The following is a 226,511-nucleotide window of genomic DNA, read 5'->3' on the forward strand; positions in this document are numbered from 1 at the left end:
CGGCGGTGGCAGCAGCGGCGGTGGCAGCAGCGGCGGTGGCAGCAGCGGCGGTGGCAGCAGCGGCGGTGGCAGCAGCGGCGGTGGCAGCAGCGGCGGTGGCAGCAGCGGCGGTGGCGGAAGCAGTGGCGGCAGCAGCGGGAGCGGCGGCTGCGGTTGCGGTGGCGGCCCCGGCGGCGGGTTCGGCGGTGGTAAAGGCGGCCCCGGTGGTGGTTTTGGCGGAGGCTTCGGTGGCGGGTTCGGCGGCGGCTTTGGCGGAGGCTCCGGCGGCGGTCACGGAGGCAAGGGTGGCGGCGGCAATGGTGGCAATGGCGGAGGAAACGGGCACTGACAGTCGCCTGTTTCCCGGGTAGGGGGCCCCCGCGCCCTACCCGTCGCTAACGACATGCGTATGCCGTTCGCAGTCCCCCGGCAGCGGCGGTGATGTCTCGATCCCCCGGTCGAGCGTCACCGCCCGAAGCCGGTCGATGTTGGCAACACCCGCAGGCGGCCCGGCAAAACAGCACGCAAGGCCTCGAAACGCTGACAGGCAGTTCCTGCTCTTGCACACGTTTAAAACTAAAACAATCGATCGTGTCGCGCGTGACCGGAACCAAACCGAAGCGATTGCCTCATATCAGATTCAACGTTCGATATGAGGGCACCACAACATGCAACGAAACGTCCCCCACACCATGGCGCGCACGGCCACCGGCCTGCTGATGGTCGCCGCTCTGGGCCTCGCATCGCTCGCTAATGCGCAAACTTCGGCGCAAACACCGGCTACGTCGACTCAGCCACAGCCGCAAACCCTGTCGCAAGCCGCCCCGCCGGTCGATCCCACCTTCTCCGCCTATTCGCTCGCGCAAACCTGCAAGCTAAAAAACGATAACGTCGCGCAAGGTCAATGCGTCGGCGCGATCCGCGGCATCATCCACGGCTATCAGTACGGCGTGCTGTTCCTCGGTCAGCGCGCGTCGCTGCCGCCCAACGAAACGCAGCGTGTGTCGCTGTGTCTGCGCAATACGCAGGTGTCGTCGATCGTCGACGAATTCATTGCCGATGCCGCCCAGGTCAACGAAGACTCGCTCAAGCACACGCCCGCTGAAGTCGCCGTTCTGGGTTCCGTGCACATGCACCACAGTTGCAATTGATGACGCCCGTGCAGCGAGCCGCAGCGCCATAAGCGCCGGCTCCATGGCCGGCTGCAGTTCGCTGACGGCCGCTACTGCACTCACAGCATTTCGAGTGGCCGCTTGCTGCGCGGCGGTTTGAAGTAAGTGTCGATGGCAGCGAGTTCGTGCGCGTCGAGTTGCAATTGCGACGCCCGATAGTTGTCGCGCACATGCTCGACGCGGCCCGCTTTCGGAATCGCGAACACGCCGGGCTTTTGCAAGACCCACGCAAGCGCCACCTGAAACACCGAGACGCCGCGTGCGTCGGCAATATCGTCGAGCGGCGAGCGTTTCGGCAGGCGCGCATGATCGACCGGACTGTATGCCATCCCCGGCATGTTGCGCGCGGCAAGCCACGGCAACAGGTCGAATTCCGGCCCACGGCGCGCCACGTTGTAGAGAATCTGATTGGTCGCGCACGCCTCGCCGCCCGGCGTGGCGACGAGCTCTTCCATATCGTCGGTATCGAAGTTGCTGACGCCCCAGTGGCGAATCTTGCCCGCGCTGCGTAATGCCTCGAATGCCTGGACGGTTTCCGCAAGCGGCACCGAGCCGCGCCAGTGCAGCAGATACAGATCGAGCCGATCGGTTTTCAGGCGCTTGAGGCTCTGCTCGCAGGCCGCGATCACGCCGCGCCGGCTGGCGTTATGCGGATACACCTTGCTGACGAGAAAGACCTGATCGCGCAGCCCCGCCAGCGCTTCGCCGAGAAGCGATTCCGTGGCGCCGTCGCCGTACATTTCCGCCGTGTCGATCAGCGTCATGCCCAATTCGATGCCGCAGCGCAGCGCGGCGAGTTCCGAGGCACGCCGCGCCGGCTGTTCACCCATCTCCCAGGTGCCCTGCCCCAGTTTCGGAATACGCTCGCCGTCGGGCAGGCTCACGCTTGCGATATCGGTCGTCATGCTTTCTCCTCGAAGTGGCTAAACATAGGGCAACGCGTTCATGTCGATGCGGCGGCGCAGGCGAATCCGCGGCGCATGATACGCAAATCACAGGGACGAGTTTAGCGGTTGCATGAGCATCGGATCGGGCACCAGGCAAAAGCCCGCTATAACGGAGCGCGCCGATGTCTTAGAATTGCCGCTTGCCCTTCTTGCGTGAGCCCCATGACCTCTGCCTCGGAAGACCGCTGGCGCGACCTGCGCCCGGACCCGGAAAACGACACGCCGCTGTATCTGCAACTCGCTCGCAAGCTCGGCAGCGCGATTCACGAAAACCGTTGGAACGCGGGCGAGGCGCTGCCCTCTGAGCGCGTGCTGTCCGAAGCGCTCGGCGTATCGCGGATCACCTCGCGCAAAGCCATTGCCCTGCTGGTCGAACAGGGATTGATCCGCCGCACTCAAGGCGCGGGCAGCTTCATCACGCCACGCTATGAAGATCCGCTATCGCGTCTGTCGAGTTTCAGCGAAATGCTTCGGCGACGCGGTTTTACGCCGAGTTCGAAGTGGTTGTCGCGAGAAATTTCGCCCGCTAACCGCGATGAGGTGATTCAACTGGGCTTGTCGCCGGCGGCAGCCGTAACCCGGCTGCGCCGTTTGCGTCTCGCGGACGGCATCGTGATGGCGGTGGAGAATTCCACCTTCCCTGCCGCGGTGATTCCCGATCCTCAGGCAATTGGCGATTCGTTGTACACGTACCTGGAAAATCGCGGACTGACGATTGTGCGCGCGCTGCAGCATTTTCGCGCGGTGAACGCGAACGACGAGATCGCGCAGCAGATGAGCATTGCCCCTAACGAGGCGCTGTTGCTGATCACGCGCGTCGGGTACACGGCGGATCAGCGGGCGATCGAGCTGACCGATACCTACTGCCGCAACGATTACTATGATTTCGTGGCGGAGTTGAGGAAGTAAGTACGGCGTTTGTCCTTCGGGGCAATCACAACACCGTCAGGCCCATTTCGCCTCATGCGCCCCTATCCGTGCCGGCGGCAAATCAAAGCGCGCAGGCGTCTCCTCAAGACGCTCAGCCGGCAGAACGCCCAGCACCCGCCCGAACTCCGACTGCACGCTTCCCAGACAATCCCGCACATCGTCGATCGAAACGTCGGGCGCCTTCCAGCCGTCGGGAAGCAATCCGAAGGATTGCAACCACCGTCCGGTCTGCGCGAGCGACACCCTCACGTGCCAGCTTCCGCCTTCGGTGGCTCGCCGCGCCAATGCGGCCATTGCGCCGAACGCAGCCAGATATCCCGTCGCATGATCCAACGCCTGACAAGGCAGATGCTTCGGCTCATCCCATCCCGCCGCCTCGCGCTCGGTAAAAGCAATCCCACTCGCGGACTGCACCAGACTATCGAAGCCGCGCCGCCCGGCCCAAGGTCCCGTGTGCCCATAAGCGCAAACCGAGACATAGACGATCCCCGGCCGCACTCGCGCCAGTTCCTCGGGACCGAACCCGCGCGCCGTGAGCGCCCCTGGCCGATACGCCTGCAAAAACACGTCGGCGTCGCTAACGAGGCCATTTAACGTTTCCTGGCCAGTTGCATCGCGCAAATCGATCACAGCCGAGCGCTTGCCACGCCCGTTGTCGATTACCAGCGGCGCAATGTTCGGCAAGTGCGGACCGTTGACCATCAAGACCTCGGCGCCATGCTGCGCGAGCGCGCGTCCCGCCACCGGCCCGGCAATGATGCGCGACAAATCCAGCACCCGCACGCCCGCCAGCGGCCGCTCCGCGCCTGCCTCGCGCGGCGGCTCGACCGGCGCATCGCCAATGCGCTCGATCTCGAACAAGGGCAGCCCCGAAATCGCTTTCGCCTGATCGAGCGCAGCCCACTCGTCGGGCGTGCGAATCAATGCCGCGCACAAACCGGCGTCGGCGAGCGTCTGATCAAGCGTTGCGCCATCCCAGCCGCGAATCGCCTCGGCCACCGCCGCGCGATCGTTCGCGCAGCCGAGCACCTTCAGCACGCCTTCAAGATGATGTGGAAAGTTTGTGTGCAGTTGAATCCAGCGGCCGTCGCGCGTCGCGTAGAAACCCATCACTGGATCGCGCAAAGCGGGGGGCGGACCGTCGTCGATACGCAGATAGCGCTCGCTGCGAAACGAGGCCAGCGCGCGCCGCATCTCTACGGTGACGTGTTGCCGGCGCCCCGTGCGCAAGCGATGGTATTCGGCAGCTGCAAGGCCGCTCGCGGCGATGGTCGCCTGCGCCAACGCGCCGACCCGATAGACCGACGGCAAGCCTGGATCGGCGCCGGGAAGCGAGACAGAGTGCAGCGCAGTCGGGTCGCATTGCGCGGTCATCCAGATATGTTTGAGTGCGAGTTCAGGCGTCGTGGTGCTCATGTCGTTCATCTCGTTCGAGTTGGGACAGGAAGAAAGTGAATCGAGTCTAGAATTTCGCCTTGCTGCAATCAATCTTGATTATGATAATCAATATATATTGATTTCTTCGGTTTCTACGCGTTTCCATGCCGCCCACCAATTCCCTCACCGCCGCCGAAGCCGCCGCCACGCTCGGCATCAGCCTGCCTACGCTGTATGCGTATGTCAGCCGCGGCATGCTGAGCTCATCGCCGGATGCGCAAGGCAAGCACCGGCTCTACGACGCCGGCGAAGTGCGGCGGCTCGCCCGGCGCAAGGAAGACGGCAAGCGCGCCGGCAAGGTCGCGCAAAAGGTGTTGGATTGGGGCGTGCCGGTGCTCGAATCGTCGATCACGCTGGTGGCCGACGGCCGCCTGCTGTATCGCGGGCACGACGCCATGGAACTGGCGCGCACGGCATCCCTCGAGGATATCGCGGCGTTGTTGTGGGAATGCAGTGCGAGGCGTATCGCCGATGCACCGGCCGTCCCCTTCGCCGCCGCGCAGTGGGCCGCGTGGCTCAAGCTCTGGAGCGACAGCACGCCGCTCGACCGCGCGCTCGTGCTGCTGCCGGCCGCCGCCGCGCAAATGCCGCGGGTATGGGCGCTCGGCCGCGACGCGCAACTCGATACCGCCTGCGCGGTCATGCGCTTGCTGGCCGCCGCGATGGTCTCGGCGGCGCCGTCGAACGAACCGCTGCACAAGCAATTGGCGTCGGCGTGGAACATACGCAACCGTCAGCAGGCGGGGCTGCTGCGCGCGGCGTTGGTGGCCTGCGCGGATCATGAACTGAATGCTTCGACTTTCACGGTTCGCTGCATCACGTCGACGGGAACACATATGTTCGGCGCCGTGGCCGGCGGTCTGGCCGCATTGGCCGGCCCGCGACATGGTGGCGAAACGGTGCGGATCGCCGCGCTGCTCGATGAAGCGTCACGCGCACCCGATCTCGACCGCTATCTGGCGAACCGGCTCGCCCGCCATGAGCACGGCACGCATGGGCCGGTACTGTCGGGCTTCGGTCATCCACTTTATCCGGACGGCGATCCGCGCGCGCGTCTGCTGCTCGAGATGCTCGCTGACTGCGCACCGGGCCGTTCGCCGCTAGGCGAAGTGCAGGCGATCGCGCGCACGGTGCGTGACACGACCGGCGCGGAGCCGACCGTCGACTTCGCGCTCGTGGCCATCGAACGGGTGCTCGGCCTGCCGGCCGGCGCCGCGTTCACGCTGTTCGCGGTCGGCAGGGTGGTCGGCTGGATTGCTCACGCAATGGAGCAAACGCGCGACGGCCGGTTGATCCGGCCACGCGCGCGCTATATCGGGGAGATTGAGGCGCGGCCTTGACCGGCCGCGCAGCAGACGCGGTGCACATCCTCCGTGCCCGCATCAGCCGCAATGGTTGCAGCGGCTGTGCAATTGCCGCAGCCACCTCACTCCGTCACGCCACACCGAACCAGCGCGGCAACCAGTTCAACATCGGCGAACCGCTCAACGGCCGCGTTACAGCACGCTCCGACCCGCTAGCCAGCGCGAAACGCGCACCGGCCCGCCCTGCGCTGGCCCACGCCAGCGCACCGCGTGGCAACTCGATCGATTGCCCCGTTGCCAGCCAGTGATCGCCGTTTTCGCCTTCGACAGTCAACCAGATCTCACCCGAGATCACCTTGAAGACCGACGGACGCGCGACACGCCAGGCCGCCGCAGGCTCGTCATGTTCCATTTCGAAAATCCGGACTTCACGCATCGCTGTTCTCCTTCAAAGAACTTTCCTGTTGTATTGATTATTGACGTGCGATCATCAGATACCCATGCACAGTTCCGAACACTTTCATCGGAACTGTTCAGTCGAAAAAACGGACAGTTGACGGCAATCGCGCTTCATAGGCGCGTGCAGCGCACGCCGCACCGAAGGCTCGGCGAAGGAAAAGCACCGTATGAAACTCGAAATCCAACTCAATCGGGAAACCGGCGTACCACTCACCGAACAGATCGTCACGGGCGTCACCGCCTGGATTCGTTCGCGCACCGCTCACCCCGGCTCCAAGCTGCCGTCGATCCGCCAGTTCGCCGCCGACTACGGCGTGAGCCGGTTTCCCGTGATCGAGGCTTACGACCGGCTGGTGTCGCTCGGCTACGTCGACTCGCGGCACGGCTCGGGCTTCTATGTCGCCGACCGCCAGCCGCCAAGCGCGCAATGCCAGGGCACCTCGGACCCGCGCCGCGCCGAGGACGAATCGGGGCACATCCTCCAGCAGTTCAACTACCAGAGTGAGACGCTCAAGCTTGGCAGCGGCTTCATCCCTGATGCGTGGCGCGACACGGAGAGCCTCGCGCAAGCGATCCGCCACGTGTCGCGCACCGATAGCGCGAGCATGGTCGATTACGCGCTCCCGCTCGGCAATCTGACCTTGCGTGAACATCTGCAAGGCCGTATCGCTCAATTGGGGATTCAGGCGGACGCCTCGCAGATTCTGATCACCAATGGCGCGAGCCAGGCGCTCGATCTGCTGATGCGCTACATGCTCAAAGCCGGGGACACGATATTCGTGGAGGACCCCGGCTACTACAACCTGAACGGTCTGCTGAAGCTGCACGGCGTGAAGCTGATCGGCATTCCGCGTACTCGCAACGGCCCCGATCTCGATGTGCTGCAGGCGCAGTTGCAGATGAATCGGCCGAAGCTGATGTTTATCAACACGGTATTCCACAATCCGACCGGCACCACAGTCGCGCCGCCGGTGGCATTCCGGCTGCTACAACTGGCGCGCGAACACGGTTTCACGATCATTGAAGACGACATCTACGCCGACTTCCAGTCCGACGTCACCGATCGTCTCGCCACCCTCGACCAGCTCGAACACGTGATCTACGTGGGCGGTTTGTCGAAGACGCTATCGTCGTCGTTGCGGATCGGCTGCGTGGTGGCGAGCCACGCGATCATCAAGGATCTCGTCGACATCAAGATGCTGACGAGCATCGGCGGTTCACGCTTTGCCGAAGCGGTCGCCGCTACGTTGCTGGAGCGCGGCGCGTACCGCAAGTATCTGGAACGGCTACGCCGCCGCATGCGCGACGCGCTCGGCTCAACCATTCAAACACTCGAAGACGCCGGCTGGGAGCTGTTCGAAAAGCCTGTCGGCGGCAAGTTCGTGTGGGCGCGCGTGCCGCACGTCGGTAACGCCGAACGGCTGGTGGCATGCGGCGCACCGCTCGGCGTGACCGTGGCGCCTGGCAGCTATTTCCGGCCGAACATGGAAATGAGCCCGTGGACCAGGATTCACGCCGCGTTCGGCAATGACCCGCGCGCCCAGGCATTTTTCCGTGCTGCTGTGGCGTTGCCTCCCTCGGACTGACCTCATCATCTTGTCTTCGCGCTGAGCGCATATCCGCTGCGCCGGGCCACGCTTTTCCCTAGAATAGCGAGTCCCAGCCCGTCCCTGCGCGCCTAGCCGCCTTCCATGTCCACGCCGCCGACCCTGCCCGCCTCAGCCCCCGCCGCCACTTCAGGCCCGTCGGCCCGCTCGCTCACCGTGATGCTGTGGCTCGTCGCCACCGGCTTCTTCATGCAGACGCTCGACTCCACGATCGTCAACACCGCGCTCCCCGCGATGGCGACAAGCCTCGGCGAGTTGCCGTTGCGCATGCAATCGGTGGTGATCGCGTACTCGCTGACAATGGCGGTGATGATCCCGGTGTCCGGCTGGCTCGCCGACAAACTCGGCACGCGGCGCGTGTTCTTCAGCGCGATCCTCGTGTTCGCAGTCGGCTCGCTGCTGTGCGCCAATGCGCATACCCTGAATCAACTGGTGATCTACCGCATCGTGCAAGGCGTGGGCGGCGCAATGCTGCTGCCGGTCGGACGGCTCGCGGTGCTGCGTACCTTCCCGGCCGAGCGCTATTTGCCGGCTTTGTCGTTCGTGGCGATTCCAGGACTGATCGGACCGCTGATCGGACCGACGCTCGGCGGCTGGCTCGTGAAAATCGCTTCGTGGCACTGGATCTTTCTGATCAACGTGCCAGTGGGGATCGTGGGTTGCATCGCCACCTTCATCTTCATGCCGGATAGCCGCAACGAGCACACCGGCAAGTTCGACCTGAAGGGCTATCTGCTGCTGATTTTCGGCATGGTGGCGATCTCATTCGCGCTCGACGGCCGCACGGAGTTTGGCATCCAGCACGCCACCGTGCTGGTGCTGCTAATCCTGAGCCTCGCCTGCTTTGTCGCCTACGGTTTGCACGCCGTACGCGAGCCCGCACCGATCTTCCCGCTCGACCTGTTCAAGATCCACACCTTCAGCGTCGGGTTGCTCGGCAATCTGTTCGCGCGGATCGGCAGCGGCGCGATGCCTTATCTGATTCCTCTGCTCCTGCAGGTGAGTCTCGGCTATAGCGCCTTCGAAGCCGGCATGATGATGCTGCCGGTGGCGGCTGCGGGCATGGCGGCCAAGCGCCTCGTCACCACACTGATTGTCAAATACAGCTACCGGCGCGTGCTGATCGTCAATACGGTGCTGGTGGGCCTGACCATGGCAAGCTTCGCGCTCACTTCAGCCAGCCAGCCGCTGTGGCTGCGGCTCGTGCAACTGGCATTCTTCGGCGCGGTCAACTCGATGCAGTTCACCGCGATGAACACACTGACGCTCAAGGATCTCGGCACCGGCGGCGCGAGCAGCGGCAACAGCCTGTTCTCGCTCGTGCAGATGCTGTCGATGAGTCTCGGCGTGACCGTTGCCGGCGCGTTGCTCGCGACCTTCACCGGCCTCCTGCCGCGCGTGACGGCCGCCAACTCACTGCCCGCTTTCCATGCGACGTTCCTGTGTGTCGGCATCATCACCGCCGGCTCGTCGTGGATCTTCGCGCAACTGTCGCCGGACATCCGCACGCCCGCGAAAAAGACCGATCCTTCGGAACGGACCTGAGTTTTGCGCCAGGCTGCGGTGGCGTTGCCCCTAACCGCCGCTACCCGCCGCGCCCCGTCGCCGACCCGCAAAGGGGCGCGGGCCGCACCACCGAAGTGCGAATCATCGCGTTCGCGCCCGCGCTAGCGCACAATCGCCGTACTGACAGCGGCAAGCGGGCGCGCGCAGAGTGTTTCCGCACGCGCATAGTTCTTGCTCGCCTATCCTGTAAACTCACATTTTTGCGCGTGCCCACTCGTGCCGAGCATGAGAAGCGCGCCGCCACTTCCACACGACTGACATGATGAGCATGATCGAACTCGATCCTCCCGGCTTCCAGCCGCCGCGCCCGATGGCGGGCGACGAAGGCTCCCGGCGCACCGTTCTGTACGGCGGCTACACGGTTTTCAGCGTGTTCCAGCCGGTTTTTTCGGTGTCGCACCGGCGTGCGATCGGTTATCACGCTTCGCTGCGCGCACACGACGAACATGCGCTGCAGGTGCCGTCACACGAGGTTTTCACGCAGGCGGCACGGCGCGGCGACCTGCTGGAACTCGGGCGGCTCGCCGAATCGCTGCATCTGGGCAACTTCAACGCATTCGACAGCCACGACGAATGGCTTTTTCTGAGCCTGCACCCGGCCGCACTGATGGACACCAGTTACGGCGACGCACTGCTCGCCGGCCTCAAGGCGCTGGGCTTGCCGCCGCAGCGGGTGGTGCTGGAAGTATCCGAACAGGCCGGCGGTGAAACCACGCGCTTCGCCGAAATCATCGACGCGCTGCGCAAGTCCGGCTTCCTGATCGCGCTGGACGGCTTTGGCGCCAAACATTCGAACATCGACCGCGTGTGGAATCTGCGTCCGGACATCGTCACGCTCGACCGCTGCATTCTCGCGCAAGCGAGCGAACACTCGCATATCGAACGCGTGCTGCCGGGCCTCGTTTCGCTGCTACACGAATCCGGCCAACTGGTGCTGATGGGCGGCCTGAGCACCGAGCGCGATGCGCTGATCGCACTCGAATGCAACGTCGACTTCGTGCAGGGCGCGTACTTCGCGGGCCCGAGCGTCGAGCCGGTCAAACCGCAAGCGGCGGCCGGCCTGATGGACTCGCTCTCCGCGGCACTACGCGAACGGGTTGCCACACGCGAACGCGCACAGTCAGCACGGCTCGCACCCTATGTCACGGCGCTGGAAACGGCGGCTGCCCAACTCGTGGCCGGGGAATCGGTAACCCAGGCGACCGCGACGCTGCTCACGCTCGGCGAAACGGCACGCTGTTTTGTGCTCGACGGTTCGGGCCGGCAGATCGGCGACAACGTGCTGCCGGCGGGACGCGCTTCGCAACGCGCCAAGCGCTTCCGGCCATTGCTGCATTCGGAAGGCGCGAGCTGGGAACGCCGGCCGTACTTCATTCAGGCCATGCGCGTGCCAGGCCAGGTGCACCTCACGCCGCCCTACCTCTCGATCAACGAAGCACACCTGTGCGTAACGGCCTCGATCGCCGCGCATACGCCGCACGGCACCCAGGTGCTATGCGTTGACATCAACTGGGAAGTCGCTGCGCATCGTAATTGACGCAAGGGCGTTCCGCTGGATCCGCGCGAGGAGCTTCATGACAGCCGCGCGGCCCAGCAAGCGGTTGGCCGCCTGCAACCGCGCCGCGCTGGTGACGGCGCGCAACGCGACGATCTTCGTCGAGCCGTCCGCCTGATTTAGCGTGGACACGTCGATCACCCCCACAACCTCGCCTTCGAAGAGCAACGCAATACACATTGCGCCTTCGACCGACACCACCTCTGCATGGCTCGCCTGATGCGCGAGCGCTGTCACCGTCTCCATCCAGGCCACTGGCCCCAGTTCCTGCGTGCACACCGGCGCGTCGCTGACGACTTCCGGCGCATCGCTAAAGAGGCGTAACAAGGCCGCCCGATCCTGCGCCTCCAGCGCGGTGCGCAAGCGTTCCACGATCCGTGCATGCGCGGCGGGATCCGGTCGTTCCAGCGGCGCGCCCGCACGCTGCAACCGCGCCTTGGCCCGATGGACAATCTGCCGGCAACTGGCCGGCGTACGGTCGAGGATTTTCGCAATCTCCGCGTAGTCGCAATCGAACGCTTCGTGCAGCACGAATGCCGCCCGCTCATCCGGCTTCAGACGCTCGAGCAGAAGCATCACGCCGTACGACATCTCCGCTGCACGCAAGGCCAATTCCTCCGCCGACGGCGCCACCTCGTCGAGCCAGGGCTCCGGCAGCCAGCCGGCAGCCTGTGACGCGCGTTCGCGCTGCACGTGACGCAGCCGGTCGATCGCCGCGCGCGTGGTGATCGTGGTGAGCCAGGCGGCCGGTGTCTGCACCTCTTGCGTATCGGCGAGATGCCACTTGAGCCAGACGTCCTGCACCACGTCTTCCGCTTCGGCGCGGCTGCCGAGCATGCGGTACGCCAGCGCTAGCAGGCGGGCACGCACGGCCTCGAAGCTGGATGCCTTGTCGATTCCTTGTTCCGTCATGCCTGAACCTCCTGATCTACATCCTTTTTACCTTGACGCCCGGACTCCCGCCGATGTGACAGCCCACCGAAAAAATATTCCTGTCACGCCGCCGCCCTTCCTCACGTCATACAGGCAACAACCAACGCAACGGGGGCGTGGTTGTTCGAATCGGCCACCGCTCCCGGCCACCGGCAACGCGCCACCTGAAACGAGGCAAACATGCATTCCAGCTATCCGTCCATCACCGGCCTCGGCCTCGTGCCCACCGTGATCGAACAGTCCGGCCGCGGCGAGCGCGCCTATGACATCTATTCGCGTCTGCTGCGCGAGCGCATCGTCTTTCTGGTCGGTCCGGTGAACGAACAGTCAGCCAGTGTGATCGTCGCTCAATTGCTGTTTCTGGAATCCGAGAATCCCGACAAGGATATTTCTTTTTACATCAATTCGCCTGGCGGCTCGGTATATGACGGCCTCGCCATCTATGACACGATGCAATTCATCAAGCCCGAGGTGTCGACCTTGTGCACCGGCTTTGCCGCCAGCATGGGCACGTTTTTGCTGACCGCCGGCCAGCGCGGCAAGCGGTACGCGCTGCCGAACGCGCGCATCATGATTCACCAGCCGTCGGGCGGCAGCCAGGGCACCGCTGCCGACGTCGAGATCCAGGCGAAAGAGGTGCTCTACCTGCGCGAACGTCTCAACGCGATGATGGCCGAGCGCACCGGGCGCAGCATCGAGGAGATCGTGCGCGACACCGACCGTGACAACTTCATGTCGGCTCAAGGCGCGAAGGATTACGGCCTCGTCGACGAGGTGCTGGAAACACGCGCGGCGCTCGGCAATCCAGGCGACTCGGCTCGTCACCGTGACATGTAGCGCGGCACGGCCGCACCGCCAGAAACGTCCTCGCCCCGGACGGTTTTTGCCGTTCCTATCGGTGCGCCTGAAACACAAAAGCTGATCACCTCCGCTGGAATCGCTATCATGGTCGCGATTCGTCGAATTCGACGATCGCTTCAATGGAGATATTCATGGCGTCATCCAACGAAACCGTCAGCATGGCGCTATTCTGCGACTTCGAAAACGTTGCGCTCGGCGTGCGCGACGCGAAGTACGACAAGTTCGACATCAAGCTGGTGCTCGAACGTCTGCTGCTCAAGGGCAGCATTGTCGTGAAGAAAGCGTATTGCGACTGGGACCGCTACAAGAGTTTCAAAGGCGCGATGCACGAGGCCAATTTCGAGTTGATCGAGATTCCGCACGTGCGCCAATCGGGCAAGAATTCCGCCGACATCCGGCTCGTGGTCGACGCGCTCGACCTCTGCTACACGAAATCGCACGTCAACACCTTCGTCATCATCAGCGGCGACTCGGACTTTTCGCCGTTAGTGTCGAAGCTGCGCGAGAACAACAAGCAGGTGATCGGTGTCGGCGTGCAGCAATCCACCTCTGATCTGCTGATCGCGAACTGCGACGAATTCTTCTTTTACGACGACCTCGTGCGCGAAAGTCAGCGCACGGTCGCCAAGCGCGAGTCGTCGCGCCCGCAACAGGCCGCGCAGCAGACAGCCAAACGTACGCCCGACGAAGAAAAGTCACGCAGCAAGGAAGACCTCGAAAAACGTCGCACCAAAGCGGTGGAGATCGCCGTGCAGACGTTCGACGCGCTCGCGTCCGAACGTGGCGATAGCGGCAAAATCTGGGCATCGGTACTGAAGAACGCGATCAAGCGCCGCAAGCCGGATTTCAACGAGACGTACTACGGCTTTCGCGCATTCGGCAATCTGCTGGAAGAAGCGCATGCGCGCGGGCTGCTCGAATTCGGCCGCGATGAGAAGTCAGGCGCGTACGTTTATCGGGGCGCGGCTGGAAATGCGGGCGCCGAAAACGTGAACGAGCCAGCCGAAGCAAATGAGTCGGCAGAGCAGATGATCGTTGAAGCACAGGTTGCCGAAACCGTGGTCTCCGAGTCGGGCGGCAAGCACGAGTCGCGCCGCCGAGGCCGTGGCAATCGCAAGCCCGGCCGTGGCCAGCAGGAAAGCGCGCAGGAAGAGCGTGTGGCGGTTGACCACAGCCGTCATGCACAGGCTCAAACTGACACGGGACACACGCACGCGCCGTCGGCCAGTGAATCCGTTTTCGAACAGCCGGAAGCCACCTGGGCACAACCGGAGGCCTTTGCAACTGAACCGGTCGCAGTAGCCGCAGAAGAAACACCGGAAGCGGGCACCGCCCAACCTAAGCGCCGCAAGGAACGCGCACCGCGCAAGACAGCCGCGAAGAAAACGAAGAAGGCAACACCGCGAAAGATCGATGAGGTCCCGGAGATCGCGGCGCCTGCTGAAGCGCCGGCAGCGTCTGTTACCGAAGAAAAGGCGCCCGCGGCCGCCAAAAAGGCAGCGCGCAAAACCACCCCACGCAGTCGCCGTCCGCGTAAGGCAGCGGCAACGAGCGAGGCGGAATAAGCGTCTCACTTTGCGTGACGTGCACCGGATTTCCTCCGGTACACCGATAGCAATGTGAATGCCGCAACAACGCAAACTCCGTCGCAAACAAAAAGCCCCTGCTCGCAACGAGCAGGGGCTTTTCCATTTCCAGTTCGCAACACCTACAACAAACCAAACACCGCCACCCCATTCGTCGTGCCCACAAACACTTTGCCGCGCGCGATCATCGGCGTGATGAACTTGTTGCCCGCGCCCCATTGATCGCGCGTGCCGGCCTGATTGCTGTTGTACAGCTCGCTCGCGAGGTTACTTGCGTTGTACGCATGCAGGGCGCCCGTCGTGCCGTTTTCCGCCACCCAGACGATGCCGTTGCTCGAGCCATTGGCCGACACGGCCGGTGTCGCGCCGGGATAGGCAAACGTGGTTGGACTCTTTGACGATGCGGTGGTCGCGAGAAATGCACCGGAGATCGGCAGCGCCTTGAGGTTATCGTTCCAGCCGCCGTAATAGACCACACCGTTGTAATAAGCCGGCGAGCCCCAGATGCCGCCCGCGAGCGTGCCGGTCAGCACCTGCCAGTTATTGTTCGCCGTGGGACTGAATTTACCCATCGAATCGCGATCGACCACGTAGATCAGATTGTCCTTGCCCGCCGCCACCGCCAGGTGTTTGACAACGCCGCCCGCGGTCGTCTGATCCGGCAACAGCATCACGCCGCCCGAACCGAAATCGTTGTCGGCATTTGCCTCGGCCACGACGTTACTCATGGCGAAGTAATCGGTGACCTGCAGGTTTCCTAAGGACAGCTTCATCAGCGAGTTTCCGAAGTCGCCGTCAACCGGAAAGCCCTGCGCATTCAGCGTGGTGCCGAACGTGCCGTTGCCGTCGACGACGTAAATCGAGGTGCCGTCCGAGGCCATGCCTGAGCCGGCCATCCAGATCGATCCCTGGCTACCGTTCGGCGCGACGTCGAACACGCTGGTCTGCTTCAACGTGTCGGTGCTATAGGCCATCAACCAGCCGGTGTAAGCGCCTGACATGCAGTGCGCGGTCCAGCCCATATAGACGTTGCCGCCGACCAGCGTGAGCGCCGCGCGCACGGTATGCAGCGATGGATTGAAGGTGATGGTGCCATTGACGCTCCCCGCGCCGCTGCCGGGGAAGCTCGCCGCAATCTCCGTCGGGCCGCCGAGCACTTCTGCCCCCGTGGTCAGATCGAGCGCATGCAGCCGATGATGGTACCCACCGCTGCCGTCCTTGGTCATCGCCACGGCATACAGCACGCCATTCGCGCCGCGATTGCGATCGATCACCGGCGTCGACGTAATGCCGATTTCCGGCGTGATGTCCTGGCAACCGTGATCGTCACTGGGTGTCTCGCCGCTGCCGACCAACGAGACCTTCCACAATTGCGCGAAGGTGGTGGCGTCGTACGCGTATACGCTATCGTGTTCGGTGGCGACGTAGACCACGTCGTGAGCGGTGCCGCTAATCGGCAGACTCGTGACGAACAGCGGCTGTGCATCGACCTTGCCGTCCGCGGAGAGAAACGCGACTTTGCCGAAGCTCGTTGAATTGACGTTCGCGAGCGTCAGCGTGGTCTCGGCGAGCATCTGGCCCGTGCGGGCGAGATCGTTGTGATGCATCAGCACGTCGGTGGCGAAGGCTGTCGTGCCCATCGACGTGCCACCCGAACTGGTCGAGCCGGTGCCGCCACTGCCGGTCGTCGAACCGCTGCCGGTGGTGCCGCTGCCGGCTGACGAACCTGAACCCGTACCCGATGAGCCACCCGAGCCGCCGCCGCAAGAAAGGAAGCAGCCGGCGACGAGTGCAATCGCCAGCCGCTCGCACACGCGGGACCACATTCTCGGATTGAACGTGCCGGTTTGCGGTCGCTGCATGGTCGCCTCGTTTGCACGATGTCCGGCTCACTCCGTGCGTCGGGCTGCGTCGAACGGCGGAGTCAGAAACGGCGGGGGCCGGCAGGGATGGAGTGGAGTGTGCGGGCTGTGCGGAACCGTCAGACAACCGGCGTCCCTGGCCCTCTATCCAAACGTACGCCCTTTGCCGGGCGGCCTGCCGCCATCGTTTCGTGTCTTTCCGCCAGAGATGACAAAAGCTTTACAGCAACAAGCTTGCCTGCCCCTTGCGCAAACGATGTGTTTCGGCGAAGCGAGGTTTCCGATCGACCTCAGTTTCAGTAATACGGGTAAGGTGCGTACATCACCGGAGGCGGCGCGACATACCGCGGCGGCGGAGCATAGTAGTACGGCTGAGGTGCGTAATAGGCCGGCTGCGGCGCGTAGTAGGCGGGTTGCGGCGGCTGCGAGATCGTGTTGCCCTTCGAGGTCATGCACTGCGCGTAGGAGGCGTCGTAGCGCGCTTGTAGGCCCGCCGCGGAATACTGCGCGCCATTCGCGCCGTTCGCGCCGCCGATCAGCAAGCCGCTGCCCGCGCCGATCGCCGCGCCCGCGCCCGCATTGCCCGCCGCCGCACCGATCAGTGCGCCGACCGCCGCGCCGCCAAGCGTGCCCAGCGCGGCGCTGTTCACGCTGTTGGTGGTCGCCGCCTGGGCGGCCGCATTCGGGTCCGTCGAACGGTTCGCATAGTCGCGGCATGCATAGTCGTCTTGCTGGAACTGCCCGAGCGGCTCGCCGCTGCGCGGCAGCGCGACCACGCTTGGGCCGCTCGGCGGCATGACCGCGCAACCGCCGAGCGCGAGCGCAACGGCGGCGGCCGGTATGGCGAGGCTAATCGACTTGGTGCTGGAGATCATGTTCGTGCGCTTCAATGACATTGGAATTCAAACGTTATGCCAATCGGTATCGCGCTTGGTTACGAGATCGTTACAGAAAGTTTTTCGCTTACATTCTCGCGCGCGTTCGCGCCGCTTGGTCTCACAGCCTGAAAGGCCCGCGCAGCCACGTCATATCGGGTAATGCTTGTAAGCGAAGCCGCAATCTGTTTTCGCAGCGCGCAGCCTAAACTGGCTTGCGGTAATAGTGGGCAATGAACCAGAGGATGACTCGATGAACCGGCTTGTTTTTCTGGCGGCGGTGGCTTCTGCCGCCTGCATATCGCCCGTTTTCGCGCAGTCGAACACGACATTGCCGAGCAGCGCGATCGAACCGTCGACAACGACCTTTCCCAGCGCCTCGATCGCGCAGAATTTTCAGTACATCAATCACCCGCCGCCACCTCCCGCGCCTGCGAGTTCGGCGTCGCCCAGCGGCGGCGGACGCGGTCATCGGCATCGGCAGATGTCGGCGGATTCAGATACGGCCGGGGGTGCGTCGACGCAGCCTTGATCGGACGCCCGCAGGGTCTGAATCGGCGCGGAACAAGGGTCCACCTGACCTCGCCGCAGTTACTATCTGTGACAAAGCTTGCACTCCCGACCGGCCTCGCAGGTGCCAACCCGACGACTATCTCTCCCCGTTACCTCGTAACTGCCGGAGAAACACGCGTTGCGCGCCCTCCGAAGGCTTCACCTGGCATCGTCATACCTCCAGCTGTAGCGCTGTCGCGCCTCGCCGGCGTGCTCCGTTGCCCCTGCCTGCACCACGTTCCCCAGACGTGGCGGTAAGCGGCCTCGACATGGCGCGCAAAGCGCGCGCCGTCCATCAACGGCGATGCCGCGAGCCGTGCCCGCAGGCTGCCACGCATCTCGCTCAGGCGCGGCAGATCGCGTACCAGCTGGACGGCGGTCTCGACAAACTGTGCGTCGCTTTCCGCGGCGAGGTCGCGCAGACCCAGGTTCTCCAGTTGGCTCAGTCCGGCACGCCCCACTGACGTGCTGCCGACCCGAGTGACGACCGGCACTCCCATCCAGTATGAGTCGAGGCTCGTCGTATGGCCGTTATACGGAAACGTATCGAGCCCGACGTCGATCTGGTGATACGTCCGCAGATAGTCCGCGCGCGGGCGAAACGATGTAAAAGAGACCCGCTCCTCGGTGATCCCATGGTGTCCCATTCGTTCAAGCAGAAGCGCGCGGGCCGCGCCGTTCGGGGCCATCAGTAGCAGCCTCGCGTCCTTCACCTCGCGCATCACGTCGCCCCACAGCCTGAACGTCGCATCGCTCAGCTTGCACGGGTTGTTCAGGCAACCGAACGTCGGATAGCCGTTCGATAGCGCAGGCAACGCATTGACCTCAGGCGTATCCGTCAACGCGTCATAGCACCAGAAAGAGTCCCGCAGACGGATGGAAACTTCGCTATACCAGGCATCGCTGCCGACCGGGTCGAGCCACGGGTCGGTGAACCGGTAGTCGATCGCATCGATGCCGGTCGTGCCCGGATAGGCGAGCCAGGCGATCTGCACCGGTGCGGGTTTGCGTGCAAACAGCAGCGGACGGCCATCCGCCATGTGCATGGTCAGGTCGATGAGAATGTCGATCCGGTCGTCGCGGATCATCTGTGCGAGCTGCTCGTCGTTGAGTGCGCGTACGTCGCGCCAAGCATCGGCATAAGAGGCTACGCGCTGCGTCAGATCGTCCGGCCGGGTGACGCTCGCGTAACAGAAGACTTCGAACTGTTCGTGATCGTGATGCGAGAGAAGCGGAAGCGTGAACAGCGTCTGGCAATGATCGCGGAAGTCCGGCGACACGTAGCCGATGCGCAAGCGGCGGGACGGCGTCGCATCGTTCGGATGCGGCTCGTGGGTGCCGCGATACGGTGCCTCGTGCCGCGCCGACCATCGACGGCTTTCGTCCAGTAGCGGCTGAGGATGCTCGGCCTGGAAGCTCAATGCGTAGACCAGATTGCTGTGCGCGACGACATTGTAGGGATCGCACGTGAGCGCCCGACGATAGCAATCGATGCCGTCGTCGAGGCGACCCTGGTCCTTCAGCACGTTGCCGAGATTGTTGTGCGTGACCGAATGATGCGGGTCCACGCTGAGCGCTTCGCGCAAATGAGATTCCGCCTCGGCGATGCGGCCGAGCGTACGCATCAGGGTCGCCGCATTGTTGAGCGCGGCAACGAAACCCGGGCGCAGGCGGATCGCCGTGCTAAACGCTTGCGCGGCGTCCTCGTGCGAGCCCGACTCTTGCAGGACGATACCCAGGTTGTTGTAGGCATCGGCGTGTGCCGGCGCTTGCCCGATCGCCCGCTGATAGTGGCTGACCGCCTCGCTCCGCCTGCCGAGCGCATGCAGCGCATTGGCCAGGTTGTACGCTGCTTCGGGGAAGACGGGGTCTAACTCGAGCGCGTGCGTCAGCAACGCAGCGGATCGTACGAACTCGCCGCGCCGGTGAAGCGCGACGCCGAGATTCACCAGGCTGCAGGGCGAGTCGGGTGCCACGCGCACCGCTGCCTCGAGTTGCATCACGGCTTCGTCCAGACGGCCTTGCGCCTCGAGGAGTGTGCCGAGATTCGTGAGTGCGTTGGCGTCTTCGGGTTGCGCTGCGATCGCGCGGCGGTATGCGGCTTCCGCGGCATGCAGGTCGCCCTGTTGCCGGTGGCAGTTGCCGAGGTTATTGAGCGCGTCGACGTGCCCTGGTTCAAGCGCCAGCAGCGACGCATGGATCTCTATTGCAGCAGCGTATTCGCCGACTGCTTGCAGCGCCGCCGCCAGGGCGAATAGCACGTCGGTGGAGCCGGCTTCGAAAGACAGTGCTTGCAGATAGGCGTCGATCGCGCCGGTAAATCGTTGCGCGGCGGCAAACACTTGTCCTCGAACGAAGTGATATCGCGCGTTTTCCGGTGCGCGAGTCAGCGCCGCATCGAGCCACGCAAGTGCGGCCTCGTACGCGCCACCTTGCATGTCGAGCACACCGAGGCGGAACATCACGTTCGCGTCGTCGGGGTTGATCGCGAGCGTACGTTCGTACAACTCGCGGGCATGGCCGAACTCACCCGCGAGATGATGTGCCGTCGCGAGATCCAGAATCTGAGTGATTTCCATCGTGCCCCGCCGGAGGACTGCTGTTTCACCGATGTCACTTCGACCCGGACCGCTGTCCGCATCACATCCTTGTGATGCCGTCGCGCGAGGCGAACCACAGGCCGCGCGAAGGGGAACGAACATCAGCGAACGATAGCGAGCGAGTCCTTACCGAGGTTTACCATTGCTCACCACAAGAAACATGTGGCGATGCAGTCACACCGCTTCCAGCCGGGGAGCGAAACTTCACGGAAGCTTTCAATGTTCAAAACTGTAAGCGAGCGTGGCAAGCGCGCGGCGCGTAGCCATGGCGGCGCACGCTCAGTTCAGCTGATGGAGAAGACGATGACGAGTCTTTCGATGGCAAGACCAGGAGCTTTCGGCAAGACCGCATCCTGAATGCGGAACGCTGACGAAGCTTGCCGTCCGCAAGAAATATTCAGTAACCCGTAAGTAACAATGGATAGGAACGGCGAAAGATTTGACGCGCAAATGCGACGGACGGCAAACCTGAAGAACCAAAAAGCAGAAAGCCCTCACGAAGGAGGGCTTTCTGTTTTACTACCGTTTCCAGATATCATTGCAGCGATCTGTTCGGATCTCCAATTTGATTGGACATCCGAACTATCCTGTCACGCTGCAACCGGCAAACTTACGCGAAGTTCTTCGACGCGAATGCCCAGTTGACGATGTTCCAGTACGCTTCAACGAACTTCGGACGCGCATTGCGGTAGTCGATGTAGTACGCGTGTTCCCACACGTCGATCGTCAGCAGTGCCTTCGCATCCGTGGTCAGCGGCGTAGCTGCGTTGCTCGTCGACACCAGGTCGAGCGAACCGTCAGCCTTCTTCACCAGCCATGCCCAACCCGAGCCGAACGTGCCGACTGCGGTCTTGGCGAATTCTTCCTTGAACTTCTCGAACGAACCCCACTTGGCGTTGATCGCGTCAGCCAGTGCGCCGGTCGGTGCACCGCCACCTTGCGGCGACAGGCTGTTCCAGAAGAACGTGTGGTTCCACACCTGAGCGGCGTTGTTAAAGATGCCGCCCGATGCCTTCTTGACGATCTCTTCGAGCGACAGGTTCTCGAACTCCGTGCCCTTGATCAGATTGTTCAGGTTGGTCACATAGGTCTGGTGGTGCTTGCCGTAGTGATACTCGAGCGTCTCTTCCGACATGTTCGGAACGAGTGCGTTTTTTGCAAACGGCAGCGGCGGGAGCGTATGTTCCATGGTGCTTTCCTTGTGTCTGTATCTGTTGTGGGGGGAGTCTGCGGATAAGGCTTTAGAGCACTCGATTGTAGGCGAGTTGGAATAACCCCGCAAACCAACGGACTTTATGTCCGGCATCGGCGAACATGCCGCACACATAGCGTAATTAGTGCCTTCGCACGGCGTGTGCCCGGTCTCGGCGACGGTCAAAAATGCGCTTTGGCGCGCCATCGGCGAAGTGTCAGAAACCGTCGGTCAGGCGCGGTTGCACGTCGGCGAGGGCGATGTCCGCCGCCCCTTCCGCGAGGTGTACCGTAAGGCGCCGCCCCGGCTTCAGTGACGACGGCGCACGCACCGCGCGGCCGCTCTGCGCGTCGAGCACGGCAGCATAACCACGCTCCAGTGTGCGCTGCGGGCTCAGTACTTCGAGCCGGGCGGCCAGCGTGTCAATACGCGCGGACTGACGTTCATGCTGGCGTAACAATGCTGCGTCCAGGCGCTGCGAGAGCATGCCGAGCTTTGCCTGATGCGCGGCGAGATCCGGGCGCCAGCGCTGCCAGCGCATCTGCAGCAGAGAAAACCGCGCTCGGGCGTCGCGCACGGGACGCGCGCCCGCCGATGCCAGCCGCAAGCTCAATTGCTGCAAATGCGTGCGCTGCCGCGCAAGCCGCTCGGCCGGTGACACGAGCCGGCGTGCGAGCCAGTCGAGTTGTTGGGCGCGCCGCTCCATCATGCGGCCGAAGCCACGTGCGAGCGTCGCATGCCGATGATCGAGCTCGCGCAGCAACAGCACGCGCTGCGGGCTGACGAGTTCGGCGGCGCCGGTGGGCGTCGGTGCGCGCACGTCGGCGGCGAAGTCGGCGATCGTGAAATCGGTTTCGTGACCCACGCCGCTCACCACCGGGATCGCGCTTTCGGCGATCGCGCGCGCCAGCACTTCTTCGTTGAACGCCCACAGGTCTTCAATCGAGCCGCCGCCGCGGCACACGATCAGCACATCGACTTCGCGCCGCGCGCTGGCCGCATCGACCATCGCAGCTACTTTGGCGCTGGCGCCCACGCCCTGCACCGGCGCCGGATAGACGATCACCGGAATATGCGGGGCGCGGCGCGACAAGGTGGTCAGGACGTCACACAATGCGGCGGCCTGTAACGACGTCACGATACCGATCGCCCGCGGATGGGCCGGCAAGGCGCGTTTGCGTTCGGCGGCAAAGAGCCCCTCAGCTTCGAGTTGCGCCTTCAGCTTGAGAAAGGCTTCGTAAAGACGCCCCTGCCCCGTGCGGCGCACCGCTTCCACATTCAGTTGCAGCTCGCCGCGCGGCTCGTACATGGTCACCAGCGCTCGTACTTCGATGCGATCGCCTTCGCGCGGCGTGAACTCGGCGTATTGCGCACGACCGCGGAACATCACGCAGCGCATCTGCGCTTGCGCGTCCTTGATCGAGAAATACCAATGGCCGCTCGCGGCACGCGTGAAGTTCGACACTTCCCCGGACACCCAGACGAGCGGAAACGAGCGTTCGAGCATCGTGCCGATGGCACGATTGAGCGCGGAAACAGGGACGACAACTTCACCGCCGGGCGTAGCCGACGAGGCAAAAGGGCTTTCGGGATTCATGCGAGGAATATCGGTGACTGGCCGGACAGACGATAGACCGAGTGGCCATCGGCGTCCAGCACAGCAGACGAATTGTTAAAAGTGTCCACATGTCGGGAGCCGTTAGACGAATGCCGCCAGATCGCCCGCCAGGTCGCGTGAATTGGAAGCATGTCATTGATTTATATGGATTTTGCATCTCGTTAAAGAGAACGATTGCCGATACGGAGCGCTCGGCGCGGCCCTCTCAGCCTGTTGACTGGCAGGTTCTCCACAAAGTTATCCACAGGCTGTGGGCATCGTCCGGAACCGCCACTTGCCGCGCGGCGCGAGGTGCGTGACTTGCCGGGCGGGACGTGCGCGCGCTAGAGTGGCGGGTTCGACAGCATGTTGAAAGTCCGCCGCGCTCGCCATTACAGCCCATAGACTGCACACTGCGGGCACACCGCGCGAGCGCATCGGATATAGCCACTGTCTGACCTTTTCGCTTCACTTTTCGATTGTCCGGAGAACCGCGTTGATGCTTGCACCGCGTATTGCGCCTGGCGCTTCCATGCCGCCGTCCCGGCCCCTTTCGCCTGCTCTTGCGGCTTGCCGATGAGCGGACTGAGCGACCGTCTCGAAGCACGCCTCGCGCGCGAGTGGCAGCAGCGCGGACCGCTTGCGTGGGCGCTGACGCCCTTCGCGTGCGTGTTCGGCGCGATTGCCGCCGCGCGCCGCGCCGCTTTCTCGTTCGGCTGGCTGAAATCCGTGCGCATCGGCGTGCCGGTGGTGGTGGTCGGCAACGTTACCGTCGGCGGCACCGGCAAAACGCCAACCGTCATCGCCCTGGTCGAAGCCTTGCGCGCCGCCGGCTTTAAGCCCGGCGTGGTCTCGCGTGGCTATGGCGCGCGCGTCAAGGGACCGACGGCGGTTCTCGCGACGTCGGCGGCAAGCGTCGGCGGTGACGAGCCGCTGCTGATCGCGCGCCGCACCGGCGCGCCGGTGTGGGTCTGCCCGGATCGCGTCGCCGCCGCGCAGGCGCTGTGCGCCGCGCATCGCGAAGTCGATGTGATCGTCAGCGACGACGGCTTGCAGCACTACCGCCTCGAACGCGATGCCGAACTGGTGGTCTTCGATCACCGGCTCGGCGGCAATGGTTTTCTGCTGCCGGCCGGTCCGCTGCGCGAGCCGCTGTCGCGCCATCGCGATGCGACGCTGATCAACGACCCATATGCCCGCACGCTGCCCCCATGGCCGAACACGTTCGCGCTGCAACTTGCGCCCGCCGACGCCTGGCATCTCGACAATCCCGCTCTGCGCCGCCCGCTCGCGCAATTCAGCGGCGAGCGCGTGCTGGCCGCGGCCGGCATCGGCGCGCCGGAACGTTTTTTCGCGACGCTACGCGCGGCCGGCCTCACGCCCGCCACTCGCGCCTTGCCGGATCACTACGCGTTCGAACGCAATCCTTTTGCGGACGTCGACGCGGACGCCATCCTGATAACTGAAAAGGATGCGGTAAAATTAGGGTCCTGGCACGACGCGCGCATCTGGGTTGTCCCTGTCGAAGCCGCGCTCGATCATCGCCTCATTGCATTAGTTGTGGAGAAAGTCCGTGGACGCTCGCCTGCTTGAAATTCTCGTCTGCCCGATCTGCAAGGGCCCGCTCAGCTACGACCGTTCTGCGCAGGAACTGATCTGCAACGCGGACAAACTTGCCTACCCGATCCGCGACGGCATTCCCGTAATGCTGGTCGACGAAGCACGCCAGACCGTGGAAGGCACGCCGGTCGACCTGAATCCGGGCTCGGTGGCCTGAATCAGCTTTTGCCCGACGCGAGGCGGGTGCGGCGCGAGACCATTCAGCGCGCCGCGCGTGTCTGATCCGCAATCGCCGCATTTGCCGTCTTGTTGTCCGTCTTTCCCATCAGCGCCCGCCCTGCACTTGCGAGCGCTTTCTTCCGGTTTCATCGCCGCTCGTCCTTCCGATGACCAACGCTAACGCCACCACTCCCCCGTTCATCGCCGTCGTGCCGGCCCGGCTCGCTTCGACGCGTCTGCCCAACAAGCCGCTCGCCGACATCGGCGGCAAGCCGATGGTGGTGCGGGTCGCCGAACGCGCACGCGAATCGGGCGCGCAGCAGGTGCTGATCGCCTCCGACGCACAAGCGGTGCTGGATGTCGCCCGCGAGCACGGTTTCGAAGCCGTGCTGACGCGCGCCGATCATCCGTCGGGCACCGACCGCCTCGCGGAAGTGGCGGCGCAGTTCGGCTGGAGCGACGAAACGATCGTGGTGAACGTTCAGGGCGATGAGCCGCTGATCGACCCAGCCCTCGTGTGCGGCGTGGCGTCGCACCTGGCTTCGAGCCATGGTTGCGCGATCGCCACCGCCGGGCATCCAATCACCGACCCCGCGGAAATTTTCAATCCGAACGTCGTCAAGGTCGTGCTCGATGCGCGCGGCGTCGCGCTGTATTTCTCGCGCGCGCCGATTCCGTGGGCACGCGACGCGTATCAGCCGCATTGGCCCGACGTGGCGTCGATGCCCACGCCGCCGGCGCCCGCAGTCGTCCACCGGCATATCGGCCTGTACGCGTATCGCGCCGGATTCCTGCGCTCGTATCCGGGTCTCGCGATCTCGCCGATCGAGCAGGTCGAAGCGCTCGAACAACTGCGCGCGATGTGGCATGGTGAGCGCATCGCCGTGCTCGTCACGCAGAATGCGCCGCTGCCCGGCGTCGACACGCCCGCCGATCTCGCGCGCGTACAGGCTTTATTCGGGGCTTGAGCGGAAAAACCCATGGCATAATCGGACGGTTGTGCGCGCCTCCCTTTAAACGCGAGAGTCAGGGTTTGCCCGGTCGCACCGTTGTGGTCTTGCAGCGCCGTCGTGTTCGACGTGCTGCGCGAGACGCGAAACGGAAGCCGATGCGGGTCCCTCGACGAATCGCCGGATGGCTGCAGCGTCACCAAAGAATTCACACAGATCTGGAGATATCACATGCGTTTGATCCTTTTGGGTGCGCCCGGCGCGGGCAAGGGCACTCAGGCAAACTTCATCAAGGAAAAATTCGGCATTCCGCAAATTTCCACCGGTGACATGCTGCGCGCCGCCGTCAAGGCAGGCACGCCGCTCGGTCTTGAAGCCAAGCGTTTCATGGATGCCGGCGAACTGGTCACGGACGAGCTGATCATCAATCTGGTGAAGGAACGCCTGCAGCAGCCGGATTGCGCGAACGGTTATCTGTTCGACGGTTTTCCGCGCACCATTCCGCAAGCGGAAGCCATGAAGCAGGCAGGCGTCGCGATCGACTACGTGCTGGAAATCGACGTGCCGTTCGAAGAGATCATCGTGCGTATGAGCGGCCGCCGCTCGCACGCCGCGTCGGGCCGTACGTACCACGTCAAGTTCAACCCGCCGAAGGTTGAAGGGGTGGACGACGTGACAGGCGAACCGCTGATCCAGCGCGACGACGACAAGGAAGAAACGGTCAAGAAGCGCCTCGATGTGTACGTTGCGCAAACCAAGCCGCTGATCGAGTACTACAACAACTGGGCGCAAAACGGCGACCCGGCGACCTCGCTGACGGCACCGCAATATCGCCGCATTTCGGGCCTCGGCTCGGTCGACGAAATTCGCAACCGCGCGTTCGATGCGTTGAAGTAATCGCGCATCTGCGGTTGTCGCTCGAAAAACCCGCCCATTCCGGCGGGTTTTTTATTGCCCGCGGCGTGGCGTGGTGTTCGCGCCTCTCGGGTCTCCGCCGTCCGCCATGCCTCGCATTGATTAGCCATCCGTAGCAGTTCAGCGGCACTACGGGTTTTCGACCGCCAGAGGCCCCACCCGGCCGGCATCCCCCGCCGCTTCGCTTTCCGCATTGCAGCATAGCCGTTACAATCGATCATCGAAAAGATATTCGATCGAGACATTACTGAACTGAAGCAAAGGAGAAGACATGGAGATTCGTGACAACGTATTCCTGATCACCGGCGGTGCATCGGGTCTCGGCGCGGCCACGGCGCACCTTCTGGTCGAAAACGGCGGCAAGGTGGTGCTGGCCGATCTGAATCAGGATGCCGGTGAGGCGCTCGCGAAGGAACTCGGCGGTGTGTTCGTCAAGTGTGACGTGAGCCGCGAAGACGACGCCACGCAAGCGGTCGAAGCCGCCACGAAGCTCGGCACGCTGCGCGGCCTCGTCAATTGCGCGGGCGTTGCGCCCGCCATCAAGACGGTCGGCAAAGACGGCCCGCATCCGCTCGAGTCGTTCGCTCGCACCATCTCCATCAATCTGATCGGCACCTTTAATATGATCCGGCTCGCCGCCGCGGCCATGTCGAAGAACGAACCGAATGCGAATGGCGAGCGTGGCGTGATCATCAACACGGCATCGGTGGCCGCGTATGACGGCCAGATCGGCCAGGCCGCTTATGCTGCGTCCAAGGGCGGCGTGGTTGGCATGACGCTGCCGATCGCACGCGACCTGTCGCGCAACGCAATCCGCGTGATGACGATTGCCCCGGGCATCTTCGAAACCCCGATGCTGCTCGGCATGCCGCAGGAAGTGCAGGACGCGCTCGGCGCGATGGTGCCGTTCCCGCCGCGCCTCGGCAAGCCGGCCGAGTACGCAATGCTGGCCAAGCAGATCTTCGACAATCCGATGCTCAATGGCGAAGTGATTCGTCTGGACGGCGCGATCCGGATGCAACCGAAGTAATGATTTACCCGGCGCGGCGCTTTATGCTGCTGCGCTAACGAAAAACGCCTGCACCGCATGAATCATATGCGTCATGTGCAGGCGTTTTGTTTTTTTACCGGTAGGCCGGAAAGCGGCTCTTAGTCGCGATCGTCGTACTGGGTGCGTTGACGCAGTTCGTGCAGCTGCGACTCCACCACCGTCGCGTCCTCCGCATCCGGCCGATCGCCGAGATAGCGTTCGAGGTCTTCGAGCGCCGGGCGCAGATAATCGAGCCGCGCGTAGGCGAAACCGCGATCGCGCACTTCTTCGATACTGTCCGGCAGCAGAATCACGAGACGCTGCTGCACAGCCAGCAGACGCTGCCAGCGTTCCGTCTGAAGATACGTGGACTTCAGATTACGCAGCATGCGAGCGATGATCTCGCGGCGCGTGGCCGGCTGCAGCAAGATGCGCAGCGCCCTGCTCACCGACTCGCCCGCCGACGCCACATACGGCTCCAGCATGTCCACCATCTGCGATTCGGACAGCGAATGCCCGCTAGTCGGATCGAGCATCACGTCGCCATCCGGCGTGGTGACGCGCAACAGGAAGTGGCTCGGAAACGACACACCGCGCGCCGGGACGCCGATCTGCTCGGCCATCTCCAGATACAGCACCGCCAGCGAAATCGGAATGCCGCGGCGCCGCTTGAGCACCATATTCAGATGGCTGTTGTCGGGATCGTAATAATCGTTGAGGTTGCTGGCGAAACCCAGCTCGCGGAAGAAAAATCGGTTGAGAATGCCGACCTTCTGCCTGATGTCGGCATCGTCCGGCATGCGGCGCTGCAAACGCAAAACCAGCTCGTCGATCTCGGCCAGCGTGCCTTGCAAATCGAGATCGGGATAAGCGTCCTGCGCGAGCGAGAGCGCCGCCTCGGTCAGCGGCAGGCTGTCATCTTCGGCAACCAGCGTACTGAAATAGTCGAGAACTCGCGTCATCGTGATCACTTCACTCGCCTTTTGAAATACGCGTACTTGAAGCCCATCAGCCAAAGCATACCGAAATATAGCGCGGCGAACAGTACCAGGCACGCCCCCAGCAACACGATCCGGTCGACCGGCCGGTTATGCATGCCGATCCAGTCGAAGCTGATCGCAAGCCAATGCATCGTGCCGGCCAGCACCAGACAGGCGCCGAACAACTGCACGAAGAACTTCAACCAGCCGTTCGACGGCATGTAGATGCCGCGCTTGCGCAAGCCGAGGAACAGGAATAGCGCGTTGACGCAAGCGCCGAGCCCGACGCTCAGCGTGAGACCGGCATGCGCGAAGATCGGCACGAACAGATAGTTGCTCAATTGCGTGACGATCAGCACGCCGATGCCGATTTTCACCGGCGTCTTGATGTCCTGTTTCGCGTAGAAACCGGGCGCGAGGATCTTGATGAGAATCAGGCCGATCAGGCCGATGCCGTAGGCCGACAGCGCACGGCCAACCATGACCACCGAATTGCCGTCGAACTTGCCGTAGTGGAACAGCGTCGCGGTGAGCGGCTGGGCGAAGAAGAACAGCGCGACGGCGCTCGGGGCGGCCAGCAGAAAAGTGACGCGCAGCCCCCAGTCGAGCAGCGACGAATACTCATGTGGATCGGCGTCCACGTGCGCCTTCGAGAGGCTCGGCAGCAGGATCGTGCCGAGCGCGACGCCGAGCAGCGCGGTCGGAAACTCCATCAGCCGGTCGGCGTAATTGATCCAGGAGACGGCGCCCGGGCCGATGCGCGACGCAATATTGGTGTTGATGATCAGGCTGATCTGCGCGACCGACACGGCGAACATCGCCGGCACCATCTTCGACAGCACCCGCTTCACGCCACGGTGCGCGAGCGCCTTCAGCGGATTCAGGCCGATGCGCGGCAGCATGTCGATCTTCTTCAGACCGGGCAGTTGCACGACGAATTGCAGCACACCGCCGGCGATCACCGCCCAAGCGAGCGCGTAGACCGGCGTTTGCAGGCGCGGCGCGACAAACACTGCCGCGACGATGAAGGCGACGTTCAGCAGAACCGGCGCGAACGCGGGCAGTGAAAAGTTCTTGTACGTATTCAGCACGCCCGACGCCAGCGACGTCAGCGAGATGAAAATGATGTACGGGAACATGATGCGCGTCATCGTGACCGCTAGCGCATAGGCCTGGCCTTCATGCGCGAGCCCTGACGCGACGATGAACACCACGCCCGACGCCCCCACCACACCGATCAGCGAGAGAATCGCGAGCGCCCAGGCCAGCACGGTCGAGGTCGCGTCGACGAGCGCCTTGGTGGCGTCGTGTCCTTGCTGGTTCTTGAATTCGGCCAGAATCGGCACGAAGGCTTGCGAGAACGCACCTTCGGCGGAAATGCGGCGCAGCAGATTGGGAATGCGGAAGGCGACGTAAAACGCGTCAGTATATTGACTGGCGCCGAACGCGCGGGCGATCAGCGTTTCGCGGGCCAGTCCGGTCACGCGCGACAGCAGCGTGAAGCCGCTGACCGTCAGCAGGGCTCGGAATAGATTCATGGGGCGCTTATTATACGGGTGCCGCAGGTGCGGACGACGAGCCGGAACGCGAATCGGACCGATTTGCGCCGCAGACGTTCGGTCGAATGAGCGGACCGGGTTGTTTTTTGTTGCTTGCCGCAGGCTTCGCGAGCCACGCCCTCGCCGCCCGCTTACCCATTGCGACGGCGCCAAGACGTTCGTGAACCGCCGAAACTCGCCAAAACTAACAGAATCCCCGGCGATGGGCGCCGACCCGGCATATCAGAATTGGCGATTCCTCGTTGCCACGTGCCTGATTTTGTTGCTATAATCGCCGGTTTCGAAGCTCGCTCAATTTTCGGACGGGTTTTCGAGGAGGTTCGGGCACGCAGTAGGCAGGCGTCGCTCCAGCGGCGCGCAAGCCATATTTGAGGCGCCAATCAGCCTCGAAATACACCGGAACACGGGCCCGCCTTCGCGTAGGCCGATCGATTTTTCGAATTATTTCGACACTTTTGCGCTCTTGGGCAATCGCTTCCAAGAGTTCGATCTAAAAGCAGCACCTCACCACTTGAAGGTCAGGTACTGGAAACAGGAACAGGATAAGGAACCGTCATGGCTAACTCCGCACAAGCACGCAAGCGCGCCCGCCAGGCCGCCAAGGCAAACTCGCACAACTCGGCACTGCGCTCGAAGTTCCGCACGGCTATCAAGGCTGTCCGCAAGGCAATCGAAGCAGGCGACAAGGCTAAGGCCGTCGAGATCTTCCAGGCATCGTCGAAGACCATCGACATCATCGCCGACAAGAAAATCGTTCACAAGAACAAGGCAGCTCGTAACAAGAGCCGCCTGGCTGCAGCCCTCAAGGGTCTGCAAGCACCCGCAGCGCAGTAAATTCGGTCAGCCCGCTTCGGTGGGCTACCTCCTGTTTCCGCTGCTACAGAAAGGCTCGCTTCGGCGGGCTTTTTTGCTTGGTGCCGACGGAAACGGATATTGACTCACGCCTGCTCGCGAGTCAGTTGGCTGCACATCGAAGCCACCCGCCTTGAAGCCAATGCTTCAGGCGCAAAAAAAACCCGCCAATGGCGGGTTTTTCTTTTTGCCGATCCGGCCCGGCTAGCTCGCGTTAGATCACGTGCCTTTTCTCTTGCGGCGTAGCGTGCTCGAGTTGCAACTCGCAAGCCTCGGTCACGAGAAGGTCATTATCCTTCGCGAAGTTGAGAACGAAATCGAAGGCCATCGGCTCGATGTCGCGCAAGCGCGAATCGAGAATCACGCATTTGAGGTCACCGATCATGGTGGGCCGGACATACAACGAGTATTGCAGGTAAGCATTCGGGCCCCTGCCCCGTGGGCTGGGACCAAAGCACGCCATGACGCCTGCGAGCCGCTCCGACCAGTCACTCGGCCGAAACTTTTTTCCGGTCGACGTGATGCCCTGAATGAAATATTCGGTTGGAGCTGCTTCGGCCATGTAGGAATACCTGTGTGACTGCCCAGCGGGATGACGGCAAAACTGACTGCAAAGCGGCTTTGGGATGCCTGAACACGTTGGCCACGCCTGAATGGCGAGCTGCGCCGCCAGAAACCACGAAGGGCCAGATAAGCCGCCTCGGCGCTCATCTTGACGGCGCATCGCGACGAAACTTTCCGGAGTGCGCGAGCCGTGTCCCGCAAGCTTAATACCGGCCTGCTGGGCTTAGGGATAACCGGTAGATTATAGCGCAGCGGACCTTTTTCCGCAGCGCACACAAGCCTCGTTTGAACGTTGCGAAAGGCTTTCAGACAGCTTGCCTGGCCTTTTGGCCGACTCGTCAAACGGGGCGAAATCCTTTATGCTGCATTGAGTTACCACAAAAGACGGCGGCGCCGTCCGGCAATCCTGCCGGGTGAGACCGCCGTATTTGTTTCATGACCGCCAAGAAAATTCGCCACTACCTGCAGTTCAAGGATTTCTCGCTGGAAGACTACGAGTACGTGCTGGAACGCGCGCGCATTCTGAAACGCAAATTCAAGAACTACGAGACTTACCACCCGCTGCACGACCGCACGCTGGCGATGATCTTCGAGAAAAACTCGACGCGCACGCGCCTGTCGTTCGAAGCCGGCATCTTCCAGCTGGGCGGCCACGCCGTCTTCATGAGCACACGCGACACGCAGCTCGGGCGCGGCGAGCCGATCGAAGACGCCGCGCAAGTGATCTCGCGCATGGTCGACATCATCATGATCCGCACCTTCGGCCAGGACATTCTCACGCGCTTTGCCGAGAATTCGCGCGTGCCGGTGATCAATGGGCTGACCAACGAATATCACCCGTGCCAGGTGCTGGCGGACATCTTCACGTATTTCGAACATCGCGGTCCGATTCGCGACAAGACGGTCGCGTGGGTCGGCGATGCGAACAACATGCTGTACACGTGGATCGAAGCCGCCCAGATTCTCGGTTTCAAGCTGCGCCTGTCCACGCCGCCGGGCTACAAGCTCGACCACGCCATGGTCGCCGCCGAAAGTGCCCCGTTCTATCAGGAATTCGACGACCCGAACGAGGCCTGCACGGGCGCCGATCTGGTCACCACAGACGTGTGGACCAGCATGGGCTTCGAGGCAGAAAACGAAGCCCGCAAGAAAGCCTTTGCAGACTGGTGCGTCGACGCCGAAATGATGGCGCGCGCCAATTCTGACGCATTGTTCATGCACTGCCTGCCTGCCCACCGCGGCGAGGAAGTCAGCGCGGAAGTGATCGACGGCCCGCAAAGTGTCGTGTGGGACGAAGCGGAAAATCGTCTGCACGTGCAAAAGGCGTTGATGGAATACCTGCTGCTCGGCAAGCTGAATCACTAAGCGAGCCGGCTACGCAGCACCTGCGTGAAGCGTGACGGGGCCTTGAATACGAGGCAAGGCATCCACGTTTAACGCCACGCATCGAGCCGGCGTCCGCGAAAGCAAACGGAACCGGCTCACCCACCGCAGCACTCCAAAAACGCGGGCAAGCGGCGGTTTAGTGTCAAAATAGTGGTTTTCCGCGCTCCGGAACCGCCGGCGCGCCTTGTTTTCCAGCTTTCTCCAGCTACGAGTTCACCATGAGCGATATCAAGAAAGTCGTGCTCGCCTATTCGGGCGGCCTCGACACCTCCGTCATCCTGAAGTGGTTGCAGGACAATTACGACGCCGAAGTCGTCACGTTTACGGCCGACATCGGCCAGGGCGAAGAGCTGGAACCGGCGCGCAAGAAAGCCCTGCAACTCGGCATCAAGCAGGACAACATCTTCATCGAAGACCTGCGCGAAGAATTCGTGCGCGACTACGTGTTCCCGATGTTCCGCGCCAACACGATCTATGAAGGCGAATACCTGCTGGGCACGTCGATTGCACGTCCGCTGATTGCCAAGCGTCAGATCGAAATCGCCCGCGCCACCGGCGCGCAAGCGGTCTCGCACGGCGCAACCGGCAAGGGCAACGACCAGGTTCGTTTCGAACTCGGTTACTACGCCTTGGAACCGGGCATCAAGGTGATCGCACCGTGGCGCGAATGGGACCTGCTGTCGCGCGAAAAGCTGCTCGCGTACGCTGAAAAGGCCGGCATTCCGATCGAAATGAAGCACAAGCAAGGCGGCGCGCCGTATTCGATGGACGCGAACCTGCTGCACATCTCGTTCGAAGGCCGTCACCTGGAAGACCCGAAGGCCGAAGCCGAAGCCGATATGTGGCGTTGGACGGTGTCGCCGGAACAGGCGCCCGACCAGGCTGAATACCTCGACATCGAGTACGAGCACGGCGACCCGGTCGCGATCAACGGCAAGCGTCTGTCGCCGGCTGAAATGCTGACCGAGCTGAACCGTTTGGGTGGCAAGCACGGCATCGGCCGTCTGGACCTGGTCGAAAACCGTTACGTCGGCATGAAGTCGCGCGGCTGCTATGAAACGCCGGGCGGCACGATCATGCTGAAGGCGCACCGCGGCATCGAGTCGATCACGCTCGACCGCGAAGTGGCCCACCTGAAAGACGACCTGATGGCCCGTTACGCATCGCTGATTTACAACGGCTACTGGTGGAGCCCGGAGCGTCGCGCAATCCAGGTGCTGATCGACCATACGCAAGAGAAGGTCAACGGGTGGGTGCGTGTGAAGCTGTACAAGGGCAGCGTCTCGGTTGTCGCGCGCGATTCGAAGGAAACGCTGTTCGACAAGACGATCGCTACGTTCGACGACGACGGCGGTGCGTACAACCAGGCCGACGCTGGCGGGTTTATCAAGCTGAACGCGTTGCGTATGCGGATTGCGGAGAACGCGCGTCGTCAGCGCGACTGAGGACGTGCGTTTCGGTGAAGGTTAACTTCGCGTTAGCGAAGTTAAGCGCCGAAAAGCGCAGCCTAAGCCGAAGCTCAGATGCAAAAAGGCGCCGGGAGGAAGCTCCCGGCGCCTTTTTCATTGCTGCATGCCACTCACGCAATCACAAGCAAACCGGCTCCGCTTCCAGTTCAACTCCAAATCGCGCCAGCACATCGCGCTGAACCGCCTTTGCGAGCGCCAACACTTCGGCCCCGCTCGCCCCGCCACGATTGACCAGCACCAGCGCCTGCCGTTCATGCACGGCCGCTGCACCCATCGTGCGGCCTTTCCAGCCACATCGATCGATCAACCATCCCGCCGCGAGCTTCACCCGGCCGTCCGGCTGCGGGTAAGACACGAGCTCAGGTTCCTTGATCTTCAGCGCTTCGAACTGCGTGGCCTCGACGACCGGATTCTTGAAGAAACTCCCGGCGTTGCCCAGCTGAAGCGGATCGGGCAGCTTGGCGCGCCGCACCGCGACTACCGCGTCGAATATCGCCTGCGCACTCGGCTCGGCGGCATCGGCATGACCACCGGCAGCCAGTTCCCGCGCGATATCCGCATAGCCGGCGCGCGGCTGCCAAACCTTCGGCAAACGGAAAGTGACCGACGTGATGACAAACCGGTCGCGCCCTTCCCGCTTGAAAAAACTGTCGCGGTAACCGAATCGGCACGCCTTTGCATCGAGCTCGACGACGGCGCCCGTTTCGAGCTCAATCGCCCGCAGCGACGCAAATCGCTCGCACATCTCCAGCCCATATGCGCCGATGTTCTGAATCGGCGCTGCGCCCACCGTGCCCGGAATCAGCGCAAGGTTCTCCAGCCCAGGCAGCCCTTGCGTCAAAGTCCACGCGACAAAGTCATGCCATGGCTCGCCGGCTGCCGCCTCGACGTACCATGCATCATCGTCCTCGCGCACGACGCGGCGGCCTTGCAGCGCCACCAGCAGCACCAGTCCGGCGAAGTCGCCCGTCAGCACGACATTGCTGCCGCCGCCCAGCACCAGCCGCGGCAAGCCGGCAGCACGCGGATCGCGCACGGCAGTCATCAGTTGCGCTTCGTGTTCGATCCGGCACGCAAACTGCGCGCGAACATCGAAACCGAAGGTGTTATGCGCCTTCAGCGGATAGCCGGCAATGAACGCGGCGGAGTCGGATCGGGACATCGGAATGAGAAGAATGGAACGGCCAGCTAAACGACATCGGGCCCCGGCCGCACGACAATGCACGGCGGCCTTAGGCAAAAGGGAGTGGCGTCGGTAAAATGACGTCCGGTCCGTGATTATAGCGAGTGCCTCGTGAGCAGCCGACCGGCCGCGCCACGCACCGCAGCACTATTGGGAGAAAACAATGCCATCGTTTGACGTCGTCTGCGAAGCAGACATGATCGAAGTCAAGAACGCGATCGAGCAGTCCAACAAGGAAATTTCAACCCGCTTCGACTTCAAAGGGTCGGACGCGCGCGTCGAGCACAAGGAAAGCGAAATCACCGCCTACGCCGACGACGACTTCAAGCTCGGTCAGGTGAAAGACGTCCTGCTGTCGAAAATGGCCAAGCGCAATGTGGACGTGCGCTTCCTCGACTACGGCAAGATCGAGAAGATCGGCGGCGACAAGGTCAAGCAGATCATCAAGATCAAGAAAGGGGTATCCGGCGATCTGTCGAAGAAAATCGTGCGTCTCGTGAAGGACAGCAAGATCAAGGTCCAGGCGAGCATTCAGGGCGACGCGGTGCGTATCACCGGCGGCAAGCGCGACGATCTGCAAAGCGTGATCGCGATGCTGCGCAAGGACGTGACTGACACGCCGCTCGACTTCAATAACTTCCGCGACTGAACGCGCGTCGCGCTCAAGGCCGAGCGCGTGTTGCCCCTCGGCAATGGGCGTGCGTTGAGGCTCGGCAACGGGACGCGTCGACACTCGGCACCCGACTCAGCACCCGCACGGATTGCATGCGCTCAGCACATGACCCATGCGCGTTCAGCTCGTACTTCGTGAAGGCACTCAGGCACGCCGGCTAACACCCGGCCGTACCCCGCCCACGCTCAAGGTTCGTTACCACCCGCCGCGCTACGCCGCTGCGTCAGGTTTCTTCTTCGCGCCGATGCGGCTTTCCTGGCCGCGCATCAACTTGGCGATGTTGCCGCGGTGGCGCCAGACCAGCAGCGAACTCATCACGACAATCGCCAGCGCGATGATATGCGGCCCGAACAGAAAGCCGTCGAAGATCGGTGCGAACACCGCCGCGGCCAGTGCCGCCAGCGAAGAATAGCGCGTGAAGAACGCCACGATCAGCCAGGTAAGCAAGGTGGCCGCGCCAAGGATCGGGTTGATCGCGAGCAGCACGCCCGCCGCGGTCGCCACGCCCTTGCCGCCCTTGAAGCGGAAGAAGATCGGGTACAGATGGCCGAGAAACACAGCAATGGATGCAATCGCGACCGACGTATCGTCGAGGCCGTAACGCGCGCCGAAGTGCACCACGAACCACACCGGCAGCCATCCTTTAAACGCGTCGCCGATCAGGGTGAGAATCGCGGCCTTTTTGCTGCCGCTGCGCAGCACGTTGGTGGCGCCCGGGTTGCCCGAGCCGTACGAGCGCGGGTCGTCCAGCCCCATGGCGGCGCTCACGATCACGGCAAACGACACCGAGCCGATCAGGTAGGCAACGACAGCAACGATCAGGTTTTGCATCTGGGACTCTTATAAGGATCGGCGGTCTGAAACTCGACACCCCAACCGCAACAGGGAACAAGGCGGCGCACATTCTACCGAACCCACCCGCCCGGAAAACATTGAGACAAACGTCAATCGACGCTCGCGCACTGAACCGGCTTCGCCGCCAGCAAACCGGTCAAAATCGTGGGCTCGATGCTGACCAGAAAACCGCGCCGTCCGCCGTTCAACCAGATCTTGTCCATCTCGAGGATGCTCGACTCGACATACACCGGCATCTGCTTCTTCGTACCGAACGGCGATGTACCGCCGATCAGATAGCCGGAATGCCGGTTCGCCACCTCGGGTTTGCATGGCTCGACGCGTTTCACACCGATCTGTCGCGCCAGATTCTTGGTGCTGACGGTGCGGTCGCCGTGCATCAGTACGATCAGCGGCTTGGCGTGCTCGTCTTCCATCACCAGCGTCTTCACGACATGATGTTCGTCCACGCCGAGCTGGCGCGCCGATTCCTCGGTGCCGCCGTGCTCCACGTAATCATAAGGATGTTCGCCGAAAGTGACGCCGTGACGGCGCAGAAACTGCGTCGCGGGTGTTTCGGAAACGTGTCTGGATTTGCTCATCGGCGCATTGTAATGGCGAGTTTGCGCAACGGCTATTTGCCGAACGGCCAATTGTGCGGGATCGGCGATTGTGGCACGATCGTTCGCAAATCTTCCGGCACACTGTATGCCGGGCACTGAATACGTTTAGCGACTATGCAGAGCTCGAACTCTGGTCGACCGCTTTGCATGGGACCAGAGTAAGGCGCTAAAGCGCCAACTCTGGTCGACACAGGAGACAGCATTGAGCCTCGATTCATCCACCCGTTCCACGATCGACATTCCCGCGCTGCTGGCCGCCCTGCCCACGCGTATTGCCGACATTCCGGCGCTCGCGGCCGCGCGCGACCCGCAACACGTCGCCCTGATCGAGGATGCGCGCCGCCTCACCAGCGCGCAGCTTCTGGAAGCCGTCAATGCCACCGCCGCGCAGTTGCGCGAATGGGGCGTGCGTGGCGGCGATCGCGTGATGATCGTGGCCGAGAACAGCATCGTGCAGATCGTGCTCCTGTTCGCCACCGCGCAACTCGACGCGTGGGCGCTGGTGTCGAATGCCCGTCTGTCCGCCGCCGAACTCGACGCGATCCGGGCGCACGCGCAGCCTCGCTTGGTCGCGTACGCGGTCGAAAGCTCCGTGGATGCCCAACAGCATGCGCAGCGGCACCAAGCCACTACAGCGCCTGCCATCACGCCGGATATCGGCGCCTGGTCGTACACGATCGACGCCGACGCGAAAGCCGAGCCGGTCGAAGCCGCGAATGACCGTCAATGCGCCGCGCTGATCTACACCACGGGAACCACGGGCGCGCCGAAAGGCGTGATGCTGTCCCACCGCAATCTGCTCTTCATCGCAGCCGTCTCGAGCCGTTTGCGCAATGTCGGTCCGGACGACGTCGTGTACGCCGTTCTGCCGATCTCGCACGTGTACGGCTTTGCGTCGGTCTGCCTCGGCAGCCTGCACGCCGGCGCGACCTTGCGCCTCGCTCCGCGTTTCGCACCGGAAGCGGTGCGGCGGGCGCTCGCCGACGAGCGCGTGTCGATCTTTCAGGGCGTCCCGGCCATGCACGCGAAACTGCTCGAACATTTGCAGACGCACAGCCACGCGTGGTCCGCGCCGCGTCTGCGCTTTGCCTATTCGGGCGGCTCACCGCTCGACTCCGCGCTCAAGGCGCACGTCGAAAGCGTCTACGGCCTTCCGCTGCACAACGGCTATGGCATGACCGAGAGCAGTCCGACCGTCTCTCACACCATGCTCGATGCGCCGCGCAGCGATTGCTCAGTCGGCGAGGTCATCCCTGGCGTCGACGTGCGGTTCGTCGGACTCGACGGCGTGGATGCCGCGCCGGGAGAAATCGGTGAACTGTGGGTACGAGGCCCGAACGTGATGCTGGGTTACTACCGCAGCCCGGAGCAGACCCACGCCGTCGTTACCGAAGACGGCTGGCTCAAGACCGGCGACCTCGCGCGGCAGGACGCGGACGGCGCATTGCATATCGTCGGGCGCAGCAAGGAGCTGATCATCCGCTCGGGCTTCAATGTGTATCCAGCGGAAGTCGAGCACGTGTTGAACGCGCATCCGCAGGTGGTGCAGTCGGCGGTGATCGGGCGCGCGGTGGAGGGTAACGAGGAAGTGGTCGCGTTCGTCGAATTGATCGCGGGCGCGACGGTGACGCCGGCTGAACTGATCGCGTGGTGCGGCGAGCGTCTCGCGCCATACAAGCGCCCTGCCGAAGTGAAGGTGCTCGCCGCGCTGCCGGCCGCGTCGACCGGCAAGATTCTCAAGCACCGGCTTCGCGAATTCGTCTAACGCGCCTCACCCGCGCGGATGATGCTGCGCATGCAGCGACTTCAAGCGTTCGCGGGCCACGTGCGTATAGATTTGCGTGGTCGAGATATCCGTATGACCGAGTAGCAACTGAACGACGCGCAAATCGGCACCATGGTTCAGCAGATGCGTCGCAAACGCGTGCCGCAACGTATGCGGCGAGAGCGGCGCGCGCACGTCGGCCGCCGCCGCGTGACGCTTGATGATGTTCCAGAACTGCTGGCGGGTCATGCCCTCCGCGCGGCTCGTGACGAACAGCGCATCCGTCGCGCGCGCACCGAGCAAAGCCGGACGCGCTTCGCGCAGATAACGTTCGATCCAGCCGTGCGCCTCTTCGCCGAACGGAATCAGGCGCTCTTTCGAACCCTTGCCCATCACGCGCACTACGCCTTCGTTCAGGCCCACTTCCACCGTCTTCAGCGTGACGAGTTCGGTGACACGCAAGCCGCTTGCGTACATCAATTCCAGCATGGTGCGATCGCGCAGGCCCAAGGGCGTGTCGATATCCGGCGCACCTAGGAGCGCCTCGACTTGCGCTTCGCTGAGTGTCGACGGAAAACGCGGCGGTTGCTTGGCTGAACGGATACGCACCGTCGGATCGGCCTTTGCGCGATGCTCGCGCACGGCCCAGCCGTAATAGCGGCGAAACACCGAGAGCCGCCGGTTCGCCGAAGTGGATTTGTCTTTCTGACGAGCCGCGCTGTAGGCGTTGAGATCGGCCTCGCTGGCGGTGTCGAGCGACGTGTTGCGGGTTTGCGCGAGCCATTCGCAGAACAGCCGCAGATCGCGCCGGTATGCATCGAGCGTGTTGCGCGACAAGCCGTGCTCGAGCCACAACGCGTCGCAGAAGGCGTCGATCGAGGCCGAGCTCGATACAAACAAAGGTGACGCGATGGGCGCGTCGTCAGCCACGGTGTCGCTCATGCGTAGGGAATGCCTTCATGCGCCAGAAGCCAGCGCTTGACGTTGCGAAAGAAGCCATCTCCGGCGTGATGCGCGAATCCGCCGATGCCGCTCGCACTAACCACCCGATGACACGGAATCACGATCGGAAAGTAATTGGAACCACACGCCTGGCCGACCGCGCGCGGCACACTGCCTAGCTGCCGTGCAAGTTGCCCGTAGCTCAACACGACGCCCGGCGGGATGTCGCTGATCGCTTGCCACACGCGCCGCTGAAACGGGGTGCCGACCGCTGCCAGCGGCAATTCGAACTTCGCGGACGCCCGCTCGAAATATTGCTCGATCTGCTCGACGGCCTGCTTTGCCAGAGGCGTGTCCGGCGTCACGCTCTGCACCGACTCCGGCAGATAGACGATCTCACGTACGGCCTCGCCTTCGAGGCGGATGCCGACCTTGCCGAACGGTGCATCGATCACTGCATTGAACATGGTTGCTTGCCTCATGACTCGACCGGCGCCTTTTTAAACGTCACGGTAGCGTACCTGCATGGGGTGCAGGTGACTTCGCGCAGAAAAACCGCCGCCGAATTGCCGCTACTTTACGCCGCTTCCAACGCCCACTCCACATGCTCGCGCACGACGGCAGAAGGATCCTCAACACGCAACTTCAGCGCATCAACAATTGCCTCGCGCGCATCCCCACTCAAACTCTCCGACGAAGCCCGCAGCGCATTACCCATCCCCACAGCCAGATTGCGCAACCAACTCTCATAGCCGATGCGACGAATCGCACTGCCCTGCATGCGCGTATCGAACTCGTCGGCGGACCACGCGAACAGTTCGACCAGCGTCGCGCGATCAAGTCCATGCCGCACATCGAAATCGGCGACCGGCGCGGCCTGCGCAAACTTGTTCCACGGACAGACGAGCTGGCAATCGTCGCAGCCATACACACGATTACCGATCAGCGGCCGCATTTCCAGGGGAATATTGCCCTTCAATTCGATCGTCAGATACGAAATACAGAGGCGTGCATCGACCTTATAGGGCGCCACGATCGCCCCCGTCGGACAGGCATCGATGCAGCGCGTGCAACTGCCGCAATGCGAGCCCGGCGTTTCGGGCGCGTCGGCGGGGGACGTCTCGGCATCGGTCGGCAAGGGCACATCGACGTAGATTTCGCCCAGGAAAAACAGCGAACCCGCGTCGCGCTGCAGCAGCAGCGTGTGTTTGCCGCGCCAGCCGATTCCGGCTTTCTGGGCAAGTTCTACTTCGAGCACCGGCGCCGAATCGGTAAATACGCGGTAGCCGAACGCGCCAATCTCCGCCTCGATTTTCTCGGCCAGATGTTGCAAACGGTTACGCATTACCTTGTGATAATCGCGGCCCCGCGCATAGATCGACACCACTGCGGCCGACGGGTCCGCAAGCCGCGCATGCTCCGCTGCGCGCCAGTCTGGCGGCGCCGGCGGTACGTCCTGCAAAGCGCTTTCGTGCGCCTTTCCGCTCAATGTTTCCGCAGGCAAATAGGCGATGCGCGCGGTAATCACACGTCGCGTGCCGGCCACAAGCTCGGCGGGGCGCGCGCGTTTCATACCGTGTTTCGCCATATAATCCATCTCGCCGTGGCACCCCGCTTCCAGCCATGCTGCAAGCGGCGCTTCGGCAGCGGAGAGATCGGTGTCGCTGATGCCGATCGCCCCAAAACCCAGTTCACGGCCCCACGTTTTGATGTTGAGCGCGAGCGCATTCAGCGCCGCTTCATCGAAATGACGCTCGGCACGCACATCGTCGTTTGACGCAGGCGTGCAGGAAACAGGGGACTCCGGACTTCGGTTCATCACGCCATTTTACGAGAATGCCCGTCAATCCCGATCTCGCGATCCAACCGCCCGCCGATATCCTGCTCGAACGCTCCTTCGCGCTCGCGGATGAGGCCGCCACCAACGCATTCGGCGAGCGCTTCGCGCAAGCGATCGAAAGCGTGCGCGAGTTGCAACAAACTGGGCAACAACACACGCCAGGCGTCGCGGGTCATCAGGCATTCCACGGACTGCAAGTCCAACTCGTCGGCGACCTCGGCGCCGGCAAAACCACACTCGTGCGCGCGACCTTGCGCGGCCTCGGCCACACCGGCCGCGTGCGCAGTCCCACCTACACACTCGTCGAACCCTACGTGCTCGAGCGGCCCGCTGGGGAACTCGCGCTCTATCACTTCGATCTGTATAGATTCACGGACCCGGCCGAATGGGCCGACGCGGGCTTTCGCGAGTACTTCGACAGCGGCGCCATCTGCCTCGTCGAATGGCCGCAGCGTGCCGGGCGTCTCCTTGGCGTGCCGGATCTCGTCTTCGCGCTCGACCTGGACCACGGGGGCGACGGCCGGATACTCGTCGCACGGGCATACAGCGAATCAGGAAAGGCATGTCTCGAAAGATGTTGATCAAACCGTTCCGCTCGATCGAATCGGCGGCTACCGCAACGCATAACTGGCGGCGCCGGCAGATTCTGCGCGCGGGTGCGTCCACGCTGGTGCTCGGCCTTGTTGCCCCGCGTCTTGCGTGGGCGAGCTCGGTGCTGGGTGTGCGGGTCTGGCCGGCGCGCGATTACACGCGCGTGACGATCGAATCGGACCAGCCATTGCAGAACGCGCAGCAGTTGCTGCAGGGTCCTGACCGGCTGGTAGTCGATCTGAGCGGCCTCGATCTGGATCAGGCGCTGAAGGATCTGGTATCGAAGATCACGCCGAACGATCCGCAAATCCAGTCGGTGCGTGTCGGTCAATATCAACCGCACGTCGTGCGTATGGTGTTTGATCTGAAGGGCTCGGTGAAGCCACAGGTGTTCACGTTGCCGCCGGTCGGCGCGTACAAGTACCGGCTGGTGTTCGACCTGTACCCCGCTGTCGCACCCGATCCGCTGATGGATCTGCTCGCGCAGACCGAGCGCAAGCAGCAAACGCTGGACGAAAACAACGCCCCACCCGCCACACTGAGCGGCCCCGGCACCACGCCGCCCACCGCCGACAACAGCGAAGCCTTTTTCGAGCGCTATGCGCAGAACGGCAGCGGCGGGACGGCGCCGAACCTACCACGTCCGCCGGTGCACGTTGTGCCGCCCCCGGCTCCGCCCATCCTCGGCAAGCCTTCTATCCCGACGGCTCCGGTCGCGCCGCCAACCGCCATCGCCCGCAACAAAGGCGGCACGAGTGGCAGCAACCTCGGTGGCGACGACAACGACGGCGACGATAACTACGCCTTCACCAACCCGAAAACCGGCAAGAGCAACACGGTGCGTCTGCTCACCGTCGCGGTCGATCCGGGTCACGGTGGCGAAGACCCGGGCGCGATCGGCGGCTCGGGCACGTACGAGAAACACGTCGCACTCGACATCGCGAAGAAGCTGCGCGCGAAGATCGACGCACAGCCGAACATGCGCGCCATGATGACGCGCGACGCCGACTTCTTCGTGCCGCTGAACGTTCGCGTGCAGAAGGCGCGGCGCGTCGGCGCGGACCTGTTCGTGTCGATCCACGCGGACGCGTTCACCACGCCCGATGCGAAGGGCTCGTCGGTGTTCGCCTTGTCGGAGCACGGCGCGTCGAGCGCCGCGGCGCGCTGGATGGCGAACAAGGAGAACTCGTCGGATCAGATCGGCGGGATCAACATCAAGTCCGCCGACGCCACCGTCAATCGCGCGCTGTTCGATATGTCGACCACCGCGCAGATTCGCGACTCGATGCGCTACGGCAACTTCGTGCTGAAGGAGATCGGCGGTATCAACAAGCTGCACAAAGGCTCGGTCGAACAGGCCGGCTTTGCGGTGCTGAAGGCGCCGGATATTCCGTCGATCCTCGTGGAGACCGCCTTCATCAGCAACCCGGATGAAGAGCGCCGCCTGAACGACGACGCGTATCGGGAGAAAATGGCCGATGCGATCATGACCGGCATCAAGCGCTATTTCGCGGCAAATCCGCCGTTGGCGAAAAACCGCATGACCTGACGCGAGCCGGCGTGACACCACGTCATGCAGGCGATAAAAAAACGGCCGCTCGATGCGGCCGTTTTTTCTGCATCACGCCTAAGAGGCCATCAACGCGCCGGTGAAAACCGCTGCACGACCCAACCGCCGAACACATTCACCGCCAACCCCGCCATCACCAGCAACGCGCCCACGATCTGCGCCTCGGACAACTGCTCGTCGAGAAACAGGGACGCCGACGCCAGCCCGACAATCGGCACCAGCAGCGAGAACGGCGCCACCTGGCTCGCCGGATAGCGCGACAGAAGCCGGCTCCACAACCCGTAGCCGATCAGCGTCGCGATAAACGCGAGATACACGATGGCGAAAATCGACATCGCACTGATCCCGGACAGCGCCGCGACGATCCGCTGCGGCCCCTCGAAGGCGTACGACAGTGCGAAAAACGGCAAAGGCGGAATCAGGCTGCCCCACACCACCAGCCCGACCAGATCGACCTTGCCGACCTTCTTCGTGACGATGTTGCCGAGCGCCCACGAACACGCGGCGCACAGCGTGAGGACGAAGCCTGCGAGCGTCATCGCATGGCCGCCTTGCATGCCGATGACCGCGAGGCCGCCCGCGGCGATCAGCAAACCGACGATGTTCGGCACGCGGAAACGCTCATGCAGAAACAGCGCCGCGAAGATCAACGTGAAGAATGCCTGCGCCTGCAAGACGAGCGACGCGAGCCCCGCGGGCATGCCGACGTACATCGCCGAGAACAGGAAAGCGAATTGCCCGAACGAAATCGTCGCGCCGTAAGCGAGCAGCCAGCGCCACGGCATCTGCGGCCGCTTGACGAAAAACACTGCCGGCACGGCGGCGAGCGCGAAACGCAACGCGCCGAGCAGCATCGGCGGCACACCGTGCAGACCCACCTTGATCACGACGAAATTGACGCCCCACGCAATCACGACGACCAGCGCGAGCAGTAAATCCCTAGGCGACATCCCGGTCTCCATTTCGTTGTTGGATCCGGCAGTTTAGCGGACGTCGCCAGACTCGGCAGTGCGTTAAAACGTAGTTAGCCGTTCAGCCAGTTTTCCACGCGCAACCCCGGATAGGCGGCGAAGTCGCGTTCGTTGTTGGTCACCAGCACCACGTCAAGCCCCACGGCATGTGCCGCGATCAGCTTGTCGAGTTGATCCTTCTTACGCTCGCGCGTCGCTTCGCGAATCGGACCGTACGCGCTTGCTGCCGCACTGTCGAACGGCATGACCAGAATGTCTTCGGCGAGCGCAGCCAAACTGCGGCGATCGCGCGCGCGGTTCGCCGATACCGCCACGCCGTATTCGAGTTCCGCAAAGGTGATGGCCGACATCACCACGTCGCCAACCAGACATTGCGCGAAGCGCTTCGCAACCTGTTCCGGTTGATTCTTCATCAGGTAGATGCAGATATTGGTGTCGAGCATGTAGCGCGGCATTACAAATCCTCGCGCTCGGCCTGCTCGTGATCACCACGACCTTCCGCCATGAAGTCGGGCCCAAATTTCGCGAATTTCTTGAGCACGCCAGTCAGCGGACGCCGCGTTGGACGGATCCGCAATTCTTCGCCGACCCGTTCGATTTCAACCTCGACGTCGGCCCGGTCGAAGGCCAATTCGGCTGGAATACGCACCGCTTGCGAATTGCCGTTGCGAAAGACTTTGGTGAGCATGCTGAACTCCTGCTGCGGATGTACGCTGTATGTACGAGCTAATACTATAGTTCTTCGCGCCACCAATGTAAATACATGTGTGTACATTGGCGGCGCAGAATGCGGCCGCGGCCTCAACCGCAGTAGAATCATCCATTAAACAAAATCCAACCCACCCTTCCAGCCGAGCCTGCCCATGTCTTCCTCGATCAAAGCAGTTCTCAAACCTCATCTGCGCGACGTCGGCAGCCTCACCGTGCGGCGTGTGCTGCCGGCCATGGCTGCGCGCCTGATCGGCCCGTTCATCTTTTTCGATCACATGGGCCCCGCCACGCTCGACCCCGGCGTTGGGCTGGACGTGCGTCCGCACCCACATATCGGCCTCGCCACCGTCACGTATCTGTTCGAAGGCTCGATCATGCATCGCGACAGCCTCGGCTCCGAGCAGAAGATCGTCCCGGGCGACGTCAACTGGATGACTGCCGGACGTGGCATCGTCCATTCCGAGCGCACGCCGGCTGAAGACCGCGCAAGCGGTCTCGCCATGCACGGCATCCAGACCTGGGTCGCGCTGCCGCTCGACGACGAAGACATCGAACCGTCCTTCGCTCATCATGCGGCGGACACGCTGCCGGTGGTCGAGCGCAACGGCGTCACGCTGCGCGTGATCGCGGGCACGGCGTTCGGCGAAACCTCGCCGGTCGCGACCTTTTCCGGCACGCTCTATGTGGCCGCCGAGTTCGCCCCGGGCGGCGCCTTCGCGCTCGAACCGGAACACGAGGAGCGCGGCGTCTATCTCGTGGATGGCGATCTGGAGATCGACGGCACGCCGCTCGAAGTCGGCCAGATGGCCGTGCTCGCACTCGACGAAACCGTCACGCTGGCCAGCACCCACGGCGCGCGCGTGATGCTGCTCGGCGGCGAGAAGCTGGATGGCGAACGCTTTATCGAATGGAACTTCGTCGCCAGTTCGCGCGAGAAGATCGAAGCCGCGAAGCTGGCATGGACCAATCAGGAGATGGGCAAGGTGCCCGGCGAAACCGAATGGATTCCGCTGCCGACAAGAAAATGAGCGAGCAAGGCGGCGCTCATTCGGTCGCCGCCGGCAAGCTCGCCGTCTGTGTGAGCATGTGTGGCCGCGGTGGGCTGCATCCGCCGCGTTGAACCATTGAATTCGCGGCATACGGCCCCATCTAGCCGACAAACCGTTTTTATCGACGAGGACGCAATGGACACCACTCTGGCCACTTTCGAACAGGACGTCATCACGGCGTCGACACTGGCCCCTGTGCTGGTCGATTTCTGGGCGCCGTGGTGCGGCCCCTGCAAGACGCTCGGCCCGATGCTCGAGAAGCTCGAAGCCGAAGCCGCCGGCAAATGGAAGCTGGTGAAGGTGAACGTCGACGAGAACCAGGAACTGGCCGCGCACTTCCAGGTACGCAGCATTCCGCACGTCATGGCGTTTGCCGATGGCCAGCCGGTCGATCAATTCGTCGGCGTGCTGCCGGAAGGCCAGTTGCGCGAATTTATCGAGCGCCTCGTGCCGCAAGGCGCGGACGCGGCACGCCTTGAAGCGCAAGCCGCGTTGGCCGAAGGGCGACGTGAGGATGCGTATGACGCGCTGCAAGCTGCCCTCGCCTACGACCCAGGCTTCGACGAAGCGCGCATGGATCGCATCGAAATGCTGCTCGAAGATAATCGCATCGACGAAGCGCGCAATGAAGTCGACCTGCTATCGCCGAAAACCACGCAAGGGATCGACGCCCGCTTCAACGCGATCAAGACACGGCTCGATGCGGTAGACGCGGCGGCCGACCTGCCGCCTACGGATGCGCTCGAAGCCAAAGTCGCAGCGAACCCGGACGATCTCGAAGCACGCTTCGATCTGGCTAGCGCGCTCATCGCCCGCCGCAAATACGAAGGCGCGCTCGAGCATCTGCTAGCTATCGTGCAGCGCGACCGCACGTTCCGCGACGATATCGGCCGTAAGACGATGCTATCGGTGTTCGATCTCGCCGCGCATCAGCCGGAGCTGGTGTCGCAATGGCGGCGCAAGCTGAGCGCGTTGTTGTATTAACTGGCTGTGTGTTCAGGCGCGGCGAACGAGCCGCGCCTGTTCCGCCAACGCCCGCAACACATGCGCGGCAGCAGCAAAGCCGAAGCTCGCCGTCACGCACACACTCGATCCAAATCCCGCGCAGTTCAAACCCACTGGTCCCGTATGTCCCGGCGACGTCGTGACGTGCTCCGCTTCCTCATCGATGTCGCAAACAGCGGCTTCCGGATAGATCAGCGGCTCATCGGAATACACCGCGCTCACCTTGAACTTCGCCTTCGGGCCACGCGGAAAACCATGCTGTTTGCGCAACTGCCCGCGCACTTTTGACAGCAACGGGTCCTGGATGGTCAACGCGAGATCGTCGATCCGGATACGCGTCGGGTCCAGTTGGCCGCCCGCGCCGCCCACCGTAATCAACGGCTGCTTCTTCTCGACACACCACGCGATCAACGCGGTCTTGGTGCGCACACTGTCGATCGCATCGATCACGTAATCGAAACCACCGCCGAGCGTCGCCGCAAAATTGTCCGGCTCGACAAAGTCTTCAATCAGCCGCACGTCGCAGAACGGATTGATTGCCGCGATGCGTTCGGCCATCGCCTCGACCTTCGGTTTTCCGTAGTTGCCGTCCAGCGCATGGATCTGGCGGTTAGTGTTGCTCTCGGCAACATTGTCGAGGTCGATCAAGGTCAGCGTGCCGACCGCGCTGCGCGCCAACGCCTCGGCCACCCACGAGCCAACCCCGCCAATGCCGATCACAGCGACATGGGCCCCTTCGAACGCAGCGAGCGCCGGCGCGCCGTACAGGCGGGCAATGCCGCCGAAGCGCCGCGCGCGATCGGCGGTTTCACTCCCGTCGAGGCTGGTAGTAAGATCGGACTGCGCGGTGGGGCTGGACATGGTGGAAGGCTCGTTCAAAGCAGGCAAAACATAGAGTGGCAAAAAAACGCTCAGGCACACTCGAGCGTTCGCAGCCCGTATTTTGCCTGATCGCGACGATCCACATGGCTGCACCCACTCAGGCACAAACGGCCGCAAAACATTGTGGTGTGGATGTCCACACAGCCCAGCGGGGCTTGACCTGGTCGCGCGCAAAAAATTCAAGCCCTGGCTATACTGGTTAGACTGAAGCGTTCGCATAAGAACATGACCTCACTCGCCGAACTTCGAAAAAACTATTCGCTGGGTTCTTTGGACGTTGCCAATATCAACCGCAACCCGTTTCGTCAATTCGACGCGTGGTTTCAGCAAGCGGTAGACGCCCAACTGCCCGAACCGAATACGATGACGCTGGCCACCGTCGACTCGCGTGGCCGGCCGTCGGCGCGCATCGTGTTGATCAAAGGTGTGGACGAGCGCGGCTTTGTGTTCTTCACCAACTACGAAAGCCGCAAGGGCCGCGAACTGGCCGCCAATCCCTACGCGAGCCTGCTGTTCTACTGGATCGAACTCGAACGCCAGGTGCGCGTTGAAGGCCGCATCGTCAAAACCAGCCCGGAAGAAAGCGATACGTATTACGCGTCGCGTCCGCTTGGTTCACGCATCGGCGCGTGGGCATCCAATCAAAGTCAGGTAATTGAAAGCCGCTCGCAGCTCGAAACACGCGAACGCGAAATCAGCCTGCAATACGGCGACCAGCCACCGCGCCCACCACACTGGGGCGGTTATCGTTTGGTACCCGAAGCAATCGAATTCTGGCAGGGCCGACCGTCGCGTCTGCACGACCGTCTGCTCTTCACGCGTTCAAGCGAAAGCAGCGACTGGCAAATCTCCCGCCTATCGCCTTGAATCGGAATACAACACGTATGCGCGTTGCCAACGCAGCAACGCGCGACGGCCGGATTGCGCCTCGCGGTATGGGAGTTGCACCGCAGTGAGCTGCGATCCACACAGGCTTTGCTTTAGTTCAACGGACACGGAGAAATCACATGTTCTGGGAGAAAAAGCTGGCGCAGTGGGTGGAAGACGTAAAAACCAAGGCTAACCTGCCAGCACGCCTTGTGTTGTGGGACGGTCAGCAACATGACTTCGGGCAGTTCGCCGCGCCTCAGGTCACGCTACATGTCAAAAGCGCCACGGCGCTGCCCTATCTGCTCGAACCGAGCCTCGACAATCTCGGCGAGGCGTACGTGAAGGGCAAGATCGACATCGAAGGCAAGCTGTCGGACATCATCAACGTCAGCTACCAGCTGGCGCGCAACACCGTCACCAGCGCGAGCAAGCTGGCGCGCGTGCGGCGCTACTTCCAGCACTCGAAGTCGTCGGACAAGAAGGCCATTCAGTATCACTACGACGTCTCGAACGAGTTCTACAAGCTGTGGCTCGACGAGAACATGGTGTACTCGTGTGCGTACTTCGAGAATGGCGACGAAGATCTCGCCACCGCGCAGATCAAGAAGATCGACCACATCCTTACCAAGATCCAGTTGCAACCGGGGCAGCGCCTGCTCGATATCGGTTGCGGCTGGGGCGCGCTCGTGCTGCGCGCGGCGCAGAAGTTCGGCGCGAAGTGCGTGGGCGTGACGCTGTCGCAGAACCAGTTCGATCTCGCTACCGCACGCGTGAAAGCCGCAGGGCTGGAAAACCAGATCGAGATTCGTCTGCAGGATTACCGCGACGTCGAAGGGCAGTTCGATCGCATCACCAGCGTCGGCATGTTCGAGCACGTCGGCCGCAAAAATCTGCCGGGCTACTTCAAGAAGATCCACGATCTGCTCGTCGACGACGGCGTCGCCATGAATCACGGCATTACGTCGAGCGATTCGGACAGCGGCGAAACCGCGCTCGGCGGCGGCGAATTCATCGACCGTTATGTGTTCCCGGACGGCGAGCTGCCGCATATCGGCCTTGCGCTCGAAGCAATGCAGCGCGGCGGGCTCGAAGCGGTTGACGTCGAAAGCCTGCGCCGTCACTATGCGCACACGCTGGACATCTGGGCGGAAAACTTCGAGGCGCATGCGGACGAAGCCCGCACGCTGGTCGACGACGAAAAATTCCGCATCTGGCGCGTGTACCTCGCCGGTTGTGCGTACGCATTCGAAACCGACGACGTCTCGATCTACCAGGTGGTGTGCCGCAAAGCCGGCCGCAGCGCGAAAACCTTGCCGTGGTCGCGTCGCTATATGTACGACAAATCACTGTGATACGGTTGCGCCACGGCGATGTGCCGTGGCTGCGTGCCGGATCTACGTGCATGGCGTAGACGGCCCGACGCGGCGCAAACCTTAAACAGCAGGTCGAACATCGATGGACCAGAGCGGGACAAGTGAAGTTGAACAGCCGGTGAGCGGCGAGCAGGACGCACAGGCCGATGCACCGCAGTTCGATCTGTTTGGGATGCCGGTCGAGCAGGTACCGGCATCGGCGGCGCCCGCCGCTGCCACCCCGGCAACGGTCGACGAAACGGCACAGCTCGAGCGGCGGCGGCAGCCGCGCGCAAAGAAAAGCGCCACCACCCTCTGGCAGGAAGATGACGCGCCACCGGCGCCCATCGCCGACGCCGACTCCAGTTCAACACCGTCTTCCCCGGATACGCCGAAAAAACGCCGTACCCGCGACGTGCTCGCCGCTCCGCCCTCTGCTGAACTCCTGGCGCTCGCCGCCGAACTGCCGGCGCAAATCCATCTCGGTACGTCGACATGGTCGTTTCCGGGCTGGAACGGCATCGTCTACGGCGACGAGTACAGCAACAGCAAACTCTCGCGCGAGGGTCTGACGGCTTACGGCGCACATCCGCTGTTGAGGACAGTCAGCATCGACCGGTCGTTTTACCAGGCGCTCACCGTCACCGAATACCTGCGCTACGCGCAGCAGGTGCCGGAGCACTTCCGCTTCATCGTCAAAGCGCCGATGACGATCACCGACGCCACCGTGCGCGCCGAACGCGGCGAGCCGGTTTCGTTGAACCCGTGCTTCCTGAACGCGCAAATGGCGATCGACGAATTCGTCACGCCATGTCTCGAAGGCCTCGGCGCGAAAGCCGGTGCGCTGGTGTTCCAGCTCTCGCCGCTGCCCGACCAGATGCTCGCGCAACCGGCGGTGTTCATCGAGCGACTCGCCGAGTTCCTGACGGCGTTGCCGAAGCTGCCCGAAGGCACGTGCTATGCGATCGAAATCCGTGATGGGAGTTTGCTCACGCCGCGCTTTATCCGCACGCTAAAGGCGGCGGGCGTGCGGTATTGCGTGGGGATTCATGCGCGGATGCCGGATCCGCTGCGCCAGGCGGCGGCGCTCGCGCTACTGGACGGCGAGCCGGCCGGCCCGCTGATCGTGCGCTGGAGTTTGCACGGCGGCTTCAAATACGAACAGGCGAAAGCCAAGTACGAACCGTTCAACCAGCTGGTCGATCAGGACCCGTCGACCCGCGCGGCGCTCGCCGAGCTGGCCGCGCGCTATGCGCTGGCCGGCCAGCCGGTGGTGATCGCGATCAACAATAAGGCGGAGGGGTCGGCGCCGTTGAGTTGCGTGGAACTGGCGCGGGAGATTATTGAAGCGTATGCACGGATTGCTCACGAGCATGACCATGACCAGGTGCAAACGCGCCCGGAGTCAGAGCCCGATTCGAACGAGAATGGGCAGCAAGAAGGCGACGAGGAAGGCTGAGCGGCGGCGCAACGCCCACGCGTGGCGAGCCGTCTGAGGTCACAAGGCTTGCCGAGCTGCCACTTAAGCGGCGGCCGCTCAGGTCGAAACCCAAACCGCCGCCCGTCCCGCCAATCAGTCCACCACCGCCGCACCGTCTCAGCTCGCCTTGATCCGATGCGCGAACTTCTGACGAAACTTCGCGACCTTCGGCGCCACAACGAACGAGCAGTACCCCTGATTCGGGTGCTGCGCGAAGTAGTTCTGGTGATACGCCTCAGCCGCCCAGTAATTACCGTCGAGCGGTAGCACCTGGGTGACGATCTGGCCGTCGTAGATACCCTGTTCACCGATCTCGCGAATCGCCTGCAGCGCCGTTTCCCGCTGCGCATCGGAGTGGGTAAAAATCACCGAGCGGTACTGCGTGCCGACATCGTTGCCCTGCCGGTTCAACTGGGTCGGATCGTGGATCGCAAAGAAAATATCGAGAATCTCGCGATAGCTGATCTTCGCCGGATCGAAGTCGACGTTCACGACTTCCGCGTGGCCCGTCACGCCGTCGCACACCTGTTCATAGGTCGGCCGCTGGGTCTGGCCGCCCGCGTAGCCCGACTCCACCGAGTTCACGCCTTCGACGCCCAGATACACCGCTTCGAGGCACCAGAAACACCCGCCACCGAGGGTGGCGACTTCGCCTGTCTGACTCATGCTGCTTGCTCCTTGATACTCATAGTCGGCCGATGCCGGTCCCAGTTAACCGCAACGCTCATGCCACCACCAAGACTTTCCAGCTTAGCGGTTTTTCCATTAACCGGCAGGTGTCGCGGCCAGTCCACCGCGATTGCAGTTAAAATTGGGGCAAATCGACGATTTTCACTATGACTTTTGAATCATTTGTTTCCGGCCGCACGCGCGATGGGTTCACTCCGAGGTTCGCCCGGTTTGCGCCGAAGGCTTCCGCCCGATGAAGCGCGCCAGCCCGCCCAACTTCGACCAGCCCGCCTTTAAACAGGCGCTCAGCCAATTCGCCACCGGCGTCACCGTCATCACCACGCGTGCGGCGTCCGGCCAATTGATCGGCATCACGGCCAGCTCGTTCAATTCGGTTTCGCTCAATCCGCCGCTGGTGCTGTGGAGCCTCGCCACGCGCTCGGCGTCGATGTCGGTGTTCCGGGCGAACAGTCACTACGTGGTCAACGTGCTGGCCGCGTCGCAGCTCGATCTGTGCAAGCGCTTTGCCACCGTGAAGGGCGATCGTTTCGAAGGTGTCTCGCACGCCGAAGGCGACACCGGCATGCCGGTGCTCGACGGCGCGCTCGCCTGGTTCGAATGCCATAACCGCAGCCGCTACGAAGAAGGCGACCACGTGATTTTCGTCGGCGAAGTGGAGCGCTGCGGCGTCCACGAGAGTGCCGCGGAGATTGCGCCGCTCGTCTTCCACAGCGGTCAATTCCACGGACTCAAGCCGCTCTGAACGCGGCGCCGCTGTGTTTTAACAGCGGCCCGCAAGCGGGCAAAAACGGCAACACGCCGACCGACGCAAGCTGAGCAGCAACTCGCACTCAGCTGTGCGGCGCGCTATGTCCGGTAGTTTTCGGCACCAGCGACACTGGCACGCCCGAATCTTCTTTCAACGTCTGCAACACGATATTCGAACGAATATCCATCACGCCCGGCGCCTTATAGAGGCGTTGCAGCACGAAATCCGAATAGTGTTTGAGATTGTGCGCGAGCACCCGCAGCAGGTAATGGGTTTCGCCGGTCACGACAAACGCACCGACCACTTCCGGCCAGTCCCGCACCGCCTCCGCAAAACGCTCGTGCCAGTTCTCCTGGTCGTTGCGCATCGACACCTGCACGAACGCTTCCAGTTCAAAACCCAGTACTTCGCGATTCAGACACGCACGGTAATGTTCGATGACGCCCTGCTCTTCCAGCAGGCGCAGGCGTCGTAGACAGGCCGATGGCGAAAGCGAAATGCGCTCCGCCAAATCGAGATTGCTGATCCGTCCTTCTTGCTGAAGCACCGTCAAGATACGGCAATCGGTGGCGTCGAGCGAGATCGCGTTCATATTCGGTCTCCCTTTCCCATTTGACTCAAATTATGTTCCAAGACACGGCTCAGAAGGAGATTTTTTCGCAATCACATTTCGCGCCAAGCCACCTATCATTCCCGGATAGACACAATCCGCAGATGGAGACATGCACACACTCTGGGACATCACCCCCGCCGTCGATACCGCGACGCCCGTCTGGCCCGGCGATACGCCGGTCGGCATCGAACGCGTGTGGCGCATGGAGGCGGGCTCGCCCGTCAACGTCGCGCGGCTGACCTTGTCGCCGCATACCGGCGCCCACACCGACGCCCCGCTCCACTACGACGCCGAAGGCGCGGCGATCGGCCAGGTTGCGCTCGATGCGTACCTTGGACGCTGCCGCGTAATTCATTGCATCGGCGCTTCGCCTGTTGTCACGCCACAACACCTGAGCGGCTCGCTCGACGACCTGCCGCCGCGAGTCTTACTACGCACTTACAAAAACGCGCCGACTACGGTCTGGGATAGCGCGTTCTGCGCGGTCGCGCCGGAGACCATCGACCTGCTGGCAGCGAAAGGGGTGAAGCTGATCGGCATCGATACGCCGTCGCTCGATCCGCAGGAATCGAAGACGATGGACGCGCACCATCGCATTCGCGCGCATCGTATGGCGATTCTCGAAGGCATCGTGCTGGATGCCGTCGCACCCGGCGACTACGAACTGATCGCGCTGCCGCTGAAGCTGACCACGCTCGATGCGAGCCCCGTGCGCGCCGTGTTGCGCGCGCTGCCCGACTCTCGCTGATCGTCGACGCTCTGCAAGCTGAATCACCGCACTCATCGCATTCACCGAATTCCCTGATCTGACTGACTGGACCATCATGAACACTCGTGAAGAAGCATTGGCGCTGGATCGCGCCGACCCGCTCGCAACGCTGCGCGACCAGTTCGCGCTGTCGTCGACGACCATCTATCTCGACGGCAACTCGCTCGGCGTGCCGCCGGCCGCCGCCGCGCAACGCGCGCAGACCGTGATCGGCGCCGAATGGGGCGAAGGTCTCATCCGCAGCTGGAACACCGCCGGCTGGTTTGAATTGCCGCGCCGTCTTGGCAACAAGCTCGCACCGCTGATCGGTGCGGCTGAAAACGAGGTGGTCGTCACGGATACGATTTCGATCAATCTGTTCAAGCTTTTGTCGGCAGCCCTGCGCTTGGCGAACGCACGCGATCCGAAGCGTCGCGTGATCGTTTCTGAGCGCTCGAATTTCCCGACCGATCTGTATATCGCGCAAGGGCTGATCGAACAGCTCGACCGCGGTTATGAGTTGCGCCTCGTTGATGATCCGTCCGAGTTGCCCGCCGCGATCGGCGACGACACCGCGATCGCGATGATCACTCATGTGAATTACCGCACCGGCTATATGCACGACATGGCCGCACTGACCAAACTGATCCATGACAAAGGCGCGCTCGCCCTGTGGGATCTCGCGCATTCGGCGGGCGCGGTGCCCGTCGACCTGAATGGTGTTGGGGCTGACTACGCGGTCGGCTGTACGTATAAGTATCTGAACGGCGGTCCGGGTTCGCCCGCATTCGTATGGGTGCCGGAGCGGCATCAAAACGATTTTTCGCAGCCGCTGTCCGGTTGGTGGGGGCATCGTGCGCCGTTCAAGATGGACCCGGCGTATCAACCTGACGATGGCATCGGTCGCTTCCTGTGCGGCACGCAACCGATGGTGTCGATGTCGCTCGTCGAATGCGGTCTCGATGTGTTCCTGCAAACGGATATGCAGACGATCCGCGCGAAGTCGCTCGCGTTGACCGATTTGTTTATCGAACTGGTCGAAGCGCGTTGCAGCGAATTTCCTTTGAAGCTTGTAACGCCGCGTGAGCATGCGCAGCGCGGTTCGCATGCGAGCTTCGAGCATCCGCATGGTTATGAAGTGATGCAGGCGTTGATCGCGCGTGGCGTGATCGGCGACTATCGCGAGCCGCATGTGTTGCGGTTTGGCTTTACGCCGCTGTATACGCGCTTTGTCGATGTGTGGGATGCGGTCGAGACGTTACGCGAGGTGCTTACGCAAGAGACCTGGCGGGCACCTGAATTTGCCGCTCGCGGCGCTGTGACCTAAGGAGCGCGCGATGACCGATCATATGCAAACGCCGGGATTGCCGGAAGAAAAACCGGCGCAAGGGTGTCCGTTTGGGCATGGCAGTGGGGTTGCTGCTACGGCGTCTGCAACGGCCACTGCTGCCGCCGATTCCGGCGACGGCTGGCATGACGCGCAGCTCGATTTTTCGGAGTCGATGAGTTACGGCGACTATCTTTCGCTGGGGACGGTGCTGGATGCGCAGCATCCGTTGTCGCCGGATCACAACGAGATGCTGTTCATCATCCAGCATCAGACGAGTGAGTTGTGGATGAAGCTCGCGCTGTATGAATTGCGCGCGGCGCTGAAGGCGGTGCATCGCGACGAGTTGCCGCCGGCGTTCAAGATGCTCGCTCGTGTGTCGCGGGTCATGGAGCAGCTCGTGCAGGCATGGAGCGTTCTCGCGACGATGACGCCGTCCGAGTACACCGCGATGCGGCCTTATCTGGGTAGCTCTTCCGGGTTCCAGTCTTATCAGTATCGGCAGATTGAGTTTTTGCTCGGCAATAAAAATGAGCAGATGCTGAAGCCGCATGCACATCGGGCAGATGTTCTTGCTGAGGTGACGGCTTCGCTGGAAGCGCCTTCGTTTTACGATGAAGTTGTTCGACTGCTGGCGCGGCGTGGGTTTGCGATTTCACCTTCCAGATTGGAGCGGGATTGGACGCAACCGACTACGCATGATGCTTCCGTTGAGGCGGCGTGGTTGGAGGTTTATAGGAATCCTTCGCAGCATTGGGAGTTGTATGAAATGGCGGAGGAACTTGTCGATCTCGAGGATGCGTTTCGACAGTGGCGGTTCAGGCATGTGACTACGGTTGAACGGATTATTGGGTTCAAGCAAGGCACGGGTGGTACGAGTGGCGCGCCTTATCTCCGGAAGATGCTCGATGTGGTTTTGTTTCCTGAGCTTTGGCATGTGAGGACGATGCTTTAAGCGTCTTCGTTTCGTTGCCAATGCTCGATGCATTGAGCGTGTTCATGCAATGCGCGGTGCACGCGCAGACGCACAGGTCGCAATGTAAAGATTGGTCACAGTTTGTGTTTTTAGCCTGTGTGGTTGATCGTCTTAAAAAACGGTTGGGTTAGATTTCTATGTGCCGTCGGACAAGACGGCTGGGTGTGAGAGCCCGAAGCAACGAAACGCACTACTTCTGAAAGTAGGTAGTGTTCAATCACGCACGCCGTTCCTATGGGCGGGTCGTGGTGAGTGGGTCGCAAGGCTCGCCGGTTTCGTTTTGTTGCCCGGTCTCTCAAACTCGCTACGTGCCCGCTCACCCCATCTGTTAGAGAGTGTCGGGCGTTTCAGGAACACATCGGAAATCGCACCATGACCAAAACCACCAAGAAGACTCAAACGGCATCACGACCGCCCGTTGATGCGCTCCAGTACGAAAAGCTCGCACTGTCGGCTTTTGGAGCATGCGATCGACAAATCCGACAGCTTCGAACACTGATCGATCTCGCGGCGAGCATCACCCGATGCCCAGCTACGACGGTTGAAGAAAGACGCAGTGAGCGCAACCTGCTGGAACACCTGCTCTATACCGTCGAGCAATACCAGCAGGAAGTTGAATGTGACCGTGACCTGTACCAGGTGATCGCGCTCGATGCGAAGGGAGTTGCTCATAGTCGCATCACAGCCAAGCTTGCGACGAAGCTTCTCTCGGATGCTGCAGAGGCGGGGCGGGAAGCAGGGGAAGCTGCGGCCGAAGCTGAAGCTGCGTCAGACAAAGCGGTGACGCGTAAGCGGGAGCGCGTGAGGACTGCTGCGTGTGCGCGGGCTGATGCGCAGCAGACGACAGTGAAGCACTAGGGTGAAGTCGCGGCCACGATGCCGCTGCAAAGAATAAGGCGCGAATTGTTCGCGCCTTATTTATGCAAACGCACTCACCACCAACGCCGCGCAGATAGACCAATCACCTCGCCGTATACCCCCCATCAATCGGCAAACAAACCCCACTAATCATCGAAGCCGCGTCGCTCAACAAAAACATAATCGGCGCAGCAACCTCTGCGGACTCCGCGAAGCGATGCAGAGGAATCGCCTTCAACGCAGGATCGCGTTTCACAGGATCACTCCACGCCTGCACGGCCATTGGCGTCAACGTCACCGTAGGATTGACGCTATTCACCCGGATACCGTATGGCCCCAACTCGACACACAAAGCCCGCGTCACAGCATCGAGCGCAGCCTTCGAAGCCGAATAACTCAAATGGTCATCCAGCGCCACGAGCGCAGCCTGACTGGAAACGTTCACGATGCTGCCAGCGCGCTTCGCATCGATCATCCCGCGAGCCACGTGTTTGGCAACCAGTACCGCTCCGCGCGCATTCACCCCCATCACACGATCGAAACTCGCGCCGGTCGTATCCACCGCACGCTCAAGCAACGCGATCCCCGCACAGTTCACGAGCCCATCAAACGCATCGAGCGAACCCAATGCGTCATCAATAGCGGACTCATCGCTCACATCGAGCATCATCGGTTCGCAGCCCGTTTCCTCAGCCAACCGCGCAAGCTCATTCACATTCCGCGCCGCGGCGACCACACTCGCGCCAGAAGCACACAACGCTTCCACCGTCGCGCGCCCAATTCCACTCGACGCACCCGTCACAAGAATCGAGTGACCAGAAAAATCAAAAGTAGCATTCATGATGTCTGCAACCGATGCATGACCGGCTTCAACGCCGGATACAAATCCGTATAAACACCGAACCGCTGCTCATACAGCGCCATCCGTTGCGCGTTCGGCTCTGCACGCTCAATCAGCGTGACCCATCCGTTCTGCGCTTCTTCACGCGACACCAGACCGACACCGACACCCGCCAGCAACGCCGCGCCCATCGCTGCCTCCACGTCCTGCTCGATCGTATAGACCGGATAGCCGGTAATGTCCGCAATGATCTGCATCCACAAATCCGAATGCGCGGCGCCGCCCACGACGATCAACTTGTCATCCAACGATTGCGCGCCTTTACGTCCCGCTTCGATGTTGTGCTTCAACGCGAACGACACGCCCTCCAGCACCGCACGATACAGATGTGCCCGTGTGTGATACAGACTCAGGCCGACAAACGCTCCACTCGCCTTCGCATCCCACACGGGGCTTCGTTCCCCCATCAAGTACGGCAAGAACATCACACCATCAGAGCCTGCGGGAATCTGAGAAGCACTTTCTTCAAGCAAGCGATGCGGATCTCCATTCGGCATCGCACGCGCCGCCTCGGTCTCCGCATGACAAAACTGCTCGCGATACCACGTCACCGAAGCGCCCGCCGTAATCGCACCACCGAAGACATAAATATCGCAGTGACCGTTGAACACATGCGGCATGCTGATCAACCCATGCCGCGCATCGACAGTCTGGTTGATATACCCCCAGCACATACTCGTACCGATCATCGCAACGTGCTGCCCCGCGCGCGTGACACCCGCGGCAAACGTCGCCACCGCAGCATCCACGCCGCCCGCAACGATCGCCGTGCCCGCCTCCAATCCAAGCTGCTCGGTCCACTGCGACAACAACCCGCCCACCACGTCCGACGATTCCACCAACCGCTCCGGCATCATCGTTGCGGGAATGGCGAGCATGTCGAGCGCTTCGTCCGACCAGTCGCGTTTCGCAATATCGTAGATGCCGCCGATATTGCCCGCCGAACTGTGGTCGACGGCGACTTCACCGGACAGCATATAAATCACGTAAGCATTCGGCGGCAGGAAGTAACGCGTATGCGCCCAGATTTCCGGCTCGTGATCGCGCAGCCACAGCATCTTCGTGTAACCGTAGTAGCTGTCCACACCGTTGCCCGTGAGCGCATACAAGCGCTCGAGGTCGATGTTTTTACGCACCCACTCGACCTGATCGGTCGCACGCCGGTCCATCCAGATCAGACACGGATAAAGCGGCCGCATATCGCTATCGACGGGAATCCCCGAGCCGCCATACAGACTGCTCACGCACACCGCTTTGATCGACTTCGCCGCTACACCCGCCTCCTTCGCCTTGCGCACGCAAGCCGCAATACACTCCACCACCGCCTTCAACCACACTGCCGGCCATTGCTCGGCCCATAGCGGCTTGGGCGTATCCGGCTGATAGCTCGACGCATGCTGCGCGACGATCGCGCCGTGCTGATCGACCAGCAGCGCCTTGGTGCTCTGTGTGCCGATATCGACGCCGATGACGTAGTCCATACAGTCTCCGTTTATATGCCGCTCGTCCTTGCCGCGCGCCGCGCCAAGCGCTCAGCTCAGGCACGCGGCTTCATCAATACCTTGATCGAATCGAGCGAGTTAGCGACCTTGATCGCTTCGTCCCATTCTTCCAGCGAAAAGCCGTGCGTGACAATACCCTTCGACGTCACGAGCCCGCGCGCCAGCAAATCGATCGCAATCGGATAACAGTATGGACCCAGATGCGCGCCGCGCACATCGAGTTCCTTGCGGTCGCCGATCACCGACCAGTCCAACGTCGTATCCGCACCGAACACGGAAAACTCGACGAAGCGCCCAAGCTTGCGAATCATCTCCATGCCCTGATTGACGCCGATCGGCGCGCCGGTGGTTTCGATGTAGACGTCGCAACCATAGCCATCGGTCAGCGAATGAACGATCGCCAATGCGTCTTCCTGTTTCGGATTGATCGTCACATCCGCGCCGTATTCACGCGCAAGTGCCAGACGCTCCTCAACCAGATCGATCACGACCAGCTTCTTCGGTGTTTTCAGATGCGCGACTTGCGTCATCATCAAGCCAAGCGGACCTGCTCCGGCAATCACCACCACGTCGTCGAGTCGCAGATCACCGCGGTTCACCGTGTGGATCGCGCAAGCTAATGGCTCGATGATCGCCGCGTCTTCGAGCGAGATGCCATCGGGAATCTTATGGACGATTGCAGTCGGTGGAATGCGCATATATTCGGCCATGCCGCCGTCCGCGACTTCGCGCTGGAAGCCGAAAATGTTGTGCACCTCACACATCCAGTACTGGCCGGATTTGCAGTAACGGCACTTGCCGCACGGTACGATCTGTTCGGCGATCACGCGGTCGCCGATCTTTACGCCGAAGTGATCGGCCGCACCCTCGCCGATTTCTTCGACGAAACCGAAGAACTCGTGGCCCGGAATCACCGGCGCTTTGACCCATGGGCTCGGGCCGCCCCAAAACATCTTCGCGCCAGAATGACACTTACAGTCGCTCGCGCAGATACCGCACGCGGCGATTCGGATCACCAGCTCATGCGCGCGGGCCTTGGGCTTGGACACCTGTTCGACGCGATAGTCTTTCGGTGCGTGGCAGACGATCGCCGTCATTTCCTGCTTATCGGATTGCGTGGATTGAGTCATTGCATGGTCCTGCTAAAAGGAGGTCGTTTAAGAGTTACTTTCTACGGTCGCGGCTGATGTAGATCGCCAGCAAAATAATTCCGCCCTTGATCACGTTCTGCACATAAGGATTCACGCCGACCATGTTCAGGCCGTTGTTCAACACGCCCAGTAGCAACGCGCCGATCAGAGTGCCGATGATCGAGCCGCGTCCACCGGAAATCGAGGTACCACCCATCACCACGGCGGCGATGGCATCGAGTTCGAAACCGACGCCTGCGTTCGGCTGGCCGCTCATCAAGCGTGCAGTCAACACGATGGCGGCGAAGGAGGACGTCAAACCAGCAATCGAGTAGACGATCAACTTCACGCGAGCCACACGCACACCGGACAGACGCGTCGCCTGTTCGTTGCCGCCAATCGCATACACGTAGCGGCCGAACGGCATCCGTTCGAGCAACACCCAGGCGATCGCATAGATCACCACCATGATCACAACCGGCGCCTGAATGCCGAAGATCTTGCCGCTGCCGAAGAAACTGACCCACTCAGGCAGGCCGTCGATTGGATAACCACCCGTGTAGATCAGCGCGAGGCCGCGGGCGATCCCCATCGTCGCGAGCGTGACGATGATCGGTGGCATACCGGCGAACGCGACGAAGAATCCGTTCGCAGCGCCGAAGCCCAAACCGACTGCGACGCCGACCGCCAAGGCAGCCACTGCGTTCATCCCGGCCACCATCAAACCCGCGGCGAGCGTGCCCGCCAAAGCCATCACGGAGCCAACCGACAGATCGATACCTCCAGTCAGAATCACGCACGTCATCCCCACAGCAATGATCGCGTTGATCGACACCTGGCGCAGCACGTTCTCCAGATTCGCAGCGGAGAGAAAACTGTCGCTCGCGAATACCATCACGATGCACACCACCAGCAAGCCGATGAACGGATAGAACAGCGTCGAGCGTTTCAACGCGGCCCACGTAAAGCGCACCGGTGCGCCCGGCGTGTCACTACTGACAGTCGACGTTTTCGGCGATGAAGAAGGATTAGGCGTGTTCATGAGCTGCTCCACGGGTGCCGGCTGTTGCATAGGTCATCACGGCGTTCGAGTCGATCTCGCCGCCTTCGAGCATCGCTTCGATGCGGCCCTGCCGGAACACGGCGACGCGGTCGCACATGCCGACGATCTCCGGCAATTCGGACGAGATCATGATGATCGAGTAGCCGCGCGCGGTGAGTTCGCGCATCAGCAGATAGATTTCGGCTTTGGCGCCGACGTCGATGCCGCGCGTCGGTTCGTCGAAGATGAGGATGTTGGTGTGGTGATTCAGCCAGCGCGCGATCACCACCTTTTGCTGATTGCCACCTGAGAGCGTCGCGACTTCGGTGTGCATCGTCGGGGCTTTGACACCGACGCGCTTCATGATGTCCGCAGTCGCGCGCGCTTCGCTGCGCTGATCGATGAAGAAACGCAGCGAGCGATATTTGCCGAGGTTGTTAATCGAGATGTTCTGCTTGATCGAGAAATCGGTGATCAGACCTTCGGTCTTGCGGCTCTCGGGAAGAATGCCGACGCCTGCGCGCAGGGCATCGGCGGGATCGGATAGTTTTTCGGCCGTGCCGTTGATGCGGATTTCTTTCACATAAGCCGGGTCAGCGCCGATCACTGCCAGCGCTGTTTCCGTGCGGCCCGAGCCGACCAGTCCCGCAAAACCGAGAATCTCGCCTTCACGCAAATTGAAGCTCAGCACGGGGCTGTCTTTCAGCAACTGCAGCTTTTCGACGTCGAGCACGATCTTCGCATCGGTACGCAGTGGAGGCTTCGGCGGAAAGCTGTTTTCGATGCGACGCCCCACCATCATTTCGACGAGGCGGCTCACATCGGATTGCGCGACCTCCGTCATGCCGACGTACTGACCGTCGCGCAATACGGTAATGCGATCGCAAACCTCGAAGATCTCTTCCAGGTGATGCGAGATAAAGATCATCGCGACGCCCTGCGTCTTCAGGTCACGCATGATCGCAAACAGGTGTTCCGCTTCCGCTGGTGTAAGCGTCGCGGTCGGCTCATCCAGAATCAGAATGCGCGCCTCCAAAGACAACGCCTTGCCGATTTCAACAAACTGCTGCTGCGCGACCGACAACTCCCGAATCGGCACCGACAAGTCGATCGCCACGCCCAGCCGTTGAAAAATCGTCGCAGCTACGCGCCGCATCTTGCCGCGTTCAAGCAAACCCAAACCGTTCTTCAATTCACGGCCGAGAAACATATTCTCCACCGCGTTCAGATACGGAATCAGGCTGAACTCCTGAAACACGATACCCACGCCCGCGGCGACCGCATCGTGGTAGTTCGTGAAGTGCCGCACTTCGCCCGCGATCGTGATCGTGCCTTCATCCGGCTGATAGATGCCGCACAGAATTTTCATCAACGTGGATTTACCCGCGCCGTTTTCGCCGAGCAACGCGTGAATCTCACCGCGTGCGATTTCCAGGTGAATGCCTTGCAACGCCTTCACACCGGGAAAGCTTTTGGTGATGTTGTCGAGCTTGAGTATCGTGTCCATCGGGTCCTCCTCTGCTGCTCGTCGCCATGTCCGTCGAAGAAGCGCATGCACATGGCAACGAGCATTCGGCTTACCAGCTGAAGCCCTTGGCGTTGCTCTTGTCGATCATCTTCACGTCGACCGGAATCGCCTTCGGCACATTGGCGCCCCACTTCTTCGCGAGCGCAATGCCGAGCGCGATACGCACCTGGTCGGCCGGGAACTGCGCGGACGTTTCGATGAACTTTGAATTCGGCTTCTGGATCGCGGCGATCGCTTCCGGCGCACCGTCGACGCTGGTCAGCTTGATATCTTTACCCGATGATTCGATCGCGGAGAGCGCGCCCATCGAGCCACCGTCGTTCACGCTGAACACGCCCTTCAGATTCGGATGCGCCTGAATCATGTTCTCGGTGACGGACAACGCAGTCGCGCGTTCCTGCTTACCATTCTGCGTATCCACGAGTTTGATGCCCGGCACTTTCGCGAGCGCCGCCTTGCAGCCCCGCACACGCTCGAGAATCGGCACCACCGGAATACCATCGAGGATCGCCACCTCGCCGCTGCCGCCAATCGACTTCGCCAGATACTCGCAGGCCATCTCACCCGCGTCGTAATTCTTCGACCCGACGAACGAATCGACCGGACCGTTCGCGTTCGCATCAACGGCAACCACCACCACGCCCGCCTTCTTCGCCGACGTCACCGCCGATTGAATGCCGGTCGAATCGGTCGGATTCACGAGCAGAATGTCGATCTTCTTTTGCAGCATATCTTCGACGTCGCTGACCTGCTTGCTGACGTCATGATGCGCGTCGGTCACGACCACCGTCGCGCCGATCGACGCCGCCGCATCGTTCAGCGCCTTTTGCATCGTCACAAAGTACGGGTTATTCAACTCCTGAAACGTCATGCCGATCTTCAGCGGCGCGGCAAGTGCAGCCGGCGCGGCGATAAACGAAAGACCGAATGCAAGCGTCGCTAACGCAGCGGTGCTGCGCGCGAAGGTCTTCAACGATGTCTGCTTCGAAGTGGATTGCGTCATGGTTGTCTCCGTTATTAAAACTGTTCGATGAGATGAGCACGTCCCTCACGCTGTCTGTGGACAGCGCGATAGGCGTTAAAACGCGGGTGAAGTAAAACGCTTCGGCAAGAAGCCTGGTGGAGAACTACGTCGGTGGATAAGCAGCCGCGGCGCTGCGTGGCAAACCTGGCGCAAGCACGATCGCAGGCGCATTGTCGATGCCGGCGCCGCGCGCGGCGGCTTCTTCGGAAGCGTCGCGGCTTGCGTCGTTCAGTTGCTGATAGCGACGGAATTTCGAAGGCGCCATGCCTTTGACCGCGAGGAACTGCCGGTTGAAATTCGACAGGTTGTTAAAGCCCGCCTTGAAGCAGATATCGGTGACGCTCAGTTCTTCGTCCGTGAGCAGTTGGCATGCGAGGTTGATACGCATGCGGTTCACGTACTGCACGAACGGCAGCCCGGTATGACGGCGGAAGTAACGCGAGAACGCACTCACGCTTTGGCCAGCGAGTTGCGCCAAGTCCGATTCGCGCAGATCGTTGGACAGGTTCTTGCCGATATACGAGAGCGCGTGATTGATGCGCGTCGACGCGAAACCGGTCGGATCGGCCTGATAGGCGGGACTCGCGAGCGTCTCGCGGTCCTCGGCGTTCATCAGGATCTCGAGCATCGACATGAACAGCACGAGACGGCGCAGTCCGCGCGCGGCCAGCAATTCGAGGAACAACGGCTGGATCGCTGCACTCGTTTCCGCACCGAACGACACGCCACGGCGCGAATCGGCAAGCAATGCTTCGACCTGGCGCCACTCAGGAAAACTGCCCATGCAACTCGACACGAACTCCTGCCCGAACTGAACGACCAGATTGCGCTGCGCAATCGTCTCGCCCTCCGGCACGTCGCTAACCCAGTTGTGCGGCAGGTTCGGCCCCATCAACACGAGGTTGCCAGGCGTAAAGCTGCTGATGTGATCGCCGACGAACATCTTGCCGGTCGTCGCCACGATCAAGTGAATTTCGTATTCCGGGTGAAAGTGCCAACGCACCGTGCGATACGGATAGCCGTGCGACCACACTTTGAAGGATTCGTCGCGCCGTACGGCGACGACTTCCAGATCGGGTTGCATTCGCGTCTTCCTCCATGAAGCGGCGTGCTGCGGGTGCCGCTGAACTTCATCTTGTATAGCGAAAAGTAGCCCTCTAGCGGCTGATCCACCACTAAAAATCAAACCGCAGACCGATACTTTTTTGCATTCGGGTTAGTCCTGGCGCGGTGAAAGTCAAATTTGATGCAATGCAATACGCACCGCGAGACACGTCCCATAACGCCCCGGCGTCACACGAGTCACGCCGGAAGTCCCGCCACGCCGCGCTGCGCCACGAAAAGCCCGCTACGTCGCCTTGACATTCGTTCCGCCGGGTACGATCATTCGCTCACAGATAGAGCAAATGCTCCACCCCAAGAAAAAACGCACGCGCCGAGCCGTGCGATCAAGGACACTCAGGAGACGCACATGAACAGCGGGCAAGGCAGCGGCGCGGCCGCACACGTGATCCTGCACATCGGCGCGGGATCGTTTCATCGCGCGCATCAGGCGTGGTATCTCCATCGGTTGAACGAGGCGAAGGTGGCGGGCGAACCGCACTGGTCGCTGACGGTGGGCAATATCCGCAGCGACATGAACGCGGTGCTCGACGCGCTCGCCGCGCAAAACGGCGTCTATACACTCGAGACCGTCACGCCGCAGGGCGAGCGCGCGTACGAGACGATTCGTTCGATCGAGCGCGTGGTGCCGTGGACCGAGAGTCTCGATGCGCTGATCGACGCGGGCGCCGATCCGGCCTGCAAGATCATTGCGTTCACCGTGACCGAAGGCGGCTATTACCTCGACGAAGACGACGAACTCGACACGGCCAATGCCGATCTCGCTGCTGACCTGAAAGGCGGCCACATCACGATTTACGGCGCGCTCGTGGCGATTCTCGACGCGCGCATGAAGCGCGGCGCCGGCCCGGTCACGCTACAGACCTGCGATAACCTGCGCAGCAACGGCGAGCGATTTCATGCGGGCATGAGCGAGTTTCTCGAACGGCGCGGCGCGGACGATCTGGCGCAATGGTTCGACGACAACACCGCGTGCCCGAGTTCGATGGTCGACCGCATTACGCCGCGTCCAACGCCTGACGTGCGCGAACGGGTCAAAGCCGCCACCGGCGTCGACGATGCCTGCCCGGTGATGGGCGAATCCTTCATCCAATGGGTGATTGAGGATCGCTTCATCGCTGGACGCCCCGCGTGGGAAAAGGTCGGCGCGGAACTGGTCGACTCGGTGCTGCCGTACGAAGAAGCGAAGATCCGCATCCTCAACGCGACGCATAGCTGCATTGCGTGGGCAGGCACGCTGGTCGGACTGACCTACATCCACGAAGGCACGCTCGATCCGGACATCAACAAATTCGCCTTCGACTACGTGACCGAAGACGTGATTCCGTGTCTCACGCCGAGCCCGCTCGATCTCGAACGCTATCGCGACGTGGTGCTCGAACGCTTCGGCAATCCCTACATCCAGGACACCAACCAGCGCGTCGCGGCCGACGGCTTTTCGAAGCTGCCCGGCTTTATCGCGCCGACGCTCGCCGAATGCTTCGAACGTGGCGTCACGCCTTCGGCGACGGCGATGTTGCCGGCGCTGTTCTTCCGCTTCCTCGAACGCTGGAACGCCGGCACACTGCCGTATGCGTATCAGGACGGCGTGATGGATGAAAAAGTTGCGCGCGGCTTCTTTAGCGCGCCGGATCCGTTGCAGGCGTTCGCCGCTGACCGGCTGCTCTGGGGCAGCATGGCGCAGACACCTGAGCTGGAATCGGCGTTGGCGGGCGCCTTGGCGCGCGTCGACGTCTGGCTGGCCAAACGCGGCGCAGCCTGACCCGCGCAGTATCGAACCACGCGAAACACGCCGGTGCCAGGCTTAATGCGCATGGCACCGCGCGCCATGTGCGGCTAAAGTAGCGCATCCCTAACGACGAAGGTTTCGCGCCCATGTATCTCGGCATCGACCTCGGCACGTCCGAAGTGAAAGTCCTGCTGCTCGCCTCCGATGGACGCGTGATCGGCACCGCAGGCTCACCCTTTACCGTTTCGCGTCCGCATCAGCGCTGGGCCGAACAGAATCCCGAAGATTGGTGGGCCGGCACGCGCACGGCGCTGGCCGCGTTGCGCGCCAAACATCCGGACGAGTTCGCGCAGATTCGCGGCATCGGCCTCTCGGGGCAGATGCACGGCGCCGTGCTGCTGGATGCGCAGGACCGCGTATTGCGGCCCGCGATCCTGTGGAACGACATGCGCAGCGACAAGGAGTGCGCGGAGCTGACCGAGCGCGCGCCGGACTTGCACACCGTGGCCGGCAATCTCGCGATGCCCGGATTCACCGCACCGAAGCTGCTTTGGGTGGCGCACCACGAACCGGAAATCTTCGCGCAAACCGCCTGCGTGCTGCTGCCGAAGGACTACCTGCGTCTGCAACTGACCGGCGGCAAGGTGTCCGATCCATCGGATGCAGCCGGCACGTTGTGGCTCGACGTCGCCAAACGCGACTGGTCCGATTCGCTGCTCGCCGCCTGCAACATGACACGCGCGCAGATGCCGGCCTTGTGCGAAGGCAGCGAGCCATCCGGCACCCTGCTTCCCGCGGTGGCGCGCGAGTTCGGTTTGAGCGACGGAGTGATCGTCGCGGCCGGCGGTGGCGACAATGCCACCAGCGCAATCGGCATCGGCGCGACGCAACCGGGCGACGGCTTCGTTTCGCTCGGCACCTCGGGTGTGCTGTGCGTGGTCGGCGACAGCTTCCGGCCGAATCCCGCTTCGGCCGTGCACGCGTTCTGTCACGCGATCCCGGATCGCTGGCATCAAATGAGCGTGGTGCTGTCAGCGGCAAGCTGTTTGCGCTGGGTCTGCAAGCTCACCTCCACCGACGAGCCGACGCTGCTCGCCGAAATCGAAGCGCTGCCAGCGGAAGCGTTGACCACTGCCCCACTCTTTCTGCCTTATCTGTCCGGTGAACGCACGCCGCACAACGACCCGTATGCGCAGGGCGTGTTCTTCGGCATGAATCACGCGACCGACCGCGCCCTGCTCGGCTACGCGGTACTCGAAGGCGTGACGCTCGCGCTCACCGACGGCCTCGACGCATTGCGCGCGGCCGGTACCGAAGCGAAGGCGCTGTCCCTGCTCGGCGGCGGTGCGCGCAGCGACTACTGGGCACAACTGCTCGCCGATGCGCTCGACACGGCCACCCGCAAGCACGGAGGCGGCGAAACCGGCGCAGCGCTCGGCGCGGCCCGCCTTGGCTGGCTGGCCGCGGGCGGCGACCCGGCCAAGGTGTTGAGCAAGCCGCCGATCGAAAAGGAGTTCACGCCGAACCCGCGCCGGCACGCCGAACTGCGCACCCGGCTCGAAGCGTATCGCGCGCTCTACCGCCACGTGCGGCCGCTGTTCGACCCCGCGCGACAACCGCTCGCCTGACCGGCAAAGCACAGCCGGTTCCCGTTGAGACGCGGGAACCGGCTGCTATCATCGGCGCACTTCAAGCGAACCGTCACCGTGCCCAAGTCCACAGAAAAATTAGACCTTGCTACCCGCGCCGCGTGGCTTTACTACGTCGCAGGCAACACCCAGAACGAGATCGCCGAAAAACTCCAGGTGTCGCGCCCGGTCGCACAGCGGCTGGTGGCCTTCGCGGTCGAAAAGAACCTGATCCGCGTGCGCGTCGATCACAAACTGGCCGATTGCCTCGCGCTCGCCGATCAACTCTCGAAGCGCTACGGCCTGAGCATGTGCGAAGTCGTACCAATCGACAGCGATACCTCGGAAGAAGTCGACCGCAAGCTGGCAGTAGCCGGCGCGCAGGTCATGGAACGCTATCTGGTCGAAGAAAAACCGATGGTGGTCGCCGTGGGCAGCGGCCGTACGCTGAAGGCCGCGGTCGATCAGATCGCGCAGCTGGAGCGTCCGCAGCACCGTTTGGTATCGATGGTCGGGGCGATCGCCCAGGACGGCTCCTCGAACCGCTACGACGTCGCGCTGCACATTTCGGAGAAGACCGGCGGCAAGCATTTTCTGCTGCCCGCGCCGTTGCTCGCCGATAGCGAGGCCGAACGCGCGCAGTGGTGCAATCACCGGCTCTACCGGATCGTCGAATCGCTATTGGCCAAGGCGGATGTCGCGTTCGTCGGGGTCGGTAATATCGGGCCGAAATGCCCGTTGCACGAGGACGGCTTCATCACCTCCGCGGAGGTGAAGGAGTTGATGCAGAACCGTGCGGTGGCCGAAATGCTCGGCCTGCCGATCGATGCCGCCGGCGCGCACGTCGAATCGCCGACCGGCCGCCGGGTCACCAGCATCGCGCTCGACTCGCCGCCGCGGCGTCCTACCATCGGCTTTGCCGGCGGTGAACGCAAGCGCGAGGCGCTGATTGCGGTGCTTAAAGGCGGCTGGCTGTCGGGACTGGTAACTGACGAGTTGTGTGCACGGGCGGCGCTCGAAGCGGCGGCTTAACCAGCCTGTAGGCGAGGCTTAGAGGCCTGGCCTAGAAGCGCCCCACCGCCGCGCTACAACACCGGCAGCCCTTCCGTGATGATGATGCGGTACTCGCCGCCCTGCAGGCGCGTCTCGCTGACCGCCTGATACGCCGGGCTGCGATACCACGCGATCGCTTCGTCGTAACTGGGGAACTCGAGAATCAGGATTTCGTCGATCGGCGGCCCCTCCACCACTTCTTTCCGCCCGTGGCTCGCGAGCACCATGACCGCGTGCTTCTCGAAGACTGCGGGCGCGTCCTGTTTGTATGCTTCCAGTTTGGCGGGGTCGAGCGTTTTCTCGCGCGTGATGACGACGTAGGCGGGCATGAGTATTTCCTGAGCGTGAATAAACGTGACCGGACGGAAAGCGGCGCGCCCGCCGCTTTCCCAATCACATACTCACGCGGCCAGCACTTCTACGATCTTACGCTGGAAGGCTTTCCCTTCGCTGTCGAATAAATGGCAGTGCTCAGGCGTGGCGCCGAGCTTTTGCACTTCGCCCTTGCTGTGCCGCTCGAGCGGCGGAATGCGCGCGATGATCCCATCCGGAGCGACGCTCGATTCCGCATACAGATACGCGGCATCGCCGAGCGATTCGACCGCCATGGTTTTCGCCGACACGCCGTCGTCGGTCATGCCCACATGCAGATGCTCCGGGCGAATGCCAACGGTCACCTTGTCGCCCTGTTTCACCGCGCCGGGCTCCACCGCAACACGCTGAGTCTCGCCGGATTCGTAGCGCACCGTGACGCCGTCGTGCGTGACCGACTGAACGACGCCTTCCATAAAGTTCATCTTCGGCGAACCGATGAAGCCGGCGACGAAGCGATTGGCCGGCGCGTGATACAGCATGGTCGGGCTGCCGACCTGCTCCACATTGCCCGCCGACAGCACGACGATCTTGTCGGCCAGCGTCATGGCCTCGACCTGATCGTGCGTTACGTAGATCATCGTGGTCTTCAGCTCGTCATGCAGACGCGCGAATTCGAGGCGCATCTTCACGCGCAGCGCGGCGTCGAGATTCGACAACGGTTCGTCGAACAGGAACACTTTCGGCTTGCGCGTAATTGCGCGGCCGATTGCAACGCGCTGGCGCTGACCGCCTGAAAGCTGCTTCGGCTTGCGGTCGAGCAGATGGTCGATGTGCAGGATCTTCGCCGCGTTGCGCACGGCGGCGTCGATTTCCGGCTTCTTGGTGCCGGCGAGTTTGAGGCCGAACGCCATGTTGTCGTACAGCGTCATGTGCGGATACAGCGCGTACGACTGGAACACCATCGCGATGCCGCGCTTGGCGGGTGGCACGTCGTTCACGCGCGCGTTGTCGATGGTCAGATCGCCGCTGGTGATGTCTTCGAGGCCGGCGATCATCCGCATCAGCGTCGATTTACCGCAACCGCTCGGACCCACGAAGACGACGAATTCGCCGTCCAGGATGTCGAGGTTGATGTCACGCATCACTTCGTTGTCGTCGTAGGCTTTTCGGATGTTGCGCAGAGTTACGCTTGCCATGATGTGTCTCCGTATGTTGCTCTTGCTACGTCAATTCATTTATCCAGGTGCTGCGCCAACGCGGCCGCGCTTACGGCGTCGCCGCCGTCGCGCTCAGCGTCCATTGCGCGACCAGGTCCGGCAACTGCAGCATGTCGTCGAATACGGTACGCGCACCCGCCGCATGCAACGCGTCGATCTGCGCGTCACTCGCATGACCGCCGCCGATAAAGCCCAGCACCGTCATGCCCGCCGCGGTTGCCGCCGTCACGCCCGTCACGCTGTCTTCCACCACGAGGCAGGCGGACGGCGCGAGGCCGAGACCAAGCGCCGCAGCGAGATAGACATCGGGCGCGGGCTTCGGATTCGGCACCGCATCAGCGCAAAAGAGCCGGTTGCCGAAGAACTTCACGAGGCCCGTGCGCGCCAGCACGTTCTCCACATACGGTCGGAAACTATTGCTCGCGCATGCCTTGGTGAGCGGCACCTGCGCCAGCGCAACCTCGATGCCAACGACCGCCGGCGCCTGCATCGCCGCTGCTTCCACCGCCCGGCGGATCGCCTCGATATCCTCGACGCTGAGGCGCTTGCCCAGTTTCGCCGCCGTGCCCTGCAACACCGTTTCAATGCGCAAGCCAAGCAGCGGCAGCACCACCGGCTCGACATCGGCATCGGGCCAACGCGCCTCGAGTTCGTGCACCAGCATGCTCGCGGCCACGGCTTCGCTGTCGATCAGCACGCCGTCGCAATCGCAGATCAGCGCGAAATGACCTACCGTCGTACCTGCGGTCATTTGACCGCCCCAAAGGTAAGACCACGCACCAGTTGCTTCTGCGACAGCCAGCCGACAATCAGGATCGGTGCAACCGCAAGCAGTGAAGCAGCGGAGAGCTTGGCCCAGAACAAGCCTTCAGGACTCGAATACGACGCAATGAACACAGTCAGCGGCGCGGCGTTCGAACTCGACAGGTTGATGCTCCAGAACGCTTCGTTCCACGACAGGATCACCAGCAGCAGCGCGGTGGAGGCGAGCCCCGGCAGCGACATCGGCATCAGCAGATAGACGATTTCCTGCCACGTCGCCGCACCGTCGATCCGCCCTGCTTCGAGAATGTCGCGCGGAATTTCCGCGAAGTACGTGAACGACATCCACACCGCAATCGGCAGATTGATCAGCGTGTAGACGATCACCAGACCGGACACCGAATCGAGCAGACCACTGTTCTTCCACAACAGATAGATCGGCACCAGCACGCCGACCGACGGCATCATCTTGGTCGACAGCATCCACAGCAGGACTTTCTGCGTGCGGCGCGTCGGAAAGAAGGCCATCGCGTACGCGGCCGGCACGGCGAGAATCAGGCACAGCACCGTGACGCCCGCCGAGATCAGAATCGAATTCCACGCGAACGAAAAGTAGTTACTGCGCGCGAACACCTCGCGGAAGCTATCGAGCGTCGGGATGAAAAACAGCGACGACGAATACGCCTGCTGCTCCGTCTTGAACGCGGTGATCGTCATCCAGAAGATCGGAAAGAACAGCAGCAACGCGACGAGCCAGGCGATCACACCAGGGATGCCGCGGCGAATTGCGGCGAACGGCGACTTGGCCGGCACGGTCATGGGCGCCGTGCCCGACGCAGAGGTAGAGGCAACGTGGCTCATTTTTCGTACTCCCCTTTCAGGTTCTTCGCGAGCATCCGCACAAGGAAGAACGACACGATGTTAGCCAGCACGACAGCCAGAATGCCGCCCGCCGAAGCGAGACCGACGTCGAACTGTTGCAGGCCCAGCGAATAGATCAGGTACGACAGATTGGTGGTCGCGGTGCCCGGACCGCCGCCCGTGGTCGTATAGATTTCGGCGAAGATCGACAGCAGGAAAATCGTCTCCATCATCACCACCACCGCGATCGCCCGTTTCAGGTGAGGCAGCGTGATGTAGAAGAACATCGAGAACGGACCCGCGCCGTCGATACGCGCCGCTTCCTTCTGCTCCTGATCGAGCGACTGGATCGCGGTGAACAGAATCAGGAACGCGAACGGTAACCACTGCCACGCGACGATCATGATCACGGCCGTGAGTGGATACTCGGCGAACCAGTCGATCGGCTGCAGCCCGATTGCGCGCATGCCCTGTGCGATCAGGCCATACACCGGATGCAAGATCATGTTCTTCCAGATCAGCGCGCTGACCGTCGGCATCACGAAGAATGGTGCGATCGCCAGTAGCCGCGCAATGCCCTGGCCGTAGAACTTACGGTCGAACAGAATCGCCATCAACACACCGCCGACCACCGTGATCACCAGCACCGAGATGATCAACTCGAGCGTGTGCCCGATCGACGGTCCGAACGACGGATCGCTGGCGAGGTACTTGTAGTTGTCGAAACCGGCGAAGCCTTTCAGATCCGGATTCAACAGGTTATAGCGCGAGAACGAAAACCAGATCGTCATCGCCAGCGGAATCGCCATCCACAGCACGAGTACTGCGACTGAGGGCGTCACGAGCCAGCGGGCCGAATTGGCTTTGCGGGTTTCGCGTTCTTTTTCTGTTTGGGGATGGGCATGCATAAGAGGCAGGCGTAAAGGACGCATGATTGACCACCTGTTCGGTAATGCGCGGGCCGGCGCTTTCTCCGCCGTGATCGCTTGAACCGCCTGGCTACCGCGACGCAATGCGGTGTCGCGGTGCCCACGCGGCGGGGACGGCCCACTGTGCTACGTGGGCCGGCTGACGGGCGTCAGCCGGCGCGTGCCACATGAATCATGTGGCTGACTTCCGCTTTACTTCTGATACCCGGCCTGTTGCACGGCGCGATTCGCCGTTGCCTGGCCGGCTGCCAGCGCCTGATCGACCGTCATCTGACCGGCAATCGCGCCGGAGATGCTCTGACCGACCACGGTGCCGAACGACTGGAACTCAGGAATGCCGACGAACTGCACACCGGTGTACGGCACCGGCTTCAGAGTCGGATGATCCGGGTCAGCCGTTTCGATTGCCTTCAGCACGAAGTCGCCAAACGGTGCTGCCTGTTTGTATTCAGGACGTGCGTAGGTAGAGTGGCGCGTTCCCGGCGGCACCGAGGCCCAGCCCTCATCCTTCGCGACCAGTTCGATGTACTGCTTCGACGTGGCCCACGCGATGAACTTCTTCGCCGAGTCAGCCTGCTTCGACGACTTCGGAATGGCCAACGCCCACGCCCACAGCCAATGCGAACCCTTCGGCGTGACAGCGATCGGCGCTGCCGCAAAGCCCACCTTGTCGGCGATCTGCGACTGCTGCTTGTTGTAGAGCATGCCGGCCGCCACCGTTGCATCGATCCACATCGCGCACTTGCCCGAGGACATCAGCGTCAGGTTTTCGTTGAAGCCGTTCGAACTGGCTCCCGGAGGGCCGTCTTTCTTCAGCAGATCGACGTAGAACGTCATCGCCTTCTTCCATTCCGGCGACGTCAGCTGCGCCTGCCACTTCTCGTCGAACCAGCGGCCACCGAAGGTGTTCACCACCGTCGTGCCATACGCCATGTTCTCGCCCCAGCCGGCCTTGCCGCGCAGGCAGATACCGTACATGCCGTTGGCTTTGTCCGTGAGCTTGTCGGCGAACTGAGCGATCTGGTCGTAGGTCGGCTGATCGGGCATTTTCAGGCCCTTGGCCGCGAACAGATCCTTGCGGTAATACGTCATCGAGCTTTCGACGTAGAACGGCAGTGCGTACAACTGGCCGCCACTCGAGAGGCCGTCGCGGGCCGTCTTCACGACATCGTTCAGATCGTAATCAGCGGGCAGATTGGTGAGCGGCGTGAGCCAGCCGCGCTTGCCCCATTGCGGCGTTTCGTACGCACCGATCGTCATCACGTCGAACTGGCCGCTGCCGGTCGTGATGTCGGTGGTAGCACGCTGACGCAGCACGTTTTCTTCGAGAATCACCCAGTTGAGCTTGATATCCGGATTCGCCTGCTCGAAAGCGGGCGAGAGCTTCTTCAGCTCGATCATGTCCGGATTGTTCAACGTGGCAATGGTCACCGTGGCCGCCTGAGCGTGCAACGCAAAGCATGCGACAGCGCCGGCACTGACCGCCTTCAGCACGGATTTTGTAGCTGGTTTCATGTGTTGTCTCCTTTCTCGTACGTTATGTGATGCTGCGTTTGTTCTACGAAAATGACGAAGGGTGAAACAGGTTCGGCTCATCCACTCTGCAATTCGCTCAGCTCATCCAGTTGCCACCGTCGACGTTCAGGGTTTGCGCGGTGATGTAGTCGGCATCGGCCGACGCGAGAAACAGGGCCGCGCCGGTCAGATCGTCCGGCACACCCATACGGCCGAGCGGCACCGCTTCACCGACGAGGCGCTTCTTCTCGCCGAGCGGCCGGTTTTCATAGCGGGCGAAGAGCGCGTCGACCTCGTTCCACATCGGCGTATCGACGACGCCCGGCGCGATGCCGTTCACATTGATCTTATGCGGCGCGAGGGCGAGCGCTGCGGATTGCGTGTAGCTGAGTACGGCGGCTTTGGTTGCGCAGTAGTGCGACACCAGCGCCTCGCCGCGCCGCCCAGCTTGCGACGACATATTGATGATCTTGCCGCCGTGGCCCTGCTCGACCATTTTGCGGGCGACGGTTTGCATCAGGAAGAACATGCCCTTCACGTTGACCGCGAAGAGGCGGTCGAACACGTCCCAGGATTCATCGAGGATCGGGCGCATATCGAAGAGCGCCGCGTTGTTGAACAGGATATCGACCTGGCCGAAGCGCTCCAGCGTACTCGCGAGGATGCGTTCGATATCCTCGCGGCGCGTTACGTCGGCGCTGACGGTCAGCACGCGGTCGCCGTAGGCAGCGCGCAGCGCGTCGCCAAAACTGTCCGCCGGCTTCACGTCGACCAGCACGCAGCGCGCGCCTTCGTCCAGATAGCGCCGGGCCACGGCCTCACCGATTCCGCTTGCCGCGCCCGTCAGAATGGCCACCTTGTCTTGCAATCGTGCCGCCACTGCCTGTCTCCGGTTCGTTTCGCTTCTTGAGGCGCGGTGAGCGAACGCTCGTTGCGCGAACAATTGCTCTGTTAGTGATCGAATGATCGGATACGGACCGGGTCATGTCAAGGCGCTCGACCAGATTTCGATGGTGCAGCGCGGCAGGACCAGTGCACACCCTCTTCCGGTTTCGACCGATACAAATACGAGAAATCGCAGACCGCCAAGCTGCTTTCTGCGCAAGCCGCTGACAAAAATTCGAGATACGTTATATCATTTCGGCCTCGCTTCGCTCCGAAGCTTTGCAGGTTCGTCAGGGAGTCCGCTGATGGCTACATCGATTGCAGAACACCATGCCGTACGGCTCGCCCATGCCGAGGCGCACGCCGCGCTGCACGGGCTCGCGCTTACGCCGCTGCGGCGTCAGGTGTATGCGGCGATCGTCGCCAGCGACCGGCCGATCGGCGCTTACGAGTTGCTGGACGCGCTCGAACCGCAACGCGGGCGCGTGCCGCCCACCACGATCTACCGGGCGCTGGACTTTCTGCTCGCGCACGGCTTCGTCCATCGGATCGAATCGAAGAACGCGTTTTTTGCCTGCTGCGAGGTCGGCGTGCCGCATCGCAGCCAGTTTCTGATGTGTGACGGCTGCGGCGCGACTGTCGAGATTCCAGGCGGCGATCTTGCCCAACAGTTGTCGCATAGCGCACCAGCGCACGGTTTCGAGGTGCACCGCCAGGTGGTCGAGCTAAGCGGCCTGTGTGCGCGCTGCGCCCGCGCGGCGCGGCCCACCGGGGCGTCCTTATGAAAGCACACCGCTCCCAAGATTTGTAGTTCATTCAACTCTCACGCAGCAGGAAACAACGATGAAGAAATTCGGCTCGATGTTGAACGGGGCGCGCCATGCGCTGAAGCTGTCGAAGACCGTGGCCATGGGCGCGGCGGCCGCCGCTGCTTTCACGCTCAGCCACGGCGCATTTGCCGCGGATGCGAAAATCCCGGTGGTGGCCGCGGAAAACTTTTACGGTGACGTCGTGCAGCAACTGGGCGGCGATCGCGTCGACGTAACGAGCATCCTCAGCAATCCGGATCAGGACCCGCATCTGTTCGAAGCCAGCCCGAAGACGGCGCGGGCCTTGCAGCATGCGAGCCTTGTGGTCTACAACGGCGCCGACTACGATCCGTGGATGGCGAAACTGCTGGCCGCGTCCAAGGGCTCGAATCGCGCGACGATTGTTGCCGCCGAGCTGACAGGCAAGAAGAGCGGCGATAATCCTCACCTCTGGTACGACCCGGCCACCATGCCGAAAGTGGCGCGCGCGGTAAGCGCCGCGCTCGTCGCGGCTGACCCGGCGCACAAGTCGGCGTACGATGCGAACCTCGCGAAGTTTCTCGATTCGCTGAAGCCCATCGACGCCAAAGTCGCCGATCTGCATGGCCGCTACGCCGGCGTGCCGGTGACGGCAACCGAGCCGGTGTTCGGCTATATGTCGGACGCAGTCGGCCTCTCGATGCGCAATCTGCGCTTCCAGTTGGCGACGATGAACGACACTGAAGCAAGCGCGGCCGATATCGCCGCGTTCGAACGCGATCTGCGCGAAAAGCGCGTCCGCGTTCTGATCTATAACAGCCAGGCAACCGAGGCCCTGACCAAACGCATGTTGAAGCTCGCGCAGCAATCGAAGGTGCCGACCATGAGCGTCACCGAAACCGAACCGGCCGGTAAGACCTATCAGACGTGGATGCTGATGCAGCTCGACGCGCTGGGCACGGCGCTGGCTGCGGGCGGAGCGAATGCGGCGGCGAGCACCGCCAAAGGAAAAAACCAATGAACGAAACTGGCCGCAGCACGCCAGCTAATGTATCGACGGGCGCACGCAGCAACGCGCCCGTGCTTGAACTCGAGCGCGTCACGCTCGAACTCGGCGGCCGCACGATTCTGCGCGAGGCCGGCTTCGTGGTGAATCAGGGCGAATTCATTGGCGTGCTCGGGCCGAACGGCGCGGGCAAGACCACGCTAATGCGTGCCGTGCTCGGTCTCGTGCCGGCGGCGAGCGGCGCGATCCGCGTGTTAGGGCAGCCGGTCGAGCGGGGTAACTCGTCGATCGGTTATATGCCGCAGACGCGCAGTGCGCTGGCCGGGCGCCGCGTGCGCGGCCGCGACTTCGTCGCCATGGCCGCCGATGGACACCGCTGGGGCCTGCCCCATGCGGACAGCAAAACCCGCGCGGACGTCGAGCGCGTGCTGGATCTGGTGGGCGGCCGTCAGTTGGCCGAGCGGCCCTTATCGGAACTGTCAGGCGGCGAACGTCAGCGTCTGCTGCTCGCGCAATGCCTGCTCGGCGACCCCAAGCTGCTGCTACTCGACGAACCGCTGATCAGCCTCGATCCGCATCATCAGAAGAGCGTGGTGGAACTGGTGCGGCGCGTGCAGCAGGAACTCGGCATTGCCGTGCTGTTCTCGGCGCATGAACTGAATCCGCTTCTGCACGCGCTCGACCGCGTGCTGTATCTCGGCAGCGGTGTCGCCGCGCTCGGCACCGTCGATGAAGTCATTACGCGGCCGGTGCTGTCGCGTCTCTATGGCTCGCCGATCGACGTGATGCGCGTGAATGGCCGCATCTTCGTGATGTCGGGCGACGTGGAAGTCGAAAAACACGATCACGAGCACGAACACGACGAGAACGGCGGCCATAGCCACTCGCACGGGCACGGCCATTCACATTCGCACGACCACGGTGGCGCGCACAGCCACTCACACCAGCACGACTCACGCGACGGACATAAGCACGATGTTTGAATACGATTTCATGGTGAACGCGTTCGCGGCGTCGGGGATCGTCGCGGTGCTGGCAGGCGTGGTGGGTTATTTTCTGGTGATGCGTGGACAGACTTTCGCCGGTCACGCGCTCTCGCACGTCGGCTTCACCGGCGCGACCGGCGCCGTGCTGATCGGCATCTCGCCGATCTGGGGGATGATCGGCTTCACGCTCGCGGCAGGCGTCGGGATGGGCGCGCTCGGCGAGAAACTGGCCGGACGCGATGTGGCGATCGGCGTGATCCTGTCGCTGTCGCTCGGCTTCGGCTTGCTGTTCCTGCATTTCTTCACTGCGTACGCGACCCAGGTCACCGCGCTGCTGTTCGGCAACGTGCTCGGCGTGAATGCGTCGACACTCGGCGTGCTGGCGGGGTTGGGCGTCGTCAGTTTGCTGGCGCTCGCGGCGATCATGCGGCCCTTGCTGTTTGCTTCGTTGCAGCCGGAATTGGCTGAAGCCAAGGGCGTTTCGTTGCGCAAGGTGTCGGTGCTGTTTCTGTCGATTGCCGCGCTCGCCGTGGCGGCGTGCACGCAGATTGTCGGCGTGCTGCTGGTGTTCACGCTGATGGTCGGGCCGGCCGCCGCCGCGCAAAACGTGACGACGCGGCTCTCGACCGGTCTCGTGCTCGCCGCCGTGTTCGCGCTGGTGCAGGCGTGGCTCGGTCTCACACTGGCGTTCTATACCGACTGGCCGACGAGCTTCTGGATCACCGTGCTGTCGGCGGTGGTGTATGGCGGGAGTTTGCTAAGGCGTCGTTGAAGCGATGGTTGGCGGCGACACACTGCGTGCCGCCACCATCGCCCTGTGGAATGTCAGCCGAGCAGCACCTTCGCGTGATGCGCGATGTGATCCTCGATGAACGTCGTGATGAAGTAATACCCGTGGTCGTAGCCAGCATGACGACGCAAGGTCAGCGGCTGACCCGCAGCCTTGCAGGCGGCTTCAAACACATCCGGGTTCAATTGCTCGGCGAGAAACTGATCCGCCAGCCCCTGATCGATCAGAATCCCCTCAGCGAACTTGCGCTTCGCGTGGGCGACCAGCTCGCTCGAGTCGTACTGCCTCCACGCTTCACGGTCTTCGCCCAGATACCCGCTGAACGCCTTCACGCCCCACGGGCACTGTGAAGGCGCGGCGATCGGCGCGAACGCCGACACCGACCGATAGATCTCCGGGTTGCGCAGCGCCAGCATCAACGCGCCATGGCCACCCATCGAATGCCCGAAGATGCCCAGACGCGCACCGTCCACCGGCAGATTCGCGAGCACTGTTTCGCGCAGTTCATCGCGCACATACGAGTACATCCGGTAGTGCTTCGCCCACGGCTGCTGCGTCGCGTTGACGTAAAAGCCCGCTCCCACGCCGAAGTCCCACGCCGCGCTTTCGCCCGGCACGCCCGCACCGCGCGGACTGGTGTCCGGCGCAATCAACGCGATGCCGTGCTGCGCCGCGAAGCGCTGCGCGCCCGCCTTGACCGGGAAGGTTTCTTCCGTGCAAGTCAGCCCGGCGAGATAGAACAGCGCGGGCACGTTCGCGTTGGCCTGCAAGGCCTGCGGCGGCAAATACACCGAGAAGCGCATCGGCAGACCGACGGTCTGCGAGTCGTGCCGGTAGATCCGCTGCTCGCCGCCATGGCAGGCATGCGACGACAATAGTTCAAGCATCGACATGCTCCTTTCTGTGCCGGTCGGTGACGTATTAATGACGTATCAACGCCGCATTAGTACAGCACGACCGAGCGGATCGACTCGCCCTTCTTCATCAGATCGAAGCCTTCGTTGATGCGCTCGAGCGGCAGACGGTGCGTGATCAGGTCGTCGATGTTGATCTTGCCTTCCATGTACCAGTCGACGATCTTCGGCACATCCGTGCGGCCGCGCGCGCCGCCGAATGCCGAACCCTTCCACTCGCGGCCCGTCACCAGCTGGAACGGGCGCGTGCTGATCTCCTCGCCCGCCGCCGCCACGCCGATGATGAACGACTGACCCCAGCCCTTGTGCGTGCATTCCAGCGCCTGACGCATCACCTTGGTGTTGCCGATGCATTCGAACGAATAGTCCGCGCCGCCGTCGGTGAGTTGCACGATATGGTCGACCACGTTCTCGACTTCATTCGGGTTGATGAAGTGGGTCATGCCGAATTTCTTTGCGAGTTCAATGCGGCCCGGGTTGATATCGACGCCGATGATCTTGTCCGCGCCGACCATCTTCGCGCCTTGAATCACGTTCAGACCGATGCCGCCGAGACCGAACACCACGACATTCGCGCCCGCCTCAACCTTCGCCGAATACACGACAGCGCCAACGCCCGTCGTCACACCGCAGCCGATGTAGCAGATCTTGTCGAAGGGCGCGTCTTCACGCACCTTCGCGACCGCGATTTCCGGCACGACGATGTAGTTCGAAAACGTGGACGTGCCCATGTAGTGAAACAGCGGCTTGCCGTCCAGCGAGAAACGCGACGTGGCATCGGGCATCAGGCCCTTGCCTTGCGTCGAACGGATCGCCTGACAAAGATTGGTCTTGCGCGACAGACAGAATTTGCACTGACGGCACTCAGGCGTGTACAGCGGAATGACGTGGTCGCCCTTCTTCAACGTGCCAACACCCGGGCCCACATCGACGATCACGCCCGCGCCTTCGTGGCCGAGAATCGCCGGGAAGATGCCTTCCGGATCGGCGCCCGAGAGCGTGTAGTAGTCGGTGTGGCAGATACCCGTCGCTTTCACTTCAATCAGGACTTCACCGGCGCGCGGACCTTCCAGATCCACTTCTTCGATCGTCAACGGGGCGCCGGCTTTCCATGCGATTGCTGCTTTGGTTTTCATCGTGAATGCTCCTGTGAGTCGGTGAATGCCTGGCGCGTCGCGGTGACATATCGCGCGGCGTGCCGGTGTCGCGGTTCGCGGTTAATTCGTGTGCCGGACTGGGGACGGACAGTGTCGTTGCCGCCCGGTATCGTGCCGGCCTATACCTTAGCGTGCGAAAGCCGTCATGGTATTGCAAAGTACGTCGTGGCATTGTCTGTAGCTGACATCGCGTTACTCAGCGATGCGGAGTTTCGCCGAACCATGATTCGACGCGGCCATACAGATCGAGAAAGCGCGCATAGCGTTCGGCGAGCGCGGTATCGCCTTGCGGTCCGGCAACGCGCGTCGCGCCCGGCGCAAGCGCGGCGAGGTCGCTCGCGTGCCAATGCCCGCTGGCCAGTCCGCCGAGGATTGCCGCGCCACGCGGCGCCGCGTTGGGGCAGTCGACGGCATGGAGTTCGACGTTTAACGCGTCGGCGAGCAACTGCCGCCAGCGCGCATCGACTGAACCGCCGCCCGCGAGCTTCAGAGTCGTCACCGTCGCGCCGCTCGCGCGGATCGCGTCGAGACCGGCACGCAGCGAGAACGCGACACCCTCGAACGCGGCGCGCATCATCGTGCCGCGCGTGTGATCGAGCGCGAGGCCAAGCCAGCCGCCACGCGCGGCAGGGTTGAGCCACGGAGTGCGCTCGCCGGTGAGGTAGGGCAGAAAAGTCAGGCCTGCTGCGGCGCTGGAGATCGCGGCTGTTGTATCGCCAGGGGCACGATCCGATGCATCGCCGAACGCATCACGATAAGCATCGACCCATTCATACGACAACCAACCCCGCACACGTTCAAGCGCAACGCCGACGTTTTGCATCGCCGCCATCCGATACCAGTGATCGCTCGCGGCCCGATACCGATGCAGGCCCTTTACCGCTTGCGGTGCGTGCTCGGCGAGCACGACGATTTGTCCACCCGTGCCGGTGGTGAGCAACGCGTCGCCGTCGCTCGCGAGACCGCTGCCAAGCGCCGCGCATGGCGTATCGGCGGCACCGATCGCGAGCACGATGCCGGCGCGCAGACCCAGTTCCTGCGCGGCTTCCGTCGACAAAATGCCGCCCGCCGCGTAGGAAGGCGCAAGCGGCGCAAACCATTCATGCGGCAATTCGAGCCGCTCGAGCAGCGCCTGATCCCACACGCCTGCGGGATCGGCAAGCGCGGTCGCGCAGGCGTCCGATGGATCAGTTGCGACCGCACCACCCAACGCGACACGCAACCAATCCTTCGGTTGCAGCGCCCAGCGCGTCTTACGCGCGGACTGCGGTTCGTTCTGCACGACCCAGCGCAGCAGAGGACCGGCCATGCCTGGCGCAACCGGATTCGGCTGCGGCTCGGGCCACTGATCGAGCAGACTCAACGCACGCGTGTCGGGCCAGAGCATCGCCGGGCGCACAGCTTCGCCATGGGCGTCGATCAACACGACACCGTGCATCTGTCCGGAGAAACCGATTGCTTGCACGTCACGACGCAACCCGGCAGGCAAACGCCCCGCCGCTTCGCACAGCGCGCGCCACCAGGTTTGCACCGAGATTTCGGCCCATCCGGAATGCGGAGTTTCTAGTGCATACGCGACACTCGCCGCGGCCTGCTCGCGGCCGTCTTCGTCGACGATTGCAACTTTGAGAGAGCCGGTGCCGAGGTCGATGCCAAGAAAACTCATGGGCGATAGAACGTCAATTTGAGCTTAGGGACAAGCACGCGAAAGGTGCCTGGAACGGCGTATTTTCCATCACCGCTGCACGGTTTCGGAAACTCGCCCGAATACGCGCTGAAAAACCGGAATCGCGGGTTAACCCCGCCACGCCGCGAGCCGCACAAAAACAGCACTATGCGTCGAGCGAGATACACCTCATTGATTCTCACACATATCCCGTTAGGACGGGCGCGCGCGGCGCGTAAGCGCCCATCGCCGCTGCAAGGGGCTAACGGCCGATTTGTGCGGCGCACGTATTTCTTTTAGCTTTCAAACAGGTCTCACCCATATCGTCACCGGGAATGCCGGAATAGGCCCCAGTGGTCTTGTTGCAGTTTTTCGTTCCGCATACCTTGGAGCCATCCCAAAACGAGATGGTGGAGAGAGACAAAATGCAATCGAACACGGTTCACCCGTGCGACGAGCGACTGCCCGCGGGCCAGTTGCTGACGCTCGGCATTCAGCACGTTTTGGTGATGTACGCAGGCGCAGTTGCGGTGCCGCTGATCATCGGCGCGGCGCTGAAATTGCCGAAAGACCAGATCGCGTTCCTGATTAGCGCCGACCTGTTTTCCTGCGGCATCGCCACGCTGATTCAGACCCTCGGTCTGTGGATCTTCGGCATTCGTCTGCCGGTCATCATGGGCTGCACGTTCGCGGCTGTCGGTCCGATGGTCGCGATCGGCACCAATCCTTCGCTCGGTATTCTCGACATCTTCGGCTCGACGATCGCGGCCGGTGTCATCGGCATCCTGCTCGCGCCGGCGGTCGGCAAGCTGCTGCGCTTTTTCCCACCGGTGGTGATCGGCGTGGTGATCTCGGTGATCGGCCTCTCGCTGATGGAAGTGGGCATCAACTGGGCAGCCGGTGGTGTCGGCAATCCTGACTACGGCAATCCGGTCTATCTCGGCCTGTCGCTCCTCGTGTTGATGCTGATCCTGCTGATCAACAAATTCGCCAAGGGCTTCCTCGCCAATATCTCGGTGCTGCTCGGCATCGTTGCGGGTTTCATCATCGCGCTGGCGCTCGGCCGCGTGAATATGGACGGCGTCACACACGCACCGTGGGTCGGCATCGTGATGCCGTTCCACTTCGGCCTGCCGCATTTCGATCCGCTCGCAATCGCGACGATGGTCACCGTGATGTTCGTCACCTTCATCGAATCGACCGGCATGTTCCTCGCGGTCGGTGACATGGTCGATCGTCCGGTGGATCAGAAGACGCTGGTGCGCGGTCTGCGTGTCGACGGTCTGGGTACGCTGATCGGCGGCATCTTCAACTCGTTCCCGCACACCTCGTTCTCGCAGAACGTCGGCCTGATCGGCGTGACGGGCGTGAAGAGCCGCTTTGTCTGCGCGATGGGCGGCGTGATCCTGGTGCTGCTGGGCCTGTTCCCGAAGATGGCGCAAGTGGTGGCTTCGGTGCCGGCCTTCGTGCTCGGCGGTGCGGGCATCGTGATGTTCGGCATGGTCGCGGCGAACGGCATCAAGGTGCTGGCCAAGGTCGACTTCGTGAAGAACCATCACAACCTGTTCATCGTTGCAGTGAGCATCGGCATGGGTCTGGTGCCGGTGGTGTCGCCGCAATTTTTCTCGAAGCTGCCGCCGGCGCTGTCGCCGCTGTTGCATAGCGGAATCTTGCTGGCTTCTGTATCGGCGGTCGTGCTGAATCTGATCTTCAACGGCGTGAAGAGCGAGAAGAAGGCGCAGTGCGAAATTCGCCAGGCCGGACATGATTTCGACGGACGCGGCGGGAATGAGCCGCCACGCGACGAAATGTTGCGTGCGGTGGATGCGCATTAAGCATCGGGCTGGAACCGGCGCCGCGCGAAAGAGATTGCGCTAAGCGCTGGGTCGAATTCGGTTCAAGCCAAGCATCAATAAAAAGCCACGGCATGCCGTGGCTTTTTTTATTACCGGCTGCGCAGGGTGGCTTTCCCGATAGAACTGAAAGCCGCCCTGCGCACCTGCTACCGCAAAACTACAGACCTCAACCCGCAGTCGCCGCCGAAGCCGCCACTGGCGCACTCGCCGCACCGTAATCGACCGGTGCATCGGCCGGACGCGGCTGCTCGCCGGCCCGTTCGATCCAGCCGCCGCCGAGTGCCTGGTACAGCGTGACCAGGTTCTGCAGACGCTGCATGCGCGCGGTCACCAGCAACTGCTGCGCCGTGTACAAATCGGTCTGCGCGGTCAGCACCGACAGATAGCTGTCGACACCGTTCTTATAACGCAGGTCCGACAGATCCAGCCGGCGCTGTTCGGCAAAGGTATTGCGCTCGAGCGCCTGAATCTGCTGATCGTACGTGCCGCGTGCCGCCAGTGCGTCCGCCACTTCGCGGAAGGCCGTCTGGATCGCCTTCTCATACGTGGCGATCTGGATGTTCTTCTGCACGGTAGCGAGGTCGAGATTGGCCTTGTTCTGGCCGCCCTCGAAGATCGGCAACGTGATCGACGGCGCGAAGCTCCATGCCGCCGAACCCGGCTTGAACAGACCGCCGAGCGTCGGGCTCAGCGTACCGAAACTGCCGGTCAGCGAGACCTTCGGGAAGAACGCTGCACGCGCCGCGCCGATGTTCGCGTTGGCCGCGAGCAGATTCTCCTCAGCCTCCATGATGTCCGGACGACGTGTCAGCAGATCGGACGGCAGGCCCGCCGGCACATCCGTCAGCAGGTTCTGATTGTCCAACGTCATGCCCGGCGGCAGATCGTCCGGCAACGGCTCGCCGAGCAGCAGCACGAGCGCGTTATCCGCCTGAGCCCGCAGACGCTGCTGCGACTGCAGGTTGGCGTTCGCCTGCTCGACTACGGTCTGCGACTGCCGCAGGTCCAGTTCCGAACCCGTGCCGTTGTCGAACTGCAGCTTGGTGATGCGGTACGACTCCTCCGCGGTCTTCAACGTGTTCTGCGTCACCTTCAGCAGATCGTCGAGTTCGAGTACCGTCATGTACTGATTCGCCACCTGCGAGACCAGCGCGATTTCCGCGGCCTTGCGCGCCTGAGCGGTAGCCAGGTACTGAGCCAACGCCTGATCCTTCAGGCTTTGAATCCGCCCGAAGAAGTCGATTTCCCAGGAAGCGTTCAGACCCACCGAGTACGTGTTGCTGATCGTGAGACCCGTGGACGTCAGATCTTTCGGCGTGCGCTGCTTGCTTTGTGAAGCAGCAGCGTCCAGCGTCGGGAACAGCGCCGCGCGAGCGATCTGGTACTGCGCCTGCGATGCCTGGATATTCAGCACCGACACGCGCAGATCGCGGTTGTTCTTCAGCGCGATTTCGATCAGCCGCTGCAGACGCGCGTCGGCGAAGAAATCACGCCAGCCGATATCGGTGGCCGCCTGGCCGTTCGCGGTCCGCGAGGCGCCAGCCGCGCCCGGCTGCGTGTCGTACACGCCGCCGGTCGGGAAGGTCGCCGTCACGGGCTCATCCGGGCGATGGTACTTCGGCGCCATCGTGCAACCCGCGGCGAACAGCGCAACCGCCACTGCAATCAAAGAGTGTTTTTGCATCTCAATGTCCGTCCTCGCCCGAGCCTTGATCAGCCGAGCCGCCACCTTGGCCGTCATGCGGATGGTGCTGGTTGTAGTGTGCGAGCGCCTCATCCGGGTCTTCCTTCTCGCCGCCGAACTTCGCGCGGATCACGACGAAGAACATCGGGATCATGAAAATCGCGAGGAAGGTCGCCGTCAACATCCCGCCGATCACGCCAGTACCGATTGCGTGCTGGCTGGCCGAGCCTGCGCCGTTACTGATCGCGAGCGGCATCACGCCGAGAATGAACGCGAGCGAGGTCATCAGAATCGGTCGCAACCGCAGACGCGCTGCTTCCAGCGCGGCCTCGATCGGCCCCATCCCTTCACCCTGCTGCAACTCGCGGGCGAATTCCACGATCAGAATCGCGTTCTTCGCCGACAGCCCCACCGTGGTCAACAGACCCACCTGGAAGAACACGTCGTTCTCGAGCCCGCGCAGCGTAGCGGCCAGCAGCGCGCCGATCACGCCGAGCGGCACCACCATGATCACCGAGAACGGGATCGACCAGCTTTCATACAGCGCCGCGAGACACAGGAACACAACCAGGATCGAGATGCCGTACAGAATCGGCGCCTGCGAACCGGACTGGCGTTCCTGCAACGACAAGCCCGTCCATTCGTAGCCGATACCCGCCGGCAGCTTCGCCACGAGTGCTTCCATGGCCGTCATGGCCTGACCGGTCGACTTGCCCGGTGCAGCCGCGCCCTGGATTTCCACCGCCGAAATACCGTTGTAGCGCTCGAGCTTCGGCGAACCGTAGGACCACGTACCGCTGGCGAACGATGAGAACGGCACCATGCTGCCTGCCGTATTACGCACGTACCAGGCGTTCAGGTCTTCCGGTTTCATCCGGAACGGCGCGTCGCCTTGCAGATACACCTTCTTGATCCGGCCATCGGTATCGAGGAAGTTGTTCACGTACTGCGACGCCCATGCGATCGAGAACGTCTGGTCGATCACCGACAGCGACACGCCGAGCGCGGAGGCCTTCTCGTGGTCGATGTTCACCGTGAACTGCGGCGTATCGTTCAGGCCGTTCGGACGCACCTGAGCCAGCGTCGGATCTTTCGCAGCCATGCCCAACAGCATGTTGCGAGCCTGCATCAGCTTCTCGTGGCCGATACCGGCGCGATCCTGCAACTCGAAGTCGAAGCCTGCAGCCGTGCCGAGTTCAGGAATCGACGGCGGATTCACCGGATACACCAGCGCGTTCTTGTAGCTCGAGAAATGCATGAAGAGGCGGCCAACCAGCGCCTGCACCTTCTGATCCGAGTGCTGACGCACCGCGTAGTCCTTCATCCGCACGAACACGAGACCCGCGTTCTGACCGCGGCCGGCGAAGCTGAAGCCGTTCACCGTGAAGGTCGATTCGACAATGCTCTTCTCGCTGTTGAGCAGGTAGTCGGACACGTCCTTCAGCGCATGCGCCGTGGTTTCCTGCGTCGAGCCGGACGGCGTTTGCACCAGCACGAACATCGTGCCCTGGTCTTCATCAGGCAGGAACGACTTCGGCAACTTCACGAACAGCAGGCCGACCGCGAAGATCACCACCATGTAGATGATCAGCCAACGGCCCGAGCGCTTGATCACGTGGTGAACACCCGAGTGATACTTGTCGCGGCTCTTGTTGAACGTGCGGTTGAACCAGCCGAAGAAACCGGTGGTTTTTTCCTGATGGCCCTTTTCGATCGGCTTCAGGATCGTCGCGCACAGCGCCGGCGTCAGAATCAACGCGACCAGCACGGACAGCACCATCGCCGCCACGATCGTCAGCGAGAACTGCCGGTAAATGGCCCCGACCGAACCGCCCGAGAACGCCACCGGCACGAACACCGCCGACAGCACGAGCGCCACGCCGACCAGCGCGCCGGTAATCTGGTCCATCGCCTTGCGGGTCGCATCTCGAGGCGATAAGCCCTCCTCCTGCATCACCCGCTCGACGTTTTCCACCACCACGATCGCATCGTCCACCAGCAAGCCGATCGCCAGCACGAGCCCGAACATGGACAGCGTGTTGATCGAGAAGCCCACGATACCCATGATCGCGAACGTGCCCAACAGCACCACCGGCACGGCGATCGTAGGGATCAGCGTGGCTCGCAGGTTCTGCAGGAACAGGTACATGACCAGGAACACCAGCACGATACCTTCGAGCAGCGTCTTGACCACTTCTTCGATCGACAGGCGCACGAACGGCGTGGTGTCGTACGGATACTGCACGACGAGGCCGTGCGGGAAGTACTTCGACAGTTCGGCGACCTTCGCGCGGACTGCCTTGGCCGTAGCCAGCGCGTTCGCGCCGGTGGCGAGCTGAATACCGAAGCCTGCCGTCGGCTGACCGTTGTACTTGGTGTCGAAGTTGTAGTTTTCGCCACCGAGCTCGATACGGGCCACGTCCTTGATACGGACTTGCGAACCGTCCGTATTCACCTTCAGCAGCACGTTGCCGAACTGTTCAGGCGTATTGAGCAGCGTGGCTTCCGTGATGGTTGCCTGCAGCACCTGACCCGGCACCGACGGCGTGCCGCCGAGCGAACCGCCCGCGACCTGCACGTTCTGCGCCGTCAACGCCGTCTGCACGTCTACCGGCGTCAAACCGAAGTTGGTCAGCTTGTTCGCGTCCAGCCAGATCCGCATTGCGTACTGCGAGCCGAACAGCGTCACCGTACCCACGCCGTCGATCCGGCTGACCGGGTCTTCGACGTTCGACGCGACGTAGTTCGCCAGGTCGTACTTGTTCATGCTGCCGTCTTCGGACACGAACGCCATCACCAGCAAGAAGCTGCTGCTCGACTTCGTGACCTTGGTGCCCAACTGCTGCACGGCTTGCGGCAACAGCGGCGTGGCGAGCTGCAGCTTGTTCTGCACCTGCACCTGCGCGATGTCAGGATTGGTGCCGGCTGCGAACGTCAGCGTGATGGTTGCCGTACCCGAGTCGTCCGACGTGGACGACAGATACAGCAAGTGGTCGAGACCACTCATCTGCTGCTCGATCACCTGCGTGACAGTGTTTTCCACCGTCTTCGCCGATGCACCCGGGTACGTTGCGCTGATCTGCACGGCCGGCGGCGCGATGGTCGGGTATTGCGCGATCGGCAACGTGAACACCGACGCGATACCCGCGAGCATCAGAATAATGGCGATCACCCATGCAAAAATCGGGCGATCAATAAAGAACTTTGCCATGAAGCGGGCTCCCTGTTATTACGCGCCCGATGCAGCAGAAGCGGGTTGAGCCGTCTGCGCACCGCTGGCGGCCGGCGCACCCTGAGCGGATGCGTCGGAAGCGGGTGTGGCGGGAAGTTGCGCGGCAACGGCCTTGACTTCCTGCCCCGGACGCGCCTTGTCGGTGCCCTGGACAATCACGCGGTCGCCGGCCTTCAGCCCGCTTTCCACCACCCAGTTCGAACCGTACGTGCCCGCAGTAACGAGCTGGCGCAACTCGACCTTGTTCGCTGCGTTGACGACGAGCGCAGTCGGCTGGCCCTTCTGGTCATGCGTGATGCCGACTTGCGGCACGACGAGCGCGTTGTCGTTGATGCCTTCCTCGATCCTCGCGCGCACGAACATGCCCGGCAGCAGCACCTTGTCCGTGTTCTTGAAGATCGCGCGCACCGTCACCGAGCCAGTGGTCTGATCGACCGTCACGTCGGTGAACTGCAGCTTGCCCTTTTCCGCATAGGTGCGGCCGTCTTCGAGAATCAGCGAGACCTTGGCAGCGTCCGGACCGCTCGTCTTCAGACGCCCTTCCTGCACTTCGCGGCGCAGCTTCAGACCGTCGAGGCTGGATTGCGTCAGATCCACGTAGACCGGGTCGAGTTGCTGGACCGTTGCCAGCAACGTGGCAGCGCTCGCCTGTACATACGCGCCCGGCGTAACTTGCGACACGCCGATCTGGCCGGTCACCGGCGAGGTCACGTCGGTGTAGCCGAGGTTGATCTGCGCCGTGTCGACCGCTGCCTTGCCGGCGGCCACGTCAGCCGCGGCCTGGCCCGCAGAGGCCACCGCGTTGTCGTAGTCCTGCTTGCTGACCGCATTGGCGGCCACCAGCACCTTGAAGCGGTTGGCTTGCGCGGTGGTCGACACGAGATTGGCCTGGGCCTTCGCCAGCGTTGCCTTCGCGTTGTTCAACGTCGCGATGTAGGGCGCCGGATCGATCTTGTACAGACGCTGACCGGCCTTGACCTCGCCGCCTTCCGTGAATTCGCGGCGCAGCACGATGCCGTCGACCCGTGCACGCACTTGCGCGACGAGGAAGGCACTGGTGCGGCCGGGCAATTCGGTGACGACGGGCACAGCCGTCGGCTGGACGGTGACGACACCCACTTCGGGCGTTTGTTGCGGCGGGGCAGATTGTTTTGGTCCGCACGCTGCCAGCAATACGGCAGCCGTCGCGGCACTGATTAAGCGGAATGGAACCCGTTCGACGCGCATGGAGCGACCTCTGTCAAAGACTGAGAATGAAAAAGTGCGCGCATCCCTACCCCGGGGACGACAGCGCACACATGCGTCTTGCGACGCGTGACCGGAAGCCCGTGGATGCAAACCGCACCTGCAGGGGCATCCTGAGCAAAATGCGCCATACCGGGGAAATGCCGCACGGCGCCGCCCGTCGGGGCACGGCGCAAGAGCGTTTTGAAAGGCAACAGTGACGGATATTAACCGGTCGTCACGGCTTGGGCTATCCGATCGTGGGATGCTATTATATATACATCCACGAATGCATGTAAAAGTGCGTTTAGTTCTTTGCAGGCGAGGGACCTGCAAGATCGCTTCGCAAATTGCTTAACAGAAGACAGATTGTCATCGAGCGTACTTAAAAGCGCCCGGGGAAACCCCACAATCAGGGCAGGTCACGACAATATGGTCAGAAGAACCAAGGAAGAGGCACAGGAGACGCGCAACAGCATTCTCGACGCGGCCGAACGGGTTTTCTTCGAGAAGGGTGTATCGCGCACGTCGCTCGCCGATATCGCACAGGCCGCCGGCGTCACGCGCGGCGCAATCTACTGGCATTTCGCGCACAAGGGCGATCTATTTACGGAAATGTTCGACCGCGTGCTGCTGCCGCTGGACGAACTCAAAGCCGCCTCGCAAGACCCCAATGAACCCGACCCGCTCGGGCGCCTTACGGAAATCTGTACAGTCTGCCTGCGTGACACCGCCAACGACCCGCGTCGCCGGCGGGTGTTCGACATTCTCTTTCTGAAGTGCGAGTTCGTCGAAGAGATGGGTCCGGTGATGATCCGCTATCAGACCAATATGCGCGAAGGGCTGTTGAAGATCGAGGGCGGTCTGCGCAATGCGATCTCCAAAGGGCAATTGCCGGTCGATCTCGACACCAGAATCGCGGCGGCGATGGTGCATGCGTTCATCAGCGGCTCGCTGCGCGACATGCTGTTTTTGCCGGAAACGACCAATTTCAGCAAGCACGCGGAGCAGATGGTCGCCGGGATGTTCGATGCGCTACGGCTGAGTCCGGCGCTGCGCATCGGGAATCGGACGGCGGCGGCCGCCGCCCGGCTACCCGGTCAGACTAGCTAGATACTTACGCGGCGACCCGGCGCGCCCGCGCCGTCTGATTCGACGTGTAGATATTGCCGCGTTCGAGCGGCGCCCCACCCTGCACCGTGGCGATCCACTGCTCCGTACTCGCCACCGCCGCGAAGTTCGACTGCAGGACCACGCTGAAGACCCGGTGAATCTCCTCCGCGCTCACAAAGCCCGCACTGTTCTCATAGGGCAGTGAGCCGGTTGCGTCGTGCAGAAATTCGACCGCAAACCCCGCGTGGTATGCGTGGTTGATCGTCGACGCATCGCAGTTGTGCGTCATGTAACCGACGACCGTCAGCGTGTCGACCCGCTGCGCGGCCAGCCAGTCGGCGAGATCAGTGCCGGCAAAGGCGCTCGCCCTCGACTTCTCAATATAGTGATCGTGTGGTCGCCCACCCACTACCGGATGCAGTTCGGCGCGTTCGCTGCCGCGCGCGAACACCGGCGAGGCGGCCGGCGCGAGATGTTGCACGACCACCACCGGCACGCCGGCGGCACGGGCCGCATCCATCGCCCGGCCGATGTTGGCGAGCGAAGTTTGCACATCCGGGTATTCGATCGGCAGATCGCCGGTAACGTATTCGTTCTGCGCATCGATGACGATCAGCGCGCGGCGGGGTGCGGTCATGGCAAGACTCCTTCGGTTGAGCAGTTAGGGCTCGCACTGCACGGCCCGGATGGGCTCTGCGCAGGCAGCGGCGATGTGTGCATTGTTCGTCAGCCGCCATTTCGCCGATAGCGACCCGAATGACAATCTTCGCTAGAATCGGGCCATCGTTGGATCATCGTTGAATGCCACGGGGCGATTGCGAATGACGGCTACATCCACCTCCTCTGCCGCCGGGCGCGACGACGCGCCCCGCCACGTCGTCGCGGTTGTCGCTTTCGACGGCATCAGCCCGTTCCATCTTTCGGTACCGTGCGTGGTATTCGGCGAGGACCGCAGCAACGGCGGCTTGCCCGATTTCGACTTTCGCGTTTGCGCCAGCGAAGCCGGCGCGCTGACCACCACCGCCGGCTTCTCGATCGCTGTCACGCATGGGCTCGAAGCACTCGCCGATGCGGATACGATCATCGTGCCAAGCTGGCGCGATCCGGACGAGACGCCGCCCACCGCCCTGCTCGACGCACTGCGCGCCGCCCATGCACGCGGCGCCCAGCTGGTCGGGCTGTGCCTGGGTGCCTTCGTGCTGGCCGCCGCCGGTATTCTCGACGACCGCCCGGCATCGACCCACTGGGCGTGGGCGGACGATTTCGCACACCGCTTTCCGCGCGTGCGGCTCGATCCCGACGTGCTCTATGTCGACGACGGCAACGTGCTGACCTCAGCCGGCACCGCTGCCGGCCTCGACTGCTGCCTGCATGTCCTGCGCAAGATGTGCGGCGCGCAAGCGGCGAACTATGTCGCGCGCCGCCTGGTGGTGCCGCCGCATCGGCAAGGTGGCCAGGCGCAATTCATCCAGCAACCGGTGGCGCCGAACGTGCGCGGCGACCGCCTGTCCTGTCTGCTCGATTGGGTGAGCGGAAATCTGGATGCGCCGCATACGCTCGACACGCTAGCCGAACGCGCGTTGATGAGCCGCCGCACGTTTACGCGGCGCTTCCGGCTCGCCACCGGCACGACCGTCGGCGCATGGCTGCTGGCGCAGCGGCTCGGCCGCGCGCAGCAACTGCTGGAAAGCACGGATGAGTCCGTGGAAGCGATCGCGGGGATTGCGGGATTCGGCTCGACTGCCTCGCTACGGCAACATTTCGCGGAGGCGTTCCGCACCTCGCCATCCGCGTGGCGGCGGGAATTCCGCGGCGTGTGAGCGTGGTGGACGCGCTTATTGTTCGCTGATCCAGCGCGCCACATACAACAGCAGCGCCACCAGAAAAATCATCACCGCCCACGCCCAGTTTGGCACCACGTGCGGATTGGGCTCGCGATGCGAAACCCCATGCGACACACCATGGGCCGCCCCATGCGATGCGCTCGCTGCCCGCCCGGTCAGCGCATTGCCATGATCCACGCGCGTGCGCCGGGCAATCCCGCCGAGGTTAATCGGCCGCAGAAACACGTGCTGCCGACGCGCCGCCGACCCGCGTGCACGATTCGGCCCTTGGCCATGCTTGGCGCGAACAACAGCGCCGAACTCGTCGAAGAAATCGTCGGCCAGTTGGTGCAGTGCGTTTTCGAGCTGGCGCGTGGGCAGCTCAGCAAGCGGCCCGGACGAGGTCGCCCAGATCGTGTAATCGATCCGCGTGCCCCGCTCCCTGCCGACACCATGCGAGCCATCGTCCGCGCGCAATCTCACTTCGATCTGTCCGCGCAAGGAGCCGATGCCCTCGGCTCGCGCCTTGAAGTTGATGGTGCGGCGCTGCGCGTCCGCCGGTCCGGAATCCTGGCCGGCTACGTGGGCGCGCGCTTCGTAACGCGCGCGCAACGGCCCGAGCGGCACGGTCATGGTGAGCGCGTATTCGCCGTGGCCGAGCCGCGTGAACGACTCGCAGTTGTCGAGGCTGGCACGCAACAAGGCGAGGTCCTGCAACGCGTCCCAAACGTCGGACGGCGCAAGCGGAATCCGTAACGCGTCGTTCAGTTCCATGGCAGCCTCCCCGATGAACGCGCGACAGCCGGTCAGGACGTCTGATCGATACGGTCGACGCGCGATGCGTAAAACGCGAGATACCCTTTTATTTGTAGCGCCGGTTCAAGCGGCGTCTCATAGCTCCAGACGGCGTTTTCGATCAGACCGTCTTCGGTGCGCAGATGATAGTACGAGGCATCGCCCTTGAACGGGCAGTGCGAAGTATGCGTGGAGCGTTCGAGGCGCGCCATGTTGACGTCGCCGCGCGGAAAATAGAACACGTCCGGCAGGCCGGTTTCGGTGAGTGTCAGGCCGGCCTGCGTGTCGGCCATTGTCACGCCGCCGTGAATTACCCGCACCCGATGGTTGTTGCCGCTGATGGCGATGGTGTGCCCGCCCGTGCTCGCGCCGGGTCCGGGGCTTCCGTGAGGCGTCAAGGCATCGCTCATGTCTCGGCTCCGTGATGGTGTGCAACTCGGGGTGCAGATCGTATGCGGCCGTGCAACAAAAAAGCCACGGGGTGCGCCCGTGGCTTCATTATCGGCCAAAGTTCAGCCGATTGCGCGGCCTTCCTGAATGCAGCCGGGGCTTCTCGCCCGGCGCCGCTCAGAGAGACGGGCCGTTTACTGGGTATTCCAGTAGAACGCCGCCTTGGCGGTGCCCTTGGCCGGAATCGTCACCGCCTTGGTCTGGTCGTTATCCTTGTATTGCGCGTGCACGGTGTAGCGGCCCGGGCGCAGCCTGACCAGCATATACGGCCCACGCGAAGTGGCGGTCAGCACATTGCCATCGTGCGCGTCGACGATTCTCACATGGATGTCGGCGAGAAAATCGGAGCCGGGGCCGGTGAAGCGCATCGACAGCGGCCACTGGCTTTGCGCCTGCTGCAGTGCTTTCGATTCGTCGAGACCGACGCCGCCCGACACGAACGAGACGTCGCCCTGGTGCTGGATTTGCGGCAGGCCGCCACCGTTGGCGTTGCCCGCGCTGCTTTCGTCGGTGGTCGTGCCACCCGTTACGTCACTCGCCTGCGCATAAGCGCCGCCCGCCAGACCGAGCGTGAGCGCTGCGCAGACCGCAGCGGCTACGATCCTTCGCTGATTGCGTTGGGTTTTCATCGGTTCGCTCCTTCTTAAGGTCCTTGTCATCCGGAATCCCTCGGAGGGTCCAGATCAAGGCAGACGCAAGCTGCGTGCCCGCCATCAGTTCGCGTCGTATGGAAACCGCCGCTGCGCCACGCCATGCGGCGCAGAGCGACCTGCGTTACGGCTTTGAGTCAAGCCTTGAAACAGGTGAAAAAATGCCGGTCCGTACGCAGTAAGTGCAAGGACCGGCAAGCATTACTTCAATGCGATCAATGCCCGTTTAGCCGAGATCGACCGGCACGAAGATCTGCGCGTTATCGCGCTGGATCAGCAACGCGATGCTGTTGCCCGCGCCGGCAATCATCTGCTTCAACTGATCGACGCTCGTGACCGGCCGGCCATTGACCGCCAGGATCACGTCGCCCGGCTGGATGCCGGCACTTTCAGCCGCGCCGCCCGATTGCTGCACCAGCAAACCGTGCGACACCGACGCGCCGCTCTTCTCTTCCGGCGTCAGCGGCCGCACCGCTACGCCGAGACGGCCTTGCAACTGGGTCGGCTGATCGGCCTTATCCGAGGCTACCTTGGCATCCGACAACGAACCGATCGTCACCTTCAGGTCTTTGGTCGCCTTGTCGCGCCACACCTGTACGGTGGCCGAACTGCCCGGCGCCAGACCCGCAACCTGCGACGGCAGATCCGACGAGTCGCCGACCGGCTCGCCATTCACCGACAGAATCACGTCGCCCGGTTGCAGACCACCCTTGGCGGCCGGGCCGCCCGGATCGACCGAGCTGACGAGCGCGCCTTGCGGCTTCTGCATGCCGAACGAATCCGCCAGCGTCTGGTTCATGCCCTGCACCGCAACGCCGAGACGTCCGCGGCTCACATGGCCGGTCTTGACGATGTCGTCCTTGACCTTGATCGCTTCGTTAATCGGGATCGCGAACGAAAGGCCCTGGAAGCCACCCGTCTGCGAATAGATCATCGAGTTGATGCCGATCACTTCGCCTTGCAGATTGAACAGCGGTCCGCCCGAATTACCCGGGTTCACAGGCACGTCGGTCTGGATAAACGGCGTGTAGTTCTCGTTCGGCAGCGAGCGCGACTTCGCGCTGATGATGCCCGAGGTCACCGTGTTGTCGAAACCGTAAGGCGAGCCGATCGCGACCACCCACTGGCCGACCTTGCTCTGACGCGGATCGCCGATCTTCACGGTCGGCAGACTGCTCGCGTCGATCTTCAGCACAGCGACGTCGGACTGCTTGTCGGCGCCGACCACTTTCGCCTTGAATTCACGCTTGTCAGTGAGCTTCACGGTGACGACGTTCGCGCCGTCCACCACGTGGGCGTTGGTCAGGATGTAGCCGTCGCTGCTGACGATGAATCCCGAGCCGAGGCTCGCGCTCGGCTGATCGGGCGCATCGCCGCCGTCGCCGCCTTGCATGCCCGGCATGCCGCCGAAGAAGTGCTTGTAGAACTGATAGAAGGGATCGCTCGGATCGATCGGCAACTGGTTGCCGCCGTTGGCGCCATTACCGCCGTTGCCGCGCAAGGCCGTCTGCTTGACCACGTGCTTCGCGCTGATATTGACCACGGCCGGGCCGTAGGTTTCGACCAGACCCGAGAAGTCGGGAATGCCGGTTTTCGCCGCGGCTTCGGCAGGCATCATCGCGGCCTGCGCCGGCGTGATCACCTGCGGCGCGGGCACGTCGCGATGCCCCGCCACATAGCCGGCGGAGAGCGCCACGGCGACAGCCACTGCAACAGCGCTGCGGGACAAGGTTTTCGCGTTCATCGTGTACTCCTGACTGGGAGAAAGAGGCTTTGGAATGAGATGAAGCGTACGTGGCATCGCTTAAAAGAGTCTTAAGCAGCGCCAGATCGCTTCAAGCCCATTATTGAGGCTTGTTTAAGCCTCGCTTAAGCCACGTTCGATCCACGTTCGAGTCACTTTACGAACAGAAAGCCTCACCCTCAGAAGCGCACGTCGACCTGCAAACCACCTGTGGCCGATTCGTCGAGCTTCACCGCCGCATGGTGTTGCGTGGCGATGCGGCGCACGATTGCGAGGCCGAGGCCGCTGCCCGCCACATCAGTGCGCACGCGGTTCGCACTGGCGCCGGCCCGGTAGAAGCGATCAAACACGCGCTCGCGTTCGGCCGGCTCGATGCCCGGCCCGCTATCGGCAATCCGCACCACCGGATGTCCCTCCTCCACATGCAGACTCACGTCGACACGGCCGCCTCGCGGTGTGTATTTGGTTGCGTTATCAACGAGGTTGTTGAACATGACTCGCAGCGCGTCGGCATCGCCGATCACCGTGGCGGGTTCGCTCGCCTCGATGCCGAGATCGACACCGCGGTTCTGCGCAAGCGGCGCGTACGCCACCACACAGTCCTGCAGCAGCGCGCGCAAATCGATCGCGTTCGTCGCGGCGACGCCGTCCGGCTCCGAACGCGCGAGCGCCAGCAATTGCTCGGCAAGACGCGTGGCGCGCGTGACACCCGCCTGCAGATCGGCCAGCGCTTCGCTACGCGTGGTGTCGTCTTTCGCGCGAGCCACCAGTTGCGACTGGATCTGCACGGCGGCAAGCGGCGTGCGCAATTCGTGCGCGGCATCGGCGACGAATGCTTTCTGAATATCGAGCGCAGTGGCAAGCCGTTCGAGCAGGCCATTCAACGCGCGCACGAGCGGCTGCACTTCGAGCGGCAGACGCTGATCGGGCAAGGGATCGAGCGCCTCGGGGTGACGGGCGTCGAGCGCGCTGGTCACGCGCCGCAACGGCCTCAGCCCGCGCCCGACGACGACCCACACCGCCACGCCCAATAGCGGCAGCAGCACGATCAAGGGCCACAAAGTCCGCAACGCCACATTCGCCGCCAGCCGGTTGCGCACCGAAACCGGCTGCGCCAGCTGCACGACGTTATCGCCGACGATCGCGCCGTACACACGCCAATCTCCACGTTCCGTGTGCTCGGTTGAAAACCCGAGTTCGGCGCGCGGCGCGAGGGGCGCACGCGGGCGCGAGTAGTACATCAACACGCCGTTGCGATTCCAGATCTGCAGCACGATGCCTTCGTCACCGGTGTCGCGCGAACCGAGCACCTGGGAGAACGGTTCCGACGGCAGCGCCGCGGCGATCTGCTCCAACTGGTAATCGAACAGTTCGTTGGCTTCAGCAAGCGCTTGCCGGTAAATCAGCCAACCCGCAATGCCGACGCCGAGCAACACCAACGCCAGCAGCCAGAACAACAATTGACGACGAATCGAACGCATCGGCTCAGGCGTCCTTGGCGATCATGTAACCAAGACCGCGCACATTGCGGATCAGATCCGCGCCTAGCTTCTTGCGCAGCGCATGGATGTAGACCTCGACCGTGTTGCTGCCGATTTCCTCGCCCCAGCCGTACATTTTTTCTTCGAGCTGGCTCTTTGAAAGCACTGCGCCGGGCCGTGCGATCAGCGCTTCGAGCAGAGCGAATTCACGCGCAGACAACGCGACCGGCGCGCCGTCCAGCGTGACCTGATGCGAGGCCGGATCGAGCGTCAGATTGCCGTGGCGAATCGTCGAATCGCTGCGGCCCGATTGGCGGCGAATCAGCGCGCGCATGCGGGCGCCGAGCTCGTCGAGATCGAAAGGTTTGACGAGATAGTCGTCCGCGCCGGCGTCGAGGCCTTTGACGCGATCGGCAACCGCGTCGCGCGCGGTGACGATCAGCACCGGAATGGCTTGGCCCTTGGCGCGCAGCGTCCGCAGCACGTCGAGACCGTCGCGTTTAGGCAGGCCGAGATCGAGCAGCACCAGATCGTAAGGTTGGCTGGCCGCCGCGCTGAGCGCCGCTTCGCCGTCTTCCACCCAGTCGACCGCGAAGCCTTCACCGCGTAGCGCCTTGCGTACGCCTTCGGCGATCATCCGGTCGTCTTCGACAAGCAATATGCGCATGGTTGGTACGGTCCCGAAACATTTGATGATGCCGCATTCTAGCGCCCAGCCCTGGCGTGCGCGCCACGCGACGCTTTTTCACCGCAGCGTGGCGGCATGTCTCTACAATGGGCGCTTTGCGTCGCGCCGCGGTTTTTCGCGCGCCACGCGACGCTTCGACACACTCTGGATTGCCGCGCGCCACCGCGCCCCGAAATCTTGCTTCTTCGCCTGTCCATGACGCACGCTTTTTTGTCCGCTTTTTTGCTCTCTCTCGCACGCCGTGTAGCGCTGCGTCCGCTGTCTTCTTCTGTTGCCGACTCTCTGCCTCGCCGATTCGCACCGCGCTCGGCGGCGTTGCTGCTTGCCTGCGCCGCGCTCGGCTGCGGCGGCGCGGCGTTGCCGCTTGCCGCGCAGGCGCGCATCAAGGCAACCCATCCGAGTGTCAACGTCACCACGGTGTTGCCGCAATCGGTCATGGTCGGCCTGCAGCGCGCGCACGTGCCTTTGTCGTCGATCAGCGTGGTGGTCGAGAAAGTGGGCGACCGCACGCCGATCCTCGCCTTGAACGCCGGCAAGCCGATGATGCCCGCCTCGACGATGAAACTCGTCACCACCTATTCCGGCCTGTCGATCCTCGGCCCGGAATATCGCTGGCGCACGAGCGCCTATGCGGACGGCACGCTCGACGCCAACGGCTTGCTGCACGGCAATCTGACCATTCAGGGCACGGGCGATCCGAAACTCGTGCCCGAAGAACTGATCGACCTCGTGCAGAAGATCCACAAGGCGGGGATCAACGGCATCGATGGCGCGCTGGTGCTCGACAAGCGCTATTTCGACGCCTCCACGCGCGATCTGCCGCCGTTCGACGACGACGCCACCGCGCCGTACAACGTCGGCCCCGATCCGCTGCTGTACGCCTTCAAATCGCTGTCGTTCACGCTGACGCCTTCGCCGGACGGCAGCGTCGCCATCGACGTGCTGCCCGCGCTCTCGCAGCTACAGATCGACAACCAGATGCACGCCGTCAACGGCCCGTGCCGCGGCGACGCCGCCTCCGTCTCGCCCACCGTCACGCCGCAGCCGAACGGCACCGTGGTGGCCTCGTTCGACGGCGACTACTCGGTGCGCTGCGGCCCGCGCACGATCAACGTCGCGGTGCTCGATCACTCCGCATTCTTCGCGGGCGGTTTCCTCGCCCTGTGGCAGCAAACCGGCGGCACGTTCAGCGGCGCGACCCGCGAAGGCCCGGTGCCGGTCGGCGCGCGCCTCGTCGCCACGCACCAGGGGCCGATGCTCTCCGACATCGTGCGCGACATCAACAAGTTCAGTAACAACACGATGGCGCGCAACCTGTTCCTGACGATCGGCGCCACGGAAGAAAAAGGGCCCGCCACGCCCGCGAAATCGGCGCGCGCCATCGAGGACTTTCTGCGCCGCGACAGCGTCGACATGCAATACCTGACGCTCGACAACGGCTCGGGCCTGTCGCGCGACGAGCATGTTACCGCGCTCTCGCTCGCCGATCTGCTGCAGCGGGCCAATGCGAGCCCGGTCGCCCAGGTGTTCGTGGAATCGCTGCCGATTGCGGGCGTCGACGGCACCATGCGCAACCGCTTGACCAACCAGGGCGCGGGCGGCAACGCGCACATCAAGACTGGCACCCTGCGCGACGTGCGTGCGATTGCCGGTTACGTGGCCTCGGCGGACGGCAACAGCTACGTGGTGGTGAGCCTGATCAACGACCCGCATTCGGAGGCCGCGCGCGCCGCGCACGACGCCTTGCTCGAATGGGTCTATCAGGGACCGTCCCAGGGATTCACGAAGGTCTCCGACCCCGTCGCCGAACCGCGCGTCAGCAAGCCCAGGAAAAACCCGCACAAGCGCGGCACCCATTGAGGATTCCTTCTATAGAACCCACGCGCGGCAATGCGCCCAAGCGTGTACGCTGTCGGGCAGTGTTTGAGGCGCGCGTAAAACGTTATGCGTAGCGCACGAGCCACGCAGCCGTTACGAAAGCGTGGCCCAATCAAACGATAACGACAACGTCCGCTGCGGCAAGCGCAGCGGCAAGGGACCGCGGAGGAAGACACGATGCAATTCGATGCCGAATTGCTGCTGCTCGCCATGGCGCCAGTCTTTCTCGCATGCATTGGCTGGGAGGCGTGGCACCTGCGGCGTACGCGCCCCGGCGCGCAGCTCTATAGCTGGCGCGACACGTTCTGCAACGCCGCGCTCGCGCTGATGCAGCAAGCCGCCGACAAGCTCGCGTGGCTCGTGATCATCCCCGTCTATGCATTTTTCTACGATCACTATCGCGTCTATACGTGGCAGGCGAGCTGGGTGTCGTTCGTCGTGCTGTTCGTCGCTCAGGATCTGCTCTATTACTGGTTTCACCGGTGCAGCCACCGCGTGCGCTGGCTGTGGGCCGCGCATGTCGTGCATCACTCGTCGGAGCGGATGAATTTTTCGACCGCCTTCCGCCAGAGCCTGATGTATCCGATTGCCGGCATGTGGCTGTTCTGGATTCCGCTCGCCGTGTTCGGCTTTCCGCCGAAGCAGATCGTCGCGATCGTGCTGATCAATCTCGGCTTCCAGTTTTTCGTGCACACCCAGGCGATCGGCAAACTCGGCTGGCTCGAATACGTGCTCAACACGCCGTCGATTCACCGCGTGCATCACGCACGCAACGACCGCTATATCGACCGCAACTATGCCGGTGTGCTGGTGATCTGGGATCGCCTGTTCGGCAGCTACGTCGAGGAAGATCCGCGCGATGCGCCGGTGTACGGCATCGTCGAACCGCTTCATACCTATAACCCGTTGAAGGCGACGTTTCATGAATGGGCATCGATGGCCGCCGATTTCGTGAGCGTGCAAGGCTGGCGCAACAAGTTGCGCGCGCTGTTCGCACCGCCCGCATGGGCCGCGGCTTATCACGCGGGCCGCGCTGCGGGTGTGGCTTCCAGTGGCGCTACAAGCATTGAAGATAACCATACGGCCGCGTTTCAAACACCGCGCAGGCCGTAGAAGATTCTGTAAGCTGTCGTCATGCCGCCGACGCGGTGGGCGCTGCCTGCAACACATGGCATAAGGGCCACACATACGAGGAGATGTAGTCAACATGAAACAAACAGCATCGAGGAAACGCAATTTCGTCCGCGTCACGCAGATCGCCATCGCCAGTGCGGCGTTTGCACTGCTCGCGGCTTGTGGCGGCGGCAGCGATAACAACAACAGTTCGAGCAGCAGCACGCCGGCAGGCGGCGTGAAATTGCAGGTCGTTTCGTTTGGCGACAGCTTGTCGGATGTCGGCACGTACGCGCCGGTGATTCAGTCGAGCTTCGGCGGCGGCCGCTTCACGACGAACCCGGGTGAAGTGTGGACCCAGAAGGTCGCGGAGTACTACGGCGGCACGTTGACTGCCGCGTATGTGGGCGGCTTCGGTCAACCGCTGGTTGCGACGGGCGGGTTCGGCTACGCACAAGGCGGCTCTGACGTCGTGAACGCCCAGGGCGAAGGTTGGGCACCGAACAACGCGGCGGCAACGACCGTGCCGGTGGTGACCCAGGTGGCGAACTACCTGGGCGCGCATACGAGCTTCAACGCGAACCAGCTCGTGCTGGTGAACGGCGGCGCGAACGACATCTTCCAGTTCGCTGGGACCACCGCCAACCTGACGGCGCTCGCCACCGCGCTGCAGACGCAATATCCGCTGCTCGTGCAGGCCGGCAAACTGCCGAACACTCAGGCAGGCCAGGTACAGTTCATCGCCGGCTACCTGCAGCAGCTGGCCAACCCCCAGATCGCGACAGCCGCCACGCAGCTCGCCGCGCAAATCCAGACCATCGTCAACTCGGGCGCGACCCACGTGGTGGTGTCGACGGTACCGGACATCGGCAATACGCCGCAAGGCGTTCAGGCCAACGCAGCCTCGCCTGGTGCGGCTGCGCTCCTGTCGGGGATTACCGCGGCGTATAACGGCATTCTGGTCCAAACCATGACATCCCTCGGCCTGCTGGGCACGGGCAAGGTCATCGTGGCCGACGCGTTCACGTGGATTGATCAGCAGTTGCCGAACTACCAGGCGCTGGGCTTCACGGTGTCCAACACCGGTACGGCGTGTAACCTGACGTCGATGGTGACCAACGCAACCGCGTACGCCACCGCCAATCCGAGCGCAACGAACGGGCTGACCCCGGCACAGTATGGTGCCCAGTTCGGCTCGTCGCTGTTCTGCTCGCCGCAGACTTACACGGTGGCCGGCGCTGACCAGACCTACATGTTCGCTGACCTGGTTCATCCGAGCACGCACTTGCACGCCTTGTTCGCGCAGTTCGTTCAGCAGCAGATCGCGGCCACCGGCTTGGGGAAATAAGTTGAGGGTTGCCGCATAGCGGCAGCAGGATGCGAGTTCTGCAAACGCCCGGCTTGCTGGTCAAGCCGGGCGTTTTTTATTTATGTTTGTTGCGCGCGGCACAGCGGTTGAGACGACGGGTTGCTACAACGGATTGTGGCGGCGCCGGTGAGCAAGCCGTACCAATCAGGCAGTTCCTACCCTTGCGCTTCGAATGCAGCCGCGGCCCGGCCGAGCCGATCGTTCACAGCGATCCACTCGATCGTGTCCGGCAACTTCTCGATGAGAATCCGGCTCACGTCCGCGCGATCGAGCGCCCTTAGCAGGCCATACAACTCGCGCGCATAGACGTGCGGATCTTCAGGCGCGGCAATGAAATGCACGCCCTCGGCATGAGCCCACTCTCCTGCGCGGGAAGCACGCGCTACCAAGGCCACGCGTTCGTCGCTCTGACGCGCCGCGAGCAACATCTGCAACGCATCAAAAGGCAGCAAGGCCAACGGCGTGCGCGGCGCATAGTGCGCCTTCAACGTCCCCGAAGCGCGCGGTGTCGTGGCATCCGAACCGTCGGGCAGGCGTGGCGCCTCGCCGAGCACGTCGGCGATATCCTGCGGCGTTACGCGACCAGGTCTCAACAGCGCCGGAAATCCGCGCGACAAATCCAGAATCGTCGATTCGATTCCGACGTCAGATGCGCCACCGTCCAGCACGTGAATCGCGCTGCCGAACTCGTCGCGCACGTGCTGCGCCGTAGTTGGGCTCACGTGACCAAATCGATTCGCCGAGGGCGCCGCCACGCCGCCATGTCCGCCGCGCAACGCACTGAACGCTTCGAGCAAAGCCTGCGCAACCGGATGCGACGGGCAGCGCAAACCCACTGAATCCTGGCCGCCGCTCACGGCTGCATTGATCCGCTCGGCACGCTTCAGGATCAACGTGAGCGGCCCCGGCCAGAACGCATCGATCAAACGCTGCGCTTCCGCCGGCAAATGCTCGACCCAGTAGTTCGGATCGCCCTGCGGCGCCAGATGCACGATCACCGGATGATTCGCCGGCCTGCCCTTCGCCGCGTAAATACGCGCGACCGCGTCCGGACTTTCGGCGTCGCCGCCGAGTCCGTAGACCGTCTCCGTGGGGAACGCGACGAGGCCGCCCGCGTCGAGCAGCGCGGCAGCGTGTTCGATCTGCTCGGCGCTCACAGGCAAGGCGCTTGCGGCGCCCCCTTCGGCAGGTTTGCTTTGATCCGGCATGGTGCTCGCGTCAGCCCGTGATGATATGCAGGAGCCGCGCGCAATCGCGCGCCGACGTGCGGGCTTCTTCAAGTGTCGCGGCCGTGAAGTTCACGTGACCCATCTTGCGGCCGCAACGTGCTTCTTCCTTGCCGTACAGATGCAAACGCGCCGCCGGCATCGCGGCGACTTCGTGCCACGGCGGTGTGACCGCCGCGCCCTTCGGGCCGCCTGGGAACCAGACGTCGCCGAGGATGTTCAGCATCACCGCCGGCGAATGCTGACGCGTGTCGCCGAGCGGCATGCCGGTCATGGCGCGGACCTGCTGTTCGAACTGGCTGGTCGCGCAGGCGTCGACGGTGTAATGGCCGGAGTTATGCGGACGCGGCGCCATTTCGTTGGCGACCAGCGACCCGTCTTCGAGAATGAAGAACTCGACGCACAGCACACCGACATAGCCGAGCTTGTCCGCGATTTGCAGCGCAGCCTGCTGTGCTTGCTGGACCAGCGTCGGGCTTGCATCCGGCGCAGGCACGATGGTGTGCGACAGCACGCCGTCGCGATGCGTATTCTGCGCCAGCGGATATACCACCGACGCGCCGCTCGCCGCGCGCGCGATCAGCGCGGACACTTCGAACTTCAGCGGCAAGCGCTTTTCGAGCACACACGGAACCCCTGCGAGCGACGCATGCGCCTCGCGCACTTCCTCGGCGTTGCGCACACGGATTTGACCTTTGCCGTCGTAGCCCATGCGTGCAGTCTTCAGAATGCCGGGCAGCACGGCTTCGAGCTTCGCGTTGTCGAGCGCGGCCAGCGCGTCCGACGATTCGATCACCACGTGCGGCGCCACGGTCACGCCTGACGACGCGATAAAACGCTTCTCGGCGATCCGGTCCTGCGCCACGGCGACGCAACGGCCGGCCGGGCTCACGAAGGTGGTTTTCGCCATGAAATCGAGGCTCGCCGCCGGCACATTCTCGAATTCGGTCGACACCGCCGCGCACAGCCGCGCGAGTTCGGTGAGCGACGCTTCGTCGTCGTAAGCCGCACGGATATGGCGGTCGGCAACCGTGCCCGCAGGACTGGTTTCGTCCGGGTCGAGCACGGCAACGCGATAGCCCATTGCCTGAGCGGCAAAACAGAACATGCGGCCGAGCTGGCCGCCACCGACCATGCCAAGCCATGCGCCGGGCAAAATCGGTGAAACCGGTGTGTTGTCTGGGTTCATCTTAGTGGTCGGTCGCGGCCGGGTGCTGCGTTCATGCAATAGCAGCACCCGGCCGGGGGTCAGACAGGGGGGACGTCTAAAAGCAATCAGCCTTGGCGCTTACAGCGCCGGCAGCACCATTGCGTGGGCCGCTTCGTTCTGACGCACGCGGAACGCAGCCAGCTTTTCCGCATATTCGGCGCTCGTGCCGCTCAGAATCGACACCGCGAACAACGCCGCATTCGCCGCGCCCGCTTCGCCGATTGCAAACGTGGCGACCGGCACGCCTTTGGGCATCTGCACGATCGAATGCAACGAATCGACGCCCTTCAGATACTTGCTCGCCACCGGTACACCGAGCACCGGCACCGTGGTCTTGGCGGCCAGCATGCCCGGCAGATGCGCCGCGCCGCCCGCACCCGCGATGATCGCGCGAATGCCGCGCTCACGCGCGCTCTCGGCATACGCAAACATCTCGTCGGGCATCCGGTGCGCGGACACGACTTTGGCCTCATACGGCACGCCGAATTCCTGCAGAATCGCGACGGCGTTCTTCATCACTTCCCAGTCGGAACTGGAACCCATCAGCACGCCGACAACCGGCGCGCCATGCGTATGGGCAGTTTGTGCTTCACTCATGGTACGGCTTCCTTGTTTCTTGAGCACTGCAGATATAGCCAGGTAAGCGTACTTAAGCGAGCTTGTGTCCGGTCAGGCGTTCGAGCGCTTCCTGATACTTCTCGCCTGTCTTCGTGACCACATCGTCCGGCAGCTTCGGTGCGGGCGGCTCTTTCTTCCACGGCTGGGTTTCGAGCCAGTCGCGCACGAACTGCTTGTCGAACGACGGCGGGTTGGTGCCGACCTGATACTGGTCAGCCGGCCAGAAGCGCGACGAGTCGGCGGTCAGCGCCTCGTCCATCAGATACAGCTGGCCGTGGTTGTCCAGGCCGAATTCGAACTTCGTATCCGCGATGATGATGCCGCGCGTTGCAGCATAGTCAGCGGCTTCCTTGTACAGCTTGATCGAGATGTCGCGGATCGTGGCCGACAGTTCGGTGCCGATGCGGCGTTCCATCTCGTTGTACGTAATGTTCTCGTCGTGGTGGCCCATTTCGGCCTTGGCTGCCGGCGTGAAAATCGGCTCGGGCAGTTTTTGTGCGTTTTGCAGGCCCGGCGGCAGTTCCACACCGCACACCGAACCGGTTGCCTGGTAGTCTTTCCAGCCGCTGCCGGCCAGATAGCCGCGCACCACCGCTTCAACGAGGATCGGCTCGAGACGCTTCACCACCACGGCGCGGCCCTTGACCTGCTCGACTTCGTCAGCCGCCACCACGGATTCGGGCGCCACGCCCGTGAGGTGATTCGGCACCACATGCTTGAGTTTCTCGAACCAGAAGTTCGCCATTTCGTTGAGCACGCGGCCCTTATTCGGAATCGGCTCGCCCATGATGACGTCGAACGCCGACAGACGGTCGGTCGTGACAATCAGCAACTGGTCGTTGCCCACCGCATAGTTGTCGCGGACTTTACCGCGGCCGAGCAGCGGCAGCGAGTGGAGCGTGGATTCGTAAAGGGTAGACATCGTCGTGGTTCGCTAAAAGTGGGGCAAAAAGTATGACCGGAACAAAAGGGAAACGCCGTTCCCCGGATGATGCGGGAACGGCGATCGGACGACAACCTGGCCAATCGGCCAGATGTAGAGCCTGCTTATAGCTTAGCGGACGACTTGCGCGAGCTCGCCCGATTTGTACTTCTCCGCGATTTTATCAAGCGAAACCGGCTTGATCTTGCCGGCCTGGCCTTCGCAGCCGAATTGCGTGAAACGCTCGAGACAGATCTTCATCGCGGCTTCACGCGCCGGCTTCAGGTAGTCGCGCGGATCGAACTTGCCCGGATTGGTCGCCATGTAGCGGCGGATCGCACCGGTGATCGCCAGACGCAGGTCGGTGTCGATATTGACCTTGCGCACGCCGTTCTTGATGCCTTCCTGAATTTCCTCGACCGGCACGCCGTAGGTTTCCTTCATGTCGCCGCCGAATTCGCGGATTTCCGCGAGCAGCTCCTGCGGTACCGACGACGAACCGTGCATCACCAGGTGGGTATTCGGAATGCGCTGGTGAATTTCCTTGATGCGTTGGATCGACAGGATGTCGCCCGTGGGCTTCTTGCTGAACTTGTACGCGCCGTGCGACGTACCGATCGCGATTGCCAGCGCGTCGCATTGCGTCAGCTTGACGAAGTCGGCAGCCTGCTCCGGATCGGTCAGCAGTTGCTCGCGGGTCATCGTGCCTTCCGCGCCGTGGCCGTCTTCCTTGTCGCCCTTCATGGTTTCCAGCGAACCGAGCACGCCCAGTTCCGCTTCCACCGTGATGCCGATCGAATGCGCCGCTTCAACCACCTTGCGCGACACTTCGACATTGTATTCGTACGAAGCGACCGTCTTGCCGTCGGCTTCGAGCGAACCGTCCATCATCACGCTGGTGAAACCGCTGCGGATCGCCGCCATACAGACCGCCGGCGACTGGCCGTGATCCTGGTGCATCACGACCGGAATATGCGGATACGACTCGACCGCGGCTTCGATCAGGTGGCGCAGGAACGGCTCGCCCGCGTACTTACGCGCGCCGGCCGACGCCTGCATGATGACCGGGGCGTTGACCTTATCCGCTGCGAACATGATCGCCTGCACCTGCTCCAGGTTGTTCACGTTGAATGCCGGAATGCCATAACCGTTTTCAGCGGCATGGTCCAGCAGTTGACGCATTGATACGAGAGGCATGCTTAACTCCTTAGATTGAAACGAATTCTGTGCCGTCGGCATCTTTTGGGGCGATTTTATCGCGAAGCAAGCTGCATACCCGTTCACACATTCCCTAAAGCGCTTCACCCGCGGACCTTTACCGCACGCGCAATTGAAGTCTGTGCGCCGCCTCTCGCGGGGCATGACAGCCTGCTTCGCTCAATCAAGCCTGTGCCGATCGAGCAGTCTGCTGTGTAGGGCAGAAGTAAGTGCTTTAGCAGTTACTTCCGCCATACACACAGTGCGTCAAATCAATACGGTTCACCAACGCGCACGATCTTCAGCGTATTCGTACCGCCTGCCTGACCCATCGGCTCGCCGACGGTCAGCACCACCATGTCGCCGCGCGATGCGTAGCCCTTGCCGACCACTGTTTCCAGCGCCTGCTGCAAGGCGGTGTCGCGGTCGGTGCTGGTGTCCAGATGCAGCGACGTAACGTTGCGGTAGATCGCCATCGCCCGTTCGCTGCCGACGCGCGGCGTGAGCGCGAAAATCGGCACGTGCGTCCAGTGACGCGACATCCATAGCGCGGTCGAACCCGATTCGGTCAACGCGACAATCGCCTTCGCGCCCAGGTGGAACGCCGTGAACAGCGCACCCATGGCGATGGACTGGTCGATTCGCGTAAACGTGCGGTCGAGGAAATCCTTGTCCAGCTCCGACTGCTCCGACTTTTCGGCTTCAAGGCAGATCGCGGCCATCGTCTCGATGGTCTGCACCGGGTACTTGCCCGCTGCGGATTCGGCCGACAACATCACCGCGTCCGTACCGTCCAGCACCGCGTTGGCGACGTCCGACACTTCGGCGCGGGTCGGCACCGGCGCGTAGATCATCGATTCCATCATCTGGGTCGCGGTGATCACGAACTTGTTCGATTCGCGGGCCATACGAATCATGCGCTTTTGCAGCGCAGGAACTGCGGCATTGCCCACTTCCACGGCCAAGTCGCCGCGCGCAACCATGATGCCGTCCGATGCGTCGAGGATGCCTTGCAGCGCCGGAATCGCTTCCGCCCGCTCGATCTTCGCGATCATCTTCGGCTTGATGCCATAGGGTGCACCCGCGATGTTCGCGAGCTGGCGGGCCATTTCCATGTCGGTGGCGTTCTTGGGGAACGATACCGCGACGAAATCCACACCGATCGACATCGCCGTGCGGATGTCTTCCATGTCCTTGGCCGTCAGGGCCGGCGCCGTCAGACCACCGCCCTGGCGGTTGATGCCCTTGTTGTTCGACAGATCGCCGCCGACCTTCACGGTGGTGTGGATCTCGCTACCGAGCACGCGCACGACGTCCAGCACAATCAGGCCGTCGTTGAGCAACAGCACGTCGCCCGGTTTCAGGTCGCGCGGCAGGTCTTTGTAGTCGAGGCCGACGCGATCGTCGTTGCCGAGTTCACACTCGGCGTCGAGGACGAACGGGCTGCCGGCAACCAGCGTGGTCTTGCCGTTTTCGAATTTGCCGACCCGAATCTTCGGGCCTTGCAGGTCAGCCATGATGGCAACTTCACGGCCGGCCTGGCGGGCCGCCTCGCGCACGAAATCGGCGCGCTGGCGGTGGTCGTCGGCCGTGCCGTGCGAGAAATTGAGCCGCACCACGTCGGCGCCTGCCTGAATCATTTGCAGCAGGATTTCCGGCGTACTGGAAGCCGGTCCGATGGTAGCGACAATCTTGGTGGCGCGATGCATGAGTCTCCTCGTCTGGGTGGGATCGCTGGAATGAGCGCTGCGAGTCGGATGCGGAGGCTGCGCACCGAAGGGTGCTGCTGGGGGCTGCGCGCCGGTTGAAACCAGCGTCGCTTTATGGGGTGAAGCGGTGTTCGATACCGGCACGGGGCGCGCCGGTGAGGGGGCGAGCGTAATCTCGTCGTCCGGGAGTTCTGCGGGCGAGTGGGCGGCTTGTCCGGTGGACAATTCCGCTGCCTCGCCGGCAGTGGTCAACTCCGCAAGCGCGAGAGACAACTCGGATTCCTGCTGCTGCGGGGCCGCGGCTTCAGCCACGGCCGTTGTGGCGGCGGAGCGCGCTTCGCGCTCCCCTGCCGTTGCTGCTGCGGTGTTGCGCGGCTTGCCGCCGCGCGCTTTTGCAGACTTCGCTGAGGGGGAGCGCGTCACCACGTTAAGCCCGCGATTCCAGAACTGCGACAGCGGGGAGTGTCTTGCCCTCGAGGAACTCGAGGAAGGCGCCGCCGCCCGTCGAGATGTAGCTGACCTTGTCGTGGATGCCGTACTTGGCAATCGCCGCGAGCGTATCGCCGCCGCCTGCAATCGAGAACGCCGACGATTTGGCGATCGCGTCAGCCAGCGTCTTCGTACCGTTGCCGAACTGATCGAATTCGAACACGCCGACCGGACCGTTCCACACGATCGTGCCGGCTTTTTCCAGTTGTGCGGCGAGCACCTTGGCGGTTTCCGGTCCGATGTCGAGGATCATGTCGTCGTCTTGCACGTCGGCGACGGCCTTGACTTCCGCCTTCGCGGTCGGCGAAAACTCTTTAGCCGTCACCACGTCGGTCGGGATCGGCACCGAGGCGCCGCGGGCTTTCGCTGCGTCGATGATCGTCTTGGCTTCAGCGACCAGATCGGCTTCGGCGAGCGACTTACCGATCTTCAGGCCGGCCGCCAGCATGAACGTATTGGCGATGCCGCCGCCGACGATCAACTGATCGACCTTGTCGGCCAGCGACTTCAGAATGGTCAGCTTGGTGGATACCTTCGAGCCGGCGACGATCGCCACCAGCGGACGCTTCGGCGCGCCCAGCGCCTTGCCAAGCGCTTCGAGCTCTGCCGCCAGCAGCGGGCCGGCGCAAGCGATCGGCGCGTATTTGGCGATGCCGTGCGTGGTGGCTTCGGCACGGTGCGCGGTGCCGAATGCGTCATTCACGTAGACGTCGCAGAGCTTCGCCATTTTCTGCGCGAGCTCGTCGGAATCCTTCTTTTCGCCCTTGTTGACGCGGCAGTTTTCCAGTAGCACGAGCTGGCCCGGCGCGACGTTCACGCCATTTTCGACCCAGTTGGCAACCAGCGGCACGTCACGGCCAAGCAGCTCGGCGAGGCGCTTCGCGACCGGCGCGAGCGAATCTTCCGGCTTGAACTCGCCTTCGGTCGGACGGCCCAGGTGCGACGTGACCATCACGGCGGCGCCTGCGTCCAGCGCGGCCTTGATCGCCGGCACGGAGGCGCGGATGCGGGTGTCTTCGGTGATGTTGCCTTGATCGTCCTGCGGCACGTTCAGATCGGCGCGGATGAACACGCGCTTGCCGGACAGCTTGCCTTCGGCGATCAGATCGGAGAGACGCAATACCTTGTTCATGGGCGTGTATGTGCGAGTTGATGGGAAGGCGGTGGCGGACGACGCGCTGGGCCTTAAGCGCGGCAAACTCCAGCGCTTCGGCACGGCAGCGGCTCCACTGAGTCGGGCGCCGGCGGCAAAGCCGCGGCTGTCGCGCCATGCAGCGGCGCGCTTATCCCGGAAACACCCATTTTAACTTATCCACACGGCCTTCTGACCCGCAACCAGGCGAATGTCCCGTATTTGAAGAACGCGCCGCGCATGTCGCAGTGCAGCATTTTCGTTCCAATCAATTACATGAAGAGGCGCAAGAGCGTGAACACGGCCATTCCCACCACAATCGTGCCGAGCATGGTGCGGCGCCACATAAACCACGCCAGACCGGATAGCGTCGCGTAAAACTCGTGGTTCGAGGGCGCGAACGAGAGCCCCTCCGGCGTCGCCAGCACATCGGGCAGCACGACGGCGGCAAGCGCCGCGGCCGGCGCATAGCGCAGCATCCGCTGGACGCGCGCCGGCAAAACCGTGCGCTCGCCGCCGATTAGAAACATCGCGCGTGTCACCGCGGTGACGAAGGTCATGCCGATAATGGACAGCCAGATCTGTAAGGATGTCATTGGGAATCTCCGGCGCTGTTGCGGATGCGGCGCAAGTCGGCGCGCTCGACCATCAGGTCGGCGGCGCTGCCCGCGATAATCGCCGCAATCACCGCGAGCGGCAGCGCGAGCCGGTACGGCAGGTCGAAAGCGAGCAGCGACACCAGGCCGGCGATGCTGACCGCGACCAGCGTGGAGCGCGTGGCGATCGCCGACACCATGATGGGCAGCAGCGCCAGCGTGCCTGCCAGCGCGAGGCCCCAGTTGTCCGGAATCAGGCTCGCCAGCAGAATGCCGACGATCGACGAGACCTGCCACGACAACCAGCTGCACACCGCCATGCCCCAGAAGTACGCCTCCTTGCCCGGCACGTAACCGGTCTGGAAGCTCTTCTTCTGGAACAGCAGATAGATCACGTCGCCGTTGAAGTAGCCGAGCACGATGCGGCGCCACATTGGCAGATAGGAAAAATGCGGCGCGAGACCGGCACTGAAGATCACGAAACGCGTATTGACCATCGCGGCGGTGAGCAGCACGGTCCAGATCGGCAGCTTGGCGGCCAGCAACGGCAGCACGGCCAGTTGCGACGATCCGGCGTAGCAGAGCAGCGACATGGTGAGCGCCTGCGGCAGCGTGAGCACGGACTTGCTCATGGCGATGCCGGTGACGAGACCCCAGGAGAAGATCGCCATCAGCGTGGGCGAATAGTCGCGCGCGCCCTGACGAAAGGAACGGCGATCGGTATCTGACAAGCGAGCGAGCATGGGGCGAAACGCGGGCGCCAGGCGGCGGCGCAACGAAGGGAGGTCGGCGCCAGGTCGTCAAGCACCCGCTGGCGCATCCGGATGAATTATGCGTGCGCCGAATTATAGCGCCCGGCATGCGGCCAAATGCCCGTTCCTTGTGCAAAAGACGCTAAAATAACGCTCTTTCACCGCACCGCTGGAGAATCGCATGTCAATGGCCGATCGCGACGGCAAGATCTGGATGGATGGCAAGCTCATCGACTGGCGCGATGCCAAGATCCACGTGCTTACGCACACGTTGCATTACGGCATGGGCGTTTTCGAAGGCGTACGCGCCTACAAGACGGCTGACGGCGGCACGGCGATTTTTCGCCTCCATGAACATACCAAGCGTCTCCTGAATTCGGCCAAGATCTTCCAGATGGACGTGCCGTTCGGTCACGAAACGCTGGCCGCGGCACAGTGCGAAGTGGTCCGTGAAAACAAACTCGAATCCTGCTACCTGCGCCCGATCATCTGGGTCGGCTCGGAAAAGCTCGGCGTGTCGGCCAAGGGCAACACGATCCACGTGGCAATCGCCGCCTGGCCGTGGGGCGCTTACCTCGGCGAAGACGGTATCGCCAAGGGCATCCGCGTGAAGACCTCGTCGTTCACGCGCCATCACGTGAACGTGTCGATGGTCCGCGCCAAGGCCTCGGGCTGGTACGTGAACTCGATCCTCGCCAACCAGGAAGCAATTGCCGACGGTTACGACGAAGCGCTGCTGCTGGACGTGGACGGCTACGTGTCGGAAGGCTCCGGCGAGAACTTCTTCCTCGTTAATAACGGCAAGCTGTACACGCCGGATTTGTCGTCGTGCCTCGACGGCATCACGCGCGACACGATCATCACGCTGGCGCGCGACGCGGGCATCCAGGTGATCGAAAAGCGCATCACGCGTGACGAGGTCTATACCTGCGACGAAGCGTTCTTCACCGGCACCGCCGCGGAAGTCACGCCGATCCGCGAACTCGACAACCGTACGATAGGCTCCGGCGCACGCGGTCCGATCACCGAAAAGCTGCAATCCGGCTTCTTCGATATCGTGAACGGCAAGAGCGACAAGTACGCGCACTGGCTCACCAAAATCTAACGCACGCTGCGCCGCCCAAGGCCGCTGGCCTTTACCGGCGCAACGCACGCACCCTGCATACAACGAGAAACTCCTCATGAGCGAAATCAAAGAAATGCCGCTGGTCGAATTGACCGCAAAAGATCTGCCGGCGTACTGCCCGAATCCGGCCATGCCGCGCTGGAGCGCGCACCCGCGCGTCTTTATCGACGTCACGCACGGCGAAGCGAAATGCCCGTACTGCAGCACGCGTTACAAGCTGCGCGACGGCGAAGTGGTCAAGGGTCACTGAACGCAAACGCTCCGCAGTAAGGCCGCAGCCGCGGCGGGACCGGTCATGCCGGATCCGCGCCGCAAGGCTCGCGGCTTTTCCCTTTTTACCCAATCGAACGCCACGCGCATGGTTCGCGCGGCGCTTCGTTTCGACACCGGACACCCACTCTGATGCGTCGCGCGTTGGTTATCGCACCGAACTGGATCGGTGACGCATTGATGGCGCAGCCGCTGTTTGCGCGCCTCGTGAAATTGCATCCGCGCATCGTGATCGACGCGGTCGCGCCCTCGTGGGTCGCGCCTGTGCTCGAACGCATGCCCGAGATTCGCGACGTCTACGCAACCGACCTCGCGCACGGCAAGCTGCAGATGCTGCGCCGCTGGCAGCTGGCGAGCGACTTGCGCGATGTCGGCTACGACGCGGCCTACGTGCTGCCGAATTCGCTCAAGTCGGCGCTGATTCCGTGGATGGCGGGCATTCCGCTGCGCATCGGCTACACCGGCGAGAGCCGCTACGGCCTGCTGAACGTGCGTCACTCGAATCCGCGCAAAGACGAGCGCCCGCCGATGGTCGGTCATTACGCCGCCCTCGCCTACGCGCAAGGCGCCAAGGTCCCCGACGACCTGCCGATGCCGCGACTCGACGCGGATCTGAACGAAGCGTCACGGGTCTCGGCGCGCTTCAATCTGGATACCCGCGTGCCGCTGCTGGTGTTCTGCCCGGGTGCCGAGTACGGTCCGGCCAAGCGCTGGCCGCCCGAGCATTTCGCCGCGCTCGCGCAGATCGTCGGCCAGTCGTTCCCCTACACGCAGATCATCGCGCTCGGCTCGCCGAAAGACGCGCCGCTTGCCCAGGCCATCGCCGAGAAGGCGCCGAACGTGCGCAACCTGTGCGGCCAGACCGCGCTGAGCGAAGCTTGCGCGCTGATCTCGCGGGCCAACGCGGTCGTCACTAACGATTCCGGCCTGATGCACGTGGCCGCCGCGCTGCGCCGGCCGCTGGTGGCCGTGTACGGTTCGACCGATCCGCGCCACACGCCGCCCTTGTCCGAGCTCGCGAAGGTACAATGGCTTCATCTCGAATGCAGCCCCTGTTTTCAGCGCGAGTGTCCGCTCGGGCATCTGAACTGCCTGAAGCAGTTGAGTGCCGAGCAGGTGTTCGGCGATTTGCGCGGCATGTTGCTTGCGCAACGTTGAACCTGGCTGATTCGGCTGATACTTGCACGCAACACCGCACGCCTTGAGCGCGTCGCGTCATGTTCGCGCCTTGCGGCGCGGGCATCCTCGCGCTTAGGAGCGATTGTCCGGTGCTCCGGACTGTCCCGCTGACCGCTGCCCCGCAACCGCGCGCCGCGCACAAGAGACTGACGAGCCATGCCACGTTTTGCCCATATCTTCGAAGCCGCCGCCGATACGCTGAACGCCTATTACCAGGCCATCGCCGAGGTGAATATCGACAGCTTGATGGGCCTGTGGATCGATGAGGAATTCGTCAGCTGCATCTGCGCCGACGGCTCCCATCTGCACGGCCTCGACAGCATTCGCGCCGGCCTGCAAATCCAGCTTGAAACCGCGCCCGTTTCGATTGAACCACTCGATATTCGCGTCTACGACAGTCTCGGCACCGTCGTCTACGCCATCGCCGAAGCACACCGCCCAGCCGATCCTAAGGCGGCGCCCGCGATGGTGTTCACCACATACGTGATGGTCCACGAACGCGGCGAATGGAAAATTGCGCATATTCACGCGAGTCCGATGCCGAACGAAGCCGCCAGTCAGTTCGCGACCAAGATGCGGCATGGCCAAGGGTCGTTGCACTGACGCCTGACGTGCGCATTTCGCTCGTTCGGCCTGTTTCGCCGGTTCTACCTTTTTTGCTTTGACGCTGGCATGAGCACGCCCCGCAGGAAGTCACCCGTCCAGAACGAATCCCCGATAGGGGATTGGGAGACGGCGCACGATCAATCCGCCTCTACCGGCGCAGCACGCGCCGCGGCGGCGGCTGTCGAGGCCACCGTCGAACTGCTCTACCGCGCGCCGCTCTGGCTGCCGAACCGGCATGTGCAGACCATCGTCCCGGCGCTGTTTGCGCGCCGCCCGGCCATCGCGTTCCGGCGCGAACGCTGGGACACGCCGGATGGCGATTTCATCGATCTCGATTGGGTCGTGCATGACGGCAAGCCTGCCTCAGCGCTCACCCCTGCCACGCCCGCCAGAATTCCCGCAGACGACGCTCCGTTGTTCGTGCTGTTTCACGGCCTCGAAGGCAGTTCCACGTCGCACTACGCCACCACGTTGATGGCGGCCGCGCGCGAGTACGGCTGGCACGGCGTGGTGCCGCACTTTCGCAGTTGCAGCGGACCGCTGAACCGGTTGCCGCGCTTCTATCATCTCGCCGACAGCAACGAAGTCGACTGGATCCTGCGGCGTTTGCGCGCCACGCATCGCGGGCCAATCGTGGCGGCGGGCGTGTCGCTCGGCGGCAACGTGCTGCTGCGCTGGCTCGGCGAGCGGCGCGAAGATGCGTCGCCGGTGCTCTCGGCCGCCGCGGCAATTTCGACGCCGATCGACGTGCACGCCGGCGGCCGCGCGTTGTCACAGGGCTTCGGCATGATCTACACGCGCAGTTTCCTGAAGACGCTGAAGCAGAAAGCCGAGCAGAAGCTGACGCAGTTTCCGGGGCTGTTCGACCGCGACGCGATGCTGGCGAGCCGCACGATGTACGACTTCGACAACGTGGTGACGGCGCCGCTGCACGGCTTTCGTGACACCAACGATTACTGGAGCCGCGCGACCACGCGGCCGTTGCTGTCCGGAATCACCGTGCCGACTCTGGTGCTGAACGCGCGCAACGACCCGTTCCTGCCGGCTGAAGCGTTACCGGCAAAGCATGAGGTGTCGGCGTCGGTGGAACTCGATCAACCCGAACATGGCGGCCACGCGGGCTTTATGACTGGGCCGTTCCCGGGCCGCATCGACTGGTTGTCGCAGCGCGTGCTCGGTTATCTGGAGCAGTACGTCGATCATGGATGACATCGTCAAACAGGCCTTGGCCAAATGGCCGAACGTGCCGAGTTGCACGGGATGGTTGATGTTGGACCGGCGCGGCAACTGGCGCATGCGGGATGAAGCCGCTCAGGCCAGCGGTACGCCAGGTACGGCGATCCGGCATGAAGCGTTGCTCGGATTTATCAACCGGAATTACGACGCCGACGAGCGCGGGCAGTGGTTTTTCCAGAACGGCCCGCAGCGCGTGTATATCGAGTTGGGCTACACGCCGTGGGTGGTGAGGTTGTCAGCCGATGCCGCTGGCGTGCTTTCCTTGACGGACCAGGCCGGCGGGGCTTTCGAGCCTGCGGCCGTGTTTGTCGACGACGAAGGCGGGATTCTGTTCGTCGACGGCTCGACGCCGCCGAGAGTCGCGGTTTTGCACGATCACGACCTCGAGGTTTTTTCTGACCACGCGGCGTTGGGCGATGACTCGATGAGCGGCGCGTTTCACTGGAACAATGGGCTTGTGTTGCCTTTGCAGGGCGTGCAGCGAAGTGAGGTTGCCGGGCGGTTCGGATTTGTCGAAAGTCCGGCGGCTCAGATAGCGCAAGCCAGCAACCCCTAACTCTTCTCATCAAGCCGCTCCTCTTTATAGCGGCTCTCCATTTCATGTAAGCGGGCGTCGACGGTCGCGAGATCGTAGTAGCCGATCGTCTTCAGATCCCGAGCTTCCTTCAATTGCCGGATGGCCGACGGCCACGCCCCCTCGAGCGCGAATTTTTCGGCGAGCGCCCGATGCTGCGTCAACGCATCGCCGCTGCCCGCGCTTGCCTGCGCGAGATACATCCACCAGGCAGGCTGATCGGGTTGTACTCGCGTTTCCTTCAGCGCCAAAGACTGCGCGTCGGCGAATCGCTTCAAGGTCAGCAAGGTCTGGATATGCATGTCGATTGCAGCGTTCGACTGCGGCCAGCGCTTCTGCGCAAACTCGGCGAGACGTGCCGCCTCGTCATTACGCCCGGCGCGGCGCGCGATGTCGGCCGCCAGCACGTCGAGGCTCGGCGAACTGCGCATGGGCTCGCCTTCGCCACGTTCGCCCGCGACAAATGCTGCCCGCGACGAAGCCAGCGACGCCACCGCGTCGTCGTAACGCTCGAGCAGCATCTGCCCATAGGCAATCCCGTACCAGTTCGCAGCGACGTTCACCGCGGTGCGGTCCTCGATTTCGGAGCGCAGGCGCGAAATCTCATCCGCGTATTCACTGCGCGAGCGGTCCTGCAGCAAGCGCGCCCGCGCCCGCACGAAGCCGTATTCGGAAGTCTGATGCGGTTGCCGGTAAGGCGCGCGGCGCGCACGGTCCTCCATGTCGGCGATCCGTTCGCCAGTCAGCGGGTGGGTACGCGCGTAAGCCGGTATGCCGGTGTCGCTCATCGCCGCACGATCGAGGCGACCGAAAAACGTCGTCATCGCATAGGGATCGTAGCCGGCGCCGGCCAGCAGCAGAAAGCCGACGCGGTCCGCTTCATGCTCAGCGGAGCGCGAGAAACGCAACTGGTTGTCGACCGCATAGGCCTGGCCGCCGATCGCAATCGCGCTGCCGAGGTCGCCGCTGTGCGCGAGCACGCCCGCCAGAATGCCGAACAGCAGGCCGGCAAGCGCGGCATAGCCGCTGCGCTCGCCGGTGGTAATCATCCGCGAGATGTGCCGCTGCAGGACGTGCCCCATCTCGTGGCCGAGCACGGAGGCGAGTTCGGACTCGGTTTGCGTCGCGACGATCAAACCGGTGTTCACACCGATAAACCCGCCCGGCAGCGAGAAGGCGTTGATTTGCGTATCGCGGACCGCGAACAGCTCGAAGTCCGGACGATAGCCGCCGATGTAGAGCGCGCTCGCCGCCGCCGAGAGTTTCGCGGCGACCGAGTTCAGATAGTCGCGCACGAGCCAGTCGTCGAGATAGTCGGGGTCGCGGCGCAACTCGCGCATCACGCGTTCGCCGAGCTTGCGCTCGGCTTGCGGCGTCAGCGAGCCGGAGCCGCCGTTGCCGAGGTCGGGCAATTGCTGGGTGACGATCGGGGTGCGCCAGTTGGTGGTCGCGCCTGAGTTGCCGGAGAAGCGGCTCTGCGCGCCGCCATAGACGCCGAACACGCCTTGGGCGATGTCCGGCGGCACGATGGGGTCGGCGAAAGTTTCGACCGGGCCGCTTTCCAACGGCGGTTCCGCGGACTGCATGTTGAGCGCGAGGGTCGTGCCCGTGTTGGTGTTTGCGTTCGATGCGCCGCGCGATTGCGGGTACACGCCCGGCGGCGCCGCGAGCGCGACAGACAACAACGCAGCAAGAAACCGTTTCGAGCGCATCGCGAGGTCGATATGACGAAGTCGAAAAGCGGCGCCCGCCGCTCGGACTAAGATAGCGGGCATACGGTGATTGTAATCATCTCGCCCCGCCCAATCACGCTGCTATGATAAGCGCCCTCTGAAGGAGCCCAACCATGCCTGAACTCACTCATTTCGACGCTGCCGGCCAGGCGCACATGGTGGACGTCGGCGGCAAGCAGGAGACCAAGCGCATCGCGATTGCGCGCGGCTCGATTCGCATGCTGCCTGAGACGTTCGCGCTGATCCGCGACGGCAACGCCAAGAAAGGCGACGTGATCGGGATCGCACGCATCGCGGCGATTCAAGGCTCGAAGCGCACCGCCGATCTGATCCCGCTCTGTCACCCGCTCGCGCTGACCCGCGTGAAAGTGGACTTCGAGCTCGATGAAACGTTGCCCGGCGTGCATTGCACGGTGCAAGTGGAAACACTGGGACGCACGGGTGTGGAGATGGAAGCGCTGACCGCCGTGCAGGTCGGACTGCTGACGGTGTACGACATGTGCAAGGCGGTGGATCGCGGCATGACGATCACCGATGTGAAAGTGCTGGAAAAGCACGGCGGGAAATCGGGGGATTGGGTGGCGGGTTGATGACGGGCAACGTCATCGCGCCGCTCTACTGCTACTAAGCTACAGAACGACAGCGCGGCTCAATCGTCCTCGCTGTCGTCGTCCTGATTGACGTCGCCCGCCGGCATGCCATAGCGCTTAACCAGTTCCGCCTTGAAGCCGGTCAGCGTCTTCTGTTCGTCGCACAGTTCATACACGTAGGCCAACTGCGACGGCCAGTCCTTCAACTCCTGGGCAAAAATCTTCAGACGCTCGACGGTATCGAACGCCCCCGCCGTATCGCCGCTCAATGCCTGCAGCACCGCATACCGGCGCAGCACAGTCTCGCCCGGCAGCAGCGCGATCGCCTGCTTGTGCATCGCGAGCTTGTGCTGCAGGTTCATCGAATTCATCGGCTCCAACGTCGCAAGGCCATACTCGCCCCACGCCTGGAACAGGAACGACGGGTCCGCGCGATACTGCTCGGCAGGCCGGGAACCGTAATACAGCACCTCGGCGCGCGTGTAGTCGCGATACACCGGATACAGCGCGGCGATCCCGCCGAACACGATCACGGCAAACGCGCCGAACGACAGGCGGCCAGGCACGAGCCGCAGCGACCGCGTCTCGAGCAAACCGAACACGAACATCGCCGGCAGCAGGAAGAACATGTACTGCTGCGGATATTCGACCAGCGCATGCATGACCAGCACGCCGATCAGCGCAACGCCGAACACGCGCGCGGAGCTCTGCGGCGCGCGGACCACGCGAATCAGCCAGGTGATCAGGCCGAACAGCACGATCGCAAGACCGATCAAACCCGTCTTCGCGAGCAGGTCAATGAAAATATCGTGCGAGTTATTGGCGATCTCGACGCCGCCCAGCGCCTTCACATACTCGAACTGGTAGCTCGGAAACTCGCCCCAGCCGACACCCAGCAGCGGATGCGCCTTGAACATCGTCCAGCCGTACTTCCACAGCGCGAGGCGCGGGGCGATCTGGCCGGCGTCCTTGAAACGCTCGGCCGCCGACTGCCCAAGCTCCAGGTGATAGTGCACATTGGCCCAGCGGATCAAGGCATTGATGACAAAGAACAGTACCGCCAAGCCGATCGGGATCAGCCATTCGCGATTGCTACGGCGGAGCTGCGGCTGGTTACGCATCTGCGCGAAGGCCATCCAGAAACCCGCCACCACGATCACGCCCATCTGCAGCCAGGGGCCGCGCGACACGGTCAGCGCGAGTCCAATGGCAAAAATCGTCGACACGAGCAGCCAGATGCTGACGGCAATCCGGCGCGTCTGCACGAGGAACAGCGCACCGGCCATCGCGAAAGCGATATAGGTGGCAAGGTGGTTCGCCTGCGCCATATTGCCGAACGGCCGGCGCTCGACGGTCACGTTGTAGGCGACGACCAGCGGCGACACACGCACCTCGAGGTGAAACAGCTGGATCACCTGGCAAAACACCGCAAACAGACCACCGACGATGAGTGCCCCGGCTGCCCAGCGTAGTGCTGTCTCATTCAGTTTGGCACGTGTGAAACCGTAGCCCGCGTGCGTCGCCATGAATGCGGCGAGCAGGTAAGCGCCGCCGAGCCAGTTCATCGACGGCTGCGAGACCGGCAGCAGCACCGACTGCGCCACCAGCACCAATCCGAACAGCAACGGCACCAGCGCGACCACCGGCGACGCAAACGTCACGCGCGGCCTCGCCGTCCACACCAGCAGCACGACGCCGGCGCCCGTCAGCAGATGCAGCGCGAGCGCCGTGAATTCAGCGTAGAAGGTCGGAATCGGATACGTGTGGTTGGCGACTGCATAAGGCAGCACCAACGCGAGAGCCAACAGAATGAGAGACAGGTAGCGCGCAAATGGGGTGGGCATCGAGTAACCGGGAGGGCGTCAGCAACCGGCGCACTATACAAAAAAATTCTCCTGCTGTGCGCCGGCTGGGCTGAAATATCCCGAAAATCAGTGTTTTACGTTCGGATAACAACTCACCCGAACTTTCTCCCCATTGCTTACGCGCGGCACTCCGGCGGTGCAAGATTCGACGGCAGGGAAGGCGTATCGGCTGGTGCGGGCCCGGCGCCTGGCGCAGGCAACGAAGAGGCCGTTTTGCCGCCGGCGAAACATTCCCAGGTGACCGCCCCCGACTGCACCGCGCCCTTGCTCAAGGCGATTCGCGCAGTGGGTGCGTCGGCGTTGTCCGGCACCGATGGCACCAGGGTCAGCGTGTTCGACCCGGCAGGCGCGACGCGCGTCGTGAAGGCGACGGTGATCTGCCCGGTATCGTCGTCGACGTGAACGGATTCGACGTTGCGGGTGGCAGGCGGCGACGCATAACCACCGTCGAACGCATTGCCGCTGGCGGCGTTTTCGGACACTGCAAGCCGCGCGGAGGCAGCCAGCGAGAGACCCTCGCCGACGCGACTGCGGGCCAGATAGTCCTGATACGCCGGAATCGCATAGGCGGCGATCACGCCGACGATTGCCAGCACGATCATCAGCTCGATCAGCGTAAAGCCGAAGCCGAAACTGGAACCGACGCGGCGGCAGGCACGTGCGAGGGGCACGGTCCAGCGCGCTCGTTCGAACGTGTTTCTCGGCGAGGGCGTCGATTGTGAAAAAGGGGAATACGGCAAAGTAACGGTCATCGGCAGGCTCCTGAAACGAAAAACGCCTGCCCCTCGAGTCGGGGACAGGCGTTTCAATCGTAGCCAGCGGCGCGCGTTCGACACAGTCAGCCAAATGGCTAACGTTGCGCCGAAGCAGCGGTGTTCAGGTCAGCTCGCCCAGCAGCGTCAAGCCGCCGCGCGATTCGCGTTGCGGCGCTTGAGCAGATAACCGAGGATCACGACGAACAGCGCACCGGCGATGCTCATGCCGTACTCGGCCAGCGGCGTATCGAGGATCGGCCAACGGTCGCCTGCGGGATCGTTGATGATCAGGCCGCCCGCAATCCAGCCGAGAAGCGCGGCGCCGAGCGTGATGACGATCGGAAAGCGGTCGAGCAGTTTCAGCACCAGCTGGCTGCCCCACACGATCAGCGGAATACTCACCACCAGCCCGAAAATCACCAGCGCAAGGCGATGCTCGGGGTCGGCCGCCTCGGCCGCGCCGGCAATCGCGATCACATTGTCGAGACTCATCACGGCATCCGCGATGATGATGGTCTTGATCGCCGACATCAGCTTGTCGGCCGGCTTGACGTTCTCGTGGGCATCATGCGCGGGCGCCATCAGACGCACGCCGATCCACAGCAGCAACAGGCCGCCGGCGAATTTCAGCAACGGCACGTCGAGCAGCGCCACGGCAAACGCAATCAGCGCGACGCGCAGCACGATGGCGCCGGCCGTGCCCCACAGCACGCCTTTCGTACGCTGCGCAGGCGGCAGGTTGCGGCAGGCAAGCGCGATCACGACGGCATTATCACCACCCAGCAGGATGTCGATGACGATGATCTGAATGACTGCGCCCCAATGGAGCGTGGCGAAGAACTCGAGCATGACTGAAAGAATGAGAAGGAATCGGACGCGCGGGCAATAAAAAAGCGGAGGAGTCTAGACTCCCCCGCTTTTTAGAATCGCACGCTTACGAAAGGATCTCGTAAGCGTATCAAAAAATACGCTGTACGAGCCGCAAATTTCGTTTTTACAGCATCGCCTTCAGAAGACGCGCCATTTCCGACGGGTTCTTCGTGACCTTGATACCGCATGCGTCCATGATTTCCAGCTTGGCTTCGGCCGTGTCCGCACCGCCCGAGATCAGCGCGCCGGCGTGGCCCATGCGCTTGCCCGGAGGCGCCGTAACACCGGCGATAAAGCCAACCACCGGCTTCTTCATGTTGTCCTTGATCCACTCAGCAGCATTCGCTTCGTCCGGACCGCCGATCTCGCCGATCATGATGACGGCGTCCGTTTCCGGATCGTCGTTGAACATCTTCATCACGTCGATGTGCTTCAGACCGTTGATCGGGTCGCCGCCGATACCGACTGCCGACGATTGGCCAAGGCCGATTGCCGTCAATTGGCCGACTGCTTCATACGTCAGCGTGCCCGAACGCGACACGACGCCGATGCGGCCCTTGCGGTGGATGTGACCCGGCATGATGCCGATCTTCAGTTCGTCCGGCGTGATCGTGCCCGGGCAGTTCGGTCCGAGCAGCAGCGTCTTGCTGTTCTTTGCGCGCATGCGTGCCTTGAGCTCGATCATGTCACGGACAGGAATGCCTTCCGTGATACAGATTGCGAGATCCAGGTCGGCTTCGACGGCTTCCCAGATGGCAGCGGCAGCGCCTGCCGGCGGAACGTAAATCACCGACACGGTCGCGCCCGTTTCAGCCTTGGCTTCAGCGACGCTCGCGTAGATAGGAATGCCTTCGAAATCTTCGCCGGCCTTCTTCGGGTTCACGCCTGCAACGTACGCTTCGCGGCCGTTTGCATATTCACGGCAAGCACGCGTATGGAACTGACCGGTCTTGCCGGTAATGCCCTGCGTGATGACCTTGGTGTCTTTGTTAATCAGAATCGACATGTATTGACCTCTGTTCGTTTGGCGTCATGCGGTGGCGCCGCGAAGCGGAATGTTCTCGCCCGCGTCGCTGTTGCGCCACTCACGCGCCGCCATTCGTAATCCTGGTAAACGCGCTTGGGGGTTTGGCTTACGCCTTGCCCGCAGCAGCCGCGACGACCTTCTGAGCCGCTTCTTCCATGCTGTCAGCCGCGATGATCGGCAGACCGGATTCAGCGAGCATCTTCTTGCCGAGGTCTTCGTTCGTGCCCTTCATGCGGACGACGAGCGGCACCTTCAGCGACACGGCCTTCGACGCCGCGATCACGCCTTCGGCGATCACGTCGCAGCGCATGATGCCGCCGAAAATGTTGACCAGAATCGCGGTCAGGTTCGGGTTCTTCAGCATGATCTTGAACGCTTCCGTGACCTTCTCGGTCGTGGCGCCACCGCCCACGTCCAGGAAGTTCGCCGGTTCGCCGCCGAACAGCTTGATGGTGTCCATCGTTGCCATTGCGAGGCCAGCGCCGTTCACGAGGCAGCCGATGTTGCCGTCGAGCGAGATGTAGGCGAGGTCGAACTTCGACGCTTCGACTTCAGCCGGATCTTCTTCGTCCAGATCGCGATACGCGACGATTTCCGGATGACGGAACAGTGCGTTCGAATCGAAGTTGAACTTGGCGTCCAACGCGATGACCTTGCCGTCGCCGGTCAGGATCAGCGGGTTGATTTCGGCCAGCGATGCGTCGGTTTCCCAGAATGCCTTGTACAGGCCTTGCAGGATCGCGCGTGCTTGCGGCAGCGAAGCGGCGGGCACGCCGATCTTCGTTGCGAGCTCGTCGGCTTCCGCGTCTTTCAGACCGGTCGACGGGTCGACGGCGATCTTGTGGATCAGCTCAGGCGTCTTTTCCGCGACTTCTTCGACGTCCATGCCGCCTTCGCTCGATGCCATCACGACGATCTTCTGCGAAACGCGATCGATCACGAGGCCGACATACAGTTCCTTCTTGATGTCAGCGCCTTCTTCGATCAGCAGACGATTCACCTTCTGGCCTTCCGGACCGGTCTGGTGCGTGACGAGCTGCATGCCGAGGATCTGGTTCGAGAATTCACGAACCTGTTCCAGCGACTTGGCGACTTTCACGCCGCCGCCCTTGCCACGGCCACCCGCGTGGATCTGAGCCTTCACGACCCATACCGGGCCGCCGAGCTCTTCCGCGGCCTTGACCGCATCATCCACCGAGAAGACCGGCTTGCCGCGCGGTACCGCGACGCCGAATTTCCGCAGGATTTCCTTACCCTGGTACTCGTGAATCTTCATGCGTGATTCCCTTCAGTCTGAGAGTTGGATTGAACTTCGTTTCCGCTGCCGTCGTTCATGCCGGACGCGTTGCCGCCCTCACCTGTCTGGCGGGCTGCCCCGTCGCCTGACGATGCCGCGCGATCCGCTGTATACGGAGCGCGGCCATACCAGCGCGGATAAAACTGTTGCACCGCCTCGCCGTCGAAACGCAGCGCGTGGCAGCGTCCCAACTGGAATGGCGGTTTGTTTTTGGAATGCTCGTCTGTGCTGTCTTTGCTTCTGGACTGCTCGGTCCCGGAACTCGCCGCTTCGCCCGGCGTGTCGTCATTGGTGTTCCACACGTCGCCGGCGAACGCCTGGATTGCGGCGGTCGGCAAAAGCGCGCACAACTCGGTGAGATGCGTGCAGCCAGCCGTGCCGGCCAGCAAACGGGCAGCATCGCGACGGAAGTTGTGGAACAGATTGAGCCCGATGAGGGCACGGTAGGCGGGATTGCTGGCCTGGCACAACCCTGGATAGGGCACCCAGTCGGACGACGCTTCGGCGTCGACGACGTTGAGCTTGCGATCGATGGTGATGCGAAGCCAGAGTTCATGGATCGGCTGACCATTGGGCCGGACGCCCGACGCAAGCACCACATCGCGCGGTTTTTCGTCGGTCAAGCACGCTTCCACATCCCACAGGCCATCGGCTCGCTCATAGGCTTCCGCTCTGATTGCGCGACGATGGCGCAACTGACGGGATACTGGCGGGGAGATCGGCATGCGGGAAGGAAAGGCCGGATTGGAAAACCCACGAATTTTAGCATACTGGGTATTTGAGACAGGCCGGAATGCGCAGGGCCACCCAGCAGGCCGGAGAGCGCGGCAGACGCTATCTCAAAGTGGGAAGCGCGCAGGTATGCGGCACGCGCTGTGCGCCAAACGGGATGGCGCAGCTAGCCGCCGCGTCACTCCTCGTCGAACCCTTTGAGAATTTTGCCGATCGTAGCGCCCGAGAAACCGCGCGATGCCAGAAAGCGCGCCTGCTTGGCCCGCTCGGCGGCAGTTTCTGGAAGCCGGTCGAATTTTTTCCGCCAAACGGCTTGGGCGCGCGCCAGTTCGGTCTCGCGCAGTTGCGCACTGGCTTCTTCGACCAGTGTTTGGTCGACCGCATGCTGCTTCAATTCGCCCACGATCCGGCTCGCGCCCAAGCGCGACGAGCGCCGATGGATCAGGCTTTCGGCAAAACGCGAGTCGGACAGCCAGTTTTCGGCTTCCAGCGCATCGAGCAAGGTATCGAGCGAATCGGTTTCCTCGACGAACGGCTTCAGCTTGCGTGCCAGTTCGGAGCGGCTGTATTCACGCCGGGACAAATAGCCGAGCGCACGTCCTTTTAGCGAACGGGCCGGACGTTGGGATTTTTTTGCCTCGTCCTGTTCCGGCTTCGCCTCGCCAAGCGTGCGGCGCGAGCGGGTATAGGTGGTTTCGGACGGGTCCGCGTCAGCCTGCGCGGATGGATCAGATTGCGGCTGGCGACCTGCGGCGCGATCGTGCGCGTCGAATGATTCGAAGGGATCGGCTTCGCCGGCTGCGGCAAAGGGATCGGGATCTGATGTGTATGAGCGTCTGGGGGCAGCGTTGCCGGCAGGATCACGCGGCGAACGTGAGGTGGAACGCCCGAAAGAGCTTCCAGAAGACTTGCCGAACGATGAACCGGATGAACGACTGAACGAACTGCTGGAATTGCTAGACGACTTTCCCGACGACCGCCCAAACGACCGCGTAGACCGGGAAGTCGATGAAGAGGACGACGACTCGAACGAATCGTCGCCACCGTCACGCGGGCCGTCCGCGTTGTGTCCAGCGTTGGACGGCGTCCGGCCCTTGCGTATCACGTGCTGGTTACTCTTCTTCGCCCGCGACTTCAGCGGCCGCACCGGTCGCCACTTCCGCCATGGCGTTCACGCCCAGCGATTCGCGGATGCGGTTTTCGATTTCACGAGCGATGTCCGGATTTTCGCGCAGGAATTCACGCGCGTTGTCCTTACCCTGACCAATACGTTCGCCGTTGTAGCTGTACCAGGCGCCGGCCTTGTCGACGATCTTGGCCTGCACGCCGAGGTCGATGACTTCGCCCTGACGGGAGATGCCCTCGCCATACAGAATGTCGAAAATCGCTTCGCGGAACGGCGGCGCAACCTTGTTCTTCACCACCTTCACGCGCGTTTCGTTACCGATCACTTCGTCGTTCTTCTTGATCGAACCGATCCGGCGAATGTCCAGACGCACCGACGCGTAAAACTTCAGCGCGTTACCACCCGTGGTGGTTTCCGGGTTGCCGAACATCACACCGATCTTCATACGGATCTGGTTGATGAAGATCACGAGGCAGTTGGTGCGCTTGATCGTACCGGTGAGCTTGCGCAGCGCTTGCGACATCAGACGCGCTTGCAGACCCGGCAGCGAGTCGCCCATTTCGCCTTCGATTTCGGCCTTCGGCACGAGTGCCGCGACCGAGTCGATCACGATCATGTCGATCGAGCCCGAGCGCACGAGTGCGTCAGCGATTTCGAGCGCCTGTTCACCGGTGTCCGGCTGCGAAACCAGCAGGTCGTTGACGTTCACGCCGAGCTTGCCCGCATACTGGATATCCAGCGCGTGCTCCGCGTCGATAAACGCTGCCGTGCCGCCGAGCTTCTGCATTTCGGCGACGACTTGCAGCGTCAGCGTGGTTTTACCGGACGACTCCGGACCGTAAATTTCGACCACCCGGCCACGCGGCAAACCGCCGACTCCCAGCGCGATATCGAGGCCGAGTGATCCCGTTGAGACCACCTGGATATCTTCGACCGCCTCACCTGCGCCGAGCCGCATGACCGACCCTTTGCCGAACTGCTTTTCGATCTGCGCAAGCGCGGCAGCGAGTGCCTTGCTCTTTTCAGCAGTCAGTCCAGCCGAGCCTTTCTTGCTTTCTTCCATGAATCGTCCTTTGCTATGATGAACGGCGTCTGAGGCAGATGTGCAGCCCAGTTTTCACGGACAGCACACGAAACTCAGACACTGTATAAAAAAACAGTAGTTTTGGCAAGCGCGATTCTCATGCGAACGCGCATTTTTACTGTCGCGCTGCCCAACTACCCACAATAATTTTCGGAGACCGCTGTGCGCCGGGGGGACACCCCAAGGTGCCGGCAAGGCCAGGCTTGCGCACCATGCGAATTCTGATTGCCGAAGACGACAGCATACTCGCGGACGGTCTGGTTCGATCACTCCGCCAATCGGCCTATGCCGTTGATCATGTGAAGAACGGCGTCGAGGCCGACACCGCCCTGTCGATGCAAACTTTCGACCTGCTGATCCTCGATCTGGGCCTGCCGCGCATGTCCGGGCTCGAGGTGCTGCGCCGCCTGCGCGCCCGCAACTCGACCGTGCCGGTGCTCATCCTCACGGCGGCGGACAGCGTCGACGAGCGCGTTAAAGGCCTCGATCTCGGCGCCGACGACTACATGGCCAAACCCTTCGCGCTGAACGAACTCGAGGCGCGCGTGCGCGCCCTGACCCGGCGCGGCGCGGGCGGCGGCCCGACGGTGGTGCGGCACGGTTCGCTGTCGTTCGACCAGGTTGGCCGGATTGCCTATGTCAACGAGCAGGTGATCGACCTGTCGGCACGCGAACTCGGTTTGCTCGAAGTGCTGCTGCAGCGGATCGGCCGGCTGGTGTCGAAGGAACAGCTCGTCGACCATCTGTGCGAATGGGGCGAAGAAGTCAGCAATAACGCGATCGAAGTCTACGTGCACCGGCTGCGTAAGAAGATCGAGCCGAGCGGCGTACGCATCATTACTGTGCGGGGCCTCGGATACTGCCTCGAGAAAGCCGCCCTGCCGTCGAACGTGAACGCGAACGTAAGCTCAAGCGCCAATCCGCCCGCCGAATCCGAGCCGCCCGCTTCGCCCTCCACGGCCGCGATGCCCGCGAGCCACCACTTCAAATAGAGGGCCTCCATGTCCGCACGCGCAGATCGCGCCACGGCGCACGCGGCGGACCTCGACGAGGTGCGCGACGAGCGCTACGCCAATCCGTTCGCCCCGCCCGACGAGACCGAAGCCGCCGCCGAAGCGCGCCCGCGCTCGCTGTTCGGCGAGATTCTCGACTGGATGCTGGCGCCGCTCCTGTTGCTATGGCCGATGAGCCTCGCGGTCACCTACCTGGTCGCCAAGTCGATCGCCAACGGCCCGTTCGACCGCGCGCTCGAAACCGACGCCTACGTGCTCGCCCGCCAGATCCATCCGATCAACGGCGTGGCGGAGCTGTCGCTGCCCGACTCCACCCGCGACTTTCTGCGCGCCGACAATGTCGACAGCGTGTTTTATCAGGTGCTCGGTACGCGCGGCGAACTGGTGGGCGGCGAGCGCGACATGCCGTTGCCGCACGAGGAAGACCGGCCGCCGCCGGGTCTCGTCGAATTCCGTGACGACGTGCTGCGCGGCAACGATATCCGCGTCGCCTATACGACGGTCGAGTTTCCGCAGACACCCGGCGCCCAGCCGGTGCTGGTGCAGGTCGCCGAGACGCTCGACAAGCGCAGCCAGCTTGCCAACGACATCATCAAAGGCGTGATCCTGCCGCAGTTCGTGATCCTGCCGCTGGCGATCCTGCTGGTGTGGTTCGGCCTGTCGCGTGGACTCGCGCCGCTGCACGCCCTGCAGGCGCATATTCGCGCGCGCCGCCCAGACGATCTGTCGCCGCTCGAAGCCCGCCGCGCGCCGCCGGAAATCGAGCCGCTGGTGACGTCGTTCAACGACCTGCTGACGCGCCTCGAACAGAACATGGAACTGCAGAAGCGCTTTATCGCCGACGCCGCGCATCAGATGAAAACGCCGCTTGCCGGCCTGCGCACCCAGGCTGAGCTCGCGCTGCGCCAGGATGCCTCCGAGGAAGTCCACCGCTCGCTCGAACAGATCGCCACCAGCTCCGAGCACGCGGCGCGCCTCGTCACCCAGTTGCTGGCGCTGGCGCGCGCGGAGAACCGGATGTCGGGCCAGATTTTCACGCCGGTCGAGGTGACCGAAGTAGCGCGCAGCGCGGTGCGCGACTGGGTTCAGGCCGCGCTTGCCAAGCAGATGGACCTCGGTTATGAAGCGCCCGAAAAACCGGTTGAAGTCGACGGCAATCCGGTGATGCTGCGGGAAATGCTGTCGAATCTGATCGACAACGCGATCCGCTACACACCGCCTGGCGGGCGGATCACCGTGCGGGTGCGGCACGACGTGTCCGCGCGACTCGTGCATCTGGAAGTAGAAGACACCGGGCTCGGCATTCCGGTGGCTGAGCGCTCGCGGGTGGTCGAGCGTTTTTACCGGATTCTCGGCCGCGAAGGCGACGGCAGCGGCCTCGGGCTTGCGATCGTCCGCGAGATCACGACGATGCACGGCGGGGAGATGAGCATTGACGATAACGTCTATCAAACCTCCCCGCGGCTTGCCGGAACCCTCGTGCGTGTCAGCTTGCACGTGCTCGAACGGGCACGGGACTTACCCTAAGAGCGCAAAAACCCACGCTGATCCGGCGCCATATTGAGAGACGTTTGTCAAAAATTATAAGAACTTAACCGCCAGTTGCTGAATTTTGATGGGATTTCCCTCCGCACACCGGAAACTGCCATTTCACCCCTCCACGTCAGTACGCCGTAAGTTTCCACTCCAATAATCGGTTTCACGGGAACGCCTTTGCCGGCGGACCGCGTGCACATATCAATATTGGAGACAACATATGGCTACCGTTGGCGGGCAAATCTCGCACGTGCCAATGACGAAAGAAGAGAAGCGGGTGATCTTCGCGTCGTCGCTGGGTACGGTTTTCGAGTGGTACGACTTCTATCTGGCCGGCTCACTCGCCATCTTCATCAGCAAGAGCTTCTTCTCCGGCGTCAATCCGACTGCCGCTTTCATCTTCACGCTCCTCAGCTTCGCCGCAGGTTTCGCAGTTCGGCCGTTCGGCGCGATCGTATTCGGCCGCCTCGGCGATATGGTCGGGCGCAAATACACGTTCCTCATCACGATCGTGATCATGGGTCTGTCGACCTTCCTGGTCGGCTTCCTGCCCGGCTATGCGTCGATCGGCATTGTGTCGCCAGTGATCTTCATCGCGATGCGGATGCTGCAAGGCCTCGCACTCGGCGGCGAGTACGGCGGTGCGGCCACCTACGTCGCGGAACATGCGCCGGCGGGACGCCGAGGCTTCTACACCGCATGGATCCAGACGACCGCCACGCTCGGCCTGTTCCTCTCGCTGCTGGTAATTCTCGGCGTGCGCACGGCCATGGGCGAAGACGCGTTCGGCGCATGGGGCTGGCGCATTCCGTTCATCGCATCGATCATCCTGCTCGGCGTGTCGGTGTGGATTCGTCTGCAACTGCATGAATCGCCGGTGTTCGAGCGCATCAAGGCCGAAGGCAAAACCTCGAAGGCGCCACTGTCCGAAGCGTTCGGTCAATGGAAGAACCTGAAGATTGTGATTCTCGCGCTGATCGGCCTGACCGCCGGCCAGGCCGTGGTCTGGTACACGGGTCAGTTCTACACGCTGTTCTTCCTGACGCAGACGCTGAAGGTCGACGGCGCGACGGCCAACATCCTGATCGCGATCGCGCTCCTGATCGGCACACCGTTCTTCCTGTTCTTCGGCTCGCTGTCGGACCGCATCGGCCGCAAGCCGATCATCATGGCCGGCCTGCTGATTGCTGCCTGCACGTACTTCCCGCTGTTCAAGGCGCTGAGTCACTACACGAACCCGGCGCTGGAAGCGGCCACGGCGAAGTCCCCGATTGTCGTGATCGCGAACCCGGATGAGTGTTCGTTCCAGTTCAATCCGGTCGGCACGGCGAAGTTCACGAGCTCCTGCGATATCGCCAAGAGCGCGCTCTCGAAAGCCGGCTTGAACTACGAGAACGTCGCCGCGCCTGCCGGCTCGCTGGCGGAGATCAAGGTCGGCGATACGGTGATCAACACGTATGACGGCAAGGCCGCCGACGCCAAGGACCAGGGCAAGGTGTTCGACAAGACGCTCGCGACCACGCTGAAGACTGCCGGCTATCCGCCGAAGGCCGATCCGTCGCAGATCAACTGGCCGATGAGCGTGGTGATCCTGACGATCATGATGATCTACGTGACGATGGTCTACGGGCCGATTGCTGCGATGCTGGTGGAGATGTTCCCGACGCGCATCCGCTATACCTCGATGTCGCTGCCGTATCACATCGGCAATGGCTGGTTCGGCGGCTTCCTGCCGGCGACCGCCTTCGCGATCGTGGCTGCCAAGGGCAACATCTACTCGGGGCTGTGGTATCCGATTGTGGTCGCGCTCATCACGCTCGTGATCGGCGTGCTGTTCGTGAAGGAAACCAAGGACTCGGACATCTACGCGAAGGACTGAAACGCCTGACAGCCCGGGCAATTTAAAAAAGTTGCGGGCCGGGGGTTGACAGCCTCCGGCCCTATCCTCATAATCTCGCTTCTTTCGGCGAATTAGCTCAGTTGGTTAGAGCGACGGAATCATAATCCGCAGGTCCGGGGTTCGAGTCCCTGATTCGCCACCAGTTGCAAGAAGAAGCCGCTGATCCACAAGGTCAGCGGCTTTTTTGTTTTGGCTTTCCCAAACAGCAACTTCAAGGAGGTTTCTTGATGACGTTCCGCACCGCCGCGCTTGCCGTGGCCACCGCATCCAGTACGCTTCTCGCCGCCGCATCGCCGCTCTCCGCCAGCGCTCAAACGCCACCCGACAGTCAGTGGCGCGCCAGTTCTCTCACGCTTTCAACCTTGCTGCAGGACGGCTACAAAATCGTCGCTGTTGTGAACGGCGTGCGTGGCAACGCCGGCCCAACCGATACGATCTTCGTTCAGCGCGATCAGAGCGCCTTCAAATGTCTCGACCCGTCGTCGCCCGATGCGAAATCGAAGGCTGCGTGCTTCGAACTGGTTCAGCCGTCGGGTGCCGCCCCTGAATCCAAATAGGCGGATGACTTTGCACAATCGAGCCATCGGCTTTAACGCCCGCAACTAAAAAAGAAGCTGGCTTGCGCCAGCTCCTTTGCAATGTCTTAGCCCGGTGCTGCTCTAACAAAAACGGCCAAGCCCCACGCTCACCGATCCACCAGTCGGCTGAGATTCCCGCGCACTCGTTGCAGCAGCGCGATGAGCTGCTTCGCTTCTTCGTCGGTAAAACCGTTCAGCGCTTCGAGCGCAACTTCATCGCCCACTTTGCGGGCCTTGCCGAGCGTGCGCTCGGCCTTCGGTGTCATGCGCACCTGGCGTTCGCGGCGATCCTCCGGATTGGCCGTGCGCTCGATCCAGCCGCCCTCTTCCATCCGGTCCAGCAGACGCCCCGCCGAAATCGGCGCGACTTCGAGCAGGTCCGCGAGCCGCGCCTGATTGACGTCGCCGTAATGGGCGAGATTGGCCAGCACGCGGCACTGCGCGCGCGTCAGATCGACCGATGACTTCGCGAGATCGTCGAAACGCTTGCCTGTCAGGCGGCCGACGTCGGAAATCAGAAAGCCGAAGCGCTCTTCGAGTTGGGTAGTCATGCGCCGATTATACGAAAGGGTTTCGTTTGTCATCGTCGGAATGGCTGCAAAACCGGCGCAGCGGGCGTAATTCAGGCTCCGCATAAATCCTGGTGGGCGGATGCATTTGCAGCCAATATAATAAGCATGCTTACTATATCGAAGGTCCTGCTCTCCCATGTCAACCGACTCCGCGTCGACGAGCGCCGCCCCGCTCAATCGGCCGATGATCACCGCCTCGATCATGCTCGCGACGCTGATCCAGACGCTCGACAGCACGATCGCCAACGTCGCGCTGCCGCACATGCAGGGCACGCTGTCGGCGTCGCAGGATGAGATCACGTGGGTGCTGACTTCGTACATCGTCGCGGCCGCGATCGCCACACCGCTGACCGGCTGGCTGTCGGACCGGCTGAGCGTCAAGCGGCTGCTGATCTTCTCGATCGGCGGCTTCACGGTGGCCTCGGCGCTATGCGGCTTGTCGGAAACGCTGACGCAGATCGTTGCGTCGCGTTTGCTGCAGGGGATTTTCGGGGCCTCGCTGGTGCCACTGTCGCAATCGATCCTGCTCGACATCAATCCGCGCGAAAAGCAGGGCCAGGCGATGGCGGTGTGGGGCATGGGCGTGATGGTCGGACCGATTCTCGGGCCGACGCTCGGCGGCTGGCTCACCGATAGCTACAACTGGCGCTGGGTGTTTTTCATCAACGTACCGATCGGTGCGTTCGCGCTGTTCGGCGTGGCGACCTTCCTGCCCGCGCGTGAACCGAAGCACGATGCGAAGTTCGACGCGTTCGGCTTTGCCACCCTGGGTCTCGCAATCGGCGCGCTGCAGGCGATGCTCGACCGCGGCGAGCAACTCGACTGGTTCGGCTCGAATGAGATCGTCATCGAGGCGCTGGTCGCGGCGATCAGCTTCGCGTTCTTCCTCGTGCATACGGCCACGGTCGGCAAGAAATCGTTCTTCAAATACGAATTGCTGAAGGACCCGAACTTCGCCACCGGCACGTTCTTCATCTTCGTGATCGGCGCGGTGATGTATGCGACGCGTGCGTTGCTGCCGCCGATGCTGCAAAACCTGATGAACTATCCCGTGGCGACCACGGGTCTCGTCACGGCGCCGAGCGGCGCGGGAACCATGGTGGCGATGCTGTTCGCCGGACGGCTATTGAAGCGGATCGACGCGCGGCTTCTTCTGCTCGCCGGCTTCCTGATCTCCGCGTTCGCACTGTGGCAGATGATGCAGTACACGATCGTGCTGTCGGAATCGGACATCATCTGGCCTGGCGTGATTCAGGGCTTTGGTCTCGGCCTCGTGTTCGTGCCATTGAGCGCGCTGACCTTCTCCACGCTCACGCCCGAACTGCGCGCGGACGGTACCGCGACGTACAGCCTGATGCGCAATATCGGCAGCAGTATTGGCATTTCGATCGTGCAGACGCTGATGACCCGCAACACGCAGGTCTCGCATGCCGACCTCGCAGCGAATGTCACGCCGTTCAATCCGGCAATCCAGCCGATGCTCAATAGCGGCTCGAATTACGACCTGGCCGCGCTGAATGCGTCGATTACGCAGCAGGCGTCGATGATCGCGTATCTGAATGACTTCAAGCTGATGTTCGTGGCGACGCTACTGGTCATTCCACTGCTGCTGTTGATCCGACCAGCGCGCCAGGCGCCGGATGCATCAGTGGCGCACGCGGCGATGGATTGAGAATGATGATGGCGTCAAGCGGGGGCAGCAGAGTTTTCGCGTCAAGCTCACGCTTCGATTCTTCCGCGCGTCACGCCCAGCAATCCTGCCATTGCTTCTCGCGCCGCCGTTGCGTCACGGTCGCGGATCGCTTCGAACACGGCCGTGTGTTCGGCCAGCGACGCGTTGAACACGTCGGCGCGTTTCGCGTTCAGGCGTAGCTGCGCTTCCAATGTGCGCTCGATCAGTGTGCCGAGCGGAATCAGCAATTCGTTGCTGCAGGCCGTCAGCACGCTTAGATGAAACTGCAGATCGGCGCGCACCCATTCATCGACGTTACGCGCCCCGACCATCGACGCATGCGCTGCCGCGAGCGCATTGAAGGTGCCGTCCGTATGCGAGGCCGCCGCCAGCCCCGCCGCGTATGGCTCGATCATCTCGCGCATTTCCTGCAGCTTGAGCGCGAAGGCCATCGGCTCGGCGACGCGGGAATACCAGTCGAGCACATCGACATCGAGCAGATTCCACGCATGTTTCGGCCGCACCCGCGTGCCCACCCGTGGCCGCGATTCGATCAGCCCTTTCGACGTCAGCGTACGCAGCGCTTCGCGCAACACTGTCCGGCTCACGCCGAAGGTGTCCATCAACTCCGCCTCGCGCGGCAGGATCGAATCGGGCGCGTAGTCGCCGCGCAGAATCGCGGTCGCCAGCAGATGGGCGACGCGCCCATGCAGATCATGCTGAATAGCTTTCTCCCAGCGGCCTCTCGGCGCTATTGATATTGGACCTGAGCCCGGAACGACCGCGATTATCCGGTATCTCCACTTGCCAACTTCTGAATTCAGCGCCGTTGCCGGGTTGGCATGCTCGGCGGCGTTCAGTTGCGACCTCGTCGTCGCCAGCCACTATTTGGCCAATAGTACTATTAATAGTACTTAATCGCACTTTTGTTGTAGCATGTGAATCCTCGAAATTGCCCGCACACGCAGGCACCCAGGCTGCAAGGAGACGCACACCATGAAAATCACCAAGCTCGAAACCTTTATCGTCCCGCCGCGTTGGTGTTTCCTGAAAATCGAGACGGACGAAGGCATCGTCGGCTGGGGCGAGCCGGTGGTCGAAGGCCGCGCGCATACGGTGGCCGCCGCCGTCGAGGAACTGTCCGACTATCTGATCGGCAAAGACCCGCTGCTGATCGAAGACCACTGGCAGGTGATGTATCGCTCAGGCTTCTACCGCGGCGGCCCGATCACGATGAGCGCGATCGCCGGCGTCGACCAGGCGCTGTGGGACATCAAGGGCAAGCATCATGGCGTGCCGATTCATGCGCTGCTCGGCGGCCAGGTGCGCGACAAGATCAAGGTGTATTCATGGATCGGCGGCGACCGTCCGAGCGACGTCGCAAACAATGCTCGCGCCGTGGTCGAACGCGGCTTCAAGGCCGTGAAGATGAACGGCTCCGAAGAGTTGCAGATCATCGACACCTTCGACAAGGTGCAAGGCGTCATCAACAACGTCGCCGCCGTGCGCGAAGCGGTGGGACCGAACATCGGCATCGGCGTGGACTTCCACGGCCGCGTGCATAAGCCGATGGCGAAGGTGCTGGCCAAGGAACTCGACCCATACAAGCTGCTCTTCATCGAAGAGCCGGTGCTGTCGGAAAACGCGGAAGCCTTGCGCGACATCGTCAACCAGACCAACACGCCGATCGCATTGGGCGAACGTCTGTATTCGCGCTGGGACTTCAAGCACATCCTGTCGGGCGGCTACGTCGACATCATCCAGCCGGACGCGTCGCACGCGGGCGGGATTACCGAATGTCGCAAGATCGCCTCGATGGCCGAGGCGTACGACGTCGCGCTCGCGCTGCACTGCCCGCTCGGCCCGATCGCTTTGGCCACCTGCCTGCAGATCGACGCAGTGAGCTACAACGCGTTCATCCAGGAACAGAGCCTGGGCATTCACTACAACCAGGGCAACGACCTGCTCGACTACATCAAGAACCCCGAAGTCTTCAAATACGAAGACGGCTTCGTATCGATTCCGCAAGGCCCGGGCCTCGGCATCGAAGTGAACGAAGAGAAGGTGCGCGAGATGGCGAAGGTCGGCCACCGCTGGCGCAATCCGGTGTGGCGCCATGAGGATGGCAGCGTCGCGGAATGGTAATAGCCGGCGCGCACGTTACGGCAGACGTAGCGTGCGCCGTCTCAGTTACGTAACACCACGGACCGAAGCCGCCTGAATACGCCCTTTCCGGCACTTTCCCGGCGCCGCCGCACTATCCGCAAAGCCTTATCCACAAAGGCTTTCAAGCCGTTTGTTCGGCATCAGACATACGCATGGCCCGCTCCTTGCTCAAATGCATTCAGAACGACAAATGCATCGGGGAACATCATGGGCGAATTCCTTCCAGACTATCTGATCCGCGAACAGGCCGCCGTCGGCGCACTGGTGGTGTTCGGCGTGCTTCGCATCTTCGGCGCGATGCTCGCGTATGAACGCGGCTGGCGCATCTCGGTAGTCGAAAAATGCTTTATCGCGGCCGCGGTGCTGTACTGCCTGCCGCAACTCTTCGACCTGCTCACCCACATGTATGGCTCGCGTGCCGCCGGCGCGGAACTGGAAGGCAAAGCCGCGGGCTGCGCGATCGCGCTCTTCTGCGCGCCGATTCTCGGACACCGGCTCGGCCTCGAATGATTGGTTTCGTCGAACGGACGCTCATCATGCGACTGCGAAAGAAACCTGCGAGCCCCGCGAAGCCTGCCTACCGGGCCGGCGACGTCCTGACGCTCAAATCCGGTGGACGTCCGATGACCGCCACCTGGAGCGGACCGGTGCTGTTCGCGCCGGGCAACTGGTTGATCTGCCAGTGGTTCGGCAACGACGGCGAACTGCAGCAGGAAATGTTTCCGGAAGAGACGCTGGAACGGGCGCACAACGCGTTCACCGCCTAGAGGGCAGTAACGGATCAGCCGGCCACCGCCGGGCGACCGTGTGTATTGCGCCGCACGCCTTTGCTGTGCGGCGCTTTTTTTGGCCTTAACTGCCCAACGCGGCAAATGCCGGCACGCTGTGCGACAAGACCGCCGCCGCGACAAACACGCCGATCATCGCCAGCGCTTCGAGATACAGCACGTTGACGAAGGTATGCGCGTCCATCGTCGAGGCCGTGCGGCGCAGGCGCGGCAGCGCCGAGAAGCGATTGAGCCCGCCAAGCACCAGTGCGAGTGCGACTAACGCAAGCTTCAGCGTCAGCACATGGCCCCACGTACTCATCTCGATGGCTTCGAACGAGCCGCCCGAGCCACGCACGGCGTTGAAGATCCCGGTGAGCAGCACCAGCCCGACCGCCACCACAGATACGCTCGACACCTGGGTCGCCGTGCGGATCAGCATGCCGCGTGCGGTCGACGTGCCGAGCGCGGGCAATACCGCGAGCCCCGCCGCCATCGCCAGTCCGCCCCAGACGCTCGTCACCAGCACATGCAGCGTCTGCATGCCGATCGCCGCCGAAGCCGGACCGGCATCGGCCGCATGTCCGAGCGACGCCTTGCCTGCCGCGATCGCGATCACCGCGAGCCACAGCAGCGCATTGCGCAGCATGCCCGTATGACTGGCCATGGCTGTGCCCAGCAGCACCAGCGCGCCGGCGAACGCCACGCTCCAGCCGTAACCGACATGGGTTTGCGTCAAGACAGTCGGCACCACGCCAATCGCCGCCGGCAACGCGACGCCGCTCATCGACGCCGCCTGATACAGCAGCCAGCCCAGGTCCGCGAGCACCAGCACGACGGATGCCGTCAGCATCGACCGTTGCGCGCGCAACCAGGCGGGCCGTGCGGGGTTGATCTTGCTCTGCGCGTCCTTGGCGAGCCAGGCGCTGAGCAGCGCCGAACCGACGGCAAACGCAAACGCGACATTCATGAGCGCGGCCATCGCGACCTGCCCGATCCACAGTCCGTCCATGCTCATTTGACGATGAACGCGAAGTTGCCTTGCGTACGGTGGCCGTCCGTGGCTACCGCGATCCAATGCACCGCGTAGCGGCCGGCCGTCAGTTGCGGCAGCGCCAGGTGCATCACCTTTGCGTCACTTTGGTCGACTTGCGACGCAGCCGGTGCGGCGGGCTTGCCGCTCGCGTCGCTCAGTTCGATCCGGCTGAACGCCGGTTCGAGCGGCTCGGTGAAATGGATCGTCACTTCAGTGGCAGCGGCCACTTCGGCGTTTGCCGCAGGCTCGCTCGACACCAGATGCGCATGCGCGAAAGCCGTGGACGTCATGACCAGCGCCGCGGCGCCGAACGTCAACGCATGGAGCGCCGGACGGGAAAAATTGAATAGCTTCATGTAAGGCAGATAGCTCGTGGAAAGTAAAACGGTAGACGGTGAGCCGAAGGTCGTCCGCGTCGGACGGACGCCGGCGCGCCCGGAAGTGTACGCTTCGATGGCTGGCGCGCGCGTCGGTTCAACCTGCTTTGTTATGCAAGCCGGCATGAACGCAACATGCGTCCGCGATCCCGGGGATAGAATCGGGACGCCCGCTCCGCTTGCCAGCCAACGACGCGCGTCAAACTGTCGCATCGCTGTGACACCCGGAACCTTCTCTAATGTGGCAAATAGTCACCATCACCCTTCGATGATAGAATGCTGCGTCGCCGCAGCGCCGGCTGCCCTTCACACCGAGCCGCTCGAAGTTCGGTCAGGTCCCCGATTTTGATGGAGTTACGCGTGTCTTCAAGACGCATTTTCCGCCCGTTGCTTGCCCTTCTGCTGATCGGCTCCGCGGGTGTCTATAGCGCTGCGAAAGCGCAGACTCAACCGAAGGCCCCCGATACGATGGAAGCGCGCGTGCAAGGCTGCACGGCTTGCCACGGTTCGCACGGCCAAGGTACCGACAACGACTACTTCCCGCGTCTGGCGGGCAAGCCGGCCGACTATCTGTACAACCAGTTGCAGAACTTCCGCGAAGGGCGCCGCAAGTACCCGCCCATGAACTACCTCGTCACGTATCTTTCTGACGACTACCTTCATCAAATCGCCACGTACTTCTCGCAGCAACGCCCGCCGTACCCCACACCGGCCAAGCCGACCGTGTCGGCTAGCATCGTTGCGCGCGGCCAGCAGATCGTCCTGAACGGCGACGCATCCAAACAGATTCCGGCGTGCGCGGCTTGCCACGGCAAGGCGCTGACCGGCATGGAACCCGCTATCCCGGGTCTGGTCGGCCTGCATGCTGACTACATCAGCGCGCAATTGGGCGCATGGCGTTCGGGCTCGCGCCACGCCATCGCACCGGATTGCATGCACACCATCGCCACCCGCCTGACTGACGAAGACGTGAACGCCGTTGCTGCCTGGCTTTCCACGCAAAAGGCTCCACAAAACCCCGTGCCGGCTCCGGCCCGCTCGTTGAAGACTCCGCTTGCCTGCGGCAGCGAACCGCAATAAGGCACCGGGAGAGACACTCAAATGAAACGCAAGTCTTTGTTCGCCCTCTCGGCAGTCGTCGTCGTTGCGGCTGCCGCACTCGTTCCCGTCCTGTGGTCGGGCGGCGACAACCTGCATAACGGCACGGCCATGGCGGCAACGCCCGCCGACCAGGCCGCGCTGATCAAGAAAGGCGAGTACCTCGCCCGCGCCGGCGACTGTATCGCCTGCCACACGGTGCGCGGCGGCAAGCAGTTCGCCGGCGGCCTGCCCATGCTGACGCCGTTCGGCACGATGTTCACGCCGAACATCACGCCTGACGACCAGTACGGTATCGGCAAGTGGACGCAAGACGACTTCTACCGCGCCATGCACACGGGCCGTTCGAAAGACGGCAGCCTGCTGTACCCGGGCTTCCCGTTCACGAGCTACACGAAGGTCACGCGCGCCGACTCGGACGCGATCTACGCGTACCTGCGCTCGGTTACGCCGGTCAATGTGGCGAGCCGTCCGCACGAACTGAAATTCCCGTTCAACCAGCGCAACATGCTGATCGGCTGGCGCACGCTGTTCTTCCGCGAAGGCGAGTACAAGGCTGATCCGACCAAGTCGGTCGAATGGAACCGCGGCGCGTACCTGATCGAAGGCCTCGGCCACTGCGGCATGTGCCACACGTCGATCAACGCCATGGGTGGCCCGGTCAGCTCGGCTGCGTTTGCCGGCGGCTTGATCCCGCTGCAGAACTGGTACGCACCGTCATTGACGTCGAACAAGGAAGCCGGCCTGGGCGACTGGGAAACCAAAGACATCGCCGATCTGCTGAAGACCGGTGTGTCGAACCGCGGCGCGGTGTTCGGTCCGATGGCTGAAGTGGTTCACAACAGCCTGCAGTACATGTCGGACGAAGACATCAACGCGATGGCCACGTACCTGAAGACGATTCCGCAGAAGAGCGAAGCACCGGAACCGCTGCAGCTCGAAACCTCGGAAAAGTTCGGTGGCGAACTGTTGAAGCAAGGTCAGAAGATCTACGCTGACAACTGCGCGAAGTGTCACGCGGAAAACGGTCTTGGTATGCCGCCGTCGTTCCCGCCGCTGGCGAACAACCAGTCGATCCAGATGCCGTCGGCGGTCAACCCGATCCGTATGGTGCTGAACGGCGGTTACCCGCCTAGCACGGACGCCAACCCGCATCCGTACGGCATGCCGCCGTTCGCACAGGCACTGTCGAACACGGAAGTGGCAGCCGTCGTGACGTACATTCGTATGTCCTGGGGCAACCACGGTACGGCTGTGTCGCCGCAGCAAGTGTCCGATCTGCGCTCGGCGCCGCTCGACTAAGCAGCGTCAGATGCACCCGGGGCGCGGCCTGCGAATCACGCGGCCGCGCCCTTCGTTTTTGCAGGACCGGTATCATGTGGGTATAAACCCTTATGAAACCGCGCAGGAGGAAAGAGCCGTGCATGTCGGTGAGCGTTTCAACAGCATTACCCATCTCGTCGGCGCCGTGCTGTCGGTGGCGGGGCTGGCTACGCTCGTGACAATGGGCGCGCTCGACGGCGACGCGTACAAGGTGGTGAGTTTCAGCGTCTACGGTGCGATGCTGTTCGTGCTGTATGCTATCTCCACGCTCTACCACAGCGTGCGCAACCCGCGTGTCAAAGCGGTTCTGCAAAAATGCGACCATTCGGCGATCTATCTGTTGATCGCCGGCAGCTACACCCCGTTCACGCTGGTCACTTTGCGTGGGCCGTGGGGCTGGTCGCTATTCGGCGTAAGCTGGGGGCTTGCCGCTCTCGGCATCGTGCAGGAACTGACGCTCGGGCGACGCACCCGCAGCGTTTCGATGGTGCTGTATGTCTTGATGGGATGGCTCGCGCTCGTTGCCGTCCGCCCGCTGGTTCAAGCCTTACCGGCAGCGGGTACCGCCTGGCTCGTGGCCGGCGGGGTCATCTACAGCGCCGGCATCTACTTCTTCATTAACGACGAGCGCATCCGGCACGGACATGGTATCTGGCACCTGTTCGTACTGGCGGGCAGTCTGTGTCAATTCGTCAGTGTTGCGCGCTACGTCGCGTGACATCCCACGGCGGCGAAATGCAACTTAAGGCCAGTCAACGTGTCTTCATAGCGCGTTGAAGCATTCGGCACGCATGTGAGCGTGCCGCCGATTTCTCTGCGACCGGAACTGGGCTTTGGCCTCGAACGCGCCATAGAGGCGTGTTCATGCCGTGCCTGTACCCGCTGGTACCCGCCTGGGTCCATTGGGTGCCGTCTGGTGCCGTTCGCGAAACTGCATTGCAAAGAGCATTTATGTCTTTTGATTCCCTCGGCTTGTCCGAACCGCTGGTCCGCGCTGTACACGAACTCGGCTACACCACCCCGACTCCGATCCAGACACAAGCAATCCCCGCCGTGCTCAACGGCGGCGACCTGCTGGCTGGCGCGCAGACCGGCACCGGCAAGACCGCCGGCTTCACGCTGCCGATCCTGCAGCGTCTGAACACCATGCCCGCTGTCACCACGGCGTCGGGCAAGCGCGTTGTTCGCGCACTGATCCTCACGCCGACGCGTGAGCTGGCCGCACAAGTCGAAGAAAGCGTGCGCGCCTACGGCAAGTATCTGAAGCTGAAGTCGACCGTGATGTTCGGCGGCGTCGGCATCAATCCGCAAATCGGCGCGCTGCGCAGCGGCGTGGACATCGTCGTCGCGACGCCGGGCCGTTTGCTCGACCACATGCAGCAGAAGACCATCGACCTGTCGCATCTCGAGATTCTCGTGCTCGACGAAGCGGACCGCATGCTGGACATGGGCTTCATCCATGACATCAAGCGCGTGCTCGCGAAGTTGCCGCCGAAGCGTCAGAACCTGCTGTTCTCGGCTACGTTCTCGGACGAGATCAAGACGCTCGCCGACAATCTGCTCGACTCGCCGGCGCTGATCGAAGTCGCCCGTCGCAACACGACGGCTGAACTCGTCGCACAAAAGATTCACCCGGTCGACCGCGATAAGAAGCGTGAGCTGCTCACGCACCTCATCAAGCAACATAACTGGTTCCAGGTGCTGGTGTTCACGCGCACCAAGCACGGCGCGAACCGCCTTGCCGAACAGCTGACGAAAGACGGCATCAGCGCACTGGCGATTCACGGCAACAAGAGCCAGTCGGCCCGCACGCGCGCGCTCGCCGAGTTCAAGGACGCCACGCTGCAAGTACTGGTCGCAACCGACATCGCCGCACGCGGTATCGATATCGATCAGCTGCCGCACGTGGTTAACTACGATTTGCCGAACGTGCCGGAAGACTACGTGCACCGCATCGGCCGCACGGGTCGTGCAGGCGCATCGGGCGAAGCGATTTCGCTGGTGTGCGTCGACGAACTGCAACTGCTGAAGGACATCGAGAAGCTGATCAAGCGTCAGGTGCCGCAGGAAGTGATCGCCGGTTTCGAGCCGGATCCGACTGCGAAGCCGGAGCCGATTCTGCGCCGTGGCCAGGGTGGTGGTGGCGGCGGTGGCAATCGTCAGCCGCGCCAGAGCCAGGGTGCGCCGAAGCGCGAGGGTGGCCAGCGTGACGGCGGCCGCCGCGATGGCGCGTCGTCGGCCAAGCCCGCACAACGTTCGGGTCAGCGTCCGGCGAATGGTCAGCAACAGCCGAAGCCGCAAGGTGCAAAGCCGGCCGGCAACGGCGGCCAGCCGCGCCGCGACGGTCAGCGCCATGACGGTCAGCCGCGTGCCGCGGCGCACGAAGGCAGCGCCGCACAACATGCACCGCGCAAACCGCAGGCTGCAAAGCCGCAAGGCGGCAATCCGGGTGCGTTGCTGGGTGGCGCAAAGCCGCGCAACGACGCGCCGCGTGGCGGCCAGCCGACGCGCAGCGGTCAGCGCGGCCGTTGAGTTTCAAGCACTGCCGCTCGCTCGCCGTAGTCGCAGACTATCGGCTAGCCGCAGCGGCAGCCTGCTTCAGGTGCTCGATCTGCCGTTCCCATCGATCGAGCACCGCCTTCCCTTCCCCCTCCAGTTCAAACGTAATGCCGCTCGTCAGGCGCGCATAACGCACGCTCTGCGCCTCCGCTGTGTCGATCGAGCCGATGAGGTACACAAGGCCGCTGTCGTCGCCTGCCACGCTCGCTAACGGCGTCAAACGCAACTGCACCTGATAGAACGCCTCGTCGCAGACGAACGTAAGCGCGGCCCGGCCGTTTTGCGCGATCACGCGTGCCGCCCGAGCCTGCGGCCACAATGCGATGCACAGCGAGCGCGAATCCGGCGCGTACAACTCGCCGACGCCAAGCAGCGACGTGCGCACATGGCCGTTTGCATCGACGGTGAGCAGCGACGCGGTGAACCCCGTCTTGCTCGCCAGCGACGACCCGTCGAACAGCGTGCGAACGGCGTCGGGCCATTCGTCGAACACGTTCTGTTCGAGCGGACGGTCGGGTGAAGGAGAGTCGCTCATGGTATCGATCCAGTCAGTGGCGGATTGCCGAGGTTGCGAAGGCTGCCGAGGATCAATCATGCCTCGAAAAGCAAATGGCCCGCACAAGCGGGCCATTCATCTCCATCCATGCACCGTGCACTCAGCAGAAAAACATCAGCGGAAGAACACGTGCTGCGTGATCTTGGCGAGCGGATAATGCACGCCCGGCTGAATCTTGGCCGGCAGATCGAGCGGCTTAAGCAGCATCTTCACGCACATGTCCGCCGACAGATTGCGCCGAACCAGCGCATTGATGCGCGCGGCCCGTTCGCGGTTATAGGCCGAATCGTGCACGCGTTCCGGATAACGAATCGCGAAGACATGGCGCAAGGCGATCTCCGAGTCTTCGTTCTTGATCTCCATCACACGTCGCATCAACGCGCCGAGAACCGCAAGACGGCCATTGCCTTCGATCTTGTTGTACTTCTTGAAGAACTTGAAAAAGTGCTTGTAGTGACGGACTTCGTCAGTGCGAATGTTGTCGGTGATCTGCTTGAGCACGGGCTCGTCCGAACATTCGCCAATCGCGCGATACAGCGTTGCGGTACCCGTTTCCACCACACAGCGCGCAACCATCTCGAGCGCGCGGGTCTTTTCGAAGTCTTCGACCGAGCAGGTCAGCGAATACTCCTCCATGAAATTGCGGAAGGCGGTGTCCCAATCGAACTCAGGCCAGACGTAGGCGATATACGTCTTGAGCGCCCGGCCGTGCTGCATCTCTTCCGGCTCCCATTCCTGGTTGAGCCAGGCCGAGACCTCGGGGTCGCCGTCGAAGAACGTGCTCAGATTGCTGGTGTAAAGATCGGTACCGCTTTCGATGAACGAAGCGGCGCACAGCAGAAGCAGCAGGTCCTCATTAGCGACGGCCTTCTGACGATCTATGCGGGTAAGGTCGATATCCTCGATCCGCCAGGGCATCACATGGTTCAGCTCAGTGTGCATTGTGTCTTTGCTCCGAAAACTGTATCGACTCGTGGAGCGCGCTCGAAACCGCCCACTATCGCAAGGGCGGTCCGCCGGGTCAGATACAGCACCTTGATTAGAGTTAACCCCTTGTATCCTGCATCTTAGCCGGTGTTTCACAATTCTGCAGATCACCCAGCACAGACCGTGCCGAACCGCCGCAGTTCAAATTTCACCGTAGGCGAATGCTTCAGTTGATTACAGGCGGCACACGCAAGGCACAAAAAAAGCCAGCTCGACGAGCTGGCTTTGATTTGCAAGGAGATTCCATGTCAACCACGGCAAGGCTCGCTGCGAAGCACAACGGCTGCCGGCCACGCCGTCATGCGGGCTGAACGCCTTCGAGACGCCGGACGCGCCGCATACGCCACGCGACCACCACAAGCGACAAGCCTGACAGCACGGCCGCAACCAGGACGTAGTAACTTGGCGCCAGCTTGTCACCGGTCAAGTGAATGAAGGTCTCGACAATCGTCGGCGCAAAGCCACCGAAAATCGTTACGCCGATGCTGTAACCGATTGAAAGACCCGTCGAGCGCACCTGCGTGGGAAAGATCTCAGACATCAGCGCGGGCATCGGTCCGGAGTAAGCCGCCTTGAAAATTCCAGCGGTGCCTTGCAACAGCAGCAGCCAGCCAATCGTCGGATGCGACTGCAGCAAAGCGAACATCGGATAGATCAGCAAACCCATCAGTATCGACGTCGTCAGCATGATGCGAATCCGGCCGATGCGGTCAGACAATGCGCCCATCACGGGCGACAGCAGGAACTGCAAGCCGCCATTGAGCACCACCACGCCGAACGACGCCGCAGCCGGCATGTGCAACTGCTTGACCGCGTACATCGGCATGTAGAGCTGCAACACGTACACGCCGACCGTGGATTGCGCGACGATGCCCACGGCCAGCAGCAGATTCACCCACTGGTTGCGGAACGACGCGTCCTTCGCGTCAGACGCCACCTGATGCTTGCTCGCGGACTCACGCGCTTTACGCAAGGCGAGAAACTCCGGCGTCTCGTCGAGATGCGAGCGGATGTAATAGCCCACCGGCCCGACCAGCAGACCAAAGATGAACGGAAGGCGCCAGCCCCAGCTATTGAGTTGCTCGGGTGGCATCCACGCGGTCAGGAGCGAACCGAAGGCCGCCGCGGTGATCGCGGCCAGACCCTGGCTCGCGAACTGCCAACTCGCGTAGTAGCCACGCCGTGACGCGCTGTGTTCGACCATGAAGGCCGTCGCACTGCCGAACTCGCCGCCCACCGCGAAACCTTGCACGAGCCGCGCGAGCAGGATCAACACGGGCGCCGCCAGACCGATCGATGCATACGGCGGCATCACCGCCATCGTGAAGGTGCCGACCATCATCAACGCGATGGCGAGCGTGAGCGCCGCCTTGCGGCCCTTGCGGTCGCCGTAGACGCCCAGCACGATGGCGCCCAGCGGCCGCATCAGGAACGAGATGCCGAAGGTGGCAATGGCGAGCAGCGTCGAGAGCCACTCGTCCTGCATCGGGAAGAACTCTTTCGCGATGATGGTCGCGAAGTAGCCATAGACCAGAAAATCGAACCACTCGAGCGCGTTGCCGACCGACGACGAAAACACGATACGCCGCACCATCGCTTTGGAAAGCGGTGCGGACGTGGAGCGCGGGGATGCAGTCGCGGATTGCGACGCGGGGATGTTCATTTAGAACCCCGCTGCCAGGCCATCGCGACGGCTGTCGCTTGCCGCTACATAGCCGCGGTCCGGATCGTTGCGATCGAGCTTCCAGATGTACTGGCCGGAGCCGAAGTCCATGTACGGATCGTCGACCGATTTGATCGTGTGACCCAGCTTCTGCAATGCCTCGGCAGTCTTCGGATCGAGCGTCGATTCGATGTCGATGGTGAAGTCGCGGTTAACCTTCCAGCGCGGGGCGTCGCAGGCGGCCTGCGGTTGCTGACCGTAGTCGAGCATCCGCACGATCGATTGCAGGTGGCCTTGCGGCTGCATATCGCCGCCCATCACACCAAAGCTCATCACCGCTTCCTGCTTGCCGTCCACCTGCTGCGTCAGGAACGACGGGATGATGGTATGGAACGGCCGCTTGCCGCCTTCCACCACGTTCGGCGACTTCGGGTCCATCGAGAAGCCACAGCCGCGGTTCTGCATCGCAATGCCGCTATTGGGCACCACGATGCCCGAGCCGAAGCCCATATAGTTCGACTGGATGAAGCTGACCATCATGCCGCGTTCGTCCGCCACCGACATGTAGATCGTGCCGCCGGCCTTCGGCATGCCGAAGTCGAATTGAGTGGCGCGCTTGTGGTCGATCAGCTTCGCGCGCGACGTAAGGTACGCGTCGTCGAGCATCTGCTCGGGCGTGACTTCCATCGAGCGCGGATCGGCGACGTAGCGGTAGACGTCGGCGAATGCCAGCTTCATCGCTTCGATCTGCAAATGCTGCGACTCGACGTTATCGACGGCGAGCTCTTTCACGTCGAATTTTTCGAGGATGCCCAGCGCGATCAGCGCCGCGATGCCCTGGCCGTTCGGCGGAATTTCGTGCACGGTGTAGCCGCGATAATCTTTGCCGATCGGCTCGACCCAATCCGCTTTGTAGTTGCGCAGATCGTCGAGGGTCAACGCGCCGCCGCCTTCACGCGCAAACGCCGCGATCTGTTCGGCGATCTCGCCTTCGTAGTACGCACGCGGACCTTGTTCGGCGAGCTTGCGCAACGTCTTCGCGTGGCCAGGAAAGCGCACCAGTTCGCTGACTTCCGGCGCGCGGCCGCGCGGCATGAAGGTTTGCGCGAAGCCCGGCAGGTCCTTCAATTCGGGGACGGCTGCCGCCCATTTGTAGGCGACGATGCTTGCCACCGCATGGCCGCGCTCGGCGATCTCGATCGCCGGTTCCATCAGATCGGCGAACGGCAGCGAGCCGAATTTCTGATGCAGCGCCTCCCAGCCGGCGATCACGCCCGGCACCGTCACAGCGTCCCAACCGCGCTTGGGTTGTTTGGCAAGACCGTTTTCCTCGCCGTACTTGCGCCTGAAGTAATCGACGTTCCAAGCCGCCGGCGAGACGCCCGACGCGTTCAGGCCATGCAGCTTCTTGCCGTCCCACACTAGCGCGAAAGCGTCGCCGCCAAGGCCGCACGAGACCGGCTCGACCACAGTGATGGCGGCGGCCGCCGCGATCGCCGCGTCGACGGCATTGCCGCCTTTCCACAGCATCCGCAGACCGGCTTGCGCCGCGAGCGGATGCGAAGTCGAAACGATGTTGCGCGCGAATACAGGCAGACGCGGCGTCGGATAGGGGTTTTGCCAGTTGAAGCCAGTCATGTCGAACACTCTCGAAAGCGCGGTCCGGCGTGTTCTATAACGCCGGAACCCATGGGAAACGGGTAAGACTCAGGTAAAACTCGGGTAGCACGCGGGGTAAAACGCGGAGCCTTGGATTGCAGCGCGATCCGGCACAAAAAACAAATTCATTTATCAAATGAATAAATGCGTAAATGACCTGAATAGATCGCCGCACGGTCGTCCTGAATCCGAACCATGACGCATGAGTTGGCAGACAAGACGTGCGATGGTCTTACAATACCCCCACCCTCGTTCACGCATTACCCGTCTTCCGGCTCGGCTTCTTGCGTCGGCGGCGGGCAGCGCCGATAAAAACCCACGACCCGAGACACATGACCCGAGACCCCCGCCTGACTCTCAACGCCCGGCAACAGGAACTGCTGGAGTGGGTGCAACGCGACGGCTTCGTGACCGTGGACGACCTCGCGGCCCACTTCGACGTGACACCGCAGACGATCCGCCGCGACGTCAACTGGCTCGCTGACATGAACCTGCTGCGCCGCTATCACGGCGGCGCCAGTCTACCGACCAGTTCCGAGAACGTCTCGTACACGGCGCGTCAGCGGATGTTTCACGAAGAGAAGCGGCGCATTGCGGCGCTAGTGGCCACTCACATTCCCGATCAGGCGTCCCTCTTCATCAACCTCGGCACGACGACCGAAGAAGTCGCACGAGCGCTCAACCGGCATCGCGGCCTGCGCGTGATCACCAACAATCTGAATGTCGCCAGCATGATGAGCGGCTATCCGGATTGCGAAGTGCTGGTGACGGGCGGCATCGTGCGGCCGTGGGACAAGGGCATCGTCGGCGAACTGGCGATCGACTTCATCCGGCAGTTCAAGGTGGACTTCGCGATCATCGGGACGTCCAGCATTGAAACGGATGGCACGCTGCGCGATTTCGACACCCGCGAAGTGCGCGTGGCCGAGGCGATCATCCAGCATGCACGCACCGTGTTTCTCGCCGCCGACAACTCCAAATTCGGCCGTCCGGCACTCGTTCGCCAAGGTCACCTCGATCAGATCGACGCGCTTTTCACCGACGCCGCGCCACCCGCCGAGATGAACGAAACCCTCGCCGCCGCCAACTGCCAGGTGTATATCGCCGAGTGATCCCAGGCGACTTCCGCCATGTTGCAGTGCACGCGAAACTTCGAGTGAAATCAAGGATCTGGCCGCTGCTCCAAACCGCCGCTGCGAGTCCCAATTGTCAAAGGAAAAATTTACTGGGGCCCATTTGGTGTTTGACGGGCGGTTGACTACACTCCAGTTCCCCGGCGTCCGTTCCGCGTTACGCGGAGTGCCGGCAGCGTGAACCTGTCGTGATAGCCGCACCTCCCGCCTGATCCTTTAGCGGACTCCACTGGCATCGTGCCAGTCGCCTCCAAGGCCGTCCGCGTTTGCTTGACATGGAGAGAACGATGCTGAGTCCGCATGAATTCGCCACGTTGTTGCTCGTCAAGGACGCTCCCAATCAAGTCGACATGGAGCGAGAAGAACTCGACGCCTTGCTGGAACGCCAGCTTGTGCAACTCGAACGGCTCGCGTCGGGCAACGAACAATGGCGCGTAACCGAAACCGGCGACAGTGCGCTCCGGGCCATCAAGCGTTTTTCCTAGTACCCTTGATTACCAAGCAAAGCGGCCGCGTCAACGGCCGCTTTGTTGTGCCCAATTCATTTACACAGTAAATTGACGCGACGGACCTTCTTCCTTCGCGCATGCCAAAAACGCTCTCTTCCGACGACATCCAGCAATTCCGCGAAACCATGCGGCGCGTGGCCGAAAACGCGTTCGCCACGCGCGGCGCGCAAGGCGTGACGATGCGCGAACTGGCGAAGGAGCTGGGTTGCAGCGCGATGACGCCCTATCGCTACTTCCGCGACAAAGACGAAATCCTTGCGATGGTCCGCGCGGCGGCGTTCAACCGATTCGCGGCGCGGCTCGAAGCCGTGGCAAAGGAAGCACCCGCGACCGACCGCTCCGCCGTCAGCGACGCCTACGTGGCGTTCGCACTCGACGAGCCGCATGCTTACCGCCTGATGTTCGATCTGACGCAGCAGGATGGCGCCTATCCCGAACTTCAGGCCGCATCGCACCGCGCCTGGCGCATGCTCGGGGTGCACTTCGAGCAGCTCGTGGCCGCGGGTCTTCTGGAAGGGGATCCGGAATTGATCGGTTACGCGTACTGGGCGAGCCTGCACGGCTTCACCATGCTGGCGCTCGCCAATCAGTTGCCTTTGCCACAGGCGCAGCAAGCAGCAGGGAGCAACGCGCCGACGCGTGAGGCCGTGTTCGCGCAGATTCGCCGGATGTTGTGGCGGGGGGCGCAGCCGCAGCGCGGCTAGCCCCGGGTTGGTCTATCAAATCACGCAGCGCGAATAAGCTGGCGAAACGTTCTGGGTAGGAACAAGCAGGCGCGAAACTCAGCCCGCGCGCAAGGTCGGATCGGCCGCCGCGCGCCAGCTCAACGCTTTGGCTCGCTGGTCGGTGAAGAAAGCCACCCACTGATTGCGCACTTGCGGATCAGCACTCGCACCGAGGCTCGTGTAATGCTGTGCCAGCGACGCCTGAAACGCGCAGTAATCGTCCTTCGACAACTTGCCGCGCCGGTTCGCCACGTACGCATCGAACAGCGCCGCGTAGACGCCTTGCGCGTCGTTGCCGTAGTCGACCGTCTGGGCGCTGCACATCTGCTGCAACGATGCGAACGAAGGTGCGCCCGTCGTCCCGTTCAGGCTCGGCGAGCTGATGCATCCCGTCAGGAGCGCAGTGGCCCCGATTATCCAAAGTCCACGCATGAATTCACCTCGAAATGGCTGCTGCCGAGAGTATCGTCCGTGGCCGCGCGTTACGCCACCACCTTAGCCAGGCACTAGAGGGGCGCTTAAGAAAACCGAACTTTACTTTTTCGAATATGTTCATTAAAGTTCGCAAACGAACACTATCGGTTCGATAGTTTTTCCAAACCAGTTTCCGAATACGACGCAGAGGACACAGCAGGTGACGCAAGGCTCGAGATACGATTTGCTCGTCGTGGGCGGCGGGATCAACGGCGCAGGCATCGCACGCGATGCGGCGGGCCGCGGCCTGTCAGTGCTGCTCTGCGAGCAGGACGATCTGGCGGCCCATACGTCGTCGGCCAGCACCAAGCTGATTCACGGCGGCCTGCGCTACCTCGAGTACCGCGAGTTCGGGCTGGTGCGCAAAGCCCTGCAGGAGCGCGAAACGCTGCTGCGCGCGGCGCCGCACATCATGTGGCCGCTGCGCTTCGTGATGCCGCACATGCCCGATCTGCGTCCGGCCTGGCTGATCCGCGCCGGCTTGTTCCTTTACGATCACCTCGCTAAACGCGAACTGCTGCCCGGCTCGCGCGGCATCGTGATGCGCAACCATCCTGCCGGCGCGCCGCTGGTCGATTCGATCAAGCGCGGTTTCGTGTATTCGGATGGCTGGGTGAATGACGCGCGTCTCGTCGTGCTGAACGCGCTGGATGCGAAGGAACGCGGCGCGAAGATTCTCACGCGCACCAAGCTGCTGAGCGCGGTGCGCGCCGGCGGCGAATGGCGCGCGCAACTCAAGCGTGACGACGGCACGATCCTCGACGTGCGCGCCGCTTCGATCGCGAATGCGGCTGGACCGTGGGTCGGCGAATTGCTGCATGGCGCGCTCGGGCGGGAAGCAACGCACAGCGTGCGCCTCGTGAAAGGCAGCCATATCGTCACGCGCCGTCTGTTCGAACACGATCACGCGTACATCTTCCAGAATCCGGACAAGCGGATCATCTTCGCGATTCCGTACGAACACGATTACACGCTGATCGGCACAACCGACCTCGAATATCGTGGCGACCCGTCGCAAGTGGCGATCAACGCCGACGAAACGCAGTACCTGTGCGATTCGATCAACCGCTACTTCAAAGAAAAGATCTCGCCGCAAGACGTGCGCTGGACCTACTCGGGCGTGCGTCCGCTGCTCGAGGAAGAAGGCGCGGACAATCCCTCAGCGGTTACGCGCGACTACTCGCTGGAACTCGATGCGCCTGCGGGCGAAGCACCGCTGCTGTCGGTGTTCGGCGGCAAGATCACAACCTTCCGCAAGCTGGCGGAAGAAGCCGTCGACAAACTCGCGCACGCGCTGCATAACGGCACGCCTTCGTGGACGGCCGGTGCGCCGTTGCCCGGCGGCGATATTCCGCAGGCCAACTTCGAGCGCTTCCTCGCCGGTTTCAAGCAGCAGAATGCATGGCTGCCCGCCGATCTGGCTCACCGCCTCGCGCGTGCGTACGGCACGCGTGTAAAAAACGTCATTGGCAACGCGCGCTCGGTGGCCGATCTCGGCCGCGCTTTCGCGCCGGGCCTCTACGAGGCCGAACTCACTTACCTGCGCGACACCGAATGGGCACGCAGCGCGCAAGATGTGTTGTGGCGCCGCTCGAAACTCGGACTGCACGTCGAACCGGGCACACTCGATTCGATCACACACGACATTGACGCATGGTTCGCCCGCGAACCGTTCCGACAGAGTGCCTAGCCAAACCAGCTAGTCAGGTCATTTAGCTGAGCCGCATAGCCGGACCACCCAGGTCAGGCTACCGCAACACGGCCTGGTTATGTGGATGAACCCGCGTGACCCGATTCGATTTTCACCCCCTCGGCTACTGACAAAGCCGGGACGCACAAGCTCGAACTGTTGCAACCCGCTTGAACCAACACGCCGTTCCCGTCGCCGGTCAGCAATCCGGCGATTCATAAAACACATGGAGAAGAGACAATGCAGGATCAGTACATCCTCGCGCTTGACCAAGGCACCACCAGCTCCCGCGCGATGCTGTTCGACCGGCTCGGCAATATCGTGTCGACCGCTCAGAAAGAATTCCAGCAAATCTATCCACGTCCCGGTTGGGTCGAACACGACCCGCAGGAAATCTGGTCGACGCAGGCCGGCGTCGCCGCTGAAGCCGTTACGCGCGCGGGCATGAACGGCACGTCGATCGCGGCGATTGGCATTACTAATCAGCGTGAGACCACCATCGTGTGGGACCGCGAAACCGGTCATCCAATTTATAACGCGATCGTCTGGCAAGACCGCCGCACCGCCGACTTCTGCGACCAGCTTAAAGAGCAAGGTCTCGAAGAAAAAGTCCGCGCAAAAACCGGTCTACCAATCGACTCGTACTTCTCGGCGACCAAGATCCGCTGGATTCTCGACAACGTCGAAGGCGCACGCGAAAAAGCGAAGCAAGGCCGCCTCGCCTTCGGCACGGTAGATAGCTGGCTGGTGTGGAATTTCACCAAGGGTGGTCTGCATGTCACCGACGTGACCAATGCATCGCGCACGATGCTGTTCAATATCCACACGCTGAAGTGGGACGACGAACTGCTCGAAGCGCTCGACATTCCGCGCAATATGCTGCCGGAAGTGCGTGCCTCGTCGGAAGTGTACGGGCCGACCAAGACCACCGTGTTCGCCTCCAAGATTCCGCTCGCGGGCATCGCCGGTGACCAGCACGCGGCGCTGTTCGGCCAGATGTGCACGGAGTCGGGCATGGTGAAGAACACCTACGGCACCGGCTGCTTCCTCGTGATGAACACCGGCGACAAGCCGATCGAATCGAAGAACAATCTCGTCACCACCATTGCGTGGCAGATCGGCGACCAGATCAACTATGCGCTCGAAGGCAGCATCTTCATCGGCGGCGCGGTGGTGCAATGGCTGCGCGACGGCCTCGGCATCATCAAGAACGCAGCCGAGATCGAAACGATGGCGCGCAGCGTGCCGCATAGCGATGGCGTGTATCTGGTGCCCGCATTTGCAGGCCTCGGTGCGCCGCACTGGAATGCACGGGCTCGCGGCACGCTGTTCGGCGTGACGCGTGGCACGAGTTCGGCGCACATTGCCCGCGCCGCGCTCGACTCGATCGCCTATCAGTCGCTCGACGTGCTGAAGGCAATGGAAGCCGACTCCGGCATTCGCATCGGCGAATTGCGTGTGGACGGCGGCGCTTGCGCGAACAATCTGCTGATGCAATTTCAGGCGGACATTCTCGGCGTCGACGCTGTGCGTCCGAAGGTATCGGAGACAACCGCATTGGGCGCGGCATATCTGGCCGGTCTCGCGGTCGGCTACTGGAAAGACGTGAACGAACTGAAAAGCCAGTGGGCCCTCGATCGTCGTTTCACGCCTGCCCTGCCGCACGCCGAAGTCAAGGAGTGCCTCGACGGCTGGCAGCGCGCGATCCGCGCCGCGAAGGCCTGGGCCGACACGCCCTGATTGCCGTTCATCGGTTCCTAAGACACCTTTCGACATAACGAAGCCGCCTATCCAGCGGCTTCCCTAACAACTATATTTCGGATACCAAATCATGTCTCCTTACATTGCGGAATTCATCGGCACCGCACTTCTGGTGCTGCTCGGCAACGGCGCGGTTGCCAATGTGCTGCTCGCGCGCACCAAGGGCAAAGGCGCGGACTTGATCGTGATCGTGATGGGCTGGGCGATGGCCGTGTTCATCGCCGTGTACGTCACGGCATCGTATAGCGGCGCGCACCTGAATCCTGTGGTCACGATCAGCCTCGCGCTGGCAGGCAAGTTCGCGTGGGCCAAAGTGCCGGGCTACGTCGCGGCGCAGATGCTCGGCGGAATGGCGGGCGCCCTGCTCGTGTGGCTCGCGTATCGTCAGCACTTCAACAAGGAAGGCGATGCAGACGTGAAGCTCGGCGTGTTCTGCACGTCGCCCGCAATTCGCAGCGTGCCGCATAACCTGCTCACCGAAATGATCGCGACTTTCGTGCTGATTCTCGGCGTGCTGTATCTTGCTTCGCCTCAAGTTGGCTTGGGCGCGCTCGACGCGCTGCCGGTTGGCCTGCTGGTACTCGGCATCGGTATTTCGCTCGGCGGCCCGACCGGTTACGCGATGAGCCCCGCGCGCGACCTGTCGCCGCGTCTGATGCACGCGCTGCTGCCGATTCCGGGCAAACGCGACAGCGACTGGCGTTATTCGTGGATTCCGGTGTGCGGTCCGCTGCTGGGCGGCGCGGCTGCAACAGGGCTGTATTTGTATCTGCATGCGCACTGATTCTGCAGCGCACGTGGGAGCGTATATAGGGCCCGCACGAGGCGCTCTAAAGGCGCACTGAGCGCGCTCCCACAGCGCAAATAAGCGCTGACGGCAAGCGAAGGCGCCGCGCACGCGGCGCCAAAGCACGTATCATGATGCTTTCAATCTCCGCGCATGAGCTTGCAACTGTCTTGCTCGCGTGCCTCTCGCTTTCCGTCTTAAAGCATGATCGACCACCTCATCTGTGACTGCGACGGCGTGCTCGTCGACAGCGAAATCATCGCTGACCGCGTAATGCTCGAAACGCTGTCCGCCACCTTCCCCGGCCTCGACTTCGAACCCGTCGTCAAAACGGCGTTCGGCCAGCAGACCTCGCGCTTTCTCGAAGGTATCGAGAAGTCGTTCGATATCACGCTGCCTGCCGATTTCTTCAATACGATTGAACACAATGTCGAGCTTGAGCTCGCGGCGTCGCTCAGCCCGATCAACGGCGTGCGCGAGGCCTTGCAACGCGTGACGCTGCCGGCCGCGGTTGTGTCGAACAGCCGGATGGCGCGCGTGAATGCGTCGGTGCGGCGCGCGGGTTTGCAGCAGATTTTCGGCGAGCGGATTTTCAGCGCCGAACAGGTCGCACGGCCGAAGCCTTATCCGGATGTGTATCTGTTCGCTGCAAAGACACTGAGCGTGGAACCCTCGCGCTGCGTCGTCGTGGAAGATAGCGTGGCCGGTCTGAATGCCGCGCGAGCGGCGGGCATGAAGACGATTGCCTTCGTCGGTGCAAGCCATATCCCCGACGGTTATGCAGATGCGCTGCGCAAGATGGGCATGACACGCATCATGAAGCATATGGATGAACTGCCCGCGCTGGTCGAGGCCGGTGTGCGTGGGGAGTTTGGCGACGTGCAGTCTTAACGGGCGCAGCAATAAAAAAGCCGGCTGCAAGAGTCGGCTTCAAATTCCTGAGAAACCCCGCGCTTTTCCGAGCGCGGGTTTTTTCTAACGTATCAAACCTCATCCGCGACACATTCGCGCGCCGTCGCCAGCGCCTCACGGAATTCCACCAGCTCGGCGATCGTCAGCATCGGCAGATTGTGTTGTTGAGCGAAGCGCTCCACATCCGCGCCGCGCGTCATCGTGCCGTCCGCGTTCATCAGCTCGCACAGCACGCCGGCCGGTTTCAGACCCGCGAGAATCGCCAGATCGACTGTGCCTTCGGTGTGGCCGCGACGCGCGAGCACGCCGCCGGGTTGCGCACGCAGCGGAAACACGTGGCCCGGACGCACGATGTCGGCAGGCTTCGCCGTATCGCTGATAGCTGCGCGGATTGTCGTCACGCGATCGAGCGCGGATACGCCGGTGGTCACGCCATCGCGCGCTTCGATCGAAACCGTGAACGCGGTGCCGTGACGGCTTTCGTTGTTGACAGACATCGGCGGCAGTTCGAGTGCGCGGATCTTCTCGTCAGGCAGGCACAGGCAGACGATGCCGCTGCATTCGCGAATCAGCAAGGCCATGGTTTCGACGGAAAGACGCTCGGCGGAAACGATCAGATCAGCTTCGTTCTCGCGGTCGTGATCGTCTTGCAGGACGACAGCGCGGCCATCGCGCATGGCTTGCAAGGCAGCGGCGATACGCGGCGGAACGGGCTCGGTGGCGAGCAGGGGAAGGTCAAGTGATGCGCTATCCGCAATCACCGACGGAGCAGGAAAAGTAGCAAAGGACATAGTTGAAACGCTCATCGCAAAAGTTGGGCGAAAAACGTTTCAGGGCATTGCAAACAGACAAAGACGCGCCGTTGAACGCCGCGCAAAGCGGCGCTCGCGCACCGCCCGAAACTCTGGCGGCATCACGGAAACGAACATGACTATCTGCACATCTTCTTCCATCCGGACTCTAACCGTCGGCTCTGGCTTCTCACCAGATCTGCTGACCCCGCTGCGCTTTCGATACGCTGAAAGCTGAACGACGCGGGCGCTCGCGGGCTCACCGGCTCACGCTTTCGCGCTGCCGGCATACCGCCGGTGGGGAATTTCGCCCCGCCCTGAAGACGCACTGATTGCCGGATTGACCGGCCGGCAAAGAATACAACAGTCGCGCGAAACCTGCAGCGCAACCCCTACTGACTAGACGGACATCCCGGCTTCACCGCCGATTTTGACAGCACATCCGCCTGAAAAACTGCACTCGTCAAGCCGGTCAAACCGGCGCGGCCTGGCGTGTCAAATCGTGCTGCGCGGGCACATCCCAGCGCGGCGGCGTTTCCGCCTTCAACGTGACGCGAAACGCGCGCGCTTCGGTGTCGCCGGGATTGCGCAGGCTGTGCGGCTGGTCGGCATCGAACACGATCGCGTCGCCCGTGGCCAGCAACTGGCGCTGGTCGTGCACGCTGACTTCCAGCGTGCCTTCGCTCACCACCAGATTCACCGTGGTGCCCGGCGCGCGGCGCGTGCCGGCCTCGGTGTGCAACGGCGCGATACGCAGCTCGTGAAACTCTGCGGCGGTCGGCTCGGCATCAGGATAGAGCGGCCGGGCCGAGTAGCGCCCATTCGAACTGACGAGCCGCGACGAACGCTCCGCCGGCAAATGCTCGAAGCCGTTGGTCGCATGACGCCGCAAGAACGCCGCCACCGAAACCTTCAACGCCGATGCCACTTTGCAGAGCACCTTGATCGACGGCACGCTGCGCGCGGACTCGATCTGCGCGAGCATCGCTCGCGAGACGCCGGAGGCGCGGGCCAGAGCGTCAAGCGAAAGTTGGCGCTCGGCGCGCAAACGAGCGAGATTCACGCCGACCAGATGTTCAAGAGCATCGAAAGGTTCAGCGGCACGCGGCGACGCATCGGTGTCAGCCGTGGGATCGCGAACCAGCGCAAGCGGGGAATGCATGATTGCCTCCAGGAGCGCCGCCGGACGGCGGGCAAGCGGTTAGTGGAAGCAAGATAGCACCGCGCCCCGCCGCGCCCAACGAAGTTATCTTCACACTGTTATCAGCATTGCGGAGGACGATTCTCGCAAAGCTTGTGCGAATTTTTCATATGGGCGTATTTGGGGCGGATGCGCTCACGCAGACTCAGGCGCTTTGCGCCACCGTCCTTGCCGGCGCATCCATCCGCGCCGCGAACCACGTGAGCAACAACGCCACCACGCTAACCGCCGCTGCGACCCACGGCAGCGTATCGAGCGAATGGCCATGATTGATCACCAGACCGCCGAGCCACGCGCCGCCCGCATTGCCCACGTTGAACGCACCGATGTTCAGCGTCGAAGCCAGATTCGGCGCGGCAGCAGCCTTCTCGACCACACGCATCTGCAACGGCGGCACCGTCGCAAACGCCGCAATGCCCCACACGAAAATGGTAATCGCCGCCGCCACCTGCGAGTGGCTGGTCCGCGCGAAGATCGCCATCACCACCGCGAGCGCCACCAGAATGCCCATCAGCGAAGGCATCAACGCACGATCCGCCAGCTTGCCGCCCACGGTATTGCCGATCGTGAGACCGACGCCGAACAGCACCAGAATCAGCGTCACGCCGCGCGGCGAGAAGCCGCTGACCTGCTCGAGGATCGGCGCGATATAGGTGAACACGACGAACACGCCGCCGAAACCCAGCACCGTCATTGCGAGCGCGGTCCAGACTTGCAGATCCTTTAGCACACGCACTTCGTGACCGAGGCCGACCGGGCCGGAATCATGGCGATTCGGCACCAGCAACGACACGCCGGCCAGCGACAGCACACCAAATGCGCTGACGATCCAGAACGCCGCACGCCAGCCAAACTCCTGGCCGACAAACGTCCCGAACGGCACGCCGAGCACATTCGCGAGTGTCAAACCGGTGAACATCAGCGCAATGGCGCTTGCCCGCTTTTCAGCCGGCACGAGCGAAGCCGCTACCACCGCGCCGATGCCAAAGAACGACCCATGCGCAAACGACGTCACCACGCGCGCGATCATCAGCACCGAATAGCTGGACGCAATCGCGCACAGCGTATTGCCGACGATGAACACGCCCATCAGCAACTGCAACGCGAGTTTGCGCGGCATCTTGCTGGTGACCACGGCGAGCAGCGGCGCACCGACGGCCACGCCGAGCGCATAGCCGCTCACCAGCAAACCGGCCGACGGAATCGACACAGCCAGATCGCGCGCGACCTCGGGCAGCAAGCCCATGATCACGAACTCGGTCGTGCCGATCGCGAAAGCGCTGATCGCGAGCGCCAGTAATGGAATGGGCATTTTTCTACTCCAGGTTCTAAAGTTGAGCGTGTTAGCTACGGTGGGCGTTGCGCAGCGCCGTTACGAATTCGATGACCACGCCCGGCGCGAGCGCGATAAACAACTGCTGCCCGGCTTGCTGCGGCCCCATCTGCGGCACTTCGGCAAGCCGATAAGGCAGGTCCGCCGCATGCACGCGCCGCAAGAGCGCCGCCCATTCGTCGGCACTTTCCAGCCGGAAGGCGACATGGTCGATGCGTGGCATGGCCCTGCCCGTTACGGCGGGCACCGTCGCATCGATCAGATGAATCGCCGGCCGGCCGTTCGCATACAGCCAGTAGCCGTCGATCGAAAACCGCGGACGCGCGCCCTCCGTCAGCCCGGCGACGTCGACGAAGAAACGTCGGGCGGTCTCGAGGTCGGCGGTGACGATCGTTGCGTGATCGAGTTGCATGGTGTGGGCTGCACGGAGCACAAAGGGTTTACGAGGAGTGCATTGTGAGCGGAACACGTCGATTTGATAATTGGCGTAGCATTTGAAACATTTTCAAATAACTTTGAAAGATCGCGATGGATAACCTCGGTGATATCCGCCTGTTCGTCGAAGCGGCGCAGCAGGGCAGCCTGTCGGCGGCGGGCCGCAAGATGGGCCTGACGCCGGCCGCCGCCAGCGCGCGGCTGGCCAAACTCGAAACTGGCCTGAAAACGCGCCTGTTCGAGCGCACCACCCGTCAGCTGAGGCTCACGGACGAAGGCCGCCTCTACCTGAACTGCTGCCGCCAGGCGCTGCAATCGCTCGACGACGCCGAAGCCGCGCTGCAAGCCGGCCAGGGCGTGGTGCGCGGCAAGGTGCGGATCTCCGCGACCTCGGACTTCGGCCGCAACCTGCTGATGCACTGGCTCGACGAGTTCAACGCGCTTTATCCGGAAGTCACGTTCGCGCTGACGCTGTCGGACTCGCTATCGAATCTGGTGCAGGAAGACATCGATCTGGCGATCCGCTTCGGCGTGCCGCAGGACAGCTCGCTTATCGCCCGCAAGCTGGCGTCGAACCGCCGTGTGCTGTGCGCGTCGCCGGACTACATCGCCCGCAAGGGCGAGCCGAAAGACCCGAACGATCTGGCGAATTTCGACTGCATCGTGCTCGGCACCGCATCCGGCCCGGCCAACGAATGGCGTTTCACGCGCGGCGAGGAAGTGCAGCACTACACTGTGCCGTTCGAAACGTCCCGGGAAACCAACGACGGCGCGGTCGCCCGCGAATGGGCGCGGCGCGGCTACGGGATCGTCATCAAGTCGATGTGGGACGTGGAAGCGGACTTGCGCGGCGACTGCCTGAAAATCCTGCTGCCCGAATGGCGCTACCCGGACGCGCCGCTGCACGCGCTCTACCATCGCAACCGCTTCATGGCGCCGCGTGTGCGCGTGCTGCTCGATTTTCTGAGCGAGCGCTTCGCGCAGGTGTCGGACGAACTGGAAGGCCTGCTGGGCTTGCCGCCGGAGCGGCCGCGCGCCAAGGCCGCCGCGGAAACCGCATCCGGTGAAGGGCTATAATATTGAGCTACGCTGCAAACGTGCATTGAAAGTGGACCGGAATAGGCTCAAGCGGGCTCGAGCAAGCCCCAGCGCCGCCCCGCGGCGCCGTCCGCACGTTTTCACCTCTCTCCACCTTTTAAACGACGCCCCCAGGTTAACCACTGCGACCGGCGAAAATCGATGACCAAGAAAGTTTATGTAAAGACCTACGGCTGCCAGATGAACGAGTACGACTCCGACAAGATGGTCGACGTACTCGGCGCGGCTGAAGGCCTCGTCAAAACCGACACCCCGGAAGACGCGGACGTTATTCTCTTCAACACCTGCTCGGTGCGCGAAAAAGCGCAGGAGAAAGTCTTCTCCGAACTCGGCCGTGTGCGCGAGTTGAAAGAAGCGAACCCGAATCTGATCATCGGCGTGGGCGGTTGCGTGGCGAGCCAGGAAGGCGCGTCGATCGTTGCGCGCGCACCGTATGTCGATCTGGTGTTCGGGCCGCAAACGCTGCACCGTCTGCCGCAAATGATCGACAAGCGCCGCGAAAGCGGCCGCGCTCAGGTCGACATCTCGTTCCCGGAAATCGAAAAGTTCGATCACCTGCCGCCGGCGCGCGTGGATGGCGCGAGCGCGTTCGTGTCGATCATGGAAGGGTGCAGCAAGTACTGCAGCTACTGCGTCGTGCCGTACACGCGCGGTGAAGAAGTGTCACGTCCGCTCGACGACGTGCTGACTGAAATCGCCGGACTCGCCGACCAGGGCGTGCGTGAAGTCACGCTGCTCGGCCAGAACGTAAATGCTTACCGCGCCGGCATCACGCTCGGTTCGTCGGAGATCGCCGACTTCGCCCAGCTGATCGAATACGTCGCGGACATTCCTGGCATCGAACGGATTCGCTACACCACGTCGCATCCGAAGGAATTCACGCAGCGCCTGATCGACACCTACGCCAAGGTGCCGAAGCTCGTCAGCCACCTGCATCTGCCGGTGCAGCACGGCTCCGACCGCATTCTGATGGCGATGAAGCGTGGCTACACCGTGCTCGAATACAAATCGGTGATCCGCAAGCTGCGCGCGATCCGCCCTGACCTGTCGTTGTCGACCGACATGATCGTCGGCTTCCCGGGCGAGACGGAAGAAGACTTCGACAAGATGATGGCGCTCGTGCACGAGATGAAGTACGACACCAGCTTCTCGTTCATCTACAGCCCGCGTCCCGGCACGCCGGCTGCGAATCTGCACGACGACACCCCGCGTGAAGTGAAGCTCAAACGTCTGCAATATTTGCAGGCTACGATCGAAGAGAACGTGCAGCGCATCAGCGATTCGATGGTCGGCAAGATCGAGCGGATTCTGGTCGAACGCCCGGCGCGCAAGGACCCGAACGAACTCGCGGGCCGCACCGAGAACAACCGCGTGGTGAATTTCCCGGCGCCGGTCGCGTCGCACGCACGGCTGATCGGCCAGATGGTGGACGTGAAAATCGTCCATGCGTACCCACATTCGTTACGTGGCGAGCTCGTGCTGGTACATGACGACGCGCCCGCAACCACCCACTGAGCGACGCCAGCCAGCGTCACAACCCCGACAGGATCGATCCTCCGCCTTGAAGACCACTCAGCAGCATCTGGAATTCACCGCACCGCGCGACGACAACGCGCGGCTCGCCAACCTCTGCGGACCGCTCGACGAAAATCTGCGGCAGATCGAGCAGGCGCTCGACGTGACGCTGCAACGCCGTGGCCACCGCATCACGATTCGCGGGCGCGGCGCGAAACTCGCGCTTACCGCGCTCGAAAAGTTCTACGACAACTCGCAGAAGCCCCTGTCGGTCGACGACATCCAGCTCGCGCTCGTTGAAGTGCGTCAGCCGGCACGCCATCGCGCGAACGGCAACGGCCACGGCACGGAAGCGCTGGACCCGCGCTTTCCGGGCAATCCGGATCACCCGTTCGATCAGCCCGCCGACAGCGGCGACGACGACCTCGAAGAACTCGGCCCGAAGCTGTACACGCGTCGCGCCGACCTGCGCGGCCGCACGCCGATGCAACGCGAGTATCTGAAGCAGATCATTTCGCACGACGTGACGTTCGGCATTGGTCCGGCGGGAACGGGCAAGACCTATCTCGCGGTGGCTTGCGCGGTGGACGCACTGGAGCGTGATCAGGTCAAACGCATTGTGTTGACGCGTCCGGCCGTCGAAGCGGGCGAACGTCTTGGCTTCCTGCCGGGCGATCTGGCGCAGAAGGTCGATCCGTATCTGCGTCCGTTGTATGACGCGCTGTACGACCTGCTCGGTTTCGACAAGACCGCCAAGATGTTCGAGCGCCAGATGATCGAAATCGCACCGCTCGCGTACATGCGCGGCCGCACGCTGAATCACGCGTTCATCATCCTCGACGAGGCGCAGAACACCACGCCCGAACAGATGAAGATGTTCCTTACGCGGATCGGCTTTGGCTCGAAGGCCGTGGTCACCGGCGACACGACCCAAGTCGACTTGCCGCGTGGTCACAAGAGCGGGCTGATCGAAGCGCAGCAGGTTCTCGCGGACGTGCGCGGCATTGCGCTCACGCGCTTCACGAGCGCGGACGTGGTGCGGCATCCGCTGGTCGCGCGAATTGTGGAGGCGTACGATGCGCATTCGCAGAAAACCGCCAGTCCGGCGGATTCGCGCTAGATTGCGTCGTTAATTTTGAGCCGAGCTCCACTGGACAGGCCGCAGCAAACCAGGCAACAAACCGAACAAGCATGAGCCGCGCACCGAAACTGACGTTGAATCTGCAATTCCCCGCCGCCAAGACCTGGCCGGAACATAAGGCGCTGCTGCCGCGCGCCACCGTGGCCGGCTGGATAAAGGCGGCGCTCTTCGCAGACGGCGAGCTGACCGTGCGGTTCGTCGATGCCGAAGAAGGCCGCACGCTGAACCGCACCTATCGCGGCAAAGATTACTCGACCAATGTGCTGACATTTGCGTACGCCGAATCGGAAGACGATCCGGTGACGGGCGATCTGATCCTGTGCTGTCCGGTGGTCGAAAAAGAAGCCGCCGAACAGGGTAAGCCGCTGATCGCGCACTACGCGCATCTGCTGGTGCACGGCACCCTCCATGCGCAAGGCTACGACCACGAGGTCGAGGAAGAAGCCGAGGAGATGGAAGCGATCGAAACCGAAATTCTCGGCAAGCTCGGGTTCCCGGATCCTTACCAATAGTCTTTCCCAACCTCTTTACCCTCTCAGTCAGAAACTACCGTGAGCACGTCCTCCCCTGAAACCGATACGCAACGCACGCCCTGCCCGGACTACCCGCCCGCGCTCGGCGAACCGCGGCTGCTGACTGAGGAGGAGTTGCGCACGTCGCTCGAATGCACGTTGCGTGACTGGGACCGCAAGAGCGATCTGTGGTTGTTCGGTTATGGTTCGCTGATCTGGAATCCCGGTCTGCCTAGTGTCGAAGCGGCCCGCTCGAAAGTGCATGGTTATCACCGCGGACTGTATCTGTGGTCACGCGTGAATCGCGGCACGCCCGAACAGCCGGGCCTCGTGCTCGCGCTCGATCGCGGCGGCTCATGCTCCGGCATCGCCTTCCGCCTCGCCGCCGAGGGTGCGATGCCGCATCTGGAAGCGCTGTGGCGCCGTGAAATGCCAATGGGTTCGTATCGCCCGACGTGGCTGCCCTGCGTGCTCGCCGACGGCCGCCGCGTCGACGCGCTCGCGTTCGTGATGCGGCGCGACGTGCCGACCTACACCGGCAAACTACGTGACGAGGTCGTCAAAACCGTGTTCGGCTGCGCGAGCGGCCGCTACGGCACCACGCTCGACTACGTGAGCCGCACCGTCCACGCGTTGCGCGAAAGCGGCATGCCCGACCGCGCGCTCGAAGCGCTGCTCGAGCGTTGCCGCGAGGAAAGCCGCGAGGCCGGTCATGACGCTGAGCGGCAAACGGGCCAAGGCTCGGCACAATAAGGCAAACGCAGCCGCGCCCACTTCAGCGCCCCGCTCGATCCTTACTTTTTTGCTCGAAAACGCTTTTCCTCGCGTAATCAGTTAGGATTGACCCATGCCCACCGCGCGCGGCCGGGCGGGTCATCACTGCTTCACTCATCGCCCAGCCCGGCAGGACACGGTCCTGCCATGTGCCTGGTGTATCCTTAATGCTCTGCAACAGCGCGCCCAGTCTCGCCGGGCGCACTACCATGAACGACACGTATCCCAGTCGACACCGAACTAGCGACAAACCACAGGAAAAACGCTCACTCCTCGAGCGTCTGACCGACTTCATCTCGCCCGAGCCCGACTCGCGGGCCGAACTTCTGGAAATCCTGCAGGACGCGCACGAGCGCAACCTGATCGACGCCGACTCGCTGTCGATGATCGAGGGCGTATTCCAGGTGTCCGAACTCAGCGCCCGCGACATCATGGTGCCGCGCGCTCAAATGGACGCGATCAACATCGCGGACAATCCCGCCGAATTCATCCCCTACGTGCTGGAAAAAGCGCACTCGCGCTATCCGGTATTCGAAGGCAATCGCGACAACATCATTGGTGTGCTGCTCGCGAAAGACCTGCTGCGCTACTACGCCGAAGACGAATTCGACGTGCGCGGCATGCTGCGCCCCGCCGTCTTCATCCCGGAGTCCAAGCGCCTGAATGTGCTGCTGCACGACTTCCGCGTGAATCGTAATCACCTCGCGGTGGTGGTCGACGAATACGGCGGCGTGGCAGGCCTGATCACGATTGAAGACGTGCTGGAACAGATCGTCGGCGATATTGAAGACGAATACGATTTCGACGAAGAAAGTGGCAACATCATCGCTTCGCCGGACGGCCGCTTCCGCGTGCGCGCGCTCACGGAGATCGAGCAGTTCAACGAGTCCTTCGGCACACATTTTCCGGACGACGAAGTCGATACGATCGGCGGTCTCGTCACGCATCATTTTGGACGGGTGCCGCATCGCGGCGAAAAAGTCCGCCTCGACGATCTGATCTTCGAGATTCTGCGCGGCGACGCCCGCCAGATTCACATGCTGCTGGTGCGCCGCGACCCGCTCGCGGGCCAGCGCGAGCGCGAAGCACAGCACGTGCAGACCTGATCCGCTCCTTTTCTTCGCCTCTTCAACTTCTCACGCCGACCGCGCAACAATGGCCGACCCGATTACATCCCGTTCGCGCCGCGGCGTGAGTGCCCCTGTCGCCCCTGCCACCCAGGAGGCGCGCGGCCGTGCACTGCCCCGCTGGCATTACCTCGTCGCGCTGGCCGCCGGTGCAGCCAATACGCTGTCGTTCGCGCCAACGCCGCATGGCGGCTGGCTCGAACTCGTGATCTTCGTGTTCTTTTTCGCATGGCTCACGCGCACGACCGGCTGGAAAAGCGCCGCGCTGACGGGCGGCGCATTCGGCTTCGGCAACTACGTCACCGGCGTATGGTGGCTGTACGTCAGCATGCACGACTACGGCGGCATGGCCGCACCGCTCGCGGGCGCAGCGGTCGTGTTGTTCACGTTGTATCTGGCGGTGTATCCGGCGCTGGCTGCCGGCGTCTGGTCGTTCTGCGCGGGGCACGCGCGCAACGGTGCATCCGACAACGACAAACCGTTTTCTCCGACCTGGCATGGCGCGCTGGCGTTTGCGAGCGCGTGGGCGATTGGCGAATGGTTGCGCGGCACGGTGTTCACCGGTTTTCCATGGCTCTCGAGTGGTTATGCGCAGGTAGACGGCCCGTTCGCCGGGTTTGCGCCCGTCGCGGGCGTGTACGGCGTCGGCTGGATGCTGGCGCTGGTGGCCGCATTGATCGTGCAGGCGCTGATACCGCTGTTGCCTTCGCGCGGGCAGCTCGATACCACCGATGCCGGCAACGAGGCTAAACGCAGCGTCGCACGCGTTGCTGTGCCGGGGGGAATCGCGGTTGCGCTGATCGCAGCCGGCCTGCTGCTGCCGCTCGCGCAATGGACCCTGCCGGCCAACGCGCCGCTGACGGTGCGCCTCCTGCAGGGCAACGTCAAACAGGAAATGAAGTTCGAAGTAGCCGGCATGCGCGCTGCGATCGACCAGTATCAGCAGATGATCACATCCAAGCCGGCCGATCTGATCGTCACGCCGGAAACCGCCATTCCGGTGCTCGCGCAGCAATTGCCGCCGCAGTTCGCGTCAGCAGTGCGCAACTTTTCAGACACGACCGGCACCGCGATCGTGTTCGGCGCGATCGGCGGCACGATTACGCCGGAGGGTCAGGTGGTCGACTACACGAACAGCCTGTTCGGCGTCACGCCGGGCACGCGCGACGTATATCGCTACGACAAACACCATCTCGTGCCGTTTGGTGAATTCGTGCCGTGGGGCTTTCGCTGGTTCGTGAATCTGATGAGCATTCCGCTCGGCGATTTCGCGCGCGGCGCGCCGGTGCAGAAGCCGTTCATCGTGCATAACCAGCCGGTCTCGGTCGATATCTGCTACGAGGATATTTTCGGCGAGGAGATTGCGCGGAACATTCGCGAGAGCGACACGCCCGCGGGTGTACTGGTCAACTCGACCAATCTCGCCTGGTTCGGCGACACGATCGCGCTGGATCAGCATCTGCAGATTGCGCGCATGCGTTCGCTGGAAACCGGCCGGCCCATGCTGCGCGCGACCAACACCGGCATGACCGCTGCGATCGACGCCAACGGCAAGGTGATCGGGCGCTTGACGCCGTTCACGATCGGCTCGCTCGATGTGACGGTGCAAGGCACCTCGGGCAGCACGCCTTATGTGACGAGCGGCAATAACACGGTGCTGGCCGTTTCGCTATTGCTGCTGGCGTTCGGGTTTGCATTCGGGCCGGGGATTACGCGGCGGCAAAACGGTAAGAAATAACTCGCGATAAAACGGCGTGACTGTGCGCATGCCGTTTATATGTGAAAACGCAGTGGTGAATCTCGCCTCAATAGAAAAACGCGCGCTCCGGAACCCCGTGAGCGCGCGCTTATAAGAAATCAGGCTTTACTGATTCGACGCAATTCGCTGCTGAATATGTTGTGCGCGCGCCGGTGAAGCCGGATGCGAACTCAACATGCTCGACTTGCCGCCATCCAGTTGTGCGAGCTTGTTGAACGCCGTCACCAATCCCGACGGATCGAGATTCTTCTTTTTCTGCAAGTCGAATGAATAATCGTCGGCCGCGCTTTCCTGGGTTTGCGAGAACTGCGCATTAATCAGCTTCTCGGAAAAATCGCCAAGCTGCGAACCGGACAATGCCCCCGCCACACCGCCCGCCGACGATGCCACCGTACGCGCCGCCGAAGTCGCGTACGCGACCTGCATCGCCTTCTTCGTATGGCCGAGTGCAACGTGGCCCATCTCGTGGCCGACCACGCCGCGCACTTCGTTGTCGTTCATCATGTCCATCAGGCCGCTATAGACGCGCACGCAGCCGTTGGCCATCGCCCATGCATTGACGTCCTTGGTGATGTACACCTTGTAGTTCACCGGCACGCCGTTGATGTTGTTGCCCAGTTGCGCGGCGATCTTGTTCAGGCGTTTCTGATACTTGCTGTTTGCGGGGGCAATCTGATTTTCGCTATCCAGCTGCGCGCACGACTTGTCGGTCAGCGTACGCACGTCAGCATCGCTGAGTGTGGCGGCCTGAGCGGCCTGCTGGCCGGACTGGATCAGCGCAGTCGGATTAACGTTGCTCACGTTCGAGCACGCAGCAAACAGCGCACAGGCGGAAGCGGCAATGACAAAGCGGTACGATTTCATGGTGGAAGTCTCTTTTGCGGACGTTATTAATATCGACGGCGCGTTTTAATGCACCGCCCATTCGCAATGGCCGCAGATCACGGGAGAAAAACTCCGCGTATGTCGATTGCATAAACCATTACGCCACGCGACAGACAAAAAAATGCGCCTGACGGGTAGGCGCATTTTTACCACAAACGTAAGCTTAAATTTATGCTTATGAAAGCGTGAATGACATCATTTTGCAATTTAGCGAAAATTGCGGGCGGCGCGATTCCAGACAACCGCACCGTTGAGCGGTAACGCGTACTCCGTTCAGTCCGCCGGCACCGTATCAATGAACGACTGACGCAGCGACAGTTTCTGGAAATGTTTATCCAGGTTCGGATACCCTTCGCGCCAGTTCAACTGAGGCATGCGGAAATCGAGGTAGCCCAGCGCGCAGCCCACAGCGATATCCGCGAGCGTGTAGTGATTGCCCGTACACCACGGCTTGGTGCCCAAGCCTTGGGACATGGCTATCAGGCCTTCATCGATCTTGCGCTGCTGCCGCGCGACCCACGCGTCCACGCGCTGCTCGGGCGCGCGCTGGGTGCTTTCGAGGCGAATCAGCACCGCGGCGTCCAGCATGCCGTCGGCGAGCGCTTCCCAGCAGCGCACTTCGACGCGCTCACGCCCGGACGGCGGAATCAGCTTGCCGACCGGCGACAGCGTATCCACGTATTCGCAGATCACCCGCGAGTCGAACACCGCTTCGCCGTCTTCCATCACGAGGCACGGCACCTTGCCGATCGGATTGAAGGTGTGAATCGTGGTATCCGGCGCCCAGACGTTCTCGGGCACGAGTTCGTAGTCGATCTTCTTGTCGGCCAGAACGATCCGCGCTTTGCGCACGAACGGGCTGGCGAGCGAACCGATGAGTTTCATCATTACCATCTGCCTTTTCTTGAATTCGGCGAAAGTATAAGTGGTCGGCGGCATTCCCGAGCACAGCGCAGTCGCTTCGCAAGCCGCATGGATGCTCGCTGTGGATGGATTGCAACATTGCCGCGACGCCAGCATGCCGTCTACCCGGCCAAATGGCCAACGTGGCCGGGGCGACCACCTCTGCCCGCCAGTATCCGCGCAAAATAAGTCTCCGCATTGGGCGCTACAATCTCACGATGAACCAGCCGACCGAACCCACCATCGCCATCGACGTCTACCGCACGCGCCGCGAGCGCGTCCTCGCCGCGCTGCGCGCGACGGGTGGGGGCGTCGCCATCGTCCCCACCGCGCCGGAAAAGCTGCGCAACCGGGACGCCGACTACCCCTACCGGCACGATAGCTACTTCTACTATCTGACGGGCTTCACGGAACCCGAGGCGTGGCTGGTGCTGGACGCAAGCGCCGCATCGGGCGAACCGGCCTCGATCCTGTTCTGCCGCGAGAAAAATGTCGAGCGCGAGACGTGGGAAGGTTTCCGTTTCGGGCCGGAGGGCGCACGCGAGGCGTTCGGCTTCGACGCCGCCTTCCCCGTCGACGAAATCGACGCGCAGCTACCGCGCATTCTCGCCGACAAGCCATCGCTGCATTACGCGCTCGGCACGTCGGCGGAACTGGACGAACAGGTGCGCGGCTGGCTCGACGCGGTGCGCTCGCTGGGACGCAGCGGCGTCGCCGCGCCCACGGCCGCGCATGATCTGATCCCGTTGCTCGACGACATGCGGCTCATCAAGGATCCCCACGAACTCGCCATCATGCGCCGCGCCGGGCAGATTTCCGCGCAGGCACATCGCCGCGCGATGGCCGCCTGCCACCCCGGCGTGCGCGAGTACGAACTCGAAGCCGAGCTGCTCTACACCTTCCGCAAATTCGGCTCGCAGGCGCCGGCTTACACGTCGATCGTCGCCGCGGGCGCCAACGCCTGCGTGCTGCACTACCCGGCCGGCAACGCGATCGCCCAGGACGGCGACCTGATCCTGATCGACGCCGCCTGCGAACTCGACGGCTACGCCTCCGACATCACCCGCACCTTCCCGGCGAGCGGCCGCTTCACGCCGGCGCAGCGCGAGTTGTACGACATCGTGCTGGCCGCGCAGCAGGCTGCCGTCGACGCCACCCGCGTCGGCGCGACCTTCGACGATCCGCACCAGGCCGCCGTGCGCGTGCTGTCGCAAGGCCTGCTCGACACCGGCATCATCGACCGCGCGAAGTTCGCCTCGGTCGACCAAGTGATCGCGGAGCGCGCCTATGCGCCGTTCTACATGCACCGTACCGGCCACTGGCTCGGCATGGACGTGCACGACGTCGGCGACTACCGCGAACGCGGCGCGCCGCGCGACGAAGCGGGCGCGCTGCCGTGGCGCACGCTGCAGGTGGGGATGACGCTGACCATCGAGCCCGGTCTGTACATCCGTCCGACTGAAGGCGTGCCCGAGCGCTACTGGAACATCGGCATCCGCATTGAGGACGACGCAATCGTCACGGCGGCGGGTTGCGAGCTGATCACACGCGACGTCCCGGTGGCGGCCGACGAGATCGAGGCGCTGATGCAGGAAACCCGCGCGGCCCAGCCGCTAAAGCAGTAACCGCGGCAGTTACCCAGGCAGCAACACAAGGAAGCAAACCCGCAATGAACGACGTTTCCCAGTCGACGGTGATTCTGAAACCCGCCGCGTCCGACCATGGCTTCGATTTCGACGTGACGATCGTCGGGGCCGGGCCGGTCGGTCTGGCGCTTGCCGGCTGGCTGGCGCGCCGCAGCGCGACGCAGGCGCTGAAGATCGCGCTGATCGACGCGCGCGAACCGGAAGATTCGATTGCCGATCCACGCGCGATCGCCGTCTCGCACGGCAGCAGGATGATTCTCGAGCCGCTGCGCTGGCCTGCCGACGCCACCGCGATCCAGCGCATCCACGTCTCGCAGCGCGGCCATTTCGGCCGCACGCTGATCGACCACAGCGAGCACGGTTTGCCGGCGCTCGGCTACGTCCTGCGTTATGGCTCGATCGTGCATGGTCTCGCCGAAGCGGTTCACGCGAGCTCGGTGCACTGGTTCCGCTCCACCTCCGCCGCGGCGCCGACTCAGGACCTCGACGGCGTCACGCTGCCGATCGAAACCGCGGGTGTCACGCGCAATCTGCGCACGCGGATTCTGGTGAATGCCGAAGGGGGGCTGTTCGGCGACCAGAAACAGAAAGCCACCGGGGAGGCAGGCAGCAGCGCCGGCGGCGGTACGCGCGATTACGGGCAGACCGCGCTGGTCGGCACGGTCACCGTGTCGGCACCGCAACCGCATGTGGCGTGGGAGCGCTTCACGTCGCAAGGGCCGATCGCATTGCTGCCGATGGGCGGCGTGCGCGGCGCGAATTACGCGCTGGTCTGGTGCTGCGCCCCTGACGAAGCCGCGCGACGCGCACAACTCTCCGACGACGAATTCCTGCTTGAACTCGGCACCGCATTCGGCAACCGCATGGGCCGCTTTACGCAAATCAAGGGACGCGCATCGTTCCCGCTCGGACTGAACGCGGTCGATACGCTGGTGAACGGCCATGTCGTCGCAATCGGCAATGCGGCGCAGACGCTGCATCCGGTGGCAGGTCAGGGTCTGAATCTGGGTTTGCGCGACGCGCACGCGCTCGCCGATGCCTTGTCGGCAGAAGGTCCGACCCCGCTGGCTCTGGCGACGTTCGCGCAACGCCGCGCGCTCGACCGCCGCCTGACGATCGGCGCAACCGACACGCTCGCACGTCTATTCACCGTCGACTTCCCGCCGCTCGCCGCCTTGCGCGGCCTCGCTCTCACCGCGCTCGAATTCGTGCCGCCGGTGAAAACCGCGCTGGCGCGGCAAATGATGTTCGGCCAGCGCCGCTGAGCGCGCCGCCCGTTCGCGCCTGACGCCCTCGGCCGTTGCAGCCTTTTTAGGCACCGTACCAGGCACATACAACGGCAAATAAGCACGCACATTGGCGGCGCCACGCGAACGGTGCCGGTTCTATGGACCGGACCACTTTCATAGAAGATTTAATGAGTTACGGCAGACTCAAGTCGGGTGTCGACTATCCGTTAACGCTAAAATGGCGGTTTTCCTTCGCATTTCGCGCAATCTTCGATTGTCAGAAACTTAACAATCGGCCACAAGCGCGTCCAAGTCATGCCCACTCTCGGCCCCCACAATCTGCGTAACAACCTGTTCGTCGCCCCCATGGCCGGCGTAACCGACCGGCCGTTCCGCCAGCTGTGCAAACGGCTGGGCGCGGGCTATGCGGTGTCGGAAATGGTCGCCTCGAACGCGCAGTTGTGGAAAAGCGAAAAAACCATGCGCCGTGCCAACCACACGGGCGAAGTCGAACCGATCGCCGTGCAGATCGCCGGCGCGGATCCGACCATGATGGCCGAAGCCGCGCGCTACAACGTGGCGAACGGCGCACAGATCATCGACATCAACATGGGCTGCCCGGCCAAGAAAGTGTGCAACGTGGCCGCGGGTTCCGCCTTGCTGCAGAACGAGCCGCTGGTGCAGCGCATCGTCGAGGCCGTGGTAGGCGCGGTGGGCGTCGGCCCGGATGCCGTGCCCGTCACGCTGAAGATCCGCACCGGCTGGGATCGCGACAACAAAAACGCTTTGACGGTCGCCCGTCTGGCCGAAGCCGCCGGCATTTCCATGCTGACCGTGCACGGCCGCACGCGCGCCGACCTGTATCACGGCGACGCCGAATACGAGACCATCGCTGCCGTCAAAGCAGCGGTGCGCATTCCGGTGGTCGCCAATGGCGACATCACGTCGCCGCAAAAAGCCCGCGAGGTGCTCGCCGCCACCGGCGCCGACGCCATCATGATCGGCCGCGCCGCCCAGGGGCGTCCGTGGCTGTTCCGCGAGATCGAGTATTTCCTGCAAACGGGTGAGTTGCTGCCGCCGCCGCGCATCGACGAAATCCAGCAGGTGATGAACGAGCATCTCGAAGATCACTACGCGTTCTACGGCGAATTTACGGGCGTGCGCACTGCGCGTAAGCATATCGGCTGGTACACTCGCGGCCTTTCTGGCGCCAACGTGTTCCGGCACCGTATGAATACGCTGGACACCACGCGCGAACAACTCCTCGCCGTCAACGAATTCTTCGACGCCCAAAAGGCGATTTCCGACCGCCTCGTCTACGTCGACGAGACGCTCAGCAAGAATGACGGCGAGCCGGACCATACCGACCGACTAGCAGCATGAGCAAGAACAATATCGAACAATCCGTCCGCGACAGTCTGGGGATGTATTTCCAGGATCTCGACGGCTCCAATCCGCATGACGTCTACGACATGGTTATTTCATGCGTGGAAAAACCCTTGCTCGAAGTGGTGCTCGAGCAGGCCGGCGGCAATCAGTCGCTGGCCGCCGAGTATCTCGGCATCAACCGCAATACGCTGCGCAAGAAACTGCAACAGCACGGTCTGTTGTAGTTCGTTGTAGTTTCAGGCGCCCTGCCACGTTTCCCTTCGGCTTTTCGTCTTCATCATGATCAAGCAAGCGCTCATCTCCGTTTCCGACAAGTCCGGCATCGTCGACTTCGCCAAGTCGCTGTCGGACCTCGGCGTCAAGATCCTGTCGACCGGCGGCACCGCGAAACTGCTCGCGGACGCGGGCCTCTCCGTCACCGAAGTCGCCGACTACACGGGCTTCCCGGAAATGCTGGACGGGCGTGTGAAAACGCTGCATCCGAAGGTGCACGGCGGCATTCTCGCGCGCCGCGACCTGCCGGAACACATGGCCGCGCTTGAAAAGCACGACATTCCGACGATCGACCTGCTGGTCGTGAATCTGTATCCGTTCGTGCAGACCGTGTCGAAGGAAGAGTGCTCGCTGGAAGACGCGATCGAGAATATCGACATCGGCGGCCCGACCATGCTGCGCTCGGCCGCGAAGAATCATCGCGACGTGACCGTCGTGGTTGATCCGGCGGATTACGCGGTCGTGCTCGACGAAATGCGCGCGAACAACAACACGGTTGCCTACAAGACGAACTTCCGTCTGGCCACCAAGGTGTTCGCGCACACCGCGCAGTACGACGGTGCGATCACGAACTACCTGACAAGCCTGACCGACGAATTGCAACACTCGTCGCGCAATACTTATCCGGCTACCTTCAACCTGGCTTTCGACAAGGTGCAGGATCTGCGCTACGGCGAGAACCCGCACCAGAGCGCTGCGTTTTACCGCGATCTGTCGGTGCCGGCCGGCGCACTGGCGAATTACAACCAGTTGCAGGGCAAGGAACTGTCGTACAACAACATCGCCGATTCCGATGCAGCGTGGGAATGCGTGAAGACGTTCGACGTACCGGCTTGTGTGATCGTCAAGCACGCGAATCCGTGCGGCGTCGCAGTGGGCGCGGACGCGAACGAAGCGTATGCGAAGGCGTTCCAGACCGACCCGACCTCGGCGTTCGGCGGCATCATCGCGTTCAACCGTGAAGTCGACGAAACGGCAGCGCAAGCGGTGGCCAAGCAGTTTGTCGAAGTGCTGATCGCCCCGTCGTTCAGCGCGGCGGCTCGTCAGGTGTTCACGGCCAAGCAGAATGTGCGTCTGCTGGAAATCGCCTTGGGCGAAGGCCATAACGCGTTCGATCTGAAGCGCGTCGGCGGCGGCCTGCTGGTGCAATCGCTCGATTCGAAGAACGTGCAGCCGCACGAATTGCGCGTGGTCACGAAGCGCCACCCCACGCCGAAGGAAATGGACGACCTGCTGTTCGCATGGCGCGTTGCGAAGTACGTGAAGTCGAACGCGATCGTGTTCTGCGGCAACGGCATGACGCTCGGCGTCGGCGCGGGCCAGATGAGCCGCGTGGACTCGGCGCGTATTGCGAGCATCAAGGCGCAGAACGCTGGTTTGACGCTGACCGGCTCGGCCGTGGCGTCGGACGCGTTCTTCCCGTTCCGTGACGGTCTGGATGTGGTGGTGGCGGCAGGCGCAACCTGCGTGATTCAACCGGGCGGCTCGATGCGTGACGACGAAGTGATCGGTGCAGCAGACGAGCACAACATCGCGATGGTGTTGACCGGCGTGCGTCACTTCCGGCATTGAATTCGGCTTCGCGGGCGGCGTGAGCGTTACGCGCCGCTCGCCCGCGTAGCTTGAGCGAAACGGCTCGGTGGAGTTTTCCGCCGGGCCGTTTTGTTTTGGAACACCGCCCGCCACATGGCGCGTTCGTTGTAGTATCGCAAGCACCTGGTTTTTACCGCACGTGCGGCACCTCATGAGAATTCTCGGCATCGACCCCGGCTTGCGCGTGACCGGCTTCGGCGTGATCGATCAACACGGCCATAAGCTCAGCTACGTCGCGAGCGGCACGATTAAAACCGCCGACGCCGATCTGCCGTCGCGTCTCGGCACCATCTTCGAAGGCATTTCGACGCTGATCCGCCAGCACTCGCCGGATCAGTCGGCGATCGAAAAAGTGTTCGTCAACGTCAACCCGCAATCCACTTTGCTGCTCGGCCAGGCGCGCGGCGCGGCGATCTGTGGACTGGTGGCCGGTGGCGTGCCGGTTGCCGAATACACGGCCTTGCAGTTGAAGCAGGCCGTGGTCGGTTATGGCCGCGCGACCAAGGAACAGATGCAGCAGATGGTGGTACGGCTGCTTAACCTCTCCGGCGTGCCAGGCACCGATGCGGCCGACGCCCTCGGCATGGCGATCTGCCACGCGCATGGGGGCTCGACGCTTAGCACGCTGGGCGGCATCGCGCCGTCGCTAGCCAAGAAGGGCCTGCGAGTGCGACGCGGACGGTTGGTCGGCTAGGCCCTCAGTTTCGACTCGCCAGCGCCAAGCGGCACGCCAGTCCGGCAAACACCGTCCCCAACAAATACTGCGGCACGCGCGACGGCCTGCGCCCGGCACTGAGCTTACGGCTCAGCTTGCTCGCCATCAGAATCACGGCGCCGTTCACACAGAAGCCGATCAGATTCAGCACGGTCGCGAGCACCATAATCTGCAGCGCCACCGAGCCCGCTTCGGGCCGCACGAACTGAGGAAATAGCGCGAGCACGAACAGCGCGACTTTAGGATTCAGTAAATTGGTGAAGAGACCCTGCCGGAAGATGCGACCGACCGGATAACGGCTCATCGACGCATTCGGCGACAGCACGGTGCCTTGCGTGCGGAACGTCTTCCAGGCGAGATACAGCAGATAGGCGGCGCCGGCGAAACGCACGACGTCGTAGGCCATCGGCACGGCCAGGAACAGCTGCGACAGACCGAATGCGGCGGCTAGTGCGTGACAGTAAGTCCCGACCAGAATACCCGCCAACGAGGCGAAACCAGCGGGACGCCCCTGGCTCACGCTGCGCGAAGCGATCAGCAGCATGTCGGGGCCGGGCGTGGCGGTCAATGCGAGACACGCGCCGGCAAACAGCGCGAGAGTGGTGAGGCTCAGCATGGAAGCTCCTTCTGGTTGTGCCGGGAGAGAACCCGCCAAAAGGGATCTCGGTCTGAGGGGCTGCAACACGCTGGTCAACCGCAGTTGCGCATAATGCAGCGCGCTACTGCGCTGCTTGCCGACGCCCCATCGCGCTACCACGCCCGCGGCGCATCCACTGCGCTACACTCGCCCTTTCTCTCAAGATTGAATCCGCCATGATCGGTCGCATTGCCGGCGTTCTGCTGGAAAAAAACCCGCCGCACCTACTCGTCGACTGCAACGGGGTCGGCTACGAAGTCGATGTGCCGATGAGCACGTTCTACAACCTGCCCTCGACCGGCGAACGCGTCGTGCTGCTCACGCAAATGATCGTGCGTGAAGACGCGCATTTGCTGTACGGCTTCGGCACTGCCGAGGAACGCTCGACGTTCCGCGAATTGCTGAAGATCACCGGCATCGGCGCGCGTATGGCGCTCGCCGTGCTCTCCGGCATGAGCGTGCATGAGCTGGCGCAGACCGTCACCATGCAGGACGCCGCGCGCCTGACTCGCGTGCCGGGCATCGGCAAGAAAACAGCGGAGCGGCTGCTCCTCGAATTGAAGGGCAAGATCGGCGCCGATCTGGGCGCGCTGGCGGGCGCGGCGTCGGCATCCGACCACGCGTCCGACATCCTGAACGCACTGATCGCATTGGGTTACTCCGAAAAAGAAGCATTGGCGGCCGTCAAGAACGTGCCGGCCGGCACCGGTGTTTCCGAAGGCATCAAGCTCGCGTTGAAGGCGTTGTCCAAGGGTTAAAAGCTCGTGCCGTGACGGTGGAGCCGCGTGCGACAAGTGAAGCTTCGCACACGGCAGCGCGGCGCACACCCTGGCCGTTCGGCCGAGTTTCGCAACGGGCGGGGCGCGGTACAATGACCGCATGATCGAAACCGACAAACTCGCCGCCGAGCGCATCATCGCGGCCACGCCCGTCTCGCCGAACGAAGAAGCGTTCGAGCGCGCGTTGCGCCCGCGCCAGCTCGAAGAATATGTCGGGCAGGAAAAAGTGCGCGGTCAGCTGGAAATCTTCATCGAGGCCGCCAAGCGCCGGTCGGAATCGCTCGACCACGTGCTGCTGTTCGGGCCGCCGGGTCTCGGCAAGACCACGCTCGCGCACATCATCGCGCGGGAAATGGGTGTCAATCTGCGGCAAACGTCCGGCCCGGTGCTTGAACGCGCCGGCGACCTCGCCGCATTGCTCACCAACCTCGAAGCCAACGACGTTTTATTCATCGACGAAATCCACCGGCTCTCGCCAGTCGTCGAAGAAATTCTGTATCCGGCGTTGGAGGACTATCAGATCGACATCATGATCGGCGAAGGACCGGCCGCGCGCAGCGTGAAGCTGGATCTGCAGCCGTTCACGCTGGTCGGCGCAACTACCCGCGCGGGTATGCTGACCAATCCGCTGCGCGACCGCTTCGGTATCGTCGCACGGCTCGAGTTTTATAACGCCGAACAACTGGCGCGCATCGTCACCCGTTCGGCGTCGTTGCTGCATGCGCAGATTCACCCGGATGGCGCATTCGAAATCGCCAAGCGCGCACGCGGCACGCCGCGGATCGCGAATCGGCTGTTGCGCCGCGTGCGCGATTTCGCCGAGGTGAAAGCGGACGGCAACATCACCGCAGAAGTGGCGGACGCGGCACTCAAGATGCTCGACGTGGATGCGGTCGGCTTCGACCTGATGGACCGCAAACTGCTCGAGGCGATCCTGCACAAATTCGACGGTGGCCCGGTCGGCGTCGACAATCTGGCAGCGGCAATCGGCGAAGAGCGCGACACGATCGAAGACGTTCTCGAACCGTATCTGATCCAGCAAGGCTTCCTGCAGCGCACGCCGCGCGGCCGCGTCGCCACGTTGCTCACGTACCGGCATTTCGGCCTCGCTGCACCGGACGCTTCGAGCCCCATATCCGGCCTGTGGGACGCGGCCGCGACCTGAACCGGATGCGCGAGTTGAAATAACTCGCGCCGTTTAACGCCCCGGTTCCGGCACCCTCTTCTTGAAGCTATCGTCGTCGCTCGGTGCGTCGAGGTGCGACACGTCCGCCCACGACACGATCGTCGCCTTGCTGGCGTCGTCGGCATAATCCACTACGTTGACGCTCGTGTTCAGCAACGCGTAATCGCGCGGCGCATCGAGTGACAAACCGCACGCAAAGCGACGCACGCAATCGAGCACGCCGCCATGCGCGACGACAGCGATCCGACCGCCCGGATGCGCGGCTACTAGAGGCTCGATCGCGTGCAGCACGCGGTGATAGAGCGTGCGCTGCGACTCACCTTCAGGCGGCGCAAAACCCGGATCGCGGGTTTGCCAGTGCGCGTATTCATCAGGGAACCGGACTGCGATTTCGTCGCTGTCGTGCCCTTGGAACGCGCCATACGAACGCTCACGCAAACCCTCACGCAGTTGCAGCGGCAGGCCGAGCGCGTCGGCGATCGGCTGCGCAGTTTGCTGGGCACGTTGCAGATCGCTCGAATAGATCGCGTCGAGCCGCGCGCCCTCTTTGACCTCACCCGCGATGCGGCGTGCAAGGCGTTGCGCCTGCGCGAGGCCGGTCGTCGCGAGCGGAATGTCGATGTGACCTTGAATGCGCTTGATGCGGTTCCAGTCGGTCTCGCCGTGGCGAATGAACAGAATCTGCGTGGTCATGGGATGGACGTGGGCGCCAGTAGCCGGTTATGCCGAGCCGCTATTGTCGCAAAAAGCGGCTGGAGGAATGGATGCGTGCCGCCGAATACACCATGCGGCAGCAGTGGAAGCTCAAGCGTTCGTCTGCAGCCAGAACGTGACCGGTCCGTCATTGACGAGCGACACCTGCATATCGGCGCCGAACTCGCCCGTCTCGACGATCGGGTGCTTTGCGCGCGCCGCCGAGACGAAGTAGTCGAATAGTCGCTTGCCCTCGTCGGGCGGCGCGGCGGGTGTGAAGCTGGGGCGCAGGCCGCTATTGGTGTCGGCCGCCAGCGTGAACTGCGAAACGAGCAGCAGGCCGCCCGCGCGCCCGGCGCCGTCGAGATTCTGCACGGAGAGATTCATCTTGCCGGCCGCGTCGCTGAAGACGCGGTAGCCGAGCACCTTGGCGAGCAGCCGGTCGGCTGCGGCCTCCGTGTCGCCACGTTCGGCGCACACGAGCGCGAGCAAGCCCGCCTCGATCGCGCCGGTCACGCGCTCGTCCACGCGCACTTCCGCGCGGCGAACGCGCTGGATCAGCGCGATCATCGGCTCGACTCCGGATGCAACAACGCCCGAATCAGCATCGTTATCGCTGAGCCATCAAGCCGTCAGCGTGACGCGCGCAAAACGGCGCTTGCCGACCTGCACGACGTACTCGCCGGCTTCGACCTTCAGGCCCTTGTCCGACACGGTCGTGCCGTCGATCTTCACGCCGCCCTGCTCGATGTTGCGCAGCGCTTCGCTGGTCGACGGTACGAGATTGGCCTGCTTGAGCAACTGGCCGATTGCGAGCGGTGCGCCCGCGAGCGTCACGGCCGGAATATCGTCCGGCACGCCGCCCTTCGCGCGATGATTGAAGTCCTCGAGCGCGCGTTCGGCATCGGCTTGCGAGTGGAAGCGCGCGACGATTTCCTGACCCAGCATCACCTTGAAATCGCGCGGATTGCGGCCCGCTTCGATCTCTTTCTTGAAGCCGGCGATCTCGTCCATTGGACGGAACGACAGCAGTTCGAAGTAACGCCACATCATCACGTCGGAAATGCTCATCAGCTTGCCGAACATATCCGTCGGTTTTTCGCTGATACCGATGTAGTTGTTCTTCGACTTCGACATCTTCTCGACGCCGTCCAGGCCTTCGAGCAAGGGCATCGTCAAAATGCACTGCTGTTCCTGACCATACTGCTTCTGCAGTTCACGGCCCACCAGCAGGTTGAACTTCTGGTCCGTGCCGCCGAGCTCAAGGTCGGCGTTCAGCGCGACCGAGTCGTAGCCTTGCATCAGCGGGTACAGCAATTCGTGGATCGAGATCGGCACACCGCCCTGGAAGCGCTTGGTGAAATCTTCGCGCTCGAGAATACGCGCCACCGTGTAGCGCGAGGCGAGCTTGATCATGCCGTCGGCGCCGAGCGGCATCGACCATTCGCTGTTGTAGCGGATTTCGGTTTTTTCGCGATCGAGCACGAGCGCGGCCTGCTCGAAATATGTCTTCGCGTTCGATTCGATCTGCTCGCGCGTAAGCGGCGGGCGCGTAGCGTTGCGGCCCGACGGATCGCCGATCAGCGAGGTGAAGTCGCCGATCAGGAAAATCACCGTGTGACCGAGATTCTGCAACTGGCGCATCTTGTTCAGCACGACCGTGTGGCCGATGTGGATGTCCGGCGCGGTCGGATCGAGGCCGAGCTTGATGCGCAGGGGCACACCGGTGGCCGCGCTCTTCGCGAGCTTCTGTGCGAATTCTTCTTCGATCAGCAGTTCGTCGACGCCGCGTTTGGTGACGGCGAGTGCGTGACGGACTTCGTCGGTGATCGGGAAGGCGGGGCTGGGCTTGGTGGACTCGGTGGTCATGCTGGAAACGTGAAGTCGCGAAAAAAGGAGATTGTCCCATAGATGCGCGCCGCCGCGCCTACTGACTCGGCCACAAGCGCGCCGTCAGCGCATGATTTCGGTCTGTCGGGACGCGCCATTGGCAGCGTCACGCTTTATATTCGACCGCACTTGCACCGATAATCTGCTAAAACAGATCGCAACGAATCATCGAGAGGAGCAGCAACGTGGCGCAAGACCCCGCAGACGGCGTGTACCTGGGATTGATGTCCGGCACGAGCATGGACGGCGTGGACGGTGTTGCCGTCAGATTCGCGAAAGGAAAGCCGCCGGTGGTGCTGGCCGAAGCGTTTGTCGGTTTCGCGGCAGGCTTGCGCGACGCGCTGTTCGCGCTCCAACAGCCGGGCGACAACGAGATCGAGCGTGAGGCGCTGGCCGCCAATGCGCTCGCCACACGCTACACGGTGTGCTGCCACGAACTGCTGGGCGCGAGCCGCGTGCCGGCCTCGGAAGTCCGTGCAATCGGCGTGCATGGTCAGACGGTGCGGCATCGGCCGGAAAAGGGTTATACGCGGCAAATCAACAACCCCGCGCTGCTCGCGGAAATGATGCACATCGACGTGGTCGCCGATTTTCGCAGCCGCGACGTCGCGGCCGGCGGCCAGGGCGCGCCGCTCGTGCCGGCGTTTCACGCCACGGTGTTCGGCGCGAAAGACGAAACACGGGTGGTCTGCAATCTCGGTGGCATCAGCAATATCACGATCCTGAACGCGACCGGCGGCGTGCGCGGCTTCGACTGCGGACCAGCGAACGCGCTGCTTGACGAATGGGCGCAGCGCCATCTCGGCAAGCCTTTCGACGAAAACGGCCATTTCGCCGCAAGTGGACAGGTCGATCGTTCGTTACTGAACGCACTGCTCGACGAGCCCTTTTTCTCGGCCCAACCACCAAAAAGCACCGGCCGCGACTTGTTCAACCCGCAATGGCTGGATGCCAAGCTCCAACCATTCGCCGCCCTCGCCCCCGCCGACGTGCAAGCCACACTGGTCGCGCTGACCGCCGTAACGGTGGCTCGCGAAATCGAACGGCATGCATCGGACGCCAAGGCGGTCTATGTGTGTGGCGGCGGCGCGCGCAATCCGGAGATCCTGAAAGCATTGCATCAGGCGCTGGAGGACAGTGGCGTAAGCGGCGTGCCCGTGATGACAACCGACGCGCTCGGCGTACCGCCGAGCCAAGTCGAGCCGCTGGCCTTCGCTTGGCTGGCAATGCGCTGCGTGGCGCGCCTGCCGGGCAATTTACCGGCCGTCACCGGCGCCACCGCCGAACGCGTACTGGGGGCGATCTACCCGCGGTGATTGGGGGAATTCAGCTCAGGCAATAAAAAACGGGGCCGAAGCCCCGTTTTCTTTTACAACCTGTCGACTAATCAGCCATCAAACCGAGAACGACGAACCGCAACCACACGTGGTCGTAGCATTCGGGTTCTTGATGACGAACTGCGCGCCGTTGATGTCGTCCTTGTAGTCGATCTCAGCGCCGACCAGATACTGGTAGCTCATCGAATCGATCAGCAGCTGGACGCCGCTCTTGTTCATGACGGTGTCGTCTTCGTTGACGGCTTCGTCGAAGGTAAAACCGTACTGAAAGCCCGAGCAGCCGCCGCCCTGCACGAAAACGCGCAGTTTGAGGTCCGCATTGCCTTCTTCTTCGATCAGTTGCTTGACCTTGTCAGCCGCTGCGTCGGTAAAAACGAAGGGGGCGGGCATCTCGGTCACGGGTGTATCGGTGACTGCGTTCATTCGAACTCTCCAAAAAGCTTCTAACCGCTATTGTAGGGCTGATCTCGATATCGTGCCGAAGCCCACAAAATCAATGGGTTCTTACAGCAAATTCAACGGTCGGCCCTGATCCCGCCACCAGCTTGCCTGAGCAGACCGCGCCGGCACATCCAGCAACAAAACCCTTACTGCAAAGCTTGGCTGCAAACCAATAAAAAAAGCCGCCTTCGCGAAAGCGTTGGCGGCTTTTGCAGCATTCCAGCCCGAAAGCCGGATTGCACACGAAGCGATTAACGCTTCGAGAATTGCTTCCGGCGACGTGCCTTGTGGAAGCCGACCTTCTTACGTTCGACTTCACGAGCGTCACGCGTAACGAAGCCAGCCTTCGACAGTTCCGGCTTCAGCGTTGCGTCGTAATCCATCAGCGCGCGGGTGATGCCGTGGCGAACCGCACCGGCTTGACCCGTTTCACCGCCACCGTTCACGTTGACTTTGATGTCGAACGTGACGCCGTGGTTCGTGAGTTCCAGCGGCTGACGCACGATCATCAGCGACGTTTCGCGCGAGAAGTAATCGGCGATAGGCTTGCCGTTTACAATGATCTCGCCCTTGCCAGCCTTGATGAAGACGCGTGCGACGGCGCTCTTGCGGCGGCCCGTGCCGTAATTCCAGTTACCGATCATGTGGGCTCCCCTTAGATCTCGAGCGCTTTCGGCTGTTGTGCCGAATGCGGATGCGTTGCTTCAGCGTAGACCTTCAGCTTCTTGATCATCGCGTAGCCGAGCGGGCCCTTCGGCAGCATGCCCTTGACCGCTTTCTCGAGCGCACGGCCCGGGAAGCGTTCTTGCATCTTGCCGAACGTCGTTTCATAAATACCGCCCGGGTAACCCGAGTGACGGTAGTACTTCTTGTCAGTAGCCTTGTTGCCCGTGACCTTCAGCTTGCCGGCGTTGATAACGATGATGAAATCACCGGTGTCGACGTGCGGAGTGAATTCAGGCTTGTGCTTGCCGCGAAGACGGTGTGCCACTTCGCTGGCGACACGCCCGAGAACCTTATCCGTCGCGTCAATCACGTACCATTCACGCGTAACCTCATGGGCTTTTGCGGAAAACGTCTTCATGATCGATCCAAAAAAATTGCTGCGCCCAATGTATTTTTTCCTGCTTGTAGTGTGCGCATCGAGGCGCGTGCAGGCTCTCCCTGGTTCTTCCTCCGCGGGCGCGGATGCGGAAAAGCTCTGAATTATAAAGGAATTTGTCACGCCGAGTCAAAGCTTGCGGGGGTTTCGGCGTGAAATCGGGCGATCCGGCACCCAGATCTGGCCATTTGCCCTTCCCGTTAGCCCCGAATCCGGCGTTCGTGAGATCGAAGCTGTGGGCGAAAAAAAACCCGAACGAGCGGTTCGGGTTTAATCCACCAAAGGAGGAGGTGGAGGAGACAGCGGAGGTTGCAGAACTGCTGCAACCGATGGAATCGATTATATGAGGCGCACTTGTGCGACGCAAGAACATTTGCATTGTGAAATGCGTTTTTACAATGTGGCAGGCGAACCCGCCGATCAAAAAATTCTAAATTCCTTTTAAAATCAATCACAAAAGTCCTTTTAAGGGCTTGCATACACAGACATCATCTAGAGTAAAACCCCTAAACCCGTCAGGGCATTCCCGAATCGCCGAAACATGCCGCACCGCAACATGCAAGCGGTCATCGGGCATAAGTTCCAGCGAAAGTCCCCTCGGGCGGACGCGCAAACACCGGGCTACAATGCGTTTTCGATATAAGCGCAGCGCGGTGGAGCACAGCATGGAATGCAAAGTTAGCTGGATGGGGCAAGACGGGATGGCATTTGCGGCCGAGACGGGCAGCGGTCATCTGGTCACGATGGATGGCGCGCCGGAAGGCGGCGGCCGCAATCTCGCGCCGCGTCCGATGGAAATGGTTCTGCTCGGCACGGGCGGCTGCACGGCGTACGACGTCGTGATGATCCTGAAGAAAAGCCGCCAGGAAATCGCCGGCTGCTCGGTGACGCTGAAGGCCGAACGCGCCAGCGAAGATCCGAAGGTGTTCACGAAGATTCATTTCCACTTCACCGTGACGGGCAAGAATCTGAACCCGGCTACCGTGGAACGCGCGATCAACCTGTCGCACGACAAATACTGCTCGGCGTCGATCATGATCGCGAAGACCGCTGAGCTCACGCACTCGTTCGATATCGTCGCGGGTTGAACGCGGCGCTTCGGCCCAGGCTTCTGCGCGGATAACCGCGCATTGAGCCAAACCAGCGCGTCAAAATAAAAATGCCGACGTCCACACGGACGCCGGCATTTTTTGTTGGGTGGCAAAGCAAGCCGATAAGCCGGATTCTGTGCACGCGCCACGTCCGAAAACGCGACGCGCGTAGCAGTCATTCCTCTAGGCGCGCCATTACTGACGTGCTCAAGCTTCCTACCCGCAGACGTGACGGGGGCCCCGTCCTGCATCTCGAAGATGCTAGCCTGCCTACTTGGAATTGCTCCGGGTGGAGGTTACCGTGCCGGTCTGCCTTGCAGCAGCCGCGGTGCGCTCTTACCGCACCGTTTCACCCTTACCTGATCCCGGCTTGCGCCGGGCCATCGGCGGTTTGCTTTCTGTTGCCCTGTTCCGCGTGTCACCACGGATGGCCGTTAGCCATCACCCTGCCCTATGGAGTCCGGACTTTCCTCGCCCTCTTTGACCGAAGCCGCAGAGGCCGCGACTGCCTGGCCTGCTTTGCTGGGGCGCATTTTAACACTGCGGCGAATGGGGTGCGGCTTTAGCGCGAACGCCGTCCTGTGCGAAAGACGGAGGTGTCGTCGTAAAACGCGGGAGATTCGTTCTCTACGCACCAGCCTGGAATCCCTAGTACGGGCAGTGGCGCAAACATGCGGCTCGTCAATGCTTCGGTGCCCAATAGTGCCGTGCTGACAGACTCGTCGAGCCATGCATCGCGAGCCGCGGCGTCCCATCCAAAGTACTCGGACGGTACGTCGACGATCCACGCGTGGCCCGTGCAGGCCTTGAACGGCGCGATCAGCTTTTCCAGCAGCGCGTGACCGAAGCAGCGCACTTCGCAGCGTGCGCCCCAGGCGTCACGCTGGGCAACCATGAGCGTCTGCCAGTCAAACCCGCTCAATGCCGCGCTCAACGCCGGGTCGGCACAGGCGAACAGCAACGCGTTTTCGTCGAACAAGGTCAGCGTATCGCGCACGCCGCCGCGGGTCGGACCGACCCCTAACACGTCGATCGCCGCCGACTGTCGCGCGTTCAGCGCCGCCTTGATCCGCGGAAACGCAAACCACATCGACCCGTTGAAGAAGTCATGCAGGTTGTGGCGCGTCGGCACGCAGCCCGTCGACGCGATGTGCGCCTCGTACGCTGCACCCGGCGGCAGATCGTCCTGCGCAATGAACGCGAGGCGCTTGCCACGCCCTGTCACCTGCCGCATCTCGCCGGCATCGGCATTCATCTCTGCGAGCAAGGTCGCATAGCCCGCCAGCGCGCCCTGCTGCCAGCGCTCGCCGCGCGCCGCGAACTGTGCGAACCACGGCTTCGACCAGTCGATATCGGCGAAACCGAAGCCTACGCGCGCCGCCTCTTGCACCTGCATCTAACGCAACCTTAGACGAGGCGCCAGCCAATCGACTCACCGCCACGCAGCGGCACGACAGGCGTATCGCCGACCGGCAATTCAGCCGGCAGCGTCCATTCTTCGCGACGCAGCGTGACTTTCTCTTCGCTGCGCGGCAGACCGTAGAAATCCGCGCCGAAGAAGCTGGCGAAACCTTCGAGCTTGTCCAGCGCGCCGGCTTTGTCGAACGCTTCCGTGTAGAGCTCGAGCGCATGCAGTGCCGTGTAGCAACCCGCGCAGCCGCAGGCGTGCTCCTTCAAACCCTTCGGATGCGGCGCGCTATCCGTGCCGAGGAAGAAGCGCGGATTACCCGAGGTCGCCGCCTCGACCAGCGCCACGCGATGCGTCTCGCGCTTCAACACCGGCAGGCAGTAGTAATGCGGGCGAATGCCGCCCTGGAAGATCGCGTTGCGGTTGTACAGCAGATGGTGCGCAGTGATCGTCGCGCCCAGCAGCCCCGGCGCCACGCCGGCTTCGCGGATGTAGTCGACTGCATCTTTCGTGGTGATGTGCTCGAACACCACCTTCAGCGCCGGAAATGCGCGGCGCAGCGGCGTCATCACGCGATCGATAAACACCTTCTCGCGGTCGAACAGGTCGATCGACGAATCCGTCACTTCGCCGTGCACCAGCAGCGGCATGCCGGTTTCCTGCATCACTTCGAGCGTTTTGGCGCACTTCATGATGTCGGTAACGCCTGCGTCCGAATTGGTCGTGGCACCCGCCGGGTACAGCTTCACGCCATGCACAAAGCCGCTTTCGCGCGCGCGGCGGATTTCGTCGGGCGGCGTGTTGTCGGTCAGGTACAGCGTCATCAGCGGTTCGAACTTCGCCCCGGCCGGAATCGCGGCGACGATACGCTCGCGGTACGCCTGCGCCATTGCGGTCGTGGTGACCGGCGGCTTCAGGTTAGGCATGATGATCGCGCGGCCGAACTGGCGCGCGGTATCCGGCAGCACAGCAGCGAGCATCTCGCCGTCGCGAACGTGCAGGTGCCAGTCGTCCGGGCGGGCGAGCGTAACGGAGTCGATGGTGTCGACGGAATCGAGGGAGGCGTTGGAAGCGGTCATGGCGAGAGGGGAACGAGATTCGGCGGCAAAAAAAGCAAATCGGCGCGCTCGAAGCGGTACAAATCACAGCAATTCGCAGCGCTGGAGCCTAAACACACGTCAATTTTGCTATTTGGCGCTTCTGGCTCGGTGATATGCTTGGAAAATCATCATTGTAACGGCTCGCCCCGTTCACAGGCTTACCCGCAACATGTGCCAACTTCTCGGAATGAACTGCGCCGCGCCGACGGACGTCACGTTCTCGTTCACCGGCTTTGCGGCGCGCGGCGGCGTCACCGATCACCACGCGGACGGCTGGGGCATCGCCTTCTTCGAAGACAAAGCCTGCCGCCTGTTCATCGACCATCAATCGTCGGCCACCTCGCCGATCGCCGAGATGGTCAAGCGCTACCCGATCAAATCGAAGAACACGATCGCGCATATTCGCAAGGCAACGCAAGGGCACATCCTGCTGGAAAACTGCCATCCGTTCATGCGTGAACTGTGGGGGCGTCACTGGATCTTTGCGCACAACGGCGACCTGAAAGATTATTCGCCGGCGCTCAACGGCGTCTATCAACCCGTCGGCACAACCGATAGCGAGCTCGCCTTCTGCGCGTTGCTGCAAGGCTTGCGCAAGGCTTTTCCGGGCTGCCAGCCGCCGCTGGAAGAGCTGTTCGCGGCGCTCGAAACGCTCACGCGCGAAATCACGCAATTTGGCGTGTTCAATTTCCTGATGTCGAACGGGCAGGCGCTGTTCGCGCATTGCTCGACGCATCTGCACTACATCGTGCGGCGCTGGCCGTTCTCCACCGCGCATCTGGTCGATGCGGACGTGTCGATCGATTTCGCCAAATACACGACACCGGAAGACCGCGTCGCCGTGATTGCGACCAAGCCGCTCACCGACAACGAAGTGTGGACCGCCTTCAAACCGGGCGATCTGCTGATGTTCCAGCATGGCGAAGTGATCGGCCGGGTTAACGTGCCGGTGCCGGCTTCGGTGCTGGAGAAGCTGCTTAATCCGGCGCTGGATGCGTCGGCTTCGGCGACTACGATCGCGGCTTCGGTTGAGGCGGTGGCCACAGCCGCCGAGCTCGACCTCGAAGCCGCGGACGACACCGCCGCTTTCGAATCCTGACCCGGGTTGGGTGGCGTTCGCGAAAGCCTGAAACGTCATCAGACACAAAAAAGCCGCTTCTTTCGAAGCGGCTTTTTTTCTGCAAGGGCCACGTCAACCAACTTGGCCCAGCAATAACCTCAGTGCAGGATCTTCGCCAGAAAATCCTTCGCGCGATCCGACTTCGGATTCGCGAAGAAGTCTTCCTTCTTGTCGTCTTCCACGATCAGGCCCTTGTCCATGAAGATCACGCGGTGCGCGACCTTCTTGGCAAAGCCCATTTCGTGCGTGACGCACATCATCGTCATGCCTTCCTGCGCGAGTTCGACCATCACGTCGAGCACTTCATTGATCATTTCCGGATCGAGTGCCGAAGTCGGTTCGTCGAACAGCATCGCGATCGGGTCCATCGACAACGCGCGTGCAATCGCCACGCGCTGCTGCTGACCGCCCGACAATTGCCCCGGAAACTTGTCCGCATGCGCACGCAGGCCGACGCGATCGAGCAGCTTGTAGCCCTTGGTCGTGGCTTCGTCCTTCGAGCGGCCGAGCACCTTGACCTGTGCGAGCGTCAGGTTTTGCACGATCGACAGATGCGGGAACAGCTCAAAGTGCTGGAACACCATGCCGACCTTCGCACGCAACTTCGACAGGTTGGTTTTCTTGTCGGTCAGCGATTGGCCGTTGATGACGATCTCGCCCTTCTGGAACGGCTCGAGGCCGTTGACGGTTTTGATCAGCGTGGACTTGCCCGAGCCCGACGGCCCGCACACCACCACCACTTCACCTTTTTTGACTTCCGTCGTGCAGTCCGTCAGCACTTGAAACTGACCGTACCACTTCGAAACATTCTTGATAGAGATCATCTTGCGACCTTTTTCTGAAGACCTTTGACGAGGCTCGACGCGATCACGCAGATCACGAAATAACACGCGCCCGCGAACAGTACCATTTCAACATTCGTGCCGTCACGGTCGCCAATATTCGTGGCGGTGCGGAAGAAGTCGGCGAGGCTGATCACGTAGACGAGCGACGTATCCTGAAACAGCACGATACCTTGGGTAAGCAGCAGCGGCACCATCGCGCGGAACGCCTGCGGCAGCACGATGAGGCGCATCGCCTGCGGGTAGCTCATGCCGAGCGCAAACGCGGCGTTGACCTGCCCGCGCGGCACCGCCTGAATGCCGGCGCGGATGATCTCCGAATAGTACGCCGCCTCAAAGAGCGAGAAAGCGACCATCGCAGATGCCAGACGAATGTCGATATCCGGCGACAAGCCCAGCACGTTCTGCAGCACCTGCGGCACGATCAGGAAGAACCACAGCAGCACCATCACCAGCGGGATCGAACGGAACACCGTCACGTAGGCCTTGGCAAACCATTCGAACGGCTTGATCGGCGACAGCCTCATGATCGCGAGAAGGGTGCCCCAGACAATGCCGATCACGATCGCGATCAGCGTGATCTTGATGGTGACGATAGCGCCGGTCCACAGCGTAGGCAGTGCGCCCGGAATACCGCTCCAGTCGAAATGATGCATCACTTACCTCCGATATAGCCGGGCAACCGGGTCTTGGCTTCGACCCAGCGCATCAGTTGCATCACGACCAGATTGATCAGCACATAGGCCAGCGTGACCGCGATGAACGACTCATACGTCTGCGACGTGTAGTCGACCAGTTGGCGCGCCTGGGCCGACAGATCCAGCAAACCGATGGTCGACGCAACCGCCGAGTTCTTGAAGATGTTCAGAAACTCGGAGGTGAGCGGCGGCACGATGATCCGGTACGCAACCGGCAACAGCACGTAGCGATACGTCTGCCATTGCGTGAAACCCATTGCCAGACCCGCGGCGCGCTGGCCGCGCGGCAATGCGTTGATACCCGAGCGCACCTGCTCGCACACGCGCGCGGCGGTGAATAGTCCGAGACAGATGATCGATGACGAGAAGAACTGCGCGCCCGGCGGCAGTTGCTTGTACCAGTTCCCCATCGACGCGGGCAGCAACTCCGGTATCACCAGATACCAGATAAAGAACTGCACGATCAGCGGGATGTTGCGGAAGATCGCGACATAGAGCGTGCCGATACCCGACGCCCATTTGTTCGGCACCGTGCGCAGTACACCGAACAACGAACCGACGATCAGCGCGATCACCCATGCCGACAGCGACACGGTAATCGTCACCCAGAAGCCGGACAGCAGCCAGCCCAGATAGGTGGTCGGCTCGCCGGTGGAGACCGGACTCAGCAGAATGCCCCAGTTCCAGTGATATGACATGACCAAGACTCCAGCAAAAAGAAACGGAAGAAGCGCGTGGCCCCTTCCGTTTCGTTCAGCGTTTCAAAAAAACAGCTAAGGTTTAATCGATTGCCTTGTCATTCGGGCTCTTGTAGAGCGCCTTGATGTCATCGCTTTCCGGGAAGGCTAGGTTCAGGCCCTTCGGCGGAATCGGCGATTCGAACCACTTCTTGTAGATCTGATCGGCTTCGCCCGAGGTTTCGACCTTCGCGATCGCGTCGTCGACAACCTTCTTGAATTCCGGATCGTTCTTGCGAATCATGCAGCCGTACGCTTCATGCGATTGCGGCGTGCCGACGATCACGAAATCGCCCGGGTTGTTCGACTTGGCGCGTTCGCCAGCCAGCAGCGCGTCGTCCATCATGAACGCAGCAGCGCGGCCGGTGGAGAGCGTCAGGAACGACTCGCCGTGGTCTTTCGCGCTGATGATGTTCATGCCCATGCTCTTGTCCTGATTCATCTTGCGAAGCAGGCGCTCGGAGGTCGTGCCGGCGGTCGTGACGACCGTCTTGCCCTTCAGGTCAGCGAAGTCCTTGATGCCGGAGTCTTTCTTGGTCATCAGGCGCGTGCCGATCACGAAAATCGTGTTCGAGAACGCAGCCTGTTGCTGGCGCTCGGTGTTATTCGTGGTGGAGCCGCATTCCATGTCGACGGTGCCGTTTTGCACCAGCGGAATACGGTTTTGCGACGTGACCGGGGTGAGCTTGACCTTCAGGTTAGGCATATTTAGCTTTGCCTTGACCGCCTCCACCACCTTCAGCGCGAATTCCTGCGAGTAGCCGATGACATTCTGCTTGTCGTCGTAATACGAAAACGGGATCGACGATTCGCGGTGCCCCAGCGAAATGACACCCGTGTCCTTGATCTTTTTGAGCGTACCAGCGTCTTGCGCATGCGCGCCAACCGTAAACAGTCCGAGAGTCGCGAGCAGCAGCGCAGCTTTTTTAACCTTCATGTGTGATCTCCTTGGCAAGAACCGGCGCCAGTTTAGCAAAGTAATTATTCTGAAAGTATTGCTATAAACCATGTTTGTTGCGCCCGCGCGCCGCTACGAGATTACGGGGGCTTAACCGGGCAATGCAAACACGACGGATACGCAAAGGCGGGCGGCATCGATAGGATGCCGCCCGCCGGGTGAAACACGCGGTCTTGTGGACCACGTCAAAGCAAGGATTCGCAGCGGCCCGCGAGGTGGCGGGCCGCCGTTTCAAGCCAATCGATCAGGGGTACAGTCCGCGCAATTCGCGCGCTTCGAGGATCCGCTTACATGCGACGATAAACGCCGCCGTCCGCACGGACACCTTCTGCTCGCTCGACACTTGCCACACTGCGGCAAATGCTTCGCGCATGACGCGCTCGAGACGCTGGTTGATCTCGTCTTCCGTCCAGAAGAAGCTCGAGAAGTCCTGCACCCACTCGAAGTACGACACCGTCACGCCGCCGGCGTTGGCCACGACGTCCGGAATCACGAGGATGCCGCGGTCGTGCAGAATGTCGTCCGCTGCCGTGGTGGTCGGGCCGTTGGCGCCTTCCACGACGATCTTCGTCTTGATCTTGCCGGCGTTCTTTTCGGTGATCTGGTTTTCCAGCGCGGCCGGAATCAGGATGTCCGATTCGACGGTCCAGAATTCTTCGTTCGTGACTGCGTCGGCTTCCGGGAAACCGCCCACGCCACCGTTCTTCGCCACGTAATCCGCCAGCGCAACAGCATCGATACCGGTCGACTTGTACAGCGAGCCGGTGTGATCCTGCACCGCGACCAGCTTCGAGCCCGCTTCCTGGAACAGGCGTGCGGCGATGCCGCCGACGTTACCGAAACCCTGAACGGCAATCCGTGCGCCTTCGATGTCGACACCAATACGGCGTGCAGCTTCGGAGGCCACCACGAACACGCCACGGCCCGTTGCTTCACGGCGGCCCAGCGAACCACCCAGCGCGATCGGCTTGCCCGTCACGACGCCCGTAGCCGTTTGGCCCTGGTTCATCGAGTACGTGTCCATCATCCACGCCATGATCTGCTCGTTCGTGTTCACGTCCGGCGCGGGGATGTCGGTATTCGGTCCGATAATGATGCCGATTTCGCTCGTGTAGCGGCGCGTGACGCGCTCCAGCTCACCACGCGACAACGTACGCGGATCGACACGGATACCACCCTTCGCACCGCCGTACGGCACGTTCACAGCAGCATTCTTCACCGACATCCACGCCGACAGCGCCATCACTTCCGACAGCGTCACGTCCTGGTGATAACGCACACCGCCCTTACCCGGACCGCGCGACACGTTGTGCTGCACGCGATAGCCTTCGAAGTGCGCGACCGTGCCGTTATCGAGTTCGATAGGCACATCGACGATCAGAATGCGCTTCGGGCGCTTCAGGGTTTCGAGCCAGCGGGACAGCGAACCGAGGTACGGCGCGACACGGTCGACCTGACGCAGGTAGTTGCCCCACGGGCCGAGGTCATCTTTATTCAGGTAGGAAGGAACAGACTGCAACGTTGACGCGGATTGTGCTGCTTGTTGCTGGGATGACATGAACGCTCCGGCGTTGATCGAGTGACAGCATTGTCGAAAAACGCCGTTTTGAAATCCAATGCCGTTTCATTATCCGATTATGTTTTTTATGCATAACCATCAAAAAGCCGCAAATTCGCGTCGTGGGGAAGCAGGTTCTCAGGCCGCGCTTGCGCGTTGGGCGATCTCCTCGGACACCACATCCCACAGTTGCCGCACGAGTATCTGCCGCGCATCGTCGGTCTTCGCTACGAGCTTGTCGCGATAGAGCCGGATCTCCATGGTTAGCGTGAGTTGCCCCTCAGGCGTGCCACGGGTCGCGCGGTCGAGCCGGATCAGTTTGCCGTCGGCGACCGCGTCTTCCACGGCGCTGTGCGGCAGGAAAGCGATGCCGTGGCCGGCCAGCGCCATGGCCTTGAGCCCCTCGGCCATGTCGGTTTCGTACAAACGGTCGAGATACAGACGCTCCGGCGCGTTGGCGAGGATCACCTCGGTCATGCGGCCCAGATACGCGTTTGGCGTGTAGGACAGATAGGGCGTGGGCGCCTCGGGGGTGCCCGGCAACGTGTGACGCGCCCGGCCCGCTCGGCCCGGCGCGGAGAACGGGCTGATCGGCTCGTTGCCGAGCGTGAGCATGTCGTAGCGCGCCGGATCGAGCGCGACCGGATGACTCGGATGGTGGTAGCCCATCATCAGATCGCAGCCGCCTTCCACCAGCGACAACGCCGCATCGTGCACGTTCAACGCCCGCAGCCGGGTGTGAATCGGACCCATCTGCGCTTCGATGCGCTGCAGCCAGCGCGGGAAATACGTGAGCGACAGCGTGTGCGGCACCGCGAACTCGATCGTCGCCTGCGGCGTCGCCGTATGGCCGCGCAGTAGCGCGCGTGCCTCGTGGAACTGCGACAGCATCGTGAGCGCCTGCTCGTTGAACACCTGGCCGGCCGCAGTTAGTCGCGTCGGATAAACCGAACGGTCGATCAGTTCGGTCCCGAGCCACGCTTCGAGCGCCTGAATTCGCCGCGAAAACGCCGGTTGCGTGACATGACGCAATTCGGCCGAGCGGCTGAAACTACGCGTTTCCGCGAGCGAAACGAAGTCTTCGAGCCATTTCAGTTCCATGCGAAAGCCTGCTGCCAGCGGGAGGGAGGAAGTCAGCATTCTAGCGGCGCGGGGTGGGGCCGCCGGGTTGAGTGGTAAAATTCGCGGTTCCCTCCGTTCCCGATCCGCTCGCTGAGCGCTCGCTTTGACTCCGGCCCCCATCATGTCCGACACCCGCCCCGACACCCTGTTCGCGCTGAACGCGCTCTCCCCGCTCGACGGCCGTTACGCCTCGAAAACCGAAGCCCTGCGCGACTGGCTCTCGGAAGCCGCTTTCATGCGCAATCGCGTGACGGTTGAAATCCACTGGCTGATCGCGCTCTCGCACGCCGGTTTCGCCGAAGTGCCGCGCTTTTCCGAAGCCGCCGAACAATTCCTGCTGCAACTGGCCGAGCGCTTCACCGCGCACGATGCCGCGCGCATCAAGGACATCGAACGCGTGACGAACCACGACGTGAAAGCGGTCGAGTACTGGCTGAAGGAATCGGTGAAGGGTCAGGAAGAACTGGAACGCGCGAGCGAGTTCATCCACTTCGCCTGCACCTCGGAAGACATCAACAACACCTCGCACGGCCTGATGCTCGCCGGCGCGCGTGAACACGTGATCCTGCCGGCACTGCGCTCGGTGTATCAGCGCCTCGTTGCGCTGGCTCACGCGCAAGCCGAACAGCCGATGCTGTCGCGCACGCACGGCCAGCCGGCCAGCCCGACTACGCTCGGCAAGGAAATCGCCAACGTCGCCGCACGTCTGGAACGCGCGATCGACCGTATCGCCAAGGTCGAACTGCTGGGCAAGATGAACGGCGCGGTCGGCAACTTCAATGCGCACCTGTCCGCATATCCGGAATTCGACTGGGAAACGTTCTCGCGCGAAGTCGTCGAACAGCGCCTGAAGCTCACGTTCAATCCGTACACGATCCAGATCGAACCGCACGACTACATGGCCGAACTGTTCGACGCCGTGTCGCGCGCCAATACGATCCTGCTGGATCTGGACCGCGACGTGTGGGGCTACATCTCGGTCGGTTACTTCAAGCAACGCACGAAGGCCGGCGAAATCGGTTCGTCGACGATGCCGCACAAGGTCAATCCGATCGACTTCGAAAACTCGGAAGGCAATCTCGGTCTCGCCAACGCCACGCTGCGCCACCTCGCCGACAAGCTGCCGATTTCGCGCTGGCAGCGCGACCTGACCGACTCGACGGTGCTGCGCAATATGGGCGTCGCGTTCGGCTACTCGCTGCTCGCGTACGACTCGCTGATCCGCGGTCTGGACAAGCTCGAAGTGAACGCGCAGCGTCTGAACGAAGACCTCGACAACTGCTGGGAAGTGCTGGCCGAGCCGGTTCAAACGGTGATGCGCCGTTACGGCATCGAGAACCCGTATGAGCAGTTGAAGGAACTGACGCGCGGCAAGGGCATCACGCGTGAAGCGCTGCAAACGTTCGTGACCGGTCTCGCGATTCCGCAAGATGCGAAGGATCGTTTGCTCGCCATGACGCCGGGTTCGTATATCGGCAAGGCAGTCGAACTGGCCAAGCGGATCGCTTAAGACCCAGTCACTGCCTTGCAGCTTCGGCCATAAAAAAGGCGCTCACAAACGTGAGCGCTTTTTTTCATCCTGCAACGTCAGCGGGTTTAACTAAAACCTCACCGCTCCGTCATCTGCCTCAACACCTCGTCGACGATCGCCTCTGGCGACAACTCGATGCTCACCGTGATCGCTTCATCCGGACCCGGCTCTTCGAGCGTATCGAGCTGACTCTGCAGCAGCGACGGATCGAAGAAGTGGCCAGTGCGCGTGGTCAGCCGCTCGCGCAGCACCTCGAACGAACCCTTGAGATAGACGAAGCACACGTCCTTATCGCCGTTGCTCCCGCCGCGCAGAACATCGCGGTATGAGCGCTTCAGCGACGAGCACGTAAACACCGCCTTCTCGCCCGCCCGCTGCTTCTCTTCGATCGCGACACGGATGGTTTGCAACCACGGCCAACGGTCTTCGTCGGTCAGCGGAATGCCGTGGTGCATTTTCTCCTTGTTGGCGGCGCTGTGAAACGCGTCGCCGTCGGTGAATGCGCAGTGCAGGCGTTCCGCCAGCATTTCGCCAATCCTCGTTTTGCCGGCGCCCGACACGCCCATTGCGATCAAAATCATCAAAAACTCCTTACACGACCGTCGCGAGCGCGAAAGTCAAACCCAAGCCCATCAGGGAAATAACGGTTTCGAGGAGCGACCACGTCTTGAAGGTCTGCCCCACCGTCATACCGAAGTATTCCTTGATCAGCCAGAAACCGCCGTCATTCACATGCGAGAAAATCAGCGAGCCTGAACCGGTGGCGAGCACCAGCAATTCCGGCGTGACCTGCACGCCGCTCGCCGAAGCGATCGGCGCAACGATGCCACAGGCCGTCGTCATCGCAACGGTTGCCGAACCCGTGGCCAGACGAATCAGTGCGGCCACCAGCCAGCCGAACAGCAGCGGCGACAGATGCATCGCAGTCGCCACGTTGACGATTTCCTTCGAGATGCCGCTATCCATCAGCACGCGCCCGAAGCCGCCGCCCGCGCCCACGATCAGCGTGATGCCCGCGATCGGCGCCAGACATTCGCCGCAGAACTTCTGGATCTGCTCACGATTGAAGCCGCGGCTCGCGCCGAAGGTCCAGAAGCTGACCAGCACGGCGATCAACAGCGCGACGTCCGAGTTGCCGACGAAACGCAGCAGGTCGTTCGCCAGGGTCTTCGGCGTAAACACGAGGTCGGCCCAGCTGCCGACCAGCATCAGAATCACCGGCAGCAGAATCGTGAACAACGTGATGCCGAAGCTCGGCAACTCGCGCTTCGGCGCCGCGCTCTTCGCGTTATTCTGCGCGTCGTCACCGTGGCCGAGGAATTGCGCGGCGAGCGGATTGTTCTCCGGCAGCTTGATGTAACGGCTGATCAACAGTGCGAACAGCGGACCAGCGACGATCGCCGTCGGCACGCCCACGATCAGCCCGTACGCAATCGTCTTGCCGATGTCGGCGTGATACGCCTGCACCGCGAGCATCGCGGCCGGGTGCGGCGGAATCAGACCGTGCACGACGGACAGGCCCGCAACCATCGGCAGGCCGACCAGCAGTAGCGACTTGTTGGTGCGTTTGGCGACGTTGAACGCAATCGGAATCAACAGCACGAAGCCGACTTCAAAAAACACCGGCAAACCGACAATGATCGCCACGACCATCATCGCCCAGTGAATATGCTTCTCGCCGAACTTGTCGATCAGTGTGGTCGCAATGCGCTCGGCGCCGCCCGATTCGGCCATCATTTTGCCGAGCATGGTGCCGAGGCCGACCACGATCGCAATGTGGCCGAGCGTGTTGCCGTTGCCGGTTTCGAACGATTTGACGATCGTGCCGATCGGCATGCCGGATGCGAGACCCAACAGCAGCGAAACGATGATCAGGACGAGGAACGGGTAAACCTTGTAGCGGGTGATCAGCAGGATCAGAAGTGCGATGGCGATCACCGCGAAGACCAGCAGCGTGCTGCCGTGGACAGCTTCCATGAAGCTCCTCCTTTGCGTTATTGATTGTTGGTGCGGAACACAGCTGGCACCTGTCTCACGGCGACCTCGAGCGGTGCCTGAAAACCCGGCAAGCCGCGCGGACGCTGAATTTTACTGTTTGTTGTCTTTAAAAGCGCGTGAATCCGGCACGCACATCGCAAAGGAGCCTCGGCGCGACAGCCTGACAGGCTGTTTCGACGAGGCTCCTTTGTGTAGGACCTGGTTACTGGACTAAAGTACGGGCCGTTTCAACTCAATGGGCAGGCGCGGCCAGCTCGCTGGCGGCACGTGCGAGACGCGTAACTTCATCCCAGTTTTGCGCGGCAAGTGCGGCCTTCGGCGTCAACCACGATCCGCCCACGCAAACCACATTCGGTTGTGCGAGGAAGTTGATGGCGCTTTCGGCCGTGATGCCACCGGTCGGGCAGAATTTCAGCGTCGGGAACGGGCCGTAAAACGCCTGCAGCATCGGGATACCGCCGGCTTGCTGCGCCGGGAAGAACTTGACGATTTCGTAGCCGAGTTCGAGCGCCGCGATAATGTCGCTCGGCGTCATGACACCCGGCAGCAGCGGCAAACCTGCATCCTGCGCCGCCTTGTGCATGTCTTTCGTCAGACCTGGCGACACGCCGAATTGCGCGCCCGCTTTCTTCGCCTGAAAACAATGCTCGGGCTTCGTGATCGTGCCGACTCCAACCACGATGTCTTCGGACAGCTGGCTCGCGCGTTCGATCGCGCCGAGCCCCGCAGCCGTGCGCAGCGTGATTTCGAGCACCTTCACGCCGCCCGCATGCAGCGCGCGCGACACGTTTTCGCCCTGTTCGACCGAGTCGAACGCGAGCACCGGAATCACCGGGCCGAGGCGCACGATATCGCTTACTGTTTTCGCCGTCATAGTCAGACTCCTTGTTTCTGCAGCTCGTGGCTGGCTTGAGTGGTGCTTGAGTGTGCTTTCTTGTGTCCGCCGTGCTCGCCCACCATCGGACCGAACACCGAGGCGCCCTGCTCCGCCGGCGCTGCCGCCGCACGGAACACGCCGAACAGTTCACGGCCGAAGCCGACTTCGTTTTCCGCCTGATGCTGCGGCAACGCTTCCGGCCGCGCCGCCCATTCGGCTGCATCGATTTCGATGTCGAGCACGCCTGCGTCTGCATCGATCACCAGCATGTCGCCCGTGCGAACCTTGCCGATCGGGCCTTGCAGCAAGGCTTCCGGCGACAGGTGAATCACCGCCGGCACTTTGCCCGACGCGCCGGACATGCGTCCGTCGGTCACCAGTGCAACGTGAAAACCTTGATCCTGCAACACACCGAGCAACGGCGTCAAACGATGCAGTTCGGGCATGCCGTTTGCGCGGGCGCCCTGGAAGCGCACCACGGCGATGAAATCACGCTTGAGTTCGCCGTTGTCGAACGCCGCCTGCACGGCTTCCTGCGAATCGAACACAATCGCTGGCGCCTTCACCTTGCGATGCTGCGCTGCGACCGCCGAAATCTTGATCACGCCGCGGCCGAGTTTGCCCTGCATCAGACGCAAGCCACCGTCCGGCTGGAACGGTTCCTTGATGCCGCGCAGCACCGCCGTGTCTTCGCTCTTTTCCGTGCCCGGCACCCATTGCAGCTTGCCGTCGAGCAGCTTCGGCTCTTCGGTGTAGTGATGGAGACCCTTGCCCGCGACGGTGTTCACGTCTTCGTGCAGCAAGCCGCCTTCCAGCAGATTGCGAACCAGGAACGCGACGCCGCCCGCGGCGTGGAAGTGATTCACGTCGGCCTTGCCGTTCGGGTAAATCTTGGCGAGCAGCGGCACGGCTTGTGACAGCGTGTCGAAGTCGTCCCAGTCGATCACGATGCCTGCCGCGCGCGCGATTGCGACGAGGTGCAGCGTGTGATTGGTCGAACCGCCCGTTGCCAGCAACGCGACGATGCCGTTGACGATCGCTTTTTCGTCGACCACGTGGCCAATCGGCATGTAGTTGCCGCGATCTACCGTCAGGTCGAGCACGCGGCGTGCGGCCTGCGCGGTCAATGCGTCGCGCAGCGGCGTATGCGGGTGCACGAACGCTGAACTCGGCAGATGCAGGCCCATCACTTCCATCAGCATCTGGTTGCTGTTTGCGGTGCCGTAGAACGTGCAGGTGCCCTGGCTGTGATACGCGGCGGCTTCTGCTTCGAGCAGTGCGTCGCGGCCGCATTGGCCGGTGGCGAACAGCTGGCGTGTCTTGGCTTTGTCGTCATTCGACAGGCCGCTGCCCATCGGGCCGGCCGGCACGAAAATCGTCGGCAGGTGGCCGAATTGCAGCGCGCCGATCAACAGGCCCGGCACGATCTTGTCGCAGATGCCGAGGCACAGCGCCGCGTCGAACATGTTGTGCGTGAGGGCCACTGCGGTGCTCATCGCGATCACTTCACGCGAGAACAGCGACAGTTCCATGCCCGCGTTGCCTTGCGTGACGCCGTCGCACATGGCCGGCACACCGCCCGCGAATTGCGCGACGCCGCCGTTTTCACGCGCGGCTTCTTTGATGATGTCCGGGTAGTTTTTGTACGGCGCGTGCGCGGACAACATCTCGTTGTAGGAGGACACGATGCCGATGTTCGGCTGGCGAATCTGCTTGATGACGAGCTTGTCGTGGCCTTCAAGACCAGCAAACCCGTGCGCCAGATTGGCACACGAGAGCGCGCCGCGTGCCGGGAATTTGCCCTGGGCGTGCTCGATACGGGCCAGATACGCCTCGCGAGTGGGCTTGCTGCGCTCGACCACGCGTTGCGTGACCTTCAACAATTGCGAATGCGGGGAAACCATCGGAGCTCCTTCGTCGCTGGCGTGAGGCGTAGGCGCACTATGCCAGGCAGGTATCGCGGGGATGTCGAAACAGTCGACGTCGCAATGTTAGTAGAAAAACTACACGATCGCAATCGCGACTCCTGTTGCATTGCGACATTTTTGAATGGCCGGATTGCCTTACTGGCTTTGCTTTGGCGGTGTATGCGGCAAAAACCAGGGAATACACCTACGGCCCGATATGTAGTTTTTGTACCTTCTTCAGCAATCAGATATAGTCCACGCATTCTTCAGCATAGTGCGAGTTTTCCGATGATGCTGTCCCAGGTGGAAGAGATGCGCGATCAGTTGCGTCCGTCAGAACGCAAGCTGGCCGATTACGTGATCGAAGCACCGCGTGAGGTACTCGATCTCTCGATGACCGAAGTGGCCGCGCGCGCGGGTGTCAGTCAGCCGACCATCGCGCGGTTCTGTCATGCGCTGGGGTTTTCGGGCTTCCGCGAGTTCAAGATCCGGCTGGCGCAGGGCATAGCCGCGGAAGTGCCGGCCGTCTACCGGGATGTGCGGCCGGATGAGCCGACGCCGGGCGTCGCAGCGAAGGTGCTCGACCGGACCATCGGCGCGCTGATCCAGGTGCGCAACAATTTGTCGTCAGATAGCGTGGCGGCGGCGATCGCGCTGCTGGCGCAGGCGCGGCGCATTGAGTTTTACGGCGCGGGCGGTTCGGGTATTGCTGCGCTGGATGTGCAGCACAAGTTTTTTCGCCTCGGCATGCCGAGCGTTGCGTATTCGGATCCGCACACGTTTCTGATGTCGGCGGCGCTGCTGGGTGAAGGGGATGTGGTGGTGGCGATCTCGAATACCGGACGTACGCGCGATATCGTGGACGCAGTGAAGTCTGCGTTGGCGGCGGGCGCGAAGGTGATTGCGATCACGCACGGCAATTCGCCTTTGGCGCGACTGGCGACGGTCGGCTTGTTTGCCAATGTCGATGAAGACACGGATATTTTTTCGCCGATGACCTCGCGCGTTTCGCATCTGGCGATCGGCGATATTCTGGCAGTGGGGGTCGCGTTGAGCCGCGGACCGGAGCTGGTCGAGAAGCTGGCGCAAGCGAAGGAAGTGATCAACCGCAGGAGGATTGATCCGAGGACGTAACACGAAACCCTATTGGCTCTGATCGCGACGAAAGCGCGGTGCGATGCAATCTGGTCTGACGAGCGCCATGTTACCGGCACCCAAAAAATAAGGCGGGCTCCCCGAAGAGAGCCCGCCTTTTTACTACCCACCTAAGACGGGTTCACGAAAAGCACCTAAGCCGCAGCGCTTTCCGCAACCATCACACGACACTTACCACTGGTACGCTGCACCCACGCCATAAGTCGTATCCGCCGAGCTCATCCCCGCACCTGCCTTGATCTTCAGGTTCTGAGTGATACGCGCCGACATGCCCAGCGATACAGCCTGATAGCCCTTGTAGTTGCCGGTACCAATGCCAACTGCGATCGTCTTGCCCGGATCGACGTCGGGAATCATCGTCAGCGCGGTAGCAGCGGCAACACCGCTATAAGCATTACGCGCGACCGAGCCGATACCCTGCTGGAACTGACGCATGTTCACGGCGTCGGTCGGGCCTTGGCCGTCGGCGACGTTCGTGATACGGCGCTCGTTGCCCGGTGAACCCACTGAAACGGTGTTGGCCTGATCTGCCACCGAGCCTGCGCCGAGTGCCACCGAGTTGTCGCCACTTGCCTGAGCGCCACCGCCCATCGCCATCGAACCGCTGCCGGTCGCCGATGCTGCCGGACCACCTGTGTCAGTCGCGATGCTGCTGCTGCCGGTCGACTGCTGGTTCTGCACCGCCTGGTTCAGGTTAGCCACTTGCTGGTTGGTATTCCACAGCTGCGCGCCAGTTACCGCATCTGAGCTCGTTGCCGACAGTTCACCGTCCTGCAAATTGGTCAGCTTCACCTTCGGCGCGCTGGCCGAACCGCCCAACGTCACCTGGTTGTGTGCCGCGCTGTCATACGACACCGCGTTCGCCACCGAGCCGCTCATCGTGCCGACAGTTGTTTGCAGGCTAGCGATGTCCGACGTGTTTTGCGTCACACGACCGTCGATGTTGGTGATTGCTGCGCCGACGCCGCTCACGGTCGTGCCACCCACGTTGTACGTGGGCATCGAGATCGTGCCGTCCTCATTGACGGTCGAACCGCCGCCCAAGGCGTCTGCCGTACTCTGGGCGTTTGCATGCAGTTGCGCGCCGTTCACCGCATCGCTGCTTGACGCATTGACCGCACCTGCCGCCACTCCCGTCACGACGCGGTTGCCCGCTGTGCCGGCCATATTGACCCGCAGACCGTCCGTCGCCGCACCGACAAGGATGTCGCGCGAGGTCTGATTTTGCGTGACCATGCCGATGCTGCCGTTGTTAATCTGCGTCTGCAGCGTCGACAGACCGTTATCGAGCGAATCGAGTGCGCCGCCGACCGTGTTCTGCGTGCCGCCTTGCACGTGGTACGTCGGGCCGGTGACCGAACCATCGGCATTGACCTGCGCACCGCCACCGAGCGACGCAACAACCGGACTCAACTGACCAACGTTGACTGCGGAGTTGCTCGTCGTGCCGGCTGCGACGCCGACCAGTTCACGCGCACCTGCGGTGCCCGCGAAGTTGACGCGCGTGCCGTCCTTGTCGCTCGCAACCGTCAGATCACGTGTGGTCTGATCCTGCTGCACCAGGCCCAGTTCGCCGTTGTTGATCTGGTTCGTGATGTTGCTCACCGAACCTTCAACGTTCGTCACACGCGAATCGATCTTCGTGATGTCGCCTGCGTTCTTCGCGATGTCGCTGGTGTTCTGGGCGATGTCCGATGCGTTCTGCGCGATGTCACCCGAGTTCTTCGTGATGTCGCTCGTGTTCTGCGCAACGTTCTGGTTCGTCGTGTACAGCTGTGAACCATTCACCGCGTCCGTGCTCGTCGCGCTCAGCTCGCCAACCGACAGACCGGTCAGCTTGCGCGTACCTGCCGTGCCAGTAAAGTCCACTACCGAGCCGGCAGCACCCTTCGCCACCGTGATGTTGCCCGAGTCGGAATCCTGCTGCACCAGACCGATCTCACCGCTGTTGAGCTGGTTCGTGATGTCGGTCACCGAACCTTCAACGTTCGTCACACGCGAATCGATCTTCGTGATGTCGCCTGCGTTCTTCGCAATGTCGCTGGTGTTCTGGGCGATGTCCGAAGCGTTTTGCGCGATATCACCCGTGTTCTTCGAAATGTCGCTCGTGTTCTGGGCGATGTCCGAAGCGTTTTGCGCGATTTCACCCGTGTTCTTCGTGATGTCGCTCGTGTTTTGGGCGATATCAGAAGCGTTCTGCGCGATATCACCCGTGTTCTTCGAAATGTCGCTCGTGTTCTGGGCAATATCCGAAGCGTTCTGGGCGATGTCACCCGTGTTCTTCACGATGTCGCTCGAGTTCTGCGCAACGTTCTGGTTCGTCGCGTACAGCTGTGAACCATTCACCGCGTCCGTGCTCGTCGCGCTCAGCTCGCCAACCGACAGACCGGTCAGCTTGCGCGCACCCGCCGTGCCGGTGAAGTCCACCACCGTGCCGGCAGCATCCTTCGCCACCGTGATGTTGCCCGACGTCACATCCTGCTGCACCAGGCCCAGTTCGCCGTTGTTGATCTGGTTCGTGATGTTGCTCACCGAACCTTCAACATTGGTCACCCGCGAATCGATGTTCGTGATGTCGCCTGCGTTCTTCGCAATATCGCTGGTGTTCTGGGCGATGTCCGAAGCGTTCTGCGCGATGTCACCCGCGCTCTTCGAAATGTCGCTCGTGTTCTGAGCGATATCCGACGTGTTTTTGGCGATGTCGCTTGTGTTCTGCGTAACGTTCTGGTTCGTCGTGTACAGCTGTGAACCATTCACCGCGTCCGTGCTCGTCGCGCTCAGCTCGCCAACCGACAGACCGGTCAGCTTGCGTGCACCCGCCGTGCCGGTGAAGTCCACCACCGCGCCGGCAGCATCCTTCGCCACCGTGATGTTGCCCGACGTCACATCCTGCTGCACCAGGCCCAGTTCGCCGTTGTTGATCTGGTTCGTGATGTTGCTCACCGAACCTTCAACATTGGTCACCCGCGAATCGATGTTCGTGATGTCGCCTGCGTTCTTCGCAATATCGCTCGTGTTCTGAGCGATATCCGACGTGTTTTTGGCGATGTCGTTGCTGTTCTGCACAACGTTCTGGTTCGTCGTGTACAGCTGCGAGCCGTTCACCGCATCGCTGCTCGAGTCCGACAGCGCGCCTGCCGCAACGTTCGTCATCGTCGTGCCGGCGTTACCACCGCCCAGCGTGACCTTACCTTTGGTCGCATCGTTATAGGCGATGAACGCGTTGGTGACGTTACCGCTCGCGTCCGTCGTGAGACCCGCGGTCTTCAACTGCCCAATATTCACTGCGTCAGTATTCGCGACACCCGCCGCTACACCCTTCAATTGACGCGCGCCCGCCGTGCCGGTGAAATCCACGGTCGTGCCCGCGGTCGCGGTCGCGATCGTAATCGCATTGCTCGTCGCGTCCTGTTTTATCAGGCCAACCGATGCGTTCAGCGCGGCGACGTTCTGGTTCGTCGTCCACAGCTGTGAGCCGTTCACCGCTTCCGTGCTCGTCGATGAAACCGCGCCTGCCGCCACATTGGTGATCTTTGTGTTGGACATATCGGCGCCGGCCTTGAAGGTCGCCAACCCGGATGTCGTAGTGGCTCCGTTTAGCGCGATTCCGCTAGGACCGTAAAGGGTAACTGTTCCTGAACTCGTTGAATTCGTACTGCCCACGGCCAACCATGCCTTACCGGTCGTTTGGCCTGAATTACCCGTATCCTCATTGAGAATAACGCCATTTCCGCCCGAGCAGCCCGCAACGACGGCATTGTTTAAGCCCCAAGCTGAATTATTAAGACTTGAATAGCTAGCCATACTTGATGTCGTTCCGTTGCAGTTGGCTATGACCCCGGCATTGGCCACCGACGCCCCCATCGCCATTGCAAGCCCAGCAGCAGTTGACACAGCAGCCCTAACGCTTCGGCTCTTCTTTCCTTGCCCCTTTGCATTTTCTTGCGTGGCTACCCACGCTCCAGCGCTTTCATTCCATACGCTCTTGTACGACTTGTTCATGATTTCATCCTTCTGAATATCAGTTTCGGGTTTTGATGTCGCGGGAGGTGTCTTACCGAGGTCCTGCGCGCGTCACTGAGTAGCAGAAGGATTAAAAACAGGGTCGTCGCAATTGGCATTTTTTGACCATCCCATTAATCCTTCTGGAATGGAACAACTATATGGCCGGGCAATTCTTAAACTAATCGGACAGTTCTTAAATCTGGATGACGATAGGAATGCTCCTACGAAAAATTGACAAAAATAGGACCACCGAACAGGAAGCCGCCCGCTGCGCAAGGCCGGCAGAGAATGGACACACAGAGGGACTCAGCGCAAGCGCACGAGCGATATCACGCTCAGACTAAGAATAACCTGAACGACTCACCTAGTATGGAAACACTTTGACGGGAAGAGATTGACGCGAAAACAGTCAGATTAGATCAACACTTCTTGACGAATGCCAACCACCCAACATTCGATTATTGAATCACATCCCGCGCGATGTTAAACACCACGCAGATGGATAAACAAACCTGAACAATAAAAATAAATAGGAGAATTCCTATTTATTAAAACGGCTTAATAACAACCAACGCGACAGCTGCCAGCATCCCCAACACCGGCAGTTCATTGAACATCCGATACCACTTATCCGAGCGGCGATTCTCGCCACGCTCGAACGTCCGCAGCAACACCCCGCAGTACGCGTGATAAATGATCAGCAGCACCACCACACCGACCTTCGCGTGAATCCAGCCCTGTCCGCGTCCGATACCGACCGCGAGCCACAGCCACAGACCGCAAGCGAGTGCCGGCACCGCGATAAACGTCATGAAGCGGAACAGCTTGCGCGCCATCGTCAGAAGGCGCGCGGTAGCGGCGGGTTCCGTCTCCATCGCCAGATTGACGAAGATGCGCGGCAGATAGAACAGGCCGGCAAACCAGGAAGCAATCAGAACGATGTGAAACGTTTTTACCCAAAGCATCAGCGGTCCTTGTACTTCGTGTCAGCGTGGAGATGAGCAGTAGCCGCCGGCGCACTGAACGGAAAGCTCGTGGCCATCCCAGTGATGACGAAAGCGCGCCAAAAGCGAACCGTTATTGCCGGCCTTCGCCGTGCCCCAGCACAATGTATTTCAACGACGTCAGCCCTTCCAGCCCCACCGGCCCACGCGCATGCAGCTTGTCGTTCGAGATGCCGATCTCCGCACCCAAACCAAATTCGAAGCCATCGGCAAAGCGCGTCGACGCATTGACCATGACGCTCGCCGAGTCGACTTCGCGCAGGAAGCGCATCGCGCGGTCGTGGTCTTCGGTAACGATCGCGTCGGTGTGCTGCGAGCTGTAGGTGTTGATATGGTCGATGGCCGCATCGAGGTCGTCCACCACCTTGATCGCCAGCACCGGTGCGAGATATTCGGTGCGCCAGTCTTCTTCGGTGGCATCGACGAGCGGGCCCACGCCTGCATCCGACAACACCGCGCGCGTTGCCGCGTCCACGCGTAGCTCGACTTCCTTGTCGCGATACAGCTTGCCCAAAGGCGGCAGCACTTCAGCCGCAATGCCGCGCGCCACCAGCAGCGTTTCCATCGTGTTGCAGGTGCCGTAGCGGTGCGTCTTGGCGTTATCGCAGACGGTCAACGCCTTCGCCACATCGGCGCGATCGTCGACATAGACATGGCAGATGCCGTCGAGGTGCTTGATCATCGGCACGCGCGCTTCATTCATCAGCCGCTCGATCAGGCTCTTGCCACCGCGCGGCACGATTACGTCGACGTATTCGGTCATCGTGATCAGCTTGCCAACCGCGGCGCGGTCCGACGTTGCCACCACTTGCACCGCATCCTGCGGCAAACCGGCGGCTTCCAGCCCTTCACCGATCAACTTGGCCAACGCCGTGTTGCACTCCAGCGCTTCCGATCCGCCGCGCAAAATCGTCGCATTGCCCGATTTCAGACACAGCGCGGCCGCGTCGATGGTCACGTTCGGGCGCGACTCGTAGATTATGCCGATCACACCGAGCGGCACGCGCATCTGACCGACCTGAATCCCGCTCGGCCGGTACTTCAGATTGCTGATCTCACCAATCGGATCGGCCAGCGCGGCAACCTGCCGCAAGCCTTCGACCATCGTCCCGAGCGCCTTGTCCGACAGCGTCAAACGATCGATGAATGCCGCATCGAGCCCTTTTTCGCGGGCACGGGCAACGTCGCGCGCGTTGGCGTCCTTCAGCAACGCGGCATCGCGTTCGATCGCGTGAGCAACGGCCGCGAGCGCGGCGTTCTTTGCCGCCGTCGACGCCCGCGCCATCGCACGCGATGCGTGGCGGGCGCGGCGGCCGAGGTCGGTCATGTACTGGTCGATATCCATGGTAAGTCTCATAGCGCCGCGCACGTCGAGGTGCGGCGGACAAGCAGAATTAGCGAAAGATCAAACGATTGTAAGTCGGGTGGCGGAGCTTTGCTCGCCGCCACAAGCCGTGTCGGCTGGCTAGATCAGGCCAGCCTGCGAGCAGGCGCTGCACCCGCTGGGCGAGGTCGCGGCGGCGGCACGGGCGCCGCTTTTGCTGGCGAAGCGACTGTCATTGCCAGTTCGAACAAGCCGTCCCACGGATCGGGCGGCGGATCGTTGCGATGATTGCCTGGCGTGCCGCCAGACAACCCCTTCACCTGCCGATCCAGTCGCGCCGCCAAAGCGAGCGCCTTTTCAAGCGCGCCCTCGGTGACGCGCGACAGTGCCGGCCCGATCAGCCGTTCGCGCGGACCCCAGACGCGGTTCTCGCGCACCAGCATGGCAAGCGGCTTGCCCGCCGCGACGCCGCGCTTGATCCGCAACAACGTGCGCACTTCTTCGACCACCGCCCACAGCACCAACACGGCGGCCTCGCCTTCTCCGCGCAAGCCGTCGAGCATGCGTGACAAGCGGCCGACATCGCCCGCCAGCATCGCCTCGTTCAGCTTGAAAACGTCATAACGGGCGACGTTCAGCACAGCGTCCTGGATCTGTTCGAAGCTCAACGAGCCTGCCGGATACAGCAGCCCGAGCTTCTGGATTTCCTGATGCGCCGCCAGCAGATTGCCTTCCACGCGCTCGGCGATGAACGCAAGCGCGCGCCGCCCTTCTTCACCAGCAACAACCCGCTGGCCCTGAGCCGCGAGTCGCTGGCCGACCCAATTCGGCAACTGCGCGCGCTCGACCGGATCGATTTTCAACGCGACGCCAGCCTCGGACAGCGCGGTGAACCACGCAGACTTTTGCGTGGCCGCATCGAGCCGCGGCAGTGTGACCATCGTCAACACGTCGTCATTCACAGCAGCCGCGAGCGCTTTCAGCGCATCCGCGCCTTCCTTGCCGGGCTTGCCCGACGGAATGCGCAACTCAACCAGTTGACGGTCGCCGAACAGCGACATCGACTGACTCGCGCCCAGCAGCGAACTCCAGTCGAACCCACGCTCGACGGTGAACACCGAGCGATCGGTAAAACCGGCTGCACGCGCCGTCGCCCGAATCCGGTCGCACGCCTCCTGCGCGAGCAGGTGCTCGTCGCCGTACACGACGTACAGTCCGGCGAGTCCCTTCGCGAGATGCGCTTCGAGCGCGTCAAGTCGCAGTTGCATGGCTACCGATCGGCGAGGTTGAACGAGTGAATGAGCAAGCGCAGCTCACTAAACAACGACACAGCACACCGCTCACAGCGGCGGCGGCGGCAACGGCGCGCGCGGCGCAACGCCCGGCACCTGCTCACCCGGCGCCGGATGCAGCGAGCGCACCAGCGACAGACGGCGCGTCAACTGGTCGATTGCGTCGTTTTCCATATCCGCGAACAGAAGGTCGGCTTCCGCAGCCTTGGCCTGCGAGAACTGATCGCTGTAAGTCATCGCGCGGTTCAGCGCGATCGTGCTCGTCGGAATCAGCACCGTGCCGTCCTTGCCGACCAGCGTGTAGTTCATCGAAAGATTCATCGCATATTCTTCGACGACACCGAGCGAGTTCAGCGTGAGCGTACTGATGCCGCGGCCTTCGGTGATCTGCAGCGTTGCGTCGGCATTCGCGACCGAAGTAACCACCACCGTGTCGCTTCCGCCCTGCACGATACGCGTGAGCCGTGCGCCGGCTGCTGCCGAACCGCCGGAGATAAAGAGTCGTTTGAATGCGTAGTCCTGCTGGCCGCGCAACTGGAAGCCGCAAGCGGACAACATCAGCACGCTGCACACCAGCGTCAATAACGATCTGCGAGTCACATTGGCTCCTGGTTCGCAGTAAATTCCGTGGCGCGGGACTTGCGCCGCCGTGAGCGGCGGCGTCTCGCCAGCTGTCATGTTTCGGTGGACTGTCAAACGACCACGTTCACGAGACGGCCCGGCACCACGACGATCTTCTTCGGTGCCTTGCCTTCGCTGAACTTCTCGACCGCCTCATGCGCAGCGGCAAGCTGTTCGATCGCTTCACGTGTCGCGTCTTTCGACACCGTGAGCGCGCCGCGCACCTTGCCGTTCACCTGCAGCACGAGTTCGATTTCGGCCTGTTCGAGCGCCTGTTCGTCGACCTTCGGCCATGCTGCGTCGAGCAGCGAGCCGAATTCGTCGGCATAACCAAGTTCCTGCCACAACTGGAACGTCTGATGCGGCACGACCGGGTACAGCACGCGCAGCATCACGCTGTACGTCTCGCGCAGCACTGCCGGTTGCGCGCCCTTCGCGCTGTCGAGCGCGTTGAGCATCTTCATCGCCGCCGACACCACCGTGTTGTACTGCAAACGCTGATAGTCGAAGTCGGCCTGCTTCAGCACGCTGTAGATCTCGCGGCGCAGCACCTTGTCGACTTCGCCGAGTTGCGCGGCGTCGAACTTGCCGCCGGCGCGCAGTGCTGCTTCGTTCGCGTGACCAAAGCTCCACACGCGGCGCAGGAAGCGGCTCGCGCCTTCCACGCCCGAACCCGACCATTCGAGTTGCTGCTCGGGCGGTGCGGCGAACATCACGAACAGGCGCGCGGTGTCCGCGCCGTGTTGATCGATCAGCAATTGCGGATCGACGCCATTGTTCTTCGACTTCGACATCTTCTCGACGCCGCCGAGCACTACCGGCTGGTTATCCTCGTTCAACACAGCGCCGACCGGGCGGCCCTTGTCGTCGAACGAGACGGTGACGTCAGCCGGGTTGTACCAGGTCTTTTTACCCGCTTCGTTTTCGCGGTAGTACGTTTCGTTGAGCACCATGCCCTGCGTCAGCAGGTTCTTGGCCGGCTCGCCGAACTCGATCAGGCCCATGTCGCGCATCACCTTCGCCCAGAAGCGCGAGTACAAGAGGTGCAGAATCGCGTGCTCGATGCCGCCGATGTACTGATCCATCGGCGCCCAGTAATCGGTGCGCTCGTCGACCATGGTCTTCGCGTCCGGCGCCGCGTAGCGGTAGAAGTACCAGGACGAATCGACGAAGGTGTCCATCGTGTCGGTTTCGCGCTTGGCCGCGCCGCCGCAGGTCGGGCAGGTGCAGTTCACAAACGCTTCGGACTTCGCGAGCGGATTGCCCGTGCCGTCCGGCACGAGGTCTTCCGGCAGCACTACCGGCAAATCTTTTTCCGGCACCGGCACGTCGCCGCAGGTCGGGCAGTGGATGATCGGAATCGGCGTGCCCCAGTAACGCTGGCGCGACACGCCCCAGTCACGCAGACGCCACGTGATCTGCTTGTCGCCAAGGCCGAGTTCTTTCAGATCGGCGGCGATCGCGTCAACCGCTTCCTTGTAGTTGAGCCCGTCGTACTTGCCGCTGTTGATGCAGACGCCGCCGTCCTTCTCGCCATACCATTCCTGCCAGGCGTCAGTCGAATATTCCTTGCCTTCAATGGCGACCACCTGCTTGATCGGCAGGTCGTATTTCTTCGCGAACGCGAAGTCGCGTTCGTCGTGCGAAGGCACGCCCATCACCGCGCCTTCGCCGTAGCTCATCAGCACGTAGTTGCCGATCCACACTTCGACCTGTTCCTGCGTCAGCGGATGCGTGACGTAGAAGCCGGTGGCCATGCCCTTCTTTTCCATCGTCGCCATGTCGGCTTCAGCGACGCCGCCGCGCTTGCATTCCTCGATGAAGGCCTGCAGTTCCGGCTTGTCTTGCGCGAGACGCGTGGCGAGCGGATGCTCGGCGGCGACCGCGCAGAAGGTCACGCCCATGATCGTGTCGGCACGCGTGGTGAACACGCGCAGCAGCTTCTGTTCGCCGTCGATTTCATACGGGAAACCGAAGTTCACGCCGAAGCTCTTGCCGATCCAGTTCTGCTGCATGATCTTGACGCGCTCGGGCCAGCCGAGGCCTTCGAGGTCGTTCAGCAGCTCATCCGCGTACTGCGTGATGCGCATGTAGTACATCGGGATTTCGCGCTTTTCGATCAGCGCGCCCGAACGCCAGCCGCGGCCGTCGATCACCTGCTCGTTGGCGAGCACGGTCTGATCGACCGGGTCCCAGTTCACGGTGCCGGTTTTCTTGTACGCGATGCCCTTTTCGAGCATCTTCAGGAACAGCCACTGGTTCCACTTGTAGTAATCGGGGCTGCAGGTGGCAACTTCGCGCGACCAGTCGATCGCGAGGCCCATCGACTGCATCTGCTTCTTCATGTAAGCGATGTTGTCGTAGGTCCACTTCGCCGGCGGCACGTTGTTGGCCATCGCAGCGTTTTCCGCCGGCATGCCGAACGCGTCCCAACCCATCGGCATCAGCACGTTGTAGCCGTTCATCCGCAGATAGCGGTACATCACGTCGTTGATCGTGTAGTTCCGCACGTGGCCCATGTGCAGCTTGCCCGACGGGTACGGCAACATCGAGACGCAATAGAACTTGGGTTTGTCGGTGGTTTCCGACGTCTTATACGCGTCGATGGCGCGCCATTGCCCTTGCGCGGCGGCTTCGACGTCGGAGGGAACGTATTTTTCGTGCATGGTGTGATGGAATCGCTGGGTTCGGTGCTTTCGCACCGGGCCTGGTGCTCTGCTGGATGAAATGGCATCGTTTCCCCTTCTGCAGGGGAAAGGGCTGATTATACCGTTCGCGGACGGGTGCGCCGCGTGGCATGGCGCGCGGGTTCGACAGGGTTGCGCCTGAGCGGGCGCGGTGCCGCTGGCGCCGCTACTGCGCCGCGCCCGGCGGCGGCGGGTCCGTCACGAAACCGATCCGCTCGAGCCCGGCCTGCTGCGCTGCGCCCATCACCTGTGCGATCACCTCGTAGCGCGTCGAGCGCTCGGCGCTCAGATGGATTTCCGGCTGGTCGGCCTGCGCGGCTTTGCCCGCTGCCATGAATTGCGCGCGCATCTGCTGCAGCGTAATGACGGTGCCGTTCCAGTGCAGCTTGCCGGCGGCATCGATTGAAAGAGAAATGGTTTGCGGCGTTTGCCGCGCTGGTGCGGCCGCGACTTTGGGCAAATCGAGCCGGATCGCGTGCGTGAATAAAGGCGCGGTAATGATAAAAATCACCAGCAGCACGAGCATCACGTCGATCAACGGTGTCATGTTGATCTCGGCCATCGGCGCGGCCGCCTGCTTTTTCTCGAGTCCGCCGAATGCCATGTCGCCTCCTTGAGTCTTCCAGTCGCGGCGGTGCGCCTAGTGCGTCCCGGCGTGGGCTTGCTGAGGCTGCGGGTGGGGCCGGGGCTGATCCGCCGGCGCGCACACATAGGCGTGAAGATCGTGCGCGAAGCCGTCGAGTTCCTCCGACAACTGCCGCACCATCCGCCCGAGCACGTTATAGGCGAGCACCGCCGGGATCGCCACCACGAGGCCGAAAGCCGTCATGATCAGCGCCTCGCCGACCGGTCCGGCGACATTTTCGATCTGCGCCTGACCGCTCGCCGCGATGCTGCCGAGCGCGTGATAGATGCCCCAAACCGTGCCAAGCAGGCCGACGAACGGCGCCGTGCTGCCCACCGAGGCCAGCAGCACCTGGCCGAACTCGAGCCGCCGCTGCGACGCGTTGAGGGCCTGACGCAGCGCTCTCAACACCCGCTCGCCACGTTCGACGCGGGCAAGCAGCACGCCAGGAATGTCCACTTCGGCGGCATGCAGCGCGGCCTCGGCGAGCGGCGTGAAGACGCGTTCACGGTCCGCACGCCTCATTGCGGCGACGCCGTCCGATAGCGTCGACGCCTGCCAGAACTGCGCAATCGCCGGCGTGGCCTGACGTTTGGCGCGGGTGAGTATCCAGCTTTTGACGATCAGAAAGCACCAGCTCGCAATCGACATAGCCAGCAACACGTACGCGACGCCATGCGTGATCGCGTCGCTGGTTTCCAGGTAATGGATGATGCCGCTGCTGCCTGCCATCTGACCTCGCTGTCGAAAAGTGACTACAGGGGGCGTAACGGGACCCTGCACGGGCCCCGTGGATGCTCAGCGCAGGCCGAGCACGTCCTGCATGTCGAAGAAGCCGTTCTTGTGGCCTCCGAGGAAGCGTACAGCACGAAGCGCGCCTTGCGCATATGACAGCCGGCTCGCCGATTTGTGCGTGATTTCGATGCGCTCGCCGATGCCGGCAAACAGCACCGTATGGTCGCCGACGATATCACCACCGCGAATTGCCGAAAAACCGATCGTGGACGGATCGCGTTCGCCGGTCACACCTTCGCGGCTGTAGACCGCGCAGTCGTCGAGATTGCGGCCGAGCGCGTGGGCGATCACTTCGCCCATAGTCAGCGCCGTGCCGGACGGCGCGTCGACCTTGTGGCGGTGATGCGCCTCGATGATTTCGATGTCGTAGCCGGTCGCGAAATGCTTCGCGGCGTATTCGAGCAGCTTTAGTGTGACGTTGACGCCCACGCTCATGTTCGACGAGAACATGATGGCGATCTTGTCTGCCGCGGCGCGCAGTTGCGCTTTCTGTTCGTTGTCGAAACCGGTCGTGCCGATCACCATTTTGACGTTGTGGCGCTGCGCGGCTTCCAGATGCATCAGCGTGCCTTCGGGGCGCGTGAAGTCGATCAGGTAGTCGGATTCCGCGAACACGCGCTCGACGTCGTCCGTCAGCAGCACGCCCGTCTGTTTGCCGAGAAACGCACCGGCGTCCTGACCGAGTTGCGGGGAGCCCGCACGGTCGAGCGCGCCGGACAGCGTGGCGTCAGAATCATTGAGGACGGTTTCGATGAGCATCCGGCCCATACGGCCCGATGCGCCAGCAATGGCAATTTTCATGGCTACGAGGGTTCGAAAGAGGTAAAACGCGGCGGCCGGCAGCACGCCAGGGCGCCGCACATAAAAGGTACAGCAGAACGGCTGACGGGCGCTGCGCACGGTACATTCCGGCGCAGCGCCCGTCTTAACCGTCCAAAGAGAAGGACAGCGTGCTTAGCCGCCCGTTCCCGAAGATGCGGACGAAGCGGGAGAAGCTGTCAGCGGCGCGTTCAACGTCGGGCCGCCGTTATTGCTTTGCGGGCCCGTCGGTCCCACCGGATTGTCCTGCGTACCCGGAACTTGCGGCGGCGGCGGACGATGGAACTGGAACTGCGGCTGGCCGGCGGCCGTTGGGCCTTGCGACGGAATACCACCACCATTGGCGGTCGGCGCGGTAGAGCGTACCGACGACTGCGTATTGCCAGTCGGCGACTGCACTGCATTGGTCAGGCGATTGGCGGCTTGCGCGGCTTCGGCGTTGGCGTCCGTGGACGGCACGACCACAGCGGCGGCGCCATCGACAGACGGCGAGCGCGTGGTGTCCACAGCAGCCGGCGCAGTAGCCACCGGCGCGCTGGCGCCAGTCGCAGCGCTTGCCACGTTCGGCACCGCGGCCTTTTTCTTACCGAGCTTGTCGCCGTCGATTTCCGCCAGCAACTCGAGGTTGGAAGGCAGATCTTCGCCGCCCGTCCAGCTGGCGACGCGGTCGCCCGCGAACAGGATCACGAAGTCGCGCTGCTGCACGACGTTAGTCGAGCCGCGCTTGAAATAGAACACGTAGTCCCAGCGGTCCGCGTGGAACATGTCGGTCAACAGCGGCGTGCCGAGCAACTGCTTCACCTGCGCGCGCGACATGCCGACCTGCATCTGCGCAGCCGCTTCTTTCGAGACGAAATTGCCTTGCACCACCGTAATACGGTACGGGGTAATGCTTTGGGCAACGCGCTGCGTCAAGCTGTCGTAGGTGGAACATCCGGCAAGAACCGCGACAGTCGCAACAGCGATCAAGGTACCCCGCATGCGGCTCCCCCGGTAGATCAATTGAGATTTTGAAATCATTTCACTCACCGTGCGGGCCCGCTGACGAGCCGCGCGAGTTTCATTCCATCGAAGATGACCAGAACGGCAAAAACACATTACTATGAGAGCCCAGCATTGTACTCTAGGGATCCCTTGTCATGACCAATCCAACCGATCTCAAGAATATCGGGCTCAAGGCGACCCTTCCGCGCCTCAAAATCCTTGAGATTTTCCAGCATAGCCCAGTGCGCCATCTGACTGCAGAAGACGTGTACCGCAATCTGCTGCACGAAGAGCTCGATATCGGTCTCGCAACCGTGTATCGGGTGCTGACGCAGTTCGAGCAGGCAGGCCTGCTGTCGCGCAGCAATTTCGAATCGGGCAAAGCCGTGTTCGAGCTGAACGAAGGGTCGCATCACGACCACCTCGTTTGCCTCGACTGCGGGCTCGTCGAAGAGTTTTTCGACTCCGAAATCGAAAGCCGCCAGCAATCCATCGCGAAGGAACGCGGCTTCAAGCTGCAGGAACACGCGCTGGCGCTGTACGGCGCGTGTACCAAGGAGAATTGCCCTCATCGCAAGCATTGAGGTTGAATGCTTGAGATGCCGGCCGCGCCGGGGGTGCGCGGTTCGGCGGGCAACAGAAAAACCCGGTCGATGAAAAATCGACCGGGTTTTTTTACGTGTGAGGCGCTGCGATTCCAGCCTATTCCGCCAACTCGACACTCGCTTCGAACAGCAGCCGCCGCGGCTCTGCCAACGACAATTCATCGCAGTTGGGCTGCTCGCCGCCACGATCCACCACCACGAAATCGCTCACCTGATCGAGCGCCAGCAGCGGGTGGTGCCAAACACCTTTCGCATAATTTACGCCCTGCCAGCCGTCGCTCCAGAACGCTCGCATCCGCGCCGGATCGAGCTCACCCGCCGGCGCGACGACCACCAGATAGCGGCGTGGCGTTAAGGGAATGAAAGCCTGACTGCCCAACGGATGCCGCTCCATCATCGTGATTTCGATCGGCAGCGTGCGCGGCTGCGCCCGAAACAGGTTGATCAGCGGCCGCCCGCCGTGCTCCGTTACGTCAACGTTCGCGAGGTCGTGATAGCGCTCGGTCGTGCCGCCGTTGATCGGGAAATGGCGCGCGCCATCCAGTTCGATGACGTCGCCGAACGGCGCGAAGGCCGCGCGCGTCAGGCGTTCCACGTGCAAGGTTTTCATCGACGCAACTCCGTTAGGCGATCTCGCCCCACAAGCGCAGACGCGATACGCCGCCGTCCGGAAAGATATTGAAACGAACATGCGTCACCGGGCCGAGCGAGGCGATGTCGTCCGCGAACGTGTGCACGTGGTCCATCTGCAGTTTCTGTTCGCCGAGCAGCACCGGCCAGAACATCGCCTGCGTGACGAGCGAATCGTCCGTGCCGCCCGTGACCGAAGCCGCCTGCAGCGAACAGCGGTCGGGGTAATTGCCCTTGAAGTGCGCCGTATCGACTTCGATCTTACGAATCACACCGGGGCGTGCGAGCGCGACGATCGCCCAGTCGTTGCCCGGTTCGCGACGGCGTCGCGTTTCCCAGCCGTCGCCCATATTGACGCCGCGACCCGGCATCAGCATCTGCGAGGCAGGCCCGAAATGCTGGTTGTTCGCGGCGACAAGGTACGCGCCGTTTTCGATCGCGGCGAGATCCAGCAGCGTGCCGCGCTCGACACGCTCCCAGTCGCGCTTCGGCTGCCCATATACGCGCAAACGCGCGAGACCGCCGTCCGGATAGAGATTCACGCGGAGATGGGTGAAGGCGCGGGCGTCGTCCACTTCGACGTAGTGGTGATGGTTGCCCTGCAGCGTGGTGGCCGGCACGAGCGTTTGCCAGTCGGCGTTGTCGGGCGGAACGTCGCCGTCCACGTAGCAGGCATCGATCGACGCGGCCGGCGGAAAGTTGCCGGTGAAGTGGCTCGTGTCCAGATCGACGCCGTAGACGACGCCCGGCCGCGCGAGCCGGATCACGCAATAGTCGTGGCCGGTGGTGCGCTTACGGCGCGTTTCCCAGCCATCCATCCATTTGCCGTGTTCGTCGTACTTGCCGGGGATGAACACTGCCGGTTGCGGCTCGAGCATACGTTCTTTCGGGGCGAAGAATTCGTCGCTCGCGTGGAGCGCCTGCGCACCCAGACGCGGGTCGGCGAGGTTCATGTAGCGACGGGTGAAAGCGGGAGCGTTGGGGTCGAGGATCGGATTGGCCATAGTCTCAGTCAGGCAACGAAAAGTAAGGGAAAGCCAGCGGAGTCAGCCCATCCGCCGGGGTAGAACGCGCGCTGCGTTGGCGCGCTGATGAGTAGCGATAGATCAGGCCAAAGGGCGGCCTAATCCCACTCGGTCACACGGCCGGTACATGTTCGCCGGCGGCCTGCTCGACGGCTGAGTCTTCGCCCGCAGGCACATAGCGCAGCGCTGCGTCGCGGTTTAACACACGATGGGCACGCGCCCGGTCGATATCGTTTTCCCACACGGCGACCACCACCGTCGCGACGCAATTGCCGATCAGGTTGGTCAACGCGCGGGCAATGCCGACGAACCAGTCGACCGGCAAAATCAGCACGAGGCCGAGGACGGGGATCGCCGGAATTGCGGACAGCGTCGCGGCCAGAATCACGATGGCCGAGCCGGGAATGCCGTGCGCGCCCTTCGACGTCACCAGCGACACCAGCACCACCACGATCAGGTCATGGATCGACAACGGCGTGTTGGTAGCCTGCGCGATGAAAATCACCGCAAGCGTCAGATAAATGGAGAAGCCGTCGAGATTGAAGGAGTAACCGGTCGGAATGACTAGCCCGACGGTCGAATCCTTGACGCCCATCCATTCGAGCTTGCGCATGATCTGCGGCAGCACGGCATCTGAAGAGGCGGTACCCAGCACGATCGAAAGCTCCTCGCGCAGATAGCGGATCAGCTTGAAGATGCTGAAGCCGGCCAGACGCATCACCACGCCCAGCACGACCGCGACGAACACGAAGCAGCTCGCGTAGAACACCAGCACCAGCATGCCGAGTTGCTTGAGCGACTCCACGCCATAGGTGCCTGTCGTGAACGCAATCGCGCCGAGCACGCCGAGCGGCGCGAGCTTGATGATGAAGCCCATCACGCGGAAGAACACCTGCGAAAGCTCGTCGATCAGGCTGCTGACGCGCTGCGCCTTATTGCCCAGCAACGACAGCGCCGAGCCGAACAGCACCGAAAACACGAGGATTTGCAGGATATCGCCGGTCGCGAACGCATTGATCGCCGTGTCGGGGATGATCTTCAGCAGGAAGCCGGCCGTGTCCTTGAGGCTTTTCGCGTGCTCGGTATAGGTCGACAGCGAAGCGGGGTCAAGCGAATGCAGATTGATGTTCATGCCGACGCCAGGCCGTGTCGCGTAGGCCAGCACCGCGCCGATCACGAGCGCAATCGTCGTCATGACCTCGAAGTAGATCACCGCTTTCAGGCCGACGCGGCCAACTTTGCGCAGATCGCCGGCATGCGCCATGCCGCTCACCACCACGCAGAAGACGATCGGGCCGATCACCATCTTGATCAGCTTGAGAAAGCCGTCGCCAAGCGGGCGCAGCGTTTGGGCGAAATGCGGGAACACGGCGCCGATCACAATGCCCGCCACCAGCGCTATGACGACCCGGCCAAACAGTGAATTGAAGAACTTCAACACGGCTTCCTCCTGATTAGGATTCACATCTGTTCAGACTGGTCCGACCAGTGCTGTTATGGCGAATAGTAGGAAGCCGATATACTGGCGTCAAGGATTCATTAAATAGCGTTTACCCGCTGTCTTCTGAGCATTTCCTGGCCTGATTGCACGTCTCAGACAGCGATCCGTACGAGCGTTCAGAACGCGTATTACAATGCTGGTCAGACCGCGCACCCAAAGTGAGCCACGATGAAAAACGTTCCGCATACCGTCACCGATGCCGCCATCGCGACCATCCGCGAACGGATCGAAGCGGGCGTCTATCCGGTGGGCAGTTTGCTGCCGGCGCAACGTCAGCTCTCCGAGGAACTGGCGATCAGCCGCGCCTCACTGCGCGAGGCGCTCTCGACGCTTGAGGCGCTCGGTCTGCTGATGATCCGCCCCGGTAAGGGCGTGTATGTGGAAA

General features: G+C 62.5%; 210 protein-coding genes, 1 tRNA gene, 1 other RNA gene and 1 riboswitch (1 of these 213 running past the window's edge). Of the genes, 95 read left to right on the top strand and 117 right to left on the bottom strand.

Annotated features, from left to right (window positions below; translation table 11 throughout):
* Both M0D68_RS17455 and M0D68_RS17460 read left to right on the top strand, forming a co-directional pair.
* Positions 1–350: hypothetical protein (locus tag M0D68_RS17455; RefSeq protein ID WP_266224863.1), on the top strand; the 350-nt coding region annotated here is incomplete at its 5' end.
* A 297-nt stretch (positions 351–647) separates the two neighbouring features.
* Positions 648–1,130: a hypothetical protein gene (locus M0D68_RS17460; RefSeq protein WP_093635744.1), complete on the top strand. Its 483-nt coding sequence runs from the start codon at positions 648–650 to the stop codon at positions 1,128–1,130.
* A gap of 80 nt (positions 1,131–1,210) precedes the next feature.
* On the opposite strand, the gene M0D68_RS17465 is transcribed toward M0D68_RS17460, so the two are convergent.
* Positions 1,211–2,056 carry an aldo/keto reductase gene (locus M0D68_RS17465; RefSeq protein WP_200617993.1) on the bottom strand — a complete coding sequence of 282 codons (846 nt, stop codon included), beginning with the start codon at positions 2,054–2,056 and terminating at the stop codon, positions 1,211–1,213.
* 204 nt (positions 2,057–2,260) lie between these two features.
* Between M0D68_RS17465 and M0D68_RS17470 the strand changes: the two genes are divergently transcribed.
* Complete coding sequence (locus M0D68_RS17470; RefSeq protein ID WP_093635740.1) at positions 2,261–3,007, top strand: GntR family transcriptional regulator; 747 nt, start codon at positions 2,261–2,263, stop codon at positions 3,005–3,007.
* Between the two features lie 36 nt (positions 3,008–3,043).
* Here the strand turns inward: M0D68_RS17470 and M0D68_RS17475 are convergent, their stop codons facing one another.
* Entirely contained in the window at positions 3,044–4,444 is a 1,401-nt protein-coding gene (locus M0D68_RS17475; RefSeq protein ID WP_266224864.1) for a CoA transferase, read from the bottom strand.
* A gap of 125 nt (positions 4,445–4,569) precedes the next feature.
* On the opposite strand from M0D68_RS17475, the gene M0D68_RS17480 reads away from it, so the two are divergent.
* Positions 4,570–5,805, top strand: coding sequence for a citrate/2-methylcitrate synthase (locus tag M0D68_RS17480; RefSeq protein WP_200617985.1), 1,236 nt, complete (start codon positions 4,570–4,572; stop codon positions 5,803–5,805).
* A gap of 94 nt (positions 5,806–5,899) precedes the next feature.
* Here M0D68_RS17480 and M0D68_RS17485 read toward each other — a convergent pair whose 3' ends face one another.
* Positions 5,900–6,205, bottom strand: coding sequence for a DUF2917 domain-containing protein (locus M0D68_RS17485; protein ID WP_200617983.1), 306 nt, complete (start codon positions 6,203–6,205; stop codon positions 5,900–5,902).
* Positions 6,206–6,395: 190 nt separating this feature from the next.
* Between M0D68_RS17485 and M0D68_RS17490 the strand changes: the two genes are divergently transcribed.
* The 3 genes from M0D68_RS17490 (at position 6,396) to M0D68_RS17500 (ending at position 10,938) form a co-directional block, all read left to right on the top strand.
* On the top strand, positions 6,396–7,814 hold the full coding sequence (locus tag M0D68_RS17490; protein ID WP_200617981.1) for a PLP-dependent aminotransferase family protein: 1,419 nt from the start codon (positions 6,396–6,398) through the stop codon (positions 7,812–7,814).
* A 105-nt stretch (positions 7,815–7,919) separates the two neighbouring features.
* On the top strand, positions 7,920–9,380 hold the full coding sequence (mdtD, locus tag M0D68_RS17495) for a multidrug transporter subunit MdtD (protein ID WP_093635734.1): 1,461 nt from the start codon (positions 7,920–7,922) through the stop codon (positions 9,378–9,380).
* Positions 9,381–9,663: 283 nt separating this feature from the next.
* Positions 9,664–10,938: an EAL domain-containing protein gene (locus M0D68_RS17500; protein WP_093635764.1), complete on the top strand. Its 1,275-nt coding sequence runs from the start codon at positions 9,664–9,666 to the stop codon at positions 10,936–10,938.
* Here M0D68_RS17500 and M0D68_RS17505 read toward each other — a convergent pair.
* Positions 10,894–11,868 carry a sigma-70 family RNA polymerase sigma factor gene (locus tag M0D68_RS17505; RefSeq protein ID WP_200618257.1) on the bottom strand — a complete coding sequence of 325 codons (975 nt, stop codon included), beginning with the start codon at positions 11,866–11,868 and terminating at the stop codon, positions 10,894–10,896. The genes M0D68_RS17500 and M0D68_RS17505 overlap by 45 nt on opposite strands.
* A gap of 201 nt (positions 11,869–12,069) precedes the next feature.
* Here M0D68_RS17505 and clpP point away from each other — a divergent pair, with 201 nt between their 5' ends.
* Both clpP and M0D68_RS17515 read left to right on the top strand, forming a co-directional pair.
* Positions 12,070–12,726, top strand: a complete 657-nt coding sequence (gene clpP, locus M0D68_RS17510; RefSeq protein WP_200618256.1) for an ATP-dependent Clp endopeptidase proteolytic subunit ClpP — start codon at positions 12,070–12,072, stop codon at positions 12,724–12,726.
* Between the two features lie 155 nt (positions 12,727–12,881).
* Positions 12,882–14,315 (top strand): NYN domain-containing protein, encoded by a 1,434-nt coding sequence (locus tag M0D68_RS17515; protein ID WP_200618255.1) that lies wholly within the window; start codon positions 12,882–12,884, stop codon positions 14,313–14,315.
* A 143-nt stretch (positions 14,316–14,458) separates the two neighbouring features.
* Here the strand turns inward: M0D68_RS17515 and M0D68_RS17520 are convergent, their stop codons facing one another.
* Together M0D68_RS17520 and M0D68_RS17525 are read right to left on the bottom strand one after the other, a co-directional pair.
* On the bottom strand, positions 14,459–16,162 hold the full coding sequence (locus M0D68_RS17520; RefSeq protein WP_234486519.1) for a PQQ-binding-like beta-propeller repeat protein: 1,704 nt from the start codon (positions 16,160–16,162) through the stop codon (positions 14,459–14,461).
* A 332-nt stretch (positions 16,163–16,494) separates the two neighbouring features.
* A complete protein-coding gene (locus M0D68_RS17525) occupies positions 16,495–17,073 on the bottom strand; it encodes a glycine zipper family protein (protein ID WP_200618253.1) in 579 nt (192 codons plus the stop codon).
* A gap of 253 nt (positions 17,074–17,326) precedes the next feature.
* On the opposite strand from M0D68_RS17525, the gene M0D68_RS17530 reads away from it, so the two are divergent.
* Entirely contained in the window at positions 17,327–17,605 is a 279-nt protein-coding gene (locus tag M0D68_RS17530) for a hypothetical protein (RefSeq protein WP_200618252.1), read from the top strand.
* A gap of 130 nt (positions 17,606–17,735) precedes the next feature.
* On the opposite strand, the gene M0D68_RS17535 is transcribed toward M0D68_RS17530, so the two are convergent.
* Complete coding sequence (locus M0D68_RS17535; protein WP_266224866.1) at positions 17,736–20,204, bottom strand: glycosyltransferase family 41 protein; 2,469 nt, start codon at positions 20,202–20,204, stop codon at positions 17,736–17,738.
* Positions 20,205–20,444: 240 nt separating this feature from the next.
* Between M0D68_RS17535 and M0D68_RS17540 the strand changes: the two genes are divergently transcribed.
* Positions 20,445–20,582, top strand: coding sequence for a hypothetical protein (locus M0D68_RS17540; protein WP_200618251.1), 138 nt, complete (start codon positions 20,445–20,447; stop codon positions 20,580–20,582).
* A gap of 253 nt (positions 20,583–20,835) precedes the next feature.
* Here M0D68_RS17540 and M0D68_RS17545 read toward each other — a convergent pair whose 3' ends face one another.
* Both M0D68_RS17545 and xseA read right to left on the bottom strand, forming a co-directional pair.
* Positions 20,836–21,414, bottom strand: a complete 579-nt coding sequence (locus tag M0D68_RS17545; protein ID WP_054034297.1) for a superoxide dismutase — start codon at positions 21,412–21,414, stop codon at positions 20,836–20,838.
* A gap of 220 nt (positions 21,415–21,634) precedes the next feature.
* Entirely contained in the window at positions 21,635–23,014 is a 1,380-nt protein-coding gene (gene xseA / locus M0D68_RS17550; RefSeq protein ID WP_200618250.1) for an exodeoxyribonuclease VII large subunit, read from the bottom strand.
* A 576-nt stretch (positions 23,015–23,590) separates the two neighbouring features.
* On the opposite strand from xseA, the gene lpxK reads away from it, so the two are divergent.
* The 5 genes from lpxK (at position 23,591) to M0D68_RS17575 (ending at position 27,688) form a co-directional block, all read left to right on the top strand.
* A complete protein-coding gene (gene lpxK / locus M0D68_RS17555; RefSeq protein ID WP_200618249.1) occupies positions 23,591–24,607 on the top strand; it encodes a tetraacyldisaccharide 4'-kinase in 1,017 nt (338 codons plus the stop codon).
* Positions 24,588–24,791: a Trm112 family protein gene (locus tag M0D68_RS17560; protein WP_006050060.1), complete on the top strand. Its 204-nt coding sequence runs from the start codon at positions 24,588–24,590 to the stop codon at positions 24,789–24,791. The genes lpxK and M0D68_RS17560 overlap by 20 nt, the downstream gene beginning before the upstream one ends.
* A 169-nt stretch (positions 24,792–24,960) precedes the next feature.
* A complete protein-coding gene (kdsB, locus tag M0D68_RS17565) occupies positions 24,961–25,761 on the top strand; it encodes a 3-deoxy-manno-octulosonate cytidylyltransferase (RefSeq protein WP_200618248.1) in 801 nt (266 codons plus the stop codon).
* Positions 25,762–25,974: 213 nt separating this feature from the next.
* A complete protein-coding gene (adk, locus tag M0D68_RS17570; protein WP_054034304.1) occupies positions 25,975–26,640 on the top strand; it encodes an adenylate kinase in 666 nt (221 codons plus the stop codon).
* A gap of 289 nt (positions 26,641–26,929) precedes the next feature.
* Positions 26,930–27,688: a 3-hydroxyacyl-CoA dehydrogenase gene (locus tag M0D68_RS17575; RefSeq protein ID WP_093635714.1), complete on the top strand. Its 759-nt coding sequence runs from the start codon at positions 26,930–26,932 to the stop codon at positions 27,686–27,688.
* Positions 27,689–27,807: 119 nt separating this feature from the next.
* On the opposite strand, the gene M0D68_RS17580 is transcribed toward M0D68_RS17575, so the two are convergent.
* Both M0D68_RS17580 and murJ read right to left on the bottom strand, forming a co-directional pair.
* The gene (locus M0D68_RS17580) at positions 27,808–28,650 is read right to left on the bottom strand and encodes a SirB1 family protein (RefSeq protein WP_200618247.1); all 843 of its coding nucleotides are present in this window, start codon (positions 28,648–28,650) and stop codon (positions 27,808–27,810) included.
* Between the two features lie 5 nt (positions 28,651–28,655).
* Complete coding sequence (gene murJ, locus M0D68_RS17585; protein ID WP_093635712.1) at positions 28,656–30,206, bottom strand: murein biosynthesis integral membrane protein MurJ; 1,551 nt, start codon at positions 30,204–30,206, stop codon at positions 28,656–28,658.
* Between the two features lie 576 nt (positions 30,207–30,782).
* On the opposite strand from murJ, the gene rpsT reads away from it, so the two are divergent.
* A complete protein-coding gene (gene rpsT / locus M0D68_RS17590) occupies positions 30,783–31,061 on the top strand; it encodes a 30S ribosomal protein S20 (RefSeq protein WP_054034306.1) in 279 nt (92 codons plus the stop codon).
* A gap of 232 nt (positions 31,062–31,293) precedes the next feature.
* Here rpsT and M0D68_RS17595 read toward each other — a convergent pair whose 3' ends face one another.
* A complete protein-coding gene (locus tag M0D68_RS17595) occupies positions 31,294–31,641 on the bottom strand; it encodes a DUF3579 domain-containing protein (protein ID WP_054034308.1) in 348 nt (115 codons plus the stop codon).
* A gap of 437 nt (positions 31,642–32,078) precedes the next feature.
* On the opposite strand from M0D68_RS17595, the gene argF reads away from it, so the two are divergent.
* Both argF and M0D68_RS17605 read left to right on the top strand, forming a co-directional pair.
* Complete coding sequence (gene argF, locus M0D68_RS17600) at positions 32,079–33,008, top strand: ornithine carbamoyltransferase (RefSeq protein WP_054034310.1); 930 nt, start codon at positions 32,079–32,081, stop codon at positions 33,006–33,008.
* 239 nt (positions 33,009–33,247) lie between these two features.
* Complete coding sequence (locus M0D68_RS17605) at positions 33,248–34,474, top strand: argininosuccinate synthase (protein ID WP_054034311.1); 1,227 nt, start codon at positions 33,248–33,250, stop codon at positions 34,472–34,474.
* A gap of 142 nt (positions 34,475–34,616) precedes the next feature.
* Here M0D68_RS17605 and murB read toward each other — a convergent pair whose 3' ends face one another.
* The gene (gene murB, locus M0D68_RS17610; RefSeq protein WP_200618246.1) at positions 34,617–35,660 is read right to left on the bottom strand and encodes a UDP-N-acetylmuramate dehydrogenase; all 1,044 of its coding nucleotides are present in this window, start codon (positions 35,658–35,660) and stop codon (positions 34,617–34,619) included.
* Between the two features lie 184 nt (positions 35,661–35,844).
* Here murB and M0D68_RS17615 point away from each other — a divergent pair, with 184 nt between their 5' ends.
* On the top strand, positions 35,845–36,330 hold the full coding sequence (locus M0D68_RS17615; RefSeq protein ID WP_054034313.1) for a YajQ family cyclic di-GMP-binding protein: 486 nt from the start codon (positions 35,845–35,847) through the stop codon (positions 36,328–36,330).
* Between the two features lie 234 nt (positions 36,331–36,564).
* Here the strand turns inward: M0D68_RS17615 and plsY are convergent, their stop codons facing one another.
* Both plsY and ybaK read right to left on the bottom strand, forming a co-directional pair.
* On the bottom strand, positions 36,565–37,185 hold the full coding sequence (gene plsY, locus M0D68_RS17620) for a glycerol-3-phosphate 1-O-acyltransferase PlsY (protein ID WP_200618245.1): 621 nt from the start codon (positions 37,183–37,185) through the stop codon (positions 36,565–36,567).
* Positions 37,186–37,298: 113 nt separating this feature from the next.
* Positions 37,299–37,790, bottom strand: coding sequence for a Cys-tRNA(Pro) deacylase (gene ybaK, locus M0D68_RS17625; protein WP_200618244.1), 492 nt, complete (start codon positions 37,788–37,790; stop codon positions 37,299–37,301).
* Positions 37,791–38,013: 223 nt separating this feature from the next.
* Here ybaK and M0D68_RS17630 point away from each other — a divergent pair, with 223 nt between their 5' ends.
* Positions 38,014–39,576 (top strand): class I adenylate-forming enzyme family protein, encoded by a 1,563-nt coding sequence (locus M0D68_RS17630; RefSeq protein ID WP_200618243.1) that lies wholly within the window; start codon positions 38,014–38,016, stop codon positions 39,574–39,576.
* 6 nt (positions 39,577–39,582) lie between these two features.
* Here M0D68_RS17630 and xerD read toward each other — a convergent pair whose 3' ends face one another.
* The 3 genes from xerD to queG all read right to left on the bottom strand — a co-directional run bounded on the left by xerD (position 39,583) and on the right by queG (position 42,337).
* Positions 39,583–40,518: a site-specific tyrosine recombinase XerD gene (gene xerD / locus M0D68_RS17635; RefSeq protein WP_054034319.1), complete on the bottom strand. Its 936-nt coding sequence runs from the start codon at positions 40,516–40,518 to the stop codon at positions 39,583–39,585.
* Positions 40,515–40,985, bottom strand: a complete 471-nt coding sequence (locus tag M0D68_RS17640) for a methylated-DNA--[protein]-cysteine S-methyltransferase (RefSeq protein WP_200618262.1) — start codon at positions 40,983–40,985, stop codon at positions 40,515–40,517. Before M0D68_RS17640 ends, xerD begins: the two co-directional genes overlap by 4 nt.
* 110 nt (positions 40,986–41,095) lie before the next feature.
* Entirely contained in the window at positions 41,096–42,337 is a 1,242-nt protein-coding gene (gene queG, locus M0D68_RS17645; protein WP_200618242.1) for a tRNA epoxyqueuosine(34) reductase QueG, read from the bottom strand.
* Positions 42,338–42,354: 17 nt separating this feature from the next.
* On the opposite strand from queG, the gene tsaE reads away from it, so the two are divergent.
* Together tsaE and M0D68_RS17655 are read left to right on the top strand one after the other, a co-directional pair.
* On the top strand, positions 42,355–42,939 hold the full coding sequence (gene tsaE, locus M0D68_RS17650) for a tRNA (adenosine(37)-N6)-threonylcarbamoyltransferase complex ATPase subunit type 1 TsaE (RefSeq protein ID WP_200618241.1): 585 nt from the start codon (positions 42,355–42,357) through the stop codon (positions 42,937–42,939).
* Positions 42,921–44,498: an N-acetylmuramoyl-L-alanine amidase gene (locus M0D68_RS17655; RefSeq protein WP_200618240.1), complete on the top strand. Its 1,578-nt coding sequence runs from the start codon at positions 42,921–42,923 to the stop codon at positions 44,496–44,498. Before tsaE ends, M0D68_RS17655 begins: the two co-directional genes overlap by 19 nt.
* Before the next feature lie 89 nt (positions 44,499–44,587).
* Here the strand turns inward: M0D68_RS17655 and M0D68_RS17660 are convergent, their stop codons facing one another.
* From M0D68_RS17660 to vapB, 3 genes are all read right to left on the bottom strand, one after another.
* On the bottom strand, positions 44,588–45,469 hold the full coding sequence (locus tag M0D68_RS17660) for an EamA family transporter (RefSeq protein WP_054034327.1): 882 nt from the start codon (positions 45,467–45,469) through the stop codon (positions 44,588–44,590).
* 74 nt (positions 45,470–45,543) lie between these two features.
* Positions 45,544–45,945 (bottom strand): type II toxin-antitoxin system VapC family toxin, encoded by a 402-nt coding sequence (locus tag M0D68_RS17665; protein ID WP_093635692.1) that lies wholly within the window; start codon positions 45,943–45,945, stop codon positions 45,544–45,546.
* Complete coding sequence (gene vapB / locus M0D68_RS17670; RefSeq protein WP_054034329.1) at positions 45,945–46,178, bottom strand: type II toxin-antitoxin system VapB family antitoxin; 234 nt, start codon at positions 46,176–46,178, stop codon at positions 45,945–45,947. Before vapB ends, M0D68_RS17665 begins: the two co-directional genes overlap by 1 nt.
* 175 nt (positions 46,179–46,353) lie before the next feature.
* Here vapB and M0D68_RS17675 point away from each other — a divergent pair, with 175 nt between their 5' ends.
* Both M0D68_RS17675 and trxA read left to right on the top strand, forming a co-directional pair.
* Positions 46,354–47,229 carry a pirin family protein gene (locus tag M0D68_RS17675; RefSeq protein ID WP_093635690.1) on the top strand — a complete coding sequence of 292 codons (876 nt, stop codon included), beginning with the start codon at positions 46,354–46,356 and terminating at the stop codon, positions 47,227–47,229.
* A gap of 156 nt (positions 47,230–47,385) precedes the next feature.
* Positions 47,386–48,234, top strand: coding sequence for a thioredoxin (gene trxA / locus M0D68_RS17680; protein WP_200565133.1), 849 nt, complete (start codon positions 47,386–47,388; stop codon positions 48,232–48,234).
* Positions 48,235–48,246: 12 nt separating this feature from the next.
* On the opposite strand, the gene tcdA is transcribed toward trxA, so the two are convergent.
* Positions 48,247–49,116, bottom strand: coding sequence for a tRNA cyclic N6-threonylcarbamoyladenosine(37) synthase TcdA (gene tcdA, locus M0D68_RS17685; RefSeq protein WP_200618239.1), 870 nt, complete (start codon positions 49,114–49,116; stop codon positions 48,247–48,249).
* 246 nt (positions 49,117–49,362) lie between these two features.
* Here tcdA and pdxH point away from each other — a divergent pair, with 246 nt between their 5' ends.
* From pdxH to M0D68_RS17700, 3 genes are all read left to right on the top strand, one after another.
* Positions 49,363–50,004, top strand: coding sequence for a pyridoxamine 5'-phosphate oxidase (gene pdxH / locus M0D68_RS17690; RefSeq protein ID WP_093635686.1), 642 nt, complete (start codon positions 49,363–49,365; stop codon positions 50,002–50,004).
* 140 nt (positions 50,005–50,144) lie between these two features.
* Positions 50,145–51,359 carry a cyclopropane-fatty-acyl-phospholipid synthase family protein gene (locus M0D68_RS17695; RefSeq protein ID WP_093635684.1) on the top strand — a complete coding sequence of 405 codons (1,215 nt, stop codon included), beginning with the start codon at positions 50,145–50,147 and terminating at the stop codon, positions 51,357–51,359.
* 103 nt (positions 51,360–51,462) lie between these two features.
* On the top strand, positions 51,463–52,818 hold the full coding sequence (locus M0D68_RS17700; RefSeq protein ID WP_200618238.1) for a DUF72 domain-containing protein: 1,356 nt from the start codon (positions 51,463–51,465) through the stop codon (positions 52,816–52,818).
* 138 nt (positions 52,819–52,956) lie between these two features.
* On the opposite strand, the gene msrA is transcribed toward M0D68_RS17700, so the two are convergent.
* Entirely contained in the window at positions 52,957–53,505 is a 549-nt protein-coding gene (msrA, locus tag M0D68_RS17705) for a peptide-methionine (S)-S-oxide reductase MsrA (RefSeq protein WP_093635680.1), read from the bottom strand.
* A 256-nt stretch (positions 53,506–53,761) separates the two neighbouring features.
* Between msrA and M0D68_RS17710 the strand changes: the two genes are divergently transcribed.
* A complete protein-coding gene (locus M0D68_RS17710; protein WP_054034333.1) occupies positions 53,762–54,271 on the top strand; it encodes a flavin reductase family protein in 510 nt (169 codons plus the stop codon).
* Between the two features lie 88 nt (positions 54,272–54,359).
* On the opposite strand, the gene M0D68_RS17715 is transcribed toward M0D68_RS17710, so the two are convergent.
* Positions 54,360–54,869: an Lrp/AsnC family transcriptional regulator gene (locus M0D68_RS17715; protein ID WP_054034335.1), complete on the bottom strand. Its 510-nt coding sequence runs from the start codon at positions 54,867–54,869 to the stop codon at positions 54,360–54,362.
* Positions 54,870–54,999: 130 nt separating this feature from the next.
* Here M0D68_RS17715 and kynB point away from each other — a divergent pair, with 130 nt between their 5' ends.
* The 4 genes from kynB to M0D68_RS17735 all read left to right on the top strand — a co-directional run bounded on the left by kynB (position 55,000) and on the right by M0D68_RS17735 (position 58,799).
* Complete coding sequence (gene kynB, locus M0D68_RS17720; protein ID WP_200618237.1) at positions 55,000–55,638, top strand: arylformamidase; 639 nt, start codon at positions 55,000–55,002, stop codon at positions 55,636–55,638.
* A gap of 76 nt (positions 55,639–55,714) precedes the next feature.
* The gene (gene kynU / locus M0D68_RS17725; RefSeq protein ID WP_200618236.1) at positions 55,715–56,965 is read left to right on the top strand and encodes a kynureninase; all 1,251 of its coding nucleotides are present in this window, start codon (positions 55,715–55,717) and stop codon (positions 56,963–56,965) included.
* A 10-nt stretch (positions 56,966–56,975) separates the two neighbouring features.
* Positions 56,976–57,920, top strand: coding sequence for a tryptophan 2,3-dioxygenase (gene kynA, locus M0D68_RS17730; RefSeq protein WP_200618235.1), 945 nt, complete (start codon positions 56,976–56,978; stop codon positions 57,918–57,920).
* Between the two features lie 393 nt (positions 57,921–58,313).
* Positions 58,314–58,799 (top strand): hypothetical protein, encoded by a 486-nt coding sequence (locus M0D68_RS17735; protein ID WP_093635670.1) that lies wholly within the window; start codon positions 58,314–58,316, stop codon positions 58,797–58,799.
* A gap of 103 nt (positions 58,800–58,902) precedes the next feature.
* On the opposite strand, the gene M0D68_RS17740 is transcribed toward M0D68_RS17735, so the two are convergent.
* The 7 genes from M0D68_RS17740 to M0D68_RS17770 form a co-directional block, all read right to left on the bottom strand.
* Positions 58,903–59,640 carry an SDR family oxidoreductase gene (locus M0D68_RS17740; RefSeq protein WP_200618234.1) on the bottom strand — a complete coding sequence of 246 codons (738 nt, stop codon included), beginning with the start codon at positions 59,638–59,640 and terminating at the stop codon, positions 58,903–58,905.
* Positions 59,637–61,181 carry an FGGY-family carbohydrate kinase gene (locus tag M0D68_RS17745; protein ID WP_200618233.1) on the bottom strand — a complete coding sequence of 515 codons (1,545 nt, stop codon included), beginning with the start codon at positions 61,179–61,181 and terminating at the stop codon, positions 59,637–59,639. The genes M0D68_RS17740 and M0D68_RS17745 overlap by 4 nt, the downstream gene beginning before the upstream one ends.
* A 56-nt stretch (positions 61,182–61,237) precedes the next feature.
* A complete protein-coding gene (locus M0D68_RS17750; protein WP_200618232.1) occupies positions 61,238–62,332 on the bottom strand; it encodes an alcohol dehydrogenase catalytic domain-containing protein in 1,095 nt (364 codons plus the stop codon).
* Positions 62,333–62,366: 34 nt separating this feature from the next.
* Entirely contained in the window at positions 62,367–63,374 is a 1,008-nt protein-coding gene (locus tag M0D68_RS17755; RefSeq protein WP_093635662.1) for an ABC transporter permease, read from the bottom strand.
* A complete protein-coding gene (locus tag M0D68_RS17760; protein ID WP_200618231.1) occupies positions 63,361–64,881 on the bottom strand; it encodes a sugar ABC transporter ATP-binding protein in 1,521 nt (506 codons plus the stop codon). The genes M0D68_RS17755 and M0D68_RS17760 overlap by 14 nt, the downstream gene beginning before the upstream one ends.
* A 70-nt stretch (positions 64,882–64,951) precedes the next feature.
* A complete protein-coding gene (locus M0D68_RS17765) occupies positions 64,952–65,905 on the bottom strand; it encodes an ABC transporter substrate-binding protein (protein ID WP_200618230.1) in 954 nt (317 codons plus the stop codon).
* Between the two features lie 124 nt (positions 65,906–66,029).
* Entirely contained in the window at positions 66,030–67,010 is a 981-nt protein-coding gene (locus tag M0D68_RS17770) for an AraC family transcriptional regulator (RefSeq protein ID WP_093635656.1), read from the bottom strand.
* Positions 67,011–67,397: 387 nt separating this feature from the next.
* Between M0D68_RS17770 and dalD the strand changes: the two genes are divergently transcribed.
* The 3 genes from dalD (at position 67,398) to M0D68_RS17785 (ending at position 71,437) form a co-directional block, all read left to right on the top strand.
* Positions 67,398–68,810 carry a D-arabinitol 4-dehydrogenase gene (gene dalD, locus M0D68_RS17775; RefSeq protein WP_200618229.1) on the top strand — a complete coding sequence of 471 codons (1,413 nt, stop codon included), beginning with the start codon at positions 67,398–67,400 and terminating at the stop codon, positions 68,808–68,810.
* 113 nt (positions 68,811–68,923) lie between these two features.
* On the top strand, positions 68,924–70,405 hold the full coding sequence (xylB, locus tag M0D68_RS17780) for a xylulokinase (protein WP_200618228.1): 1,482 nt from the start codon (positions 68,924–68,926) through the stop codon (positions 70,403–70,405).
* Positions 70,406–70,483: 78 nt separating this feature from the next.
* Positions 70,484–71,437: a sugar-binding transcriptional regulator gene (locus tag M0D68_RS17785; protein ID WP_054034353.1), complete on the top strand. Its 954-nt coding sequence runs from the start codon at positions 70,484–70,486 to the stop codon at positions 71,435–71,437.
* A 53-nt stretch (positions 71,438–71,490) separates the two neighbouring features.
* On the opposite strand, the gene M0D68_RS17790 is transcribed toward M0D68_RS17785, so the two are convergent.
* The 7 genes from M0D68_RS17790 to M0D68_RS17820 all read right to left on the bottom strand — a co-directional run bounded on the left by M0D68_RS17790 (position 71,491) and on the right by M0D68_RS17820 (position 77,937).
* The gene (locus M0D68_RS17790; RefSeq protein ID WP_054034356.1) at positions 71,491–71,787 is read right to left on the bottom strand and encodes a DUF1330 domain-containing protein; all 297 of its coding nucleotides are present in this window, start codon (positions 71,785–71,787) and stop codon (positions 71,491–71,493) included.
* A gap of 72 nt (positions 71,788–71,859) precedes the next feature.
* A complete protein-coding gene (locus M0D68_RS17795; RefSeq protein ID WP_054034358.1) occupies positions 71,860–72,969 on the bottom strand; it encodes an ABC transporter ATP-binding protein in 1,110 nt (369 codons plus the stop codon).
* Between the two features lie 70 nt (positions 72,970–73,039).
* Positions 73,040–73,741, bottom strand: coding sequence for an HAD family phosphatase (locus tag M0D68_RS17800; protein WP_200618227.1), 702 nt, complete (start codon positions 73,739–73,741; stop codon positions 73,040–73,042).
* Complete coding sequence (locus M0D68_RS17805) at positions 73,738–74,571, bottom strand: carbohydrate ABC transporter permease (RefSeq protein WP_234475103.1); 834 nt, start codon at positions 74,569–74,571, stop codon at positions 73,738–73,740. The genes M0D68_RS17800 and M0D68_RS17805 overlap by 4 nt, the downstream gene beginning before the upstream one ends.
* A gap of 38 nt (positions 74,572–74,609) precedes the next feature.
* Positions 74,610–75,545 (bottom strand): carbohydrate ABC transporter permease, encoded by a 936-nt coding sequence (locus M0D68_RS17810; protein WP_093635644.1) that lies wholly within the window; start codon positions 75,543–75,545, stop codon positions 74,610–74,612.
* A gap of 189 nt (positions 75,546–75,734) precedes the next feature.
* Entirely contained in the window at positions 75,735–77,057 is a 1,323-nt protein-coding gene (locus tag M0D68_RS17815; RefSeq protein WP_200618225.1) for a sugar ABC transporter substrate-binding protein, read from the bottom strand.
* A 97-nt stretch (positions 77,058–77,154) separates the two neighbouring features.
* Entirely contained in the window at positions 77,155–77,937 is a 783-nt protein-coding gene (locus M0D68_RS17820) for an L-iditol 2-dehydrogenase (protein ID WP_200565143.1), read from the bottom strand.
* A gap of 310 nt (positions 77,938–78,247) precedes the next feature.
* On the opposite strand from M0D68_RS17820, the gene M0D68_RS17825 reads away from it, so the two are divergent.
* The 4 genes from M0D68_RS17825 to M0D68_RS17840 are packed head-to-tail and all read left to right on the top strand — an operon-like array spanning position 78,248 to position 81,494.
* A complete protein-coding gene (locus tag M0D68_RS17825; RefSeq protein WP_200618224.1) occupies positions 78,248–78,727 on the top strand; it encodes a Fur family transcriptional regulator in 480 nt (159 codons plus the stop codon).
* Positions 78,728–78,785: 58 nt separating this feature from the next.
* Positions 78,786–79,751 (top strand): metal ABC transporter solute-binding protein, encoded by a 966-nt coding sequence (locus M0D68_RS17830; protein WP_200618223.1) that lies wholly within the window; start codon positions 78,786–78,788, stop codon positions 79,749–79,751.
* Complete coding sequence (locus tag M0D68_RS17835; RefSeq protein WP_200618222.1) at positions 79,748–80,719, top strand: ABC transporter ATP-binding protein; 972 nt, start codon at positions 79,748–79,750, stop codon at positions 80,717–80,719. Before M0D68_RS17830 ends, M0D68_RS17835 begins: the two co-directional genes overlap by 4 nt.
* The gene (locus tag M0D68_RS17840) at positions 80,712–81,494 is read left to right on the top strand and encodes a metal ABC transporter permease (RefSeq protein WP_200618221.1); all 783 of its coding nucleotides are present in this window, start codon (positions 80,712–80,714) and stop codon (positions 81,492–81,494) included. The genes M0D68_RS17835 and M0D68_RS17840 overlap by 8 nt, the downstream gene beginning before the upstream one ends.
* 53 nt (positions 81,495–81,547) lie before the next feature.
* Here M0D68_RS17840 and fghA read toward each other — a convergent pair whose 3' ends face one another.
* The 3 genes from fghA to M0D68_RS17855 form a co-directional block, all read right to left on the bottom strand.
* A complete protein-coding gene (gene fghA / locus M0D68_RS17845) occupies positions 81,548–82,399 on the bottom strand; it encodes an S-formylglutathione hydrolase (RefSeq protein WP_200618220.1) in 852 nt (283 codons plus the stop codon).
* Between the two features lie 56 nt (positions 82,400–82,455).
* Entirely contained in the window at positions 82,456–83,562 is a 1,107-nt protein-coding gene (locus M0D68_RS17850) for an S-(hydroxymethyl)glutathione dehydrogenase/class III alcohol dehydrogenase (protein WP_093635627.1), read from the bottom strand.
* A 217-nt stretch (positions 83,563–83,779) separates the two neighbouring features.
* Positions 83,780–85,249 carry a xylulokinase gene (locus tag M0D68_RS17855; protein ID WP_200618219.1) on the bottom strand — a complete coding sequence of 490 codons (1,470 nt, stop codon included), beginning with the start codon at positions 85,247–85,249 and terminating at the stop codon, positions 83,780–83,782.
* 425 nt (positions 85,250–85,674) lie between these two features.
* Between M0D68_RS17855 and M0D68_RS17860 the strand changes: the two genes are divergently transcribed.
* On the top strand, positions 85,675–87,084 hold the full coding sequence (locus tag M0D68_RS17860) for a nucleobase:cation symporter-2 family protein (RefSeq protein WP_093635623.1): 1,410 nt from the start codon (positions 85,675–85,677) through the stop codon (positions 87,082–87,084).
* Positions 87,085–87,271: 187 nt separating this feature from the next.
* Here M0D68_RS17860 and M0D68_RS17865 read toward each other — a convergent pair whose 3' ends face one another.
* From M0D68_RS17865 to M0D68_RS17875, 3 genes are read right to left on the bottom strand one after another with little or no spacing between them, the layout of a single operon-like run.
* Positions 87,272–88,789, bottom strand: a complete 1,518-nt coding sequence (locus M0D68_RS17865; protein ID WP_200618218.1) for an efflux transporter outer membrane subunit — start codon at positions 88,787–88,789, stop codon at positions 87,272–87,274.
* Position 88,790: 1 nt separating this feature from the next.
* Positions 88,791–92,000, bottom strand: a complete 3,210-nt coding sequence (locus M0D68_RS17870; RefSeq protein ID WP_266224876.1) for an efflux RND transporter permease subunit — start codon at positions 91,998–92,000, stop codon at positions 88,791–88,793.
* Between the two features lie 18 nt (positions 92,001–92,018).
* Complete coding sequence (locus M0D68_RS17875; protein WP_093635617.1) at positions 92,019–93,248, bottom strand: efflux RND transporter periplasmic adaptor subunit; 1,230 nt, start codon at positions 93,246–93,248, stop codon at positions 92,019–92,021.
* A 429-nt stretch (positions 93,249–93,677) separates the two neighbouring features.
* Here M0D68_RS17875 and M0D68_RS17880 point away from each other — a divergent pair, with 429 nt between their 5' ends.
* The gene (locus tag M0D68_RS17880) at positions 93,678–94,358 is read left to right on the top strand and encodes a TetR family transcriptional regulator (RefSeq protein ID WP_200618216.1); all 681 of its coding nucleotides are present in this window, start codon (positions 93,678–93,680) and stop codon (positions 94,356–94,358) included.
* 4 nt (positions 94,359–94,362) lie between these two features.
* Here the strand turns inward: M0D68_RS17880 and M0D68_RS17885 are convergent, their stop codons facing one another.
* Positions 94,363–94,995: a cysteine hydrolase family protein gene (locus M0D68_RS17885; RefSeq protein WP_200618215.1), complete on the bottom strand. Its 633-nt coding sequence runs from the start codon at positions 94,993–94,995 to the stop codon at positions 94,363–94,365.
* A 184-nt stretch (positions 94,996–95,179) separates the two neighbouring features.
* On the opposite strand from M0D68_RS17885, the gene M0D68_RS17890 reads away from it, so the two are divergent.
* Positions 95,180–96,178, top strand: a complete 999-nt coding sequence (locus tag M0D68_RS17890; protein ID WP_093635609.1) for a helix-turn-helix domain-containing protein — start codon at positions 95,180–95,182, stop codon at positions 96,176–96,178.
* Positions 96,179–96,193: 15 nt separating this feature from the next.
* Here the strand turns inward: M0D68_RS17890 and M0D68_RS17895 are convergent, their stop codons facing one another.
* The 6 genes from M0D68_RS17895 to M0D68_RS17920 all read right to left on the bottom strand — a co-directional run bounded on the left by M0D68_RS17895 (position 96,194) and on the right by M0D68_RS17920 (position 101,968).
* The gene (locus tag M0D68_RS17895; RefSeq protein WP_175050817.1) at positions 96,194–96,955 is read right to left on the bottom strand and encodes a CoxG family protein; all 762 of its coding nucleotides are present in this window, start codon (positions 96,953–96,955) and stop codon (positions 96,194–96,196) included.
* A 32-nt stretch (positions 96,956–96,987) separates the two neighbouring features.
* Positions 96,988–97,386: a DUF427 domain-containing protein gene (locus M0D68_RS17900; protein ID WP_200618214.1), complete on the bottom strand. Its 399-nt coding sequence runs from the start codon at positions 97,384–97,386 to the stop codon at positions 96,988–96,990.
* Positions 97,387–97,560: 174 nt separating this feature from the next.
* Positions 97,561–98,055 (bottom strand): carboxypeptidase regulatory-like domain-containing protein, encoded by a 495-nt coding sequence (locus M0D68_RS17905; protein WP_200618213.1) that lies wholly within the window; start codon positions 98,053–98,055, stop codon positions 97,561–97,563.
* Between the two features lie 247 nt (positions 98,056–98,302).
* Complete coding sequence (locus M0D68_RS17910) at positions 98,303–99,820, bottom strand: DegQ family serine endoprotease (protein ID WP_200618212.1); 1,518 nt, start codon at positions 99,818–99,820, stop codon at positions 98,303–98,305.
* 179 nt (positions 99,821–99,999) lie between these two features.
* Positions 100,000–101,301, bottom strand: coding sequence for an ATP-binding protein (locus M0D68_RS17915; RefSeq protein ID WP_093635597.1), 1,302 nt, complete (start codon positions 101,299–101,301; stop codon positions 100,000–100,002).
* A gap of 4 nt (positions 101,302–101,305) precedes the next feature.
* The gene (locus M0D68_RS17920) at positions 101,306–101,968 is read right to left on the bottom strand and encodes a response regulator (protein ID WP_054034404.1); all 663 of its coding nucleotides are present in this window, start codon (positions 101,966–101,968) and stop codon (positions 101,306–101,308) included.
* A 216-nt stretch (positions 101,969–102,184) separates the two neighbouring features.
* Here M0D68_RS17920 and dacB point away from each other — a divergent pair, with 216 nt between their 5' ends.
* From dacB to M0D68_RS17935, 3 genes are all read left to right on the top strand, one after another.
* Positions 102,185–103,849: a D-alanyl-D-alanine carboxypeptidase/D-alanyl-D-alanine-endopeptidase gene (dacB, locus tag M0D68_RS17925; RefSeq protein WP_200618211.1), complete on the top strand. Its 1,665-nt coding sequence runs from the start codon at positions 102,185–102,187 to the stop codon at positions 103,847–103,849.
* A 195-nt stretch (positions 103,850–104,044) separates the two neighbouring features.
* Positions 104,045–104,980: a sterol desaturase family protein gene (locus tag M0D68_RS17930; protein WP_200618210.1), complete on the top strand. Its 936-nt coding sequence runs from the start codon at positions 104,045–104,047 to the stop codon at positions 104,978–104,980.
* 94 nt (positions 104,981–105,074) lie between these two features.
* Entirely contained in the window at positions 105,075–106,328 is a 1,254-nt protein-coding gene (locus M0D68_RS17935; protein ID WP_200618209.1) for an SGNH/GDSL hydrolase family protein, read from the top strand.
* A 176-nt stretch (positions 106,329–106,504) separates the two neighbouring features.
* On the opposite strand, the gene M0D68_RS17940 is transcribed toward M0D68_RS17935, so the two are convergent.
* From M0D68_RS17940 to M0D68_RS17980, 9 genes are all read right to left on the bottom strand, one after another.
* Positions 106,505–107,557, bottom strand: a complete 1,053-nt coding sequence (locus M0D68_RS17940) for an L-threonylcarbamoyladenylate synthase (RefSeq protein ID WP_200618208.1) — start codon at positions 107,555–107,557, stop codon at positions 106,505–106,507.
* A 10-nt stretch (positions 107,558–107,567) separates the two neighbouring features.
* The gene (locus tag M0D68_RS17945; protein ID WP_093635587.1) at positions 107,568–108,764 is read right to left on the bottom strand and encodes a 5-(carboxyamino)imidazole ribonucleotide synthase; all 1,197 of its coding nucleotides are present in this window, start codon (positions 108,762–108,764) and stop codon (positions 107,568–107,570) included.
* A gap of 99 nt (positions 108,765–108,863) precedes the next feature.
* Positions 108,864–109,382 carry a 5-(carboxyamino)imidazole ribonucleotide mutase gene (gene purE, locus M0D68_RS17950; RefSeq protein WP_029968172.1) on the bottom strand — a complete coding sequence of 173 codons (519 nt, stop codon included), beginning with the start codon at positions 109,380–109,382 and terminating at the stop codon, positions 108,864–108,866.
* Positions 109,383–109,434: 52 nt separating this feature from the next.
* Positions 109,435–110,325 carry a phosphoribosylaminoimidazolesuccinocarboxamide synthase gene (locus tag M0D68_RS17955; protein WP_028196245.1) on the bottom strand — a complete coding sequence of 297 codons (891 nt, stop codon included), beginning with the start codon at positions 110,323–110,325 and terminating at the stop codon, positions 109,435–109,437.
* A 132-nt stretch (positions 110,326–110,457) separates the two neighbouring features.
* On the bottom strand, positions 110,458–111,522 hold the full coding sequence (gene fba, locus M0D68_RS17960) for a class II fructose-bisphosphate aldolase (protein ID WP_054034414.1): 1,065 nt from the start codon (positions 111,520–111,522) through the stop codon (positions 110,458–110,460).
* 272 nt (positions 111,523–111,794) lie between these two features.
* Positions 111,795–113,231, bottom strand: a complete 1,437-nt coding sequence (pyk, locus tag M0D68_RS17965; protein WP_200565265.1) for a pyruvate kinase — start codon at positions 113,229–113,231, stop codon at positions 111,795–111,797.
* A 427-nt stretch (positions 113,232–113,658) separates the two neighbouring features.
* The gene (locus M0D68_RS17970; protein WP_093635585.1) at positions 113,659–114,852 is read right to left on the bottom strand and encodes a phosphoglycerate kinase; all 1,194 of its coding nucleotides are present in this window, start codon (positions 114,850–114,852) and stop codon (positions 113,659–113,661) included.
* A gap of 272 nt (positions 114,853–115,124) precedes the next feature.
* Entirely contained in the window at positions 115,125–115,448 is a 324-nt protein-coding gene (locus M0D68_RS17975; RefSeq protein WP_054034418.1) for an AzlD domain-containing protein, read from the bottom strand.
* Complete coding sequence (locus M0D68_RS17980) at positions 115,445–116,191, bottom strand: AzlC family ABC transporter permease (RefSeq protein WP_054034673.1); 747 nt, start codon at positions 116,189–116,191, stop codon at positions 115,445–115,447. Before M0D68_RS17980 ends, M0D68_RS17975 begins: the two co-directional genes overlap by 4 nt.
* Positions 116,192–116,381: 190 nt before the next feature.
* On the opposite strand from M0D68_RS17980, the gene M0D68_RS17985 reads away from it, so the two are divergent.
* The 6 genes from M0D68_RS17985 (at position 116,382) to M0D68_RS18010 (ending at position 121,173) form a co-directional block, all read left to right on the top strand.
* Complete coding sequence (locus M0D68_RS17985; RefSeq protein ID WP_200618207.1) at positions 116,382–117,305, top strand: branched-chain amino acid transaminase; 924 nt, start codon at positions 116,382–116,384, stop codon at positions 117,303–117,305.
* A gap of 76 nt (positions 117,306–117,381) precedes the next feature.
* Positions 117,382–117,576, top strand: a complete 195-nt coding sequence (locus M0D68_RS17990; protein WP_054034422.1) for a zinc-finger domain-containing protein — start codon at positions 117,382–117,384, stop codon at positions 117,574–117,576.
* A gap of 152 nt (positions 117,577–117,728) precedes the next feature.
* Positions 117,729–118,754: a lipopolysaccharide heptosyltransferase II gene (gene waaF, locus M0D68_RS17995; RefSeq protein ID WP_093635581.1), complete on the top strand. Its 1,026-nt coding sequence runs from the start codon at positions 117,729–117,731 to the stop codon at positions 118,752–118,754.
* Positions 118,755–118,931: 177 nt separating this feature from the next.
* Positions 118,932–119,378 carry a nuclear transport factor 2 family protein gene (locus M0D68_RS18000; protein ID WP_054034426.1) on the top strand — a complete coding sequence of 149 codons (447 nt, stop codon included), beginning with the start codon at positions 118,932–118,934 and terminating at the stop codon, positions 119,376–119,378.
* Positions 119,379–119,447: 69 nt separating this feature from the next.
* A complete protein-coding gene (locus M0D68_RS18005; RefSeq protein ID WP_093635579.1) occupies positions 119,448–120,590 on the top strand; it encodes a hydrolase in 1,143 nt (380 codons plus the stop codon).
* Entirely contained in the window at positions 120,583–121,173 is a 591-nt protein-coding gene (locus M0D68_RS18010; RefSeq protein ID WP_093635577.1) for a DUF2946 family protein, read from the top strand. The genes M0D68_RS18005 and M0D68_RS18010 overlap by 8 nt, the downstream gene beginning before the upstream one ends.
* On the opposite strand, the gene M0D68_RS18015 is transcribed toward M0D68_RS18010, so the two are convergent.
* Positions 121,170–122,903 carry a M48 family metalloprotease gene (locus tag M0D68_RS18015; RefSeq protein ID WP_200618206.1) on the bottom strand — a complete coding sequence of 578 codons (1,734 nt, stop codon included), beginning with the start codon at positions 122,901–122,903 and terminating at the stop codon, positions 121,170–121,172. The two genes, M0D68_RS18010 and M0D68_RS18015, sit on opposite strands and share 4 nt — an antisense overlap.
* 134 nt (positions 122,904–123,037) lie before the next feature.
* Between M0D68_RS18015 and moaC the strand changes: the two genes are divergently transcribed.
* The gene (gene moaC / locus M0D68_RS18020) at positions 123,038–123,514 is read left to right on the top strand and encodes a cyclic pyranopterin monophosphate synthase MoaC (protein ID WP_200618205.1); all 477 of its coding nucleotides are present in this window, start codon (positions 123,038–123,040) and stop codon (positions 123,512–123,514) included.
* Between the two features lie 59 nt (positions 123,515–123,573).
* Here moaC and M0D68_RS18025 read toward each other — a convergent pair whose 3' ends face one another.
* The 8 genes from M0D68_RS18025 to recA form a co-directional block, all read right to left on the bottom strand.
* Positions 123,574–125,358 (bottom strand): Wzy polymerase domain-containing protein, encoded by a 1,785-nt coding sequence (locus M0D68_RS18025; RefSeq protein WP_200618204.1) that lies wholly within the window; start codon positions 125,356–125,358, stop codon positions 123,574–123,576.
* A gap of 137 nt (positions 125,359–125,495) precedes the next feature.
* Complete coding sequence (locus M0D68_RS18030; protein WP_200618203.1) at positions 125,496–126,131, bottom strand: pilin; 636 nt, start codon at positions 126,129–126,131, stop codon at positions 125,496–125,498.
* 147 nt (positions 126,132–126,278) lie between these two features.
* Entirely contained in the window at positions 126,279–126,983 is a 705-nt protein-coding gene (locus M0D68_RS18035; protein WP_200618202.1) for a TerC family protein, read from the bottom strand.
* 145 nt (positions 126,984–127,128) lie between these two features.
* Positions 127,129–128,010 (bottom strand): succinate--CoA ligase subunit alpha, encoded by an 882-nt coding sequence (sucD, locus tag M0D68_RS18040; RefSeq protein ID WP_030101039.1) that lies wholly within the window; start codon positions 128,008–128,010, stop codon positions 127,129–127,131.
* A 127-nt stretch (positions 128,011–128,137) separates the two neighbouring features.
* Positions 128,138–129,307 (bottom strand): ADP-forming succinate--CoA ligase subunit beta, encoded by a 1,170-nt coding sequence (sucC, locus tag M0D68_RS18045; RefSeq protein WP_120303042.1) that lies wholly within the window; start codon positions 129,305–129,307, stop codon positions 128,138–128,140.
* A complete protein-coding gene (locus M0D68_RS18050) occupies positions 129,304–130,053 on the bottom strand; it encodes a DUF2889 domain-containing protein (RefSeq protein ID WP_200618201.1) in 750 nt (249 codons plus the stop codon). Before M0D68_RS18050 ends, sucC begins: the two co-directional genes overlap by 4 nt.
* A 185-nt stretch (positions 130,054–130,238) precedes the next feature.
* Positions 130,239–131,162 (bottom strand): recombination regulator RecX, encoded by a 924-nt coding sequence (gene recX, locus M0D68_RS18055; RefSeq protein ID WP_200618261.1) that lies wholly within the window; start codon positions 131,160–131,162, stop codon positions 130,239–130,241.
* Positions 131,163–131,172: 10 nt separating this feature from the next.
* Positions 131,173–132,249, bottom strand: a complete 1,077-nt coding sequence (gene recA / locus M0D68_RS18060) for a recombinase RecA (RefSeq protein ID WP_054034441.1) — start codon at positions 132,247–132,249, stop codon at positions 131,173–131,175.
* Positions 132,250–132,482: 233 nt separating this feature from the next.
* On the opposite strand from recA, the gene M0D68_RS18065 reads away from it, so the two are divergent.
* The 5 genes from M0D68_RS18065 to M0D68_RS18085 all read left to right on the top strand — a co-directional run bounded on the left by M0D68_RS18065 (position 132,483) and on the right by M0D68_RS18085 (position 137,276).
* Positions 132,483–133,262, top strand: coding sequence for a response regulator transcription factor (locus M0D68_RS18065; RefSeq protein WP_200618200.1), 780 nt, complete (start codon positions 132,483–132,485; stop codon positions 133,260–133,262).
* Between the two features lie 9 nt (positions 133,263–133,271).
* Positions 133,272–134,810 carry a sensor histidine kinase gene (locus M0D68_RS18070; protein WP_093635561.1) on the top strand — a complete coding sequence of 513 codons (1,539 nt, stop codon included), beginning with the start codon at positions 133,272–133,274 and terminating at the stop codon, positions 134,808–134,810.
* A gap of 229 nt (positions 134,811–135,039) precedes the next feature.
* Positions 135,040–136,698, top strand: a complete 1,659-nt coding sequence (locus M0D68_RS18075; protein ID WP_200650533.1) for an MFS transporter — start codon at positions 135,040–135,042, stop codon at positions 136,696–136,698.
* A gap of 86 nt (positions 136,699–136,784) precedes the next feature.
* Positions 136,785–136,861: transfer RNA gene (locus M0D68_RS18080), tRNA-Met, on the top strand.
* Positions 136,862–136,946: 85 nt separating this feature from the next.
* Positions 136,947–137,276: a hypothetical protein gene (locus tag M0D68_RS18085; RefSeq protein WP_200618260.1), complete on the top strand. Its 330-nt coding sequence runs from the start codon at positions 136,947–136,949 to the stop codon at positions 137,274–137,276.
* Positions 137,277–137,404: 128 nt separating this feature from the next.
* Here the strand turns inward: M0D68_RS18085 and M0D68_RS18090 are convergent, their stop codons facing one another.
* Complete coding sequence (locus tag M0D68_RS18090; RefSeq protein WP_054034675.1) at positions 137,405–137,848, bottom strand: MarR family winged helix-turn-helix transcriptional regulator; 444 nt, start codon at positions 137,846–137,848, stop codon at positions 137,405–137,407.
* 157 nt (positions 137,849–138,005) lie between these two features.
* On the opposite strand from M0D68_RS18090, the gene M0D68_RS18095 reads away from it, so the two are divergent.
* Positions 138,006–139,541: a DHA2 family efflux MFS transporter permease subunit gene (locus M0D68_RS18095; protein WP_200618198.1), complete on the top strand. Its 1,536-nt coding sequence runs from the start codon at positions 138,006–138,008 to the stop codon at positions 139,539–139,541.
* A 47-nt stretch (positions 139,542–139,588) separates the two neighbouring features.
* Here the strand turns inward: M0D68_RS18095 and M0D68_RS18100 are convergent, their stop codons facing one another.
* Positions 139,589–140,296 (bottom strand): FadR/GntR family transcriptional regulator, encoded by a 708-nt coding sequence (locus M0D68_RS18100; RefSeq protein WP_200618259.1) that lies wholly within the window; start codon positions 140,294–140,296, stop codon positions 139,589–139,591.
* Between the two features lie 241 nt (positions 140,297–140,537).
* Here M0D68_RS18100 and dgoD point away from each other — a divergent pair, with 241 nt between their 5' ends.
* The 3 genes from dgoD to M0D68_RS18115 all read left to right on the top strand — a co-directional run bounded on the left by dgoD (position 140,538) and on the right by M0D68_RS18115 (position 142,474).
* Positions 140,538–141,686: a galactonate dehydratase gene (gene dgoD / locus M0D68_RS18105; RefSeq protein WP_012434262.1), complete on the top strand. Its 1,149-nt coding sequence runs from the start codon at positions 140,538–140,540 to the stop codon at positions 141,684–141,686.
* Between the two features lie 228 nt (positions 141,687–141,914).
* Complete coding sequence (locus M0D68_RS18110; RefSeq protein ID WP_093635549.1) at positions 141,915–142,217, top strand: hypothetical protein; 303 nt, start codon at positions 141,915–141,917, stop codon at positions 142,215–142,217.
* Positions 142,218–142,243: 26 nt separating this feature from the next.
* Positions 142,244–142,474 carry a YodC family protein gene (locus M0D68_RS18115; protein WP_093635754.1) on the top strand — a complete coding sequence of 77 codons (231 nt, stop codon included), beginning with the start codon at positions 142,244–142,246 and terminating at the stop codon, positions 142,472–142,474.
* A gap of 85 nt (positions 142,475–142,559) precedes the next feature.
* On the opposite strand, the gene M0D68_RS18120 is transcribed toward M0D68_RS18115, so the two are convergent.
* The gene (locus M0D68_RS18120) at positions 142,560–143,492 is read right to left on the bottom strand and encodes a CopD family protein (RefSeq protein WP_200618197.1); all 933 of its coding nucleotides are present in this window, start codon (positions 143,490–143,492) and stop codon (positions 142,560–142,562) included.
* Positions 143,489–143,866 carry a copper homeostasis periplasmic binding protein CopC gene (gene copC, locus M0D68_RS18125; RefSeq protein ID WP_175050779.1) on the bottom strand — a complete coding sequence of 126 codons (378 nt, stop codon included), beginning with the start codon at positions 143,864–143,866 and terminating at the stop codon, positions 143,489–143,491. Before copC ends, M0D68_RS18120 begins: the two co-directional genes overlap by 4 nt.
* Before the next feature lie 369 nt (positions 143,867–144,235).
* Between copC and M0D68_RS18130 the strand changes: the two genes are divergently transcribed.
* The 4 genes from M0D68_RS18130 (at position 144,236) to M0D68_RS18145 (ending at position 148,840) form a co-directional block, all read left to right on the top strand.
* Positions 144,236–144,967, top strand: a complete 732-nt coding sequence (locus tag M0D68_RS18130) for a cytochrome c (protein WP_093635543.1) — start codon at positions 144,236–144,238, stop codon at positions 144,965–144,967.
* 21 nt (positions 144,968–144,988) lie between these two features.
* On the top strand, positions 144,989–146,287 hold the full coding sequence (locus tag M0D68_RS18135; RefSeq protein WP_054034455.1) for a cytochrome c: 1,299 nt from the start codon (positions 144,989–144,991) through the stop codon (positions 146,285–146,287).
* Positions 146,288–146,405: 118 nt separating this feature from the next.
* On the top strand, positions 146,406–147,026 hold the full coding sequence (locus tag M0D68_RS18140; protein ID WP_093635539.1) for a hemolysin III family protein: 621 nt from the start codon (positions 146,406–146,408) through the stop codon (positions 147,024–147,026).
* 233 nt (positions 147,027–147,259) lie between these two features.
* Positions 147,260–148,840 carry a DEAD/DEAH box helicase gene (locus M0D68_RS18145; RefSeq protein WP_200618196.1) on the top strand — a complete coding sequence of 527 codons (1,581 nt, stop codon included), beginning with the start codon at positions 147,260–147,262 and terminating at the stop codon, positions 148,838–148,840.
* Positions 148,841–148,877: 37 nt separating this feature from the next.
* On the opposite strand, the gene M0D68_RS18150 is transcribed toward M0D68_RS18145, so the two are convergent.
* From M0D68_RS18150 to ggt, 4 genes are all read right to left on the bottom strand, one after another.
* A complete protein-coding gene (locus tag M0D68_RS18150; protein ID WP_200618195.1) occupies positions 148,878–149,402 on the bottom strand; it encodes a pyridoxamine 5'-phosphate oxidase family protein in 525 nt (174 codons plus the stop codon).
* Between the two features lie 135 nt (positions 149,403–149,537).
* The gene (locus M0D68_RS18155; RefSeq protein ID WP_093635532.1) at positions 149,538–150,365 is read right to left on the bottom strand and encodes a ferritin-like domain-containing protein; all 828 of its coding nucleotides are present in this window, start codon (positions 150,363–150,365) and stop codon (positions 149,538–149,540) included.
* Between the two features lie 343 nt (positions 150,366–150,708).
* Positions 150,709–152,073, bottom strand: a complete 1,365-nt coding sequence (locus tag M0D68_RS18160) for an MFS transporter (RefSeq protein ID WP_200618194.1) — start codon at positions 152,071–152,073, stop codon at positions 150,709–150,711.
* Positions 152,074–153,711 (bottom strand): gamma-glutamyltransferase, encoded by a 1,638-nt coding sequence (ggt, locus tag M0D68_RS18165; protein WP_200618193.1) that lies wholly within the window; start codon positions 153,709–153,711, stop codon positions 152,074–152,076. It abuts the gene before it with no gap.
* A gap of 353 nt (positions 153,712–154,064) precedes the next feature.
* Here ggt and M0D68_RS18170 point away from each other — a divergent pair, with 353 nt between their 5' ends.
* From M0D68_RS18170 to M0D68_RS18180, 3 genes are all read left to right on the top strand, one after another.
* Complete coding sequence (locus M0D68_RS18170) at positions 154,065–154,844, top strand: DeoR/GlpR family DNA-binding transcription regulator (RefSeq protein ID WP_093635526.1); 780 nt, start codon at positions 154,065–154,067, stop codon at positions 154,842–154,844.
* 308 nt (positions 154,845–155,152) lie between these two features.
* Positions 155,153–155,350, top strand: coding sequence for a hypothetical protein (locus tag M0D68_RS18175; protein ID WP_054034465.1), 198 nt, complete (start codon positions 155,153–155,155; stop codon positions 155,348–155,350).
* Between the two features lie 101 nt (positions 155,351–155,451).
* Entirely contained in the window at positions 155,452–156,078 is a 627-nt protein-coding gene (locus tag M0D68_RS18180; protein WP_093635522.1) for a TetR/AcrR family transcriptional regulator, read from the top strand.
* 78 nt (positions 156,079–156,156) lie between these two features.
* Here M0D68_RS18180 and M0D68_RS18185 read toward each other — a convergent pair whose 3' ends face one another.
* Positions 156,157–156,531 carry a hypothetical protein gene (locus M0D68_RS18185; protein ID WP_200618192.1) on the bottom strand — a complete coding sequence of 125 codons (375 nt, stop codon included), beginning with the start codon at positions 156,529–156,531 and terminating at the stop codon, positions 156,157–156,159.
* Between the two features lie 202 nt (positions 156,532–156,733).
* Here M0D68_RS18185 and glpD point away from each other — a divergent pair, with 202 nt between their 5' ends.
* The 4 genes from glpD to M0D68_RS18205 all read left to right on the top strand — a co-directional run bounded on the left by glpD (position 156,734) and on the right by M0D68_RS18205 (position 161,702).
* Positions 156,734–158,263 carry a glycerol-3-phosphate dehydrogenase gene (gene glpD, locus M0D68_RS18190; protein ID WP_200618191.1) on the top strand — a complete coding sequence of 510 codons (1,530 nt, stop codon included), beginning with the start codon at positions 156,734–156,736 and terminating at the stop codon, positions 158,261–158,263.
* A 240-nt stretch (positions 158,264–158,503) separates the two neighbouring features.
* Positions 158,504–160,003, top strand: a complete 1,500-nt coding sequence (gene glpK, locus M0D68_RS18195) for a glycerol kinase GlpK (RefSeq protein ID WP_093635515.1) — start codon at positions 158,504–158,506, stop codon at positions 160,001–160,003.
* A 91-nt stretch (positions 160,004–160,094) separates the two neighbouring features.
* Entirely contained in the window at positions 160,095–160,808 is a 714-nt protein-coding gene (locus M0D68_RS18200) for an MIP/aquaporin family protein (protein WP_054034471.1), read from the top strand.
* Between the two features lie 207 nt (positions 160,809–161,015).
* Positions 161,016–161,702 carry an HAD family hydrolase gene (locus tag M0D68_RS18205; RefSeq protein ID WP_200618188.1) on the top strand — a complete coding sequence of 229 codons (687 nt, stop codon included), beginning with the start codon at positions 161,016–161,018 and terminating at the stop codon, positions 161,700–161,702.
* Between the two features lie 92 nt (positions 161,703–161,794).
* Here the strand turns inward: M0D68_RS18205 and ribB are convergent, their stop codons facing one another.
* The 4 genes from ribB to M0D68_RS18225 all read right to left on the bottom strand — a co-directional run bounded on the left by ribB (position 161,795) and on the right by M0D68_RS18225 (position 165,460).
* Positions 161,795–162,514, bottom strand: a complete 720-nt coding sequence (gene ribB / locus M0D68_RS18210) for a 3,4-dihydroxy-2-butanone-4-phosphate synthase (RefSeq protein ID WP_200618187.1) — start codon at positions 162,512–162,514, stop codon at positions 161,795–161,797.
* Between the two features lie 146 nt (positions 162,515–162,660).
* Positions 162,661–162,843: riboswitch (FMN riboswitch) on the bottom strand.
* A gap of 143 nt (positions 162,844–162,986) precedes the next feature.
* Positions 162,987–163,676: a helix-turn-helix domain-containing protein gene (locus M0D68_RS18215; RefSeq protein ID WP_175050764.1), complete on the bottom strand. Its 690-nt coding sequence runs from the start codon at positions 163,674–163,676 to the stop codon at positions 162,987–162,989.
* Between the two features lie 184 nt (positions 163,677–163,860).
* Entirely contained in the window at positions 163,861–165,027 is a 1,167-nt protein-coding gene (locus M0D68_RS18220) for an MFS transporter (RefSeq protein ID WP_200618186.1), read from the bottom strand.
* 31 nt (positions 165,028–165,058) lie between these two features.
* Positions 165,059–165,460, bottom strand: coding sequence for a VOC family protein (locus M0D68_RS18225; RefSeq protein ID WP_200618185.1), 402 nt, complete (start codon positions 165,458–165,460; stop codon positions 165,059–165,061).
* A gap of 116 nt (positions 165,461–165,576) precedes the next feature.
* Between M0D68_RS18225 and M0D68_RS18230 the strand changes: the two genes are divergently transcribed.
* From M0D68_RS18230 to lnt, 7 genes are all read left to right on the top strand, one after another.
* Entirely contained in the window at positions 165,577–166,560 is a 984-nt protein-coding gene (locus M0D68_RS18230) for a LysR family transcriptional regulator (protein ID WP_200618184.1), read from the top strand.
* A 162-nt stretch (positions 166,561–166,722) separates the two neighbouring features.
* Positions 166,723–168,096: a tRNA (N6-isopentenyl adenosine(37)-C2)-methylthiotransferase MiaB gene (gene miaB, locus M0D68_RS18235; protein ID WP_200618183.1), complete on the top strand. Its 1,374-nt coding sequence runs from the start codon at positions 166,723–166,725 to the stop codon at positions 168,094–168,096.
* Between the two features lie 46 nt (positions 168,097–168,142).
* Positions 168,143–169,216, top strand: coding sequence for a PhoH family protein (locus M0D68_RS18240; RefSeq protein WP_200618182.1), 1,074 nt, complete (start codon positions 168,143–168,145; stop codon positions 169,214–169,216).
* A gap of 71 nt (positions 169,217–169,287) precedes the next feature.
* A complete protein-coding gene (gene ybeY / locus M0D68_RS18245) occupies positions 169,288–169,749 on the top strand; it encodes an rRNA maturation RNase YbeY (RefSeq protein WP_054034485.1) in 462 nt (153 codons plus the stop codon).
* Positions 169,750–169,788: 39 nt separating this feature from the next.
* Positions 169,789–170,502, top strand: coding sequence for a gamma-glutamylcyclotransferase (locus M0D68_RS18250; RefSeq protein ID WP_200618181.1), 714 nt, complete (start codon positions 169,789–169,791; stop codon positions 170,500–170,502).
* 230 nt (positions 170,503–170,732) lie between these two features.
* The gene (locus M0D68_RS18255; protein WP_054034680.1) at positions 170,733–171,629 is read left to right on the top strand and encodes an HlyC/CorC family transporter; all 897 of its coding nucleotides are present in this window, start codon (positions 170,733–170,735) and stop codon (positions 171,627–171,629) included.
* 49 nt (positions 171,630–171,678) lie between these two features.
* The gene (lnt, locus tag M0D68_RS18260; protein WP_200618180.1) at positions 171,679–173,388 is read left to right on the top strand and encodes an apolipoprotein N-acyltransferase; all 1,710 of its coding nucleotides are present in this window, start codon (positions 171,679–171,681) and stop codon (positions 173,386–173,388) included.
* A gap of 126 nt (positions 173,389–173,514) precedes the next feature.
* Here lnt and M0D68_RS18265 read toward each other — a convergent pair whose 3' ends face one another.
* Both M0D68_RS18265 and M0D68_RS18270 read right to left on the bottom strand, forming a co-directional pair.
* The gene (locus M0D68_RS18265) at positions 173,515–174,273 is read right to left on the bottom strand and encodes a M48 family metallopeptidase (protein ID WP_093635496.1); all 759 of its coding nucleotides are present in this window, start codon (positions 174,271–174,273) and stop codon (positions 173,515–173,517) included.
* 294 nt (positions 174,274–174,567) lie between these two features.
* The gene (locus M0D68_RS18270; protein WP_175050754.1) at positions 174,568–175,182 is read right to left on the bottom strand and encodes a glutathione S-transferase C-terminal domain-containing protein; all 615 of its coding nucleotides are present in this window, start codon (positions 175,180–175,182) and stop codon (positions 174,568–174,570) included.
* Positions 175,183–175,415: 233 nt separating this feature from the next.
* On the opposite strand from M0D68_RS18270, the gene M0D68_RS18275 reads away from it, so the two are divergent.
* The 6 genes from M0D68_RS18275 to ruvC all read left to right on the top strand — a co-directional run bounded on the left by M0D68_RS18275 (position 175,416) and on the right by ruvC (position 182,021).
* Complete coding sequence (locus M0D68_RS18275; RefSeq protein ID WP_200618178.1) at positions 175,416–176,822, top strand: aminopeptidase P N-terminal domain-containing protein; 1,407 nt, start codon at positions 175,416–175,418, stop codon at positions 176,820–176,822.
* A 44-nt stretch (positions 176,823–176,866) separates the two neighbouring features.
* On the top strand, positions 176,867–178,108 hold the full coding sequence (locus M0D68_RS18280; protein WP_093635494.1) for a UbiH/UbiF/VisC/COQ6 family ubiquinone biosynthesis hydroxylase: 1,242 nt from the start codon (positions 176,867–176,869) through the stop codon (positions 178,106–178,108).
* A gap of 279 nt (positions 178,109–178,387) precedes the next feature.
* On the top strand, positions 178,388–179,455 hold the full coding sequence (gene dusB, locus M0D68_RS18285; RefSeq protein WP_093635492.1) for a tRNA dihydrouridine synthase DusB: 1,068 nt from the start codon (positions 178,388–178,390) through the stop codon (positions 179,453–179,455).
* A complete protein-coding gene (locus tag M0D68_RS18290; protein WP_007180440.1) occupies positions 179,452–179,685 on the top strand; it encodes a Fis family transcriptional regulator in 234 nt (77 codons plus the stop codon). Before dusB ends, M0D68_RS18290 begins: the two co-directional genes overlap by 4 nt.
* A gap of 55 nt (positions 179,686–179,740) precedes the next feature.
* Positions 179,741–181,306, top strand: a complete 1,566-nt coding sequence (purH, locus tag M0D68_RS18295) for a bifunctional phosphoribosylaminoimidazolecarboxamide formyltransferase/IMP cyclohydrolase (protein ID WP_200618177.1) — start codon at positions 179,741–179,743, stop codon at positions 181,304–181,306.
* A gap of 172 nt (positions 181,307–181,478) precedes the next feature.
* Entirely contained in the window at positions 181,479–182,021 is a 543-nt protein-coding gene (ruvC, locus tag M0D68_RS18300; protein WP_093635488.1) for a crossover junction endodeoxyribonuclease RuvC, read from the top strand.
* 4 nt (positions 182,022–182,025) lie between these two features.
* Here the strand turns inward: ruvC and M0D68_RS18305 are convergent, their stop codons facing one another.
* Positions 182,026–182,658 (bottom strand): LysE family translocator, encoded by a 633-nt coding sequence (locus M0D68_RS18305; RefSeq protein ID WP_093635486.1) that lies wholly within the window; start codon positions 182,656–182,658, stop codon positions 182,026–182,028.
* Between the two features lie 197 nt (positions 182,659–182,855).
* Between M0D68_RS18305 and ruvA the strand changes: the two genes are divergently transcribed.
* Together ruvA and ruvB are read left to right on the top strand one after the other, a co-directional pair.
* A complete protein-coding gene (gene ruvA, locus M0D68_RS18310) occupies positions 182,856–183,437 on the top strand; it encodes a Holliday junction branch migration protein RuvA (protein ID WP_093635484.1) in 582 nt (193 codons plus the stop codon).
* Between the two features lie 121 nt (positions 183,438–183,558).
* Positions 183,559–184,623, top strand: coding sequence for a Holliday junction branch migration DNA helicase RuvB (ruvB, locus tag M0D68_RS18315; RefSeq protein ID WP_093635482.1), 1,065 nt, complete (start codon positions 183,559–183,561; stop codon positions 184,621–184,623).
* A 33-nt stretch (positions 184,624–184,656) separates the two neighbouring features.
* Here the strand turns inward: ruvB and M0D68_RS18320 are convergent, their stop codons facing one another.
* From M0D68_RS18320 to tyrS, 3 genes are all read right to left on the bottom strand, one after another.
* Positions 184,657–185,337, bottom strand: a complete 681-nt coding sequence (locus tag M0D68_RS18320) for a histidine phosphatase family protein (RefSeq protein WP_200618176.1) — start codon at positions 185,335–185,337, stop codon at positions 184,657–184,659.
* Positions 185,338–185,448: 111 nt separating this feature from the next.
* A complete protein-coding gene (dtd, locus tag M0D68_RS18325; RefSeq protein ID WP_093635478.1) occupies positions 185,449–185,907 on the bottom strand; it encodes a D-aminoacyl-tRNA deacylase in 459 nt (152 codons plus the stop codon).
* A gap of 54 nt (positions 185,908–185,961) precedes the next feature.
* Entirely contained in the window at positions 185,962–187,206 is a 1,245-nt protein-coding gene (tyrS, locus tag M0D68_RS18330) for a tyrosine--tRNA ligase (protein WP_093635476.1), read from the bottom strand.
* 206 nt (positions 187,207–187,412) lie between these two features.
* Between tyrS and M0D68_RS18335 the strand changes: the two genes are divergently transcribed.
* Positions 187,413–188,543 carry an anhydro-N-acetylmuramic acid kinase gene (locus tag M0D68_RS18335; RefSeq protein WP_093635474.1) on the top strand — a complete coding sequence of 377 codons (1,131 nt, stop codon included), beginning with the start codon at positions 187,413–187,415 and terminating at the stop codon, positions 188,541–188,543.
* 78 nt (positions 188,544–188,621) lie between these two features.
* Here M0D68_RS18335 and erpA read toward each other — a convergent pair whose 3' ends face one another.
* The 3 genes from erpA to rplM all read right to left on the bottom strand — a co-directional run bounded on the left by erpA (position 188,622) and on the right by rplM (position 190,089).
* Positions 188,622–188,987: an iron-sulfur cluster insertion protein ErpA gene (gene erpA / locus M0D68_RS18340; RefSeq protein ID WP_007180424.1), complete on the bottom strand. Its 366-nt coding sequence runs from the start codon at positions 188,985–188,987 to the stop codon at positions 188,622–188,624.
* Between the two features lie 269 nt (positions 188,988–189,256).
* Positions 189,257–189,649, bottom strand: coding sequence for a 30S ribosomal protein S9 (gene rpsI, locus M0D68_RS18345; RefSeq protein ID WP_007180423.1), 393 nt, complete (start codon positions 189,647–189,649; stop codon positions 189,257–189,259).
* 11 nt (positions 189,650–189,660) lie between these two features.
* Entirely contained in the window at positions 189,661–190,089 is a 429-nt protein-coding gene (rplM, locus tag M0D68_RS18350) for a 50S ribosomal protein L13 (RefSeq protein WP_020069304.1), read from the bottom strand.
* Positions 190,090–190,772: 683 nt separating this feature from the next.
* Between rplM and M0D68_RS18355 the strand changes: the two genes are divergently transcribed.
* On the top strand, positions 190,773–191,195 hold the full coding sequence (locus M0D68_RS18355; protein WP_063497318.1) for an OsmC family protein: 423 nt from the start codon (positions 190,773–190,775) through the stop codon (positions 191,193–191,195).
* A gap of 110 nt (positions 191,196–191,305) precedes the next feature.
* Here M0D68_RS18355 and rnpB read toward each other — a convergent pair.
* The 3 genes from rnpB to pyrC all read right to left on the bottom strand — a co-directional run bounded on the left by rnpB (position 191,306) and on the right by pyrC (position 193,685).
* An RNA gene (gene rnpB / locus M0D68_RS18360) (RNase P RNA component class A) lies at positions 191,306–191,719 on the bottom strand.
* 41 nt (positions 191,720–191,760) lie between these two features.
* Positions 191,761–192,594: a DUF3025 domain-containing protein gene (locus tag M0D68_RS18365; RefSeq protein ID WP_200618175.1), complete on the bottom strand. Its 834-nt coding sequence runs from the start codon at positions 192,592–192,594 to the stop codon at positions 191,761–191,763.
* A gap of 11 nt (positions 192,595–192,605) precedes the next feature.
* A complete protein-coding gene (gene pyrC / locus M0D68_RS18370; protein WP_200618174.1) occupies positions 192,606–193,685 on the bottom strand; it encodes a dihydroorotase in 1,080 nt (359 codons plus the stop codon).
* A gap of 190 nt (positions 193,686–193,875) precedes the next feature.
* Between pyrC and M0D68_RS18375 the strand changes: the two genes are divergently transcribed.
* Positions 193,876–194,805: a class II glutamine amidotransferase gene (locus M0D68_RS18375; protein ID WP_200565196.1), complete on the top strand. Its 930-nt coding sequence runs from the start codon at positions 193,876–193,878 to the stop codon at positions 194,803–194,805.
* Between the two features lie 119 nt (positions 194,806–194,924).
* On the opposite strand, the gene M0D68_RS18380 is transcribed toward M0D68_RS18375, so the two are convergent.
* The 6 genes from M0D68_RS18380 to M0D68_RS18405 all read right to left on the bottom strand — a co-directional run bounded on the left by M0D68_RS18380 (position 194,925) and on the right by M0D68_RS18405 (position 200,720).
* On the bottom strand, positions 194,925–195,650 hold the full coding sequence (locus M0D68_RS18380) for an amino acid ABC transporter ATP-binding protein (RefSeq protein WP_054034498.1): 726 nt from the start codon (positions 195,648–195,650) through the stop codon (positions 194,925–194,927).
* Complete coding sequence (gene gltK, locus M0D68_RS18385) at positions 195,647–196,324, bottom strand: glutamate/aspartate ABC transporter permease GltK (RefSeq protein WP_054034499.1); 678 nt, start codon at positions 196,322–196,324, stop codon at positions 195,647–195,649. Before gltK ends, M0D68_RS18380 begins: the two co-directional genes overlap by 4 nt.
* Positions 196,324–197,064 (bottom strand): amino acid ABC transporter permease, encoded by a 741-nt coding sequence (locus tag M0D68_RS18390; protein WP_200618173.1) that lies wholly within the window; start codon positions 197,062–197,064, stop codon positions 196,324–196,326. The genes gltK and M0D68_RS18390 overlap by 1 nt, the downstream gene beginning before the upstream one ends.
* Before the next feature lie 82 nt (positions 197,065–197,146).
* Positions 197,147–198,040 (bottom strand): glutamate/aspartate ABC transporter substrate-binding protein, encoded by an 894-nt coding sequence (locus tag M0D68_RS18395; protein WP_054034501.1) that lies wholly within the window; start codon positions 198,038–198,040, stop codon positions 197,147–197,149.
* A 265-nt stretch (positions 198,041–198,305) separates the two neighbouring features.
* On the bottom strand, positions 198,306–199,619 hold the full coding sequence (locus tag M0D68_RS18400; RefSeq protein ID WP_054034502.1) for a Glu/Leu/Phe/Val dehydrogenase: 1,314 nt from the start codon (positions 199,617–199,619) through the stop codon (positions 198,306–198,308).
* Positions 199,620–199,757: 138 nt separating this feature from the next.
* A complete protein-coding gene (locus M0D68_RS18405) occupies positions 199,758–200,720 on the bottom strand; it encodes a LysR family transcriptional regulator (RefSeq protein WP_200618172.1) in 963 nt (320 codons plus the stop codon).
* Positions 200,721–200,862: 142 nt separating this feature from the next.
* On the opposite strand from M0D68_RS18405, the gene purB reads away from it, so the two are divergent.
* The gene (gene purB / locus M0D68_RS18410) at positions 200,863–202,251 is read left to right on the top strand and encodes an adenylosuccinate lyase (protein ID WP_200618171.1); all 1,389 of its coding nucleotides are present in this window, start codon (positions 200,863–200,865) and stop codon (positions 202,249–202,251) included.
* Positions 202,252–202,349: 98 nt separating this feature from the next.
* Here purB and M0D68_RS18415 read toward each other — a convergent pair whose 3' ends face one another.
* From M0D68_RS18415 to edd, 4 genes are all read right to left on the bottom strand, one after another.
* A complete protein-coding gene (locus M0D68_RS18415) occupies positions 202,350–202,853 on the bottom strand; it encodes a gluconokinase (protein WP_093635466.1) in 504 nt (167 codons plus the stop codon).
* A 10-nt stretch (positions 202,854–202,863) separates the two neighbouring features.
* Positions 202,864–204,249 carry a GntP family permease gene (locus M0D68_RS18420; RefSeq protein ID WP_093635464.1) on the bottom strand — a complete coding sequence of 462 codons (1,386 nt, stop codon included), beginning with the start codon at positions 204,247–204,249 and terminating at the stop codon, positions 202,864–202,866.
* Between the two features lie 253 nt (positions 204,250–204,502).
* Complete coding sequence (gene eda / locus M0D68_RS18425; protein ID WP_054034506.1) at positions 204,503–205,144, bottom strand: bifunctional 4-hydroxy-2-oxoglutarate aldolase/2-dehydro-3-deoxy-phosphogluconate aldolase; 642 nt, start codon at positions 205,142–205,144, stop codon at positions 204,503–204,505.
* Positions 205,145–205,146: 2 nt separating this feature from the next.
* Positions 205,147–207,051: a phosphogluconate dehydratase gene (gene edd, locus M0D68_RS18430; RefSeq protein WP_093635460.1), complete on the bottom strand. Its 1,905-nt coding sequence runs from the start codon at positions 207,049–207,051 to the stop codon at positions 205,147–205,149.
* A 291-nt stretch (positions 207,052–207,342) separates the two neighbouring features.
* On the opposite strand from edd, the gene M0D68_RS18435 reads away from it, so the two are divergent.
* Positions 207,343–208,188, top strand: coding sequence for a MurR/RpiR family transcriptional regulator (locus tag M0D68_RS18435; protein WP_093635458.1), 846 nt, complete (start codon positions 207,343–207,345; stop codon positions 208,186–208,188).
* A 192-nt stretch (positions 208,189–208,380) separates the two neighbouring features.
* Here the strand turns inward: M0D68_RS18435 and M0D68_RS18440 are convergent, their stop codons facing one another.
* The 10 genes from M0D68_RS18440 to M0D68_RS18485 all read right to left on the bottom strand — a co-directional run bounded on the left by M0D68_RS18440 (position 208,381) and on the right by M0D68_RS18485 (position 222,362).
* The gene (locus M0D68_RS18440; protein ID WP_266224890.1) at positions 208,381–212,211 is read right to left on the bottom strand and encodes a YadA-like family protein; all 3,831 of its coding nucleotides are present in this window, start codon (positions 212,209–212,211) and stop codon (positions 208,381–208,383) included.
* 551 nt (positions 212,212–212,762) lie between these two features.
* A complete protein-coding gene (locus M0D68_RS18445; RefSeq protein WP_054034510.1) occupies positions 212,763–213,179 on the bottom strand; it encodes a CopD family protein in 417 nt (138 codons plus the stop codon).
* 112 nt (positions 213,180–213,291) lie between these two features.
* On the bottom strand, positions 213,292–214,563 hold the full coding sequence (locus M0D68_RS18450) for a glutamate-5-semialdehyde dehydrogenase (RefSeq protein ID WP_200621389.1): 1,272 nt from the start codon (positions 214,561–214,563) through the stop codon (positions 213,292–213,294).
* Between the two features lie 125 nt (positions 214,564–214,688).
* The gene (gene holA, locus M0D68_RS18455; RefSeq protein WP_200621388.1) at positions 214,689–215,810 is read right to left on the bottom strand and encodes a DNA polymerase III subunit delta; all 1,122 of its coding nucleotides are present in this window, start codon (positions 215,808–215,810) and stop codon (positions 214,689–214,691) included.
* A gap of 72 nt (positions 215,811–215,882) precedes the next feature.
* Complete coding sequence (gene lptE, locus M0D68_RS18460; protein WP_093635450.1) at positions 215,883–216,434, bottom strand: LPS assembly lipoprotein LptE; 552 nt, start codon at positions 216,432–216,434, stop codon at positions 215,883–215,885.
* A 92-nt stretch (positions 216,435–216,526) separates the two neighbouring features.
* Positions 216,527–219,121: a leucine--tRNA ligase gene (gene leuS, locus M0D68_RS18465; RefSeq protein WP_200621387.1), complete on the bottom strand. Its 2,595-nt coding sequence runs from the start codon at positions 219,119–219,121 to the stop codon at positions 216,527–216,529.
* A 187-nt stretch (positions 219,122–219,308) separates the two neighbouring features.
* On the bottom strand, positions 219,309–219,746 hold the full coding sequence (locus M0D68_RS18470; protein ID WP_200621386.1) for a biopolymer transporter ExbD: 438 nt from the start codon (positions 219,744–219,746) through the stop codon (positions 219,309–219,311).
* Positions 219,747–219,782: 36 nt separating this feature from the next.
* Complete coding sequence (locus M0D68_RS18475) at positions 219,783–220,499, bottom strand: MotA/TolQ/ExbB proton channel family protein (protein ID WP_093635444.1); 717 nt, start codon at positions 220,497–220,499, stop codon at positions 219,783–219,785.
* Between the two features lie 66 nt (positions 220,500–220,565).
* Positions 220,566–221,363, bottom strand: coding sequence for a 4-hydroxy-tetrahydrodipicolinate reductase (dapB, locus tag M0D68_RS18480; RefSeq protein WP_093635442.1), 798 nt, complete (start codon positions 221,361–221,363; stop codon positions 220,566–220,568).
* 153 nt (positions 221,364–221,516) lie between these two features.
* A complete protein-coding gene (locus tag M0D68_RS18485; protein WP_093635440.1) occupies positions 221,517–222,362 on the bottom strand; it encodes an outer membrane protein assembly factor BamE in 846 nt (281 codons plus the stop codon).
* 158 nt (positions 222,363–222,520) lie between these two features.
* Between M0D68_RS18485 and fur the strand changes: the two genes are divergently transcribed.
* Positions 222,521–222,949, top strand: coding sequence for a ferric iron uptake transcriptional regulator (gene fur, locus M0D68_RS18490; protein WP_012434340.1), 429 nt, complete (start codon positions 222,521–222,523; stop codon positions 222,947–222,949).
* 118 nt (positions 222,950–223,067) lie between these two features.
* Here fur and M0D68_RS18495 read toward each other — a convergent pair whose 3' ends face one another.
* The 3 genes from M0D68_RS18495 to M0D68_RS18505 form a co-directional block, all read right to left on the bottom strand.
* A complete protein-coding gene (locus M0D68_RS18495) occupies positions 223,068–223,580 on the bottom strand; it encodes an ureidoglycolate lyase (protein WP_200621385.1) in 513 nt (170 codons plus the stop codon).
* 13 nt (positions 223,581–223,593) lie between these two features.
* Positions 223,594–224,604 carry an allantoicase gene (gene alc / locus M0D68_RS18500; protein WP_200621384.1) on the bottom strand — a complete coding sequence of 337 codons (1,011 nt, stop codon included), beginning with the start codon at positions 224,602–224,604 and terminating at the stop codon, positions 223,594–223,596.
* 133 nt (positions 224,605–224,737) lie between these two features.
* Positions 224,738–226,066 carry a C4-dicarboxylate transporter DctA gene (locus M0D68_RS18505; RefSeq protein WP_200621383.1) on the bottom strand — a complete coding sequence of 443 codons (1,329 nt, stop codon included), beginning with the start codon at positions 226,064–226,066 and terminating at the stop codon, positions 224,738–224,740.
* A gap of 228 nt (positions 226,067–226,294) precedes the next feature.
* Here M0D68_RS18505 and M0D68_RS18510 point away from each other — a divergent pair, with 228 nt between their 5' ends.
* A protein-coding gene (locus M0D68_RS18510) for a FadR/GntR family transcriptional regulator (RefSeq protein ID WP_200621382.1) crosses the window boundary here: on the top strand, positions 226,295–226,511 show its 5' portion. 476 nt of this gene lie beyond the right edge of the window; 217 of the gene's 693 nt are visible here — the first part of the coding sequence; it begins with the start codon at positions 226,295–226,297; the stop codon falls past the right edge of the window.

Origin of the sequence: Paraburkholderia sp. SEWSISQ10-3 4, from assembly GCF_030464785.1 — a bacterium.
Taxonomy (GTDB): Bacteria; Pseudomonadota; Gammaproteobacteria; order Burkholderiales; family Burkholderiaceae; genus Paraburkholderia; species Paraburkholderia aspalathi.

Excerpts from the sequence above, each read along its gene's own strand:
- M0D68_RS17500 (WP_093635764.1), top strand. The coding sequence starts at position 9,664 with ATGAGCATGATCGAACTCGATCCTCCCGGCTTCCAGCCGCCGCGCCCG.
- fur (WP_012434340.1), top strand. The coding sequence starts at position 222,521 with ATGACCAATCCAACCGATCTCAAGAATATCGGGCTCAAGGCGACCCTT.
- M0D68_RS18440 (WP_266224890.1), bottom strand. The coding sequence starts at position 212,211 with ATGAACAAGTCGTACAAGAGCGTATGGAATGAAAGCGCTGGAGCGTGG.
- M0D68_RS17695 (WP_093635684.1), top strand. The coding sequence starts at position 50,145 with ATGTTCTGGGAGAAAAAGCTGGCGCAGTGGGTGGAAGACGTAAAAACC.
- M0D68_RS17870 (WP_266224876.1), bottom strand. The coding sequence starts at position 92,000 with ATGGCAAAGTTCTTTATTGATCGCCCGATTTTTGCATGGGTGATCGCC.
- M0D68_RS17710 (WP_054034333.1), top strand. The coding sequence starts at position 53,762 with ATGAAGCGCGCCAGCCCGCCCAACTTCGACCAGCCCGCCTTTAAACAG.
- pyrC (WP_200618174.1), bottom strand. The coding sequence starts at position 193,685 with ATGACCGCTTCCAACGCCTCCCTCGATTCCGTCGACACCATCGACTCC.
- M0D68_RS18275 (WP_200618178.1), top strand. The coding sequence starts at position 175,416 with ATGAACCAGCCGACCGAACCCACCATCGCCATCGACGTCTACCGCACG.
- M0D68_RS17945 (WP_093635587.1), bottom strand. The coding sequence starts at position 108,764 with ATGAACCCAGACAACACACCGGTTTCACCGATTTTGCCCGGCGCATGG.
- adk (WP_054034304.1), top strand. The coding sequence starts at position 25,975 with ATGCGTTTGATCCTTTTGGGTGCGCCCGGCGCGGGCAAGGGCACTCAG.
- sucC (WP_120303042.1), bottom strand. The coding sequence starts at position 129,307 with ATGAAGATTCACGAGTACCAGGGTAAGGAAATCCTGCGGAAATTCGGC.
- M0D68_RS18090 (WP_054034675.1), bottom strand. The coding sequence starts at position 137,848 with ATGACTACCCAACTCGAAGAGCGCTTCGGCTTTCTGATTTCCGACGTC.
- M0D68_RS17475 (WP_266224864.1), bottom strand. The coding sequence starts at position 4,444 with ATGAGCACCACGACGCCTGAACTCGCACTCAAACATATCTGGATGACC.
- M0D68_RS18450 (WP_200621389.1), bottom strand. The coding sequence starts at position 214,563 with ATGGATATCGACCAGTACATGACCGACCTCGGCCGCCGCGCCCGCCAC.
- M0D68_RS17920 (WP_054034404.1), bottom strand. The coding sequence starts at position 101,968 with ATGCGCATATTGCTTGTCGAAGACGACCGGATGATCGCCGAAGGCGTA.
- M0D68_RS17930 (WP_200618210.1), top strand. The coding sequence starts at position 104,045 with ATGCAATTCGATGCCGAATTGCTGCTGCTCGCCATGGCGCCAGTCTTT.
- M0D68_RS17955 (WP_028196245.1), bottom strand. The coding sequence starts at position 110,325 with ATGTCTACCCTTTACGAATCCACGCTCCACTCGCTGCCGCTGCTCGGC.
- M0D68_RS18225 (WP_200618185.1), bottom strand. The coding sequence starts at position 165,460 with ATGCAACTCGATCACGCAACGATCGTCACCGCCGACCTCGAGACCGCC.
- ruvC (WP_093635488.1), top strand. The coding sequence starts at position 181,479 with ATGAGAATTCTCGGCATCGACCCCGGCTTGCGCGTGACCGGCTTCGGC.
- M0D68_RS17865 (WP_200618218.1), bottom strand. The coding sequence starts at position 88,789 with ATGCAAAAACACTCTTTGATTGCAGTGGCGGTTGCGCTGTTCGCCGCG.
- dgoD (WP_012434262.1), top strand. The coding sequence starts at position 140,538 with ATGAAAATCACCAAGCTCGAAACCTTTATCGTCCCGCCGCGTTGGTGT.
- M0D68_RS17545 (WP_054034297.1), bottom strand. The coding sequence starts at position 21,414 with ATGGAACATACGCTCCCGCCGCTGCCGTTTGCAAAAAACGCACTCGTT.
- plsY (WP_200618245.1), bottom strand. The coding sequence starts at position 37,185 with ATGCAAAACCTGATCGTTGCTGTCGTTGCCTACCTGATCGGCTCGGTG.
- M0D68_RS17755 (WP_093635662.1), bottom strand. The coding sequence starts at position 63,374 with ATGAACACGCCTAATCCTTCTTCATCGCCGAAAACGTCGACTGTCAGT.
- M0D68_RS17535 (WP_266224866.1), bottom strand. The coding sequence starts at position 20,204 with ATGGAAATCACTCAGATTCTGGATCTCGCGACGGCACATCATCTCGCG.
- pyk (WP_200565265.1), bottom strand. The coding sequence starts at position 113,231 with ATGCATCGCGCCACCAAGATTGTCGCTACCATCGGACCGGCTTCCAGT.
- M0D68_RS17895 (WP_175050817.1), bottom strand. The coding sequence starts at position 96,955 with ATGGAACTGAACGACGCGTTACGGATTCCGCTTGCGCCGTCCGACGTT.
- M0D68_RS18145 (WP_200618196.1), top strand. The coding sequence starts at position 147,260 with ATGTCTTTTGATTCCCTCGGCTTGTCCGAACCGCTGGTCCGCGCTGTA.
- fba (WP_054034414.1), bottom strand. The coding sequence starts at position 111,522 with ATGCCTCTCGTATCAATGCGTCAACTGCTGGACCATGCCGCTGAAAAC.
- M0D68_RS18375 (WP_200565196.1), top strand. The coding sequence starts at position 193,876 with ATGTGCCAACTTCTCGGAATGAACTGCGCCGCGCCGACGGACGTCACG.
- ruvB (WP_093635482.1), top strand. The coding sequence starts at position 183,559 with ATGATCGAAACCGACAAACTCGCCGCCGAGCGCATCATCGCGGCCACG.
- purE (WP_029968172.1), bottom strand. The coding sequence starts at position 109,382 with ATGAGTGAAGCACAAACTGCCCATACGCATGGCGCGCCGGTTGTCGGC.
- dacB (WP_200618211.1), top strand. The coding sequence starts at position 102,185 with ATGACGCACGCTTTTTTGTCCGCTTTTTTGCTCTCTCTCGCACGCCGT.
- lnt (WP_200618180.1), top strand. The coding sequence starts at position 171,679 with ATGGCCGACCCGATTACATCCCGTTCGCGCCGCGGCGTGAGTGCCCCT.
- tsaE (WP_200618241.1), top strand. The coding sequence starts at position 42,355 with ATGCCCGTCAATCCCGATCTCGCGATCCAACCGCCCGCCGATATCCTG.
- kdsB (WP_200618248.1), top strand. The coding sequence starts at position 24,961 with ATGACCAACGCTAACGCCACCACTCCCCCGTTCATCGCCGTCGTGCCG.
- M0D68_RS18005 (WP_093635579.1), top strand. The coding sequence starts at position 119,448 with ATGAGCACGCCCCGCAGGAAGTCACCCGTCCAGAACGAATCCCCGATA.
- M0D68_RS17840 (WP_200618221.1), top strand. The coding sequence starts at position 80,712 with ATGTTTGAATACGATTTCATGGTGAACGCGTTCGCGGCGTCGGGGATC.
- M0D68_RS17815 (WP_200618225.1), bottom strand. The coding sequence starts at position 77,057 with ATGAAACCAGCTACAAAATCCGTGCTGAAGGCGGTCAGTGCCGGCGCT.
- dalD (WP_200618229.1), top strand. The coding sequence starts at position 67,398 with ATGAACAGCGGGCAAGGCAGCGGCGCGGCCGCACACGTGATCCTGCAC.
- mdtD (WP_093635734.1), top strand. The coding sequence starts at position 7,920 with ATGTCCACGCCGCCGACCCTGCCCGCCTCAGCCCCCGCCGCCACTTCA.
- M0D68_RS17540 (WP_200618251.1), top strand. The coding sequence starts at position 20,445 with ATGTTCAAAACTGTAAGCGAGCGTGGCAAGCGCGCGGCGCGTAGCCAT.
- M0D68_RS17985 (WP_200618207.1), top strand. The coding sequence starts at position 116,382 with ATGTCAATGGCCGATCGCGACGGCAAGATCTGGATGGATGGCAAGCTC.
- M0D68_RS18000 (WP_054034426.1), top strand. The coding sequence starts at position 118,932 with ATGCCACGTTTTGCCCATATCTTCGAAGCCGCCGCCGATACGCTGAAC.
- M0D68_RS17970 (WP_093635585.1), bottom strand. The coding sequence starts at position 114,852 with ATGAACAAGGTATTGCGTCTCTCCGATCTGATCGCCGAAGGCAAGCTG.
- M0D68_RS18205 (WP_200618188.1), top strand. The coding sequence starts at position 161,016 with ATGATCGACCACCTCATCTGTGACTGCGACGGCGTGCTCGTCGACAGC.
- M0D68_RS17910 (WP_200618212.1), bottom strand. The coding sequence starts at position 99,820 with ATGAACGCGAAAACCTTGTCCCGCAGCGCTGTTGCAGTGGCTGTCGCC.
- M0D68_RS17905 (WP_200618213.1), bottom strand. The coding sequence starts at position 98,055 with ATGAAAACCCAACGCAATCAGCGAAGGATCGTAGCCGCTGCGGTCTGC.
- M0D68_RS17770 (WP_093635656.1), bottom strand. The coding sequence starts at position 67,010 with ATGCAACCCGATCTGGAAGTCGTCGCCGTACGGCGCGACGAATCCTTC.
- M0D68_RS17700 (WP_200618238.1), top strand. The coding sequence starts at position 51,463 with ATGGACCAGAGCGGGACAAGTGAAGTTGAACAGCCGGTGAGCGGCGAG.
- M0D68_RS17875 (WP_093635617.1), bottom strand. The coding sequence starts at position 93,248 with ATGCGCGTCGAACGGGTTCCATTCCGCTTAATCAGTGCCGCGACGGCT.
- M0D68_RS18320 (WP_200618176.1), bottom strand. The coding sequence starts at position 185,337 with ATGACCACGCAGATTCTGTTCATTCGCCACGGCGAGACCGACTGGAAC.
- M0D68_RS17860 (WP_093635623.1), top strand. The coding sequence starts at position 85,675 with ATGCAATCGAACACGGTTCACCCGTGCGACGAGCGACTGCCCGCGGGC.
- M0D68_RS17835 (WP_200618222.1), top strand. The coding sequence starts at position 79,748 with ATGAACGAAACTGGCCGCAGCACGCCAGCTAATGTATCGACGGGCGCA.
- M0D68_RS17935 (WP_200618209.1), top strand. The coding sequence starts at position 105,075 with ATGAAACAAACAGCATCGAGGAAACGCAATTTCGTCCGCGTCACGCAG.
- M0D68_RS18230 (WP_200618184.1), top strand. The coding sequence starts at position 165,577 with ATGGATAACCTCGGTGATATCCGCCTGTTCGTCGAAGCGGCGCAGCAG.
- M0D68_RS17465 (WP_200617993.1), bottom strand. The coding sequence starts at position 2,056 with ATGACGACCGATATCGCAAGCGTGAGCCTGCCCGACGGCGAGCGTATT.
- msrA (WP_093635680.1), bottom strand. The coding sequence starts at position 53,505 with ATGAGTCAGACAGGCGAAGTCGCCACCCTCGGTGGCGGGTGTTTCTGG.
- M0D68_RS18120 (WP_200618197.1), bottom strand. The coding sequence starts at position 143,492 with ATGAGCATGGACGGACTGTGGATCGGGCAGGTCGCGATGGCCGCGCTC.
- M0D68_RS18280 (WP_093635494.1), top strand. The coding sequence starts at position 176,867 with ATGAACGACGTTTCCCAGTCGACGGTGATTCTGAAACCCGCCGCGTCC.
- rplM (WP_020069304.1), bottom strand. The coding sequence starts at position 190,089 with ATGAAGACGTTTTCCGCAAAAGCCCATGAGGTTACGCGTGAATGGTAC.
- leuS (WP_200621387.1), bottom strand. The coding sequence starts at position 219,121 with ATGCACGAAAAATACGTTCCCTCCGACGTCGAAGCCGCCGCGCAAGGG.
- M0D68_RS17640 (WP_200618262.1), bottom strand. The coding sequence starts at position 40,985 with ATGTTCAATGCAGTGATCGATGCACCGTTCGGCAAGGTCGGCATCCGC.
- glpK (WP_093635515.1), top strand. The coding sequence starts at position 158,504 with ATGCAGGATCAGTACATCCTCGCGCTTGACCAAGGCACCACCAGCTCC.
- xerD (WP_054034319.1), bottom strand. The coding sequence starts at position 40,518 with ATGAGCGACACCGTGGCTGACGACGCGCCCATCGCGTCACCTTTGTTT.
- M0D68_RS18405 (WP_200618172.1), bottom strand. The coding sequence starts at position 200,720 with ATGGAACTGAAATGGCTCGAAGACTTCGTTTCGCTCGCGGAAACGCGT.
- M0D68_RS17890 (WP_093635609.1), top strand. The coding sequence starts at position 95,180 with ATGACGGCTACATCCACCTCCTCTGCCGCCGGGCGCGACGACGCGCCC.
- M0D68_RS18415 (WP_093635466.1), bottom strand. The coding sequence starts at position 202,853 with ATGATTTTGATCGCAATGGGCGTGTCGGGCGCCGGCAAAACGAGGATT.
- M0D68_RS17810 (WP_093635644.1), bottom strand. The coding sequence starts at position 75,545 with ATGCGTCCTTTACGCCTGCCTCTTATGCATGCCCATCCCCAAACAGAA.
- M0D68_RS17580 (WP_200618247.1), bottom strand. The coding sequence starts at position 28,650 with ATGACGCGAGTTCTCGACTATTTCAGTACGCTGGTTGCCGAAGATGAC.
- rpsT (WP_054034306.1), top strand. The coding sequence starts at position 30,783 with ATGGCTAACTCCGCACAAGCACGCAAGCGCGCCCGCCAGGCCGCCAAG.
- M0D68_RS17765 (WP_200618230.1), bottom strand. The coding sequence starts at position 65,905 with ATGACGCAATCCACTTCGAAGCAGACATCGTTGAAGACCTTCGCGCGC.
- sucD (WP_030101039.1), bottom strand. The coding sequence starts at position 128,010 with ATGTCGATTCTGATTAACAAAGACACCAAGGTCATCACGCAGGGCATT.
- pdxH (WP_093635686.1), top strand. The coding sequence starts at position 49,363 with ATGACCTCACTCGCCGAACTTCGAAAAAACTATTCGCTGGGTTCTTTG.
- M0D68_RS18170 (WP_093635526.1), top strand. The coding sequence starts at position 154,065 with ATGACCCGAGACCCCCGCCTGACTCTCAACGCCCGGCAACAGGAACTG.
- M0D68_RS17805 (WP_234475103.1), bottom strand. The coding sequence starts at position 74,571 with ATGACCGTGCCGGCCAAGTCGCCGTTCGCCGCAATTCGCCGCGGCATC.
- M0D68_RS18160 (WP_200618194.1), bottom strand. The coding sequence starts at position 152,073 with ATGAACATCCCCGCGTCGCAATCCGCGACTGCATCCCCGCGCTCCACG.
- kynU (WP_200618236.1), top strand. The coding sequence starts at position 55,715 with ATGAACACTCGTGAAGAAGCATTGGCGCTGGATCGCGCCGACCCGCTC.
- M0D68_RS17735 (WP_093635670.1), top strand. The coding sequence starts at position 58,314 with ATGACCAAAACCACCAAGAAGACTCAAACGGCATCACGACCGCCCGTT.
- M0D68_RS17830 (WP_200618223.1), top strand. The coding sequence starts at position 78,786 with ATGAAGAAATTCGGCTCGATGTTGAACGGGGCGCGCCATGCGCTGAAG.
- M0D68_RS18155 (WP_093635532.1), bottom strand. The coding sequence starts at position 150,365 with ATGCACACTGAGCTGAACCATGTGATGCCCTGGCGGATCGAGGATATC.
- M0D68_RS18130 (WP_093635543.1), top strand. The coding sequence starts at position 144,236 with ATGGAGTTACGCGTGTCTTCAAGACGCATTTTCCGCCCGTTGCTTGCC.
- lpxK (WP_200618249.1), top strand. The coding sequence starts at position 23,591 with ATGAGCGGACTGAGCGACCGTCTCGAAGCACGCCTCGCGCGCGAGTGG.
- xylB (WP_200618228.1), top strand. The coding sequence starts at position 68,924 with ATGTATCTCGGCATCGACCTCGGCACGTCCGAAGTGAAAGTCCTGCTG.
- M0D68_RS18200 (WP_054034471.1), top strand. The coding sequence starts at position 160,095 with ATGTCTCCTTACATTGCGGAATTCATCGGCACCGCACTTCTGGTGCTG.
- M0D68_RS17485 (WP_200617983.1), bottom strand. The coding sequence starts at position 6,205 with ATGCGTGAAGTCCGGATTTTCGAAATGGAACATGACGAGCCTGCGGCG.
- copC (WP_175050779.1), bottom strand. The coding sequence starts at position 143,866 with ATGAAGCTATTCAATTTTTCCCGTCCGGCGCTCCATGCGTTGACGTTC.
- M0D68_RS18075 (WP_200650533.1), top strand. The coding sequence starts at position 135,040 with ATGGCTACCGTTGGCGGGCAAATCTCGCACGTGCCAATGACGAAAGAA.
- M0D68_RS17470 (WP_093635740.1), top strand. The coding sequence starts at position 2,261 with ATGACCTCTGCCTCGGAAGACCGCTGGCGCGACCTGCGCCCGGACCCG.
- M0D68_RS18400 (WP_054034502.1), bottom strand. The coding sequence starts at position 199,619 with ATGTCATCCCAGCAACAAGCAGCACAATCCGCGTCAACGTTGCAGTCT.
- moaC (WP_200618205.1), top strand. The coding sequence starts at position 123,038 with ATGCCTGAACTCACTCATTTCGACGCTGCCGGCCAGGCGCACATGGTG.
- waaF (WP_093635581.1), top strand. The coding sequence starts at position 117,729 with ATGCGTCGCGCGTTGGTTATCGCACCGAACTGGATCGGTGACGCATTG.
- M0D68_RS18380 (WP_054034498.1), bottom strand. The coding sequence starts at position 195,650 with ATGATCTCTATCAAGAATGTTTCGAAGTGGTACGGTCAGTTTCAAGTG.
- M0D68_RS17880 (WP_200618216.1), top strand. The coding sequence starts at position 93,678 with ATGGTCAGAAGAACCAAGGAAGAGGCACAGGAGACGCGCAACAGCATT.
- M0D68_RS17745 (WP_200618233.1), bottom strand. The coding sequence starts at position 61,181 with ATGGACTACGTCATCGGCGTCGATATCGGCACACAGAGCACCAAGGCG.
- M0D68_RS17825 (WP_200618224.1), top strand. The coding sequence starts at position 78,248 with ATGGCTACATCGATTGCAGAACACCATGCCGTACGGCTCGCCCATGCC.
- xseA (WP_200618250.1), bottom strand. The coding sequence starts at position 23,014 with ATGAATCCCGAAAGCCCTTTTGCCTCGTCGGCTACGCCCGGCGGTGAA.
- M0D68_RS17460 (WP_093635744.1), top strand. The coding sequence starts at position 648 with ATGCAACGAAACGTCCCCCACACCATGGCGCGCACGGCCACCGGCCTG.
- rpsI (WP_007180423.1), bottom strand. The coding sequence starts at position 189,649 with ATGATCGGTAACTGGAATTACGGCACGGGCCGCCGCAAGAGCGCCGTC.
- eda (WP_054034506.1), bottom strand. The coding sequence starts at position 205,144 with ATGACGGCGAAAACAGTAAGCGATATCGTGCGCCTCGGCCCGGTGATT.
- M0D68_RS17525 (WP_200618253.1), bottom strand. The coding sequence starts at position 17,073 with ATGATCTCCAGCACCAAGTCGATTAGCCTCGCCATACCGGCCGCCGCC.
- vapB (WP_054034329.1), bottom strand. The coding sequence starts at position 46,178 with ATGCTCACCAAAGTCTTTCGCAACGGCAATTCGCAAGCGGTGCGTATT.
- M0D68_RS17605 (WP_054034311.1), top strand. The coding sequence starts at position 33,248 with ATGAGCGATATCAAGAAAGTCGTGCTCGCCTATTCGGGCGGCCTCGAC.
- M0D68_RS18035 (WP_200618202.1), bottom strand. The coding sequence starts at position 126,983 with ATGCTCGAGTTCTTCGCCACGCTCCATTGGGGCGCAGTCATTCAGATC.
- M0D68_RS18495 (WP_200621385.1), bottom strand. The coding sequence starts at position 223,580 with ATGAAAACCTTGCACGTGGAACGCCTGACGCGCGCGGCCTTCGCGCCG.
- dtd (WP_093635478.1), bottom strand. The coding sequence starts at position 185,907 with ATGATCGCGCTGATCCAGCGCGTTCGCCGCGCGGAAGTGCGCGTGGAC.
- M0D68_RS18255 (WP_054034680.1), top strand. The coding sequence starts at position 170,733 with ATGAACGACACGTATCCCAGTCGACACCGAACTAGCGACAAACCACAG.
- M0D68_RS18115 (WP_093635754.1), top strand. The coding sequence starts at position 142,244 with ATGCGACTGCGAAAGAAACCTGCGAGCCCCGCGAAGCCTGCCTACCGG.
- M0D68_RS17940 (WP_200618208.1), bottom strand. The coding sequence starts at position 107,557 with ATGCCGGATCAAAGCAAACCTGCCGAAGGGGGCGCCGCAAGCGCCTTG.
- M0D68_RS18175 (WP_054034465.1), top strand. The coding sequence starts at position 155,153 with ATGCTGAGTCCGCATGAATTCGCCACGTTGTTGCTCGTCAAGGACGCT.
- kynA (WP_200618235.1), top strand. The coding sequence starts at position 56,976 with ATGACCGATCATATGCAAACGCCGGGATTGCCGGAAGAAAAACCGGCG.
- M0D68_RS17975 (WP_054034418.1), bottom strand. The coding sequence starts at position 115,448 with ATGACATCCTTACAGATCTGGCTGTCCATTATCGGCATGACCTTCGTC.
- M0D68_RS18475 (WP_093635444.1), bottom strand. The coding sequence starts at position 220,499 with ATGGCAGGCAGCAGCGGCATCATCCATTACCTGGAAACCAGCGACGCG.
- ggt (WP_200618193.1), bottom strand. The coding sequence starts at position 153,711 with ATGACTGGCTTCAACTGGCAAAACCCCTATCCGACGCCGCGTCTGCCT.
- clpP (WP_200618256.1), top strand. The coding sequence starts at position 12,070 with ATGCATTCCAGCTATCCGTCCATCACCGGCCTCGGCCTCGTGCCCACC.
- M0D68_RS18015 (WP_200618206.1), bottom strand. The coding sequence starts at position 122,903 with ATGCGCTCGAAACGGTTTCTTGCTGCGTTGTTGTCTGTCGCGCTCGCG.
- M0D68_RS18010 (WP_093635577.1), top strand. The coding sequence starts at position 120,583 with ATGGATGACATCGTCAAACAGGCCTTGGCCAAATGGCCGAACGTGCCG.
- M0D68_RS17885 (WP_200618215.1), bottom strand. The coding sequence starts at position 94,995 with ATGACCGCACCCCGCCGCGCGCTGATCGTCATCGATGCGCAGAACGAA.
- edd (WP_093635460.1), bottom strand. The coding sequence starts at position 207,051 with ATGGTTTCCCCGCATTCGCAATTGTTGAAGGTCACGCAACGCGTGGTC.
- miaB (WP_200618183.1), top strand. The coding sequence starts at position 166,723 with ATGACCAAGAAAGTTTATGTAAAGACCTACGGCTGCCAGATGAACGAG.
- M0D68_RS18355 (WP_063497318.1), top strand. The coding sequence starts at position 190,773 with ATGGAATGCAAAGTTAGCTGGATGGGGCAAGACGGGATGGCATTTGCG.
- M0D68_RS17480 (WP_200617985.1), top strand. The coding sequence starts at position 4,570 with ATGCCGCCCACCAATTCCCTCACCGCCGCCGAAGCCGCCGCCACGCTC.
- M0D68_RS17855 (WP_200618219.1), bottom strand. The coding sequence starts at position 85,249 with ATGAGTTTTCTTGGCATCGACCTCGGCACCGGCTCTCTCAAAGTTGCA.
- ybeY (WP_054034485.1), top strand. The coding sequence starts at position 169,288 with ATGAGCCGCGCACCGAAACTGACGTTGAATCTGCAATTCCCCGCCGCC.
- M0D68_RS17750 (WP_200618232.1), bottom strand. The coding sequence starts at position 62,332 with ATGACTCAATCCACGCAATCCGATAAGCAGGAAATGACGGCGATCGTC.
- recA (WP_054034441.1), bottom strand. The coding sequence starts at position 132,249 with ATGGAAGAAAGCAAGAAAGGCTCGGCTGGACTGACTGCTGAAAAGAGC.
- M0D68_RS18065 (WP_200618200.1), top strand. The coding sequence starts at position 132,483 with ATGCGAATTCTGATTGCCGAAGACGACAGCATACTCGCGGACGGTCTG.
- M0D68_RS17655 (WP_200618240.1), top strand. The coding sequence starts at position 42,921 with ATGTCTCGAAAGATGTTGATCAAACCGTTCCGCTCGATCGAATCGGCG.
- M0D68_RS18485 (WP_093635440.1), bottom strand. The coding sequence starts at position 222,362 with ATGCGGGGTACCTTGATCGCTGTTGCGACTGTCGCGGTTCTTGCCGGA.
- M0D68_RS17615 (WP_054034313.1), top strand. The coding sequence starts at position 35,845 with ATGCCATCGTTTGACGTCGTCTGCGAAGCAGACATGATCGAAGTCAAG.
- M0D68_RS18150 (WP_200618195.1), bottom strand. The coding sequence starts at position 149,402 with ATGAGCGACTCTCCTTCACCCGACCGTCCGCTCGAACAGAACGTGTTC.
- M0D68_RS17505 (WP_200618257.1), bottom strand. The coding sequence starts at position 11,868 with ATGACGGAACAAGGAATCGACAAGGCATCCAGCTTCGAGGCCGTGCGT.
- M0D68_RS18395 (WP_054034501.1), bottom strand. The coding sequence starts at position 198,040 with ATGAAGGTTAAAAAAGCTGCGCTGCTGCTCGCGACTCTCGGACTGTTT.
- murB (WP_200618246.1), bottom strand. The coding sequence starts at position 35,660 with ATGTCCCGATCCGACTCCGCCGCGTTCATTGCCGGCTATCCGCTGAAG.
- gltK (WP_054034499.1), bottom strand. The coding sequence starts at position 196,324 with ATGCATCATTTCGACTGGAGCGGTATTCCGGGCGCACTGCCTACGCTG.
- alc (WP_200621384.1), bottom strand. The coding sequence starts at position 224,604 with ATGGCCAATCCGATCCTCGACCCCAACGCTCCCGCTTTCACCCGTCGC.
- argF (WP_054034310.1), top strand. The coding sequence starts at position 32,079 with ATGACCGCCAAGAAAATTCGCCACTACCTGCAGTTCAAGGATTTCTCG.
- purB (WP_200618171.1), top strand. The coding sequence starts at position 200,863 with ATGTCCGACACCCGCCCCGACACCCTGTTCGCGCTGAACGCGCTCTCC.
- M0D68_RS17915 (WP_093635597.1), bottom strand. The coding sequence starts at position 101,301 with ATGCGTTCGATTCGTCGTCAATTGTTGTTCTGGCTGCTGGCGTTGGTG.
- holA (WP_200621388.1), bottom strand. The coding sequence starts at position 215,810 with ATGCAACTGCGACTTGACGCGCTCGAAGCGCATCTCGCGAAGGGACTC.
- dapB (WP_093635442.1), bottom strand. The coding sequence starts at position 221,363 with ATGAAAATTGCCATTGCTGGCGCATCGGGCCGTATGGGCCGGATGCTC.
- erpA (WP_007180424.1), bottom strand. The coding sequence starts at position 188,987 with ATGAACGCAGTCACCGATACACCCGTGACCGAGATGCCCGCCCCCTTC.
- M0D68_RS17990 (WP_054034422.1), top strand. The coding sequence starts at position 117,382 with ATGAGCGAAATCAAAGAAATGCCGCTGGTCGAATTGACCGCAAAAGAT.
- M0D68_RS18435 (WP_093635458.1), top strand. The coding sequence starts at position 207,343 with ATGATGCTGTCCCAGGTGGAAGAGATGCGCGATCAGTTGCGTCCGTCA.
- M0D68_RS17575 (WP_093635714.1), top strand. The coding sequence starts at position 26,930 with ATGGAGATTCGTGACAACGTATTCCTGATCACCGGCGGTGCATCGGGT.
- M0D68_RS17490 (WP_200617981.1), top strand. The coding sequence starts at position 6,396 with ATGAAACTCGAAATCCAACTCAATCGGGAAACCGGCGTACCACTCACC.
- M0D68_RS17530 (WP_200618252.1), top strand. The coding sequence starts at position 17,327 with ATGAACCGGCTTGTTTTTCTGGCGGCGGTGGCTTCTGCCGCCTGCATA.
- M0D68_RS18180 (WP_093635522.1), top strand. The coding sequence starts at position 155,452 with ATGCCAAAAACGCTCTCTTCCGACGACATCCAGCAATTCCGCGAAACC.
- M0D68_RS17800 (WP_200618227.1), bottom strand. The coding sequence starts at position 73,741 with ATGACCGCAGGTACGACGGTAGGTCATTTCGCGCTGATCTGCGATTGC.
- ruvA (WP_093635484.1), top strand. The coding sequence starts at position 182,856 with ATGATCGGTCGCATTGCCGGCGTTCTGCTGGAAAAAAACCCGCCGCAC.
- M0D68_RS18365 (WP_200618175.1), bottom strand. The coding sequence starts at position 192,594 with ATGCAGGTGCAAGAGGCGGCGCGCGTAGGCTTCGGTTTCGCCGATATC.
- M0D68_RS18220 (WP_200618186.1), bottom strand. The coding sequence starts at position 165,027 with ATGCCCATTCCATTACTGGCGCTCGCGATCAGCGCTTTCGCGATCGGC.
- M0D68_RS18185 (WP_200618192.1), bottom strand. The coding sequence starts at position 156,531 with ATGCGTGGACTTTGGATAATCGGGGCCACTGCGCTCCTGACGGGATGC.
- M0D68_RS17790 (WP_054034356.1), bottom strand. The coding sequence starts at position 71,787 with ATGCCCGCCTACGTCGTCATCACGCGCGAGAAAACGCTCGACCCCGCC.
- tyrS (WP_093635476.1), bottom strand. The coding sequence starts at position 187,206 with ATGACCACCGAGTCCACCAAGCCCAGCCCCGCCTTCCCGATCACCGAC.
- M0D68_RS17900 (WP_200618214.1), bottom strand. The coding sequence starts at position 97,386 with ATGAGCGATGCCTTGACGCCTCACGGAAGCCCCGGACCCGGCGCGAGC.
- M0D68_RS17760 (WP_200618231.1), bottom strand. The coding sequence starts at position 64,881 with ATGGACACGATACTCAAGCTCGACAACATCACCAAAAGCTTTCCCGGT.
- M0D68_RS17795 (WP_054034358.1), bottom strand. The coding sequence starts at position 72,969 with ATGGCAAGCGTAACTCTGCGCAACATCCGAAAAGCCTACGACGACAAC.
- M0D68_RS18470 (WP_200621386.1), bottom strand. The coding sequence starts at position 219,746 with ATGGCATTCGGCGGACTCGAGAAAAAGCAGGCGGCCGCGCCGATGGCC.
- murJ (WP_093635712.1), bottom strand. The coding sequence starts at position 30,206 with ATGAATCTATTCCGAGCCCTGCTGACGGTCAGCGGCTTCACGCTGCTG.
- M0D68_RS18290 (WP_007180440.1), top strand. The coding sequence starts at position 179,452 with ATGAGCAAGAACAATATCGAACAATCCGTCCGCGACAGTCTGGGGATG.
- fghA (WP_200618220.1), bottom strand. The coding sequence starts at position 82,399 with ATGCTTGAACTATTGTCGTCGCATGCCTGCCATGGCGGCGAGCAGCGG.
- M0D68_RS18265 (WP_093635496.1), bottom strand. The coding sequence starts at position 174,273 with ATGAAATCGTACCGCTTTGTCATTGCCGCTTCCGCCTGTGCGCTGTTT.
- M0D68_RS18390 (WP_200618173.1), bottom strand. The coding sequence starts at position 197,064 with ATGTCATATCACTGGAACTGGGGCATTCTGCTGAGTCCGGTCTCCACC.
- ybaK (WP_200618244.1), bottom strand. The coding sequence starts at position 37,790 with ATGAGCAAATCCAGACACGTTTCCGAAACACCCGCGACGCAGTTTCTG.
- M0D68_RS18420 (WP_093635464.1), bottom strand. The coding sequence starts at position 204,249 with ATGGAAGCTGTCCACGGCAGCACGCTGCTGGTCTTCGCGGTGATCGCC.
- queG (WP_200618242.1), bottom strand. The coding sequence starts at position 42,337 with ATGAACCGAAGTCCGGAGTCCCCTGTTTCCTGCACGCCTGCGTCAAAC.
- M0D68_RS17515 (WP_200618255.1), top strand. The coding sequence starts at position 12,882 with ATGGCGTCATCCAACGAAACCGTCAGCATGGCGCTATTCTGCGACTTC.
- kynB (WP_200618237.1), top strand. The coding sequence starts at position 55,000 with ATGCACACACTCTGGGACATCACCCCCGCCGTCGATACCGCGACGCCC.
- M0D68_RS18085 (WP_200618260.1), top strand. The coding sequence starts at position 136,947 with ATGACGTTCCGCACCGCCGCGCTTGCCGTGGCCACCGCATCCAGTACG.
- purH (WP_200618177.1), top strand. The coding sequence starts at position 179,741 with ATGATCAAGCAAGCGCTCATCTCCGTTTCCGACAAGTCCGGCATCGTC.
- M0D68_RS18270 (WP_175050754.1), bottom strand. The coding sequence starts at position 175,182 with ATGATGAAACTCATCGGTTCGCTCGCCAGCCCGTTCGTGCGCAAAGCG.
- M0D68_RS18095 (WP_200618198.1), top strand. The coding sequence starts at position 138,006 with ATGTCAACCGACTCCGCGTCGACGAGCGCCGCCCCGCTCAATCGGCCG.
- M0D68_RS18135 (WP_054034455.1), top strand. The coding sequence starts at position 144,989 with ATGAAACGCAAGTCTTTGTTCGCCCTCTCGGCAGTCGTCGTCGTTGCG.
- M0D68_RS17595 (WP_054034308.1), bottom strand. The coding sequence starts at position 31,641 with ATGGCCGAAGCAGCTCCAACCGAATATTTCATTCAGGGCATCACGTCG.
- M0D68_RS17520 (WP_234486519.1), bottom strand. The coding sequence starts at position 16,162 with ATGTGGTCCCGCGTGTGCGAGCGGCTGGCGATTGCACTCGTCGCCGGC.
- M0D68_RS18110 (WP_093635549.1), top strand. The coding sequence starts at position 141,915 with ATGGGCGAATTCCTTCCAGACTATCTGATCCGCGAACAGGCCGCCGTC.
- M0D68_RS17675 (WP_093635690.1), top strand. The coding sequence starts at position 46,354 with ATGTCTTCCTCGATCAAAGCAGTTCTCAAACCTCATCTGCGCGACGTC.
- tcdA (WP_200618239.1), bottom strand. The coding sequence starts at position 49,116 with ATGTCCAGCCCCACCGCGCAGTCCGATCTTACTACCAGCCTCGACGGG.
- M0D68_RS17660 (WP_054034327.1), bottom strand. The coding sequence starts at position 45,469 with ATGTCGCCTAGGGATTTACTGCTCGCGCTGGTCGTCGTGATTGCGTGG.
- M0D68_RS18215 (WP_175050764.1), bottom strand. The coding sequence starts at position 163,676 with ATGCATTCCCCGCTTGCGCTGGTTCGCGATCCCACGGCTGACACCGAT.
- M0D68_RS18025 (WP_200618204.1), bottom strand. The coding sequence starts at position 125,358 with ATGCCCACCCCATTTGCGCGCTACCTGTCTCTCATTCTGTTGGCTCTC.
- dusB (WP_093635492.1), top strand. The coding sequence starts at position 178,388 with ATGCCCACTCTCGGCCCCCACAATCTGCGTAACAACCTGTTCGTCGCC.
- M0D68_RS18050 (WP_200618201.1), bottom strand. The coding sequence starts at position 130,053 with ATGCCGATCTCCCCGCCAGTATCCCGTCAGTTGCGCCATCGTCGCGCA.
- M0D68_RS18445 (WP_054034510.1), bottom strand. The coding sequence starts at position 213,179 with ATGCTTTGGGTAAAAACGTTTCACATCGTTCTGATTGCTTCCTGGTTT.
- trxA (WP_200565133.1), top strand. The coding sequence starts at position 47,386 with ATGGACACCACTCTGGCCACTTTCGAACAGGACGTCATCACGGCGTCG.
- M0D68_RS17665 (WP_093635692.1), bottom strand. The coding sequence starts at position 45,945 with ATGCCGCGCTACATGCTCGACACCAATATCTGCATCTACCTGATGAAG.
- ribB (WP_200618187.1), bottom strand. The coding sequence starts at position 162,514 with ATGTCCTTTGCTACTTTTCCTGCTCCGTCGGTGATTGCGGATAGCGCA.
- M0D68_RS18070 (WP_093635561.1), top strand. The coding sequence starts at position 133,272 with ATGTCCGCACGCGCAGATCGCGCCACGGCGCACGCGGCGGACCTCGAC.
- M0D68_RS18030 (WP_200618203.1), bottom strand. The coding sequence starts at position 126,131 with ATGACCGTTACTTTGCCGTATTCCCCTTTTTCACAATCGACGCCCTCG.
- M0D68_RS17980 (WP_054034673.1), bottom strand. The coding sequence starts at position 116,191 with ATGCTCGCTCGCTTGTCAGATACCGATCGCCGTTCCTTTCGTCAGGGC.
- M0D68_RS17850 (WP_093635627.1), bottom strand. The coding sequence starts at position 83,562 with ATGAAAACCAAAGCAGCAATCGCATGGAAAGCCGGCGCCCCGTTGACG.
- M0D68_RS17715 (WP_054034335.1), bottom strand. The coding sequence starts at position 54,869 with ATGAACGCGATCTCGCTCGACGCCACCGATTGCCGTATCTTGACGGTG.
- M0D68_RS17740 (WP_200618234.1), bottom strand. The coding sequence starts at position 59,640 with ATGAATGCTACTTTTGATTTTTCTGGTCACTCGATTCTTGTGACGGGT.
- M0D68_RS18305 (WP_093635486.1), bottom strand. The coding sequence starts at position 182,658 with ATGCTGAGCCTCACCACTCTCGCGCTGTTTGCCGGCGCGTGTCTCGCA.